A 212,639-nucleotide genomic window follows, 5' to 3' on the forward strand; every position below is an offset into this window, starting at 1 on the left:
CGGCGAGCCTACCCCACACCGGAGGAGGACGCGCCCGACGTGACTGCCACCAATCCCCTGAACACCACTTTCACCACCACCGACGCCGCCGAGCTGTACCAGGTACCCAACTGGAGCGGCGGCTGGTTCCGCGTGTCCGACAAGGGCACCCTCGAGGTCACGCCCAGTCCTGGCCTGCACGCCCCGCTGCGCGCCATCGTGGACGAGATCGTCGAACGCGGCGAGAGCCTGCCCGTGATCCTGCGCTTCCCACAGGTGATCGCCGGCCGGGTCAAGCACCTCAACGAGTCCTTCCAGGCGGCCATCCAGGAGTACGGCTACAGTGGCCACTACCAGGGCGTGTTCCCGATCAAGGTCAACCAGCGCCGCGTGGTCGTGGAGTCGGTCGCCGCGGCCGGCTTCGACTACGCGCACGGTCTGGAGGCCGGCTCCAAGGCCGAACTCGCGCTGTGCCTGGCGCAGAAGATGCACCCGGACGCGCTGCTGTGCTGCAACGGCTTCAAGGACGACGGCTTCATCAAGCTGGCCCTCTGGGGCCGCACGCTGGGCAAGAACGTCGTCATCACCATCGAGAAGTTCTCGGAGCTGGAGCGCATCCTCAAGCAGGCCAAGGCGCTGGGCGTGCGCCCCGCGATGGGCGTGCGCTTCAAGCTGCACGCGCGCGGCAGCGGCCAGTGGGAGGAATCCGGCGGCGACCAGGCGAAGTTCGGCCTGAACGCCTACGAGCTCCTGCGCGTGGTCGAGCGCCTGCGCGAGGAGGACATGCTCGACACGCTGGTGATGCTGCACACCCACATCGGCTCGCAGATCACCGATATCCGGCGCGTGAAGGTCGCAGTGCGCGAGGCCACCCAGACCTACGCGGGCCTGATTGCCGCCGGGGCGGAGCTGAAGTACCTGAACGTGGGCGGCGGCCTGGGCGTCGATTACGACGGCTCCAAGACGACCTTCTACGCCAGCATGAACTACACCGTCAAGGAGTACGCGGCCGACATCGTGTACACCGTGCAGGAGGTGTGCAAGGCGCGCAGCGTGCCCGAGCCCGTGATCGTCTCGGAGTCGGGCCGCGCCCTGACCGCGCACCACGCCGTGCTGATCATGCCGGTGGTGGACGTGACCGGCCCCACCCGCGACCTCGAGGACCTCGCGCCGGCGGTCGAGACCAGCCACCAGATCGTGAAGGACATGGAGGAGATCCTCGCGAACATCACGTCGCGCAACTACCGCGAGTCGTACAACGACGCGGTGGGCGACAAGCAGACGCTGCACAACCTCTTCGACCTCGGTTACGTCACGCTGCCGGACCGGGCGCGCGGCGAGGCGCTGTTCAACGCGATCCTGCGGCGCATCGCCAAGCTGATCCAGAACGAGAAGTACGTGCCGGACGAGCTGGAAGACCTCCAGAAGGTGCTGGCCGACAAGTTCATCTGCAACTTCTCGCTGTTCCAGAGCCTGCCGGACAACTGGGCCATCCAGGCGCTGTTTCCCATCGTGCCGCTTGACCGCCTGAACGAGAAGCCGACGAGACAGGCGACCATCGTGGACATCACCTGCGACTCGGACGGCAAGATCGAGAAGTTCATCGACCTGCGCGACGTCAAGGCCACCCTGCCGCTGCACGAGCCCGGCGACCGCCCGTACTACCTGGGCGCGTTCCTGATGGGCGCGTACCAGGACGTGCTGGGCAGCGCCCACAACCTGTTCGGCAAGGTCAGCGAGGCGCACGTGACCGTGCGGCCCGGCGGGCGCTTCCATATCGACCTGTTCGTGCGCGGCCAGAAGGCACGGCGCATGATCGAGTCGATGGGCTACGAGGAACCCATGCTGCGCGACGCCATCGAGGACCAGGCCGACGCGGCGATCAAGTCCAAGACACTCACGCCGGACCAGGAGCACGAGCTGCTGGAGGACTACGGCGAGGAACTCCTGGGCTACACGTACCTGGAGTACGAGGAGAGCTGAGCCCTTCAGACGAGAACGCGGCCCGCTCTGCACGGGCCGCGTTCTTGCTTCAGGTCGGAATCAGTCGCCGGCGACCGGGTGGCCCAGCGACCGGACCCCGTCCTGGCTGTACTCGCGGTTGATCTCCCGTTCCTCTCGGGTCAGGACGATGAAGCTGAGCAGCATGATCAGCAGCGTCGCGGCGGCCATGAGCAGCAGGAGTTCCATGCCCGCAGTGTGGTCCCGGAGCGCCCGGCCCGAGTGATGCCCGTCTCAAGGCAGGCTGAGCGGGCCTTGGGCACCCCTGTATGCACCCTTGAGCGTTTCTTGAGGTGGTTTCTCAGCGGGGCGGAGCGCCGGGCAGGTCGATCACCTGCACCGGCACCGGTTCCCCGAAGCGCGGATACTTGCGGGCGCGGCCGGGCTCGCCGCGCCCGCAGATCACCGTGAGCTGCGGCAGGCCATGCGGCGTGGCCTGCGCGACGGCCAGGCGACCGGTCTCGTACGCGCCCATGTCGATGTACAGGTGGTTGCCGACGCGGGCCGGCGTCTGCACCGGCGTGTGCCCGTGGACGCTGAAGGTCACGCCCGGCGGCAGGGGAAAGGGGCCCTCGTAGGGCCGCAGCCACAGCGCGGCGTCCTCCGGGGTGCGGTGTTCCGGGTGGCTCACCGGCGGCGCGGCGTGCGAGACGAGCAGGCTCGGCGTGGCGGGCGGCGCGCCGTGGATCACGTGGTCGCCCGTGATGTACACCGTGTTCTTCAGCAGGCCCAGGTACGTCTCCAGCCGCTCGGGAAAGGCCTCCAGCGTCAGGCGGCCCAGTTCGCTGCGCACGGTGTCGCCGCCGGCGCGCATCCACCACTGGTAGCCCTCCATGGCGCGGCGGTAGTCGCCCATGTCGTGCGTGCCCTGGTAGCGCCGGTACCAGCGCAGGCCCTCCAGCGCCATGCGCTCGTGGTTGCCCATCAGCAGCGTCGCGCGGCCCGCGGCGTGCAGCTCGAGCAGCATGTCCACCACGGTCATCGAGCGGGCGCCTCGGTCGATGGCGTCGCCCAGCACGACCAGGTGCGTGCCCGGAAAGTGGTCCAGCACGGCGCGCAGCAGGTCCGGCCGGCCGTGCAGGTCCGGGACGACCAGGGCCGGGGCGCTCACGCCCGCTCTCCGTCGTCCGGCTCGTCGCTGAAGTCGAGCAGCGTCTGCTTGCTGCGCTCGCGCAGGTGCCGCGCGCCGTCGGGGGCGGCGGTGAAGGTCACGGTCGTCCCGGTCGTGTGGGCGTGGTACGCCGCGCCGTCCTGCGCGCCGGGCAGCCACGCGGCGGGCAACTGGAAGGTGCGCCCCAGCTCGTCCTCGACGTCCGCGAGGCCCGTGTCCTCGTCGAGCACGTCGATCACCAGCAGCAGGGAAGTGGGGGGGGAACCGGTCATGCGTCATGCTAGCGGCCCCGCCCTGACCGCGGTCTTCTCCGGCGCCCACCATGAACGCGCCGGCTGCATCCATCGGAGGACGTCCGCCCGGGTGCGCGGCTGCTACCGTGGGCGGATGACCGCCCGGGGACCGTCCGTCACGCGCCGCCAGCTGCTGCGGGTGGCGGGCGGCGGCGCGGTGGCGCTCGCGGCGACCGGCGCGGTCGGGGTGGCGCAGGCGCACACGCTGGACGTCACCACGCACACGCGCCCCCTGCCGGGTCTGCGGTCCACGGTGCGCGTCGCGTTCCTGTCGGACCTGCACTACGGCCTGTATGTGGGGGCCGGGCAGCTGAGCGGCTGGGTGGACGCGGCGCTGGACACCCGGCCGGACCTCGTCCTGCTCGGCGGGGACCTGCTCGACCAGCACCTCGGGGGCTCGCCGCAGCCGCTGCTGACGGAACTCGCGCGGCTGCGGGCTCCGCTGGGCGTGTACGGCGTGTGGGGCAACCACGATTACGGCAGCTTCGGGAAGTACGGCAGCGCGTACTACGGCCCGGTGCGTGCCGACTGGGCGCGGCGGCGCGCCGATCTGGCCCGTGGCCTGCGGACGGCCGGCACCGTGATCCTGCTCAACGAGGGCGTGGCGGTGCGGACCGACCTGTACGTGGGCGGGGTGGACGACCTGTGGAACGGCACGCCGGACGTCCGCGCGGCCCTGCGCGGCGCACAGGGTCGGGCCACGATCCTGCTGAGCCACAACCCCGACGTGCTGGCGGACCTGCCCACGGCGGCCGGCGTGGTCTTGAGCGGCCACACCCACGGCGGGCAGGTGCGGCTGCCGCTGATCGGCGCGCCGGTGGTGCCGAGCGCCTTCGGACAGCGCTACGCGATGGGCTGGGTGGAGGGAGCGCATGGAACCCCCGCGTATGTCAGCCGGGGCCTGGGCACCAGCGGCATTCCCTTCCGCAACCTGTGTGCGCCCGAGGTGACGGTCCTCACATTCACGCCGTCTGCCTGACCACTGGAGGGGAGAAGACGGGACACCGCGTGGCGTGCCCTCCAGCGCGTGATGTTTCCCCGTTACAGGGATGACGGCGCCCATTCCCAGTCCTGGCATTTGACAGGATGTGACCGCCAGTCATTTCCCTGTGAAAACTGCTCGACTCGTGTGATGCTAATTGCTTTGCAAAGCAAACATTTCTCGGAGGGGCATTCGGCATCCATCGGCCTGGACGTTATAAACAAATGTTCAGGGTTTCAGCCGAGAAGGTGTACGGTGGACACTGAAGACCTGCTCCGGGCAGGTTGTCCGGATTCACCGCCGGAACGCGCACGGTGAGATGGAGCGACGACATGGACATGAACGAACAGCAGACCAGCGCCCCCGTTGCAGGCCGCGTGCCCGCCCACACCGGGGCCGGCGCGGCCGAACGGCTGAGCGCCGCCATGCACGGCCTGTACCCCGCCCAGGAGCACGATGCCTGCGGCGTGGGCTTCGTCGCGCACATCAAGGGTGTCAGGAACCACTCGATCATCGAGCGGGGCCTGAAGATCCTCGAGAATCTCGACCACCGCGGCGCGGTCGGCGCCGACGCCCTGATGGGGGACGGCGCCGGCATCCTGATCCAGATCCCGGACGAGTACTACCGCGCGGTCATGCAGGACCAGGGCGTCACGCTGCCCCCGCCCGGCGACTACGGCGTGGGCATGATCTTCCTGCCCAAGGAGATCGCGTCGCGCCGCGCGTGCGAGCAGGAACTCGAGCGCGCCATCATGGCCGAGGGCCAGATCGTGCTCGGCTGGCGCGACGTGCCGGTCAACCGCGACATGCCCATGAGCCCCACGGTGCGCGAGAAAGAGCCCGTGATCCGCCAGGTGTTCATCGGCGCCGGCCCCGACACGCTGGTGCCGGACGCGCTGGAACGCAAGCTGTACGTGATCCGCCGCCGGGCCAGCAACGCCATCCGCGCGCTGGCCTTCACGCATGGCGCCGAGTACTACGTGCCCTCGATGTCGTGCCGCACGGTGATCTACAAGGGCCTGCTGCTGGCCGACCAGGTGGGCGAGTACTACCTCGACCTGCAAGACCCGCGGGTCGTGTCGGCCCTGGCCCTGGTCCACCAGCGCTTCTCCACGAACACCTTCCCGGAGTGGCCCCTGGCGCACCCGTACCGCATGGTCGCGCACAACGGCGAGATCAACACCGTGAAGGGCAACTTCAACTGGATGCGCGCGCGCGAGGGCATCATGGCGAGCCCGGTGCTGGGCGACGACCTGAAGAAGCTCTACCCGATCTCCTTCGAGGGCGAGTCCGACACGGCCACCTTCGACAACGCCCTGGAACTGCTGACCATGGCCGGCTACCCTATGGCCCAGGCCGCGATGATGATGATCCCCGAAGCGTGGGAGGGCAACACCCTGATCGGGGACCGCCGCCGCGCGTTCTACGAGTACCACGCCGCCCTGATGGAACCGTGGGACGGTCCGGCCGCGATGGTCTTCACGGACGGCCGCCAGGTGGGCGCGACCCTCGACCGCAACGGCCTGCGCCCCGCCCGCTACATCCAGACGCGCGACGACCTGGTGATCCTGGCGTCCGAGTCCGGCGTGCTGCCGATTCCCGAGGCGCAGATCGTCAAGAAGTGGCGCCTGCAACCCGGCAAGATGTTCATGATCGACCTGGAGCAGGGCCGGATCATCGAGGACGACGAACTCAAGACCCAGTTCGCGCAGGCCAAGCCCTACCGGCAGTGGGTGGAGAACACCCGCGTGCCCCTCTCGGACTCCGAGGACACCGGCACCATCGGTGAGTTCAGCGAACCGCTGCTCGACCGCCAACAGGCCTTCGGCTACACCCAGGAGGACCTGAAGTTCCTGATGGGACCCATGGCCCTGTCCGGCGAGGAAGGCATCGGGTCGATGGGCAACGACTCGCCGCTGGCGGTGCTGTCCGGCAAGAACAAGCCGCTGTACTCGTACTTCAAGCAGCTCTTCGCGCAGGTCACCAACCCGCCCATCGACCCCATCCGCGAGGCCGTGGTCATGTCGCTGGTGTCCTTCGTGGGGCCGCGCCCGAACGTGCTGGACATCAACGCGGTCAATCCGCAGATGCGCCTCCAGGTTGACCAGCCCATCCTCGACTTCGACGACATCGCCCGGCTGCGCAACATCGAGGGCCACACGCGCGGCAAGTTCAAGTCCTACGACCTGGACATCACCTACCCCGCCGAGTGGGGCAGCCGCGGCATCGAGGCCAAGCTCGCCACCATCAACGCGTGGGCGGTGGACGCCATCGAGAGCGGCCACAACATCATCATCCTGAGTGACCGCCGGGTCGACCGCGACCGCGTGGCGATCCCCGCGCTGCTGGCGCTGGCGAGCGTGCACCACCACCTCGTCCGGGCGGGGCTGCGCATGAAGACCGGGCTGGTCGTCGAGACCGGCGACGCCCGCGAGGTGCACCACTTCGCCGCGCTGGCCGGCTACGGCGCCGAGGCCATCCACCCGTACCTGGCCCTCGAGACGCTGGCCGATCTCCACCAGGACATCCCGGGCATGCCGGACCTGTCGTCGGTGGGCTCGAAGAAGGCCATCCAGAACTACATCAAGGCGGTCGGCAAGGGCCTGTCCAAGATCATGTCCAAGATGGGCGTGAGCACGTACATGAGTTACTGCGGCGCGCAGCTGTTCGAGGCGATCGGCCTGAAGGAGGACTTCGTGCAGAAGTACTTCTACGGCACGAGCTCCAAGGTCGGCGGCATCGGCATCTTCGAGGTGGCGGAAGAAGCGCTGCGCATGCACCGCGCGGCCTTCAGCGATGATCCGCTGCTCCAGGGCAAGCTCGACGCCGGCGGCGAGTACGCGTGGCGCGCGCGCGGCGAGGAGCACATGTGGACGCCGGACGCGATCGCCAAGCTGCAACATTCGGTGCGCAGCGGGCAGTACTCGACCTTCGAGGAATACGCGCGGATCATCAACGACCAGTCCCGCCGGCACATGACCCTGCGCGGCCTGTTCGAGTTCCGCACCGAGGGCGTGGAGCCCGTGCCGCTGGAGGAGGTGGAAAGCGCCACCGAGATCGTCAAGCGCTTCGCCACCGGCGCAATGAGCCTGGGCAGTATTTCCACCGAGGCGCACACCACGCTGGCCGTCGCCATGAACCGCATCGGCGGCAAGAGCAACACCGGTGAGGGCGGCGAAGACCCGGCCCGCTACGAGCGCGAGATGCGCGGCGAGAAGATCGGCAAGGGCGAGACCCTGGGCAGCGTCCTGGGGGTCGGGGCCGGCGGCGTCCGGCGCGTCGAGGTGGACTACCCGCTGGAACCCGGCGACAGCCTGCGCTCCAAGATCAAGCAGGTCGCGTCGGGCCGCTTCGGCGTCACCGCCGGCTACCTGACCAGCGCCGACCAGATCCAGATCAAGATGGCGCAGGGCGCCAAGCCCGGCGAGGGCGGACAGCTCCCCGGCGGCAAGGTCAGCGAGTACATCGGCTTCCTGCGCCACAGCGTGCCCGGCGTGGGATTGATCTCGCCGCCGCCGCACCACGACATCTACTCGATTGAAGACCTCAAGCAGCTCATCCACGACCTGAAGAACGTCAACCCGCGCGCGGACATCTCGGTCAAGCTCGTCTCAGAAGTCGGCGTGGGCACCATCGCGGCCGGCGTGGCGAAGTGCAAGGCCGACCACATCGTGATCGCCGGGCACGACGGCGGCACCGGCGCCAGCCCGTGGAGCAGCATCAAGCACGCGGGCACGCCGTGGGAGCTGGGCTTGGCGGAGACGCAGCAGACGCTGGTGCTGAACCGCCTGCGCGACCGCGTGCGCGTGCAGACCGATGGACAGCTCAAGACCGGCCGCGACGTCGTGATCGCCGCGCTGCTGGGCGCCGACGAGTTCGGCTTCGCCACCGCGCCGCTGGTCGCGGAGGGCTGCATCATGATGCGCAAGTGCCACCTGAACACCTGCCCGGTCGGCGTGGCCACGCAGGACCCGGTGCTGCGCGCCCGCTTCCAGGGCAAGCCCGAGCACGTCATCAACTTCTTCTTCTTCATCGCGGAGGAAGCCCGCAAGATCATGGCCCAGCTCGGCATCCGCACCTTCGACGAGCTGACGGGTCGCAGTGACCTGCTCGACACCAAGAAGGGCATCGAGCACTGGAAGGCGCAGGGCCTGGACTTCTCGCGCGTGTTCTACCGCCCGGAACTGCCCGACGACGTGGGCACCCGCCACCTCCAGACGCAGGACCACGGCCTGGACCGAGCGCTCGACCTCAAGCTGATCGAAAAGTGCCGCCCCGCCATCGAGAAGGGCGAGCGCGTGCACTTCCTGCAAGACGTGCGCAACGTCAACCGCTCGGTCGGCGCGATGCTGTCGGGCGAACTCGTCCGTGCGCGCCCCGAGGGTCTGCCGGACAACACCGTGCACGTCCAGATGGAGGGCACGGCCGGCCAGTCCTTCGGCGCGTTCCTGGCGCCGGGCCTGACCCTGTACCTGATCGGCGACGCGAACGACTACACCGGCAAGGGCCTGTCGGGCGGGCGCATCGTGGTGCGGCCCACCATCGAGTTCCGCGGCAAGGCCGAGGAGAACATCATCGTCGGGAACACCGTGCTGTACGGCGCGACCTCCGGCGAGGCCTTCTTCCGCGGCGTGGCCGGCGAGCGCTTCGGCGTGCGGCTCTCGGGCGCGCAGGCGGTCGTGGAGGGCACCGGCGACCACGGCTGCGAGTACATGACCGGCGGCACCGTGGTGGTGCTCGGCAAGACCGGGCGCAACTTCGCGGCCGGCATGTCGGGTGGCGTCGCGTACGTGTACGACGTGGACGGCCAGTTCGAGCACCGCTGCAACCTCAGCATGGTCAGCCTGGAGCGCGTGCAGCCCGAGGACGAGCAGCTCCAGAGCGCCGACGTGCGCGCCCTGCACGGCGGCCAGAGTGACGAGTCCCAGCTGCGCCGCCTGATCGAGGAGCACCACCGCTACACCGGCTCGCAGCGCGCCGGGGAGATCCTCGACGACTGGAACGCCGCCCTGAAGAAGTTCATCAAGGTCTTCCCGCTGGAGTACCAGCGCGCCCTGAAGGAACACGCCGCCGCGCCCGCGAAGCCCGAGGAGGGCACCGTGCACGCCGCCGACACGACCAGCATGAAGGTCAAGACCGGCAAGAAGGGCGGCCAGGGCACCCTGACGAAGTAACGCGCGCACGGCGGAGGGTCACGCCTCCGCCGCGCCGTCCACCCCGCACGCTTTTCTCCCATCCCGGAGTTCCCCATGAGCAAGATCACCGGTTTCCTCGACCAGCCCCGCATCAAGGAGCAGTACGCGCCGCCCCCCGCCCGGCTCAAGCACTACCGCGAGTTCGTGGAGCCCCTGGCGGGCGAACTGGCGCGCAAGCAGGCGGTGCGCTGCATGGACTGCGGCATTCCGTTCTGCAACAACGGCTGCCCCGTCAACAACATTATCCCGGACTTCAACAACCTGGTGTACCAGGACGACTGGCGTTCCGCGCTGGACACGCTGCACTCCACCAACAACTTCCCGGAGTTCACGGGCCGCATCTGCCCCGCGCCGTGCGAGGCCGCGTGCACCCTGAACATCAACGACGATCCGGTGGGCATCAAGTCCATCGAACTGGCGATCATCGAGCGCGGCTGGCAGGAAGGCTGGGTCGCGCCGCAACCGCCCGCCGTGAAGACCGGCAAGAAGGTCGCTGTCGTCGGCTCCGGCCCCGCCGGTTTGAGTGCCGCGCAGCAGCTCGCCCGTGCCGGGCACGACGTGACGGTGTTCGAGAAGAACGACCGGGTGGGCGGCCTGCTCAGATACGGCATCCCGGACTTCAAGATGGAAAAGCAGCATATCGACCGCCGCGTGGCGCAGATGGAAGCCGAGGGCGTGACCTTCCGCACCGGCGTGGTGGTGGGCGAGTGGCCCAGGGACAGCAAGGTCACCAACCTGAGCAAGCAGAGCGTGACGCCCGCCGACCTGCGCGCCGAGTTCGACGCCGTGCTGCTCGCGGGCGGCGCGGAGCAGCCGCGTGACCTGCCGGTGCCGGGCCGGGAACTGGACGGCGTTCACTACGCCATGGAGTTCCTGCCCGGCCAGAACCGCGTGAACGCCGGCGACAAACTGCGCAAGCAGCTGCGCGCCGACGGCAAGAAGGTCGTCGTGATCGGCGGCGGCGACACCGGCAGCGACTGCGTGGGCACCAGCAACCGCCACGGCGCCACCAGTGTCACGCAGTTCGAGGTGATGCCCCAGCCTCCGGAGCAGGAGAACAAACCCCTGGTGTGGCCGTACTGGCCGCTGAAACTCCGCACCAGCAGCAGCCACGAGGAAGGCGCGGTGCGCGAGTTCGCCATCGCCACCAAGGAATTCCTCGGCAAGGGTGGCAAGGTCACGGGCGTCAAGACCGTGCGGATCGAGTTCGTGAACGGCAAGCTGGAGGAAGTCGCGGGCAGCGAGGAAGTCCACGAGGCCGACCTGGTGCTGCTCGCCATGGGCTTTACCAACCCCATGGGCAGCGTGCTGGACTCCTTCGGCGTGGCCAAGGACGCGCGCGGCAACGCCCAGGCCGGCACCGACGAGAGTGGCGGGTATGCCACCAGCGTGCCCGGCATCTACGCCGCCGGGGACATGCGCCGCGGCCAGAGCCTGGTCGTGTGGGCGATCCGCGAGGGCCGTCAGGCCGCCCGCGCCGTCGACCAGTTCCTGATGGGCGAGAGCGTCCTGCCGCGGTAAGACGCCCCGGAGCGGAAGGCGGACGACTCCTGCGCGGGGTCGTCCGCCTTCCGCTCACGTCGGGCGGCTCAGGTTGACCTTGCCCGTCTCGAAGGAGGCGGGCGCGCTGCTGTGTTCATGCACGATCTGCCAGCCGGTGTCCTCGCGCGTGAGGGTGAGGCTCAGGCGGTTGTTCATGGCGCGCAGGCGCTCGCCGCCGGCACTCAGGCCCGCGTAGGTCACGAAGGCGTGCACCACGGCCAGGTCGGGGGTGACGGTACTCCGCACATCCTCGAAGGTGACCTCCACGCGCTCGTCGCCCAGCGAGGCGAACCAGCCCTCGACCATGCCGCGCCACGCGTCTCGGCCGTCGTACAGCCACGACTCCCACATGTCGAACACCGTGACGTTCGGGTGGTACAGGGCGAGCAGGGCGTCCACGTCGCGGGCATAGACGGCCCCGGCATACGCGCCGAGGATGCGGGCGGGATCATCCATGGTCATGGTAGGGATGACTGTACACGAAATTTCGCCCGGAGAATAATTCGGTGGGGGTATTACGGTACGATGCTCAGGGCTGCCCGGGGTGACCCACCGCCACGTCAGGCCAGTGCGCCGGCTTCATCCAGAACGTCCAGCAGCGCGTCCACGACCTGCGGGTCAAAGTGCGTGCCGCGCCCCTCACGGATCTCGGCCAGGGTGTCGTCCAGCGACCACGCCGGTTTGTACGGGCGGACGTGCCGCAGCGCGTCGTACACGTCGCACACCGCGAAGATGCGGGCGAGCAGGGGAATGTCCTCGCCCTGCCGGCCGAAGGGGTAGCCGGCGCCGTCCCAGCGTTCGTGGTGGTACGCGATCACGTCCAGCGCGCTCTGCGGCAGGAAGGGGAGCTGCTGGGCGAGATGCAGGCCGTCTTGCACATGCGCCTGCATGCGCTGCCACATCTCGCCGGGCAGCGGGCCGGGGTGCCCCAGGATCGCGTCCGGGACGGCGATCTTGCCGATGTCGTGCAGGTACGCGCCCCAGCGCAGGGCGCGCAGGGCCGGGCCGCGCAGGCCCAGCCGCTTGCCGAGGGACGTGGCGAGCGCCGTGACCCGGTCGGTGTGGCCCAGCGTCTCGGCGTCCCGCGCCTCCAGGCACACGCCCAGGGCGCGCAGGGCGTCCTCCTGCGCGGCGCGTTCGCGTTCCTCGGCGTCCAGGCGCGCGGCGAGCAGCGACAGCAGGCTGGTCACGTGGCTGATCAGGGCGCGTTCGTCCGGCGTCCACGCGTGGGGCGTGAAGGCGTGGGCGAGCAGCGCGCCGACGAGTTCCCCGCCGCGCGAGCGGACGGGCGCGGCAACCAGCGCCAGCACGCCCAGTTCCGGGAAGCCGGCGGTGGCGCTGTCCTGCCGGGTGTCCTCTATGAACAGCACACCCGGCGCGTTCTGGAGGGCAGCCATCAGCGGCAGGTCACTCGGCAGCCCGTGCGCGAGCAGCGCGGCCATGACAGACCCCTGGGGCATGTGGCCGCTGCCGGCGCGGGCCGCGAAGGTCAGTGTGTGGTCGCGCCACTGGAAGTATCCGGCGCCGACCGCGGCGGTGCGGGCCACCAGCGTGTCCAGCACCGGCTGCATGGCGCTGCCCAGATCCTGGGCGCTCAGGCCCAGGCGGGCCAGCTCCAGCGTCAACTGTGGAACCTCGTCGCCGGGCCGCGTCGTCATGTTCTGCCCAGGGTAGCGTGCGGTCTTCTGGAACAGTGTCAGCCCTGGCGCTGTTGTCTCAGGGCAGCGGGAAGCCGCCCGCGAAGGCGTGCACCTCGGCCTTCACGTCCTCTTCCCTCAGCGCCCGGTCGATCAGGTCGGCGATGCGCGGCATGTCGCTTTCCTTCATCCCTCGGGTGGTCACCGCGGGGGTGCCGATCCGGATGCCGCCGCCGTGCAGGATCTTCTCGGTGTCGTACGGCAGCGTGGACTTGGAGATGGTGATGTGGTTGGCGTCCAGGCGCCGGGTGGCCTTGGTGCCGTTCAGGCCCTGGGGGCGCAGGTCGAGCACGAGCAGGTGGTTGTCCGTCCCGCCCGACACCACGCGGTAGCCCTTGTCCTGGAAGGCCCCCGCGAGGGCGCGGGCGTTGGCGATGACCTGCCGCGCGTACGCCTTGAACTCCGGGCGCAGCGCCTCGCCGAAGGCCACGGCCTTCGCGGCGATGACGTGCTCCAGCGGGCCGCCCTGGTAGCCGGGGAACACCGCGCGGTCGAGTTTCGCGCCGATCTCGGCGTCGTTCGACAGGATGATGCCGCCGCGCGGCCCGCGCAGGGTCTTGTGCGTGGTGCTGGCGACCACGTGCGCGTGCGGCAGCGCGTTCGGGTGCTCGCCCGCCGCGATCAGGCCGGCGATGTGCGCGATGTCCGCGAACAGGACCGCGCCGACCTCGTCCGCGACCTCGCGGAACGCGGCGAAGTCGATGATGCGCGAGTACGCGCTGGCCCCCGCGATGATCATCTTCGGCCGGTGCTCGTGCGCGAGGCGCCGGACTTCGTCCATGTCGATGAGTTCAGTGTCGGGGTTCACCTTGTACCCGACGATGGAGTAGCGCAGGCCCGAGAAGTTCACAGGGTTGCCGTGCGTCAGGTGCCCGCCGTGCGACAGGTCCATGCCCAGCACCACCGAGCCCGGCTCGATCAGGGCGTTGTACACCGCGAGGTTTGCGCTCGATCCCGAGTGCGGCTGCACGTTCGCCCACGCCGCGCCGAACAGTTCCTTCACGCGGTCGATGGCGAGCTGCTCGACCTGATCCACGACCTCGCAGCCGCCGTACCAGCGCTTGCCGGGGTAGCCCTCGGCGTACTTGTTGGTCAGCACGCTGCCCTGGGCCTCGCGCACCGCCGCCGAGGTGAAATTCTCGGACGCGATGAGTTCCAGGCCGTGGAGCTGCCGGTCGCGTTCCCGGTCGATCAGGTCGAAGATGGCCGTGTCACGCTCGGCCGCGGGAGGGGCGGCCGTGACACGGGCGGTGGGCTGGTCGGCGGTCGTCATGCCCCCACGGTAACACCGGCACCTGAGCGCCGGGGGAGGCGTGTCTTTGCAGGTCAGACGACGCGCCGGGCGCCGGTCACGCGCTGCCCAGCAGGCCCACCGTGCCGCCGGGCCGCGTGTACGGGGGCGTGCCCTCGGGCGGCTGGGCGCGCCCGATCCAGTAGCCCTGCAGCGCGTCTACGCCGAGGTTCTGGAGCAGCTGCGCCTGGGTCGGGGTCTCCACGCCCTCGGCCACCACCCGCAGCGCCAGCGCCTGTCCCAGCGCCACGATCGCCTGCACGACCGTGTACGCCGCCTGCGCCTGCGAGCTGCCCGGTTCCCCGACCTCCAGCTCGCGCGTGAAGGCCCGGTCGATCTTCAGGGTGGTGATCGGGAGGCGCAGCAGGGCCGACAGCGACGACTGCCCCACCCCGAAGTCGTCGATGGCGACGTTCACGCCCAGGTCCAGCAGGGCGCGCAGCGTCTCGCGGGCTTGCGCCTCGTTCTCGACCAGCAGCCGCTCGGTGACCTCCAGTTCCAGCGCCTGCGGGGGCACGCCGTGCCGCGCCAGCGACGCCCGTAGCCCCGGCAGGAAGTCCGCCCGGACGAGGTGCGGCGGGCTGATGTTCACTGCCACCTGCCGCTCCGGGAACTGCGGCAGCCACAGCGACAGCTGCCGGCACGCCTCGTCGACCACCCAGTTGTCCAGCGCGACCATCAGGCCGGCCGTCTCCGCGATGGGCACGAACTCGCCCGGCGACACCGGCCCGAGTTCCGGGTCGGTCCAGCGCAGCAGCGCCTCGAAGCGCCGCAACCGGCCGTCCTGGTCACGCTGCGGCTGGTAGTGCAGGGACAGCTCGTCGCGGTCCAGCACGCCGCGCAGCCGCGTCTCGATCAGGATGCGGCGGGCAGCGAGCTGGTCGTGCACGCCCGGCGTGTACAGGCTCAGGGCGTTCTTGCCGGTGCGCTTGACCTCGTACATCGCCTGGTCCGCCCAGCGCAGCAGCGCCGCCGGATCGCGTTCGTCCGGGGTGGACAGCGCGCCGCCGACTGACGCCGTGATCTGCAGCCGTTGCCCGGCCAGCGTCACGGACTCGCGCAGGGCCAGCACCACGCGCTCACACAGCGCCGCCAGCGTGGCCGTGGTGGCCGGGGCGAGCACCACCACGAACTCGTCTCCACCCAGGCGAATGCAGGGATGCCCGGCGCCCGCCGCGCTGCACAGCCGCCGCGCGACCTCCTGTAGGAACTGGTCGCCGGCGCGGTGCCCGAGCGCGTCGTTCACGAACTTGAAGTCGTCCAGGTCCACGAACAGCAGCCCGACCTCGTCGTCGCCGGCCAGCGCGCCGCGCAGCACCGCGTCGAGCTGCGTGCGGTTGCCCAGGCCGGTCAGGGGATCGTGGTGCGCCTGGTGGTGCAGCAGCGCCCGGTGGTCCTGCAACTCGCGCAGCGCCAGCGTCTGCCGCGCCGCGACCAGCAGGGCCACCGCGAAGGTGGCGCTCAGCGCGCCCAGTCCTGCTAGGTCGTCGCGTTCCGGCATGGCGAGCAGCAGCGTGAAACTGCCCAGCAGGGCCACGTATGGGGCCAGCCGGGCATGCAGCCCGTGCAGGCGCGAGCCTTCCCGCGGGGCCCGTCCCCGCTGGCTTGCCCGCCACGCCCCGGCCGCGAAGACCACGGCGGCCAGCGGCCACACCACGTCCGGCCAGCCGTGCTCCGCGCCCACGGCCGAGAAGCCCAGGTCCGCCGTCAGGACCAGCAGCATGCCCAGCGTCAGCAGCCACGTGCCGCCCGGCGCGCCCTCGCGGCTGCGCCAGCCCTGCGCGAGCAGCAGCCCCAGCACCACCAGGTCGGCCAGCGACCGCACGCTCCACACCGCGCTGGTCCCCACGTCATGGACGTGCAGCACCCGCGGGGCCAGCTGGAAGTACCACAGGGAGCCGCCCACACTGACCATCAGCGCGGCCACGTCCAGCCGGGCGGCCATGCCCGGCAGCGACGGCCAGCGCCGCTCGAAGCGCAGCAGGGCCAGCAGGAAGCACGCGGGCAGCGCCAGGAACAGCGGATCGGCCGCGGACGGGACCGACGGCGGCTGCGGCAGAAGCGACAGCAGCAGGTGTCCCACGCCCCACAGCACCGTGCCCAGTCCGATGATCCGCCACGCCCGCACCTCCACGGTGCGCGGCGCGAGCCACACGATCAGGGCGCCGCTGCCCAGGAAGACCGGCACGCCCAGCCGCTCGGCCAGCGCGTCGGGAAGCAGGCCATGCGGCCACCCGCCCAGCACCTGTGACAGCTGAAGGACGCACAGGGCGCCGAGGACCAGCAGGATCGGCAGCGGGCCGGGCGGGACGCGGGTGGAGGGTGGAGCGCTCATCTCCGTCACGCTACGCCGGGTCATCTGAGCGATTTCTTACGTCCTGGTCGGCAAACACACCCCTGGGGGTCCCCCCCGGTGGGGGATCATGCAGGCGTCAGGCGCTCCCGGACCGCCCGCAGCGCGTCCCCGGTCGCCAGCACCAGCACGCTGTCGCCGGCCAGCAGCTGCGTCGCGCCCTTGGGGATCAGGAACTCGCCGCCGCGGTGCACCAGGATCAGCAGCGCCTCGGGCGGCAGCCGCAGGTCCACGATGCGCTGCCCGGCCGCCTCGCTGCCGGCGCGCACCTCGACCTCCACCATGCCGTTCTTGCCCTGCCCGGTGGGGGTGTAGGCAATCGGGTAGGCGGGCACGGCCGGCATGTTCTCGCGCACGCGCAGCCAGCGGGCCACCAGCGTCAGGGTGGTGCCCTGGAGCAGCACGCTGGTCAGGACGATGAAGAACACGATGTTGAAGAGCGTCTGCGCCTGTGGCACGTGCGCCAGCAGCGGAAACGTCGCCAGGACGATGGGCACGGCGCCGCGCAGGCCCACCCACGCCACCATGCCCTTCTCGTTGGCGGGCATCTTCGCGTTCGCCAGGGCGACGTACACGCTCAACGGGCGGGCCAGGAACACCAGCACCAGCGCGCACGCCAGCGCCAGCCCCGCCGTGGGCAGCAGGTCGTGTGGGTTGACCAGCAGCCCCAGCGTGAGGAACATCGCCACCTGCATCAGCCACGACAGCCCGTCGTGGAAGTTCACCAGGCTGCGCTTGTGGATGAACTCGGCGTTGCCCAGCACCACGCCCGCGATGTAGATCGCCAGAAAGCCGCTGCCGCCCGCCACCGCCGCCCCGCCGAACACGATCAGCGCCAGCGCGATGCTGAGGACCGAGTACAGGCCCTCGAACTGGAGCTGGATGCGGTTGATGATCCACAGCGCCGCGCGGCCCAGCGCGTACCCGGCCAGCGCCCCGATCAGCATCTGCTTGAGGAACAGCGGCACGATGGTCAGCACCGACGTGTCCGGACTGGCGATCAGTTCCAGCAGCCCCACCGTCAGGAACACCGCCATCGGGTCGTTGCCGCCGGACTCGAACTCCAGCAGCGGCGTCACGTCGCCCTTGAGGCCCAGTTGCCGCTCCTTGAGCACGCTGAAGACCGCGCTGGCGTCCGTGCTGCTCACGACTGCGCCCAGCAGCCACGCCACCAGCCACGGGAAGCCGAACGCGAAGTGCGTGAAGGCCGCCATGATCCCCGCCGTGCCCAGCACGCCGACGGTCGCCAGGCTCAGGCCGCGGCGGACCACCGGGCGCGTGGAGACCCAGTTGGTGTCCAGCCCGCCCTGGAACAGGATGAAACACAGCGCCAGCGTGCCGATGGCCTGCGCCAGCCGGTAGTTCTGGAACTGAATGCCCAGGCCGTCCGAACCGAACAGCATGCCCACGCCCAGAAACAGCAGCAGGCCCGGAATGCCCAGCCGACCCCCCAGCCGGCTGACGCCCAGGCTGACCAGCAGCAGCGCCCCCGCCACCAGCAGCACCAGTTCGACATGCACCTCACCCATGCAGGCATGGTCGCACGCGCCCAGACGCACAAAACAGGGCGAGGACTGCTCGGAGCCCCCCGGAATGGAACATGAAGAAAACTTAAGGAACGCCGGCGTGTCCCCGGCGCCATCTGCTACCCTTCACTCCATGACGCCCCGGACCGGTACACCTTCGCCGTTTACCCCGTCCGGGGCCGTGCTGACCTGATTCCAGGCCCAGCGCGTCGCCCCGCCCGCACCCGCGGCGCGGGGTTTTTTCTTGCACAGGAGGACCCATGCAGCACGAAGCCATTCCCGAAATCCACGCCGCCCAGACCCTCGACGACCTCCAGGCCGTCAAGACCCGCTACGTCGGCAAGAGCGGCAGCGTCACCCGCGAACTCGGCGCGCTGGGCACACTGCCCCCGGAGGAGCGCAAGGCGCGCGGCGCGGAGATCAACGCCGTTCGCCAGGCCATCCAGGCCGCCCTCGACGAGCGCGAGGCGACCCTGAAGCGCGCGGCCCTCGACGCGCGGCTCGCCAGCGAGGCCATCGACGTCACGCTGCCCGGCCTGCCGCTCCCGGCCGGCGGTCTGCACCCGATCAACCGCGTGTACGACGACCTGACCGCCATCTACGAGCGCATGGGCTACACGGTCGTCGAGGGCCCCGAGGTCGAGGACGAACACCACAACTTCGAGGCGCTGAACGTCCCGTGGTACCACCCCGCCCGCGACCTCCAGGACACCTTCTGGCTGGAGGACGGCCGGCTGCTGCGCACCCACACCAGCCCCATGCAGGTGCGCTACATGGTGGATCACGAGCCGCCCCTGAAGATCGTCGCGCGCGGCAAGGTCTACCGCTACGAGGCGACCGACGCCACCCACGAGGCCATGTTCCATCAGCTCGAAGGGCTGGTCGTCGGTGACGGAATTTCCATGGCCGACCTCAAGGGCACAATTGCCGAGATGGCGCGCGGCCTGTACGGTGCGAGCGCGAAGGTGCGCTTCCAGCCCAGCTACTACCCCTTCACGGAACCCGGCGCCGACTTCGCCGTGTACTGGGACAACCCGCGCGGCGAGAGCAAGTGGCTGGAACTCGGCGGCTGCGGCATGGTGCACCCCAACGTGTTCCGCGCCGTGGACGACCTGCGCGAGGCCCAGGGCAAGGCGCGCGTGTACGAGGGCAAGACCGGCTTCGCCTTCGGCCTCGGGCCGGAACGCATTGCCATGCTGAAGTACAAGATCCCCGACATCCGCTACTTCTACGCCAACGACCCCAGGGTGATCGGGCAGTTCCGAGGGGAACTGGGGTGAGTATCCGTACAGGCTCGGCGGCCCCGTGCGGTGTCCTTGTTCGCTGCATCCGGCCAGCCATAGACCAGGGGACGCGATGACCCTCCGTCCCCGCGCCGTTGGCATCCTCGTGAACGACTCCTCCGACGTCCTGCTGATGCGGCGGCGCAAGGCGGGCCGCGAGTACGCCACGCTGCCCGGCGGCGGCATCGAGCCGGGCGAGACGCCCGAGGTGGCGTGCGCCCGCGAGCTGCTGGAGGAAGTGAACCTGACCGTCGAGGTCGGCCCGCTGGTGTACCGCCACCAGGGCCTGGGCAACGACGAGTACTACTTCCGGGTGGCGTACGTGTCTGGCGAGATGCGCCTTGGCGACGGCCCGGAAGCCATCCGCAGCAGCGAGGACAACTGGTACGACCCGCAGTGGGTGAGCGTGGCCCGGCTGGACGACGTCAACCTCGTGCCCCCCGAACTGCGCGCCGTGGTGCGGGAGCAGGCGCAGATCGGCTCCCCGGCCCGGGCCGGATCGGACGAGCCGACAGGGCAGTAACCGCTGCGTCCCCGGGAAGAGAACCGGGGCGAGCGGTCTTCCCACCATCACCCTTTCAGAGGTCAACCATGAAAATCGCGTATTCCTGGCTTAGAGAACTCGTTCCTCAACTTCCGCCACTCTCGGAGCTGGAGCCGACCTTCGCGCACCTGGGCCTGCCTCTGGAGGGCGTGGAGGACGTGCCCGCGCCGCCGCAGGGCGTGCTGCTGGTGTCGGTCACCCGCGCCGAACCCATCGAGGGCACGCAGCTGACGAGGCTGACCCTCGACACCGGCGCGAACGGCGAGAAGGTCATTGCGAGCGGCGCGCCGAACGCCGTGAACCTGCCCGCAGGGACGATGGTCGCGCTGGTGTCGCCGGGCACCGCGCTGGGCGACGTGACGTACGGCGTGCGGGCCATGCAGGGCGTGGAGTCGTGGGGCATGGCGGCCAGCGCGAAGGAACTCGGCCTGGGCGAGAGCGCGGCGGGCCTCATGCTCTTCCCGGCGGGTACGGCCGCGCCGGGCACGCCGATGCGCGAGCTGTGGCCGGCGGATCACGTGCTGGACGTGGAGGTCACCCCCAACCGCGCCGACGTGCTGAGCGCGCTGGGTCTGGCGCGGGACCTCGCGGCGTACCTGAAGCTGGACCTGGTCGCTCCGCCGGCCGGGCCGGCGCCGAGCGGGGCAGGGGAGATCAAGGTGACGCTGCCACCGAAGGGCCTGACGCTGGAACGCGATCCGTCGCGCAAGCTGCGCTTCGGCTGCGACCACTTCGCGGCCCGCACGGTCTCGGGGCTCACGAACGGCCCCGCGCCGCTGTGGATGCAGCGCCGCGTGACGCTGGCCGGCATGCGGTCCATCGACCTGATCGTGGACACCAGCAATTACGTGATGCTGGAACTGGGCCAGCCGACCGCGCTGTACGACCGGCGGGACGTGACCGGTGACCAGATCCACGTGGCCTTCGGGCTGCGGCAGGGCGAGGTCGTGAAAGACCTGCTGGGCGGCGAGCACACCGTCGGCCCGGAAGACCTGCTGATCCTCGATGGCGGCGCGCCCGAGGTGCCCAGCGTCGCGGAGGCCTTCGCCACGGCGGGCCAGCCGAAGGCCGGCGACACTGTGCTGGGCATCGCGGGCATCGTGGGCGGCGACCACGGGCACGTCCGGGCGGACACGCGGGACGTGGTGATCGAATCCGCGCACTTCGACCCGGTGCTGCTGCGCCGCACGAGCACCCGTCTGGGCCTCAAGACCGACGCCGTGTACCGCTACGAGCGCGGCGTCGACCCGCTGCTGGCGCCCCGCGCCGCCGACCGTGTGGCCGCCCTGATCGCGCAGGCCGGGCGCGGCACCGTCCATCCCGGCGCGACCGTGGTGGGCGAGCCGGAGGTGCCCGCTCCCATCGACACCACCGGTGACCAGATTCGCGCGCTGCTGGGCATGCACGTGGACACGGCCGAGATGCGGGACATCCTCACGCGCCTGGGCTGCGCGGTCACGGGGAGCGGGGACGCGCTGCACGTCACGCCGCCGTCGTGGCGGGTCGATATGGCGATCTGGCAGGACCTCGCGGAGGAAGTCGCCCGGCTGCACGGCTACGCGGAACTGCCCGAGACGCTGCCGACCCTGCGGGTGCATCCCAGCAACATCGGCGCGGAGAAGGAGGGGGTGGAGCGGGCCACGCTGCGCCGGACGCTGGCCGGGATCGGCGCGCAGGAAGTCGTGACCTACACCTTCACCAGCGATGAGGAGGCCGCCCGCGCCCGCACCGAGACGCCCACGGCCCGCCTGCGCAACCCCATGACCGCCGACCGCACCGGCCTGCGAACGGCGCTGTACCCGTCGCTGCTGAGGGCCGCGCAGGCGCACCCGAAGGGCGAACGCGCGCTGATCTTCGAGATCGGCCGCATCTTCCCGCAGGGCGGCGAGGCCGAGCGCCTGGGCCTGCTGATGCGCGGGCCGCTGGCCGCCGCCACGCACCAGCCGGGCGTCGCCGGGGACTTCCGCACGTTCAAGGGCCTCGTCGAGTCGCTGGCCGGAACGCTCGGCGCGGCCTTCGAGTTGCGGCAACTGCGTGGGGATGCCGTCCCCGCCGCGCTGCACCCCGGCATCGCCGGCGAGGTCGTGTGGAACGGGCAGGGCATCGGCTGGATGGGCGCCCTGCACCCCGAGATCGCGCAGGACTTCGGTCTGAAGGGCGACACCTTCCTGATGGACGTCGCCCTGCCGCTGCCGGGCCGCGCGTGGGCCTTCCGCGATCCCAGCCGCGCGCCCGCCGCATGGCGTGACCTCGCGGTCGTCACCCCGCAGACCGTCAGCTACGGCGAGGTGGCCGCCCTGCTGCGCCGCGAGGGCGGCGAGTGGCTGGAGAGCGTGGAGCCCTTCGACGTATACACCGGCGAGCAGGTGGGCGCGGGCCAGCGTTCCGTGGCCGTGCGCCTCGTGTTCCGCGCCGCGAAGACCCTCACGGACGAGGACGTCGATCCCGTCATGGACGGGCTGATGGCCGCCATCCGCGCGCAGGGCTGGAGCATCCGCGAGAAGTGAAGTAGGGAACGCGGAACGGGAGGGTCAGGGCTGCGTGCTCTGGCCCTCTCTCCAGTGGCGGACGTTCGCCCGGATCAGCTCTCCGCTCAGCTCGTCGTCGTCGGGCAGGTCGTCCACACCGAACCACCCTGTCTCCAGCACCTCGCCGTCCTGTGGGGTCAGGTCGCCGGTCACGCCGTGCGCGCGGTACAGCACCGAGACGTTGTCCACGGTGTCGCCGTTCGGGTACGTGAAGCGGTACGCGGGGCCGGCGTACATCTCCAGCGGTTCCAGCCGCGCGGCCGTGAGTCCGGTTTCCTCCAACAGCTCGCGCGCAGCGGTCTGCTCGAAGGTCTCGCCGGGTTCCAGGCCGCCGCCGGGCAGCGTCCACTTCCTCGTACCCCCGTGCCGGAGCAGCAACAGTCTGCTGTGATCGTCCGTCACGAGGACGTTGGCGCCGGGCGAAAACAGGGGCCGCGGGCCGACCAGTTTCCGCAAGTCCATCAGGTGGTTCCCGAGGGGCGGCGGGGGCGGTGTGGGAGCCAGCGGCAACGGCGGCAGGCCCACGCGCGCGCGCAGCACACTCAGGCTCCGGCGGTTCGCGTTGCTGCTCAGGTCTGGCAGGGCGTCCAGCGCAAACCACGCCAGTTCCAGCGTCTCGCCGCTGTCGTCCGGCGCGGCGTGCTCCAGCGCGGCGGCGGGCAGCGTGCCCAGGGCGCGCCGGCCCACGACGTAGATCTCGTGGCCGTTGGGATAGCGGCCGTAGAGGTCGGGGCCGTCCTGTAGGCCCTCCGGGAGGGGAAGCAGGGCCAGATCGTCACACGTCAGGCCCGTTTCCTCCAGCAGTTCACGGCGCGCGCCGGTCAGGAAATCCTCGCCGGGGTCGAGGGCGCCGCCGGGCTCGCTCCACCGGCCGTCGTCGCCCCGCCGTTGCAGCAGCACCCGCCCGTGCTCGTCGCGGATGAACACGCCCACCGACACGGCCAGCAGCGGCGCACTCCCCCAGACCTTGCGCAGTTCCATCAGGCTCATCGACCGTCACGGTAGCCGATTAAGCTGCGGGGCGTGTTCTTCGACCAGTCGGCCTTCCGCGTGCGCTGTGAGTGGGGCGAGGCGGCCGTGCGGCGCCTCGCCCCGCAGGCCGACGCCGTGGTGATCGTGGACGTGCTGTCCTTCACGACCTGCGTGGACGTGGCGGTGTCGCGCGGCGCGGCCGTGTTGCCCTACCGCTGGCGGGACGACTCGGCCGCCGCCTTCGCGCAGGCCCACGGAGCCGTGCTGGCGAGTTCAGAGCGGGGCTCCGCGGACGGTTACTCCCTATCCCCGTCGTCCCTGATTGCCATTCCGGTGGGCGAGACGCTGGTGCTGCCGTCTCCGAACGGCGGGACGCTGTGTGCCCTGGCTGCCGAAACCGGCGCGGCCGTGTACGCCGCGTGCCTCTGCAACGCGCGGGCGGTGGGGGAGCACCTGCGCGGAGCGGGCCGCGTGCTGGTCGTGCCCGCCGGCGAACGCTGGCCGGACGGCACGCTGCGTCCCGCCCTGGAGGACTGGCTGGGGGCCGGCGCGGTCATCTCGGCGCTGGCCGGTGACGCCTCGCCCGAGGCGGAGGCCGCCGCGCGGGCGTTCCTCGCGGCCCGGGCCGACCTGCCCCGGATCGTGCGGGACTGCTCGTCCGGCCGGGAACTGATCGGGCGCGGCTTCGCGGCGGATGTGGACCTCGCCGCGCAGGTCCATGTCAGCGGCGCAGTGCCGGTGCTGCGGGATGGGGCCTTCCGGCGGACGTGAGTGGAGCGTACGGTGCGCCGCGCGACACTTGCGCGGCGCGCTTCTGCTATGCTGCTGTGCTTGACCGGGGCCTCTGACGCGCTCCGCTGTGGAGGTGCATGACCGTGACGGCCGCCGTAGAACTTCAGGACACGCTGTACCCCGCGCCGATCAAGTCGGTGGAGGCGGGCAGTGCGGCCGAGCGCTCCGGCGTGCAGCCGGGGGACGTGCTGCTGCGCGTGAACGGCCAGCCGGTCACGGACGTGCTGGCGTACCGGCACGCGCTGTCGCAGGGGCCGGCCACGCTGGAGATCGCCCGGCCGCGGCTGGCCCCGCAGGTCATGACCGGCGTGCCCGGCACCGCGCAGGACCACCACCGCCTGCTGCTGCCGGCGCCGCCCAGCCTGGACGAGACCTTCACCTTCACGGTCGAGTGGGAAGACCCTGGCCTGGAGTTCGAGGAAGTGCTGTTCGACGGCATCCGCAAGTGCGCCAACAAGTGCGATTTCTGCTACGTGCACCAGATGCCGCGCGGCTTCCGCAAGAGCCTGTACATCATGGACGACGACTTCCGGCTGTCGTTTCTGTACGGCTCCTTCGTGACCCTCACGAACCTGACGGAAACGGACATCCAGCGCATTCAGGACGAGAACCTGTCGCCGCTGTACGTGTCGGTCCACACCGCCAACCAGGACCTGCGCCAGGACATGATGAAGTGGTGGCGCCTGAAGGTGAAGGATCCGCAGGCAGTGCAGATCCGGAACATGATCGAGCGGCTGGAGGACATCGACCTCTACACCCAGATCGTGCTGGTGCCGGAGCGCAACGACCGCGAGCACCTCGACGAGACGGTCGAGTACCTGTCGAGCCGCCCGAACGTGCTGTCGGCGGCGGTGGTGCCAATCGGCCTGACGTCGCACCGCACGAACCTGCCGGACGTCCGCACCTTCACGCGCGAGGAGGCGCAGGACACCCTCAGGCGCCTGAACGTGTGGCGCCGGCAGTTTCTCGCGGAGCGCGGCACCCGCTTCGTGTTTCCGTCCGACGAACTGTACCTGCTGGCCGGCGAGCCCCTTCCCCCCGAGGAGGAGTACGAGGGCTTCCCCATGCTGGAAAACGGCGTGGGCATGATCCGCGATTTCCTCACCGAGGGCCTGCCGGAGCTGCCGGCGGCGCTGCCCGAACCGAAGACGGTCATCCTGGGCACCGGATCGCTGTTCGCGGACTCGCTTGACCGCGCGGTGGAGCCCCTGCGCGCCATCCAGGGCCTCACGCTGGAGGTGCGCGCGGTGGAGAACAAGACCTTCGGCAAGGTCACGACGGTGGCGGGCCTGCTGACGGGCCGCTGCTTCCGGCACGCGGTCAGGCCCGGCGAGGCCGACCTGCTGATCGTGCCGCCCACCACCCTGCGCTACGGCACCGAACTCATGCTGGACGACACCAGCCTGGACGAACTGCGCCGCGAGTTCCGCATGGACGTCCGCGCCGGCGGCGCTACGCTGGGCGAACTGGCCCGCGTGATCCTGTCGGGCGCGCAGAGCAGCGGCCACCAGTGGGGCATGAGCGCCCACGCGGTGAAGGACGGCGGGGAAGACGAGCCCGCCGAGGCCCGCATCGCCGAGCAGGGCATGCGCGGTCAGGCGTAGGGGAACGCCCCGCGCTGAGGCAGCGTATCCCTGGGTATGAGAGTTCTGTCCCTGATCTTCGGCATCCTCGCGGCGCTCGGCCTGATCCTGGGTCTGTTGCCGCTGCTCGGCTGGCTGAACTGGGTCTTCGTGCTGCCGCCCGCGGTCCTCGGTCTGGTCTTCGGCGCGCTGAGCAGGGACCGCACCGCGACCACCCTCAGCGCCGTCGTGGCGATCCTCGCGGCCCTGCGCCTGATGCTCGGGGGCGGCGTGATCTGAGGGCCGCCGGCGCGCCTTGCACGCCCCGCACGTCTCTGCTACTCTGCACAGGCTCGGACGCGCCCGGCGCGCACCGACATCCCAGGGTCCTTAGCTCAGTTGGTAGAGCATCGGTCTCCAAAACCGAGGGTCGTAGGTTCAAGTCCTGCAGGGCCCGCCAGGAAAACCCCCGCCCAGCGCGGGGGTTTGCGTTTGTGCGCGTAGTCCAGGCAGGGCACCGTGTCGCAGGGGACAGGGCTGGAGCATGACGCACGATTCGTTCACCGAGAGGCCAACCCTGTCGAGGAGGGCGGGAGAGTGGCGGCCCGACAGAGCCTGCTGCGCGTACTTCAGCATCGGCGAACGCACCGTGTTGAGCGCGTTCGGTGCGGTGGGAGATGAGCCGCATGGAGAGGTTCGCGCAGAGCCGCTCCTGCTCCTCCAGCACAGCCATGAGGATACCGGGCAGGCGTGCTTCCCGCCCAGGTCCCCTGCAGTGGCCTCGAATGGTCAGTCCGCGGCGGTCGCCCGGTCACGCAGCAGCGTCCACACCCGCTCCGCCGTCACCGGCAGCTCCGTGACCCGCACGCCCACCGCATCCCGGATCGCGTTCGCCACGGCCGCGGCCCCGGCGGTGATGGGCGGCTCGCCCACGATGCGCGCGCCGAACGGCCCGTGCTCGGACGGCTGCTCGACGATCACCGCGTCGATGGGCGGGATGTCGGTGGCAGTGGGAAAGGCGTATTCCATGAAATTGGGGTTGCCCAGCGCGCCGTGCTCGAAGCGCTGGCCCTCGTACAGGCCGATGCCCAGGCCCTGCGCCATCCCGCCCTGCATCTGGCCCTCCACCAGCATGGGGTTCAGCGCGTAGCCGACGTCCTGGATGGTGGCCGCGCCCAGCAGGGCGACATGCCCGGTGTCCGGATCGACGCGCACGTGCACGAGCTGCGCGGTGAAGCCCGGCGCGCCCGCCTTCAGGGCCGCGCGGCCCTCGGCCACCACCGGTCCGGGGCCGCCGGCCGTGCGCTGCCCCAGCGCGGCGAGCTTGCCGATGGTGATGGTCTTGTCGGGCACGCCGGCCACGCGGGCGCTGCCGCCCTCCAGTTCGATGTCGTCGCGGTGCGCCTCGAAGTGCCGGGCAGCGAGGTCGATCAGCTGCTCGCGCACCTGCGTGCTGGCGTCCAGCACCGCGCCCGACAGGCTGATGGTGATCTGCGAGCCGCCGGAGCCCGGCGCGTAGGGGCCGCTGTCGGTACTGCCCTGCACGATCTCCACGGTGTCCGGATCGACGCCCAGCGTCTCGGCCGCGATCAGCACCATCGAGCTGTGCACGCCGCTGATGTCCACGCTGCCGACGTGCAGCCGCACAGTGCCGTCGGTGTCCACGCGGCACACCGCGCCGGTGGGCGAGAACGCGCCCGGCCACCCGCCGATGGCGAGGCCCACGCCCTCGTTCGGCACGCGGCCCCGCTCCTGCCACAGCGGATGCTCGCGCACGCGCTCCAGGCACGCGTGCAGGCCGATGTCCGGCCACGGACGGCCGGTGCCAGTGGCGTCGCCGGCCTGCACGGCGTTCTTCACGCGCAGCGTGAGGGGATCGGTGCCCAGCGCCTGCGCGAGGTCGTCCACGGCGCTCTCCAGCGCGAACAGCGCCTGCGGCATGCCGGGCGCACGGTACGCGCCGCTGGCCGCGCGGTTGAGCAGCAGTTCCTGCGTGCGGACCCGGACATCCTTGCAGCGGTACATCCCGCCGATGATGGTGGCGATGATGCCCGCGTGCCCGAAGCGGAACACCCCGTTCTCGATCACGGCGTGCACGTCCAGCCCGACGATGGTGCCGTCGGCGTCGGCGCCCAGCTTCACGGTGATGCGCGTGCCGGGGGCCGGCATGGTGGTCAGCATGTCCTCGGTGCGCGTGAGCACCATCCGCACCGGGCGGTCCATGTGCAGCGCGGCGGCCGTGACCAGCGCGTCGGTGATGCCGTACTTCGCGCCGAAGCCCCCGCCGACGGTCATGGGTTCCACCCGCACGTCGCCCTCGCGCAGGCCCAGCGCGCCCGCGACCTCATTGCGCACGGTGTACTGGCCCTGCGTGCTGGTGTACACCGTCACCTGACCGGGCCGCCGGCCGGGTTCCGCCACCACCGCGTGCGGCTCCAGGTACGACTGGTGCACCGGCGCGTTCACGTACGTCCCCTCCACGACCGCGTGCGCGCTCCTCAGGGCGGCGTCCACGTCGCCGCGCTCGAAGGTGCGCGCCTCGTCGATGTTGGTGGGCGTGTGCGCGGCCTCAGCGCCGGCCTCGCCGCCGTGCAGGCTGGCCAGGCTGGTCTCGGCCTTCGGCACGCCGCCCGGCCACACCAGCACCTCGTCCGCCAGGGCCTGCCCGGCGTCCTCCACGGCCGGCAGTTCCTCGTAGTCGATCTCGACCAGCGCCGCGCCGTCGGTGGCCTGCGCGTCGGTCTCGGCCAGCACCAGCGCCACCGGCTGGCCGGCGAACACGACCTCCTCGCCGGCCAGGATCATGTTCGGGCGCGAGTACGCGACCCGGCCGCCGTTCAGGTCGGCTCCGGTCAGCACCGCCACCACGCCCGGCGCCGCCAGCGCCGCCGCCGTGTCGATGCCCCGGACGCGGGCGTGCGGGTACGGCGAGAGCACCGGGCGGGCGTGCAGCATCGCCGCGAGGGTCAGGTCGCCGGCGTACCGGGCGCGGCCCCGCACCTTCTCCAGGCCGTCGATGATCTTGCGCCGCTTGCCGAGGTAGGTGGTCGTGGTCATGGGAACCTCCTGAAGGTCAGAAGCGGAGTCTACGACTGTGACCGTCAGGACACTGTCGGTCGGCGCCCATGCGCGCGCTGTTCACGGATTCGGGACGCACCGGGCACGGTCGTCTGGGCCGGACAGCACCCTCCGCCGCCCCCGCGCTGTCCGGGCTACACTCCGCTGCACGCAGTTGTGCCCGGAGGTGCCCCGCCATGCCCCGCCCCACGGTGTTTCCATGATCCCCACCCTGCCGCTGTCCGGCGTGCGGGTGGCCGATTTCACGCGCGTGCTGACCGGCCCCTTTGCCACCATGCTGCTCGGTGACCTGGGCGCGGACGTGATCAAGGTCGAGCCGCCCGGTGGGGACGACACGCGCGGGTGGGGGCCGCCCTTCCAGATGGGCGAAGGCGGGCGCGAGTCGAGTTACTTCCTGAGCGTGAACCGCAACAAGCGCAGCGTGATCCTCGACCTGAAGGCGCCGGCGGGCCTGGACGCGGCGCGGGCGCTGGTGGCGGGCAGCGACGTCCTGGTCGAGAACTTCCGGCCCGGCACGCTGGACCGTCTGGGCCTGGGCTGGGACGCGCTGCACGCCGAGTTCCCGCGCCTGATCTACGCGACCATCACGGGCTTCGGCCTGAGCGGGCCGTACCGTGACCGCGCCGGCTACGACGTCGTTGCGCAGGGCATGGGCGGCATGATGAGCTACAACGGCGACGTGGGCGGCCCGCCGCTGCGGGTGGGCGTGGCCGTGGCGGACGTGTTCAGCGGCGCGCTGATCACGCAGGCGATCCTGGCGGCGCTGTACCAGCGCGAGAAGACCGGCGTGGGCACGCGGGTGGACGTGAACCTGCTCGAGAGCGTGATCTCGCTGGGTTCCTCGCAGGTAGGCCGTTACCTCGCCACGGGGGAGGTGCCGGTGCCCGTGGGCAACGACCACCGCTCCATCGTGCCGTACGGCACGGTGCGCTGTGGCGACGGATACGTGAACATCGCGGTGGGCAACGACGCGCTGTGGCGGCGCTTCTGCGCGGCGCTGGAACTCACGGAACTCGGCGCGGACCCGCGCTTCGCCACCAACGAGGGGCGCGTCGAGCACCGCGCCGCCCTGGACGCGCGGATGGTCGGGGCGCTCGCGGCCTTCACCCGCCAGGAGCTGATGGAGCGGCTGGACGTGGCGGGCGTGCCCTGCGGCCCCGTGAACGACCTCGCGGAGGTCTTTGCCGATCCGCATGTGCAGGGCCGCGGCGTGGCCGTCACGGTGCCGCACCCCACGCTGGGCGAGACGACCGTCACGTCGCCCCCGTGGCGCTTCGACGGCGAGGCCCTGCCGGTGCGACGCGCGCCGCCCACCCCCGGCCAGCACACGGCGGAGGTGCTCGCGGAACTCGGGGGCGGGCCGGACACGCGCTGAAGTCGGCGCTCAGGCTTTTCGTGGCCGTTCAGGCGCCCGTTGACACCTGCGCTCATTCTGCAGCCGGTACACTGACGCCGGCGGGATGGGCAGCGCGGGCTGCCGCGGCCCCCGGAGGGTGCTGAGGAATGCTGCGAGACGCGTCGACCACTGCCCGTCCCCCGGACGACGCCGGCCAGCGCCGGGTCCTGGCGGCGCTGGCGGTGCTCGCCGACGTGATCCACGTGGTCACGCTGGTGTACTTCTGGCATCACGGCAGCGGGCGCGTCACGCAGGCCGCCTCCAGCCTGGCCATCACGCTCCTGCTCACCGGCCTGGTGCTGTGGCCGGCGTTTCCGCTGCGGCGCCTGCAGCACATCGTGGTCGGGATGGTCTGCGCGCTGTTCGTGCTGAACCTCGTGAGCGTGTACCAGACCGGGCGGCCGATCACCTCGGGGTTGCTGATCCACGCGGTGATCCTGGCGCTGTTCGCGTACACGTGGCTGCCGCCGCGCGTGGCGACCGTGGTGCTGGGGAGCAGCTATGCGGTGCTGGCCGGCGCGGCCACGGTGTCGCGCGCGCCGGACGTGCCGGGCGTGCTGCTGGTGGGGCTCACGCTGCCGCTGGTGTGGTACCTGACCGTGCACGGCCGCGAGGTCAGCCGTGAGCGCGGGCGCAGCGACGCCCTGCACACCCTGGCCTACCGCGACCCCCTGACCGGCGCGCACAACCGCCGGGCCGGCAGCGACGTGCTCGGCGCCCTGCTGGACGGTCCGGAACCGGGTGGCGAGGTCGCCGTGGCGCTCTTTGACCTCGACCACTTCAAGCAGATCAACGACACACTGGGGCACCAGCAGGGCGACCGGATGCTGGTCGCGGTCGCGGAGTCCCTGACGCATAGTTTCGGGCAGAGCGGCACGGTCGTCCGCTGGGGCGGCGAGGAATTCCTGGTGATCCTGCCCGGCGTGCCCCGCCCACGGGCCCGCGCGCTGGTGGACGCCGCCCTGGACGCCGTGCGGGCCATGCACCTGAGCGGCCTGCCCGCCATGACCATCAGCGCGGGCCTGGCGTACGCCAGCGAGACCCGCGATCCGGTCGCGCTGCTCGACCTGGCCGACGGCCGGCTGTACCAGGCCAAGGCCGCCGGCCGTGACCGCGCGCGCTGAGGGCCCTGCGGCGCGATCACGGCCCGGTCACCGGCCGCCGGTAAGCTGGCGGGGACGGTGACGGCCCCCACCCGCCCCGATTCCGGGAGGCGTATGTACCAGCCACAGGACTTGCAGAGAATCGTCGAACAGCGCCTCGAGCACACGCGCGCGCAGCGGCAGCGGTCGCGCGCGGAGATCGGGGCCGGCCGCCCGGACCTCGCGGAGGACGATGCCGGTCGCCGGGCGCGGTTCGAGACGCACATGAGCGGCGCCGCCCCCGTGGACGCCGAGAAGGTCTGGGCCGAGGCGGACTTCGTGGACGCCGTGTTCCTCACCGTGGGCGCGCGGGCCGCCGGGCCGGTGGCGCGCCTCGTGACCGACGCGGGACGCACGCCGCTGGGCACGGGCTTTCTGGTCACTCCGCGCGTGCTGATCACGAATAATCACGTGCTGGAGGACGTCGCCGCCGCCGGGGACGCGTGGGCACAGTTCAACTACGAGCTGGGCGAGGACGCCATTCCGCGCACGCCCGACGTGTACGCCCTGCGCCCCGATCTGTTCTTCCACGCGGTCAGCTGGGAGGGTCTGGACTTCACGCTGGTCGCGGTGGGCGACCGTCTGAGCGGCACGGGGTCGCTGGCCGCGCAGGGCTCCTGCCCGCTGAGTGACCGGCCCGACAAGCACGCCAAGGGCGCCACCGTGAACATCGTCCAGCACCCCGGCGGGGACTTCAAGAAGGTCGTGCTGCGCGGCAACCGGATCGTGGCGCGCACCGACATGGTGCTGCACTACGAGGCCGACACCGAGGGCGGCTCCAGCGGCTCACCGGTCTTCAACGACGCGTGGGAGGTCGTCGCCCTGCACCACTGGGGCTCGCCGCACCTGGGCACCACCGGCCCCGACGGCACGCCCCTGGGCACCCAGGTGAACGAGGGCGTGCGGATCAGCGCCATCGTGGAGGCCCTGCGCGCCGCCCTCCCGACGCTGCCGGCCGCGGCCCGTCCGTACCTGGAGGAGGTGCTGGCCGCCCCGCCCCTGCCGCGACCGCAGCCGGGCACAGCTGGACTGCCCGTGCTGGGCACCGCCGAGCGCAGCGCACCCACGCAGCGCAGTGCGCCGGCGCCGGCGACCGTGGAAGCGCACCTGAGCGTGCCGCTGGAGATCACGGTGCGGCTGGGCACGCCGGGACGTGTGGCCGTGAGTCCAGGCGGGAGCACGACCCTCCCGGCCCCGGCAGAGCGGGTGCGGATCGACCGGGACTACGCCAACCGGCGCGGCTTCGATCCCGCCTTCCTGCCCGGCGTGACGCTGTCCGTGGCGGACATCGTGGCGCCGGTGCGGGAGCAGGTCGCGCCGCTGCGGTCCGGCGACAGTCGGGGAGAGCTGAAGTACCAGCATTTCAGCATCGTGATGAACGCCGCGCGGCGCCTGGCCATCCTGACCGCCACGAACATCGACGGCAGCACGTACATTCCCATCGACCGGGGCACCGGGCAGCCCAGCGCGGACGCCGAGGGCGACACGTGGTTCGAGGACACCCGCATCGACCCGGCCCTGACCGTCACGCAGCCCTTTTACTCGGCGAACAGCCGCACCTTCGACCGCGGGCACCTGACGCGCCGCAGCGATCCCACGTGGGGCACGCCCGAGCGGGCCGCGCGGGCGAACGCGGACACCTTCCACTTCACGAACTGCTCGCCGCAGCACTGGCTGTTCAACGAGTCCGTCACGTACTGGCAGGGCGTGGAGCGCCACTATCTGGAATTCGGCGCGACCCTCGACCGCTCGCGCCTGAGCGTGCTCCAGGGTCCTGTGTTTGCCCCGGACGATCCCGTGTACACCGACACCGCCGGCCGCGAGCTGCGCGTGCCCCTCCAGTTCTGGAAGCTCGTGCTGCGCGTCCAGAACGGCGCGCTGCAGGTCACCGCGTTCCTGGTGTCGCAGCGTGACCTGCTGGGCCTGCCCCGGCGACCGGTCTCGCCCGGGGGCGACGGCGCCGCGCCCGACGTCACGACCTACCTCACCACCGTCCTGCACCTTCAGGACCTCACCGGCCTGGATTTCCGCGCGCTCGCCGCGTACGACACCGCCGCCCCGCCCACCGATGCCGAGGGCACCCCCCTGCGGGCCATCACGTCCTGGGCAGATGTGCCCTGACCGGCGCGCCCGGACGGGTTCGCTTGACCGTGTTCCACATTGACCTCTCTGTCAGAAACTCGGTGAATACTGGGGGCAGCACCCGCGCCAGACTTCGGCCCGCCGCGCGGTTCCAGGTGACCCCATGACCGTAGCAACCCCCACTCCCCCCACCACGCTGCCCCGCATCATCCAGGGGGGCATGGGCGTGGCCATCTCCGGCTGGGAACTCGCCCGCGCCGTGTCCAGCATGGGCGAACTCGGCGTGATCTCCGCCACCGGCATCGACAACCTCCTCGTGCGCCGCCTGCAGGACGGCGACCCCGGCGGCCACGTCCGCGCCGCCCTCGCCGCCTACCCCGATCAGGACCGCGCCCAGAAGGCCGTTGCCGACTACTACCTGGAAGGCGGGCGCGCCCCCGGCCAGAGCTACAAGCGCGTGCCGCTGCCCAGCCTGAAAAACCACCGCGTCGCGTGGGAACTCGCCGTCATGGGCGGCTTCGTCGAGGTCTGGCTGGCCAAGCAGGGCCACGCCAATCCCGTCGGCGCGAACCTGCTGACCAAACTCCAGATGCATACCCTGCCCGCCCTGTACGGCTGCCTGCTCGCCGGGGTGGACACCGTCATCATGGGCGCCGGCATCCCGCGCGACATTCCCGGCGTGCTCGACGCCTTCGCGCAGGGCAAGCCCGCCTCGATCCGCCTGGACATCAAGGGCGACTCGACCGGCGACCCGGTGCTGCTCACCTTCGACCCGGCCGACTACGGCTTCGCTGGGCGCACCCTCACGCGCCCCCGCTTCTATCCCATCGTCACGTCTCACGTGCTGGCCAGCGTGCTCGCCAAGAAGGCGACCGGCAGTATCGAGGGCTTCATCATCGAGGCGCCCACCGCCGGCGGCCACAACGCCCCGCCACGCGGCACCGTCACCTACGACGAGACCGGCCAGCCCATCTACGGCGAACGCGACCTCGCCGACCTCGCGGAGATGCGCAAGATCGGCCTGCCCTTCTGGCTCGCGGGCGGTGCCGGCTCGCCCGACGCCCTGCGCAACGCCCTTGCCGAGGGCGCCGCCGGCATCCAGGTCGGCACCCTGTTCGCGTACTGCAAGGAATCCGGCTTCCAGGACGACCTCCGCACCCAGGTGCAGGAACGTGCCCAGACGCAGCGCCTTCAGGTGTACACCGATCCCCTGGCGTCGCCCACCGGCTTCCCCTTCAAGGTCGTCACGCTGCCGGACACCCTCTCCAACGAGGAGCTGTACGTGGCCCGCCCGCGCATCTGCGACATCGGCTACCTGCGCGAGGCGTACCGCGACGAGGTCGGCAAGGTCGGCCTGCGCTGCCCCGCCGAACCCGTGGACGCCTTCCTGAGTAAGGACGGCAAGCTGGAAGACACGGTGGGCCGCAAATGCCTGTGCAACGCGCTGATGGCCGACGCCGGGCACGCCCAGATCCAGAAGGGCGGCTATGAGGAACTGCCCCTCCTGACCAGCGGGGACGGCGTGAGCGCGCTCACCGACTGGCCGGTGGGGTACACGGCGGCGGATGTGGTGACGTATCTGCGGGGTGGGCTGGCTTAGCTGGAGTGGGAGGTCTGCGCCTGCGGTGGGCTTCCCCACCCCCCAGCCCCTCCCCCAAAGGGGCAGGGAGAGCAGCGCTGCGCTGGGCAGGTGGTCGCTACGTCATTCGGGCTGGCCTTATCTAAAGTCCCGTTGGCGTGGGGCCGCGTCCGTGCCTCGTGCGTTCACGCCGTCACTGCCCGCGCGCTTCGCGCACGATGGCTTTCGGTCAGGCGCAGGGTGGGATGCTTCGTCTTTTTGCCCCTGGGACGGGAGAGATAGCCCCGTTCACCGCATCGTCAGCTGGGCCACCGCCGCCTGCAGGTTCGCCCGCGCCTGCGGCTCCAGATCGCTGAATTCCGGCGTGGTGTAGATGCGTTCGCGGTTCAGGAAGTGGCGGAGCACCTGCGCGCGGCCCTCGCGGTAGGCGTCATCCGGAACGTGGGCGTACTCCTTGCGGATCGCGCGGTCATAAGCGCCAAAGGCCTCGCGCGCCGCCCCGAGAATGCTCAAATCTGCGTCCACGAACAGGGCCTCGGCGCGGGTGGCCGGGGGCGAGGTATGGCGGGTGGCGAGGATTAGCGCCCGCACGTCCCGGCGCAGGGCATCAGCGGCACCCTGCGCGGCAAGCCACCCGTCGAATTCGTCGGCGCTGCGCTCCTCGTTGTCGCTGGCGCGCGGATCGTAGATCAGGTCGTGGCCCCACGCCGCGAGCGCCATGGCGGGCGTGAGGACGCCGCGTGCGTCCAGCGCGTCGATGACGGCCTGGATGTGCGCGGCGGTGTGGTAGTGCCGGTGGGCTTCGGCGTAGCGGGGTCGGGCAAACGCCTCGGCGTCCGCCAGCGGAGTCATGTCAGCCGTGGCGGGCGGCCAGGGCGGCGCCGATCACGCCGGCGTCCGTGCCGAGCTGCGCGCGGCGGATGGTGACGGGCGCGAAGCCCTGCGCGTACTCGTCGGCGGCCTTCTGCACGCCCAGGAAGAAGTAGTCCCCCACGCTGGCGACGCCCCCGCCGATCACGAAGACCTCCGGGTCGATAACCTTCTGGAGGTCGGCGAGCGCCACGCCGATGTGCTTCATGGCCTGCTGCACCACGCGCCGCGCGCCGGGGTGGCCCTGCTGCGCCAGCTCGAAGGCCTCGGAGGTGCTCACGTCGCGGTTCAGGGCGTAACTGGCGTCGCGCGCGATGGCGGTGCCGCTGGCAATCGCTTCCAGCGCGCCGTCCAGGCCCGCGCCGCTGACCGGGCCGCCCGGCATGACGGTGACGTGCCCGAGTTCCCCGGCGATGCCGTGCCGGCCGCGCCAGATGCGGCCGTTCAGGACGATGCCCGCGCCGATGCCGGTGCTGACGGTCACGTACACGCTGCTCTCCGCGCCGCGCGCCGCGCCCAGGTGGGCCTCGGCCAGCGCGGCGGCCTTGGCGTCGTTCTCCAGCACGATGCGCTGCCCCAGGCGTTCGCGCAGGCCGTCCACCATGGGCACGTCGGTGAAGCCGTAGATGTTCGGCGCGAACTTCACGCGCGTGCGGTCGCTGTTCAGCGGACCGGGAATCCCGACGCCGACCAGCCGGGCGTCCGGATGGCGTTCCTGCAGGGCGCTGACCTGCGCGGCGATGGCGTCCAGTACGGCCTCCCAGCCGGTTTCCGGGGTGGGCTGGACGTGGCGGTCGTGCAGTTCGTCGCCGCGCAGGACACCGGTGGCGATCTTGGTGCCGCCGACATCGACGCCGATGCTGATGGCTTCCGGGGTGGAGGGGATGGTCATGGGAACTCCTGAGACAAGGGGAAAGAAGGCCGTGGGATCGCTTCCAGGCAGGGGCAGGCGCTGACTCGTCATCGGCACAATACCCCGGCGCCTGCGGCCCTGTCGCCGGCCGGACTAATCTTCCGGGAAGTCGTCCGGGTCAGCGGGCAGGGCGTCCAGGCCCAGCAGCGCCAGCGCTTCCGGCAGCTGCACCTCCGGCACGTACAGGCCCACGTCGCCCATGTAGCCGCCCGTCTCGATCTCGATCACGGGGCTGCCCATCGCCCACTGGAAGGGCGTGCGCACCACGCTGACCACGCCGCCGTCCGAGAGGCTGCGCCGCCAGCCCTCCGCGAGCAGCCGGGGCAGCGTGTCCAGGCGCACCCACGGATCGCCCTGGTACAGCACGCGGTCCTCGTAGCTGGCGCGGGTCATGGGCGCACCAGAACGGCATCCACCCGCGCGGCAAAATCCGGGGGCAGGACGCGCGGCGCGTGGGCCTCGTCCACGCTGACCTGCACGCTGCGCGCGAAGGCGCAGGGCACGCCGTCTGCGATGAAGCGCGACACCACCACCCAGCTCGTGCGGCCCACGCGCTCGACCAGCGACTCGATCACCACCTCCTGCCCCAGGCGCAGCTCGCCCACGTAATCCAGTTCCAGGCGCGCCAGCACCGACAGGTCGTCCACGTCACGGATGCCCAGCGCGGCCGAGAGGTCCATGCGCGAGACCTCCAGGAACTCCGCGTAGCGCGCGTTGTTGATGTGACCCATGGCGTCCAGGTCGCTGTAGCGCAGCTGGATGGTGCAGCGCCGCGCGTCCTGCCAGTTCAGCGCCGGAATCCGTCCCGGAGCGCCCGTCGTGTCGGCCGTCATGGGGGCAGTGTAGTGCCCGCGCTCAGACGCCGGCGGTATGCTGCACCGGATGGACGACGCGCCCGCTCCCCCCCCCGCCCGGCCGCGCGGGTCGTGGTGGCGGCAGGCCACCCGCTTGCCCGTCGCGATGATGCTCACCAGCCTGCTGGCTGCGCTGGGCATCGTGCAGCTGTCGTTCCAGCTGGGCAACACCGCGTACCGCACTGTGACGTGGTCGCGCGAGACGAAGGACACCCGGGCCCGTATCGCCCTGCTGGAACGCGACCTGCAGATCCTGCGGGACGCCAAGACCGCCCTGAACGACCCGGCGTACCTGCGCGCCATGGCGCGCTGTCAGGGCTTCGTGGGCCTGAAGGAGACGGTCGTGGTGTCGCCAGACGCGCCCGCCGTGCCCGGCGAGAACTGCCAGATGGCGCCGCTGCCGCTGCCCTGAGCGCCGCGCTCAGCGGCCGTGCGGCGTGCGGTCCATCCATGCCTCCAGCGCCGCGCGCAGCGTGTCTGGCGCCGTGACCACCACCGGCAGCCCCAGCGAGGCCACAGCGCTGGCCGCCGCGCACTCGCCCGGGTCGCCGCTTGCGGCGTCCGCACCGGTCCATGCGGGAAACTCGCCGCCCTCGGCGTAGGGCACGCCGCCCGCGTCCTCCACCATCCGCTCCGGCACCGTCACCGCCCTCCCCGACGACAGTGCCCGCTCTGCCACCACCAGGACCCCGCGCGGCCCGGTCGCCTGCACGGCGGCCAGCAGCGGCGTCACGCCGTCGTGCACGACCAGCGCCACGCGGCCCTTGCCGTCCACGCCCTCCAGGTGCGCGGCCAGGGTGCCGGCCAGGTCCGGCGGCGCCGCCACCAGCCACGTGTGCCCCCCCGGACGGCCCTCGAAACTGCCCCAGGCGCTGCCATACACGTCGGACCACGTTCGGGTGTGCTGCATTCGCACCAGCATAGAGGCCATGCGCTCAGGACGGCTCCGGGCCGACCGACCGGATGGACGACGCCGCGCTCGCAGTCCACGGCGGAGCGGGACGCCACGGCCATGGTATGGAACCACCAACCACGCCGCCGGATACGGCAGACTCAGGGAATCATGGCCGCTTCCGACCCCCATCCATTGGACGCCCTGCGCGACGAGGCGCAGACGACCCTCACGCCCGATGTCCGCGCCGCCCTGGACACGCTGAGCGCCGAGCACGCGCAGCTCCTGACGGGCACTAGCTGGGCCGCCGGCGCCGAGGACGCCCTGAGAACCGCGATTGGCATGGAACGCAAGGCGCAGATGGAGATGCGGATCGGCCTGGGCGCCGACGCTGACGCCCTCCCCCTGCGCAAGACCACGGCCCTGGCCGACATGACCCTGCCGGACCTCCTCGCGGAAGCGCGCGAGAACCGCGTGATGACCCTGCGCGTGCTGGACCTGCTGCTGGACACCGCCACGCGCCGACCCGTGCGCGCGTGGACGCTTGGCGAGGAGGTGCCACCGGAGGTGTACATCCTGAGCCTGCGCAACCGCCTGCGCCGGCTGGGCGAGAGCGTCGCGGAGCAGCGGCTGGAGGGCTGACGCTCAGTTCATGAAGCGCAGCAGGTCCCCGTCGGGGTCCTGAACGAGCACCTGCCGCTGCGTGTGTGGCGTGGCGCCCTCCACAGATGTGGCGGTGCTCAGCGGCGCGAAGAGGGGATAGCCCTGCGCGAGCAGCCGCGCGTGCGGGGCGTCTATATCAGGCACCACCATCTGGAAGTTGATGCCGCGTCCATACGGCCGTTCCAGCGGCCCGGTCAGCCACGCCTTGTCGGCGTGGGCCTGCTCCAGCATCCACTGCACGCGGCCCAGGCTCAGGTACGCGAAGCCGGGCCGCGTGTCGTGCAGCGTGAAGCCGAACACGCGGGTGTACACGTCCAGGCTGTGCGGCAGGTCGCTGACCATCAGTTCGGGCACCAGCGCTGCCCACTCGGTCAAGGGGACGTGGGAGGTGGTGTCAGTCATGCCTGCACGCGAGCGGCGCGGCCGGTCCCGGCGATGCGCGCTGTGGCCTACGCTCCGCGCCGGTGCGGTTTCGGAATCCTGACCCGTTGCCGGCCCGTGCGTCCGCCGTTGCAGCGGCTCCCGTATTTGACGCGCCAGAGGGCCTTCGCCTGCCGGATACACCGATATGGTGGGATTCGCATTCACCTCAGTATGTACACGACGTCTGACAGCCGGCTGTCAGGTCCGGACCGCCGCGAGGTGGGTTCCGCAGCGTTTCCCAGGAGCTTTATGCTGAACCATGCCCGATTACGAGAAGCTCGGCGCGTTCTACCTGGGGAAGGTCGTCGATCCGGCCACGAACACCGCGACGGATGAGCTGCTGCTGTACGACAGCACGGACCTGACGACGCACGCGGTGATCATCGGCATGACCGGCAGCGGCAAGACCGGCCTGGGCCTGGACCTGATCGAGGAAGCCCTGATGGACGGCGTGCCGGTGCTGGCGGTCGATCCGAAGGGTGACCTGGCGAACCTGCTGCTGACCTTCCCGGACCTGCGCCCGGAGGACTTCCGCCCGTGGGTGGACGACGCCGAGGCCACGCGGGCGGGCGTGTCGCCGGACGAGCTGGCGGCGCAGAAGGCGGAATTGTGGCGCAGGGGCCTCGCGGACTGGGACCAGAGCGGCGAGCGCATCCGCACACTGCGCGAGAAGGCGGACTTCGCCATCTACACGCCCGGGGGCAGCGCGGGCCTGCCGGTCAGCGTCCTCAAGGGCTTCGACGCCCCGCCGCCCGAGATCATGGACGACACCGACGCCCTGCGCGAGCGCGTGCAGGGCACCGTGACGGGTCTGCTGGGCCTGCTCGGCATTGACGCCGACCCGATGCGTTCACGCGAGCACGTGCTGCTCTCGAACCTGCTGAGCAGCGCGTGGGCCGACGGGAAGTCGCTGGACATGGGCGGCCTGATCGCCGGGATCCAGTCGCCGCCGTTCGGGCAGATCGGCGTGATGCCGGTGGATTCCTTCTACCCGCCCAAGGACCGTTTCGAGCTGGCGATGAGCCTGAACAACCTGCTGGCGTCGCCGGGCTTCCAGGCGTGGACACAGGGCGAGCCGCTGGACGTGGGCCGCTTCCTGTTCACGCCGGCGGGGAAACCGCGCGTGTCGATCATGAGCATCGCGCACCTGAACGACTCCGAGCGGATGTTCTTCGTGTCGATGCTGCTGAACGCCGTGCTGGCGTGGATGCGCACGCAGTCGGGCACCAGCTCCCTGCGGGCGATGCTGTACATGGACGAGATCGCGGGCTTCTTCCCCCCGAACGGCAACCCGCCCAGCAAGCCGCCCATGCTGACACTGCTCAAGCAGGCGCGCGCCTTCGGCCTGGGCGTGACGCTCGCCACGCAGAACCCCGTGGACCTGGACTACAAGGGCCTGAGCAACACCGGCACGTGGATGATCGGCCGCCTCCAGACCGAGAACGACAAGGCCCGCGTGCTGGAAGCCCTCCAGGGCGCCACCGCAGGTCAGAACGCCCTGAGCCGGGCGCAGCTGGACACGATGCTCTCCGGCCTGGGCAAGCGCGTGTTCCTGATGCACAACGTCCATGAGGGCCACCCCGTGCTGTTCACCACCCGCTGGACCATGAGTTATCTCGCCGGGCCGATCACGGGCACGCAGATCCGCCGGCTGATGCAGGGCCGGAAAGAGGCTGGAGGCGACAGGCCGAAGGCTGAAGGCCAGACTGCGGCTTCGCCCTCGGCGCTCGGCGCTCCGCCCTCCGCTTCCGCGAAGCCGGTCGTGCCCCCCGGCATCACCGAGGTCTACGTCCCGACGTCGCAGTCGGGCGTGCAGTACCACGCGCAGCTGCTGGCGGTGGCGCAGGTGCGCTACGCGTCCACGAAGTACCGGGTGGACGTGGCGGGCACGTTGCCGCTGGTGGCCGACGTGACCGACGGCCCGATTCCCGTGGACTGGGACGGCGCGGCCGAGCTGCACGTCGATCCGAACGCGCTGGAGAAGGAGGGTGCGCCGGGCGCGACGTACTCGGACGTGCCCGCGCCGCTGCTGAACCCGAAGAACCACGCGAAGTGGGCGAAGGAGGCGGCGAAGTACGTGGCGGCCAGCAAGCCCCTGACGCTGTGGCAGGAGCCCGGCAGCGGCCTGCTGAGCGCGCCCGGCGAGGCCGAGGGAGACTTCCGCGCCCGTGCCAGCCTCGCCGGGCGCGAGGCGCGCGACGCGGCGGTGCAGAAGCTGCGCGCGAAGTACGCGAGCAAGGTCGCCACCCTGCAAGACCGGCTGGAACGCGCGCAGCTGCGGGTGCAGCAGCAGCAGGCGCAGGCGCAGCAGGCCCAGCTCCAGACGGCCCTGAACGTCGGGGTGGGCGTGCTGGGGGCGCTGTTCGGCGGCGGGCGCCGCACCACGGCCATCCGCAGCGGCGTGTCGGGCGTGGGCCGTTCCATGCGCGAGGGCCAGGATGTGCAGGCCGCCCAGACAGAACTGAACCAGGTGGCGCAGCAGCTCCAGGACGTGCAGAACCAGGTGCAGGCCGAGGTGGACGCCCTGACGCTGGGCGCCGGCGGCGATCTGGCGAAGCTCGACGTGAAGGCCAAGAGCACCGACGTGACGGTCCCCCTGGTGGCCCTGGCGTGGCTGCCGTACACCCGCTCGGCGAACGGCGCGCTCACGCCGGCGTGGGACGGGGCGGAGGGATAAAAAAATCCGCCCTTCCGGGCGGTGATGCAAGCAATATAGCGCGGTATGCATGCCGGGTCAAGCTATGCACGCGGATGCCCGTGCCGTCAGGGCGTGGCGAAGACCTGCGTCCAGTAGCGGGTGTAGGGGCTGCCGGGGCGGTTCACGTACGCCAGGCCGATCAGGGTGAAGTCGCCCATGATGTTGTGGCAGTGGCCGGGGCTGCGCAGCCAGCCGTCCACGACCTGCGCGGGCGTCTCGTGCCCGGCGGCGATGTTCTCGCCCACCAGGCTGGGCTGCATGCCGGCGGCCTGGACGCGGCGCATCGGCGTGCTGCCGTCCAGGCCGCTCACGTGGTCGAAGTATCCGGCCAGCGCCATGCCCGCCGACTGCGCGAGCGCCGCGACGTCCAGCGTGGCGTTCTGCTTCAGCGGCGGCAGGGCCGGCCCGCCCTCTTTCAGGGTGGCGCAGTTCCAGCCGTGCGTGCGGGCGACGTTGGTGAGGCGCAGCACCTCGTTCTCGTACACCAGGCTGCCGGTGAAGGGTGCGGCGATGAAGGTCAGGGCGCGTTCCTGCACCCGGCCGTCCTGCGTGACGCCGGCCGACACGGCGCGGTGCGGGCCGTCACTCAGGCGCACGGGGCGGTCGGTGACGGGCTGACTGTCGAGCTGCAGTTTCGGCGTGGTGGGCGAGTAGTACACGCTGTCGACCGTGCTCAGGCGCACCTGCCCCTGCCCGAGCAGGACCGTGAGTTCGCTGCGCTCCGGCCCGCCGGACTGCACGTCGATGGTGCCCTGTGCGCGGCTCACCAGCCGGCCCTGGGCGTCCAGCAGCCGGGCCTGCATGGTGTACACGCCGCTGCGGTAGTACGTGTGCTGCACCTGCGTTCCGCTGGCACTGGCTCCGTCCCCGAAGGTCCACTCGATGCGGTAGGTGGGCTGCGCGCTGGCGTGGAACGTGACCAGCAGCGGCGCGCGGCCCTCGGAACTGGAGGTGTACCCGACCTTGAAGGCCGGGTCGGCGGCCTGACCGTGCGCGCCGTTCCAACTGGAACTGCCCGCGCACGCGAGGGTGCCGGTCACGAGGAGGCGTAGCAGGGTGGACACGGAATGACGAACGCTCGACCTCACCCCCCCAGGCTACGTGACGGGCTCTTGCGGTGGTGTGACAGACGCGGCGGGCCTGCCGGGCAGCTCAGTTCACGTCCGCGACGTCTGCGAGCAGCTGCGCGAGCTGCTCCTTGGCGCGGAACACCCGGCTTTTCGCGGTGCCCACCGCCACGCCCTGGATCTGCGCGATCTCCTCGTACGGCAGGTCCTCCACGAAGCGCAGCACGACCGCCTCGCGGTACTCCTCGGGAAGTTTCAGCAGGGCGCGCTGCACACGGTCCTGAGCGTCGGCGCTCTCGGCGGCCTGCACCGGCGAGCGGGCCGCGCTGGTCACCTCGAAGCCCACGTCCTCGCGCGCCTCCTCCAGCGAGAAGCGCTGGAGCTGCTTGCGGCGGTGCGACTCGATCTGCGTGTTGCGGGCCACCTGATACAGCCACGGCAGCACGCGCTCGCCGGGCCGGAAGGTGCGGATGCTTCTCCACGCGCGGTAGAAGACCTCCTGGGTCAGGTCGAGCGCGTCCTCGCTGCTGCCCTCCAGGCGGTACAGGTAGCCGTACATGCGGCCCTCGTACTCCTGCACGAAGGCGTACCACGCGGCCTCGTCGCCCGCCACGAGCTGCGCGAGCCGCTCGGGCGGCAGCAGGTCGGCGGGGGCGTCAGGCAGCGTCTCCACAATGAGCGCAGGATAGCAGCGTGCCCAGCGCCACGCGCCGGGGAAGGCCGGCGTCACGCGCGGCGCGCTAGCATGCCCCCGCTCCGGCACCCCGATCCCCATGACGACGCTCCCGACCCCCACCCCCACGCCGACCGCCCCGGACGCGGCGCACAGCGTCAGCCTGCTCGACGCCCTGCGCCCCGCCCTGCCGGACCTGAGCGTGGGCGCGCTGCTGGGCTTCGCGACCGGCGTGGCGCTGCGGTACGTGGGCCGCGTGGTGCTGATCGTGGTCGGCGTGCTGTTCATCACGCTGCAACTCCTGGCGTACTTTGACCTGATCAGCATCAACTGGATCAAGCTCCAGACCCTGACCGAACCGTGGCTGCGACAGGGCGGCGAGCAGGGCGCGTCGTGGCTGCGCCGCGTGCTGACCGCGAACCTGCCGTTCGCCGGCGCCTTCTCGGCCGGGCTGCTGGTCGGCCTGCGCGCGCGCGTCTAGCGCCGGCAGGGGTGCCCTACACTGCGCCCATGACTGCCACGCCCGCCGGCCTCACCCCGGACGAATTCCGCCAGACCCTGGGCCGCTTCGCGAGCGGCGTGACCATCGTGACCGCCACGGACGGCACGCAGCGCCGCGGCATGACCGCCAGCGCGTTCGTGTCCGTGAGCCTCCAGCCGCCGCTGATTCTGGTCAGCGTGGACGCCCGCGCGCACATGCACGCCCTGCTGGCCGAGCAGAGCGTCACGCACTTCGGCGTGAACGTGCTGAGCAGCGCGCAGCGGCACCTCAGCGACCATTTCGCCGGCAAGCCCGGCCCCGAGGAACTCGTGCCGTGGTTCGAGCACGAGGGCCTGCCGCTGCTGGGCGGCGCGGTCGCGCAGCTCGTGTGCCGCAAGGATCAGGCCATTCCCGCCGGGGACCACACGCTGTATGTGGGCTTCGTGGAATACGCCCGCTACACCGACGACGATCCGCTGCTGTACTTCCGCGGGCAGTACCACGAACTCGGGTAGCGACCGGCATACTGGGCGGGTGCCCCCCGTCGTCCCACAACTGCTGATCGCGCTGGCGCTCGCTGTCCTGACCTCCGTGATCGGGTACCCGCTCGACATCGGCGGCGGGCGTCACGTGGACGCGCTGGACGCCTTCTTGCTGATGTTCGCGCTGGTGAACCTGCGCGGCGCGTGGGCCACCGCGAATGCTGGCCCCGGCGGCCGCGCGCCCGCGTGGTTCGTCGTGTGCGGGCTGCTGCTGGCCGCCGCGATCACGTGGGCCATGGTGCGCGCCCTGACGCCCACACCGTAGGTCACCGTGGTCCGCCGCTGTGTGCGCCGGACACGCGGGCTACACTCCGGGGCATGATCCGTCTCGCCATCCTCGCGGACCTGCACGCCAATCTGGCGGCCACGCTCGCGGTGCACGCGGATATGCAGCGCCGCGGCCTGACCGAAGCGTGGGTGCTGGGCGACCTGGTGGGCAAGGGACCGCGCCCGAAGGAAGTGCTGGAGTGGACGCAGGCGCACGCCAGCCGCGTCATCCAGGGCAACTGGGACGCCCGCGTGGCCGGCGCGACCCACCGCCCGCAGGACCTGTGGCCTCGCAGCAAGCTGAGCGCCGCGCAGCTGTCGTACCTGGGGGAACTCCCGTACGGTATCGAGGAGCAGTTCGCGGGCGCGTGGTGGCGCTTCGTGCACGCCAGCAGCCGCGGGCTGTTCCACCGCCTGTATCCGCATTCCAGCCTCGCCGACCAGATCGGCGCCTTCGAGCCCAACGCACAGTACGGCCTGAAGGTCCACGCCGACGCGCTGGTGTACGCCGACATGCACGAGGCGCTGCTGCTGGACGTCGAGGGCCGCCCGCTGATCAACTGCGGCAGCGTGGGCAATCCGCTGGACTCCACCCTGCCGTGCTACCTGATCCTGGAATTCGATCCGTACAGTCCCATGCACGCCGCGACCTTCGTGCGCCTGACCTACGACCGCGACGAGGAGATCAGCGCCGCCGAGGCGAGCGGCATGCCCTTCACCAAGGAGTACGTGACCGAACTGCTGACCGGCGCCTTCCAGAAGCGCCGGGCGCGGACAGGGGAGTAGGGCGCAGGGGCAAAGAGCAGAGGGCCGGGAGTCGTCCGGCCCTCTGCTCTTCTCGTTTCTCAGCCCTCGGCCAGTTCTCCGCGCTCGCGCATGGCGGCCTCCAGCTTGGCGGGTTCCAGCAGGCTCGCGCCCTGGCCGTAGCGCCTCTGCACGGCGCGCTGCACGATCCAGAAGGCGACGGCGATGCCGGCCAGGCTGACGATCAGGCCCGGCACGCGCATGATCGCGTTCACGGCCGCGACCTGGGCGTTGAAGTCGTCGGTGCCGAACTTGGCGGTCACGCGCACGTAGTTCACGATGCTGTTCACCACGCCGCCCAGCAGGTCCACTCCTGCGAACACCACAGTGCCCAGCGCCAGCGCGCGGTGCACGCCCGGGTCGCGCATGGCCTGCTGGGTGGCGGCGCGGTGCTCGGGGCTCTCGCCCAGGCTGGCGGCGTCCAGAAACACGCGCAGCAGCGGCACGCTGGTCGCGGCGCTGATCAGGAACAGCACGCCGGTCAGGTACGAGCGGGCCGAGTCCTTGACCGCGAACCAGAAGCCGTCCACGAACCAGAACGCCAGCGCGCCGGAGAACACCGAACCCGCCCCGCCGATCAGCGCGACGGGGCTCAGGGTGCGGTTGCGCACGAGGTCCCAGACCACGTACGCCACCGGAATCAGGGCGGCCAGCACGTAGGCGCGGACGTTGCCGTCCCGGCCGCCGCCGAACACCTGTTCGGCCACGCTGATACCGCTGCCCAGAATGTTCGGGCTGAGCACCAGGATCGGGATGATGAAGGTGAACACCAGGTCCCAGACGGTCTTGGGGACGCCCGCGCGGGCCTTCTTGGCGATGCGGGAAGTGGGGGTCGGGCCGGACATACAGCGTGCATTGTGGCACCCCCGGATGAACCGTGCCGGGAATGCGCGGCCGGTGGTGCGGTCGCGTGCCATGCTGGGCGTACGTCCCTGTGTTCCGCTGGAGGTTCATGCGGCCCAACCCGCTCCTGAATGCCCTCGGCTACGCGCCCACCGACCGCGTCGTGATCTTCCACGCGGACGACATCGGCCTGTGCGGGGCCACGGTGGACGCCTACGCGGAGTTGCTGGAGGTCGGGACGCTCACCTCGGCTGCGCTGATGGTGCCGTGCCCGGCGGCGGCCGAGGGAGCCGCCGTGGCCCGCGCGTTCCCGCACGCGGACCTGGGCGTGCACCTGACCCTCACCAGCGAGTGGGACGCCCTGCGCTGGGGTCCGGTCAGCACCCGCGACCGGGCGAGCGGTCTGCTGGACGCGCAGGGGTATTTCCCGCACGGCACCGCCGAGGTTCAGGCGACCGGGCGCCCGGACGCGGTGGCGACCGAGCTGGCGGCGCAACTCGACCGGGCGCGGGCGTGGGGCGTGGACGTCACGCACGTGGACTCGCACATGGGCGCGCTGGCCCACCCGAAGTTCCTGCCGGCCGTGATGGCCCTGGCGGGCCGCGAGGGCCTGCCCGCCATGTACCCCCGGATGGCGCCGGCCGGCTGGCGGGCGCAGGGCTTCGGTCCGGTGGCCGCGGCGTTCGCGTGGAGTTACGGCCGGTTGCTCCAGGCGGCGGGTCGGCCGCTGGTGGATCACCTGCGGATGCTGCCCCTGCACGAGGGCGGCGACCACGTCGACGTGACGCGGCGGATGCTCGCGGACCTCCCGCCGGGCCTGACGCACTTCATCCTGCACCCGGCGCGCGACACGCCGGAGCTGCGCGCCACCTGCGCCGACTGGGAGGGCCGCGTGGCGAACCACAAGGCCCTGTGCGATCCGCGGCTGCGACAGGTGATCGCGGACCTCGGCGTGCACACCACCGGGTACCGGCCCGTGCGGGAGTGGATGCGGGCGCAGGGGTAGGCCGCAGGCCGGGTGTCCCGCCCGCCACGGGGTACGCTGCCGGGCGTGAGCGCGCCCGCCCCGGACTTCCCCACCTTTCCCGCGCGGACCTTCCTGCCCGCCTTCCTGCTCGGCTGGGGGCTGGGCACCGCGCTGACCTTCGCCCTGCGGACACTGGGCGGCGCGCTGCTGACCTCCCCGTGCCAGGGGCACACGCTGCTGGCCCTGCTGCTGCCGCTGCTGATGGGCCCCGGCGGGCTGGCCTTCACCGCCGCGCACTGGCGGCGGCCCCGGCGCGCGGCGCTGGGCCTGGGGCTGGTCGTGGCGTCGCTGCTGCCCGCGCTGTATGTCGGGGCGCGTGACATCGCCGTGCTGCGGGGCGAGGGCTGCGCGGGCGGGTACATCGTGTTCGCGTCCGCCGGCGGCTCGTCCGTCTCCACCCTGAGCCTCCCGGCGGGCAGCGCGCGCGACCTCACCGGCCGGGTGGGCGGCTACACGCCGGGCACGCACCCAGGCGTGTTCACGCTGGAGGCGCAGTCCAGCACGCCGGGCCTGCAGGTCAGCCTGCCCCGCACCACCGTCCGGGCGGGCGAGGTGTTCCCGGTGCGGATCACGGCCGTGCCGTCAGCCGGCGTGAACACCTACACCGTGGGCGTGCGGGCCACCACCACCCAGGACGGGCGCACGGCCACGGCCAGCTCGAGCCTGGAGGTCGACGTCCGGCCCGCCCCGCGGCCCTGAGCCGCGCCGGGACCATCGTCCGTCAGGCCGCCGGTCAGTCGATGCTCTCGGCGGCGGCCAGTTCGCGCGTCTGCTTCGGGCTCACGGCGGCGGCCAGCAGCACGAAGGGCAGCAGCAGGATGCCCAGCAGGCCCCACCGTGCCGGCCTGGACGGGCGCGTCGGCGGCCGGGCCAGCTTCGGGGCGGCATTCTTGGACGGCTGAGTGGTCATGCGGTCATCATTCCCACAGCACTCTTACACAGTCCTCACCGTCATGGTGAGTCAGGTCGCTTACACAGTCGGAGCTGTGTAGATGGGGCGCCGCGCCCGTCCGTCCACCACCACCCTCGCGCCGCCTGTTACGCTGCGCGGGTGCCGGACCTGGCCGATGTGCTCACCACCATCAACCGCACCTTCCTGACCATGCTGGTGGTCATGGACCCGGTTGGTCTGGCGCCCATCTTCATCGGCCTGGCCGGGCACCGCCCCAGCTTCGAGCGGCGGCGGGTGGCGGCGCGCGCGACCCTGGTGGCGGGCGGCATCATCCTCGCGTTCGGACTGGGCGGCCGGGCGCTGCTGGAACATCTGGGCATCAGCCTGAGTTCGTTCCGCGTGGCGGGCGGCATCCTGCTGTTCCTGATCGCGCTGGACATGGTGTTCGCGCGGCCCAGTGGCAGCAAGGAAAACCCGGACGAGGAGCGCGAAGCGCAGGAACGCCCGGACATCAGCGTCTTCCCGCTCGCCATTCCGCTGATCGCGGGGCCGGGCACGCTGGCGAGCATCATGATCCAGGCGAGCGCCACCCACGGGAACGCGCTGCTGCTCGGCGTGGTGTTCGTGGTGACGGGCTTCGTGCTGCTGCTGTGCTACCTCGCGCTGCGGCTGTCCGGCCAGATCGCCCGCGTGATCGGCGTGACGGGCGTGCACGTGGTCACCCGCGTGCTGGGCGTGCTGCTGGGCGCGCTGGCCGTGCAGTACGTCGCGGACGGCGTGCTTGACCTGCTGCGCGGCGGCCTGAAGACTGGCTGAGCGCTAGGCCAGAAGTCTCAGCCCGCCGGGCCGCGCGCTAAGCGTGCCGGCGCAACATCATCCTGACCACCCGGCGGTAGAATGCCGGGCATGATCTCCAGAAAGGACATGCCCATGGAGGAGGACGCGCGAATACCGCACGTCGCGGCGGACCTGAACGCCCCGCGCGTGCTGGTGCTCAACGCGTCCTATGAGCCCCTGCACGTGACCAGCGCCAAGCGCGCGATCACGCTGGTGCAGTACGGCGTGGCCGAGGTTCTGGAGAGCAGTGCCGATATCGTGCGGTCGCCCAGCACCATCCTGAAGGTGCCCAGCGTGATCCGCCTGCGCAAGTACGTCCGGCGCCCGCGCGTGCACCCGGTACCGTTCAACCGCCGCAACGTGCTGAGGCGTGACACCTTCGTGTGCCAGTACTGCGGCAGCCCCGAGGAACTCACGCTCGACCACGTCATGCCGCGCTCGCGGGGCGGGCGGCACAACTGGGAGAACGTGGTCACCGCATGTAGACCGTGCAACCAGCGCAAGGGGAGCCGCACCCCCGACGAGGCCGGGATGCCGCTGCGCACCCGGCCTCGCGCACCTACGTTCGGGGTGTACGCGCACGGACAGTTCGCGCACTGGCAGCCCGAGTGGGCTCGCTACATCCACTGACCGGCATCAGACAAGGGCCGCCCGGTGATCCTGGGCGGCCCTTGTGCTGGTCCTGGACTTACGGAGTGACGCTGTACGGCACGGTGTAGGTGCCGCCCATGGTGCCCTTGGCGAACATCTGTGTGAAGGGTGTGGCCGACAGCTGGTGGGTGCCGGCCGTGAAGAAGGCGCCGTCACACGCGAGGTAATCGCCCTTCTTGCCGTTGCCGCCCTTGGTATCGCCGCAGTACGCGAACGGCGCCTCGTTCTCGACGTACTGCCGGTTGCCGGTGCGGATGAAGCGCACGCTGCGCACGTTGCCGCTGGTGTTCGCGCGGAAGTTCAGGCGCTTGGGCAGCGCCGAGAGTTGCAGCCGCGCTCCGGGCTGGATCGGGTCGTAGCCCGGCACCGGCTGGTTGGTGTCGGCGTTGATCAGCGTGATGCTGGTCACCGCGAAGGCCGGGGCCGGCGTGGGCGCCTGCGCGACATTCACCACGGAGTAGGTCACCGACAGGCCCAGTCCGGCCTGCCCCGAGGCGTTCGCACCGGTGTACGGCGTGGCGATCACCGTGTGCTGGCCAGGGCGCAGCGCCTCGGCGCAGTCGCTGCCGTCGCACAGCGAGAACGGGGCGATGTTCTCGCTGTGGTAGTTCAGGTTGCTGTCCAGGCCAAAGCGCACGCTCTGCACCGTGCCGACCGGGTTGGCGCGGATGCTCAGCGACTTCGGCAGGGCCGCGAGGTTGAGGGTCGCGCCCGGCTGGATGGGGTTGAAGCCGGGCACCGGCTGCCCGGTGGCCGCGTTGATCAGGGTCAGGCTGCCCACGCTGACGGGCGACGTGGGGTTCACGACGATGCTCTGGCTCTTGACGGTCTGCGCGTGCACGGCGGCCGGAACGGTGGCGACCAGGGCGCTCAGGATCAGCGCGGCGCGGAGGGATCGGGATGTGGTCATGGCAGTCCTCGTATGGTTCTGGGTGGTGACGTTCGCGGTGGCCCGGGGGCGTCCGGTGGGGACGGCGGCCGACTGACTCCTACGGTGTAGCCGCCGAAGATGATGCCGGGCTGATTTTGCACCACATGTTCCCTTAGGTTCACCGGCCGTCGCCCTCGGCCCGCAGCTGTCTCAACGTTTCCTCCGGAGTTGCCACGGTCACGTGAACGTTCAGCTGGGCCTCCGCGTCCGGCACGCTGTTCGGCGCGGCCGGACACGCGCGGAGTGCCGGTGGGCGCTGCTCTAGACTGCGGCATGAACCGCGACCAGGCGTACGCCCTAATGCTGGAACACACTCCCTCCGCCTCGTTGCAACGGCACATGCTGAATGTCGAGACCGCCATGCGCTGGTATGCCCGGCACTGGGGCGAGGACGAGTACACCTACGCCGTGACCGGCCTGCTGCACGACTTCGACTACGAACTCCACCCGCAGGAGCACCCCACGTGGGGCGTGACCTACCTGCGCGAGCACACCGACACGCCGCCCGACGTGCTCGACGCGATCATGGGCCACGCTGCCTACACCGGCACCCCGCGCGACACGCGGCTGGCAAGGACGCTCTTCGCGGTGGACGAACTCACCGGCCTGATCCAGGCGGCCGCCCTGATCCGGCCCGACCGGGACGTACGCGGCGTGGAACTCGGCAGCCTCAAAAAACGGTTCAAGAACCGCGCCTTCGCGGCCGGCGTGAACCGTGACGAGGTCATCCAGGGCGCGCAGGAACTCGGCGTGGACCTCGACACGCACCTGCACAATGTCCTAAGAGCGATGCAGGAGGCGGCCGGAGCGGGTGCCCCCCAGCCGGTTTCCTAAGGGCGTCCGGAGGTCAGCTGAAGGGGGCTACAGACTTCCCTCAGGGAGCTCGGCCGTACGCCCGGCACACTGCGGGTCACGTCACATTCCCCACAGGAGCTTGCCATGACCCAGACCCGCACCACGACCGCCGCCCTGCTGACCTTCGCCCTCCTCGCCGCTCCCACAGCGCTGGCCACTGCCCCCACCCCAGGCGCTGTGCAGGTGCAGTCCGACGCCACACCGGGCCAGCCGGACGGCGCGGCCGAACAGACCGGCGCCGCCGTTGATCAGGCGGCCGCTGCGACCGGCGAGGCCGTCGACAATGCGGCCCAGGCCACCGGTGAGGCCATCGACAATGCGGCTCAGGCCACGGGGGAGGCTGTGGACGCTGCCGGCGACGCCGTGACCGACGCGGCCGCCGCGACCGGCGAGGCCGTGGACAACGCTGCGCAGGCCACCGGCGAGGCCATCCAGAACACCGGCGCAGCGATCAACAACGCCGCCGATCCCAACGGCGACGGCGTGGTCGATACCAACAACGACGGCGTGGCCGACACCCGCCAGTTCCCGTGGGGGCTGCTGGGCCTGCTGGGGCTCTTCGGTCTGCTGGGCCGGACCCGGCCCGCCACGACCACCACGACGGTCGGCACGGCCAGCCGTCACTGAACGTCGGTCGGGTCACCGCGTGTCGCGTGGGGTGACCAGACCGACCCTTGTAGACGACCGCCCCTCTGGCACGTGGGCGGAGGGGCGGTCGTCTGAGGGGCTGGGCTGATGGACACCCCAGGTCACCGTCGGGAGCCGGCCCCGGGGAGTCAGTGCTGGTCGCGGCGGGGGGGGAAGCGCACGAAGGTCATCCAGAAGTTCTCGAAGGCGCGCATGGCCCCCAGGAAGTTCTCGAAGCCGACCGGCTTGACCACGTACCCGCTGGCGTGGCGTTCGTAGGAGCTGCGCACGTCCTCGTCGGACTGGCTGGTGGTGAGCATCACGACCGGAATGCTGCCCAGCGAGCGGTCGGCCTTGATCTCCTGCAACACCTCCAGGCCGTTCTTACGCGGCATGTTGATGTCCATCAGGATGACGTCCGGGCGCGGCGCACCGGCGTGTTCGCCCTCGCGCCGCAGGAAGCGCAGGGCCTCGACGCCGTCCCGGGCCACATGCAGGCGGTTGGGGACGCTGGCCTCCTCAAAGGCTTCCAGGGTCAGCAGTACGTCGGGCTCGTTGTCCTCGACCAGCAGAATTTCGATGTGTGGGGGAGTGGGTTCAGTCATGTTCGGGCGCGGCGGGCAGCGTGAAGTGGAAGGTGCTGCCCTGTCCGGGCGAGGACTCCAGCCACAGGTGGCCGCCGTGTTGCTCCACGATTCTACGGCAGATGGCGAGCCCCATTCCGTTCCCGGCGTAGGTCTCTCGGGGGTGAAGCCGCCGGAAGATCTCGAATACCCCCTCGGCCGCGTCCTGGTCGATCCCGATGCCGTTGTCGGCCACTTGCACGTGGACCCAGTTCCCTTCCCGCACGGACTCGACCCGCACCTGCGGCGCGCGCTCCGGCGGCACGAACTTCAGGGCGTTACCGATCAGGTTCGTGAGCAGCTGGGTGACCAGGGTGCCCTGACCCAGCACCGTGTGCGGCGTGTCCCACGTCAGGGTGCCGCCGGTCTGCTGGAGGGTGCCCTGCACGTCCTGCGCGCCTGCCGCCAGCACGTCGGCCAGCACCACCGGACGCTGCGGGCTCTCGTCGCGGCCCACGCGGGCGAAGGCGAGCAGGTCCTGGATCAGGCCGCGCATGCGGTCCGCCGCCGACTCCATGACGCCCAGGTACGTGGTGGCGCGCGCGTCCAGCTGCCCCCCGGCGCGGTGTGCGAGCAGCTGCGTGTAGGTGCCGATGGTCCTCAGCGGCTCCTGCAGGTCGTGGCTGGCGACCGCCGCGAACTGTTCCAGGTCGTGGTTGCTGCGCTGCAATTCCAGCATCGCGGCCTGCAGCTGCTCCTGCGTGCGGGTGCGCTCGGTGATGTCCTGCATTATGACGACCGCGCCGGTGATCTCGCCCTGATCGCCGTGGGTGGGCGTGACCACGTAAGACACCGGCACCGCACGGCCCTGCGCGTGCCAGAACACGTCCGCCTCCACGCGCCGCACCTCGCCGTCCTCCAGCGTCCGGTGAATGGGGCAGTCGTGGAGCGGGAACGGCGAACCGTCCGCGTGGTGGTGGTGGATCAGGGCGTGCTGCTCCGAGCCGATCATGCCCTCCACGCTGTGGCCCACTATCCGGGCTGCGCTGGGGTTGGCGAAAGTCGTGACGCCCTGCCGGTCCAGCCCGAACACGCCCTCGCCCGCCGCCGTGAGCAGCAGCGTGGAAAAGCGCGTGACCTCGGCCAGCCGCTGCGTGCGTTCCTGCACCTGCGCTTCGAGGGCCGCGGCGTCCGCCGTGTGCGGCGTCCCCGTGCCCGGTTCCGGCGGCACCTCGCTGTACGCCCCGATCCACTCCTCGACGGTGCCGTCCTCGCCGCGCACCGGCGCGGCCCGCACCTGCATGGACACGAACGCGCCGTCCGCGCGCCGCAGGCGGTGGGTGGTCGCGTACACCGTCTGCGCGTCGCGGGCGGTCCGCCACGCCTCCAGGGTGTGTCGGCGGTCGTCGGGATGCACCGCCGACAGACAGCCTCGGCCCTCGTACTCCAACGGGGTCTGCCCGGTGAACGCTTCCCAGTCCGGCTGGGGTGCCAGGACGGAGCCGTCCTCGCGGGCCGTCCACACGACCTGCGACGTCGCCTCGACCAGCGAGCGGTACTGGCGCTCGCTGCGCCGCACCTCGGCGTCGGCGCGCTGCCGCTCCGTCACGTCCTCGAACATCACCGTGACCTGCCGCACCTGCGCGCTGCCCGGCACCCGCCGCGGCACGGCGGTCACGTGCAGCCAGCGCCACGTGCCGGACGGCGGGTGGAAGATGCCCATGGGCACCTGGCGCTGCACCTGCCCCGTGCGGATCGCCTGGATGGCCGCGCGCTCCTCGGCGGGGAACGGCTCCCCGTTCGGCCGGATGGCCCGCCAGCGGACGTCCGCCGCGTCCCGCCCGGTCAGCTGTTCCTCGCTCAGGCCCAGGATCTCCTGCGCCCGCTCGTTCGCGTGCAGAACGGCGCTGTCTGGCCCATGCACCGTGACGCCCAGCCCCAGCGTGTCCAGCAGGTGCAGCGCCGTCTCCATGGGATCGCGGCCCACCTGGAGGTGCAGCAGCGCGCCGCCCGGTCCAGCCGGCGCGACCGTGACCTGCCCAGGCGCGATCACGTCGCGCAGCTTCACGCTCACGCGGCCCGTCTCGCCCTGCCACGCCTCCGCCACCGCGAGCAGCACGTCGGGCAGCGCCGCATCGTCGAAGAGCCGCCGCCAGTCGTCCGCCTCACCCAGCTGCCGCAGCCGGCTGCGCGCGGCCGGGTTCATGGCCGCCGGACCTTCCTCCCGGACGAGCACCACCGGATTCGGGATGGCCTGGATCAGCGCGCCGAACTCCGGGCTGGCCGCACTCAGGCCCACGGTCGCCGGTCAGCCGCGCAGGGCGTAGCCGACGCCGCGCACGGTGCGCAGCAGGCCGTAGCCGTCCAGGTCACGCAGCTTGGCGCGCAGGTTGGCCATATGCACGTCCACCACGTTGCTGCCGTCGGGCAGCCGGCCCTGCCAGATCTCCTGGCCGATCTCCTGGCGCGAGTACACCCGGCCCGGCTGGCGGATCAGCAGCGCCAGGATGTCAAATTCCTTGGGCGACAGGCGCAGTTCCTCGGCCTTGTACGTCACCAGGCGCTTTTGCGGATCGAGCGTCAGGTCGCCCATGGTCAGGCTCTCGGTGGTGCGCTGGCGCAGCTGCACCTTCACGCGGGCCAGCAGCTCGTCCGGGTGGAAGGGCTTGATCAGGTAGTCGTCGGCGCCCAGGCCCAGCAGGCGCACCTTTTCCTCGACCGTGTCGCGCGCGGTCAGGACGATGATCGGCACGGCGCTGTTCTTGCGCAGGCGCTGCACCACGTCCCCGCCGTCGAAGTCCGGCAGGCCGAGGTCCAGCAGGATCAGCGTCGGGTGCTCCTCGCGGGCCTTGATCAGGCCGTTCATGGCGCTGTCCGCATGCTCGACGTCGTAGCCAGCATCCGTCAGGTCCATGCGCAGGACGTTGGCGATGTCCTGATCGTCTTCGATGACAAGAATCCGTTGTGTGGTCACGTGATCCATCATAAGCCTTCATGAACGTGCCAGATGGAACCAATCGTCCCGTGCCCGCGGCCTTCAGGTCAGGAACAGCCGGTACGCGGGGTTGGACGTCATGTCCGTCGCCGGGTACCCCAGACCGCCCAGAAAGGCCGCAAACTCTGGCGCGTCCCCCGGCGGCACCTGCACGCCCGCCAGCACCCGCCCGTGCGCGCTGCCGTGGTTGCGGTAGTGGAACAGGCTGATGTTCCAGCGGCCATGTAGATGCGTCAGGAACTCCAGCAGCGCGCCGGGCCGCTCCGGGAACGTGAACGAGTACACCCGCTCGTCGGTCGCCTCCGGCGCGCGGCCCCCCACCATGTGCCGCACGTGCACCTTGGCCAGCTCGTCTTCGGTCAGGTCCGTCACAGCGTAGCCGCGCGCCGCGAGTTCCGCGACGAGTTCGGCCCGCTGGCCCGACCGGGCGAGCTGCACGCCCACGAAGATCTGCGCGTCGGTGCGCGGCGCGTAGCGGTAATTGAACTCCGTCACCGCCCGCGCCCCGATCACCTCAATGAACTCCCGGAACGCGCCCGGCCGCTCGGGGATCGTCACCGCCAGGATCGCCTCGCGCTGCTCGCCCACCTCCGCGCGCTCGGCCACGTGCCGCAGGCGGTCGAAGTTCACGTTCGCGCCGCACGTCAGGGCCACCAGCGTCTCGCCCACCATCCCGCGCTCGGCTGCGTACTTCTTCAGGCCCGCGACCGCCAGCGCCCCGGCCGGCTCCATCACCGCGCGGGTGTCGTCGAACACGTCCTTGATCGCGGCGCACACCTCGTCGGTGTTCACGCGCACCCAGTCGTCCACGTACCGCCGCGTCAGGTCGAAGGTGTACGCGCCCACCTGCTTGACCGCCACGCCGTCTACGAAGATGCCCACCGTGTCCAGCCGCACCCGCTCGCCGGCCTGGAGGGATTGGTACATGGCGTCGGAGTCGTCCGGCTCCACGCCCACCACCCGGATGTCCGGCCGCAGCGCCTTGATGACGCCCGCCACCCCCGCAATCAGCCCCCCGCCGCCCACCGGCACGAACAGCGTGTAGTCTCCGCCCTCGGCCTCGACCTGCCGCAGCACCTCCAGCGCCACGGTGCCCTGTCCCGCCAGCACCAGCGGATCGTCGTACGGGTGCACGAAGGTTAGGCCCCGGTCCTTCTGGAGGGCGAACGCGTGCGCCTCGGCGTCACTGAAACTGTCGCCGAACAGCACCACCTCGGCGCCCCGGCGCCGGCACGCGCCCACCTTGATCTCGGGCGTCGTGGACGGCATCACGATCACCGCCCGCACGCCGAGCTGCTGCGCCGCGAAGGCCACGCCCTGCGCGTGGTTCCCCGCCGACGCGCAGATCACGCCCCGCGCCCGCTCCTCGGCCGTGAGCTGCGCCATCTTGTTGTACGCCCCGCGCAACTTGAACGAGAAGATCGGCTGCAGATCCTCGCGCTTGAGGAGCACCCGGTTTCCCGTGCGCGCGCTCAGCAGCGGCGTCTCGCTCACCGGCGTCTCGATGGCCGCGCCGTATACCTTGCTCGTCAACGCCAGACGCAGCACGTCCATCGCGTCCAGCTCGCCCGGCTTGAACTCCTTGATTTGCAGCATGAGCCTCCTCCCTGGAAGCGAAACGAAAAACCCCCGCACGGGTGGCGGGGGCACACGGGCAGCGCGGCGGCTGTCAGGCGTTGGCCCCAGTCCGCTGAATAATTCGCGCCGCTTGCATACGGGGAGCATAGGCGTGGGGCGGGGGGAAGGGAAGGGGAAGGGGTAGACAAGGGGCGTCGTCGCGGGCGACTCCACCCCCCAGCCCCCTACCCCAGACTCGGAGAGCTGCGCAGCAGAGGGGCAGGGGAGCAGCGCTGTGCTCGGCATGTGGTCGCCACGTCTTCCGGGCTGGCCGTCACTGGAGTCTCGTCGGCGTGGGGCGTCGTCCTTGCATCATGCGTTGTCGTCGTCACCGCCCGCGCGCTTCGCGCCCATGAGCGAGTGAGCCGACGTCATCTGAGCAGGAAGAGCGAGGGGCCGCCCCCGAGCGAATGGGGCTACGTGCGATGGCTTGCGGTCAGGCGCAGGGTGGGACGCTTCGGTTTTCAGTGCTCCCTGTCGGGGAGGAGGTGTTACGTGACTATCTCACCCGACTTAATTCGTCTGGCCACCGTAATCTCCGCTCCAGGTCGGGCATTTCCATGGACAGGGGACGACGCGGCCTGGTTTCACCCACCTGATCCTCCCCCGGATTCTCAACTGTTGGTGCAGGCGCGGTTCAGTTGGGCGTCAGTTCCGGGCGGCAGGGTGGGGGTGTACGGTTGCCCACGCGGCGACCCGGAGGTTATCCATGCACAGAGCGTTGATCCTGGCTGCCCTGACCCTCGTTCCTGCCGCTGGCGTGGCGGGCGCGCAGTCGCTGAGCGTGAACATCAGCGCGAGCGTGCAGTTCCCGCCGGTCGTGCAGACGCTGTCGAACGTGGTGAGTTTCCTGTCGCAGGGCGTGCAGGTCACGTTCCTGACGACCACCGCGCAGCCGGTCGCGTCCCTGAATCCGCAGGGCGGGATCGTCGTGCGGCCCGCGTATCCCACCACCACGCGGATCACGCAGGTGCAGGTCATGACCGCCACGCCGACCGGCACCATCCGCGAGATCTACCCGCTGGCGCAGCCCGTGACGGTCTCGCGCGCCCAGCCGCTCGCCCCGCAGTCGATCGTCGTCCGTGACCGGGATGGTCGCCGCCGGACGCTGACCGAGGTGATGGGCCGGCAGGCCGCGTGGAAGAAGGCGCGCGGCCTCCAGAAGAAACCCGGTGGGATGCCGCCCGGTCAGTACAAGAAGGAGCACGGGCACAAGTAGGCCCGCGCTGGCGCGGCCGGGTTCACCACGTGTCGCCGCCGCCGGGTGGGGGCCACGCGCCCAGCATTTGCCGGAGCTGCACGACCTGGCCCAGATGCACGGCGTTGTGCAGTGCGTGGAGGACAAGTTCGTAGCCCAGCGCGTCGGTCGTGCGCACCGGGAGACTCAGGTCGCCGGTGCGCGCGACCGTCTTCATGGCGTCCAGGCCAGCCAGGAAGTCCCGGCGCAGGGTGTCCCATCCGTCCTCGGTGGCGGCGGGCCAGCCCAGCGCGGCGTGCTCGGGCGTGGCGGGCTGCTCGCCGCGGGCCAGGGCCAGCGTGTAGAGCTGCCAGAAACGCAGGTGCGCGACGATCTCCGCCACGGTGTGCGGCGCGCCGGGCACCCGCTGGCACGCCTGCGCCGCGTCCAGACCGTTCAGGACGCGGTGTGGCGGCGTGAAGGGACTGCCCTCGTCCAGCAGGCGTTCCAGGGCGGCGGGGGGCGGGCCGGTCAGGCGGCCGTGCGTCGCGTCGGTCATGCGCCACCGTACTCCCGTGCGGCGGCCGGGTCACTTCCGGAATCGTTGAGCCTCTGCCCCCACGGCCGCGCCGCCCGGTACGCTGGGAGCCTGATGACTGCCCGCCTGACCTGCCCACCCCCCGGTGCCGCCCTGTGAGCGGCGGTCTCGTGGCCCTGCTCGACGACGTGGCGGCCATCGCGCGCCTTGCGGCGGCGTCCGTGGACGACATCGGTGCGGCGGCCGGGCGGGCCAGCATGAAGGCCGTGGGGGTGGTCGTGGACGATACGGCCGTCACGCCCCGCTACGTCACCGGCTTCAGTCCGGACCGCGAACTGCCGATCATCTGGCGTATCGCGCGCGGCTCGCTGCGCAACAAGGTGGTGTTCATCCTCCCGGCGGCGTTGCTGCTCAGCCAGTTCCTGCCGTGGGCGATCACGCCGATCCTGATGCTGGGCGGCGCGTACCTGTGCTTCGAGGGCGCCGAGAAGGTCTACGAGGCGGTCTCCGGCGGCGCGCACCACGATGAGGCCCCCCAGGACGCCGCCACGCTCTCCAGCGCGCAGCACGAGGGGCAGATGGTGTCGGGCGCGATCCGCACAGACTTCATCCTGTCGGCCGAGATCATGGCCCTGTCGCTGTCGGAGGTGGCCGACGAGCCGCTGCTGTCGCGCACCCTGATCCTGGTCGTGGTTGCCGTGCTGATCACCGCTCTCGTGTACGGCGTGGTCGGCCTGATCGTGAAGATGGACGACCTGGGCCTGAAACTCGCCCGCAGCGGCACCGGCGCGGCCCGCGCGCTCGGCCGGGGCCTGGTGCGCGGCATGCCGGCCGTGCTGGCGGCCCTCTCGGTCATCGGCACCGCCGCGATGCTGTGGGTGGGCGGCCACATCCTGCTGGTCGGCCTGGAGGAATTCGGCGTGGCCGGCCCGTACCACGCGCTGCATGACGCCGCCGTGGCCGCCGGGCACGCCATTCCCGCGCTGGAGGGCGTGGTGGAGTGGCTGGTCGAGACGCTGGGCTCCGCCGTCGTGGGTCTGATCGTGGGCGGGATCATCGTCGCGCTGCTGCACCTGCGGCCGGGGCGCAAGGCGGCCCACTGAGGCCATGACGTCGTTTCCCCGGCCCCTGCTGGTGCTCGATCTCGACGAGACGCTGTGGTATGGCATGGAGGCCACGGACGACGCCGATATCCAGTTCAGCCTGCGTCCGCATCTCGGCCTCTTTCTGGATCACGTCTCGCAGGACTTCGATCTGGCCGTGTGGACGGCGGCGTCCGGTGACTGGATGCGGCGGGGCCTGAGCGTGCTCCACGCGGAGACGGGCTTTGATCTGGCCGGCCGCGCCGTGTTCCTGTGGGATAGGGAGCGCTGCTCGTGGCGTCGGGGCGAGGACGGGGAACTGCGCCAGCGCAAGCCCGCGCGCAAGTTCCGGGCCGGGTGGCTGCGCGCCCGCTATCCACGTGGCCGCATCCTCGCGGTGGACGACGTGCCGGGGAACTACGCCTGCGGGTACGGTCATCTCGTCCGCGTGACGTCGTGGACGGGAGAGGAGTCCGACATGGAACTGTGGCATCTCGCCGCGTACCTGCGCTCCATCGCGCAGACCGGGGACTTCCGCACGCTGGAGAAGCGGGGCTGGCGCTCGCGCATGCCGGAGTGACAGCGGTTAGACCTTCAGACCGCCCTACGCCAGCCCCTCCGACCCAGGCCGCGCCCGGAACTCGGCCCACGCGGCGCGCAGGCGCAGCACGGCGTCGGGCAGGCGCTCGGGGTCGAGAGTAAAGGGCAGCCGCAGGTACCGGTCGGGCAGCGGTTCGACGCCCATGCTCGCGCCGGGGAACAGGCGCACGCCGTAGGGCGCGGCGAGGTGCGTGAAGCGGCTCGCGCCGGGCGTGGGCAACTCGATCCACAGGTACTGCCCGCCGTCCGGCGTACGGAACGACCACTCGGGCAGGTGGGCGCGCAGCAGGCCGGCCAGCAGGTCGCGGGCGGCGCGCACCTGCTCGCGGCGGTCGCGGCGCAAGGTGTCCAGGTCGCTGAGCAGGTGCAGGGCGATGTGCTGTGCGGGCAGGCTGCCGCCGAAGTCCGCGAGGGTCTTGGCCTGTCCCAGCGGGCCGGCGTAGGCGTCGGGCACGCGCATCCAGCCCACACGCAGGCCCGCCCAGTACAGCTTGCTGAGTGATCCGACGTTGACGATGGGCGCTCCGGGCGCGTGGGTGCTCAGCCGGGCGGGCGGCGGCGTGTCCGTGAAGCCGAGGTCGTACAGCGTGTCGTCCTCGATGGTGGGCAGCGCCTCGTCCGCGATCACGCCGGCCACGCGCCCGCGGTCGCGGGGCGACAGGACGGTGCCGGTGGGGTTGTGGTAGGTGGGCGTCAGGAATGCCAGGCGCGGGCGGTGCGCGCGCACCACGCGGGCGAAGTCGTCGGGGTTCACGCCGCGCTCGCCCACCGGGACGCCGTGCAGTTCGGCGCCGGCGGCCCGGAACACGTCAATGGCCCCGAAGTACGTCGGCGTCTCCAGCAGGGCGTGGTCGCCGCGGCGCAGCACGGTGGCGGCGATCAGCGAGATGGCCTGCTGCGCGCCGCTGGTGACCACGACCTGCTCCGGGCGGGTCGCCAGGCCCTCGCGGGTGTACACCTCGGCCAGCACGGCGCGCAGCTCCGGCAGGCCGTGCGGGTGGTACACGCTCTCGACAAACGCGTCCTGCGCGGCCCCGCGCATCCGCACGCGCTGCGCGTTCGTCAGCAGGGGCACGGCGATGGTGAAGTCCAGCGTGTCGTCCGGCGGGCCGCCCACCGCGACGGGCGTACGCAGCGTCATGACGGGCGACCGGCGCGGCGCGGTGGGGGAGACGTGCGTGCCGCTCCCCACCCGCCGCGTGACCCAGCCGCTCTCGGCAAGGTCGTCCAGCGCGCCGACCACGGTGCTGCGGCTCACGCCCAGCAGCGCCGCCAGGGCGCGTTCGGCCGGCAGCCGCTCGCCCGGCGCGAGCTGTCCGGCGGTGATCGCTCCGCGCAGCGCCGCGGTCAGGCGGGCGTGCAGCGGGCCGGGGTGGGCGCGCCAGCCGCCCAGCAGCGCCGCCCAGCGGGGCGCATCCGGCAGCGCGGGGGTGGTCATGCGCGCAGCGTAGCAGGCCAATCCGGCCCACCTGTGCAGATGAGCAGTCCAATGGGCCGTCCATTGCCCCTGGCGGGCAGGCCAATCGCGGCGCACACTGCTGGGCATGACGACCGTGGCCCCTGTACCGCGCACCTTCTGGCGCGACACGCACCCCAGCGCCCTGCTGAGCGGCCTGATCACCATGGTGATCGGCTGGGCCGGCCCGAACGTCCTGATCTACTCGGTGGCCCAGGCCGCCCACCTCTCCAGCGCGACTGCGATGTCGTGGCTGTGGGCGCACGCCATCTTCACCGGTCTGGTGGGCATCACCCTCAGCCTGCGCACGCGCATGCCCATCCTCAGCACGTGGAGCACGCCCGGCATCGCCTTCCTGGTGACCGCGCTGCCCGGCATTCCCTTTCCGGAGGCGGTCGGGGCGTTCATCACCTCCGGCGTGCTGGTGATCCTGCTGGGCACCTTCCCGCCCCTGACCCGCGCGCTCCAGGCGATCCCCGCGCCGCTGGCCGCTGCGCTGAATGCCGCGATCCTGCTGCCCTTCGGCTTCCGGGCGTTGCAGGCCTTCGGGCAGATGCCGCTGCTGGTGGGCGCGATGATCCTGACCTTCTTCGTGCTGCGGCAACTCGCGCCGCGCTGGGCGGTCGCGGGCGTGCTGGTGGCCGGCGTGGCGGCCAGCGCCGGCCTGGGCCTGCTGAGCGGCGCGCCGGTGCCCCTGGAACTCACCCGGCCGCAGTTCGTGATGCCTGCGTTCAGCGTGCACGCCACCCTGAACCTCGCGCTGCCGCTCACGCTGCTGGCGTTCACCGGGCAGTTCGTGCCGGGCTTCGGGGTGCTCAAGGCGAACGGCTACGAGCCCGCGCCGGGGCCGGTGCTGCGGGCCTGTGGGGTCGCCAGCGTCGGCGCGGCGCTGTTCGGCTGCCACAACCTCACGCTGGGCGCGCTGCTGGCGAACATCGTCAGCGGCCCCGAGGCGCACCCCGACGCCAGCAAGCGCTACACCGCCGCCGTGTGGGCCGGCGCGTTCAATATCGTGGTCGGCCTGTTCGCCGGCACGGTGCTGCACCTGATGGGCGTGCTGCCGACCCAGGCCCTCGCCGCGCTCGCGGGGCTGGCCCTGCTGACCGCGACCGCCAGCAGCCTGGGCGCCGCGTTCCAGGGCAGCCGAGCGGGCTCGCTCGCCGTGCCGGTGATCCTGCTCGTCACCCTCAGCGGGATCACGCCGCTCGGTATCGGCTCGGCGTTCTGGGGCATCCTCGCGGGCCTCGCGGTGCACTGGGTCGAGACCCGGCCCGCGCGCACCTGAGCGGCGCCTGTCACATCACGTGCGCGGCAATGTGCTGTGCGGCACTCCGCGCGTCCATGTGTGTCGTGTCCACCGTCAGGTCGTAGGTCACGCCCACGTGCACCAGATCGGCCTGGGTGCGGGCCATGCCCGGCACCCGGTCCCCGCGCGCCCGCTCCCGCGCCTCCGCGACGGCCGGGTCACAGCGCACACCGACCCACAGCACGGCCAGGCCCACCAGGGCCCCGTGCCAGCGCGCCTGCGAGGCCGCGCCGCCCAGAAAGACGTCGTCCACGATCACGCGGGCGCCGGAGCGGGCTATCTGGGCCACGCCCGCGCTCCACGCGACGTCCAGGGCGCGGAAGACCGCGCCGGTCTTCACCTGTCCGTCCGGGCCGAACCCGATGCCGCTGCCGGCCTCCCGCAGCGACGCGGGCAGCGCCGCGACCAGGGTATCGGTGCCCAGCGTGAGCCACGGCGCGGGCAGCAGGTCTTGCAGGCCGCGCGCGATGCTGGACTTGCCGGCGCTGGAGCCGCCGTTGAGGACGATCACCTGGGTTTCCACAGGGCCACGCTAGCGCGGCCGCGTTCCGCTTGAACCTGGACTGAACCGGGCCGGGCGTAGAGTGGGGACACCGACAATCCCCGTGCCCGTCCCCCACCCGGAGGCCCACCATGAACATCCCCCTGACCCCGCTCGATCTCGTGCGCCGCGGCGTGACCGTCTACCCGGACAAGGTGGCGGTGATCCAGCCCGGCGGGCCGCGCTACACCTACCGCGAGTGGGGCGGGCGGATCTTCCAGCTTGCGCGCGCGGTGCAGTCGGCCGGGCACGCGGGCGCGCACGTGGCCGTGCTGTCCCCCAACACGCACCAGGGCCTGCTGACCTACAGCGCCGTGCCGTGGGCGGGGGCGGTGCTCGTGCCGCTGAACACCCGCCTGACGCCCGAGGAATACGCGTTCCAGCTCCGCCACGCCGAGGTCAGGCTCCTCCTAGTGGACGAGAGCCTGCACGACCGTGTGCAGGACGTCGCGCGCGAGCAGGGCATCGAGGTGTGGGTGATGGGCGAGGGCGCGGCCGGCGCCGCCTTCGAGGAACGCCTGGGCGCACAGGACGCCTCCACGCTTCCCATCCCCATCACCGACGAGGACGCGACGATCACCATCAACTTCACGTCCGGCACGACGTCCAGCCCCAAGGGCGTGATGCTCACGCACCGCAACACCCTGCTGAACGCCATCGAGACCATCTACTACTTCAAGGCCGACCAGGACAGCGTGTACCTGCACACCCTGCCGGACTTCCACGCGAACGGCTGGGGCGGCGTGTGGAGCCCCTTCGGGGTGGGTGCCACGCACGTCACTCTGCCCGTCGTGCGGGCCGACCACGCCTATGACGCCATCGAGACCTACGGCGTCACGCACCTGTGCGCCGCGCCGACGGTGCTGGGCATGCTGACCGACCCCACGCAGGCGCGGCAGCTCACGCGCCCGGTGCGGGTCGCCACCGCCGGCAGTCCGCCGCACGCGCGCACCATCGCGGACATGAACGCCCTGGGCTTCCACGTCACGCAGGTGTACGGCCTGACCGAGGTCAGCCCGCTGGTCACGGTGGCGGAACTCTCGGCCGCGCAGGAAGCGCTGCCCACCGCCGAGCGCGCGCCGTTGATCGCCCGGCAGGGCTTCGAGATGCTCCTGGCGGGCGAGGTGGACGTGATGGACGATCACCTGAGCCCCACCCCGCACGACGGCACGACCCTGGGCGAGATCATGGTGCGCGGCAACCTGATCATGAAGGGCTACTACCGCAACCCGGACGCGACCGCCAGGGCGCTGGACGGCGGGTGGTTCCACACCGGCGACGTGGCGGTCACGCACCCCGACGGCCGCATCGAGATCCGCGACCGCAACAAGGACGTGATCATCTCCGGCGGCGAGAACATCAGCAGCGTTGAGGTCGAGGGCGTGCTGTACGCCCACCCGGCCGTGCGCGAGGCCGTGGTGGTCGCCATGCCCGACGAGAAGTGGGGCGAGGTGCCGTGTGCGTTCATCGCCCTGCACGCCGGGCAACGCGCCACGCCGGACGACCTGAGCGCCCATGTGCGGGGGCACCTCGCGGGCTTCAAAGTGCCCAAGCACTACGAGTTCCGCGACGACCTGCCCAAGACCGCCAGCGGCAAGTTCCAGAAGTTCGTGCTGCGCGGCGAGCTGTGGGCCGGCCGCGAACGCGCCGTGAACTGACCGTCAGGAAATTGACAGACATGCCGCGCCATGCTATTCTCTACGTTCTGGCCCGAAAGGGCCGTGCAGTGCAGACCACGATGTACACGAATGCACTTGAGGGAGGCGCCCACCTCCAGGATCGTTAAAAACGGGCGCGCGAGCCGCGAGGCCGGGTCATGCCCGGACCGCCGCACCCACGACAGGAGCCTCCGGGCTCCTTGTTCATTTCTCAAGCGCAGCCAAAGGGAGAAGACTCACCGACGCGCGCCCTGGCCGTTCCTACAGTGCGCGCATGCCCGACACGCCCGCGGCCCGGACTCCCCTCGACCACGCCCGCCACCTGCGCGAGGCCCTCGCCCTGGCCCACGAGGGCCAGAAGGCCGGCAGTGCCCCCGTCGGGGCTGTGCTGGTCGATGCCCACGGCCACGTGGTCGCGCGGGGCCGCAACCGCGTGGGTGAAGCGCAGAGCGCCGAGCACGTCGGCGACGCCAGCGTGGCGCACGCCGAGATGGACGTCTACTTCCAGGTGGGCAAACTCGACGCGCCGGAGACCCTGACCCTGTACACCAGCCTGGAACCGTGCCTGATGTGCGGCGGCGCCAGCGCCCTGCTCGGGATCGGGCGGATCGTGTGGGCCACCGACGACCCCTGGGGCGGTTCCGGCCGCCTGATCAAGTGGTCCGAGCACCCCGCCATGCAGGACACGGAGGTCATTCCCTGCCCCGACGCCGCCCTGGAACACGAGGGCGCCGCCCTGTTCGCCCCGGAAGCGAAAAAGGCCTTCCCGGAGGAGGGCTGGGCGCTGTGGCGCCAGCGGTATCCGCAGGAGACGGCCGAGGTAGAAGCGCGGGAATGAGCCGGGCCGCGTGCTAGACCCCCAGTGCTGCCCGCAGCGCCGTGAACGCCTCCTCCGCTGTCCGCCCGGCGGTGTCCACCACCACGCGCTCGCCCTGCCACGGCTCGAACTCCTGCGCGAACGCCTGCACGGAGGCCCACGTGGGCGGCGTCCACTCGCCCGCCCGGTTCGCCGGGTCGTCGTGCCGCACCTCCACCCGCCGGCGGTGCTCCGCCGGGTTTGAGCAGACGACCTCGATGTTGACCAGCGGCGTTCCGGCCTCCGCAGCTACGCCTGCCCACGCCCCCCGCGTGACGGCCAGCGGATTGACCACGTCCACCACCACGGCCGTCCCCAGCCGCAGGTTGTCCAGGGCCACGGCGTACGATACGGCGTAGCCCTCCACGCTGGCCTGGATGCCGAAGCGCAGCAGGGCCGCCTCCACGGTGTCCACCCGCAGGTAGGCGGCCCGCAGGTGCGGCGCGAGCTGCCGGGCCAGCGTGGACTTGCCGGTACCGGGCAGACCGGACGTGACGTAGAGCATGCCCAGAGCGTACCGCCTGCCCTCACGTCAGCAGCTCATCCCGCTCGCCGTCCCGCACCAGCACGTCGCCGTCGCGCAGCCGCCAGTGCGGGAGGCCCTGGGCGGCCAGCCCGTCGGCCAGGCGCGTGCAGTCGGCGGTCTCCGGGTGCCCCGGCGAATCGACGTGCGGCAGGAACAGCCGATCAAGGACGCCCAGGCCCGTCGTGACCAGATCGGTCGCATCGCTGACCGGATCGACCGCTGCCAGCGGACGCAGATCCGGCGACAGCACACACGGTCCTGCGCTGAAACCCGCGTACACCACGGCGTCTGCGTGCAGCAGTTCCAGAATCGCCGCGTCTGCCCCCGTCTCGGCCAGGACGCGGCGCAGCGTGAAGACGTTCCCGCCGCGCACGAACAGCAGGTCGAAGTCCGGCAACTGCTCCACCGCGCCCAGTGTCCGTAGATCGAGCACCGTGACATCCAGTCCGAGCTGTTCGAGGTCACCCACGTCCCGATCCAGCGAGTCCTGCCGGAAGGGTTGACCCTCCACGGCGTTGCGGATCAGCGCGGTCTCGCGGCCACCCCGCAGCATGTCCAGCAGCCGGTGCGTGTGGTTGCCCATCCGGAACGACGACAAATACAGGCGCATGGGCGGAGTGTAGGGGAGGGGGGCGGTGAGGGACGGTGCGTCACACGGCCGTCACGTCGGCCGCCAGCCGCTGCCGGGCCCGGTCGATCCGGCGCGCATCCTCGCTGCCGGGCGGGCTCGTCAGCGCCACGATCTTAAAATCGCTGTCGCCGGTCGAGAGCACGTCGCAGTCCACGTGGATGTCGCCCACGACCGGGTGTTCGACCGTCTTGCAGTCTTCGGTGTGCTGACCGACGGCGCCGCCCCGCCACAGGGCCGCGAAGGTCGCGTTCCCGGCGATCAGCCGCTGGAGCAGATCGGCCAGCCGGGTATCGGTGGGGTAGCGGACGCTGGCGCGGCGCAGATCGGCGACGATGGCCCGGTTGGACGCCTCCAGGCTGCTCGACTGCACCGGCCAGGCCTCCACCCGTCCCGCCTGCCCCGGCACCGGGAAACGGGCCCGCACGAGGCTGCGTTCCTCCGGTGGAACGCCCGCCGGGTCGCCCAGCAGGGCCGCCCACGTGGGGGTCCACCACACCAGCCGCCAGTCGGCGGTGAACACGGCCACGGCCACGTCGCCCAGGCGCGTGACCAGCCGCTGGACGCCCGGCGGCACGGCGTCCTCGATGACGGCCGGCGCGGGCGGCTGCAGTCCGGCCAGCTGGTACAGGTGGTCTCGCTCGGCGGCGTCCAGCCTCAGAGCACGGGCCAGCGCCGCCACTGCCCCCGCAGACGGCGTGGCCGCCCGGCCCTGCTCCAGCCGGACGAGGTAATCGACGGAAATGCCGGCCAGCTCCGCCAGTTCTTCCCGCCGCAGCCCGGCCGTGCGCCGACGCTGCGTGACCGGTAGCCCCGCCCCGGCCGGGTTGAGCCGGTCACGCCACGCCCGCAGCGTGGCCCCCAGACCGAGTTCGGAGGATGTCACGGCCGCATGGTAGCGGGTGACGCCGGAGCCCAGGGTGGTCTTTTCCGTCCTCCCGTCCGCGCGTCCCTGGCTGGCCGCTCCTGCGGGCGGAACACTGCGGCCATGACCGGACTCCAGTTCTCCATGCATCACTTCGGCCTCTCCGTGCCCGACCTCGACGCGACCATCGCGTGGTACACCGCGACACTCGACTTTGAACTGGAGGCCGCCTACGACGTCGCGGTCCTGCCGGCGCGGGCCGCCTTCCTGCGCCACGGGGCCGTCCGGGTGGAACTCTTCGAGGTCAGCGGGGCTGTGCCCGCCCCGGAGAACGCCCAGGATCTGCGGGTGCACGGGCTCCGGCACGTGGCACTGGCGGTGGACGACATCGTTGCGACCCGCGACCTGCTGCGGACGCGGGGGGTGGAGTTCGTCTCGGAACCCGCGACCGTGCCCGGCTCCGGCGGCGACCGGTACGCGTTCTTCCGGGACAACAACGGCATCCTGATCGAGCTGTTCGAGATGTACCGGGCCTGACGTCCTGACGGCGGGGTCCAGTTCCCCCGGCTCATCGCCAGCCCAGCGCCGGTGCCACATCCTTCAGGATGGACTCGATGACGTGGGCGTTGTACTCCACGCCGAGCTGGTTCGGCACCGTCAGCAGCAGGGTATCGGCCTCGGCGATCGCGGTGTCGCCGCGCAGCTCCTCGATCAGCGTGTCGGGCTCGGCGGCGTAACTGCGCCCGAACACGGCCCGCGCACTGTCGATCCGCCCGAACTGGTCGCGGTCCTGCCCCTGTCCGCCGAAGTACATGCGGTCGCGGTCATCGGTCAGGGCAAAGATGCTGCGGCTGACCGACACGCGCGGCGTCCGGGTGTGTCCGGCCTCGGCCCACGCGGCGCGGTAGGCCCGGATCTGCTCGGCCTGCTGCTCGTGAAAGGGCCGGCCGCTCTCGTCGAAGACCAGGGTGGAGCTCTGCAGGTTCATGCCCCGCTGCGCGGCCCAGACCGCTGTGGCGGTGGTCGCCGCACCCCACCAGATCCGTTCGCGCAATCCCTCGGAATACGGTTCCAGGCGCAGCAGTCCCGGCGGGTTCGGGAACATCGGGCGCGGGTGGGGCTGGGCGAAGCCGCGACCCTCCAGCAGGTCCAGAAACACGTCGGCGTGGTGCCGGGCCATGTCGGCCTCGCTCTGGCCCTCGGCGGGCGCAAAGCCGAAGTGCCGCCAGCCGTCGATCACCTGTTCCGGTGAGCCCCGGCTGATGCCCAGTTGCAGACGACCGCCCGAGATCAGGTCGGCCGATCCCGCGTCCTCGGCCATGTAGAAGGGGTTCTCGTAGCGCATGTCGATGACGCCCGTGCCGATCTCGATGCGGCTGGTCTTGGCCCCCACGGCCGCCAGAAGCGGAAAGGGCGAGGACAGTTGCCGCGCGAAGTGGTGGACGCGGAAATACGCGCCGTCTGCGCCCAGTTCCTCGGCGGCGACGGCCAGATCGATCGATTGCAGCAGCACGTCGCGGGCCGAGCGTGTGCCCGACTGCGGCGAGGGCGTCCAGTGCCCGAACGAGAGGAAGCCGATGTTCTTCATGGGAAAAGGATAGCTCTTATAGTTTAGAAAGTAAATCGGTTTGGGGAATAAATCTTGCCACCGGTGCGCCCCCTCGTCAATCGGCAGATGTGCCTCGGCCACCAGGCGCCTACCCTGAAGGCATGGGACGCAAGCCACGCACCCACCTGATTGACCGGAGCGAGTTCTACGAGATCACCGGGCGGCTCCAGCACTACGCCTGCTTCCACTGCCGCAAGGCCTTCAAGCAGCGTCTGCATGACCGGGGGGAAGAGGTTCCGTGCCCTCAATGCCGCCAGCCCATGACCAACATGGGGACGGACTTCAAGGCGCCGCCGCACCGGGATCAGGAACAATGGTTGAAGGCCGAACGCCTTGCCCGCGCTGGCATCCGCTTCTTCCCCACTTGGCAGGAAGGCACGCCCGGCGACCGTCCGGCCACCCTTGCGGAGGTGCCCGCGTTCCTGCGGCGCACCTTCCCGCCCAGCGCAGGACAGACGTATCTGGAACGTGAGCCCAGCACGACTTCATCGGCTCCACGAGAAGGCAGGCTGGAGCAGCAGGGCCACTTCCCACGTCAGGCCTACCGTCTGCTGGGCCGACCGCTCGAAACGGGCTCGGCCGTCGAACTTTTCGAACGCGGTCATTGGCAGCCCATCACATTTATCGGCAGGGGCAGCGGCAACGCCCCTATCCCCCAGCCCTTCGCTTACCCACGAGTCGATGACAGGACATACTTCAACCGGCGGCCACTCTTCCTCACAGGGAAACACCGCCTGCGCTGGCCTGAATAGAAAGAGGCCGGAGCATCACGCCCCGGCCTCCTCTCTGACCATCACCTATCGACGGTCAACCTTCTACGTTCTTCAGAAGTCCATCCCGCCCATGTCGCCGCCGCCCATGCCGCCGCCCGCCGCAGCCGGGGCCGCCTTCTCGGGCTTGTCGGACACGATGGCTTCGGTGGTCAGGATCAGTGCGCCGATGGAAGCGGCGTTCTGGAGGGCCGTGCGGGTGACCTTCGCGGGGTCCACGATGCCGGCGGCGATCATGTCGTCCACGTACTCGCTGGTGGCGGCGTTGAAGCCGTAGCGGGGCTTGTCGCTGTTCACGACGGCGTTGACGATGACGCTGCCTTCCTCGCCGGCGTTGACGGCGATCTGGCGGGCGGGTTCTTCCAGCGCGCGGATCAGGATGCGCGCACCGGTGGCTTCGTCACCGCTGAGGCTCTCGGCGGCCTTGCGGACGGCCGGGATGATGCGCAGCAGGGTGGTGCCGCCGCCGGAGACGATGCCTTCCTCGACCGCCGAGCGGGCGGTGGACAGGGCGTCCTCGTAGCGGTGCTTCTTTTCCTTCAGCTCGGTTTCGGTGGCGGCGCCCACGCGGATCACGGCCACACCGCCGGCCAGCTTGGCGAGGCGCTCCTGGAGCTTTTCCTTGGCGTAGTCGCTGTCGGTGGTGTCCAGTTCGCCCTTGATGGCGTTGACGCGGGCGTCGATGGCGCTCTGCTCGCCCTTGCCGTCCACGATGGTGGTCTCGTCCTTGGTGATGCGGATGCGCGCGGCGCGGCCCAGCATGTCCAGGGTGGTGTTCTCGAGCTTGTGGCCGAGGTCCTCGGACACGACTTCCCCACCGGTCACGGCGGCGATGTCGCGCAGCATTTCCTTGCGGCGGTCGCCGAAGCCCGGGGCCTTCACGGCGGCAATGTTCAGCGTGCCGCGCAGCTTGTTCACGACCAGGGTGGCCAGCGCTTCGCCTTCCACGTCCTCGGCGATGATCAGCAGCGGGCGGCCGGTCTGCGCGGCTTTTTCCAGCACGGGCAGCAGGTCTTTCAGGTTGCTGATCTTCTTCTCGTTGATCAGGATGTAGGCGTCTTCGAGAACGGCTTCCATCTTCTCGGGGTTGGTCACGAAGTAGGGGTTGATGAAGCCCTTGTCGAACTGCATGCCCTCGACGACGTCCACTTCGGTGTCAAAGCCCTTCGATTCCTCGATGGTGATGACGCCTTCCTTGCCGACCTTGTCCATCGCGGAGGCGATTTCCTCGCCGACCTGGTCGTCGTTGGCGCTGATGCCGGCGACCTTCTTGATCGCGTCGGAGTCCTCGACCGGCACGGCCAGCTTCTTGATTTCCTCGATGGCGGCGGCCACGGCCTTGTCGATGCCGCGCTTCAGGGCCAGCGGGTTGGCGCCGGCGGCCACGTTGCGCAGGCCTTCTTTCACGATGGCCTGACCCAGCACGGTGGCGGTGGTGGTGCCGTCACCCGTGATGTCGTTGGTCTTGCTGGCCACTTCCTTCAGGAGCTGCGCGCCGATGTTCTCGAGCTTGTCCTCCAGCTCCACTTCCTTGGCGACGGTGACGCCGTCCTTGGTGATGGTGGGGCTGCCGAACTTCTTCTCGATCACGACGTTACGGCCGCGAGGCCCGAGGGTGACCTTGACGGCGTTGGCGACGGCGTTCACGCCACGTTCGAGGCTGCGGCGGGCATTTTCATCGAATACGAGTTGTTTCGCCATGATGGGTGCTCCTTGGAATTGAGGTGAGGAAAAAACGTGTCCGGCGCGGCCCGGTTACTCGACGATGGCGAGGATGTCGCGTTCGGCGAGGATGGAGTAGTTCTTGCCTTCCAGGGACACTTCCGTGCCGCCGTACTTGGCGAAGTACACGGTGTCGCCCTGCTTGACGTCGAGCGCCACGCGGGTGCCGTTGTCGAGCAGCTTGCCGTTGCCGACCGCGACGACCTTGCCGCGCTGGCTCTTCTCCTTGGCGGTGTCGGGGACGTACAGGCCGCCGGCGGTCTTCTGCTCGGCTTCTTCGATGATTTCCACGAGTACACGGTCGCCCAAAGGTTTCAGCATGTGGGTTCCTCCTGAAGTGGTGTGGGATGTGGGGCCTTGAACCGCGCCGGACAGCCCGGCGGGTTTTTGCCGTTCCGCACGGGAGAATAGAGCGGATCACAGAAAACTGTCAACTCACTGAGTCTGAGAATCTGAGTGTGGTTCGCTCAAGATGCGCTGACACGGCCAATCTCTGTGCATGCCTGAAATCTCATAGCCAGAACATATATATGTTGTGCCACTATATGGACGCCGGTTCAGCTCCCACGCCCTGTCCAGTCCCCGGAGGTACGCCCATGGTCGCCCGCCCTGCCATCCTCAGCCGCAACGCCTTCGAGGACGCCTTCGAGGCCCTCCGGGGCGCTCCCCTCACGCTGGCTGTCCTCGACCTCGACCACTTCAAGACGCTCAACGACACGCTGGGCCACGCCGAGGGTGACCGCGTGCTGCGCGGCGTCGAGCGCCTGCTGTCGGGCAGCCTGCCCAGCGGCAGCGTTATCGGCCGGATCGGCGGCGACGAGTACGCCAGCCTCCTGCCGGAAACGGCCGCCGAGACCGCCCTGATCCTGTTCGACGAGGTCATCAAGCACTTTCACATCCACCGCGACCCGCAGTGGCCCAGGAGCCTGGGCCTCAGCGTGGGGCTGGCCGCCCGGCCCGCGCACGCCACCACGTACGGCGACCTGTACCGCGCCGCCGACGAGGCCCTCCTGCGCGCCAAGCGTGAGGGCCGCGCCCGCGCGTGCATCTACGTGGAGAGCAAGATGGTGCTGAAGAGCAACTACTACTCCAAGAGCCAGCTCGACCGCCTCGCCAAGCTGAGCAGCGCCCTGGGCCGCACCGAGGCGTCCCTGCTGCGTGAGGCGCTGGACGACCTGATCGAGAAGAACCGCGGAGCGCTGTGAGCGGAGCGGGCACGGTGAACCTCTCGGCGGGTCTGGAGCGCACCGGCCGGGCCTGCGTGTGCGTGCTGTACGCCGGACGCGTGCTCCTGACCGGGACGTCCGGCGGGCGCTGGACACTGCCGGGCGGCGGCATCGAGCCCGGCGAGTCGCCAGCGGGAGCGGCGGCGCGCGAGGCGTGGGAGGAAGCCGGCGCGCACGTCACGGTGGACGGCGAGCCCTTCGAGGTCACGTCGCCGCACAACGGCGTGACCAGCGTGATCTTCCTGGCCCGGCTGCGCCGTCAGGAACCCAGCCCCGAAGGCCGCGAGCACGTCTGGGTCGATCCCACCACGGCGCCGTGGTGCGACGACTATCAGCTCGCCCCGGCGCTGGAGACCATGCACAAGCGGGGCTGGCTGTGACGATGCTGCCGGTGCAAATGGACGGCTGGCACGTGGCCCTCTCCGAAGCGTGGGACGCCTACACGCACGGCTCGCTGCCCATCGGCGCGTGCGTGGTGGACGCCCACGGCCACGTGATCGCGCGGGGCCGCAACCGCCTGGGCGATCCGCGCGGCGCGGAGGGCGGCGTGATCGGCGGCCACGACCTCGCGCACGCGGAGATCAACGCACTGCTGGATCTGCGGAGCACGCCCCGCCCGGACTGTCACGCCTGGACGGTGCTGACGACCGTGGAGCCGTGTCCGCAGTGCGCCGGCGCAATCGCCATGAGCGGCCTGCGCGCCGTGGAGTACGCCGCTCCCGATCCTTGGGCGGGCTGCTCGCACCTCCTGACCGACGATCCGTACGTGTCGCGCAAACGTATCCGCGTGGGCCGCGCGCCGCAGGACGTGCAACACATGGCCCTGGGGCTGCTGCTCCACGCGCTGCTGGAGGAGGGACAGACGCAGGGTAACGGCTCGATCCTCGACTGCTTCCAAGAGCGGCACCCGCAGGAGATAGAGGCCGCGCAGCGTCTGCACGCCGCCGGCACCCTGAGCGTCCTGCGCCGCGGACGCGCCCCGCTCACGGACGCGCTGGCCGTCCTGGCGTGAGTGGCCTCGGGGTGGTGCTCAGCCCTCCAGCATCCGGCGGCTGTGCCGGTCGTGCCGCTCGATCAGCGCGGGCAGGTCGATACCGGTCAGGACGCCGCCGTCCACGATCACGCGCCCGCCCACCATGGTCAGGGCCACGCGCGGCGGCGCGCACAGCGTCAGGGCGCTCAGGGGATCGTGCCGCGCGCCGCTGTAGCCCAGATCGCGCAGGTCGACGGCGATCAGGTCGGCGGCATAGCCCGGCGTGAGCTGCCCGACGTCGTCGCGGTTCAGGACGGCCGCGCCGCCGCGCGTGGCGAGCCACAGGGCGTCGTGGGCGGTCAGCAGGTCGTGCGCGTGCGGGGCCTGACCGGGCACGCCGCGCACCCGGGAACTCAGCAGGGCCTGGCGCGCCTCGGCCAGCAGGTGCGAGCCGTCGTTGCTGGCGCTGCCGTCCACGCCCAGCGCGACCTTCACGCCCGCCTCCAGCAGCGTGCGGGTGGGGGCGATGCCGCTGGCGAGGCGCATGTTGCTGCTGGGGCAGTGGGCCACGCCGCAGCCGCACTGGCCCAGGCGCGCGGCGTCGGCCGGGCTGAAGTGCACGCCGTGCGCGAACCACACGTCCGGCCCCACCCACCCCACGCTCTCGGCATAGTCCAGGGGGCGCATGCCGAACATGCTCAGGCAGAAGGCGTCCTCGTCGGCGGTCTCCGCGAGGTGCGTGTGCAGCATCACGCCCCCTTTCCCATGGGCAGACACGGCGCGGGCCAGCGCGGCCGATTCGCGCATCACGTCGCCCGTCACCGAGAACGGCGAGCACGGCGCGAGCGCGATGCGGGTCAGAGCATACCGCGCCGGGTCGTGGAAGGCGTCGATCACGCGGGCACTGTCGGCCAGGATGGCGTCCGCGCGTTCCACCGCCCGGTCCGGCGGCAGGCCGCCCTGCGACTCGCCCAGGCTCATGCTGCCCCGCGTGGCATGGAAGCGCATGCCCAGGTCGCGCGCGGCGTGGATGGTGTCGTCCAGCCGCACGCCGTTGGGGTACAGGTACAGGTGGTCGCTGGAGGTGGTGCAGCCGCTCAGCGCGAGTTCCGCGAGACCCAGCTGCGCGGAGTCGAAGGCGGCGTCCGGCGTCAGGCGCAGCCAGATCGGGTACAGCGTCCGCAGCCACTCGAACAGCCCCGAGTCCGGCGCCACGCAGCGGGTCAGGGTCTGGTACAGGTGGTGGTGCGTGTTCACCAGGCCCGGCAGCACCACGTGCCCGCTCAGGTCGCGTACGGCCGCGCCGTCCAGCAGCGCCGGGGGCACGTCGGCGTCGCGCCCGACCCACACGATCACGCCGTCCTCGACCACCACGGCCGCGTCGGGCAGCGGGGCGTCCGGGGCGGTGCGCTCGCCGCGCATGGTGATCAGCGTGTGGATGGAGCGCAGCACCGTCCGGCCAGGAAACGTCATGCCCCGAGGATAGGGGTGCCGGAAGGGCTCAGGGCCGCGGGCCAGGCGCGCCGAGCGCCGGCACGTCCGCGAGGTCGTCCGGCCGCAGGGGCACCATGGCCGTGCGGATCAGGTAGGGCCGGCCCTCGCCGGGTGCGCGGCGGTCGCGGTTCAGGCGGTCGCGCAGCGCCTCCCACAGCGCGCCGACCTCACGCGCCGCGGCGTCGTCGAGGTGGTACACGCCCGCGAAGTCCCCGCCGGGCTCCGGGTGCATGGCCCGCCACGTCGTGCCCTCGGGCAGCGCGGTCTCGCTGTGGAGTTCGCCGGTGGTGTCACGGTAGATCAGGCGGCTGGTCAGGCCGCGGTCCCGCCCGGCCCGTGCGCCGGCCCGCACCTCCAGCTCCCACAGCGGCGCGGCCTGCCGGACGATCTGCGCCTCCAGGTCCGCGAAGGGCGTCAGGGCGAAGGGCACGATGAAGGCGTCGGCCACCGCGCGGTACAGCCGCTCGGGACGCCCGGCGCGGCGGCGCGTGCCCGTCTGGAGCAGCAGGCCCGCCGCGCGCAGCTGCCGCACGCGGTACAGCAGCCGCTCGACCGACACGCCCAGCTCGCGCGCTCCTTCGGCCGCCGTGCGCTCACGGCCGATGAACGGCTCCAGGTAGCGCCGCGAGTCCGGGCGGGCCAGCAGGCTCGCCTGCGCCTCGGTGTGCACCGTCCACCACGGGCCGCTCGGGCTACCGAAAATTGTCTCAGGCATTTTCGGTAGCGTACTCCGAAGCTGGGGGCATGCTCACCGTGACCCTGCCGCGCTCCCTGGTCCCCGCGTTCTGGCGCTACCTGGGCAGCCTCGCTGCCACGGCGGTGGCGGACGCCGTGCTGTTCGTGGCGCTGCCCTTCGTGGTGCTGGGGGCGCAGGGCGGCCGGGTCGGGCTGGGCACGGTGCTGCTGGCCGGCAGCGCGCCGCGCTTCCTGGCGCCGCTGCTCGGCACGCTGGCCGACCGCTGGCCCGGCCGCAGCGTGCTGACCGTCACCGCCACGCTGCGGGCGGCGCTGCTGGCCGGTGTGGCGTGGCTCGCGCTGAGCGGCCACGCGGCCGTGCCCACGCTGGCCGCCTTCGCGTTCCTGAACGGCTGTCTGGTCACCCTCAGCTTCACGGCCGGCAGCGCCCTGGTGCCGCACCTCGTGCCGGAGGAGCAGCGGCCACAGGCGAACAGCCTCAGCAGCGCCGCCCTGATGGGCCTGCCCCTGATCGGCTACGGCGTGGGCGGCGCGCTGATCCACGGCCTCGGGAGCGCGGCCACGCTGCTCGCCGGCGTACCCGTGTACGTGCTTGCGCTGCTGCTCGCCGCGTCACTCCCGGCCCGGCCCGCCGAGCCCACCGCCGGGGCGAAGGGCTTCTGGCATGACCTGCGCGGTGGCCTGGGGGTGGTGCGGGCCCAGCCACTGCTTCAGGTCATGATCCTGCTGAGTTTCGCCATGAACCTGACATTGAATGTGGTGAACGTCCGCGCGCCGCTGTTCATGCAGCACGTCGGGGCCGGCGCGGGGGGCTACGCGCTGTTCGAGGGCCTGACCGCCGCCGGGGCGCTGGTCGGCGCGCTCGCCGTCGGGGCGCTGTCAGCCCGCGTGAAGGCCGACACGCTGATCGACGCCGGACGGCTGCTGTGCGTGCTGGCCGTGCTGGGGCTGGCTGTCCCGCAGGTGCCGGTGTGGTTCGTCGCGGCCGCCCTGCTGGGCCTGAGCCTGGGCGTGCTGGAGGTCGCCGCCGTGACGCGTGCCCAGGGCCTGGTGGCGCCCGGCACGCTGGGCCGCGTGATGGGCGTGTTCCTGGGCCTGAACGCCCTGGGCCTGAGCTCGGGCGCTGTTATCGGCAGCTGGCCGCTGGCGTCCACGCCGCTGTTCATCGTGCTGGCCGCACTGCTCGGCGCGCTTGGGCTGCTGTGGCACCGGGCGGTGCGCTCCTCGCCGCAGCCGTGACGGCTGTCCTGTTCAGGAACTCGCTCTCTTCGAGCTGTTCCAGTCCGCTCGGTTCAGAGTCCCGGGGATACCCTTCAGGACTCTGAATTCTGCTATCAGTCCAGTCGGCCCGCCGCCCACAGCAGGCTCCGCAGCGTCAGCTCGCGCGCCTGGGGCACCTCGAAGTCGGTGTCCACGTGGCCCAGCGCGCAGTACGCCACCCGGCCCTGCCCATACCTCCGCGTCCACGCGACCGGCATGACCGTGCCCGCGATCCACGGGTCGTGCTCGCCCGTGAAGGTGGTCGTGGCGAGCACCGTGTTGCTGGGGTCGGTGTGCAGGTAGTACTGCTCGGAGTGCATGGCGAAGTCGCCCACACCGCGCGTGATCGCGTGCTCGGCCGTGATCTGCACGGAGTAGTCGATGATGTTGCCGGGGTGGGCCACCCACTGCCCGCCCACCATGTACTGGTACTCCGGCGTGTTCCGGAACGAGTCGCCCGCCCCGCCGTGCCATCCGGCGAAGCCCACACCGCCGCGCACGGCGTCCAGCAGCCCCCCGACCTGTTCGGGCGTGATGGTGCTCATGGTCACGCACTGCACGATCACGTTCTGCTGCGCGAGCAGCGCGGCGTCCGTGTACACGTTCAGGTCGTCCGTGACCGTCACGTCGAAGCCGTGCTCCCGCAGCAGAGCGGCGAAGCGTTCGGTCGTGGCCTGCGGCTCGTGGCCGGTCCAGCCGCCCCAGACCATCAGGGCGCGCGGCGTATCGGTGGTCGTCATAGGTGCCTCCACAAGAGCACACCCGGCGCGGTGGGGGCGCCGGGCGTGGATCAGTCCACTCACAGCGGTGTTCCGTTACGCCCACGGGAGGACAGCACCCCCGTGGGCTCCACTCCAACCGCTGTCTGTTACGGTGACTCGCTTTGCTCGTACCAGAACACTTGAAGGGTGGTGCGTTCAAGTGTTCTGGTGACCGCTGTCAGAACTCGATGTATTCGGCCCAGTGGAAATCGGCCGGTGCGCGGCGCCCACTGATGTCCTGGCAGGTCAGCGCCAGGTAGGTGCCGGTGAAGCTCAGGCCGCCGCAGTGCTCGTCGGACAGCAGACCGGCACCGAAGGGCTCGCCGACCGCGTGCCACACCTCGCCGTCCATGCTGTAGCCGAACTGGAAGGTGGGGCCGTCGTACACGACCTCCAGGAACACGGGGCCGCCCTCGCCCACGCCGATGTCCTGGGCGAGGTGCTCGCGGTACACGCCGTTCTCGCAGGAGGTGACGTTCAGCGCGCGCCCGGCCCGCTCGTCGCGGCTCACGCGCAGGTACACCCAGTTGCGCGAGTCGTAGTACGCGCACAGGCCCGCCATCTGCTGAAAGTCCTCAGGGCTGAACGTGACCTCGGTGCGCAGCCGGGCGTGCAGGCTCTGCAGCCGGCGGCCGACCAGCGCCACGTGGTGGCGGCTCATCAGGGACTCGCGGCCGTGCAGGCGCAGGCCGCCGCCCTCCAGTAGCTCCACGCCCAGGTGCTGTGCCGGGGCGCGCAGGGTCATCCACTCGGGCCGCAGGTCCGGGCCGGCGAAGTCGTCGTAGGTCGGCACGGCGGGCCACGGGTGCGCGGGCAGCGCGGGCATCTGGACGTGCTCGGCCGGATGGTGGCCGCCCTGCGCCAGCGTGGGCCACTCACCTTCGGGCCACTCGAGCGCCTGGAGCGCGGTCTCGCGGCCCAGCGGGCATTCGCCCTGCGGTGTCAGCGGGCGGCCGCACAGGTGGGCCATCAGCCACTGGCCGTCCGGGGTGGACACCAGACTGGCGTGCCCGGACTTCTGGATCGGCAGGTTCGGCGCGTCCACGGCGGTCAGCAGCGGGTTCTGCGGATGCACTTCGTACGGCCCGTGCAGGGAACGCGAGCGGGCCAGCGTGACCGCGTGCTCCCAGCTCGTGCCGCCCTCGGCGGTCAGCAGGTAGTACCAGCCGTCCTTTCTGTAGACGTGCGGGCCTTCCGTGACCTTGATGTCCGTGCCGGTGAAGATGATCTCGCTGGGGCCGACCAGCCGCCGCTCGGCCGGGCTGTACTCCTGAAGCACGATGCCGGCGAAGGCGTTGCGGCCGGGCCGGTGGTCCCACACCATGTTCAGCAGCCACTTGCGGCCGTCCTCATCGTGAAACATGCTGGCGTCGAAGCCGCTGGAGTTCAGGGGCACCGGCTCAGACCACGGCCCCTCGATGCTGGTCGCGGTCGTCAGGTAATTGTGGCTGTCCTTGAAGGCCTCGCTGATGCCCCAGGACTTGACGTCGGTGTAGATCAGGTGGAACTGCTCGCCGTCGTGCGACAGGCACGGCGCCCAGATCCCGCCGGAATCCGCGTCTCCGCGCATGTCCAGCAGGCTCAGGCGGTCCAGCGGCCGCGCCGCCAGCCGCCAGTTCACGAGGTCGCGCGAGTGGTAGACCGCCACGCCGGGGTACCACTGGAAGGTGCTGGTCGCCAGGTAGTAGTCCGTGCCGACCCGCAGGATGCTCGGGTCCGGGTGGAATCCCCGCAGCACGGGGTTCGTGATCGTCACTCCGGTGCGGGTGGGGGGCTCAGCGGTCACACGCCCACCGTCTGGCGCGTGCGGGCCAGGAAGTCGCGGTACCAGCGCCCCGACTGCTTGAGGGTCCGCGCCTGCGTGGCGAAATCCACGTGTACGATGCCGAAACGCTTGTCGTAGCCCTCGGCCCACTCGAAGTTGTCCATCAGGGACCATGCGAAGTAGCCGCGCACCTTCGCGCCGCCGGTCAGGGCGTCCTCGATCGCTCCCAGGTGACTCTGGAAGTAGCGGGTGCGCTCGGCGTCGTGCACGCTGCCGTCGGCCTCGACCGTGTCCGGGTAGGTCGCGCCGTTTTCCGTGATGTAGATCGCGGGCGGGTCGTAGTCGCGCTGGAGCCGCAGCATCAGGTCCGTCAGGCTCTGCGGCGCGACCTCCCAGCCGAAGCCGGTGTACTCGCTGCCCTCGGGCCGCACGGCGCGCGAGTGTAAGAAGCCCTCGCCCGGCGCGTCCTCCACCACCGTGCGCGAGTACATGTTCACGCCCAGGAAGTCGGTGGGCACGCCCATCAGGTCCACGTCGCCGGGCAGCACCAGGCCCTGTGCCTGCGGGCTGGCGTCACCGATCAGCTCCACCATGTCCTGCGGGTAGCCGCGCCCGTACACGGGGTCGAGGTACCAGCGGTTCTGGAAACCGTCCTGGCGGCGGGTCGCGGCGCGGTCCTGCGGCGTGTCCGTCGCGGGGTAGCCCTCGTACAGGTTCAGGGTGATGCCCACCTGGGCGCCCGGCGCGTGTGCGCGCACTGCCTGCACCGCCAGCCCGTGCCCGACCAGCAGGTGGTGCGCGGCGGCGTAACTCTGCGCCAGGTCGGTGTGCCCCGGCGCGTGGATACCGATGCCGTAGCCCAGGAACGCAGCGCACCACGGCTCGTTGATGGTGATGAAGTGTTTCACCCGGTCGCCCAGCGCGCCCGCCACCACGGCCGCGTAGTCCCCGAAGGCGTGCGCCGTGTCGCGCGACGGCCACCCGCCCTGGTCCTGCAACGCCTGCGGCAGGTCCCAGTGGTACAGCGTGAGCCACGGCGTGATGCCGCGCGTGAGCAGGCCGTCCACCAGCCGCGAGTAGAAATCCAGGCCGGCCGGGTTGGCCGGGCCGCGCCCGCTGGGCTGCACGCGAGGCCACGACACCGAGAAGCGGTAGGCGTTCACGCCCAGCGAGTGGATCAGGTCGAGGTCCGCGTCCAGACGGTGGTAGTGGTCGCAGGCGACGTCGCCGGTGTCGCCGCCCCGCACCCGGCCGGGCGTGTGCGAGAAGGTGTCCCAGATGCTCGCGCCCCTGCCGTCCTCGGAGGGCGCGCCCTCGATCTGGTACGAGGCGGTCGCCACGCCCCACGCGAAGCGCGGCGGGAAGTGCAGGGGGTCGGGGGTGGAGGTGGGGGTGGTGGTCATGGCAGCTCCGCGAAGGGTGGGGGAGAGGACTTGAGCACGAGCCGGGTCAGGCTCAGCGGAGGCAGGAGGATGGGCGCGGCGACCGCGAGGGGACGGGGCGGCCGGTCGGCGCTCACGTCGGCGTCGGTGATGGCCTTGGCGCCGACGAGCGAGTAGCCGGGCACGCTGATCGTCAGGGGGGTGGACGTGGCGGCCGTGTTCAGGGCGAACACGGTGATGAGCTTGTCCTGCCGCGCGCCGTGCACCCACACCGCCGGGTCGTCGCTCAGCAGGTCGAGCGTCTCGCCGCGGTAGTGCGCGAGTTCGCGGAACGCGGCGTACGAGAAGCGAGGATAGCCGGCGTCGTCGAGCAGGCCGTGGTTGCCGGTCGCCATCAGCGAGAAGTAGGTGTTCAGGGCCGCGCCGCCCTCCGACAGGCGCAGCGCGGCCTCGGCGGCCCACAGTCCGCCCACGGCGTCCGACAGGTGCGTGGCGCGGTCGCTGCGGTACGACTGCGCGTACTCGGTCACGCCCTGCGCCAGCGGCCGGCCCTGCCCGAGCGGGTTGGTGGCCGGGTCGGCCCACAGGCCCTGCACGCGCGTCAGGGTGCCCTGCACTTTCTCGATGCTGGCGAAGGCCTCGGCGTCGGTGCCGTCCCCGTTGCTGGGGTACAGGTGCCATGTCACGAGGTCGAGGGCGTCGCCGCAGGTCTTGATCACGGCGTCCAGAAAGGGGCCGGGATTGCTCACGGCCGGCCCGGCGATCTTCGCGGCGGGGTCTGCGGCCAGGATCGCGGCGCGCTGGGCACGCACCACGCCGCAGTACTTCTCCGGCGTCCACGACGGATCGCTACGGTTTGTCGCGTACAGGTCGGGCTCGTTGCCGATCTCCCAGTACGCGACGGTCAGGTCCAGGCCCCGCGCCATCCGCACGAGGTCGGCGGCGTCTGCCGGCGTGTTCTTCGCGTCCGCGCCGTCGCGGTTGCCGCCGGGGCGGGAGTAGACGCGCGTCTGGATCACCAGCGGCGGGCGGCCCAGCAGCGTCCAGGTGCTCTTCAGCGTCTGGAGCGCCTCGGGCGTGCGGTTCTGCTCGTCGCCGATGTTGCCGCCGGGCCAGCGCAGCGTGGCCGGGTTCAGGGCGTTCAGGGCCGGCACGTGCTCCACGACCGGCATCCAGTTGCCCAGGTTGAAGCCGCTCACGCTGGCCGGCAGGATCGGGCGCGCCGGCCCCGGACCGGGCGTGACCGTCGCGGCGTGGGCGGCCCCGGCAAGGATCAGCAGCGCGAGCGTGCGGGTGCGGCTCACGTCAGTCCTTGACCGCGCCGCTGGTCAGGCCGGAGATAACCTGCCGGCTGGCGAGCAGGAAGATGAGCAGCAGCGGAATGACCGTCAGCACGACCATCATCAGGGTGGCGCCCCAGTCGGCGTTGATGTTCGTGGCGCCGCCCGTGATCTTGCGCAGCGACAGCGGCAGCGTCATGGTGCTGTCCTCGCTGAGTTTCATGATCAGGGCGCCCTTGAAGTTGTTCCACGACCCCACGAAGGTCACCACGCCCAGCGTCGCCAGGATCGGGCGGATCAGCGGCACGACCACCTTGGTGTAGATGCCGAACTCGGTCGCGCCGTCCAGCCGCGCGGCCTCGATCAGCGACTTGGGCAGCGCGGACATGATGTACTGCCGCATCAGGAAGATCCCGAAGGCGTTCGCCATGCCCGGCACCCACAGCGTCCTGGGCGTGCCGATCCAGTGCAGGAAGTTGTTCATGACCAGGAAGCTGGGAATGTCCATCACCAGCGGCGGGATCAGCATGGTCAGCAGGATGAAGCCGAACAGGGCGGCCTTGCCCCGGAACTCGTACATGGCGAACGCGAAGCCCGCCAGCGAGCAGAAGAACAGCGTGGTCGCCGTGGCGAGCACCGAGATGTACAGCGAGTTCCAGAACTGGCGCAGCGCCATGCCGGACGTCGCGTTCATCATCTTGTTGAAGTTCTCGACGGCCGCGCTCCCGAACCACAGGTGCGGCGGCACCGCGAAGATCTGGTCCGTGGGCAACGACGCCCACACGAACATCAGGTAGAAGGGCACCACCGACACGAAGCACGCGATGCCCACGAACACCCACAGGGCGGCGCGGCCGACTGGCAGCCGCAGCGCGCGCCGGGGCGGCCGGGGCGAGGTCGCGGAGGAATCGAGCGGGGGCGTCTTGAGCGGCTGGGTGGTCATACCAAACCTCCGTGATTCCAAGACAGACCGTGGACAGATCGGTCTGTCTTTCCATCACTCCAGTTCGGTCTTTCGCTTCTTCTCGCTCTCCTGCGGAGCTTTGCAAGTCTGCTCGGGTTCGTCTGCGACTCACCTGAAGTTGATCTCATACGTCGCGCCCTCCGTCCCGGGAGAAGAGGTAGTTGTTGACCATGCTCAGCACGAAGATGGCCAGGAACAGCAGCCAGCTCATGGCCGAGGCGTAGCCCATGTCCAGGTCGCGGAAGGCGGTGTTGAAGATGTGCATGGCGCTGGTCAGCGCCGCGCCGCCGCTGCCGCCGCCCTGACCGGTCATGATGAACGGTTCCTCGAACAGCTGCATGTTCCCGACGATGGTCAGCGTGAAGGCGTAGAACATCATCGGCCGCAGCAGCGGCAGCGTGATGTACCAGAACTTCTGCCAGCTGCTGGCGCCGTCCACCGTGGCGGCCTCGTACACGTCCTCACTGATGGCCTGCAGGCCCGAGAGGTACAGGATCACGTTCCACCCGACGTAGCGCCAGAACACCACCGCCGCGACCGAGTACGGCACGATCTGCGGCACGGCCAGCCAGCGCACCGGGCCCAGGCCGATCTGGTGCAGCAGGTAGTTCAGCAGGCCCAGGTTCTCGGAGTACAGCATGCCGAACACGATGGTGATCGCCACGGCGTTGGTGATGTATGGCAGGAACAGCACGGTGCTGACACTGCCCTGCCAGCGCCGCAGGAACTGGTGGATCACGAAGGCCAGCGGCAGCGCCACGAGGTGCTGTGGAATGCCCGACAGCAGGCCGATCCACACGGTGTGTTTCAGGGCCACCCAGAACTGGTCCGTGGGCCCCAGGGCCAGAGCGAAGTTCTCCCAGCCGACGAACCGCCAGTTGCCCAGACCGTCCAGCGGATTCCACAGGTGGAAGGCCAGGAACAGGCTGAAGCCCAGCGGGAACAGGCCGAAGATCAGGAACAGGATGAAAAAGGGGCTGGTGAACACGTAGGGCGCGAGGCGCTGCTGGAACCGGGCGTAGCTCCAACGGGGCCGGGGCGGGCTGGTGGCGAGGCGGGCACGGTCTTGCATGGATCGTCCTTTCTGTGCAACGTGCGGGCAGGGGCGAAGGTGGCCCCTGCCCGCGACGACGGCGTGCCGGTCTGCTTAGCGGGCGCGGCGCGCGATCTGCGCGCGGGCGTCCGACAGCGCCTGCTTGATGTCCTTGCCCTGTTCGAGCACGTTGGTCAGCTCGGTCTGCACGATCTGTTCGGCCACCGAGTCGTACTTGTTCACGTCGATGGGCTGGGTCTTGGCGGCGGCGTCACGCCACAGCACGCGGGCCTGCTGGCCGCCCAGGAACGGCACGGCCTCGCTGAACGCCTTGTCCTTCTGCGCAGCGAGCAGCGCGGGGAACGCGCCGTTGTCCTTGAAGGCGGTGATCTGCGAGGACTGCTCCAGCGTCATGAACTTGATGAATTCCCACGCCCACTGCTTGTTCACAGCCTTGCTGGGAATGGCGTAGAACGAGCCGCCCCACGACGCGAAGCCCTTTTCCGGCAGGTTCTGCACGCGCCACAGCCCCTTGGTGTCCGGGGCCATCCAGTTCTGCAGGGCGCCCTGCAGCCACGCGCCGCTGAACTGTGTGGCCACGGTGCCCTTCTTGAAGGCGTCGTACCACTCGTTGCTCCACTCGCCGATCTTGGCGTCCAGGCCGGCGTCGCGCACCTGCTTGCTCAGGGTGAAGGCGCGCACGAAGCGGGCGTTGTCCGGGCCGACCAGCAGGTTGTTCTTGCTGTCGAAGTAGATGCCCTCGCCGGGCTTGAGGTTGGTGCGGATGATGACGTTGTTGATGCTGGCGGCGGTGTTGATCAGGTACGCGCCGGTCTTGGCCTTGATCTTCTTGCCGCCCTCGATGAACGACTCCCAGCTGGTCTGCAGGGTCAGGGGATTCACGCCGGCCTTGTCGAGCACGTCCTTGCGGTAGAAGAAGGTGCCGGGGCCGATGTCGGTGGGCATGGCGATGAAGCGCTTGTCGGAGCTGGTGGCCTGTCCGATGGTGAAGGGCGTGAACAGCTTCTTGTATTGCCCGGCGTTGTAGGGCGCGTTGTCGAGGTTCTCGAGGCCCTGGCCTTCAGCGAACTTGCTGACGAAGCCGATCTCGATGGCCATGACGTCCGGCAGGCCCTGGCCGGTGGCAAGCGCGGTGGTCATGGCGTTGTGGTGGTCGGCGTACTCCTGCGCCTGAAGCTTGATGGTGACGTTCGGGTGCAGCTTGTTCCACGCGGGCAGGATGGCCTTGATGGCCGAGTCCAGGCTGGGGAAGGCCGCGACCGTCAGGGTGACGTTCTGGGCCTGGGCAGAGCCGAGCAGCAGGGCGGAAGCGAGGACGAGCGTCAGGGACTTCTTCATGGTGAACCTCCAGGAGAGTTTGAAAGCGCTTTCAGAGTGGGCAGTGCACATCGCGCACTTCGAGCTGAGAACCGGAGACCGGCGCTATCCGCTGGGCACGGTCATAGGCTCACCTCGCTCGGCCGGGTCAGGCGGCGGGCGCCGCCAGGGGGATGGGTGGACTCGCGGACGATCAGTTCCGGGGTGAAGACCTGCATGCTCACGCGCTCGCCGCGCAGCAGGTTCAGGGCCGCGCGCGCCGCGACCTCGCCCATGTCGTAGATCGCCTGACGCACGGTGGTCAGCGGCGGGGTCATCAGCGAGGAGGTGATCACGTCGTCGAAGCCGGTCAGCGACACGTCTTCCGGCACGCGGATGCCGCGCCGGTACAGGGTGAGCCGCGCGCCCAGCGCCATCTGGTCGTTCGCGCAGCACAGCGCCGTGAAGCTGTGACCGCTGTCCAGCAGCCGTTCGGCCGCCAGCCGCCCGCCCTCCTCGGTGTAGTCGCCGGACTCGATCAGGGCGTCCGGCACGGTCACGCCGGCCTGCTCCAGCGTGGCGATGAAGGCGTCGCGGCGCTCCACGGCGTCCTGCTGGCGCTCGGCCCCGGTGAGGTACGCGAAGCGGCGGTGCCCCAGGTGCAGCAGGTGGGTCACGATCACGCGCATGCCGCCCGCGTTGTCCATCACGATGCAGTTCTCGCTCAGTCCGCGCACGTCGCGGCCCATCGCGACCAGCGGTACGCGCTGCGCCACCCGCTCCAGGATCGCGTCGTCCAGGATGCCGCCCATCAGGATCAGGGCGTCCACGCGGCGCAGCAGCAGGATGTCCAGCGCTTCTTGCTCGCGTTCCGGGCGCCACTGGCCGCTGATCACCAGGGGGTGGTACGGCGTGTCGTTCAGCACGGCCTCGACGCCTGCCAGGGCCTCGCCGTAGAACGTGGAGTTCAGGCTGGGCGTGATCACGCCGATGCTCAGGCTGCGGCCGTTCGCCAGCGCCTGCGCCTGCGGATTGGGCCGGAAGTTCAGCCGCGCGATCACCGCTTCCACCCGCGCCCGCTTTTCCGGCGTCACGTTGGCCGTGCCGTTCAGAATGCGCGACACCGTGCTGGGCGAGACGCCAGCTTCTTGGGCCACGTGGGCCAGGGTGACGGGTTCGAGCATACGGACTCCAGGGGTACTGGGACAGGCGAAGCGAGCAGGCCGGATGCCTGCGACGTGGTGCATTTGAGATGAGCGGAGCGTAAACCCATCTGAAAGCGCTGTCAAGACCCCCGGCCGGTCCGGGGAGCGGGAGCTGCACGGGGCAGGTAGGAGAAGAGCAGTGTGCCAGCAGCCATAAAGCCGCTGAAATTGGGTATCCGAAACGTTCACAATCCGACTGGGGACGACTGCGCCTTCGTACGAAGAAAAAACTTATTCGGTAACGTTTCCCCTGTCAGGCCCGTTGACGCTGAGGCGTCCTCGGATACTCAACTACCCGAACGTCATGGCCATTTTCCTGCCGTCTTGACGTAGGGCCGGGCTGGGCATTACTCTCCTGTTCGTTAATCCCTCTTACTTAACTCCCCGAGGCTACGATGACGTCAACCCTCCCTGCCGGTGACCAGGGGTTCCTGAAACATCTCAACCGCGCTGCCATGCTCGACGCGCTGCGCCGTGAGGGCGGCCTGAGCCGCGCGGAACTCGCGGCGCGCACCGGCCGCACCAAGGTCACGGTCGGCAGTGTCGTGCAGGACCTGCTGGCAGAGGGCTGGGTGCACGAGGGGGACCTCCAGCAGGGCACGGTCGGCCGGCCAGGGCGGCAACTGCACCTCGACGGGCGCCACCACGTTCTCTTTGGCGCAGAGGTCGGGGTGCTCGGCACCCGCGCCGTCGCGTGTACGCTCACCGGTCAGGTGCTCGCCCGCGCGGCCACCACCACGCCCACCGGCGACCCGGACAGCGCCGCCGCCGATCTCGCCCGCCTGGTCCGGACGCTCGCCGAGCACCCCGACGTGCACGGCCGCGAGGTGCTCGGTCTGGGCGTGGCGGTGCCCGGCCCGGTCGCGCCGGACGGCGCATCGCTGCTGTACGCCCCGAATCTCGGCTGGCCGCAGCTGGCGTTCCTGGACACGCTCGCCCCGCACCTGCACGCGGCGGGCCTCACGTCGCTGGGCCGCGTGCGCGTGCTCGACAACGAGGCGAACGCCGCGGCCTTCGGTGAGGCATACCTGCCGCCGGGCCCGTCGCCCGCCGAACCGCCGGGCCTGCTCGCGTACCTGAGCCTCGGCACGGGCGTCGGCGCGGGCCTGGTCGAGGGTGGGCGGCGCGTGCTGCGCGGCGCGCACGGCCTGGCGGGCGAACTCGGGCACACGGTCATCCAGCCGGGCGGCCTGTACTGCCACTGCGGCAACCGGGGCTGTGTGGAAACGCTGCTGGGCGGCTGGGCGATCCGCGCGTCCCTGGGCCTGAACGCCCTGGAACCCCTGGAGGCCGCGCTGCTGCCGCGCCGGCGCGAGGCGGCAGTGCAGGTCACGCTGGGCCGCGCCGGCGAGGCCCTGGGCCTGCTGCTCGTGAATCTCCACCACACCCTCAACCCCAGCGACATCGTGATCGGCGGGGCGCTGGCCCGCCTGGGAGGCCCTCTCATGGACACCGCACTGGACTTCTTCACCGCCCACCTCGCCCGCCGCCGCGGCCAGAGCCCGCCCGTGCGCGTGGACGTCCGCCCGGACAGCCTGTACCTGCCGGCCCGCGGAGCCGCTGCGCAGGTGCTGGGGCGCGCCATCGCCGCTCCGGGGCTGGCCCCGTGACCGCCGGGCCGGACCGGGTGGGCGTCACGCTGGGCGTGGACCTGGGCACCAGCGGCGTGAAGGCGGTGGCGCTGGACGCCCAGGGGCAGGTGCTGGCCGATGTCACCGAGACCTATCCGCTCCTGACCCCCCGACCCGGCTGGACCGAACAGCGCCCCGAGGACTGGCTGACCGGCACCCGCGCCGCGCTGAGCACCATCGCCGCGCGCCTGCGTGACCTGGGCGCCACGCCCCTAGCGCTGGGCCTGAGCGGGCAGATGCACGGGCTGGTGCCGCTGGACGCCCAGGGGCAGGTGCTGCGCCCGGCGCTGCTGTGGAACGACCAGCGCACCGGCGCGCAGGTGCAGGCCATCGAGGCGCGGCTTCCCCGCGCGGACCTCGTGGCCCGCACCGGAAACCGCGCCGTGACCGGCTTCCAGCTGCCCAAGATCCTGTGGATGCGCGACGAGGAACCGGAGCTGTACGCCCGGCTGCGTCACGCCCTGATTCCCAAGGATTACCTGGGCTATGTCCTGACCGGCGTCCTGGCCGCCGAACCGTCCGATGCGTCGGGCGTGGGCGCCCTGAACCTGGCGCGGAACACCTGGGACACGGACATCCTCGGCGAGCTGGGCGTCGATCCCGCGCTGTTCCCGCCCATCGTGCGTTCGGTGGACGTGACCGGCACTCTGAGCGCCGAGTGGGCCGCGCGGACGGGCCTGCCCGCCGGCCTGCCCATCGTCGCGGGCGGCGGCGACAACGCGGCGGCCGGTATCGCGCTGGGCCTGACCTCTGCCCGGCCGGACGTGGGTAGCCTGAGCCTGGGCACGTCCGGCGTGGTGTTCAGTCCGCTGCGCGAGCCCACCCCGGACCCCGAGGGCCGCGTGCACCTCTTCGCGCATGCCGACGGCGGGTACCACCTGCTGGGCGTGACCCTCTCGGCCGCCGGATCGCTGGAGTGGCTGCACGGCAAGCTCGCCCACGACGTGCCGCTGCCCACCCTGCTGGACGAGGCGCTGAACGTCCCGCCCGGCGCGGACGGCGTGACGTTCCTGCCGTACCTGTCCGGCGAACGCAGCCCCCTGATGAACCCGCAGGCCCGCGCGGCGTTCACCGGCCTGAGCCTTGCGCACGGCCGCGGCCACCTCGTGCGCGCCGTGCTGGAGGGCTCGGTCGCCGCCCTGGCCGACGCCTACGCGGTCATGGCGCCGATCGCGCCGCTGGGCTCGCTGCTGTCCACCGGCGGCGGCGCCCGCTCGGAGATGTGGCTGGGCCTCGCGTCCGGCGCGCTGGGCCTGCCGGTTCATCCCACCACCGCGCGGCCCGGCGCGGCGCACGGCGCGGCCATCCTCGCCATGCCCGCCGCCGGCCTGCACCCGGACCTGGGCGCCGCCATCGACGCCACCCGCCCCGACGCCCTGGCCGCCGTACCGCCCATCGACATGCACGCCGCCCTCTCCGCCTACGCCCGCACGCGGGACGCCCTGTACCCGCAGGGCGGCCAGACCGCCTGACCGCGGCACCGCAAGCCGCCCGAATTCTCTGTTGACGGCAGACCGCCGCACAGCCCCACAAGGAGCCCACCATGCCCGACTACACCCCGACGCCCGCCGACAAGTTCACCTTTGGCCTGTGGACGGTCGGCAACACCGGCCGCGATCCCTTCGGCGAACCCACCCGCCCCGCCATGAAGGCGCCGTACCTCGTGCAGAAGCTCGCGGAGCTGGGCGCGTGGGGCGTGAACCTGCACGACAACGACCTCGTGCCGATCAGCGCCAGCGCCAGCGAGCGCGATTCCATCGTGGCCGAGTTCAAACAGGCGCTGTCGGATCACGGGCTGGTCGTGCCGATGGCGACCACCAACCTGTTCAATGACCCGGCTTTCAAGGACGGCGCCTTCACCAGTGCCGACGCCCGCGTGCGCGCCTACGCGCTGCAAAAGACCATGCGCAGCATGGATCTGGGCGCGGAACTCGGCGCGGCCACCTACGTGTTCTGGGGCGGGCGCGAGGGCACCGAGGTGGACGCCGGCGGCAAGCTGCTCGACTGCCTGGGCTGGTTCCGCGACTCGTTGAACTTCCTCGCGGAGTACTCCGAGTCCCAGGGCTACGGCTACCGCTTCGCGCTGGAACCCAAGCCGAACGAACCGCGCGCCGATATCTTCCTGCCGACCGTCGGGAGCGCGCTGGGCTTCATCGCCACGCTCGACAAGCCGGAGCAGTTCGGCGTGAACCCCGAGTTCGCGCACGAGACCATGGCAGGATTGAACTTCTCGCACGCGGTCGCGCAGGCCATCGACGCCGGGAAGCTGTTCCACATCGACCTGAACGACCAGAAGATGGGCCGCTTCGACCAGGACCTGCGCTTTGGCGCGGAGAACCCCAAGGGCGCGTTCTTCCTGGTGCAGCTCCTCGAATCGAGCGGCTACGCCGGCCCCCGTCACTTCGACGCGCACGCGCTGCGCACCGAGGACGAGGCGGGCGTGTGGGCGTTTGCGCGCGGCTGCATGCGCACGTACCTGATCTTCAAGGAAAAGGCCCAGCAGTTCGCGCAGGACAGCGAGATCCAGGCGGCGCTGGCGGCGTACCGCGTGGAGGACGCCGAACTCGCCCAGCTCACCGGCACCTTCAGCCCCCAGAACGCCGAGGCGCTCAAGGCCCGCACCTTCGACCGCGCGGCGCTGGGGGCGCGCGGCCCCGGCCTGGAACAGCTCGACCAGCTCACCATGGAGCTGCTGCTCGGGATACGGTAAGGGCATGAGCGCAAGTGCGGGCCGGGCTGACCGGCGTTCCTGGGGCGTGGCCCCATCCGGTGAGACCATCCATACCTACACCCTGGCGCTGCCCGGCGGCGTCCAGGCCACCCTGACGGACCTCGGCGCCACCCTGGTCGGTCTGGAGGTGCCGGACCGGCAGGGCGCGCTGGGTGACGTGGTGCTGGGGCACGACCGGCCCGAACCGTACGCGGATCACGCGACCTCGCCGTACTTCGGGGCGACCATCGGCCGCTACGCCAACCGCATCACGGACGGGCGCTTCACGCTGGACGGCCGTGCCTGCGTGATCCCGGCGAACGACGGCCCGAACGCGCTGCACGGCGGCCCCGGCGGCTTCGACGTGTGCCTGTGGCACGGCGAGGCTCGCCTCACGGACGCCGGCCCGGCGGTGGTCTTCACGCGTACCAGCCCGGACGGCGAGATGGGCTTTCCCGGCACGCTGGAGGTGCGCGTCACGTACACGCTGGCCGGGCAGGCAGACGGCGGCGCGGCCCTCACCATCGACTACCACGCGGTCACGGACGCGCCCACGGTCGTGAACCTCACCAACCACAGCTACTGGAACCTCACGGCCGACCCGGCGCGTGGCGTGCTGGAGCACGAACTGACCGTGAACGCCCCCGCCTTCACGCCGGTGCGGCCGGGCGGCCTGCCCACCGGCGAGGTACGGTCGGTGGAGGGCACGCCCTTCGATTTCCGCACGCCCCGCGCCATCGGGGAGCGGCTCGCCGACGCCGACGGGCAGCTCGCGGTGGTCGGCGGCTACGACCACAACCTCGTGCTGGACGCTGGCCAGGATGGGCTTCGGCTCGCCGCCGTCCTGTACGACCCGCACTCCGGGCGGGAACTGGGCATCCATACCACCGAGCCGGGCGTGCAGGTGTACTCCGGGAACTTCCTGGACGGCACGATCACCGGCAAGGGTGGGCAGGTGTATCAGCAGCACGCGGCCGTATGCCTGGAGACGCAGCACTACCCGGATTCGCCCAACCAGCCGGGCTTTCCCTCCACCCGGCTGGACCCCGGGCAGGTCTTCACGTCGCGCACCGTGCACACCTTCCGCGTGCGCTGAGCCGCGTCCACCCTCACTGATGCCGTGGCGTCGCCACGGAAGGACTGTCATGCCATGACCCGATCCCTGCTCCTGACTGCACTGCTCGTTGGTCTCGCCGGCGCGTCCGGGCAGGCGCCTACCCTGAAGTCGGCGGCCACCGCGCGCGGGCTGCTGATCGGCGGCGCGGTCAGCGCCTCGCTCTTCGACGACCTCGACCCGGACTACGCCGACACGGTCGCCCGCGAGTTCTCGGTCGTCGTGTCGGAGAACGGCATGAAGTGGAAGGCGCTGGAAGGCACCCAGAACGTGTTCGCGTATGGCCTCGCTGACGCCGTGGTCGCGTGGGCGACGCAGCGCGGACTTGCGGTGCGCGGCCACACCCTGGTCTGGCACGACAGCGCGCCGGCGTGGGTGTACGCCCTGAAGACCCCGCAGGAGATGCGCAGCGCCATACGGAACCACATCACGCAGGTCGTCACGCACTTCGGCCCGAAGGTCATGACCTGGGACGTGGTGAATGAGGCCGTCGCGGACACGCCCGGCCACCCGCTGCGCGCCAACAGCCCCTTCGCGCTCGCGGGGAGCGACTACATCGACGCCGCGTTCCGCTGGGCACACGCCGCGAACCCGGCCGCGCGGCTCTACTACAACGACTACGGCGCCGAAGGCCTCAACGGCAAGAGCGACGCCGTGTACGCGCTCGTGAAGGGGATGCTCGCGCGCGGCGTGCCCATCACCGGTGTGGGCTTCCAGACGCACGTGGACTCCACCTTCTCGGTCGAGGGCACGGGGATGCGGACGAACCTCCAGCGCTTCCGCGACCTGGGCCTGGACGTGCAGCTCACCGAGGTGGACGTCACCCTGCCTGCCAGCGGCGCGACGCCTGCGAACCTCGAGCGGCAGGCGCAGGTGTACCGCGACCTCGTGGCCGCGTGCCTGAGCGTGAGATGCAGCGCCGTCGTCACGTGGGGCGTGAACGACGCGAGTTCGTGGCGGTCGGGGGGCCGGCCGCTGCTGTTCGACGACGACTATGCGAAGAAGCCCGCGTACGGCGGGGTGATCGGCGCGCTGCAGGGCCGCTGAGCGGGCTACCATCGGGCCATGCGGCATGACGTGACCCTCAAAGGCGGCGAGTTGACCCTGCGGCCCCTCACGGACGCGGACATCGGGCCGCTGTGCGCCCTGGCGCGGGACTGCGGCGACGAGCTGCGGTTCATGGGGTCGCCGCCCACCGGCGAGGCCTTCTACCGCTCGGGCCTGGACGCCGAGACCCACCTGCCCTTCGTGATCCTGGTCGGCGGCGCGCTGGCCGGCTGCACCCGCTACGGCGACCTGCGCCCGGCCGATGGCGGCGTGGAGATCGGCTGGACGTGGCTGCACCCCCGCCACCACGGCACGGGAGTCAACCGCCGCATGAAGCGCCTGCTGCTCGCCCACGCCTTCGAGGTGATGGACCTGGAGCGCGTGCAGCTCAAGACCGACATCCGCAACGAGCGCTCGCAGGCGGCCATCGCGGCGCTGGGGGCCGTGCGCGAGGGCGTGCTGCGCGCCCACATGCGCCGCCCGGACGGCAGCATGCGCGACACCGTCATGTACTCCATCACCGCGCCCGAGTGGCCCGCCGTGAAGGCCGGGATGGACGCGCGGATCAGTTCTGGCGCAGCAGCGGGTACGGATTGATCGCGCCGCCAGCCGTGTAGATGCCGTAGTGCAGGTGCGGGGGCGTCCCTCTGGCGTTCCCGCTGTCCCCCACATACCCGACCACGTCTCCAGCCTCGATCCACTCGCCGCGCTCGAGATCGGGGTAGCGCTCCAGGTGCGCGTAGTAGTGCCGCTGTCCGGCCGGCCCGAGGACCATCACCGTGCGCCCGCCCAGCGTGTTCGGCCCGACATTCAGCACCATGCCGCGTGTGGTCGCGCGGATGGGCGTGCCGCGCGTGGCGAAGATGTCCACCCCTTCATGCCTGCGGCCCTGGCTGCGTGCGCCGCCCCAGGTGTCCACGAAGCGCCGGCCCGGCAGCGGGTTCGGCAGGCTGCGCGCGGTGGGTGCGGGCGCCGCGAGCAGCGTGGCCGTGCGCCGGGCGGTCTGGATCTGCGGCCACAGCAGCCAGGCCGCGCCCGCCAGCACGGCCAGCACCACCAGTCCACGCAGAACACGCCGCATGCCTCCACCATGCCGCGCCGCGGCCCCACCGAAATCGGTGGAAAGTTGCACATGACAGGACGATCAGGGCTGCCGTAAGACCGCCGCGCCGGGGCGGGATGTGAAGGGGCGGGACATGAAAGGGCGGGACATGAAAGGGCGGGACAGGCCGCGTGACCCGTCCCGCCCCGGCAGAGGCGCTCTACTTCTTGATGTTGGTGCTGATCTCGGTCACGGCCTTCTTCAGCAGATCGCTGTACGGCTGGTTGGCCTTCTGGACGGCCTGCGCGGTCGCGGCGGCCCACGGGCCCCACACCGAGCCCATCTCGGGGATGTTCGGCATGGGCGTGCCCAGCGCGACGGCCTTGCCGAAGCCCGCGACCACCGGATCGGTGCGGAGTTTCGCGCGGGCCGACAGGCTGGTCGGGATTGAGCCGTTCGCGGCATTGAACGACAGCTGCGACGCCGAGGACGTCAGTTGCCGGGCGAGCTGCACGGCCGCCGGCTTGTTCTTGCTGTACGCGCTGACCAGGATGCCGCGCACGCCGACAAAGGGGCTCCACTTGCCGGTCGCGCCAGGAGGCGTGGGGAAGGGCACGATGCCGTAGTCGATGCCGGCCTTCTTGATGTCGCCCATGTCCCACGGGCCGGTGTAGAACATCGCCAGGCGGCCGTCCACGAACGCGCTCTTGGCGGCGTCCTGGCTGACCCCTTCGGCCACCAGGTTGTACTTGTAGCGCAGGTCGTTCAGGAAGCCCAGGGCCCTGGCGGTGCCGGCGTTGTCCAGGCCGATGTCCCCCGTGTCCAGCGTGCCGCCGTTGTTCTTGAACACGTAGCCGCCGTACGCGCTGACGAAGCCGTAGCTCTTGTACGGTTCGGCGATGTCGGAGAGGTAGCCGAACTTGCCGTTGCCGGTGTTGGCCTGCGCGGCCTTCAGGAAAGCGTCCCACGTGGTCGGCGCGCTGGGCACCAGCTTCTTGTTGTAGACCAGCGCGACCGCCTCGGCATTCAGCGGCAGGCCGAACAGCTTGCCCTGGTACGTGAAGGCCGACAGGGCGGTCTTGTCGTAGTCGGCCTTGGATGTGATGTACCTGTCCATCGGCTCGATCACGCCAGACGCGGCGTAGCGGCCCAGGCGGTCGTGCGGCTCTGTGGCGATCAGGTCCGGGCCCTGGCCCTTGGGGGCCGACTGGATGAACTTGTCCTGCGTCTGCGCGAAGGGCACGGACACGACGTTCACCTTGTTCCCGGTCGCCTTCTCGAAGGCGGTGGCCTGCGCCTTGATCCACGCGAGTTCACCGGCCGCCTCGAAGGACGTCCACAGCGTCAGGGTGGCGGCGTGGGCACTGCCGAGCAGGGTCAGGGACAGGAGCGTGACGGCTGTTTTCATGGCGGTCTCCTTGGGTGTCCTTCCACTCGGGAAAGACCGTGGACAGTCGTTGTGGGGTGAGGAGCGGGCAGTGGACGCCTGCCGGGTGGAGGGCCGCGTGCGTCACCCGGCACGCTCATGCCGTGGTCATCCGCAGGGCCGTGCTCTGCGCCTCGCGCAGGGTGGGGGAGAACTGGCGCTGCACCAGGGTGTTCAACTCGCCGTTCAGGGCGCCCAGCAGCACCTCGGCGGCGGCCTCGCCCATGGCGCGTACCGGCTGCACCACGGTGCTCAGGCCGGCGGCGGCGGCGGCGGCGCTGCCGTCGAAGCCCAGCAGCGAGTAGTCCTCGCCCAGGTGCAGGTTCACGTCGTGCAGGTGCTGGCGCACGCCCAGCGCGAGGTCGTCGGTCATGGCGAGCAGCAGGAACGGTCCGGCCGGGCGCTGCGCGGCGATGTCACGCGCGGCGTTGCGCAGGCCCTCCTGTTCCGGCAGGACGCTCACGGTCAGCACCGGCCGGATGCCGTGGCGGCCCAGGGTCTGCAGGATGCCGCTGCGCCGCGCCGCGAACACCGGCGAGCCGGGAGCGTCCGGCAAGTCCTGGCCGTCGAGGAACACGATGGGCAGATGGCAGCTCAGGGCGTACTCGGCGGCCAGCCGGCCAGCGCCGACATTGTCGAAGGACACGCTGTGGTAGCCGGGGTGGTGCACGTCGACCAGCACGGTGGGGCCGCGGAAGGGGGGCGGGCCGCCGTACAGCTCGTCCGGGTCCTGCGACACGATCACGAGGGCGTCGGCGCGGTAGACCAGCGCGCCCGGATCACGGTAGCGGCGCACGCGCTGCGAGCCCAGCAGCGGAAACAGCGCGAGGTCGTAGTCCTTGCTGGCCACCGGATCGTGCAGGGCGGTCAGCAGCGTTTCGTAGAAGGGTGTGCCGATCATGGGCAGCAGCGCCGAGATGGCGTGCGTGCGGCCCAGCCGGAAGTGGCGCGCACCGACGTCCGGCACATACCCGAGCTGTTCGATGGCGGCCATCACGCGTCCCCGGGTGGCCTCGGCGATGTTCGGGTGCTTGTTCAGCACGCGTGACACGGTGGTGGTGCCGACATTGGCCCGGCGGGCCACGTCGCGCAGGCTGGGTTTGTTCACGCTTCACCTCCCTGGAGATGGGAACGATTTCACTTCGGACGTGCCTGCTGGACGGCCGCATGGCCTGCGACTGAGGGGGAGCACGTGGGCCACGGGAGACGTGAGGCACGTGCAGGATGACCGAGAGACCGGATGGACTGGTAACGGTACCAATTTACTGCTGAGCTGACTCCGCGTCAAGTCCGTCTCCGGCCCCCGGACGGGTAGGCGGCCCCGGACGACAGGCGGCAGAGTAGAATCCCACGGTGCCCGTCCGCTCGACCGACGCTCCCGGCGTCACTCCATCTGCCACCGCAGCCCTGTGGACGCTGCCCGGCGGTCTGCGGGTGGCCTTCGAACGCCGCCGCACCCCCGGCTTTGCCTTCGACCTGCGCGTTCCCACCGGCAGCGCACACGACCCTGTGGGTCAGGAAGGCGCGACCGGCGTGCTGGAGGAATGGCTCTTCAAGGGTGCCGCCGGCCGCGACGCCCGCGCGTTGCAGGACGCCTTCGACGACCTGGGCGTGCGCCGGGGCGGAGGTGTGGGCCTGGAGGCCACGCGGATCGGCATCAGCGGGCTGGCCGCGGATCTGGACGCCGCGCTGGGTCTCGCGGCCGATGTGCTGTCCCGCCCCGACCTGCCGGCCGCCGAACTGCCCATCCTGACGGACCTGGCCCGCCAGGACCTCGAGGCCCTGCAGGACAGCCCCACGGACCGGCTGGCCATCGCGTCGCGCGGCCTGGCCTTTCCGCGTCCGGCCGGATCGCCCTTCTCGGGCTTCGGCCACCCGGCCAGCGGTACCCCGGCGGGCCTCGCGGCGCTCACGCCCCGCAGCCTGGGGGCGCACCTGGAGACGCTCGGGCAGGCGGGCAGCGTGCTGGGCATGGTCGCGGACCTCGAACCGGCGCAGGCGCTGGACCTCGTCACGGCCCGTCTGGGAGACCTGCGCCCGGGCCACCGCGCCGCGGTGCCGGCCCACTACCAGCCGGGCGCGCGCGCGTGGCTGCCCGACGAGGATGCCGAACAGACCCACCTGAGCGTCACCGGGCCCGGGGTCGCGCCTGGCCACCCTGACTGGCTGCCGTGGCAGATTGCGGTGGCGGCCCTGTCGGGTGGCAGCGCCAGCCGCCTGTTCCACGCCGTGCGCGAGGAACGCGGCCTGGCCTACGCGGTGAGCGCGTCGCCGGTGGTGCTGGGCGGCCAGGGGTTCCTCGCCGCGTACGCGGGCAGCACGCCGGACCGCGCGCCGGACACGCTGGCGGTGCTCCTCGCGGAACTCGCGCGGTTGCCGCAGGGGCTGGACGCCGCCGAGTTCGAGCGTGCCCGCTCCGGTCTGCACGCCAGCGTCACCTTCGGCGCCGAGGGCCTGCGCGCCCGCGCCGGCGCCCTGACGCGCGACGTGGCCCTGTTTGGCCGGGTGCGCCCGCTGCCGGACCTGCGCGCGGAGCTGTCGGCCCTGACGCTGGACCGGGTCAACGCCTTCCTGGCCACGTACGACCCGGCGCGCAACCTGAGCATCGTCACGCTGGGGCCACGGGAGATCACGCATGCCTGACGCCGAACGCCACGTCCTGCCGGGCGGTCTGACCGTCCTTCTCGACCCCGACGCGGACGCGCAGACGGTCGCCGCCGGGTACTTCGTGCGCACCGGCGCCCGCGACGAGCTGCCGGCCGAGATGGGGGTCAGCCACTTCATCGAGCACCTGCTGTTCAAGGGCTCCGACACGCTCAGCGCCGCCGAACTGAACGCGCGCCTGGACGACCTGGGCGGTCACGCCAACGCGTTTACCAGCGAGGAGGCGACCGTGTACCACGCCGCCAGCCTGCCCGAGCGCACGGCCGAGCTGCTGGGCACCCTGACCGAACTGATGCGCCCCGCCCTGCGCGCCGCCGATATCGAGCCCGAACGCGGCGTGATCCTCGAGGAGATCGCCATGTACGCGGACCAGCCCAGCGTGCGCGTCGCCGAGGAGCTGCACGCCGACTACTGGGGCGCGCACCCCCTCGGACACCGCATCCTGGGCACGCCGCAGACCGTGGGTCACCTCAGCCCGGACGCGCTGCGCCGCAACCACCGCGACCGCTACGGCGCCGGCCGCGTCACCCTGGCGGTCAGCGGCAACTTCGACGCACCCGCCGTGCTCGCGTGGGCCCGCGGCGCCCTGGGCACGTGGCACGAGTCGCCCGGCGCGCCCGACGTGCCGCCCGCCCGGCCCGCGCACCCCGGCTCGCTGCGGGTGATCACGGAACACGCCCTGAGCCGCGTGCAGGTCGCCACCGCCGCCCCCGGCCTGGGCATCCTGCACCCGCTGCGCGAGGCTGCCGCCGTGCTCGCGGACCTGATCGGCGGCGACAACGGCGCGCTGTACTGGGCGCTGATCGACACCGGCCTGGCCGATGGCGCCGACCTGAGCCACCTCGACTACGTCGATGCCGGCATCTTCGAGGGCGGCTTTTCCTGCGACCCTGCCCGCGCGCAGACGGTGCTGGATACCTACCGCGCCGTGCTGCGGGGCGCCGCCGACCTGATCACCCCGGACGCCGTGCGCCGCGCCGCCCGCAAACATGCCGTGGGCCTCCTGCTGCGCGCCGACACCCCGCAGGACCGCCTGTTCACGCTGGGCATGGAGTACCTCGCCACCGGGCGGGTCGTGAGCGTGCCGGAGCTTGTCGCCCGTTTCGAGCGCCTGACCGTGCAGGATGTCCGGGACGTCCTGGCGCTGTGCCCTCTGGACGAGCTGACGGTGGTCGCGCTCGGGCCGCTGGACCACCTGACCTGAGCGCGGCTCAGCGGGACGCGGCCGCCGCGCCCGGCCGGGGACCGAAGCGCAGCGGCGCGTGCCCCGGCACGCTCAGCTGCGCGAACTCTGCCAGGCCCAGCCGGTCCGGCGCCTCCAGGTGGTAGCGGAAGTTCCACAGGTAGTGCTGTACCACCCGTTCCGGCAGCCCCAGCTTGCGCGCGTGCCGCGCGGCCACCTCCGCCAGATGCCCGATGCCCTCCCGGCGCGCTTCCCGCATCGCCTGGATCAGCGCGGCCGGCGGCGGGTTGTCCCTGTGGTATGCCCACACCGCGAAGACGAAGGGATGCCCGGTGCGCTCGAACCACGCCTCCGCGAGGTCCGTCACGGTGATCCCCCGGGCCGTGTGGGGCAGCGAGGTCATGGTCGTCTCGGGCGTGAGCGGCCCCACCACCCCGTACCACTCGCGCAGGGCCGAGTCTCCGATCCGCAGTACGCCGTCGAAGCCCGCTGCGAGCAGCTCCTCGGCCGTCCCCTCGGCGCGTTCCAGCACCGGCGACAGCCCCTGCCCGCGCAGCAGCACCTCCAGCAGCGCCACGCTCATCGCGGACTGGCTGGTCAGCGCCACGCGCTCCAGTGCCGCCAGCGGCCGGGTGTGGAACAGGTTCACGGAGTACACCGGCCCCAGCACCGCCACGCTGAAATCCGGCAGCGCCTCCAGCACGGCCGCGTGCCGGATGAACTCCACCGCGCTGATGTTGGCGATGTCCACCCGCCTGGAGAGCAGCGCGTCGTTCATCTCCGTCGGTACGCCCGTGATGGCCGTGACGTCCGGCGGCAGCACCAGCGAATCCAGGATTGGCGCGACGTTCGTGTAATGAATCCAGCCGGCACGGTAGGTCATTCGCACCTCCAGCGCGGCTCGGGGCCGAGGGCAGAGCGCTGAGCGCGACCGCCGCTCACCTTCCGCCCCCTCAAGGCACCACCTGCACGCTCACGGCCTGCCAGCTGCCGTTCCGGCGGGCGTACACCCGGTAGAAGCTCTGCACGCGCTCGCCGTTCGCGTAGAGGGTGCCGCGCGTGACGGCCGCGTCGCCGTACACGCGGCTGGCGTGGCGCTCGAAGACCAGGGTGGCCGGCTCGTTGCGGGTCATGCCCTCGAGGAGATCGTGCTTGAAGATCACCGTTCCATCGGGAAAAAAGGCCATCCAGTCGTCGGCCAGGACGCCTGCCATGCGGCCGGGGTCGCGGTGGTGGTACGCGGCGTTCCACATCTCGTCGAGCATCAGCACCGCGTCCAGGTCGCTGGGGGCGCCGTTCAGTCGGCCGCCTCCGGGGTGGCCGGGAAGGTCTGGAGTTCGTTGTAGTACGCGTCGCGCAGCACCGGGGTGCGCCCGGCCGCCTGGATCATGCGGATCATGCCCTGCTCGCTGAGCTTCATGGGGCTGGTGGCCCCGGCCGCGTGCGCGATGTGCTCCTCCTGGATGGTCCCGTCGATGTCCGACACACCCCAGTCCAGCGACACCTGCGTGAGTTCCGAGCCGATCATCACCCAGTAGCCCTTGATGTGCGGGACGTTGTCGAGGTAGACGCGGGCCACCGCGAGGTTGCGCAGGTCGTCCAGGCCGGTGGTGAAGTCCGTCTTGCCGAGGTTCTGCGCCAGCGTGTTCCCCAGCGGCTGGAAGGCCAGCGGGATGAAGGCGTGGAAACCGCCGCCGTAGCGGGCCAGCGAGTCGTCCTGAAGCGTCCGCAGGCGGTCCATGTGGTCCAGGCGCTCTTCCAGCGTCTCGATGTGGCCGTACAGCATGGTCGCGTTGGTGCGCATGCCCAGCGAGTGCGCCTCGCTGTGGATCTGCAGCCACTTCTCGGCCTTGACCTTGTTCTTCGCCACCTGCCGGCGCACACGGTCCGCGAAGATCTCCGCGCCGCCGCCCGGCATGGCCGACAGGCCCGCATCCTGCAATTCGCGCAGCACCTCCAGCGTGGGCTTCTTGGAGATCTTGCTCAGGTGCTCGATCTCGGCGGCCGTGAAGGCCTTCACCTGCAGGTCCGGGAACGCCTCGCGCAGGTTGCGGACCATCTGCGGGTAGTACGCCCACGGGTGGTTCGGGTGGTGGCCGCTGCTCATGTGCAGTTCCGTGATGCCCGGCAGGTAGCGCCGCCGCACCTGCGCCACGACCTCCTCCGGGCTGTAGTCCCACGCGCGTTCCTCGTTCTTGTGTGCCGCGAACGCGCAGAACGTGCAGCCCACGTAGCAGATGTTCGTGAACTCCAGCCGCATCGAGTGCACGAAGTACACCTTGTCGCCGTGCAGCTGCTGCTTGCGGCGGTTCGCCAGACGCATCAGGGCGTTCAGGTCACGGGTGTGGAAGAGGGCCATGCCCTCGTCGAAGGACAGGCGCTCGCCGGCCTCGACCTTGTCCACGACGGGGGCCAGCGCTCGGTCCGAAAGCCACTTCATGAGGGCAGGATACGCCCCGCTCCGGCCGTAAAGTGTCCCATCCGGAACACCCGGCAGCGCGTAAGGACGGCGTGAAGGCCGGCGATCCGCGCTCGCCCTAGCATGCCCGCATGGCGTCCGAGTCCAGTCCGTCCGATCCTGCCGCGTGGCTCGCCCTGCTCGACTGGCGGCGGCAGATCAGTGCCCTGTACGCCCGTGTGCGCGAGCTGCGCGACAGCGATCCACCGGCCGCGCACGCGCTGTGGCAGGCGGAACGCAACCGGCTGTTCCGGGCGCATTCGCAGTCGCCACTGCTGCCCGAGGCGCGGGCCGATTTTGTGAGCCTTCCCTGCTGGCCGTACGATCCCGCCCTGGCCTTCAGCGCGCCGGTCGAGTTCCTGCCGCTGGAGCGGCTGGACATCCCGTCCTCGACCGGGCAGGCCATGCCGCTGGTGCGCTTCGGGCGCGTGGAGCTGCCCGTCGGGACGCTGGACGTGTACTGGATCGACGTGTACGGCGGCGGCGTGTTCCTCCCGTTTCGCGACGCTGGCAGTGGGCACGAGAGCTACGGCGGCGGCCGTTACCTGCTCGACACCGCCAAGAGCGCCGACCTGGGCTCGGCGCCGGGCGGAGCGCTCGTGCTGGACTTCAACTTCGCGTTCCACCCGTCGTGCTTCTACGACCCACGCTGGAGCTGCCCGCTCGCGCCGCCGCGGAACGTGCTGGACGTGGCGGTGCGGGCGGGGGAGAGGGCGAGCTGAGTCCCGCTCAGCTCCCGCCGAGGGCGAGCGCCTTTACCCGGACGGCGGGCGCGGCGGTGGCGTGCATGGTCCACTCGACCTCGCTGCCGACGGCCTGAACGTCCCGCAACACGTCCAGGATGTTCCCGGCCACGGTGTAGACCTCCAGCGGGTGCGCGACCTGTCCGCCGTCGAGCCAGAAGCCCTCGGCCTGGAGGCTGAAGTCGCCGGTGATCGGGTCCGCGCCCGCGTGCCCGCCGGCGATGCCGGTGAGCTGCACGCCGGTGAGGCCGGCCGCGAGCTGCTCCGGCGCCGTGTCGCCGGCGAGCATCAGCAGATTGCTGTGGCCGACGCCCACGGTGCCCTGGTAGCCGTGGCGGGCGGCGTGCCCGGTGCTGACGGTGCCCGCGCGGGCGGCCGTCTGGGCGTTGTGCATGAACGCGCGCAGCACGCCGGCCTCGATCACCGTCAGCGGCGCGCTGGGGTGGCCCTCGGCGTCGAAGGCGCGGGAGTTCAGGCCGCGCGGCAACGTGGGGTCATCCAGCAGCGTGACCAGCGGGCTGGCGACCACGCCGTCCAGACGGCCCGCCAGCGGGCTCTTGCCCTCCTCGACCATCTTGCCGCTGAACATCGGGGCGAACAGCGCGAGCAGGCTGCCCACGCACTCGCCTGTGATCACCGCGGGAAAGGTGCCGCTCGGCGCGGGCTTCGCGCCCAGCAGCGCGACGCTCTTCTCGACGGCGCTCAGGGCGGTATGGGTCGGGTCGAGTTCGGTGTATTCCCGCGTGAACTGCCAGTCGCCCTTCATCTTGTTCTGGCCGTCCTCGCTGACCAGCGGCGCGACGTACGTGAAGGCGTGCAGGGCCTTCTCGCCGCGTTCCAGGCCGTGCGTGTTGCCGATCAGGCGCTCGGAGTCGGCGTCGCTGTAGCCGCTGTAGGGCACGCTGGTCACGCGCGGGTCGGCGCCGCGCGCGGCCGCCTCGAGCGTCAGCGCTGAGCGGACCTTCTGCTCGACGCCCACGCCGCTCAGGCCCTCGCCGTACAGGTCCAGGGCCGGCGGGGCGGGCCAGTCGGACAGCGCCGAGCCGGCCTGCGGAGTGACCAGCCGGGCGTTCTCAACGGCCGAATCCAGCGCGCGGTCCAGCGCGGGCCGCGACAGGTTCTCCGTGAACGCGTAGCCCCACGCGCCGGCGACCAGCGCCCGCAGCCCGAGGCCCTGGCGCGCCTGGAGCTTGAACTCGCTGACCTCGCCGCCGAAGGCCGTGATCTCGGTGGACGTGTCGCGCTCGGCGTAGACCTCCAGCTCTATGCCCTGCGCGCGGGCGCGGTCCAGCAGGTACGTGCGGGCGCCGGCGATGCCGAGCTGCTCCGCGGCGGTCATGCGCGGCCTCCCACGGTGATCGCGCTGATCAGCAGGTGCGGCTGGCCCACATCGGTCGGGATGCTGCCGGACACGCTGCCGCACATGCCCTGCCCCAGCGCCAGGTCGCCCGCCACGCCCACGATGTTCAGCAGGTCCTGAGCGCCGTTGCCGACCAGCGACGCGCCCCTCAGGGGTTCGGAGATCTCGCCATTTCGAATCATGTAGGCCTCGTTCACCGCAAAGTTGTAGTCGCCGGTGCCGGGACTGACGCTCCCGCCGCCCATGGTGCGCGCGTAGATGCCGTGGTCCACGCTGCGGATCAGGTCGTCCGGCGTGCGGTCGCCGTTGTCGATAAAGGTGCTGCGCATGCGGCTGGCGGGCGCGTAGGTGTAGTTCTGCCGCCGGCCCGAGCCGGTGCGGGCATGGCCGGTCTTCTGCGCGCCCAGCCGGTCGACCATGAACGACGTCAGGACGCCCTTGTCGATCAGTACCGTGCGCTGTGCGGGCATGCCCTCGTCGTCCACGTTGACCATGCCCCACGCGCCGGGCAGCGTGCCGTCGTCGATGGCACTCACGCAGGTGTCCGCGATCTGCTGGCCCAGTTTGTCGGCGAACACGCTGGCGTTCTTCTCCACCGCGGTCGTTTCCAGGATGTGCCCGCAGGCCTCATGGAAGATCACGCCGCCAAACGCGTTCCCGATCACGACCGGGAGCTTCCCGGCGGGCGCGTAGCCGGCGCGCAGCATGGCGTTGGCGATGCGGGCGGCCTCCGCGCCGACGCTCTCGGGCGTGACCTCCTCGAAGAACTCCAGGCCGCGCGACGCGCCGGGCGCGTGGTAGCCGCTCTCGCGCAGCGTGCCGTCCTGGGCGATGGCGTTGACGTACAGCCGGGTCTGCACGCGCTCGTCCTCGGCCCACAGGCCCTCGGAGTTGGCGATCAGCACGCGCTGCACCCGGTCGCTGTACGTGACGTCCACGGTCTTCACGTCGCCCACCCCGGCTGCCCCGCCGTGCGCGCGGCGCATCAGGGCCAGCTTGTCGCGCTTGGCGGCGCTCAGGGGGTGCTCGCGGGCCACGTACAGCGGCCGGGCGTCCACGGTGCGGAAGTCCAGGCCGCCTGCGCCGCCGGGCGTGACCTCGCCGGCCCCGCCCTGGGCGCGCGCCACGGTCCGGGCCAGGTCGCGCAGGCCGCCGGCGGTCACGTCGTTGGTGTACGCGTACACCACGCGCGTGCCGTACAGCAGCCGCAGCCCCGCGCCGAACAGGTTGCCGCCGCCCGCGTCCTTGAGGTCGCCCTGGTGCAGCCGCAGCTGCGTGCTGACGGTGTCCTCGACGAACAGTTCCGAGAAGTCCGCGCCGCCTGCGCGGGCCAGGTGCAGCACCTCGGCGGCCAGCGTGGCGTCAAGCAGGGCGGGTGTGGTCGTGCCGGACGGCACCGCCGGGGTCGGGGTTGAAGTCATGGGATCTCCTGAGACTCTCTGGTCAGTAGGGAACGTGGAAAAGGTGCCCCCACTGTAACGAAGTCGCCTGCAAAGGGAAGGGGCGCCGTCCGGGTCCGGGGGCCACGCCTGGCGGTGTCCACGGGCCGGCTCACCCGCACCGTTCCTGGTTTTGAACGTTCTGGCAGGCCTTTTTGGCCTCCTCGGAGGAGGGCGTGCGATACTGGGGCGCGCATGACGTCCGCCCTCCCGGATCTCCACCGCCAGATCGCCCGGTACCGGTCGCTGGTGCAGGTGGCCGCCACGCTGGCACGCAGCGTGCGCACCGAGGAACTCGTGCAGTCGGTGCACCGTGAGGCCCGCACGCTGTTCACCGCGCCCGTCACGCTGCTCGCCACGCGCCACCCGGACGGCGGGTGGACCACCCGCACGCTGGAAGCGGACTTCAGCGTGGACGAGCGCATCGCGGCCCGCGAGGACGGCCTGCTCGAACGGGTGCTCTCGGGCCGCCTGCGGCTGGAAAACGACCTCGTCGCGTACCTGGAGCGCGAGCAGCTGACGGTGTTCCGCCTGAACTCGGACTCCGGCCGCCCCGTCACGCGCTCGTGGATGGGCGTGCCGCTGCGGCCCGACAGCGCGCCCGTCGCGGTGCTGTCGGTGCAGAGTGACCAGCCCGGCGCCTTCACGCCCGAGGACCTGGAGTTCCTGGAACTGCTGGGCGTGCACGTCAGCGTCGCGCTGGAAAACGCCGCGCTGCACGAGCGGGTGGAACGCGAGGCCCGTACGGACCCGCTGACCGGCCTGCTCAACCGGCGCGCGTTCACGGCCCGCGTGGAGGCCACGCTCGGCGCCGGACCGCGGCCCACCACGCTGGTGATCCTGGACGTGCAGGACTTCAAGCACATCAACGACACGCAGGGGCACCAGGTGGGCGACGAGGTGCTGCGGGAACTCGGCGCGGCCCTCACGGCGCTGGCGGGCGGCGGCGGGCACATCTACCGGCTGGGCGGCGACGAGTTCGCGGCGCTGCTGGACGGCCCGGTGGACGCCGCGCACGAGCGGGTGCAGGTGTTCCTGGGCGCCCTGCCGGCGCGGTCGTGGGCGACGGGCAGCGCCCCGTACGTGAATGTCGGGCTGGCCGGGGTGCGCCCGGACGACACCCTGAACACGTGGGTGCGCCGCGCCGACCACCGCATGTACGCCGCCAAACGTCAGCGGATCCATCTGCTCCGCTGACGCCCCGGCGCTCAGGGGCTGCCCCTCTGTTCCAGCACGGCCGGCAGCGGGGCATACACCACCATCGCCTGCCCGGTGTGGGGGTGCGTGAACGCCAGCCGCCACGCGTGCAGCGCGTACCCCAGGTCACCCGGCAGACCCGGCAGTTCCGGCCGCAGCCCGCCGCCCGGTGCATACAGCGGATCGTTCGCCAGCGGGTGCCCGGCCGCGGCGGTGTGGATGCGGATCTGGTGCGGCCGTCCGGTGCGGATGTCCACGTCCAGCAGCGTGGTGTCCCGGCGCCGCTCGACGACCCGCAGCTCGGAGTGCGCCGGCTTGCCGCCCGGCGTGGCCGCGTGCACCGTGCCCAGCCGGGGGTGCCGCGCCGGTCCGATCGGCGCCGTGACGGTCAGGGTGTCGGGGCCGACCACGCCGGCGGCGAGTGCCCGGTAGGTCTTGCGTACCGCGTGGTCGCGCCAGTCGCGGGCCAGCGCCGAGCCCGCCCGGCCCTCCAGCGCGAACAGCACCACGCCCGAGGTGCCGCGGCCCAGCCGGTGCAGCGGCGACGCGCCCGGGTACGTGCGGCGCACCAGCGCGAGCAGCGTGTGCTCCAGGAAGCCGCCGCCCGGCAGCGTCGGCAGCCCGGAGGGCTTGTCCACCGCGAGCAGCGCGCCGTCCTCGTACAGCACGCCATAGTGCAGGGGCGCGTCGGCCTCCGGCCACGGCGGGCGGTGCCACACCAGCACCTGCCCGGCCCGCAGCACCTCGGGGCCGTGGGCGCGCGCGCCGTCCAACTCGACCTCGCCGGCCGCGAGCCGCGCCGCCCACGTCGCCGCGTCCGAGTGCGTGTAGCGCGCGCTCAGGAAGGCGAGCACCGTCTGTCCGCCGTGCGGCACGGCCGTCGTGTAGGCGTATCCGCGGTTGAGCGTCACGCGGCCAGTATCGGGGACGGCGGGCACAGGCACGCCGGTGCCAGGTGGCCTGCCCGCGCCGCCCCGGACCGGCCCTGTCGCGGCGTGGCGGCGCGGGCGTAGCCTCGGGCCATGTACGTGCCCGCCCACTTCCGCGCCGACGACCGCGCACAGCAGCTCGCGTTCATGCGCGCGCACCCGTTCGTGATGCTGGTGACCGCGCCGGACGGCGTGCCCTTCGCCACGCACCTGCCGGTGCTGATCGAGGAGGGAGTGGACGGCAACGTGCACCTGCGCTCGCACCTCGCCCGCGCCAATCCCCAGTGGCGGCACTTCGCGTCCGGGCAGGACGTGCTGGTCGTCTTCCACGGCCCTCACGCCCTGATCGACCCGGCGTGGTACGACTCGGCGCCGAACGTGCCCACGTGGAACTATGCGGCCGTGCACGCCACCGGCCCCGCCCGCGTGGTCGGCGGCGACGAGACCCGCCGCATCGCCCTTGCGCTGGTCGAGCACTTCACGCCGGACATGGCGGCCCTTCCGCCGGACTCCCTGCGGCGCATGCTCGCGGGCGTCGTGACCTTCGAGGTGCAGGTGCGCGGCGTCCAGGGCAAACTCAAGCTCAGCCAGAACAAGACTGCGGCCGACCGCGCGAATGTCCGCGCGGCGCTGGCGGCCAGTCCGCATGGCGAGGAGCGCGAGACGGCCGCCCTGATGGCCCAGGTGGAGGCTGCCCGCTCCTGATCCGGGCGGCGGGCGCAGGGAAGCCGCTGGGCTACACTTCTGGGCGATGTTTGGCCCCCACTCGCAAAAAGGTCTTCCCCCGCGCAGCCGCCCGCAGCCCGGCCACGTGTACGACGTGGCGGTCGTCGGGGCCGGGCTGGCCGGCACGGAACTCGCGTGGCGGCTGGCGCGCGGCGGTCTGGACGTGCTGCTGGTGTCGCAGGCGCTCGACCACCTGGGCGCCCTGTACCAGCCGACCACGCGGGACGCCGGATTTCCGCCGGGCAGCGTCTTCGCGCAGGTGCAGGCCCAGGTCGCGCCGGACACCGACGGCTGGACCTTTCACCGCCACCTGAAGGCCGAGATTGAGTCCACGGCCGGCATCCACCTCCTGCAGAGCACCGTGACCGCGCTGGACGAGGACGCCGCACACGCCCGGCTGTCCACGTGGGAAGGCCCGGCGCTGCACGCCCGGCAGGTCGTGCTGGCCGTCGGCGCGTTCCTGAAGGGCCGGCTGCTGATCGGTGAGGGCATGGAGGAGGCCGGGCGCCTCTCGGAGGTCGCATACGACTTCCTGGCCGACGACCTGGCCCGCAGCGGCGTGTGGCTGGTCGGCGCGGAGCGCACGGCCGCCGGCGTCGAGGGCGCGCCCGCCTACGAGGTGCGCTTCCTGACGCCCGCCCCGTCCGAACTGGACGGCTTCCGCGTGAGGCGCCTGGAACGGGTGTTCATGCTGGGCCAGTGCGCGCCCGGCCAGCACACCTACGCCAGCGTGCTGGAGGACGCCGCGCGCCTCGCGGCCGACCTGCTGGGGGTGGACGCGTGATCGTCCGCCTGGGGGACTTCCGCTTTCCGGACACGCCTGACCGGCTGTACCCGCGCACCCCGCAGCGCCCGTGGGTGCTGGAGATCGGCTTCGGCGACGGGCGCTTCTGGCCGCACCACGCGCGCAGCTTTCCCGAGGCGCCGAACTACCTCGGCGTGGAACTGTCCGGCGTGTCGCTGCTCAAGGCGCAGCGCCGCCTGAACGCGGCCGGCCTGGACAACGCCGTCCTGACCAAGCTGCCGGCCGACGTGCTGCTGCGCGAGGTGGTGCCGGCCGGCGGCCTCGACCGCATCGTCGTGAACTTCCCCGACCCGTGGCCCAAGGCGGGGCACACCGACCACCGCCTGCTGCGCGCTCCCTTCTTCCGGCTGGCCGCCAGCCGCCTGAAGCCCGGCGGCGACCTGCTGCTCACCACGGACCACGACGAGTACTTCGACTTTGCCGTTGCCGAGGCCCACGCCAGCGGCGTGATGGCCGTGCAGACCGCCGAACCGCCGGCCGCCGCCCTGGAGACCAAGTACGCCCTGAAGTGGCGCGACCTGGGCCTGGGCGTCCACCACGCCCGCTTCACGCCCACCGCGGCCGTGACCGTACCCCACGGCGCGGCGCAGCCCTACCCGGAGGACGAATCCACCGTGCCGCACGCTGTCCTGACCCTGCCCGCCACCTTTGCCCCCACCGACTTCGACAAGGTCACGCAGCGTGATCCTGGGGGCGCGTGGACGGTCATCCTCCTCGACCTGTACGGCAGCCTGCGCCGGGACGGGTGGGTGGCGCTGGCGCATGTCGTCGAGGACGGCCTCACGCAGGAGGTGCTGGTCGGCATCACGCCCCGCGAGGACGGCACGCATCTGGTGCGGCTGGCCAAGTTCGGCGGCCCGGTCATCACGCCCGGCGTCAAGGCGGCCGTCGCCGCAGTGACCGGGTGGCTGGAAGGGCACGGGGCCGTGGTGAGGCACCGGGGTTACTGAGCGCCCGCTCCGGCCTGCGTTTCGGCCCGGTACGCCGCCTGCACCAGTTTCAGGCCCGGGGCCAGGGCCAGCGCCCGCAGCAGGGGGCCGGCGATCCGCAGCGTGCCGTTTTGCATGGCGGCCACCACGTTCAGGTCACCGCGCCAGAAGGCGTCCGCGCCGGGGCCGCGCAGCGTGAAGGTCAGGTCGGCGGGGCCGCTGCGGGCGGCGGCGCCGCCGAGCACCGTGGTCTGCCCGCTGCGGCCGTCCACCAGCACGCAGGCGTCCGGGTCACTCTGCACGAAGCGCAGGGCCAGCCGCTCGCGGGCCGGGGCGGGGTCGGCGGCGCGCAGGAACACGCGGGTCAGCAGCGCTTCATACTCCAGGCCGCTCAGGTCGGGGGAAGGGGCCATGACATCAGATCAATGTAAGGGCCGGGGGATCACCGTAGCATTCCCCGCAAAATCCGCGCCAGGACGGTATTTTTCCCACACTTGACTCGCTTCATGAAGCGTGCGGGCGTACACTCCCGCGCGCCCCGCGGTGGTCTGCTGATGCGGCAGGACATCCCAGCTTCAGGAGGTCAACCATGAACCAGCAGCTCCAGCAGACCATCGATGCCCTTTCGGGCGGACTCCAGGGCGTGCCGGCCAGCGCAGCCGTCGCCAACGTCACCTCGTGGCACCAGACGCTGGACGGCGTCCCCGGTGCCGAGACGGTCGTCGAGCACCTCGCCAGCCTCAAGAGCGCGCTGGAAAGCGGTGACCTGGAAGGGGCCGCCGCGCTCCTGCCGGATCTGGGCGCCGCCACCGAGAGCCTCGCCCCGGACGCCCCCGAGGCCGACCAGGCGGGCCTGCGTCAGCTCGCCGCCGCGCTGCAGGGCTAAGCCCGCACCACGTTCATCGTCCGGAAGCCCCGTCTATGCTGACGGGGCTTTCCTATGTCGCAGCCCAGACCCGACCTCGCCTTCACCACCGAAGCCCTCGCCACCATCGTGCCCGCACTGCGCGCCGCTCTCCACGCTGGGGGAGACGTGGCCTTCACGGTGCCCGACCCGGACGCCGGGCTGGGCCTGTACGCGGGCGAGGTCACGGCGCACGGACGTCACCGGTCCTGGGCCGTCTGGACGGAGGTGGCGGACCTGCTGGGCGCGCACCTGCTCACGCCGGAGCGGGTGGAACCTGGCCGGGTGCGGGTGCGCCTGCGGGCGTGGGCGCCTGCGCCCGACCCCGACGCCGCCGGCTACGGGGCCGGGGGCGAGTGGGCGCGGGTGGACAAGCTGGAGGACCCGACCTTCCTGCTCACCTTCGTGGAGGCGCTGCGGCGCGTGAATCCCCCGCCGGGCGGGCGGGTGCTGGCGCTGGGCGTGAACCGCGGCCGGGAACTGGACGCGCTGCCGCTGGCCCTCCCGGACCGCGTGTTCGACGTGCACGGCGTGGACGTGGACGCCTCCGCGCTGGACGCGGCCCGCGCCCGCCACCCGGCCGCCACCCTCCACGCGCTGGACGTGACCACGCTGCCCCGCGCAGAACTGGGCACCTTCGACCTGATCGTGGCCCTGAGCCTGCTGCAGAGTCCCGGCATCCGGCAGGACGTGCTGCTGGCCGCGCTGCGGCGCTACCACCTGACGCCCGGCGGCGGTCTGATCCTGGGCTACCCGAACGCCCGCTACCGCGACGGCACGCTCAGCCCGGGCGCGCGGCTGCGGAATTTCGCGCGGCCCGACGCCAGCCTGCTGATGGCCGATGTGACGGAGGCCCGGCGCGGCCTGCACAAGGCGGGCTTCAAGGTGTTCGTGACCGGGCAGCACGAAATGCTCGTCACGGCCATTCCCGCCGGGGTGACCACGCCGCGCATGCTGGACCTGTGACCCCGTGACCCCGCTGCCCGGCTGGGCATGTGCGCTCGCCGCTCCGCACGGCGCCGGGTAGAGTGAGAACCGTGAGACTTGCCTCCCTGATGCTCGTGCCCCTCCTGCTCGCCGCGTGCGCGCCCTCGGCCACCACTCCTTCCACCTCGTCGGGCACCCGCACCGGCCTCAAGGGACCGCTCCCCACCGGCGAGACGTGGACGATCAGCGGCCTCGACCAGAACAACAACAAGATCTCCGGCAAGGTCAAGCTGAGCGGCGGACCGACCTACCGCGACGGCGACCGGCGCTGGGACTACGACGGCGACAACGGGTACATCCTGTACTACGAAAAGGACGGCGGCAGCTCGACCTTCCGCGTGTGGGACGTCAGCGATCCCAAGCGGCTGGTCGCGTGCTACATCTTCCGGCCCTTCGACGCCGCCCAGAAGACCTACACCGGGGCCGGTCTGGCCGGCACCCAGGAGGAGATCAGCGCGGTCTTCGCCAAGCTCAGCGGCACCGGCACCGTCCTGACCGGCGGCAACTGCACGGTCACGCGCGAGTAGGCGCGGAGTCCGGGCACGGACGGCCGGCCCGGGGGGTAGGCGCTGGCCGTCTCTATCCCTGATCCTTCAGGAAGGTCTGGAACCAGCGGTAGCTGTCCTTGGGGGTGCGGGCCTGCGTGGCGTAGTCCACGTGCACCAGCCCGAAACGCTGGCTGAACCCCTCGGCCCACTCGAAGTTGTCCAGCAGGCTCCACACGAAGTACCCGCGGACCTCGGCGCCCTGCGTGATCGCGTCCCGCACCGCGTCCACGTGCGCCTCGTGGTAGCGGATGCGGAAGTCGTCGCGCACGCGGCCGTCCGGGCCGACCACGTCCCTGACCGAGCACCCGCTCTCGGTGACGTACAGCGGCGGGCACGTCTCGCCGTAGCGGGCCTTCAGGCCGGTGAGCGTCTGGGTGAGGCCCTCCGGTACGACCGGCCACGAGGAGGCCGTGTACTCGCGGTCCGGAATGCGGCCCAGCTCGACGCCGAGCGGCCCGGCGCCGGCCCGGACGTAGTCCGGCTGGTAGTAGTTCACGCCCAGGAAGTCCAGCGGCGCGGCCATCACCGTCAGGTCGCCCGGCTGGATCACGTCCAGCAGCGCCGCGTCCGTGCCCCGCACCACGTCCAGCGCCAGCGCCGGGTACTCGCCGCGGATCAGGGGGTCCGTGAAGAGGTGGTTGTGCAGCGCGTCCACGCGGCCCATGGCCTCCAGATCGGCGTCGCGGTCGCCGGCCGGCCACACCGGGGCATAGTTGTTGGCGATCCCGACCATGTTCGCCCCCGCCTCGCGCAGCGCCCGCACCGCCAGCCCGTGCCCGAGCAGCTGGTGGTGTGCGGCCGGGAAGGCGTGCAGGCCCAGCGTGTGCCCCGGCGCATGTGTGCCCAGCGCGTGGCCCAGCAGGAAGTGGATGAACGGCTCGTTCAGGGTCATGAACCCCGTCACGCGGTCGGCCAGACGCTCGCCCACCACGTAGGCGTACTCCTCGAAGCGGTGCGCGGTGTCGCGCGCGAGCCACCCGCCCCGGTCTTCCAGCGCCTGGGGCAGGTCCCAGTGGAACAGCGTCGCCCACGGCTGGAGACCGGCGGCGAGCAGTTCGTCCACCAGCCGGTCGTAGAAGGCCAGGCCCGCCGCGTTCACGCGTCCACGCCCGTCCGGCTGCACGCGGGGCCACGCGACGGAAAAGCGGTAGGCGTTCAGGCCGAGGTCCCGCATCAGGGCCACGTCCTCGCGGAAGCGGTGGTAGTGGTCGCACGCGACGTCGCCGGTGTCGCCCTGCTTCACCTTGCCGGGCGTGTGCGCGAAGGTGTCCCAGATGCTCGCGCCGCGCCCGTCCTCGTGGACCGCGCCCTCGATCTGATACGACGCGGTGGCCGCGCCCCACACGAACCCCGATGGAAATTGCGCCATATGCTCCGTATTAAACCCCCTGCCGGCGGCGCGCAGGGGGTCGGGACCCGCTCAGGGTCGGAGTGGTGGACAGGGCGCGGCGTCTGCGCTCGGGCCGCCGGACGGTTCGCCCGGACCTACGCTTCGCGCTGGCCGGTCACCCAGTAGCGCACGCGTTCGGACACGTTCTCCATGTGGTCGCCCACGCGTTCCAGGCTGCGCCCCACGCGCATCAGCATCAGCGCCTTGGAGATGTTGCGCGGGTCCTCGAGCATGTACGTCACGAGTTCGCGCTGGATCTGCTCGTACAGGTCGTCCACCTCGTCGTCCATCGCGGTGGTCATCTCGGCGCGCTCCACGTCCCGGTCGGCGAGGGCCGTGCGCAGGTTCTGGCTCATCTCGCCCAGGCGTTCGAGCATCCGCGCGAGGTTCACGTAGCGCTTCAGGGCCGGCGCCTGCGCCAGTTCCACGCCGTCCTTGGCGACATGCACCACGTAGTCGCCCATGCGCTCGATGTCGCTGAGGCTCTTGAGGATCAGCGCCACCATCCGCAGGTCGCGCGCCACCGGCTGGTGCAGCGCGATGATCCGCAGGCACTCGGCCTCGATCTGCGCTTCCTGCGCGTCCACCTCGCGGTCGAGGGCGCGCACCTCCTCCAGCCGCTCGACGCGTTCGTGCAGCAGCACGTCGGCCGCCACCGGCAGCATCCGCTCGACGGTGGCGAGCATGTTCAGGGCGCCGTTCAGTACGGCTCTCAGGTCGCTTTCAAGGGCTTCACGCATGGGCACTCCTGTGGGTGAACGTACCACCCGGAGGTGGGGAAAAGGTCAGGGAACCGTCACGCCGCGCCGCGTGGCGTCCACGGGGGCACACCGGGGCCAGCGGCTCAGCCGCCCAGGCCGGAGACACCCGGCAGCGTGAAGCAAAAGGCGTTGCGCTGCCCGCGCCGCTCGGCCCAGGTCTGTCCGCCCCAGCCCTGCACGATGCTCCGCACGATGTACAGGCCCATGCCGCTGCCCTGGCCGGTCGCGCTGTGCCCGCGCGTGTGCGCCCGGAACAGGCTGTCGGTGTCGGTGAGCGCCGCGCCGTCGTCCAGCACGCAGACCTCCACCCACGTGCCGCGCCCGGCCGTCTGCACGTCCACCGGGTGCCCCGCCGGGCCGTACTTCAGCGCGTTCTCGATCAGGTTCAGCAGGACCTGCAGCAGCTTGTCGGGGTCGGCCCGCACCAGGTGGTCCGGACCGAAACTCAGTGTGGCCTGCCGTGCCAGCAGTTCCGGCGCCAGCAGCCGCTCGGCCCGCGCGAAGGCCTCCGCCAGGGGAAGCGTGCGCGCCCGCGTGGGCCGGAACCCCACCGCGAGGTCCTCGACCAGGCGCGCCAGGCGCTCGGTTTCCTGCAGGCCCTGGCGCACGAAGTTCTGCGCGAGTTCCTGCGGCATGTCGTACTCCAGCGCCTCCAGCACGCCGCGCAGCGCCGCCACGGGCGTGCGGAACTCGTGCGACAGCACTGCAGTCGCCTCGCGCAGCTCCGCCTCGCGGCGACGGTGCTCGGTCACGTCCTCCACGATCAGGGCCGAGTGCGTGTCGTCCCGGGTGGCCGTGCAGCGCAGCGTGCGGCCCGAGACCTCCAGTTCCAGCTCCCCGCCGCGCTCCAGCAGCGCTTCCAGGGTGTGCCGGCGCACGATCTCCAGCACCGGGCGGCCCTCTGCCCGCTCCTGCGGTACGCCCCACAGCCGCGCGGCGGCGGCATTCACGCGCGTGACCACGCCCGCGCGGGTCAGCAGGACGGCCTGCGGCAGTGCGTCCATCCACATGATCCACTCCTCCGCCGCGCCCTGGGTCGGCACGTCGCCGGCCGCCGCGCGCCGCACCGTCACGCCGGCGCCGTCCACGGCCGCATGCGGTAGCCCTTGCCGCGCACCGTCTCCAGAAAGCCCGGCCGGCCCGGATCGTCTCCCAGGTGCGCCCGCAGCTGCGTGACGTGCTGGTCCACCGTGCGCTCGCCGCCCAGGAAGTCCGCGCCCCAGACCTTGTCCAGCAGTTCCGTGCGCGAGTACACCCGCCCCACGTTCTGGGCCAGGAACGCCAGCAGGTCGAACTCGCGCCGCGTGAGGTTCAGCCGCGCGCCGCCCACGCGCGCCTCGGCCGCGCCGAGGTCCACGTTCAGGGGGCCGTTCGCCAGCACCGCCGGCACCTGTGGCTGCGCGCGGCGCAGCAGGGCCCGCACGCGCGCCACGAGTTCCGCCGCGGAAAAGGGCTTGGTCAGGTAATCGTCCGCGCCGGACTCCAGGCCCTCGACCCGTTCGGCCTCGGCCGCGCGCGCCGTGAGCATCAGCACCGGCATGCGCCGCAGGTCCGGGTCGCCGCGCAGCCGACGCAAAAAGCCCAGGCCGCTCTCGCCGGGCAGCATCCAGTCCAGCACCAGCGCGTCCGCGCCCGAGAGCGCTTCCAGCCCTCCCGCCGTGGAGGGCAGGGCCGTGACGGTGAGCCCCGCGCGCTCCAGGTGAAAGCGCAGGACATCCCGCACGGTGCCCTCGTCCTCTATGACAACCACGTGGCTCATCCCTTCCATTCTGCGATCACAGGTCAGGGGGATGTCAGGGTCGCGGCCGGGCGCGTCCAAGTCTGCCGGCCTGGGGCAGGGAACGGGGCGCCGACTGTCCTCCGGCTTCCTGATGTCCGGCGCGCGGCTGCGCTACCCTGCGGGCGCCACGGTCCCGCGTCGGGGGCGTGGGGGTGGGCAGCGGACGACATCCCTCTCCAGGCCGTTCTGCGAGACGCCGAGTGCCCCCCCGGGAGTGAGCATGCGCAAGTACTACACGTCGGAATCCGTCTCGGAAGGTCATCCGGACAAACTCGCGGACTTCATCTCTGACTCGGTGCTGGACGAGTTCCTGCGGCAGGAGCCGGGGAGCCGCGTGGCGGTCGAGACGCTGCTGACCACCGGCATGGCGGTCGTGGCGGGCGAGGTCACCGCGCAGCACGCGCACGTGGACGTGCAGAGGACCGTGCGCGAGGCGGTCATGAAGGTGGGCTACACCCGCGCGAACTACGGCTTCGACGCCGAGTACAGCGCCGTGCTGGTGTCCATCCACGAGCAGAGCCCCGAGATCGCCGGGGGCGTGAGCAGCAGCGAGGAGTGGCGCGCGATGACCGAAGAGGAGCGCGCCCGCCCGGAGAACGCGCACTCCGAGGTGGGCGCCGGCGACCAGGGCCTGATGTTCGGGTACGCGACCGACGAGACGCCGGAACTCATGCCGCTGCCGATCTCGCTGGCGCACGCGCTCACGCGCCGGCTGGCACAGCTGCGCAAGGACGGCACGCTGCCGTACCTGCGCCCGGACGCCAAGGCGCAGGTGACGGTGGTGCGCGACGGCGAGCCGCATGACGCGCGCACCACCGCCGTGGACACCATCGTGATCAGCACGCAGCACGCCGACGACGCGACGCAGGAGCAGATCCGCGCGGACATGCTCGAGCACGTGATCCGCCCGGTGATCCCGGCCGAGTACCTGACGCCCGAGACGAAGTACTTCATCAACCCCAGCGGGCGCTTCGTGATCGGCGGGCCGCACGGCGACACCGGCCTGACGGGGCGCAAGATCATCGTGGATACCTACGGCGGCGCGGTGCCGCACGGCGGCGGAGCGTTCTCCGGCAAGGACCCCACGAAGGTGGACCGCTCGGCGGCGTACTACGCCCGTTACATCGCCAAGAACCTCGTGGCGGCGGGCCTGGCGCGCCGGGCACTGGTCGAGGTGGCGTACGCCATCGGCCGCGCCGGCCCCGTGAGTCTGCGGGTGGACACCTACGGCACCGGCACGGTCAGCGACGAGGAGCTGGCCGCACTCGTCGCCGAGCACTTTGACGCGCGCCCACAGGCGATCATCGCGCAGCTCGATCTGCGCCGGCCCATCTACGCGCAGACCGCCGCGTACGGGCACTTCGGCCGCCCGGAGTTCCCGTGGGAGCAGACGGACCGGGCGCAGGCGCTCAGGGCGGCCGCGCAGGGCTGAGCGCAGCGCAGTCTGGAGGCCGGCGGTCACGTGCGCCGGCCTCTTTCGTTGGCCCCGGTCATGACGTGATCACGGGCCGCTGCACATGCTTCCCTCCATCGCGCCCCGCCGGACGGCCCGGCGCGATGGAGGGAAGCATGCAGCACGCACGCGCCGCGACCACCCTGTTGGGGCTGGCCCTGTGCTCGGGGGGCACGGGCTACGCCTTCGACACCGGCCACCACGCCGACCTGACCCGCGAGGTGCTGGCGGAGGCCGGCATGAACGACACCGCCATCCGCGCCGCGCAGGTCGAGAACTGGCTGGTGGACTATTACTCGTCCAGCCCCACGGCCTTCGGGGACGTGCAGTCGGCGGCCGAGAAGCTGCACGCGGACAACCTGTTCTCGCCGGCGGCCGTCACGAACTACTGGGACCGCTACGTCACGAACGCCCGCGCCGCCTTCCACGAGGCGGCGACCCGGGGCGATGCCCGGCAGGTCGTGGCGCTGCTGGGCATGAGCCTGCACAGCGTGCAGGACTTCTACTCGCACTCGAACTGGGCCGAGCTGCAACCGCCCCCGTCCGGCGTGGACTACGCCACGCTGACGTGGTTTGACGCGCCCGCCGCCCGGCGCGCCGGCGTGAAGACCGGCAAGGCCAGCACCAGCAACGCCGCCGGCCAGACCCCGCACGGCGGGTACAGCAGCGGCATGAACCACGACTCCTACGTGCGTCCGAACTGGGACCGGGCGTACGTGCTGGCCTACGCGGGCGCGCGGCAGTGGGTGAACCAGGCCCGGCTGTGGGTTTCGGAGGTCAACCCGAATGTCTGGAACGCCGCGCGGACCCTGACCCTGAGCGGCGAAGACATGGAGCGCCTGGGCAAGGACCAGGAGGCCCTGTACCGCATCTCCGAGTGGGTCAAGAACGTGAGCGGCTCCGAGGACGGCCACTGGAAGGGCAATGGCAGCGGCGTCCGTACAGATTTCCTGGGATTCTCCGCGAAGTGGGTGGCGCTGACGCTCGACTCGGTGTTCGAGGAGGACTTCAAGACCCGCAAGTGGCACCAGCTGCTGGCAGGCGGGCTGCGCGGCGCGCTCGACCTGAACGTGAACGCCCCGCCGCCCGCGCCGGCCCCGGCTGTGGCCCGCGTGGCGCTGAACAAGCGCGCGGTGGTTCTGCGGACCGTCTCGGCGCGCGACCTGAACAACGCGGACGGCGTGTTCGGTGTGGGCGGCAACGCGGACATGTACGCCCGCATCCGCGTGCAGAACCAGGAGTTCATCGAGGCCATGCAACTCGACAGGGAGAGCATCCGGCCCGCGTGGACGACCATCCGCTTCATCGACGCGGACATTCCGTTCGTTTCTGTCCACTACGAGCTGTGGGACGAGGACGGCGTGCTGAACGGCGACGACGAGCACCTGGACGTTCACCCGGACGGCCGCTTCAAGAACCTGGATTTCCTGTTCAACATGACCACGCACCGCGTCGGCGGGATCGGCCTGGACGGCGTCTTCGACTCGGACGCGCGGCTGCTGACCATCCAGGGCACCGCGTCGGACCGCGCCCGGATCCAGTTCTTCATCACGTCCAGAACGCTGGCCCGCACGGTGATCCGGCCCTTCCCCGGCCGCCCGCCGGTGCTTCAGCCCATAGAGCCGCCCGTGCTCCAGCCCACGACGCCCTAGCGGCCCGCCTCGCGCTGGGCGAGCAGGGCGGCCTCCACGCGGTTACGCACCTGGAGTTTTTGCAGGATGTTCGTCATGTAGTGCTTGACCGTCTTCTCCGTGAGGTCCAGGTCCCGGCCGATCTCCTTGTTGCTCCGGCCCGACGCGACGCCCTCCAGGATCTGCCGTTCGCGCGGCGTGAGGTCGCTCAGCGGGTGGTGCGCGCCGCGGCCCGGCGCGGCCATCTCGACCAGCACGCCCGCCGCGAGGGTCGGCGTGATGTACACCTCGCCCGCGTACACCGAGCGGACGATGCGCCGCAGTTCGCGCCCCGACACGCCTTTGAGGATGTACCCGCGCGCTCCGGCCTTCAGCGCGGACAGCACGTCGGCCTCCTCCTCGCTGAAGGTCAGCATCACGATCTTCGTGACGGGGCACGCGGCGGTCACGGCCCGCGCGGCGTGCATCCCGCCGCCCGGCAGGTTCAGGTCGAGCAGCAGCAGGTCCGGCAGCAGCGCCGTGCACAGCCGCAGGGCGTCGTCGGCGCTGCCGCCCTCGCCGACCACCTCCAGGCCCGATTCGGCGCCCAGCGTGGCGGCCACGCCCTCGCGGAACAGCGGGTGGTCGTCCACGATCACGATCCGGACGGCGTCGGTGTGGGGTTCGGTGGCATCAGTCATCGCGGTCCTCCGGGTGTGATTCCGCGGGGTGCAGGGGCACCCTCGCCTCGACGGCGGTGCCGCCTTCTGGCCGGGCCGTCACGGTGAAGGTGCCGCCCAGGCTCTCGGCGCGCTCGCGCATGCCCACCAGACCCAGGTGCCCCTCGCGCGCTCCGCCGGTCCACGTGAAGCCCGGCCCCCCGTCCGTGATCCGCAGGGTCAGCCAGCCGCCCTGCGCGTCCGCGTGCACGGCCGACGCGCGGCCCGGGGCATGCCGGGCCGCGTTGTTCAGAGCTTCCTGCACGATCCGGAAGGCCGTGATCTTCACCGGCAGCGGCACGCCGTCCGGCAGCGCCTCGGCGTGCAGGGTGGCGTCCACACCGGTCCGGCGGCGGTGGTCGCGCAGCGCCCGCTCCAGGGTCTCGTGCAGGCTCAGGCCCAGCAGGTCCGGCAACCGCAGGTCCGTGGCGATGGCGCGTACCTCGCGCAGCGCGGCCTCCAGCGACTGCTCCACGCTGCGCAGCGCGGCCTCCTGCGCCGGCTGCCCGGCGGCGTGCGTGGTCAGGCTGTCCAGGCGCAGCAGCGCGTAGCTCAGGTCCTGGGCAGGGCCGTCGTGCAGGTCGCTGGACACGCGCCGCAGCACGCGCTCGCTGTGCGCCGCCGTGCGCGCCGCGGCCCGGCTCACGCGGCCGTGCAGCTGCGCGTTCTGCGTGAGCAGGCGCTCCAGCGTGCCCACCTGTTCGCGCAGCGTCGCCTGCTGCCGCCGGATGGTGTCGGACCCCCGGCGCACCAGCCCGGACAGCAGCAGGTACGTCAGCAGCGTCGTCAGGCCCACCGCCGCCCACGACCGCCGCTGGGCCTGCGCGATCTCCGCTTCCAGCGGCCCGGTCGTCTGGTAGAACTCCGCCACGGCGATCACGCGGTCGGACCCCTCGATGCGCATGGGCACGTACGTCTCGATCAGGTGCCGGAACTTGCCGCGCTGCGAGGCGTTCTCCTCGTCGCGCAGGTTCGTGATGTCCGCCGAGATCTCGCCCCGCCACGCGCGCTCCAGGTCCTCCTTGACCGGGAACACCCCCCCGGCGTCCTGGCCGTACACCACCCGGCCGCCCGGCGCCCAGATCTTGATGGACACGATCTCGCGGCCCAGCGGCGTGGTCGCCAGCAGGTGCTCGATGGCATCCCTGCGCTCGGCCGACAGCCACGTCGAGGACCCCAGTTCCTGGAGCTGCGTGACCAGGAAGTTCTCCACATACAGCGCCGCCGTGGCCGCCGTGCGGTGGATCACGCCCTGGCGGATCTGCGCGCCCACCCACCACCCGGTCACCAGCATGCTGATCAGCAGCACCAGCAGGCTTGCCAGGTTGAAGCGCGCCGCGAGGCTCAGGTCACCCCAGCGCCACGCCGGGCGACCACGGGCGCGCCGCACGGGAACAGTCAGGGCCATACCGCATTATCCGGCGCCGCCGCGCGGCCGGGCAGTGGACCAAGGTCGGGGGCCCGCCCGTCAGCGGCTCTCGGCGTTCAGCACAGCCGCCTGCGTCTCGCGCTCGCGGTAGACGTCCTCGTGCTTGCGGCGCAGGGCGCCGGCGCTGGCGCGCGGCACCATCTCCGAGACGTCGCCGCCGTAGCTGGCGATCTCGCGCACCATTGAGCTGCTCACGAAACTCCAGCGGGTGGCGGCCATGATGAACACCGTCTCCGCGTTGCCGATCTGGCGGTTGAGGTGCGCGATCTGGAGTTCGTACTCGTAGTCGCTCACGGCCCGCAGCCCGCGCACGATCACGCTGCCGGGCGTGCGGGCCATGTAGTCCACCAGCAGGCCGCCGAAGCTGTCCACGCCGACATTCCCGAAGTGCGCGGTCGCCTCGCGCAGGATGTCCAGGCGCTCGTCGAGCGTGAACAGGTGGCGGCCCTGCTTGCGGGCGTTGTGCATGACCGTCACGGTCACGTGGTCGAAGATCTTCGCGGCCCTGGTCAGGACGTCCATGTGGCCGCTGGTGATCGGATCGAAGGAGCCGGGAAAGACGGCGTTCATGTCCCTGGAATGGTATCCCGGCCGGCGCCCTCCGGGTCGTCCCCGGCCGACCGCTGGTACACGGTGAGGGTGTTGCTGCCGTAGCGCCGCTCCTCGAGCTCGAAGCCCGCATGTTCCGGCAGGTGCAGACGGTCCGGGTGCTGGCAGATCAGCAGGCCGCTGGACTTGAGCACGCCGCTGCGCAGCACCTGCCGCGCCAGCGCCGGGATGTCCGCCTCGTACGGCGGGTCGCTGAACACCACATCGAAAGGCCCCAGCCGCGGCAGCATGCCCCCGGAATCGCCCTTCACGATCCGGACGCGCAGCTCCAGCGCGCGGGCGTTGGCCTCCAGGGCCTTCAGGGCCCGCGCGTCTTTCTCAATCAGCGTCACGTCGTGGCCGCGGCTGGCGGCCTCCAGGCCGATGGCCCCGCTGCCGCCGTGCATGTCCAGAAACGCGGGGAACCGCGCAGCGGGCGCGCGGGCGGCGAGCAGGTCGAACAGGCTCTTGCGGATACGGGCGCCGCTGGGGCGGGCGCTCTCGGGCACGCGCAGTTCGCGGCCCTTAGCGGTGCCGCCCAGGATACGCAGGCTCAAGCGGAGGTCCTCATCCGTCCAGCGTAGCGCCCGCGTGCCCCGCACCGGCCGCCCCCAGCGCCCCGTACGCCTCGAAGGTGTCGAGCGTGCCCGGCGCGAGCTGCCAGTCCTCGCCGTCCCGCGTGGCCTGCCCGGCCTGCACCAGTCGGTTGAGTTCCGCCTCCACCCGCTGCTGCACGCGCCGCAGCGGCATGTCCGCCGCGCCCTCCACGCCGCGCCACGTCAGGAACGCGCGGTGAAAGGCGGGCAGGGCGTCCAGGCCCACCGTGGTCTCCAGGGTCCGCCAGCTCAGGGGGGGCGTCATGGGCCCTGTTCTACTCCCGCCGCCCCGCCGCGTACAATGCCCGCATGACCGACGTGCCAGGCGATCAGGGCGTCCCGGAACCCGCAGACGCTGGCCTGCTGCCCGCCGATCTGGCGCGGCAGCTCGAGGCGCTGGGCGGGCAACTGGTGTGGCGGATCGGCAAGGACGAACTCAGCGACGAGGTCGTGGTGCGTCTGGGCTTCGCGTCGGCCACGCCCCGCTTCGCGCACCTGGCCCGTCTGCGCAGCGCGGGCGACGCCGAACTCCAGGCCGCGCTGGCCGAGCACCGGGTCGTGATCGAGTGGGTGGACTGAGCGTGGTCCCCGGCGGGGCCCGGCCGCATGGTCGTTGAGGCCGCCCAGGCCTTTACCCTGCCGTTTCCGGGCACGCCGGAGCGTGCGCTCGAGTTCGTGCGGGACCCCGCGTGGGCGCTGTCGGACGTGGGCTTCCTGCGTCACCTGTCGGCGGACCAGGACGGCGTGCGCGGCGAACTGGTGGTGGCGTTGCCCGTGCTGGGCGAGGCCGACCTGCCCTTCCACAGCCGCCTGCGGCTTCTGCCGGACGGCGCGGCGCTGGACCCCGCCCCCCTGAGCGGCGAGCGCGCGTGGGTGGAGGTGCAGGGCACGGCCCGCGTGGACGGCGTCACGGACGTCGGCGCGGCGTTGGCCTTTTCATTTGTGTTCCGCGCGCACCTGAGCCTGCCGGACGGCGGCGGGTGGGGCGGCGAGGCGTTCTCGAAGATGGTGCGGGCCGCGGCGGGGCGCACCCTGGAGCGGGTGGCGCGGGAGCTGCCCGCCGGCATTGCACAGGCCATGACCCGGCAGCCGGAGTGACGGGCTGCCGGGTCATGGCCTGTGCGCTCAGCGTTCGGCTTCGGGGAAGTCCACGGTGCGGGCGTCGCTCCACAGGCCCTCGAGGTCGTAGTACTCGCGGGCGTCGCGGGTCATGATATGCACCACGACGCTCCCGCCGAAGGCGAGCAGCAGCCAGCGTTCGCTGGGACCCTCCACGCTGGGGCGCGGCAGACCGGCCTCCAGCGCCTTCTCGCGGATGTTCTCCTGCACGGCGTTGAGCTGCAGGCCGGCGGTGGCCGTGCAGATCACGAAGTAGTCCAGCGTGGAGGACACGTCGGTGAGGTCGAGCACCACGACGTCCTCGGCGCGGCGTTCGCGGGCGGCGTCCACGATGGCGCGCAGCTGCGCGTGCAGGCCGGGCTGCCGGGCGGGGGTCGTGGGGGTCAGGCGGTCAGGATCAGTGGTCATGGGGTCTCCGGAGTGGGGTTGAGCTGTTTGAGGGCGGCGAGGTGGCTGCCCGCGTCGCCGCCGAGCAGAATGCCGACTTCGCCGGGACTGACCGGGAAGCGTTCGCCCTGCAGTCTGGGGAGGTTCAGGGCGTCTGCCAGGGCGCTGGCCTGCGCGACATCCTGCTGGGTGAACACCTGGCTGGCCTCGCGGCTCGCGGCCACGGTCTGGACCTGGACATCACGGTACCCCATCACGCGCAGCGCCGCGCCCAGGCCAGCGCCCAGGGCGTCGCCGCTGGCGTCCACGATGCGCACGCGCACGTCGGGCGTGGTGGCAGCCCTGGTCTGCCCCCACACCTGCGCCAGGCGCTCGCGGTTCACGGCGAGGTTGAAGGTGCCGGGAATGGTGTCGGTGGGGAGGGTGGCGAAACTCAGTTTCAGCTGGCTCAGGAAGGGCCGCAGCGAGAGCAGCACGTTCGGGTCCACGTTCGTCTCCACGCCGTTGCCGACGCCGCCCACGATCACCGGGAGCGCCGCGAGGCCCTGCGGGGTGCGCAGTTTCCCGGCGAGCTGCGTCAGCGCCTGCTTCTGGTGGTCGATGCGGCCGTAGTCGTCCCCGAAGCCCTTGCGCACGCGCAGGAACAGCACGCCCTGCTTGCCGTCCAGGTGGTGGTCGCCCGGAGCGAGCTTCAGGTTCACGCCCGCCGCGTTGTCCACCCACTCGATGCCGGGCTCCGGCACGCTCACGTCCAGACCGCCCAGCGCGTCGATCACACGTTCCGCGTAGTCGGTGCGCACGATCACGTAGGAGTCCACGTGCTCGCCCGTGATGGTCTCCACTGCCCGCGTGAGGGCCTGCGGACCGCCGTCCCAGTACTGGCTGTTCACCTTCTGCGAGGCGATGCCCCGGCGGCGGTCGAAGTCCCCGACGTTCGTGTCGCGCGGGATGTTCAGCACGTGCACGTCTGTGCCGTCCACCTTCACCAGCATCAGCGTGTCGGTGTTCGGCGGCTGGATCACGCCCTCGCGCTGGCCCTGGTCCTTGCACGGCTGGTGGTAGTAGCAGTAGATGATGTCGCGGCCCGCGATCAGCACGGTGAAATGCGGGGCCTGCCCGGGCGCCGCGCTGATCGGCGCCGCCTGCCCGCCCGCGCGGCTCACGACCGCCAGTCCGCCCAGCGTGAGGGCCGCGACGCTCAGGCCGAACACCTGCAGGGCGCGCAGGCCGGCCAGCCCACGCCCGCCGCCGGGGCGGGGCGGGGTCACGCGCCCGGCAGCGGGAAAGTCGTGGTCGATGTCAGGGAGGGGTGGGCGCTGCACGGCAAGGCATGATAGGCCCGCAGGGTCCGCGGATGCACCTGGATGCCCTTGCCCTGCAGGTACGTGACTTTCGACACGATGGAGCGCTCCAGCGCCGCATTCAGGTCGCTCAGGGCGAGTTCGCGGATGTCGGCGTTCACGCCGCGCCCCGGTTCCGAGACGTCCGCGATGTACACGCACGCCGAGACGTCGTTGCCGCCGCGCGGGCCAGTCGTGTGGTCCTCGACGGCCTCCAGGACCACGGTGTCGCGGTAGCCCCAGCGCGACAGCAGCGTGCGGGCGGCGCGGCCGTGCAGGGCCAGCGGGTGCGCGGCGTCGATGGCGCACTCGGGCGGTGCCAGGCGCAGCAGCTCGTCGTCCGGAAGGTCGCGGGCGATGTCGTGCAGGATGCCGGCCGCGTAGGCGCGCTGCTCGTCCAGGCCGTTGTTCGCGGCGATCCGGGCGGCCAGGTCTGCAACCCGCAACACGTGTTCGTACCGCCTGGGGCGCACCATCAGGCGGACGCGCTGCTCCCACCAGCCCCAGTCAGGTGCGGACAGGTCCGCGCTGGAGTGGGTAGGGAGCAGGTACGCAATCACAGCGTCATGTGGCCGAGTCTCCACATCATTGAGAAAGTATACCTCCACGGCCTGTCCGCCGTCTGATGATCCGGTCGCGTTTCGGCCGCGGCGGTCCCGGCGTCACAGACAGATATGCCGACCGGCACGGCCTTTCCCGGCCGTGTCCAGAATGGCTGTACCCGGTGCAGACTTCAGCGCACGGTCAGGCGTCAGGGCGGGGTCGTGGGTCCGGCCGCGGGCAGGGGCGTGGGCACGGCCTTCACCGTGAGGCGCACGCTCACGCTCTCCAGCGCCTGCGCCCCTGCCGGAACGCTCAGCGTGACGGGCGCCGTGTACGTGCCCGCGCGGTAATCCACGCGGCCGGCCACTTCGCGCAGGCGGGCCAGCAGTTCCGGCGCGGCCACCACCCGCACCGCGCTGGGCTGCACGCTCACGGCCGTGACGCGCAGGGTCGCCGGCGGGCTGGCCAGCACCACCGGCAGCGTCTTGATGGGCAGGATTCCCGTGTCCAGGCGGCGCAGCGTCACGGTGTCGGGCCGCAGGACCACGCCCTCCACCGGATCGCCGGCCGCGTCCAGGGCGATCAGGTGCGTCTCGCGCTCTCCGCCGGGCAACACGGTGGTGGGACTGGTTGCGACGCTCTGCACGGTCGTCACCACCCGGCCGGGCCCGCTCACGCTGGCGTCCGTGGGCGTCACCTGATAGCGGGGCAGGCTGGTCTCGGACGGCGCGGTCACGCTCAGGGTGATCGGCAGGGTGCGCACCACCTGGGTGTCCACGAAGCCCTGCACGCGGTCCGGCGTGCGGCGGCTGACGGTCGTGCCACTGGGCGCCGTGATCGTCACCGGCCGGCTGAAGCTGCCCTCGGGCTCTCCCGTCACGTCCACGATGGCCTCGATGCTCTCGGGACGCAGTTCCCGCAGGCGGTCCGGGCGGCCCGACAGCGTCACGCGCACGGTGGCGGGGTTCAGGTCGCTGAACGCGCGCGTGCCCTCTCCGCGGCCGCCGGTGGTATCGCGCACCGTGACCGGCACGTCGAAGCCCTGCTCGACGTTCGCGCGTCGGTTCGACGTCGCCAGGAACCACAGGGTCAGCGCGATCAGCAGTGACAGCAGCTTGGGGCCCAGGTTGTGCACGGTACGCATCCAGATGTAGCGCGGCTGGGTCCAGCGCCGTCCGGCCTCCAGCCCGGAACGCCATACAGACGGCCCGCCGCTCACGCCCGCTCCCGGAAGGTCTCAGTGCCGGCCGCCACGCCCTCGGCCGGGGCCGGCATCCCGCCCACGCTGCCGTGGTCGTAGATCAGGGCGCGCAGCTGCTCACGCAGCTCGGCGCCGTTCAGGTCCGGGCCCAGCCGGCCGCCCAGCGCGATCCGCATGCTGCCGCGCTCCTCGCTGACGACCAGCACGACGGCGTCCGTTACCTCGGACAGCCCGAGGGCCGCGCGGTGGCGCGTGCCGTAGCGCCGGTACGTGCCGTCGCTGGACTGCAGCGGAAACAGGCATCCGGCCGACACCACCCGCGAGCCCTGGATGATCACCCCGCCGTCGTGCAGCGGGGCGTTGCGGGCGAACAGCGCTTCCAGGAACGGCACGCTCACCACGGCGTCCAGGGTCACGCCCGTCTCGGCGTACTCGCCCAGCGGCGTGCGGCGCTCGATGGCGATCAGCGCGCCGATGCGCCGCTCCGCGAGGCGCTCCATGCTCCGCACCACCGCCTGGAGCGCCGCCACGCCCGCCGAGACGTCGCGCCCGCGGGGTCGGCCCACACGTTCCAGCGCCGCGCGCAGTTCCGGCTGGAACACCACGACCAGCGCGAACAGGCCCACCGTGCCCGCGCGCCCCAGCAGGAAACTCAGGGTGGTGAGGTTCAGCAGCAGCGCCGCCATCCACACGCCCGCGAACACCACGATGCCGCGCACCACATTCACGGCGCGCGTCCCGGCCACGAGCAGGTAGGCCTGATACACCAGGAAGGTGACCAGCAGGATGTCCAGAACATCCCGGAAACTCACCAGACCGAAGACCGTGGACATGGGGTGGCGGAAGGCTCCTTGTGGCCGGGAGAAACGGGGCGGGGCGGACGCGTGCGCGACCACTATACGGCGCGAAGATGTGTGCCCGCTGCCAGTCACGGCGCGCCGGCCCGGCCTAGCCTCGGCCCAGGTCACCCCGGAGGTCACGCATGAACATCCGCTTTCTTGGTCACAGCGCTTTTCTGCTCCACAGCGGCGAGCACCGCGTGCTGCTCGATCCCTTCCTGAGCCACAATCCCAAGAGTCCCGTCACGCTGCGTGAGGCGCTGGAGTGGAAGCTCAGCGCCGTGCTGATCAGCCACGCGCACGGCGACCACTGGGGCGACGCGCTGGAATTCGGCAAGGCCGGCGTCCCCATCGTCGGCACGGCCGAGATCGGCGGGTACGCGCAGAAGCACGGCGCTGCGAACGCCGTCGGCATGAACATCGGCGGCACGTACTCGGCCGAATGGGGCAGCGTCTATCTCACGCCCGCGTGGCACTCCAGCTCCTTCCCGGACGGCACCTACGGCGGCATGCCCACCGGCCTGGTCATCGAGATGGGCGGCAAGCGCGTGTACTTCGCGGGCGATACCTGCCTGTTCAGCGACATGCGTCTCATCGGCGACCGTGGCCTGGACGCCGCGATCCTGCCCGTCGGCGACCACTACACCATGGGCCCCGAGGAAGCCGGGCGCTGCCTGGACCTGCTGCGCCCGAAAGTCGCCATTCCCATGCACTACGGCACCTTCCCGGCCCTGACCGGTGACCCGCAGGTCTTTGCCGCGGCCGGCCGGGCGCTGGGCGTAGATGTGCGCGTGCTGGAGCCGGGCGACACGACCGAGCTGTAACGACGCGGAAGGCGGATGGCTGGAGGCACGGCGCCCTGGCCATCTGCTTTTTTAGCCCCGCTTGACCACCTGGCCCGCCGCGAGGGGCGCGTCGCGCTCGTCGGGCAGGCGGGTCTGGCCGGGCGTGGGCTGTGGGAACTGCGGGTTGGCCTTGCGGCCCGCGTCGTGCGGGTACGTGCGGGAATCCACCTTCACGTCCGACTCGGGGCGGACCTTGAAGCGGCTGGTGCGGGCCGGGACGCCCATGGCGATGCCGTGCGGGGGGATGTCGTCGCGCAGCAGGGCGTGGGTGGCGAGCATGGCGTCGTCGCTGACCACCGCGCCGGCCAGGATGGTCGAGTGGTACGTGATGCGCGCGCCGCGCCCGATCACGGTCCTCTTCAGGGTCACGTCCGGGCCGTCGAGCACCGAGTGCGTGTGGCTGTAGATGTTCACGTAGTCGCTGACCGAGGCGTCGTCGTGCAGCTCGATGCCGCCGATGTCGTCGAGCAGCACGTGGCGGTGGACGACCACGTTGTCGCCGACCTCCATGTTGTAGCCGACCGAGAACTCCACGTTCTGCCAGCACTTGAAGTCCGCGCCCACCCGCCTGAAGATGTGCCCCGCCAGCACCCGGCGGACCGGGATGCCCAGCACCGGATTCTGCCCGACGGGCGTCAGGTCGAGGGTCTTCCACAGCCACAGCAGCGGCTTGACCCGCGCGAACTTCTCCTGGTCGGTCGCCATGTAGTACTCGGCCTCGAAGGTGACGTTGCGCGAGTCGAGGTTCAGCGCGGCCAGCGGCGCGTCCGCCGTGAGCTGCTCGTACGCGCGACCGTACATCGCCTCGGCGAGGATCTCGCGGGCCAGCCGCACCCGGTCCGTGCCGGGATCGGCGAGCCTGCCGTCCAGATCGCGGACGAAGTCACTGAAAGTCGCCTGGGCACCCGCGTCGATGTTCACCGGAATGAGCCACGTCACAGCCGACACTGTACTGCCCCGCAGTAGAAAATAAAGTGGGCTGCTCTGCACGGGCGGACAGGCTCTACACTGCCACCCATGCTCGTCTCCGATCACGTGCAGGCGCTGCTGACCCGCGAGCGCACCCTGCTGGCCGACATCCAGGCGTTCCTGGACGCCCAGGGCGCTCCGCCCGAGGCCGTGGAGCACGCCCGCACCGCCGCCCGCCTGCTCGACGAGACCTTCCTGCTGGTGGTGGTGGGCGAATTCAACGCCGGCAAGAGTTCCTTCGTGAACGCCCTGCTGGGCGCGGCGGTGCTGCCCGAGGGGGTCACGCCCACCACGGACCGTATCTACGTCCTGGTGCACGGCGAGCAGCCCGGCCAGATGGAACCCACGCGCGATCCCTTCGTGAGCCGCCTGACGTACCCGCTGCCCAGCCTGGAGGGCGTGGCGCTGGTGGACACGCCCGGCACGAACGCCATCATCCGCCAGCATCAGGCCCTCACCGAGGGCTTCTTGCCCCGCGCGGACCTCGTGCTGTTCCTGACCAGCGCCGACCGGCCCTTCACGGAGTCCGAACGGCAGTTCCTGAGCCTGGCCGCAAAGTGGGGCCGCGCCGTGATCATGGTGGTGAACAAGGCTGACCTGCTGGAGACCCCCGAACAGAAGGCCCAGGTGCGCGAGTTCGTCGAGATCGGCGCCCGCGGCGTGCTGGGCCTCACGCCGCCGGTGCTGCTGATCTCCGCGCGGGCCGAGCAGAGGGGCGGCGATCCCGGCTTCCACGCCCTGCGCGAGGTGCTGCGCATGCGCCTGTCGGAAACGGGGCGCACCCGCCTGAAACTCCAGGGGCCGCTGGGCACCGCCGCCGAACTGCTGGGCGGCGAGGACGCCCGCGCCGACGCCGCCCGCGCGACCTTGAAAGAGGATCTGGGCATCCTGCGCGACCTGGAAGCGCAGCGCGAACGCCACCGTGAGGCCATGCTGGGCGAACTCGACGGGCAGCTCAACCGCGTCGCCCGCCTGCTCTCCGAGTTCGAGGTGCGCGCCGACCGCTTCATCGACGACAAGCTCAGGTTTTCCAACCTGCGCGGCCTCCTGAATCCCCGCGACCTTGAGGAAGCGTTCCGGCGCGAGGCGGTGGCCGACCTTCCGGACGCCATCGACCGTCAGTTCGGCTCCATGATCGACCGCTTCGTGGAGGCCAACCTGCACTTCTGGGAGGACGTGCAGGCGTTCCTGATCCGCCGCCAGCCGTCCAACGAGGTCGCCCGCACGCGCTTCTCCTACGACCGGGGCGCGCTGCTGGAGGGTATCGCCGGCAGCGCCCGCGAACACCTGGAACTCACCACCGAGCAGGAACTCGGCCGGCAGCTCTCCCGGGACGCCGAGGACGCCATGAAGGGCGCGGTCGGCGGGCTCGCGGGCGGCCTGGGCATCGGCGCGACGCTGGGCGTGCTGGTGGGCGCGTCCGCCCTGGACTTCACGGGCGGTATTCTCGCTGGCCTCACGCTGGGTAGCCTGGGCCTGTTCGTGCTGCCCAACAAACGCCTCCAGGCACACCGGCAGCTGCGAGACAAGGTCGCCGCGCTACGCGAGGCCCTCGAACGCATCGTCCGGCGCGAGTACGAGCGCGAACAGGAACGCGCCGACGCGCGGCTGCGCGACGCGATCAGTCCCTACACCCGCTTCACCGAACACGAGCAGGTGCGGCTGGCCGGCGCGCAGACGCGGTCGGCTGCGCTGCGGGCCGAACTCGACGCGCTGAAGGCGGACGTCGGGGGGCTGGGGTAGGGGAGAGGCACTGCCCATACTCGGTCAGGCATCCGGCCGACCGTCGGACAGGGTCGCGGGTGAAGTCGCTGTCGTGGTCAGCTGTTCAGGGCAGCGTGGAGTGGATGAAAGCCGTCCTGAAAGCTGGTCTGAGTACCACACGTCCGGCGGGCACGCAACGGTGACGCTGTCCAGCAGGGTCAGGCGCTGCATCGGCGGCGCGTCGGCCGAATGGCGAGGGGCCGTCCCGACCGGGTGAATGGCCCCTGCTTCACCTGCCCCAATTTTCCGCTAGCATCGGCGGCGCATCTGACCTACACAAGCTCACCCGGCTTCATGTCCACGCCTTAAGCTGAATCGATTCAGTTCCCTCCCCAAGGAGACCCTATGACCCAGCCCACGCAGCCCCGTATTACCGTCTGGCACGAGTACCGCCACGAGCACGAGAACCCCAAGGTGGCCGCCGTCTATCCGCAGGGGATGCACGTGGCAATGGCCGACGGCCTGAAGGCCCACGGCTTCACGGACGTCCGCACCGCGACCCTCGACGAGCCCGAGCACGGTCTGACCGACGAGGTGCTCAGCAGTACCGACGTGCTGCTGTGGTGGGGCCACAAGGCGCACGGCGACGTCAGCGACGTCATTGCCGAGAAGGTCGTGCAGCGCGTGTGGGACGGCATGGGCCTGATCGTGCTGCACTCCGGGCACTTCAGCAAGCCCTTCAAGCGGCTCATGGGCACGTCCTGCGACCTGAAGTGGCGCGAGGCGACCGACAAGGAGCGCCTGTGGGTCGTGGACCCCAGCCACCCCATCGCGCACGGCGTCGGCGAGTACCTCGAGATCGAGGCCGAGGAGATGTACGGCGAGCACTTCGACATCCCCACACCGGACGAGCTGATCTTCGTGAGCTGGTTCTCGGGCGGCGAGGTCTTCCGGTCCGGCTGCACCTTCCGGCGCGGCAGCGGCAAGATCTTCTACTTCCGCCCCGGCCACGAGACCTACCCCACGTACTTCCACGACGGCGTGCGTCAGGTCATTGCCAACGCCGCCCGCTGGACCGCGCCGACCGCCAGCGCGCCGCGCGCCTTCGGCAACCGCCAGCCGCTCGAAGCGTTGCCGGAGCCCAAGTGACCGCGCCCACCAAGGTCGTCAGCGCGGCGATCATCGGCGCGGGCGGGATCTCCAAGCGGCACTACGACGGCTACAAGCAGGCGGGCGTGAACGTGGTGGCCATCGTGGACGCCAGCGAGGCGATCCGGCAGCTGCGCGAGAAGGAATGGGAGGTGCGCGCCTACGCCAGCTTCGAGGAGCTGCTCGAGCACGAGGACGTGCAGGCGGTCAGCATCTGCACCCCGAACGCGTACCACGCGCCGGCCACCATCGCCGCGCTCGACCGGGGCATCCACGTGTTGTGCGAGAAGCCGCTGTCGCTGGACCTGGACGCGTGTGACGCCATGATCGCCGCGGCCCGCCGGAGCGGCACGGTGCTGCAGACCGGGCACCACCTGCGCTCCAATCCCCTGGCGCGCACGGCCAAGCGCCTGATCGACGAGGGCCGCATCGGACGCGTGGCGTTCATGCGGCTGCGTCAGGCGCACGACTGGGGCGGCGCGGAGCAGGTGCGCGGCGTGTTCGGCAGCCTCGCGGCGTCCGGCGGCGGCACGCTGCTCGACAACGGCTGCCACATGATGGACCTCGCGCGCTACTTCGGCGGCGACGTGCGCAGCATCTACGCCCGCATGGCCACCCTGAAGTTCCAGATCGAGGTGGAGGACACCAGCGTCGCCACGCTGGACTTCGAGAGCGGGGCCATTGCCAGCGTCGAGAACGCGTGGACGGCCACCGGCTGGGAGGAGAGCTTCTTCGTGTACGGCACGCAGGGCGCGCTGGAGTGCAGCAACCGCCTGGGCAAGGCCCGGCTGCGCTTCGTGAACCGCGAGTTCGGCTACGCCGACTGGGGCTCGGCCGACGAGACGTGGTACGACTTCGCCACGGTGGACAACGCACACGTCCGCAGCGTGGTGCACTTCATCGAGTCCATCGAGCAGGGCACGCCGGTGGTGTGCAGCGGCGAGGACGGCCGCGAGAGCGTGCGACTGGTGCTGGGCGCGTACGAGAGCGCCCGCACGAACCTGCCCGTGCCTCTGACCCTGGCGCCGCAGCCGGTCTGACGGTCAGAGGAACGCGCGCCGGGCGAAGGCCTCGGCGCGCGTCGTGTTGTTCCGTGGTCAGCGTCAGGGCGGGGAGGCTGCCTCCCCGCCCGCCGTGCGGCATCCCTGCACCTCGGCGATCAGGTGCTCGAGCAGCCACGCCTCGTAGTCGTCGGGGGTCCAGCCGAACTCGCCGACGAGTTCCAGGTACACCTCCGCGCGGGTCAGGGCCAGGTAGGCGGCCCGGAAGCGTGCGGCGTTGAGGTGGGCGTCCTCGGCCCACGCGCCGACGATCCGGCCGATGTTCGTGCGCCGTCCGTCGAGGGCCGCGCGCAGTTCCTGAGCCGCCTCGGGGTCGGTCGCGGCGGCCGCAGCGTAGATGGTCATCATCCGGGCGCCAAGCTCCCACTGACGGCGCGTGGCGTGCGCGGCGAGCCGCAGCCGGTCGGTGAGGTGGGGCTGCTCGCCGGCCAGGCGGTACGTGTCGCGCTGACCGGTGGCCTGGTGCCACGCCTCGCGGATGGCCGCGAGCAGGGTGCGTTTGTTGGTGAAGGCCCCGTACACCGTGCTCACGGCCACGCCGGCGCGCTGGGCGATGGCGTCCATGGTGGTGCCGGCGTAGCCCGTGTTCAGAAACAGCTCGGTGGCCGCCTGCACGATCAGGTCGCGGGTGGCCTGGGCCTGTCGCTGACGGTGGGTCATACGGGGGCGAACATTGCTTTCTGCCATCAAGAGGAGTATAACTCAAGTCACTGTAGTCTCACTCCACTCAATGGAGGTCTACTATGAAGCTGGATGCAGATGTGACCGTCGTGAGCGACATGATCGAGCGGGCCTTCAACCGGGGTGACCTGAGCGCCGTGGACGACCTGCTGCTCCCCGCCGCCACCGACCACCAGGAAGCCCCCGGTGTGAACTTCCCTCAGCATCTCAAGGGCGTCGTCACCATGCTCCGGACGGCCTTTCCCGACCTGCACTTCGAGATCAAGCACATCATGTCCAGCGGCGATGTCGTCGCCATGCACTCGGTCATGACGGGCACCCACCTCGGGCCTCTGCGCGACCTGCCCGCCACCCGGCGCGGCGTGCGCGTCCGGCACATGCACTTCGTGCGCATCGAGCAGGGCCGCGGGGCCGAGCTGTGGCACCTGTGGGACACCCCGTCCATGATGAAACAGCTGACCGGTCCCGCGCCGACCGCGTGACGTCCTGAGAGCGGCTACAGTCCCTCGGCTTCCCGCACGATGCCCAGCACGCGCTCACGCACCTGACGCTCCTCGCTGAGGTAGCGCTGGGCGCTCATCTGCACCCCGATCGCTGCGACGACCGGTCCGCCGCCGTGGGCGTCCGGCGCGTGGTACGGCACGCCCAGTGTGCACTGGCCGGTCACCCACTCCTCGATCGAGTACGCGTAGCCCAGCTTGCGGACCTTGGCGACCTCGGTGCGCCACTCGTCCAGGGACGTGATCGAGCTGGGCGTGCACGACGCGAAGGTGCGCGGCGTGATCTCCGCGTGCGCGTACAGGATCTTGCCGCTCGCGGTGGCGGTCGCGGGAAGGTATACGTCCAGCGGCATGTCCACGTCCGCGTCCGGGTGGCGCTCGCGGATCGCGGCGACGACCTCCTCGCCTTCCAGGATGCACAGGAAGGCCACCGACCGCACTTCCAGCGCCAGGCGTGTGATCAACGCGCGGGCCTCCTGGAACCACGGCAGGGCGGCCGTGAGCTGCGCGCCCATCTCTGCGAGGTGCCACGACAGGCGGTACTTGCCGGCGGGGGTGCGGCGCAGGAACCCGGCCTCGGTCAGGCCGGCGAGGTACGCGTGGGCGGTGGCGCGCGGCACGTTCAGGTGCGCGGCCAGGGCGCGCACGCCCCACTCGGGCTGCTCGGCGCTGAAGGCCCCGAGGATGGTCGCCGCTTTCTGGAGAGACAGCACCCGTCCAGCCTACACGGACAAGGGCAGATCTGTACACCGCTCCTTCCTTCACCTGACCGCGCGTCCCTACACTGCCGGGAATGCGTCCCGTTCCGCTGCTCCTGCCGCTCCTGCTCTCGCCGCTGTGCGCGCTGGCCGCAGCGCCCGCCCCCGACGCCCGCGCGGCCCAGGTCCAGCGCGGCGAGGTGCTGTACTACCAGGCCTGCGCGATCTGCCACGGCGACCGGCGCGAGGGCCTGAGTGGCCCCGCCCTGAGCGGCCCGGATTTTGAGGCGACCTTCGGTGGCGGTCAGGTCGCGGCCCTGCACACCGTGATCGCCGTGACCATGCCCGACGAGCGCCCCGGCAGCCTCAGCGCGCAGGAGGCGCTGGACGTCACGGCCTACCTGCTCGACACGAGCGGCCTGCCCCGCCCGGACGGCGAACTCGGCGCTGCGTCGCTGGACGCGCTCCCCACCCGCGCGCGTTGACGCTCCCCGCTCAGCCCTCGCCGCGCAGGTACGCGAGCATCAGCGCGCCCGTGGCCGCCAGCGCGTCCGTGTGCGTGCGCTCGTAGGCGTGGCTGGCGTCCACGCCCGGCCCGATCAGCGCCACGGGGTAATCCCCGCCGGCCCGCCACGCGGCCGTGCCGTCCGACGAGTAGAAGGGATACAGGTCGACCCGCAGCTCCAGCCCGGCCGCGCGGGCCGCGGCGCGCAGGCGGTTGCCCAGGGCGTGGTCGTACGGCCCACCGCTGTCGGCCACGCATAGCGTCACGTGGTGCTCGCTGCTCTGCTGGCCCTCGCCCACCGCCGCCATGTCCACCGCGACCAGCTCGTCGGTATGCGGGGGGATGCCGGTCGCCGCGCCGTGCCCCACCTCCTCATAGGTGGTCACGTGGAACGCGGCCGTGTGCGCGGGCGGACCGGCCAGCAGCGCCCGCGTCACGCCCAGGAACACCGCCACCGCCGCCTTGTTGTCGAGGTGCCGGGCCTTGACGTACCCGGCCGGGGTCACGCGCGGCCGCGCGTCGAAGCTCACGAAGTCGCCCACCGCCACGCCCAGCGCCCGCGTGTCGTCCGCGGTCCACGTGGGCTCGTCCAGCCGGACCTCCATGACGGACTGCTCGCGTTGCAGAGTGCGCAGCGCCGCGCCGTGCACATGCGTGCTCTGCCGGACATTCACGACCGTGCCCGTGACCACCCGGCCCGACTGGGTGTGCACGCGCACGTCCTCGCCCTCCACGGTCGCCCAGTCGTAACCGCCCAGCGCCGAGAGCGTCACGCGGCCGCTGCGCTTGATGAACTTCACCATCGCGCCCAGCGTGTCCACGTGCCCGCTGAAGGTCACGTGACGCTCGCCGGTGCCGGGCAGTTCCCACGTCAGCGCGCCCTTGCGCGTGCGCGTGGGCGTGATCCCCAGCGCCCGCAACTCGTCCTCGATCAGCGCCACCGCCTCCTGCGTGAAGCCGGTCGGGCTGGGCGTATCCAGCAGCCGCACGAGGACGTCCAGCGTGAACGGCAGGTCGAGCGTGCTCACGCGCACACCGGTGGCACGGAGGCAGGACTGGCGCCCGTGGGCGCAAAGGAGGCACGGATCGGGTGGCGCTGCGCGTTCGGCAGCACAGGGGCCGTCGGGATCATATGGCCGGCATCATAGCGGCCGGCACTTAGGGTCGGATCATGCCCAGGTCGGGACCACTCGGCGCGGGCACCGGCGCCGCGCAGGGCACCCGCCCGCGGCCTCCACGCCGGACACTCCCGCTGTGACGCTCAGTCCTCCTTGACGGTCATGATGCTCAGGCCGGCGTCCACGTACATGGTCTGCCCGGTCACGCCGCTGCCGAGGTCCGACAGCAGGAACAGCGCCAGCTTGCCCACTTCCTCGGGCGTGGCGTTGCGGCCGAACGCCGCGTTGCGCGCGCCCTTGTCGTACAGCCCGCCGAAGCCCGGGATGCTGCGCGCCGCGATGGTCCGCATCGGGCCGGCCGAGATGGTGTTCACGCGGATCTCGCGGTCCCCCAGATCCGCCGCGAGGTAGCGGGTCGCGGCTTCCAGCGCGGCCTTGGCCACACCCATCACGTTGTACTTGGGCACGACCTGCTGCGACGCGTGGTAGGTCAGGCTCACGATGCTCGCGCCGCCGCGCAGCAGCGGCTCGGCATGCCGGGCGGCGGCGACCAGCGTGTACGCGCTGACGTGCAGCGAGGTGTTCCAGTCTTCCGGCGTGGTGTCCAGGAAGCGGCCCTCCATGGCGGTGCGCGGCGCGAAGGCGATGGAGTGCACGAGGTAGTCCAGGTGCCCGAATTCGTCCCTGACCCGGGCGAACAGCGCGGCCAGGTCGGCCTCGACGGTCGCGTCGGCCTGCTGCGACCACACGCCGTCGCGGCCGGCGAGCAGCTTGTCCAGTTCACCCTTCAGGCGCTCACCCTGGTACGAGAAGCCCACCCGGCACCCGGCGGCCAGCAGCTGCTCCGCGATCGCCCAGCCGAGGCTGCGCCCGTTCGCCACACCCATCACCAGGGCCGTCTTGTCGGAAAGGTCTACGCTGACACTCATGATTCGACTCTAGCAATCCGCGGGGCCGCGCGCTTGAAGTGGGTGCAACGGGCCTGCCTGGATGTGAGCGAATGCGATCCGCCATCCCGCGTGAGCTGGCACGGGACGTCAGAATCCGGTGAGAGATGCCGGGGGATACTACACACCTGATGCTGCTGCGCGCCCCCCATCTGACCGCTCCCCACGCGTTCACCACGCGCGTCGGCGGCGTGTCGGTCGGCGCGTTTCGCGGCCTGAACCTCGACGACCGCCAGGACGACCCCGGCGCCGTGGCCGAGAACCGCGCCCGGCTGGCCGGCACGCTGGGCTTCGGAACATCGGCCTACGCGCGCCTGGACCAGGTGCACGGCACGCGCGTCGTGACCGTGGACGCTCCCGGCGTGTGGCAGGGCGACGCTCTGGTCACCGCCACGCCCGGCGTGCTGCTCGCCATCGGCACCGCCGACTGCTACCCGCTGCTGCTGCACGACGACCGTGCGGGCGTGGTGGGCGCCGCGCACGCCGGCTGGAAGGGCACGCTGGGGCGCATCGCGCACGAGACGGTACGTGCTATGACCGCGCTGGGCGCCGACCCGGCACACATCCACGCGGCGGTCGGCCCCGGCATCTGCGGCGAGCGCTACGGTGTCAGAGCCGACCTCGCCCGGCAGTTTGCGGACGCAGGCCTGGGCGACCACGTGATCGAGCGTCCGGAGCAGCCGCATCTCGACCTGGCGGGCGCCAACCGCGCCGTGCTGGAAGGCGCGGGCGTGCCCGCCGCGAACATCTGGGTCAGCGGTCGCTGCTCCACGGAAAGCGACTTCTACTCGTACCGCCGCGACGCCGGCGTGACCGGGCGCATGTGGGCCGTGATCGGCCTGCGCCCGCCGGTGACCGCATGAGCCTGCTGGAGCCGCGCGACGTGATCGACCACGTCACCGACATCACTCCCGGCTTCCTGGGCACGCGCGGCCTGAGCGGCCTGCTGATCGACCTCGACAACACCCTGGTGCCCTACGGCAGTTACTCGGACGCGGAGGCGGCCGGGATCATCCGCTGGGCCCGCGACCTGCAACAGCTCGGCACCGGTCTGTACCTGCTGAGCAACGCCACCGGCAAGCGCGCCGCGTACTGGCTCGAACGCCTGGAGTTCAACGGCGTGGGCCTGGCCGGCAAGCCCAACCCGCGGGCGTACCGCCGCGCCCTGCGGACGCTGGGGCTCGCGCCCCGGCAGGTGGGCATGGTCGGTGACCAGCTGTTCACGGACGTGCTGGGCGGCAACCTGGCGGGCCTGCACACCATCCTGGTGCGGCCCCTGCAGGGCAATGCGCTGCCGCACACCCGCGCCGCCCGCCGCCTCGAGCGCCTCGTGCTGCGCCGCTACGGCCACGACTGGAGAACCTGACGTGAGCCGCGCGCCCCGCCCCCCCGGAGTTCACCGTTCCCCCCGCCACTCCCCGCTCCGGCCCCACCGGGCCCCGCACCACCCGCCGCTGCACAAGGAGGAAGATCATGGCTCTCTCAATCGGTGACCGTCGCCTCGGCGCCATCCTGCTCGAACAGGGGTATGTCAACGACGCCGACCTGCAAAAGGCCCTGGTGCGCCACGCCGAGGTCGGTGGGCGCCTCGCGGAGATCCTGATCGGCTCGGGGATGGTCGGCGAGAAACGCATCGCGCGCGCCATCGAGGAAGCGCTGGGCATTCCGCTGGTGAACCTGATGGTCGTGCAGCCGGACCCGCAGGCGATCATGGCGGTGCGCGCCCAGACGGCCCTGAGCGCCCTGGCGTTCCCGTTCGCCATCGAGGGCGGCACGCTGCGCGTCGCGCTGGTCGATCCGCTGTCCAGCGTGTCCATCGAGGCGCTCGAGGACGACTCGGGCCTGATGATCGAGCCGTACCAGGCGCTGCGCGACGAGATCAACTGGGCGGTCGCCACGCACTACCCGGAACTGGGTCTCACGCCCGTCGCGCCGCTCGACGCGGTCGAGGGCGGCATGGGCGGCGGCGGCAAGCTGGGCCAGCGCCTGATCTCGCGCGGCATGATCACCGACGCGCAGCTCCAGGTCGCGCTGGACGCGCAGCAGCAGACCGGCGAGCCGCTGGGCGCCACGCTGTACGCCCAGAAGGCCATCTCGGAAGACCAGCTGTACGACGTGCTGGCCGAGCAGATCGGCGCGGTGTACCTGAAAAACCCGCGCGACTTCAAACCCACCGACGAGGTGCTGGGCACCATGCTGCGCGCCGACGCACTTCGGCTGTCGGCCGTGCCGGTCGACGAGAGCGGCGGCAGCGTCACGGTGGTCGCCAGTGATCCCCGCAAGCGCGAGGACATCGAGGCGCTGATCGGCCGCCGCGTGCATTTCCTGCTCGCCAAGCCGCGCGACATCGAATCCCTGATCGAGCGCTACTACCCGCAGCGCGGCCGCCTGGGCGAGCAGATGGTGCAGCAGGGCACGCTGTCGCGCGCGCAGCTGCGCGAGGCGCTGCAGGTGCAGGCCCGAGAGGGCAAGGTCAAGCCGCTGGGCGAGGTGATCATCGAACTGGGCTTCGCCGGCGCGGACGAGATCGACGCGGCGCTGCAGAAGCAGAACTCCGGCGGCGGCCGCCTGGAAGACACCCTGGTGCAGTCCGGCAAGCTCTCGCCTGAGATGCTGGCGCGCTCGCTGGCCGCGCAGCTCGGCTACGAGTTCCTCGATCCGGTCCAGAACCCGCCGGACCCCAAGGTCGCGCTGATGATTCCCGAGGCGACCGCCCGGCGCTACGCGGTGGTGCCGGTGCGCCTCCAGGGCGAGTCGCTGGTCGTGGCGATGAAGGACCCGCGCAACGTGTTCGCGCTGGACGACCTGAAGCTCATCACCGGGCGAGAGGTGATCCCGGCGGTGATGGCGGAAAAGGACATCGTCCGCCTGATCGAGCGCTACTTCGGCAACAAGGACATGGCCGACCTGAACCAGCGCCTGGTGCAGGAGAGCAACAAGCGCGAGAAGGACGCCAAGCGCGCCGACGACGTGGACATCTCGGCGGGCCTGGACGACAACGCCGTGGTGCGCGTGGTGGACAACCTGATCCGCGAGGCCGCGCTGCAGGAGGCCAGCGACATCCACATCGAGCCGACCGAGACCGAGGTGCGCGTGCGCTACCGCGTGGACGGCGTGCTGCGCGAGCAGAACTCGCTGCCCAAGGGCGCGGCCGCCAGCATCCTGGCGCGCATCAAGATCCTGGGCCAGCTCGACATCAGCGAGCGCCGCGTCCCGCAGGACGGCCGCGTGCGCTTCAAGAAGGGCTCCATTGACCTCGACCTGCGACTCTCCACCCTGCCCACGGTGTACGGCGAGAAGGCCGTGATGCGTCTGCTGCAAAAAGCCGGCAACATCCCGGAAGTCGAGCAGCTGGGCTTCTCCGAGCACAACTTCCAGCGCTACCTGGACGTGATCCACAAGCCCAACGGCATCTTCCTGGTGACCGGTCCCACGGGTTCGGGCAAGTCCTTCACGTCGTTTTCGACCCTCAAGCGCATCGCGGTGCCGGAAAAGAACACCACCACCATCGAGGACCCGGTCGAATACGAGATCCCCGGCATCATCCAGTCGCAGGTCAACCCGGTCGCGGGCCTGACCTTTGCCCGCGCGCTGCGCGCCTTCCTGCGCCAGGACCCGGACATCATCTTCGTGGGGGAAATCCGGGACACCGAGACCGCCAAGATCGCCGTGGAGGCGGCCCTGACCGGTCACCTGGTGCTGGCCACGCTGCACACCAACGACGCGCCGGGCGCCATCGTGCGCCTCGAGGAGATGGGCGTGGAGCACTTCAACATCGGCGCGGCCGTGGTCGGCGTGGTCGCGCAGCGCCTGGTGCGCAAGGTCTGCCCGGACTGCAAGGCGCCCACCAACGCCGACCCCGACGTGCTGCGCCGCCTGGGCATCACCGAGCGCGACCTGCGCGGCGCCCAGCTGATGCGCGGGGCAGGCTGCCCGCGCTGCGGCGGCACCGGCTACAAGGGCCGCATGGGCATCCACGAGCTGATGGTGATCGACGAGCCGCTGCGCGTGGCGATCGGCACCGGCAAGAACGCCACCGAGATCAACGACATCGCCATCAACCAGAGCGGCATGAAGACCCTGCGCCAGGACGGCATCGCCAAGGCCCTGCAGGGCATCACCACCCTCGAAGAAGTCCTGGCCGTCACCAGCAAGTAAGTCCCCCGCACTCCCCACGAGGTAAGCCATGACTGCACCCAGCGCCGATATCACCGACATCCTGCGCCTCGCCGCCGAGAAGGGCGCGTCCGACGTGATCCTCACCGTCGGCCTGGCCCCGCAGTTCAAGCTGCACGGCGTGTACGACTCCCAGGGCTTTTCAGAACTGGTCGGCACCGAGACCCGGCGCCTGATGTACTCGATGATGAACGAAAAGCAGCAGCGTACCTTCGAGGAAAAGCGCGAGCTGGACTTCTCCTTCGCGCTGGGCGAGAAGGCCCGCTTCCGCGTGAACGCGTTCATGCAGCGCGGCCACGTGGGCGGCGTGCTGCGTCTGATCCCCACCAAGATCAAGAGCGCCCAGGAGATGGGCCTGCCGCAGAACGTGATCGACATCGCCGGGGCGCCGCGCGGCCTGGTGCTCGTGACCGGCCCCACCGGATCGGGCAAGTCCACCACGCTGGCCGCGATGATCGACCACATCAACGCGAACAAGAAGATGCACATCATGACGATCGAGGACCCGATCGAGTTCATGCACACGCACAAGCAGTCGATCATCAACCAGCGCGAGGTCGGCTCGGACACGCTGGACTTCAACAACGCGCTGCGCGCCGTGCTGCGCCAGGCCCCCGACGTGATCCTGGTGGGCGAGTTGCGCGACTACGAGACGATCAAGGCCGCCGTGACCGCCGCCGAGACCGGACACCTGGTGATGGGCACCCTGCACACCAACTCCGCGCCCGAGTCCATCGACCGTATCGTGGACGTGTTCCCCGAAGAGCAGCAGGAGCAGATCCGCGTGCAGCTCGCCAACAACCTGGTGGCGGTCATGACCCAGCAGCTGCTGCCCAAGCTCGACGGCGGCGGGCGCATCCTGGCGTACGAGCTGCTGGTCGCCAACCCGGCCGTGCGGGCGCTGATCCGTGAGGGCAAGACGTACCAGATCGTGTCGGTCATGCAGACCGGCGCGCGCGAGGGCATGGTCACCATGGACGCGTACCTCGCCAACCTGTACCGCCGCCGCCTGATCTCCTTCGACATCGGCGTGGAGCGCGCGGTCGACCCCAAGGAGTTCGCCCGCCTCGCCAACGACCCGACCGTGGGCAGCAGCCTCCCGGCCGCCGGCCCTGCGGCCGTGGGCAGCTCGTCGGCGGGCGCCGCCGCCGGCTTCGGATCGGGCCGCGAAACGCCGCGCACGGCGGAGCCCAGCGGCCGCCCGGCCAACCCGACGTCCAGCGGCTCGTCTGCCTTCGGTCGCCGCTGAGCCGGACCTCCTCCGGACCGTCCACAGCCGCGCTGCCCTCCAGAACACGGAGGGCAGCGTGGTTTTGAAGGCGTAGGCGGCTGACATGGCGGCATGAAAAAGCCCTCTCCCGGAGGAGAGGGCCAGAGCGGGCCGGGCTTACGCGCCAGGCTGGGCGGGCTTGCTGCCCTGCGCGGGCGGCATGGTGGGCTGGGTCTCGGCCGGGCGCGGCAGCAGCAGCAGGTCGAGCACCTCGCCGACGCGCTCGACGGCGTGGATCTTCAGTTCGCCGCGGATCGATTCCGGCACGTCCTGCAGGTGCGGTTCGTTGTCCTTGGGGAAGATGACCTCGCGGATCCCGCCCTGGTGCGCGGCGAGCAGTTTCTCCTTGAGACCGCCGATGGGCAGCACGCGGCCGCGCAGGCTGATCTCGCCGGTCATGGCGACGTCCATCCGGACCGGGCGGCCGGTGATCGCGCTGATGACGGCCGTGGCGATGGTGATGCCGGCGCTGGGACCGTCCTTGGGCGTGGCACCGTCGGGGAAGTGCACGTGCAGGTCCATGGTCTTGTGGAAGTCCGGGTCGGCGCCGTACTCGCGGGCGTGGGCACGCAGGTATGCGATGGCCGCGCCGACGCTTTCCTTCATCACGTCGCCGAGAGAGCCGGTCATGACGACCTTGCCGGTGCCGGGCGTGGCGAGCGCCTCGACGAGCAGCATGGTGCCGCCCACGCTGGTCCATGCCAGCCCCTGCGCGACGCCCACCTGGGGCTCTTTCTCCATCTTGTCCGGGCGGTGCATGGGCACGCCCAGGTAGTCCGGCACCTGCGCGGCGTCAATCACCTTGACGCCCTCCCAGGGCTTCTCGAGCAGTTCACGCGCAGCCTTGCGGGCCAGCTTGCTCACCTGCCGGTCGAGGTTGCGCACGCCAGACTCCTGCGTGTACTCCTCGACGATGCGGTTCAGGGCGGCGTCCGTGATCTCCACGCGGTCGGTCAGGCCGTGGCTCTTGACCTGCCGGGGCACGCGGTAGCGCTTGGCGATCTCCACCTTCTCCGGCTGGGTGTAGCCGGGAATCTGGATGACCTCCATGCGGTCCAGGAGCGGCCGGGGAATGGTCTGGAGGGTGTTGGCGGTCGTGATGAACATGACCTGCGACAGGTCGTACGGCACTTCCAGGTAGTGGTCCTGGAAGGTGTGGTTCTGCTCGGGGTCGAGCACTTCCAGCATGGCGCTGCTGGGATCGCCGCGCCAGTCGCTGCTCATCTTGTCGATCTCGTCGAGCAGGATCACGGGGTTGGTGACGCCCGCATTCTTCATGGCCTGGATGATGCGGCCGGGCATCGAGCCGATGTACGTGCGGCGGTGACCGCGGATCTCGGCCTCGTCACGCACGCCGCCCAGCGCCATGCGGACGAACTTGCGGTTCAGGCTGCGGGCGATGCTCTTGCCCAGCGAGGTCTTGCCGACGCCGGGAGGGCCGACCAGCACCAGGATCGGGGCGCGCAGTTCGGCGTCGTCGGTGCGCTCCTCGGCGGTGCGCTCCTTGCGGGCGTCCTCGGTCTCGCCGGGCGTGTGCGTCAGCTGGCGCACCGCCAGGAACTCCAGGATGCGGTCTTTCACGTCGTCCAGCGCGTAATGGTCGTCGTTCAAGATGTCGCGGGTTCTGGCGATGTCGAGGATCTCCTCATCGCGCTTGCTCCAAGGCACGTCCACCAGCCAGTCGATGTAGTTGCGCACCACCGTACTCTCGGGGCTGCCGCCGGGCGTGCGCTCCAGGCGCTGCAGCTCCTTGAGGGCCTTGTCCTTGACCGAGTCGGGCATGCCGGCGGCCTCGATCTTCTCGCGCAGCGCCTCGACCTCGGCCGGGCCGTCCTCGCCGCCGCCGAGTTCCTTGCCGATGGCCTTCATCTGCTCGCGCAGGTAGTACTCGCGCTGGTTGGCGTCCATCTGTTCCTTGACGCGCCCCGCGATCTTCTTGTCGAGGTTGAAGCGCTCGGTGTCGCGCGACAGGAACTTCAGCGTGGCTTCCAGGCGGGCGCGCAGCGGCACCGCGCCGAGCACCTCCTGCTTTTCCTCGGGCGTCCACGTGGCGTGGTGCGTGACCTGGTCGGCCAGCGTGCCGGCGTCGTTCAGGGCCTTGAGGCCCTCGAGCTGGTAGTTGTCCAGGCGCAGGTTCTTGTTCTGGCGCTGGTACTCCTCGAAGGCCGACTTGACCTCCTGCACCAGCACGGTGACCTCGCGGCTGTCGTCAGCGGCGGTGGGCTGCGTCTCGGCGCGCACGCGCATGTAGGCGCTGGGCACCTCGCCCTGCACCACGGCGCGTTCCTGCGCTTCCACCAGCACCTGGTAGGTGTTGTCGGGCATGCGGACGACCTGCTTGACGACCGCCAGGACGCCCATCTCGTACAGCTCGGCGCGGGTGGGGTCATCGGTGCGGGCGTCACGCTGGGTGAGCAGCAGCACGCGGCGGTCCGAGGCCTGGGCCTCGTCCACGGCGCGCTTGCTCTTGGGGCGCCCGACGTCCACGTTCATGGTGACGCCCGGCATGATGACGATGTTTCTGAGTGCGACGACGGGAAGTTCCCAGATCATGCTTGCTCCTTGCGGGCCGCGGCCCCGACTGAAGCTCGGGATGGGGGCGCGGGAATACGAAAGTCTAACAAGGCCGGGGAACGAAGGACACCCCCGACCACCGGGTACACGGGCAGTCTAGGGGTGGGGTGGACAGGGTGCTGTAATCTCTGTTGCGTTTAGGCAGACTTCTTGAGTCCCTTGGACTCAAGTAAGGCCAGCGGCGTGTCGATGTGCGCCGCGTCGAAGCGCAGTTCGCGCAGGTTTTCCACCGGCAGCTCGAACAGCAGGTCCGTCATGGCCTTTTCCAGCACCGCCCGCAGGCCACGCGCCCCGGTCTTGCGTTCCTTCGCCCGGTGCGCCACCTCGCGCAGCGCGCCCTCCGAGAAGCTCAGGTCCACGTTCTGGAAACCAAACAGCGCCTGGTACTGCTTGACGATCGCGCCCTGCGGCTCGGTCAGGATCCGCACCAGCGCGTCCTCGTCGAGGTCTTGGAGCTGCACGACCAGCGGCAGGCGGCCCACGAACTCCGGGATCAGGCCGAACTTGACGAGGTCTTCGGGCAGGAAGCGGATTTCCGCCTTCTCCTCGCCCCGGTGCTCGGCGCCGAAGCCCACCGCGCGCACGTTGGTGCGGCTGCGGGCGATGTCCGCCATGCTCTCGAAGGCGCCGCCCACGATGAACAGGATGTTGCGGGTGTTCACCTGCACGAGTTCCTGCTGCGGGTGCTTGCGCCCGCCCTGCGGCGGCACCTGCGCGACCGTGCCCTCGATGATCTTCAGCAGCGCCTGCTGCACGCCCTCGCCCGATACGTCACGCGTGATGCTCGTGCCCTCGGACTTGCGGGCGATCTTGTCGATCTCGTCGATGTAGATGATGCCGCGCTCGGCGGCGGCCACGTCGTACTCGGCGGCCTGCAGCAGCCGCACGATCACGTTCTCGACGTCGTCGCCCACGTAGCCGGCTTCGGTCAGCGTGGTCGCGTCGGCAATCGCAAAAGGAACCTCCAGCATCTCGGCCAGCGACTGCGCCAGCAGCGTCTTGCCGGTACCGGTCGGGCCGATCAGCAGGATGTTCGACTTCTGGAGGTTCACGTCCGGGTGGGCAAGGCGCTGGTAGTGGCTCACGACCGCCACGGCCAGGGCTTTTTTCGCCTCGTCCTGCCCGATCACGAAGTCGTCGAGGTAGGCCTTGATCTCCTTCGGGCTGGGCAGTTCCTCCAGCCGGAACTCGCTGCCGGCCTTCTTGTTCTGCTTGACCAGCTCGTGCGCGCGGTCCGTGCACTCGTTGCAGATGAACGCGGCCCGGCCCGGCGCCTCGATCAGCTGCGCGATCTGCGGATGTTGCCGCCCGCAGAACGAGCAGCGGTCCCCTCCCGACTTGGTCATACGCTTCCCCCCACCATCTCGACTTCGCGCGTGTTCTCGATCACGGAATCGATCAGACCATACTGCTTGGCTTCCTCGGCCGACATGAAGTAATCGCGCTCCATGTCGCGCAGCAGCTTCTCGTGCGGCAGGTCCGTGTGCTTGTGGTAGATGCTCACCAGGCGGTCACGCAGGTGTAGCACCTCCTTGGCCTGCACCTCGAGGTCCGGGGTGTTGCCCCGGAAGCCCGCTGAACCCTGGTGAATCATGATGCGCGAGTTCGGCAGCGCGAGCCGCTTGCCCTTGTCGCCGGCCATCAGCAGCACCGAGCCCATGCTCATGGCGATGCCCACGCAGATGGTGCTGACCGGCGCCTTGATGTAGCGCATGGTGTCGTAGATCGCCAGCCCGGCGTAGACCTCGCCGCCGGGGCAGTTGATGTACATCTGGATTTCCTGCTCGGGGTTCTGCGAGTCGAGCAGCAGCAGCTGCGCCACGATGGAGTTCGCCATCTGCGACTCGATGGGCGTGCCGACGAAGATGATCCGGTCCTTGAGCAGCCGCGAGTAGATGTCGTAACTGCGCTCGCCGCGTCCGGTCTGCTCGATCACGTAAGGAATGATGCCCATGCGGGGGATTATAGGGCCGGCCAGCGGCGCGAATGGATGGAAAGGCGGGTTGGACGCGGCACAGACCGCGCGCGGCCGGGCCGTCCGCCCCGCGCCAGCAGGCCGGGCTTGGTATCGCCGCCCACACCGCCGCCCCCGCCCGGGTGTGCACCCTGGGGTATGGACCTGCGTTCCTACCGCACCCTGGGCCGCTCCGGCCTGATCGTCAGTCCGCTCGCGCTGGGCACCATGACCTTCGGCACGCCCCGCTGGGGCAGTGCCGACGACGTCTCAGAGCAGGTCTTTGACGCGTACGTGGACGCCGGCGGGACCTTTCTCGACACCGCCGACACCTACGCCAAGGGCCGCAGCGAGGAGCTGCTCGGCCGCTACGTCGCCGCGCGCGGCCTGCGCGACCACGTCGTGCTGGCCACCAAGTTCACGTGGAACGCGGTGCCGGGCGTCCCCACGACCAGCGGCAACGGCCGCAAGAACATCCGCCGGGCGCTTGAGGGCTCGCTGCGGCGGCTGAACACCGACTTCATCGACCTGTACTGGCTGCACCACTGGGACCTGGTCACGCCGGTCGAGGAGGTCGTGCAGACCCTGGGCGACCTCGTCCGCGCCGGGCAGATCCACCACTACGGCTTCTCGAACGTGCCCGCGTGGTACGCCGCGCAGGCCGCCATCCTGGCGCAGGTGCACGGCGTGCCCGGCCCCATCGCCCTGCAACTCGAGTACTCGCTGACCGAGCGCGGCCTGGAACGCGAGCACGCCTCCGCCGCGCAGCACCTCGGCCTTGGAATCACGCCGTGGAGTCCGCTGGGCGCGGGCTTCCTGACCGGCAAGTACCGCCGCGCCGGCGAGGGCGCTGCCAGCGGCGAGGGCCGTCTGAGCGGGCCCAACCCGTTTGGCAACGCCAAGTTCACCGAGAAGAACTGGCGCACGCTGGACGCCTTGCACGCCGTGGCCGCCGACCTCGGGCGCCCGCCCGCACAGGTCGCCCTGGCGTGGGTGAGCGCGCAGCCGGGCGTGACCGCGCCCATCTTCGGCGCCAGCCGGGTCGCGCAGGTGCACGACGCCGTGGCCTCGCTGGAGATCACCTTGAGCGCCGAGCACCTGCGGGCGCTGGACGACGCGAGCGCCCTGGAACCCTCCACGCCGGCCTCGCTGCTCCAGCCCGGTATCCGCCGCATGATCTTTGGCGGCGCAGAGGTCGCTGGCTGGGACGAACAGCAGACGTCGTGACCACGGCAAGCGGCCGCCCCGGACTGGAGGCGGCCGCTGACGTGAAGCGTCAGTCCACGATCATCGGGATCAGGACCGGATTGCGGCCCGTGACCTTGCGGACGAATCTCCGCACCGCGCCGTACATGTCATCGCGGACGTCCTCGAGGCGCTTTTTCTCGCGCATGCCGGTCTCGATGGATTCCAGAGCGACCTTCCGGATCTGATTGTCCAGGTCGCGGTTGGCGCGCACGAAGCCGCGCGACACGACCTCGACGTGCGGCGTGGGGTGCAGCACCGCCGTCATGATCAGGATGCCCTCCTGGCTCATGTTCACGCGGTCGAGCAGCACGTCGTCCCCGATGTCGCCCACGCCCAGGCCGTCCACGTACACCGCGCCCGCCGGGACGGTGCCCGTGACCTTGAACTCGTCGGCGGTCAGCTTCACCACGTCGCCGTTCTTGGCGATCAGCGTGCGCTTGGGCGGCCGGGGCAGCGTCTGCGCCAGCCGCGCGTGGTTGATCTGGTGGCGGGGCTCGCCGTGCCACGGCAGGAAGAACTTCGGCCGCGCGAGGTTCAGCACCGTCGCGAGTTCCTCCTGCGAGCCGTGTCCGGACGCGTGCACGCGGTACGTCGGCGGGTACACCACGTCCACGCCGATCTCGTACAGGCGGTTGATGACGAGGTTCACCGCCTCCTCGTTCCCGGGAATCGGGTTGCTGCTCAGGATCACGGTGTCGCCCCGGCGCAGCGCGATCTTGGCGTGGTTCCCGAAGGCCAGGCGCGACAGCACGCTCATGGGCTGGCCCTGCGACCCGGTGCATACGAACAGGATCTGCTGGTCCTGGAGCTGCCCCACGTCCTCGGAGGTCAGGAAGGGATCGGGCGCGGTCATGTACCCGAGCTGCGTGGCGACCTGCGCGTACTTCAGCATCGAGCGGCCCTCCATGACCACCCGGCGGCCCACGCGGTGCGCGATGTTCAGCGTGTTCTGGATGCGGTGCACGTTACTGGCGAAGGTCGTCATGAACACGCGGCCCTTGCAGTTCCGGATGACGTCTTCGAGGTTGCGCTCGACCTCCGCCTCGCTGACCGTGCGGCCCGGCCGCTCCGCGTTCGTGGAGTCGCTGATCAGCAGCAGCACGCCTTCTTTGCCCGCCTGCTCGATCCGCGCCAGGTCGCTGAGCTTGCCGTCGCTGGGTTCCTCGTCCAGCTTGAAATCGCCGGTGTGCAGCACCCGACCGACCGGGGTGGTCAGGATGTACCCGGCGTTGTCGGGAATCGAGTGCGTCATGCGGATGAACTCGATGTTGAAGTGCCGCCCGATCCGCACCCGCGCGCCCTGGTCGAGGTCGATCTCGCGCAGGTCCACGTCCGCGTCCTTGATGCCGAACTCGGCCAGCTTCTCACGCACCAGCCCCAGCGTGAGCGGCGCGCCGTACACCGGAATCTTCGGCAGCCTGGGCAGGATGTACGGCAGCCCGCCGATGTGGTCCTCGTGCCCGTGGGTCAGGATCATGCCCTTGATCAGGCCCGCGTGCTGCTGCAGGTAGTCGATGCGCGGGATGATCAGGTCGATGCCCATCTGATGGCTGTCCGGGAAGGCCAGCCCGCCGTCCACGACCATGATCTCATCGGCGTAGCGGTACGCCGTGATGTTCTTGCCGATCTCACCCATGCCGCCCAGCGGCATCACTTCCAGGTGCGGAGCGGCCGAGCCGTCCTGGGCCTTGTTGTCTTGGGTCATGTGGTACTCCGTGTCCCCGGCCAGCCCACAGCGCGGCCGGTATGTCTTGAATGAGGCGGTCGGCCCGTCGGTGCAGCCGAAATGATGCGGTTGTGTCGCTGACCTTCACACAGCTGGGAAGGCAGACGCGGTGCCTTCAAGGTAGCACAGGGGTACGCCTGAGCTGGAAGTACAGATGGGGCGCGGCGCGAACAGCGGCGGTGTCAGGGTGACCGTCACATGCAGCGGACCTCTGTGCTGCTTTGTGGTGGTTGCCGCGCTGGTGGGCTGCGGGCGCCACCGTGGGAACCACCAGCGCCTGTGGTCTTCATCTTCAGGGCAGCGAGGGGCCTCTGGTGGGCCCGCCGAGCGGCTGTATCCATGCCAGTCAGCTCACGCAGAGCGAGACCTCTTTTCCGGAGGCGACGTCGGAGGGTTCATGATCCGGCCGGTCGTGGCCGCGTCACCCCTGGCGACAGACGGCCCAGTCGACGCGCTTCTGCCCGAAACCGGATGTCCAGCGCCCGGGGTGGCAGAGTGCGCGGGCAGGCTGTCAGCGCCGCCTCCCACCCGCCACAACGAAAAAGCCCCCGCGCGAGCGGAGGCTTTCCTGGTGACCCCAACGGGATTCGAACCCGTATCGCTACCTTGAAAGGGTAGTGTCCTAACCGTTAGACGATGGGGCCACACCACTTCAGTTTTCGCGCTTCGCTCCTGGGGTCAGGGCTCTGCCGCGGACTGCCTTTCAAGGGGCGCCGTTTCCGGCACCACAGAACTGTACAGGGGTGTTCCCATTCCGTCAATAGGTGGGCGGGGGTGCGCGGCTCACTCCGCCGGTCGCGGGGCGGCACTAGACTGCGCTCGTGAAGCTCCGCGTGTGCAACGGTCGGTCTCCGGCCACGGGTGAGGTCGCCTCCGTGCTGCCCGGGAGGCTGTCTTGAGCGCCATCTACCAGCGGGCCCGGCCGATCCGCTGGGATCAGGTGGTGGGGCAGGAGCATGTTAAGGACGTGCTGCGCGCGGCGCTGGAGCAGGGCCGGGTGGGGCACGCGTACCTGTTCTCCGGGCCGCGCGGGGTGGGGAAGACCACGACCGCCCGGCTGATCGCCATGACGGCCAACTGCACCGGGCCGCTGCCCAAACCCTGCGGCGAGTGCGAGAGCTGCCTGAGCGTGCGCGCCGGTTCACACCCGGACGTCATGGAGATCGACGCGGCCAGCAACAACTCCGTGGACGACGTCCGCGACCTGCGCGAGAAGGTGTCGCTGGCGGCCATGCGCGGCGGCAAGAAGATCTACATCCTGGACGAGGCGCACATGATGAGCCGGGCGGCCTTCAACGCGCTCCTCAAGACGCTGGAGGAGCCGCCGGGCCACGTGATCTTCATCCTGGCGACGACCGAGCCGGAGAAGATCATCCCGACCATCCTGTCGCGCTGCCAGCACTACCGCTTCCGCCGCCTGACGCCGGAGGAGGTCGCGGGGAAACTCGCGGGGCTGGCCCGGCAGGAGGGCGTGAGCGCTGAGCCGGCCGCACTGCAACTGATCGGCCGGCTGGCCGACGGCGCCATGCGCGACGGCGAGAGCCTGCTGGAGCGCATGCTGGCCGCCGGCAGCGCGATCACGCGGGCGGGCGTGGAGGACGCGCTGGGCCTCCCGCCGGGCGAGCGGGTGCGCGCGGTGGCGGCGGCCCTGGTGGTCGGGGACGCGGGCGCGGCGCTCTCGGGCGCGGCGCAGCTGTACCGTGACGGCTTCGCGGCGCGCACGGTCGTCGAGGGGCTGGTCGCGGCCTACGGAGCGGCCCTGCACGCGGAACTCGGCCTGGGCGAGGAGGGCCGGCTGGAGGGCGCGGACGTGCCGCGGCTGCTGAAGTTGCAGGCGGCGCTGGATGAGCAGGAGGCCCGCTTCGCGCGCTCGGCCGACCAGCAGAGCCTGGAACTGGCCCTCACGCACGCCCTCCTGGCCGCCGACGGCGGGGGGGGCGTGAGCGCGGGCAGCGGCGCCGGCGCGGCCGTTCCGGCCGATCTCGTGCAGCGCCTGAACCGGCTGGAGAAGGAACTCGCGGGCCTGCGGGCGGCTGGCGCGCGCCCGGTGGCCGCGGCGCCCGTCACGGAGTTCGATCCCGCCGCGCGGCGTGGCCCGGCCCCCGCGCGGGAGGTCGTGGCGCAGGCGGCCGCGAGCGTGGCCGACGCGCCGGCCCCGGCGCCCGTGCAGGGCACGTGGGCGGACGTGGTCAAGCAGGCGAGCATGCAGGTGCGCGCGTTCCTGAAACCCGCCCGCATGCACGCGGAGAGCGGCTACGTGAGCCTGACCTACGACGGCAAGAACGCCTTCCACGCCAAGCAGGTGGTTGCGAAGTTCGACGATCTCGCCAAGCTGGTGGGACAGGTGTTCGGCCCCGTGACCTTCGAGCTGATCGTGCCGGACGGGGGGCGCAAGGTCACGGTGGGCGGCGCGGCTGCGGCCACTGCCTCCACCGTGCCGACGGCGCCGCCGCCCGCTCCCGCCCCGGCGCGGCGGCCCGAGCCGGAACCGCAGGGTGCCGTGGAGGTCGCGCCCTTCGATCCCACGCCCCGGCGCCCGGCCACGCGCGCTCCGGCCCCCTCGCCGCTGCCCGAGCCCCCGCAGGCGAGCGCCGTCCCGTCGGCGGTGCCGGACCGTCCGCCGCCCCGGCCCGCCGCGCGCGTGGCGACGCTGGAGCCGCCGGAGGTGCGCGTGCCGCCGCCCAGCCCGGACGACGCGGCCGCCGCGCCCCTGCCGGACGTGCCCCCCGCCGCGTGGGAGGCCGAGCACGTGGCGGATGTGGCGCCGGCCCCGGCGGACGCGCAGGGCGGAGACCGCGTGCCCCCACCCGCCGCGCCGCGCGAGCTGTACCTGGGCGAGGTCATCACCGAGGAGCCCGACTGGGACGACCTGGGAGCGCCGCTCGATCCGGGCGGCCCGGACGTGGAGGCCAGCCTGCGCGACGCGCCCTTCGCGAACCTGAGCGTGGAACGCCCCACGCCGGCCCCCGCTGCCCCGGCCCCGCCGCCGACGGCCCGGACCAGCGCGCCGGCCCGCGTGGGCGACATCCGCGCGCACCCCATGTACGAGGACATCAAGGGCCGCTTCTCCGGCCGCGTGCGCGAGATCGGCAAGAACCGCTCCGTGCCGGCCGCGCAGGCCGACGCCGAACCCGGTGAGGACGACGCGGAGGCCTGACCTGCCGGGCCTTCACGTTCCCCTGGGACACGTGCGCTAGCCTGCGCCCCAACCCATGACGCACCCCGCCCTGCGCCGCGCGCTGCTCTGCTCCCTGCTCCTGACGGGGACTGGACTGGCGCTGGAGTCCCCGCCGCTGCCCGCTCCGGCCGTGCCCGCGCCGGCGCCCGCCAGCACCCTGCGCGGCCTGTGGGTGGACGCCTTCGGGCCGGGCCTCAAGACCCGCGCGCAGGCGCAGCAGACGGTGGACGACGCCGCGCGGCTGGGCGTGAACACGCTGTTCGTGCAGGCGGTCCGGCGCGCCGACTGCCTGTGCCTGAAGTCCGCGTACCCGCCCGTGACGGACCCCGACCTGGAGAAGAACTTCGATCCCCTGGCGGTGATGGTGAAGCTCGCCCACGCGCGCGGCATGCGCGTGATCGCGTGGGCGAGCGTGACGGGCGCCTTCAACAGCGCCGCGCCGAACACCGATCCCCGGCACGTCTTCCGCACGCACGGCCCGGATGCCGGCGCGCAGTCGTGGCTGGCGCGCCGTCCCGACGGCACGTGGCAGGAGGGCCGCGACGGCTGGCTGGACGTGGCGCTGCCCGAGGTGCAGGACTACGTCACGCAGGGCATCGTGAGTGTGGTCAGGAACTACGCGGTGGACGGCGTGCAGCTCGACCGCATCCGCTACCCGGACGGGGACGTGTGGGGCTACGATCCCCGCGTGCTGGCCCGATACCGTGCCGAGACGGGCGCGGCCGGCACGCCCGCCCCGGCCGACGTGGCGTGGGGAGAATGGAAGCGCCAGCAGGTCACGAATCTGGTGCGGCGCGTGGCCCTGGAGGTCAAGGCCGTGCGCGTGAGCGCGTGGGTGAGTGCGGCGACCATCACGTACCTGGAGCCGCCCCGCGCGGGCGACCTCGTGTCGTTCCGCCGCACGCGCACGTACTGGGACGTCTTGCAGGACTGGCCCACGTGGATGAACGAGGGCCTGCTCGACCTGAACGTCCTGATGAACTACAAGCGCGACCCGGTCGAGTCGCAGGGCGCGTGGTACGACGGCTGGAATGCGTTCGCCCAGAGCATGACCGCGCGCGCCGACGGCGGCCGCGCGCGGGTCGCGGCGGGCAGCGCCATGTACCTGAACACCCCGGACGTCACGGCCGCCCAGGCGCAGCGGGCGGTGGCGTCGGGCATGGGCTGGGTGGGCTACTCGTACCGCACGCCGACCGCCGCCGTGTACGGCGAAAAGGAGAGCGGCGCGCAGGGCCTGGACGCGGTCCGGAAACTCCTGACGGCGCCCGGCGCGGTGCTGTCAGCCCCGCAGCCGTGGACCGAGGCGCCCCCCACCGTGCGCGGCGTGCTGGGCCGCGTGACCGGCAACGCCACGCCCGGCTGGCGCAGTGTGGAGGCGTGGCAGGGCGGGCAACTCGCCGCGCGCACCGTGACCGATGGCAACGGCTACTACGGCTTCGCCACCCTGAAGGCCGGCCCGGTCGAGGTCCGTGTCAGCGGGCAGCGCTGGACCGACACCGTGCCGGCGCGCGGCGTGGTGCGCCTGCCGGACCTGCTGGTGCGCGACGTGGCCCTCACGCCGGCGGCCCCGACCACGCCCTGATCCCGGCGGTCGGCGCGGGCGGCGGGCCGGTCAGGCCGTTTCGCGGATGATCAGGCGGGGCTCGAAACGGCGGGCGCGGGCGGGGCCGCGGTAGCCGTTCAGGCGCGACAGCAGCAGTTGCGCGGCCTCGTAGCCCATGCTCTCGACCGGCTGGTGCAGCGTGGTCAGGCCACGCGCCGCCGCCCACGGCTGGTCGTCGAAGCCGATCACCCGTACGTCCTGGCCGGGGGTCAGGCCGCGCAGGCGGATCTCGTCGAGCAGCGCGCCGGCGAGCAGGTCCGCGGACGCGAAGACGGTGCACGGCAGACCGCCCGGCGTCGCCTGCGCGTCGTCCAGCAGGGTCGACGCCGTGTTGCGCGCGGCGAGCGTGTCGAAACTGGAGGTGAACTCCGCGTGGACGGGGCGCCCGGCTGCGGCCAGGGCGCGCAGGAAGCCCGCGCGGCGGTCCTCGAACACGCGGGTGGTGAACAGCTGGTCGAGTTCCGTCTCGACCCAGATGGCGTACACCGGGCCGGGCAGGTCGGCGGCGTACTCGCCGGCCAGCGCGCCGCCGCCCACGTTGTCCATGTACGAGCAGTCCACGCCCTCGGCGTGGGCGTCGACCAGCACGGTGGGCTGCTGGGTGCGCAGGCGGCGTTCGTGGAACATCTGCGTGAGGTTGTACGTCGCCATGACCAGCCCGTCCGCCTGGTACGCCAGGGTGTGCGAGCCCAGGTAGCGCTCCAGCCGCGAGCGGTCCAGCAGCGGAAAGATCGCGACGTCGTAGCGCGCTTCCTGAAAGGCCGCCTCCAGGCCGTCCATCAGGCGGGCGTAGAACTCGGTGGTCAGCACCGGCAGCAGCACGCTGATGGTGTAGCTCTTGCCGCCCGCGATGCGCCGGGCGTGCGGGTTGGGCGTGTAGTCCAGTTCCGCGATGGCGCGCAGCACGGTCTCGCGAGTGGCCCCCTTGACGGCGGCGTGGTTGTTCAGGACACGGGACACCGTGCCGACGCCGACGCCGGCCTGCCGGGCCACATCCTGGATGGTGGGTTTGCGCATGGTTTCACGCAGGATACCCCGGAAATGGAAGCGGCTTCCAACATGCCCGCCGCGGGGACAATCCGGCCCCCGGCGCACGCCTACACTGCGGGTCGCCGGGCGTCCGCGCCCGCCGCTCCGAGGAGTCCCATGTCCGACCGTTCCCCGATCTCCGTGCTCCGGACGCTGCTCGCCCTAGGCGCCGTCACGGCGCCCGCGCTGGCGCACCCGGCCGGGCACTCCATGCCCATGCCGGCCCCGGCCGCGAAGGCGGCCACGCCGCTGCCCCTGACGGTCACGCAGGCGCGCGTGGTGGCCGTGCCGCCCGGCATCTCGGACACCAGCGTGTTCCTGACCTTGAACAACCCCGGCGCGCAGCCGGTCGTGCTGACGGCCGCGCGGTCCGGCGTGGCCGCCCACGCCATGCTGATGCAGACCGTGAAGGACGCGCGGGGCCTGACCGGCATGAAGGCGGCGCCGTCCCTGACCGTGCCCGCCCGCGGCTCGCTGGTGCTGGACGACCTCGGCCCGCACGTGATGCTGATGGGCCTGACACGCCCGCTGAAGCCCGGCGAGGTCGTGACCGTGATCCTCAGCGACCGTGCCGGACGCACGCTGACCGTGCGCGCGACGGTCCGCAAACCCTGACGCCATGACCGAGCAGACCTCCGCCCCTCGTCCTGACAGCGCGCCCGGCCGCCCGTGGTACGCGTCGGCGCTGCTGGCCGTGGTGGGCGTGACGCTGCTGCTGCTGGCCGCGTGGGGCTACGCTCGCTGGCGCAGTCCGCACCCCTTCTACGGCACCGCGTACTCCGGCGTGGCGGCCACGCCCCTGAGCGGCACGGCGCAAGGCGGCCGGGCGTACACCTTCACGCCGGGCGCTGGTGGCCGCACCACCGCGCTGTTCTTCGGCTTCACGCACTGCGCGAACATCTGCCCGCTGACCCTGTCGTACCTGAACAAGGTGCGTCAGGCGCTGCCGGCCGAGCAGCGTGACCGCTTTCAGGTGCTGTTCGTGAGCATCGACCCGGCCCGCGACACGCCGCAGCGCCTGGGCGAGTACGTGTCGTACTTCGGCTCGGGCACCGGCCTGCGGATTCCGGAACCCGCACTGAGCGAGGGCGCGCGGGCCTACGGCGTGGGCTACCAGAAGGTGGACGTGAAGGGCGCCGACTACCAGATGAACCACACGACCGCCACGTACCTGATCGACGCGGCCGGCAAGCTGCGGCTGCTGTGGGACTACACGCAGCTCCCGCAGGTGGCGCGCGTGCTCGAGGACGTGCAGTACGTCATGGAGCACCCGTGAGCGCGCCTGTGTCCGGCGGCGTGGACCTGAATCCCACGCTGGCCGACCTGCTCATCGTGCACGTCCAGCCGACGCTGCTGATCCTCACGCTGCTGGTCGGGGCGTGGTACGCGTGGCGCTTCGTGCAGTCACGCCACACGCCGGAGGACCGGGCCCGCTGGCCGCTGTGGCGCGCGGCGCTGTTCGCGCTGGGGTGGGTGGTCCTGCTGCTGACCACCCAGAGCCGAGCGGCGACCCTCACCCAGGGCAGCATGGCGCTGTACATGACCCGCCTGATGCTCCTGGCGGAGATCGTGCCCCCGCTGCTGGTGCTGGGCGTGCCGCGCGGCGTGGCGCTCGACCCCCGGCGCGGCGCGGGCCGCGTCCTGAACACGCTGCTCGATCCGTGGCTGGCGCTGGCGGTATGGACGGCCGTGATCGTCTTCTGGAACATCCCCGCCGGCTTCAACGCGTCCGTGGTCGCCAATACCGCCGCCACGCTGCTGCCGGGCCTGTACCTGCTGAGCAGCGTGCTGGTGTGGGCCGTGATCCTGCGGCCGCTGCCGGCGGTGCAGCCGGCCACCATCGGCTCGCGCGGGTGGTTCGGGCTGCTGGCCGCGCTGCCCATGATGGCGGTCGCCAGCGTGTGGCTGTACACGCCGCGCGTGCTGTACCAGCCGTTCGTGAACGCCCTGTGCCTGTGGAACCTCACGCCGCTGCAAAACCAGCAGCTGTCCGGCTGGATCATGATGCTCGCCGGGCTGCCCGCGCTGGCGCTGGCGTTCATCCAGCTGTTCCAGTGGCTGGTCGGCCTGACCGAGCAGCAGGGCGTCCCACCTGGGCAGCCGCCCGCGTGACGGCGCCCACGGGGGCCTAGAATGCCGCTCATATGACCTCCCTCCTGGAAGGCTGGCAGCCCGCTCCCGCCGGATACAAGCACGTCGTGAGCGTGTCGCTGGGGAGCTCCAAGCGCAACGCCCGCGAGGAGATCAGCGTGCTGGGCCAGCCCTTCATCCTGGAGCGCATCGGCACCGACGCCGACGCGAAGAAGGCGGCCGCGCTGTTCACCGCGCTGGACGGCCGGGTGGACGCCTTCGGGCTGGGCGGCGCCGACCTGTACGTGATCGCGGACGGCAAGCGCTACCTGTTCGGCAACGTCAAGAAACTCATCGCGGGCGCCAGGATCACGCCGGTGCTGGACGGCTCGGGCCTGAAGAACACTCTGGAGCGCGACGCCATCGCGCAGCTCGACCCGGTGCTGAACTGGCGGACGCAGAAGGTGCTGATGGTCAGCGCGGTCGACCGCTTCGGCATGGCCGAGGCGCTGTCGCAGGCGGGCGCGGACATCGTGTACGGCGACATCGTGTTCGGCCTGAACATCGACCGGCCGCTGCGCAGCCTGACCGCACTGCGCCGCGTCGCCAAGGTGGTGCTGCCAGTGATCACCAAGCTGCCGCAGGACTGGTTCTACCCGACCGGCGCCAAGCAGGAGGTCAGCGTGGAGGGCAACGGCACCAAGTACTACGCGTGGGCCGACGTGATCGCTGGCGACACCCACTACGCCAAGCGCTACGCCCCGCGCGACCTGGCCGGCAAGACGATCCTGACCCAGACCATCACCGAGGCCGACCGCGCGTGGATGAAGGAACGCGGCGTCGCGCGGCTGATCACCACCACGCCCCGGATGGGCACCCGCAACTTCGCCACCAACGTCCTGGAGGCCTTCTTCGTCGCCCTGAGCGGCAAGAAGGCGGCGCTGAGCGAGCAGGAGTACCTGGACTACATCCGGCAGGTGAACTTCAAGCCGGAGGTCAACGAGCTGTAGGTCGCGGCCGGCGGGTACACTCGCGGGCATGGAGTCGCTCGTACAGGCCATCCGGGACCAGGGCGTGATCCTGCCCGGCGGATTTCTCAAGGTGGACGGTCTCGTCAACCACCAGCTGCTGCCCCACCTGACCCGCGAGATGGGCGTGCGCTTCGCGGAGCACTTCGCGCCGCTGAAGCCCAACAAGGTGCTGACCATCGAGGTGAGCGGGATCGCCCCGGCCATCAGCGCCGCCATGGAACTGGGCGTGCCGATGGTGTACGCCCGCAAGAAAAAGCCCCTGACCATGAAGGAGCCGGCGTTTACCGCCGCGTCAGTCAGCCGCACCAAGGGCGGCACCGTGGACCTGTTCATCTCCTCCGAGTTCCTCGGTCCGGACGACCGGGTGGTCGTGATCGACGACTTTCTGGCGTCCGGCGGCACGCTGCGCGCCCTGACCGGCATGATCGCGCTGAGTGGCGCGACCCTGCTGGGCCTGGGCTGCGTGGTGGAAAAGGAGTTCGAGCACGGCCGCGAGCATCTGGCCGACCTGAACGTGCCCATCCACACCCTGGCGAACATCGTCCGCATGAGCGAGGCCGAGGGCATCGTGGTGGAAGCGGGGCGCTAGGCCAGACCTACGGCCGCACCATCACCAGCGGCACGACCATCTGCTCGGCCGCCCAGCCGCCGTGCGTGCCGGCCCACACCCTCGGCGCGTGTTCGGGCGCCGGCCACAGCAGCTGTCGGCCGTGGTACGCGATGGCCACGTGGTCCCCGGTGCGCTCCAGAAAGGCCTCCTGTGCGGGTGGCCCACCGAACAGCCCGGCCGCCCACGCCTCGGCGGCGGGCAGCACGGTCGCGTGGTCCCGCAGGGCAGCGTGGACGTCGTCCTCGGCCCCGGGCCGGACGCGCAGGTAGCGCACCTGGGTTTCCCCGGCGGGCGGGCCGTCCAGCATGTCACACAGGCCGGGAACGGCGTTCAGGTGCACGGCGAGCGGTGCAGGCGTGCTGCTCTGCCCGTGGTCCGCGGTCAGCAGGGTCAGGACGCTGCCGTCGTCGGGCAGGCGGCCGAGCAGGGCGTGGAACGCCGCGTCGAAGGCGTGGGCCGCGTCCGCCGCCGCGCGGGAGTATGGGCCGTGGTCGTGGCTCACCGTGTCGAAGTCCGGCCAGTACGCGATCACGTAGCGCGGACCACCCCCCGCTGCGGCGCGGGCCACGGCGTCCGGAAGGTCGGTCAGGTCGTCGTAGGGCACGGTGGTGGCCCCGTCGTAGTACCAATCGTTCAGGAGGGTGCCCTCAAAACTGGCGGGCGTCACGGCGCGGGCGGTCACGCCGGCGGCCGCGAGCTGGCGGTACACGGTGCCGGTGGCCGGCGGCAGCCGCGCGGCCTCGCCGCTCAGAAGGTCGCGCTGGCGCAGGATATCCAGCACCGTGGTTCCCTCGAACACGCTGGTGCCCAGCCAGCCGTGCTGCGCGGGCGCCGCGCCGGTGTGCAGGGTCGTCATGGCGGTCATGGTGGAGGACGGAAACGTGGAGGTCATGGTCGAGTACAGCGCCCCCCCGTCCGCGACGCGCGCCTCCAGATGCGGCAGGTGCCCGGCACGCAGGTGCTGTTTCAGCGGGAAGTGCCCCAGGCCGTCCGCGACGACCAGCACCACGGTGCTCACGCCGGTCAGCGGCAGGTGGGTCGCGAGCGGCGCGTGCCCGGTCCGGACGCCGAAGTGCGCCGCGATGGACGTCACGAAGTTCAGGATGCTCCGCCCGTCGTGGTGTGGCCGCACCGGCTGATCGGGTCGGGTCGCGAGGTCACTGTGGAGCATGCGGCAGTCTGTCAGGTCGACCGACGTTGAGTGACCGCATATGCAGTAAAGCCGGGGGAGTCATCAGGGGTGCCCGTCCCCTAACGTCCGTTAGATTGACGGCATGACCCAGCCCAGCGTGGAGTTGCAGGAACTCATCGCCGCCATGGAGCAGCGCCGCGCCAAGGTGGAGGCCGGCGGCGGCGAGGAGCGCGCCAGAAAGCAGCGCGAGGGCGGCAAGCTGACCGCCCGCGAGCGCATCGCGTACCTGCTCGACCCGGGCTCGTTTCTGGAGACCAGCACCTTCGTGCAGCACGCCCGCAACCGCCTGATGGACGGTGTGGAGGCCCCCGGCGAGGGTGTCGTGACCGGCTCGGGCACGATCGCCGGACGGCCGGTGTTCGTGTTCTCGCAGGATTTCACGGTGCTGGGCGGCTCGCTCGGCAAACGCCACGCGGCGAAGATCACGAAGATCATGGACCTGGCCGCCAAGACCGGCTGCCCCGTGATCGGCCTGAACGACTCCGCCGGCGCGCGCATCCAGGAGGGCGTGGACAGCCTGTCCGGCTACGGCGAGATCTTCTACCGCAACGCCGTCTACTCCGGCAGTGTGCCGCAGATCAGCGCGATCCTGGGGCCATGCGCGGGCGGCGCGGTGTACTCCCCGGCCCTGACGGACTTCATCCTGATGAGCCGGGGCAGCAGCTACATGTTCATCACCGGCCCCGAGGTCATCAAGAGCGTGACGCGCGAGGACGTGACCTTCGACACGCTGGGCGGGGCGGACGTGCACACCCGCAGGAGCGGCGTCGCGCATCTCGCCTATGACGGCGACGAGGCGGTGCTCGACGGCATCCGGCACCTGCTCACGTACCTGCCGCAGAACGCCCGCGAGCAGCCGCCGGTGCGCGAGAACCGCGACCCGGCGCGGCGCCGCACCGAGAAGCTGCTGGACCTCGTCACGCCGGACCAGCGCCGGCCGTACGCCATGCACGACGTCATCCACGAGATCGTGGACAGCGGCGAGTTCCTGGAGATCCAGCCGGACTGGGCGAAGAACATCATCGTGGGCTTCGCGCACCTGGACGGCCGCCCGGTCGGCATCGTGGCGAACAACCCCAAGGTCATGGCGGGCACGCTGAACATCGACGCCAGCGACAAGGCCGCGCGCTTCATCCGCACCTGCGACTGCTACAACATCCCCCTGCTGACCCTGGTGGACGTCACGGGCTTCCTGCCGGGCACGCAGCAGGAGTACGGCGGAATCATCCGCCACGGCGCGAAGATGCTCTACGCCTACGCCGAGGCCACGGTGCCCAAGGTCACGCTCATTACCCGCAAGAGCTACGGCGGCGCGTACCTCGCCATGAACTCGCGCGACATGGGCGCCGACGTGGTGTACGCGTGGCCGACCGCCGCCGTCGCCGTGATGGGCGCGGAGGGCGCGGCGAACATCGTGTACCGCAAGGAGATCAAGGACTCCGAGAACCCCGCCGCGACCCGCGCGGAACTGGTGGCGCACTACAAGGAGACCTTCGACAACCCGTATATCGCCGCCGCGAAGGGCTACATCGACGACGTGATCCCGATGGAGGACACGCGCCACCGCCTGATCCAGACGTTTGCCATGCTGCGCGACAAGCAGGAGCCGCGGCCGTACAAGAAGCACGGGAATATCCCGCTGTAGACCAGAAATGGCGAAGGGAGTGGGATTCGAACCTACGAGGGGGGGCTGTCCACGCCGATGGCGATGGACAGCCCCCCCTCTCACTCTGCGAGCAAGTGCATTCAACCGGACTCTGCCATCCCTTCATGGGGTGATCGGCCGCTGCCTTCCGGTCCACACCCGGACGCTCGGCCAGAGGAGCTGTGATCACCGCCGGCAGTCTCGCAGCAGCATGCGCGCGGCGCGTGGGCTGCATGGCGTAGGCGTGATGGCCGCTCCTTGATCCTGCGGTCACAGAGGACGGGGCCGGACCGGGGCGGCGCTACACTCGCCGGGCGAACGGCACCGGACGGGCCGGGCGGGAGGAATCCATGAAAGCGATGGTGATCCACGAGTACGGCGGCCCCGAGGTGCTGCGGGCCGAGGACCTGCCGGTGCCGGTCCCGGCGGACGGCGAGGTGCTGGTGCGCGTGCGGGCGGTGAGCGTCAATCCCGTGGACTACAAGCGGCGCCGCAGCTGGGCGGCGCAGCCGCTGCCGGTGGTGCTGGGCTGGGACGTCTCCGGCGTGGTCGAGGCGCTGGGGCCGGACGTGGCGGACTTCCGGGTGGGCGACGAGGTGTTCGGCATGGTGCGCTTCCCGGCGGAAGGCCGGGCCTACGCGGAGTACGTGAGCGCGCCGGTGTCCGACATCGCCCGCAAGCCGCCCGAGCTGACGCACGCGCAGGCGGCGGCCATGACCCTCGCGGCCCTGACGGCCGAGCAGGCGCTGGAGGCGCTCGCGCTGCGCGCCGGGCAGACCATCCTGATCCACGCGGCGGCGGGCGGGGTGGGGCATTTCGCGGTGCAGCTCGCCCACACTCGGGGCGCGCGGGTGATCGCCACCGCGTCGGCGCGCAACATCGACTTCGTGCGGGGGCTGGGTGCGGACGAGATCGTGGACTACCACGCGCGGCCCTTCGAGGAGCAGGTGTCGGGCGTGGACGCCGTGTTCGACACGGTGGGCGGCGACACGCTGCCGCGCTCGTTCGGGGTGCTGCGGCCGGGCGGCCGGCTGGTGGCGATCGCCGGTCAGCCGGACGAGGCCCTGGCGCGGCAGCATGGCGTCCACGCCGAGCGAATTCTGGTGCACCCATCGCGGCCCCAGCTGGAGTTCCTGGCGGCCGAGGCTGCGGCTGGACGCGTGGTTCCGCACGTCAGCCAGACCTTCCCGCTGGACCGCGTCGCGGACGCCCACCGCGCGCTGGAGACCGGCCGGACCGTCGGGAAGATCGTGCTCGAGCCGGTCCCCTGATTCAGGCCAGACCTACTGCACCCACAGCTCGCCCAGTCCCCGGAACATCGTGCTCGGCCGCCGGGTAAAGCCTTTCAGTTCCATTGCTGGGAACGCCCTCAGCAGTTCTTCAAACGCCACTCGCGCTTCCAGTTTCGCCAGCGGCGCGCCCAGGCAGAAGTGCAGGCCGCGCCCGAACGATAGGTGCCGGTTCGGGGTGCGGGAAATGTCGAAGGTGTCGGCAGCGGTGAACACGGCGGGGTCGCGGTTGGCGGCCCCTATCACGGCGCTGACCTGCTCGCCCTTCTGCACGGTCTGGGTGCCGATCTGGATGTCCTCCAGCGCGGCGCGGAACAGGGCGCGCTGCACCGGCGGGTCGTAGCGCAGCATCTCCTCGATGGCCTGGGGCAGCAGCGCGGGCGTCTCGCGCAGGCGGGAAAGTTCGGCGGGGTGGTCCAGCAGGGCCTTCAGGCCGTTGCCGATCAGGTTCACGGTCGTCTCGTGCCCGGCGATGACCAGCAGGATGCAGTTCGAGATCAGCTCGCCGGGCCGCAGCTGGCCCAGTTCGTCCTCGGCGTGCAGCAGCGACGAGATCAGGTCGTCCTGCGGCTGGGCGCGGCGCGTCTCGATCAGGCCCGCGAAGTACTCGCCCAGCGCCATGATGCCTGCCTCAGCGCGCTGGGCCGATTCGGGCGTGGCGGTGGCGAAGTCGCTGCCGTCGATGAAATCCCCGGACCAGCCCCGGAACAGGTCGCGGTCCTCCGGGGGCACGCCCAGCAGTTCCGCGATCACGATGACCGGGAGCGGCATGGCGTAGCCGCGCATCACCTCAAAGCCCTCGCCCGGCGTGACGCGGCCCAGCAGCCCGCGGGCGATGTCCCGGATGTGCGCTTCCTGGCGCTCGATCACGCGGGGCGTGAAGGCGTGGGCGACCAGGGTCCGCATGCGGGTGTGGTCCGGCGGGTCGCGGTCGAGCATGTTGCCAGGCATCACCTGCTCGCCCACGTCGCGGACCCGGGTCACGTCCTTGGTCAGCCGGGTGTCCTTGAGGGCCTGTTCCACGTCGGCGTAGCGGGTGAACATCCACATGCCGCCGGTGCCCTGCGGGTGCGGCTGCCAGAACGCGCCGCCCTGGGCGCGCAGGTCGGCGTAGGTGGGGTACGGGTCGGCCAGGATGTCGGGAGCGAACAGGCCAGCGGAGCGGGGTGCCGTCATGAGTCCTCCTGTCGGAATCAGTGTAGGGGCGGAGTGCGGCGCCTCACGCCATGCCCGCCCTACTGTTGCATACTGCAACCATGAGTTTTCCTGAGGCGGCTCCGCTTCCTGCCGCCACCGATCTGCACGCGCAGCCGCTGCGCTTCCTCACCGCGTACTGGGGCGTGTGGCAGGGCCTGTCCGGGCGGGCGAACGACCGGCTGGGCGCGCACGGCCTCGACCTGCGCTCGTTCATTGCCCTGAGCTACGTGCAGGGCCAGCCGACCTCGCCGGGCGAACTCGCGCGCGTGCTGGACGTGCCGAAGTACGAGGTGACGCGCATCCTCGACCGGCTCACGGCCCTGGGGGCCATCACGCGCGACAGCGACCCCGCCAACGCCCGCTCGCGCCGCCTGGACGTCACGCCGTCCGGACGGGCGCTGTGGCACGCGGCCGTGCAGACCGTGACCGCCGTGGTCGGCCCGGCCCTGGCGACCCTCGGCCCACGCGTAGACCCCCTGACCGCCGATCTGGAACACCTCGCCGCCCTGACGGAGGACACCCCATGACGAACGCCACCCCCGACGGTTCTGTGCCCAGCGGCCGCTGCCCCTTCCCGCACGACGCCACCTCTCTGACACGCAAGCCCGACCTGGGCACCCCTGCGGGCGCGCCGGTGCAGCGCGATGAGCACGGCATCTACCGCGTGCACGATTTCCACACGGCCCGCGAGGTGCTGCGCTCCGAGGGCGTGGTGCAGGCAGGCTTCGGCGCGGACATGGTCACGCAGCTCAGCGCTCTGAAGCACCGGCCGGTGCTGTACGCCGAGGGGGACGCGCACCACGAGATGCGCCGCGACACCGCCCGCTACTTCACGCCCACGGCGGTCGCCACGTACCACCCGTTCATCGCGGGCCTCGCGGACCGGCTGGTGGGCGACCTGCTCCGCCGGGGCGAGGCGGATCTGGACGACCTGAGCCTGACCATGGCGGTGCAGGTCGCCGCGCAGGTCGTCGGCCTGACAGACAGCGTGCTGCCCGGCCTGCAACGCCGCGTGATGGCCTTCGTCGAGGGCGAGGGCGACAGCGAGCCCGGCACCGTGAATGTTCCCACCGTGGCCAGCCGGCTGCACCAGATGATGGACGTGCCGCTGTTCTACACGCTCGACGTCAAACCCGCCATCCAGGCGCGGCGCCGCCAGCGCCGGGACGACCTGATCAGCCACCTGCTCGACAAGGACTACAGCGACCTGGAAATCCTGACCGAGTGCCTCACCTACGGCACCGCCGGGATGGTCACCACCCGCGAGTTCATCTCGGTGGCCGCGTGGCACCTGCTGCGCTGGCCCGAGCTGCGCGCTGACTACGTGCACGGCACCGAGCAGGAGCGCCACGCCATCCTGCACGAGATCCTGCGCCTGGAACCGGTCGTGAACACCCTGTACCGCCGCGCGCAGGCGGATCTGGAGGTCGGCGGGCAGCACGTCCCGGCGGGCAGCGTGCTCGCGCTGACCGTGCCGAACACGAACGCCGACCCGGCCGTGGCGGGAGAGGACGCCGCGCAGCTGTGCCCGGCCCGTCCGCTGCCGCGCGGCGTGCAGGCTCCGGTGCTGTCCTTCGGGGACGGGCACCACCGCTGCCCCGGCGCGTTCCTGGCGATCCGCGAGAGCGACGTGCTGCTGCGAAGGCTGCTGGTGTGGAACGACCTGCGGATCGTGCGCGAACCCACCGTGACGTACAACGAGGTCATCAAGGGCTACGAACTGCGCGGTTTCCGCATCGCGCTGGGGTAGGACCACGGGCAGGGGCGGCCACGCTGATGTTGTGGCCGCCCCTGCCCATGCATTTCAGCGGGTGCCGAAATCCTGCACCCAGTAGTGACCGTAGCTGCCGCCCGCCGCGTAACCCACGCCGAGTTCCTTCAGGGCGGGGTTCATGATGTTCGCGCAGTGGCCGGCGCTCTGGAGCCACCCGGCCACCACCGCTTCCGGGGTGGGCTGCCCCGCGGCGATGTTCTCCGCCACGCGCGTCCAGCTGTACCCGGCGGCGGTGACACGCTGCGAGAAGGTGCGGCCGTCCTGGCTGGTGTGGCTGAAGTAATTCTTCGCGGCCATGTCTGCGGCGTGGGCCTGCGCCGCTTTCTCCAGCGCGGCGTTGTAGGTCACGGGCGTGGTCGCGGCGTAAGTGGTGCTGCCACACGTCCGGGCCTGCGTGCGGGCGGCGTTCGTGAGGTCGAGCACGCGCTGCGCGAAGGTGCCGCTCGGCGTGGCCGGCGTGGCGCCGGCCACGGCCTGCACCACGATGGGAAAGTCGATGAACGACGCGGGGCTGCCCGTCAGCGCGGCGCGCACGGTGGCGCTGCCGGCCGCCTTCGCGGTCACGAGGCCACCCTGGGTCACGCTGGCGACGCCCGCGTTGGTGCTGCTCCACGTCAGCTGGCCGGGTTGCGCGGGCTGTCCGGCGACCGTCACGGTGAACTGCCGGGTCTGCCCGGCGCTCAGGGTGGTCGTGCTGGCGGTGGCCTGTCCAGTCACGGCGGCGAGGTCAGCGGCGCGGCCGGAGGTCGCGGTCTGACCGCACGCGGCGAGGACGAGGGCCACGGTGGCGACGAGGGCGGGAAGGGTGGACTTCGGCATCTGGGTCCAGTAGAGCGGACCCGCATGTGACGGACCCGAGGCCGCCGGGCTCATGCCTCATGTTCGGGAAGTGCCGGTGCGAGCGCCCTCTGAGGGACGTGCGTGAACTATTCTGCTTCATGCTTCTATCATGTTTCACATGTTCGGCAGGATCACAGGTAGGCCAGCGCCCAGTCCTCCGCGCCGTGGGCCTGACCCGCGCGCAGCAGCGCCATCCCGTCCGGCGGGACGTCGTGCCGGTGGGGGAGAGTGCCGAGTTGCGCCGTGAAGTCCTCCAGCGTGGCCTTCGCCGGGGCCGCGCGGGTGCCGGTCACGGTGCCGCCCTGCACGTCGTATACCGCGCCGTACACGTGCCCCTTACGGGCATCCAGCGACACGCCCTGTGGGCCGTCGCCGCTCACCAGGGCCTCCAGCGTGGACACGCCCACCACGCGCGCGCCCCACACCGCTGCCAGGCCCAGTGCGTAGCTGGCGCCCACCCGCACGCCCGTGTACGAGCCCGGCCCGGTGCCGATCACGATGGTCTGGGCGTGGAACGGCAGCCCGGCCTGCGCGAACAGCGCGCGGGCCGCGCCCGGCAGCTCCTCGGCGTGGGCGCGGCCGACCTCGCGGACGGCGGTCACGTGTCCGGTCTCCCACGACACGGCCAGCGTCAGGAACGGCGTCGCCGTGTCGAGGGCCAGGGTGACGTGTGGGGGAGCGTCGCCGGTCATCTCGGCGCAGTGTAGGCGGCACCTGCGCGGTTGTCACCTGTACAGGAACGTGACCGGTTCCTGACCGCGACCGGCCCGGTGATATCCTGGGAAGCAACATGACGACCATTGCCAAGGGCCTGGAAGGCGTGCTCTTCACCGAGAGCAAACTGACGTTCATCAACGGCTCAGAGGGCATCCTGACGCACCTGGGTATTCCCATCCAGGAGTGGGCCGAGAACAGCACCTTCGAGGAACTGTCCCTGGCGCTGCTGGACGGCAAGCTGCCCACCGCCGCCGAACTCGCGGCCTTTGACGCGCACCTCAAGGCCAACCGCATGATTCCCGAGAAACTCGCTGAGGAGATCGCGAGCTTCCCCAGGAACGTGCACCCCATGCAGGCGCTGCGCACCGCCGTGTCGTACCTGGGCCTGTTCGACCCCCAGGCCGAGGACACCGGCGAGGACGCCCGCCGCGCCATCAGCATCCGCATGATCGCTCAGTTCGCCACGATCATCGCCGCCATCGCCCGCGCCCGCGAGGGCCAGCCGGTCATCGCGCCCAGGAGCGACCTCACGCACGCCGGGAACTTCCTGTACATGCTGACCGGCAAGGAGCCCACCACCGAGCAGGCGCGCCTGTTCGACATCGCGCTGGTCCTGCACGCGGATCACGGCATGAACGCCAGCACCTTCACGGCCATCGCCACCAGCAGCACCCTCAGCGACGTGTACTCGTGCATCGTGTCGGCCATCGGGGCGCTCAAGGGGCCGCTGCACGGCGGCGCCAACGAGGCCGTGATGGACATGCTCGACGAGGTCGGCACGCCGGACCAGGCCGAGGCCTACATCACCAAGAAGCTCGACAACAAGGAAAAGATCATGGGCGTGGGGCACCGCGTCTACAAGTACTTCGACCCCCGCTCGCGCGTGCTGCGCGACTACGCCGAGCACGTGGCCAGCAAGGAAGGCAAGAGCACGTACTACCAGATTCTCGAGACTATCGAGAAGACGGTCGTGGACCGCATCGGCTCCAAGGGCATCTACCCGAACGTGGACTTCTACTCCGGCACGGTGTACTCGGACCTGGGCATCAAGAAGGAGTACTTCACGCCAATCTTCGCGCTGGCCCGCATCTCGGGCTGGTGCGCCAGCGTGATCGAGTACTCCCGCGACAACCGCCTGCTGCGCCCCGACGCGCAGTACACCGGCGCGACCGACCAGCACTACGTGCAACTGCAAGACCGGCAGTAAGGCACACCAAAAGGAGGGCAGGGAGCTGAAGATCCGGCTCCCTGCCCTCCACCCTTGGCCCCTGCCCGCTACGCGCTCATGCCCTTGCTGCCGTGCAGGGTGCGCTCGACCGCTTCCGTGATCTCCACCTCGAAGCGGGTGAGGTGCTCGCGCAGGCGGTCGAGTTCGGCGGCGCTGAGTTCCGGCAGCCACAGCACCGAGCGGCCCAGCACCGCGAAGGTGGTGGGCGCCTCGTCGTCTTCGTCCTCGTCGTCGTTCTCGACCGGGTCGAGGTTCAGGGCGCCGTAGTCCAGGCCCTGGTTGAGCAGGTTCATGCCCATCAGGATGTCCGGCAGGCTGTCCTCCTCGACGTACAGGTCGAGGTCGAGGTGCAGCCGGACGATCACGCCGCCCTGGTGGTCGCGCTCCGCGAAGAGCGCCACCCGCGTTCCGCCGTGCTGGATCAGCGCGCCGTCCTCGACGGGTTCGACGGTCAAACCGCTGTTCTGCAGCGCTGCCACGATGCGCTGCAACTCTGTCTGCGAGGCCGTCATGCCGGGGAGTATAGAGCGCTGCTGCCGGGGAAATTGCGGGCAAAGGCGGAGGCTGGGTCGCCCCGACCCCGCGCGTCAGGCGTGGTAGGTCCACACCTCGCTGGCGTCGTCCCACGTGCGGTACAGCTGCCCCAGCAGCCGCAGGTGCTCGGCGTGCGCCAGCGTCTCGGCCAGCGCGAACCGCCGCCCGCTGGTGTTCAGGTCGCGTGGGAACATCGCCAGCGACAGGGCGTACGCGCTGCGCGGCTCGCGTCCCGCCTCGGCCTTGATGAAGTCCAGCCGCTCGTGGTGGTGGTCGCGCAGCTCGCGGGCGCGGGCCTGCACGCCCTCCATGACCGGGCCGTGGTGGCCCACGACCGCCCGGCGCGGGTTCAGGGCCTCAAGCTTGCCCAGCGTCTGGAGGTAGTCACCTAGGGGATCGGGCCGCGTGTACGCGTACAGGCCCACGTTCGGGCTGATGCGCGGCAGGATGGCGTCCCCGGCGATCAGCACGCTGCTCTCCTCGTTCCACAGGCCCAGGTGCCCGTCGGCGTGGCCGGGCAGCCACAGCACCTCCCACGCGCGATCCGCAAGTTGCACGTGCTGGCCCTCGCGCAGCGGCTGCACGCGGGTCGCGGGATGCACCCGGTCGCGGCCGCGGCGGTTGTCGGCGCCCATCTCCGCCAGCGACCCCTTCGGCAGGCCGTGGTCGCGCATGTGCTTGAGGTGGCCCGGCAGCCACTCCTCCCACAGGTGCCAGTACCGTTCGCCGCGCCCGATCTCGACGTCCAGCATGTGCACGGCCGCGCCGCTGCGTTCCTCGACCACGCCCGCCAGACCGTAGTGGTCCGGGTGGTGGTGCGTGATGATCGCGCGGTCCACGTCGCTCCAGTGCAGGCCCAGCGCGCCCAGGCCGTCCTCGATGGCCGCCCTGGCCTCCGGCGTGTCGAGCGCGGTGTCGATCATGGTGACCGGACCGTGCGCGGGCGCGTCGATCAGCACCGTCACGGTCTTCATCGGGTACGGAATCGGCACCTGCAGGGCGTGCAGCGAGCCCAGCACGGGGGTCGGGGGCAGGGCGTCGGTCATGCCCGGAGGCTAGCACCCACCCCCGGAGCAGGTCAGGCGTCCAGAATCACCGGCTCGACCCGCGCGGCGCCGGCCTCCACGTGCAGCCACGCGCACGCGACTGGCAAGCGGAAGCGCCGGGGGCCGACTGAGCCGGGATTCACGAAGAGCGCGCCGCCCCGCTGCTCCACGCGCGGCGCGTGCGTGTGCCCGCTCACCACCACGTGCACGCCGGCGTCCGGCGGGCGCAGGTCGAGGTCGTTCAGGTCGTGCAGCACATACACCCACACGCCCGCCACGTCCAGCAGCAGCGTCGCGGGCAGGTCACTCAGCGGGGGTGTCCGGTCGACGTTGCCGCGCACGGCGTGCACCGGGGCCGTCGTGGCCGCCTGCAATCCGGTCAGCACCTCGGGCCGGCCCACGTCGCCCGCGTGCAGCACCGTGTCCGCGCCGGGCAGCAGCGCCAGCACCTCCGGACGCAGCAGGCCGTGCGTGTCGGAGAGGACCAGCACGCGCTGCGCGGTGGCTGGTGTGCTCAGGGCGTCACGCAGCCGTAGACCCCGGCGCTGAGCGTGCAGCGGATCGTGGTGACCTGCGACGCCCGCACGCGCACCAACAGGTTCTGCGGCCGGAGGGCCGGGTCGAGCGGCAGGACGTTCACGCCCACGGTGCCCGGCCGCAGCGACACGCGCAGCGCTCGCCCGTCGCCCGGCACCTGCCCGGCCACCCTGCCCCCGACCAGCACCTGTGCCGGGACGTCCGAGGACACGCTCAGGGTGCCCATCAGCGGCGCGAGCACCGCCCGCACCTCTGTTACGCCGTTCTCGGTGACCGTCACGCGCTGCGAGTGGCCGCTCAGTCCAGGCGCTGACACGCTGACGGTTACGCTGGCCACGGGCACGTCCGGAATCTCGACCGGCGCGTATCCCGCGGGGTGCCCGTCCACCCGCACCTCGGCGCCCGGTTCGGACGCCGTGACGCGCAGTGTGCCGAAGCGCCCGACCGTGTACGTGGTCGTGGCGACGGTGTACGCCCCCGCGGGAAGGCCCTGCGCCGCCGCCTGCACCGCCCGCGCCGCGTCGTCGAGCGAGCGGGCGCCCTGCGCGGCCGAGACGTCCAGGGGCTGCACGCTCGCCACGGTGTAGACCTGCGTGAAGCCGCTGGCCGCCGGCAGCGCCACGGGCACGTCGGTGCCGGCGGGCACGGCGCCCACCGTGACCACCTGCACCGGCTGACCCGACGTGAGGACCAGCGACGACACGAAGGCCGGCGTGTCGGTGGTGACCAGCAGCGCGCCCGGCCCCGGCGGGCGGTACAGTGTCTCGCCCGTGACCGTCGTGATGGCCGGTGCCGACAGCCGCGCCCCGACCTGCAGCTGCGCGCCCGGCTGCGCCCGCAGCGGCGCGGGCACGCACGCCACCAGCGCGGCGCCCAGCACCCCCACTGCGCCCCACTTCCACCCCGTCGTCTTCATGCGTTCAGACTAGGCCCCGGCGCAGCCTCAGCGGCTCAAGCAAGCTGACGGCGCATTTACTCATCGCTGTGCACATAACGGCAACCGCCCGGCTTCAGCCGGGCGGTCACGCGCTCATGCGGACGCGAAGGTCAGGGCAGGCGCTTCATGATGGCCTGGAGGCTGGCGCTGTCGGCCCAGGCCATGCCCTTGTCCACATACATGCGTGCCGTCTCGGTGTCGCCGCGCTGCAGGGCCAGGTACGCGAGCTTGGCGGCGCTCAGGGACGCCCACTGCTTCTCGGTGTCGTTCAGGTCCGTGAGCTTGCTCCACGCGTTGTACGCGTTGATCCACCACTGGGTCTTGGTGTACAGCTGCGCCAGGTACGCGTTGTAGTCGCGGTTGCCCTGCTCCATCGCCGCGGCGTAGTACGCGTGGTCCACCGAGGCCTTCCACAGCGTGCGGTCGTAGAAGGGCACGGGGTACGCCACGTCGGCCTGCACGGCGAACTCCTGCGCCTTGGCGTAGTTGTCGCTGGCGCTCATGGTGGCGGGCATGCTCATGTCGGCCGGAGCGGCCATGTCGGTGGCCGGGGCGGTGTCCTGCGTGGTGGTATCGGTGGTCTGGGTGGTGTCCGTGGTCGTAGAGGTGTCCTGCGCGGCGGCGAGGCCTGCCAGCGCGAACGCGGTCAGCATGAGAATCTTCTTCATAACAGTTCGCATCTTAGGCCGTACCCTGGCAAGCGTCCATCTCAGCCGCCCCACCCCTGCCCTAGCGTAAAGGGACTGTAAAGGAGTGCACTTTCACATGAGGATTCCCCGCCGACCTCTCCTGCTCCTGCTGCTGACGGCTGCCGTCGCGCCCGGAGTGGCCGCCCAGACCGCCGTTCCCGTGGCGACGCCCGCCCCCGCCTTCATCGCCCCGAAAATCGACGTCTTCAAGGAACTGCGCGTCATCTCCGGCATCAGCGTCGCGCCGGGCGGCGATCTGGTGTTCGTCGGCTCGGACGCCAAGATCCACCGCACCGACGCCAGCGGCAGCGAGAAATGGGCCTACCCGGTCGGTGACCTGGGCCGCGCGTACCCGGTCATCACGCCGCAGGGAGGCGTGATCGCCGCGTCGTACGACGACACCGTGTACGCCCTCGATGCCGCCGGCAAACTCCAGTGGAAGCTCAAGCTGGACGGCGACGTGTTCGCCACGCCCGCCCTGCGCCCCGACGGCAGCGTGATCGTCGCCACCGCCGGCGGCACCGTGCACGCCATCGGCGCGGACGGCAAGACCCTGTGGACGTACAAGGTCGGCGCGCCGGTCTTCAGTTCGCCCGCCATCGCTCTGGACGGCACCATCTATTTCGGCGCGCAGAACAACCGCCTGTACGCCCTGAATCCGGACGGCAGCGCGAAGTGGGCGTACCGCGCCGGCTCACTGGTCTTCAGTTCGCCCGCGCTGGACGCCGACGGCAACATCTACTTCGGGTCCAGCGACCGCCGCATCCACTCGGTGGCGCCGGACGGCAAGCCGCGCTGGACCGTGCTGACCGGCCTGTTCGTGAATGCCAGCCCCATCGTGACCAGCGGCGGCCTGATCGTGGTCGGCAGTTACGACGGCAAGCTGTACGCCCTGAACGCGGCCGGCGAGACGGTGTGGACGTACACGGCCGGGCAGCCCATCGCGGCGTCCGCGGTGGAACTCGAGGGCGGCACCGTGATCGTGCCGGACCTGGGCGGCACCCTGCAAGCCCTCAGCCGCAGCGGGCAGCTCCTGTGGACCATTCCCACCGGCAAGAAGATCGATGTGGCCCTCAGCGTGAGCGACCAGGGCAGCCTGTACTTCGTCACGCAGGGCGGCGCGCTGAACATCATCACCAAGCAGCGCCCGCTGGCCGTGGGCCCGTGGACGACCTTCCACGCCCGCAGCGACGCGTGGGGCCGCGCCCTGAGCGCGCAGGACACCCAGGCGCTCACACAGGCCCGCAGGGCCGCCGCGACCGCCCCGCTGGCGCAGCTCAAGCCCGCGACGCCGGCCGCGATCACGCCGGCCGCCACGGCCCCCAGGCCCGGCACGCCCACCGCGACCACGCCCACGGCGCCCAAGCCGGCCACCCCGGCCACGGGCACGTCCACCACGCCGGCCCCCACGGCGACCCAGAAGCCCGGCGCCACCACCCAACCCGGCGTCACCACGGCGCCCACCGCGACCACACCGCCCGCCAAGCCGCCGGTGGCGACGCAGCCGGCCACACCGCCCGCGCCCGTGCTTACGCCCGCCCAGCTGGCCGCGCGGGCCGCGACGCAGGCGCGCGTGCAGGACCAGCAGGTGTTCCTGCCGCTGGCCGACGCCGCCGGCGCCCTGCGCCTGCCGGTGCGGGCGGTCACGGTGCGGACGGCCACGCTGGACGTCGCGGGCCAGCGTGTGCCGGTGAACCTGCGCTCGATCGGCGGTCAGCCGTACGTGTCGCTGGCGGAACTCGCCAGCCTGCCCGACGTGGCCGCCGCGCTTGTCGCGGCCCCGGCTCCCGCCGTCACCCTGACGCGGGCGGGGCAGGCCACCACCTTCGCGCTGAATGTGCCTGCCCTGGTGCCGCTCACGCACGGCAAGGAATACACGGACGTGCTGCCCCGCTAGCCCGCGGTAACGGCCCGCTCACCCGAAGACGGCCACGGATGCATGTCGCGTCCGTGGCCGGTTCGTGGTGGGAGACCTCAGTTGAAGCTGACCAGACCCTCGAGCTTCTTGATGTTCATGGCGCTGATGCCCTTGATCTTCGTGGTCAGGCTGGCCATGTTCTTGAACGGCCGGTCCTTGACGATCTCGGCGGCGATCTTCTTGCCCACGCCGGGCAGGGTCTCGAGCTGGCGCGCTGTGGCCCGGTTGATGTGCACGCGCTGCATGGTGTGCGCGGCCTTCGGCATGGCGGTGTGGGTGGTCTTGGCAAAGGCGGTGGCGGGCGCAAGCAGCAATGCGGCGGCGGTCAGAGCGATCAGGTGGTGTTTCATTTGAACCTCCGCCGATATATAAATATATTCGCCTAATAGTTAAATGAAACGGAAAGATAGCTAGAAAATGAAACCTGTTGGCTGGCACCTGAGCCAGGGATCAGGCCGGGTCCAAAGCTCGTGCCCCACCCCTCAGCGGTCGATCTCAATGGCGCTCAGGGCCGGATAATCCGCGCTGGCACTCAGCGTCAGGGTCAGGACGCCGCCCGTGACCGACACGCCCGGCAGCGTCCTGACCAGGGCCTGGTCCTGCCCGCCGCTCTCCTGGTAGATGTCGAGGTCATGGATCACGACCTGCCCCTGGGCCGACACGTCGAAGACGCGCTCGCCGGCGTGTGTGGACGCCTGGTCCACGAAGTACAGCTTGACGCCGTACGTGCCGTCATCAATGGGAATGCTGTAAGTCAGGCGGCGCTGCGCCTGCGGGACGGCGCCGACATTGCCGCGGTACGTGCGGTACAGGCCGGGGTCCGTGGTGTTGCCGACCGGCCCGGAATACGGCGTGGCGGGCTCGTCCACCGCCTGGGCGGGCGTGAAGTACACGTTCGTGTCGCCGGTGGGCGGGGCCACACGGTCCGGCAGCCACACCCGGCCGTCACTGCCCACGTAGGGCGCGCCCCCGTGGCCCATCTTCAGCAGGATCGGTGCGGGCTTCAGGTTCGTCATGACGTACAACTCGTCCTGGTAGTCGTCGTTCACGCCCTGGTAGTCGACCGCCATCATGTAGGCGTCCGGGATGCGCGCGCCGCTCGCGTCGGTCAGGGGCCAGAAGCGCAGGTGCTGCCCGCACAGGTCGGTGTTGTCCGGGGCATTGGCATACGTGGTGTAGGCCTCGCAGCCGTGGGGGTCGTCCCCGCCCGTCTGGCCGCGCTGGCGGTTGAGGGTCGCGTCGCTGAACTCGGCGTTGCCGCTGCCGGGATCGCCCGTGACGTTGAACCCGAAGGGCCCGCCGGGCGTGAACGTGTTCGACGGGCCGGGCGTGGCCGATCCCTGTCCCAGCGGGAAGAGGGTCTGGGCGCTGTCCGCCGCCGAGCGCTCGATGAGCGGGTGGAGGGTGCCGGGCGCCCCTTTGGCGTAGTACGCGAGCGTGGCGTGCTCGGTCTGGCCGGACCACGCGCCGATCTGCCGGACGGTGACGGGCCGGGTGGGATCGGCCGCCTCCCAGTATGCCGACAGCATCTCGTCTCCCTGCGCGACCACCGCGCCCCAGCGGTTGTACGGCTGCAGACTGCCGTCCGAGGGATCGGCGTCGTTCGTGGGCGGCGCGTCGCCCGGGCTGCTGAGCGCCACGTTCACGCTGAGCGCCTGCCGGATCAGCTCCAGGCTCGGCTCGTCGTATGCGTTGCTTGCGCTGGAGCGCTCCGACGTGGCCTGCCACAGCCCGGCGAGCTGCACGCTCAGGGTGGGATGGCCGGGATCGTTGGTCGTGACCGAGAAGGTGCCGGTGTATAGCCGCGGCGGCAGTGTGGGCGCCTGATCCCCGACGAACGTGAGTGGAAGGTCCACGCTGCCCCCCGGCGCGACCTGCAGCGGAAAGGCGACGCCTGGATCGAGCGTCCACGCCGGGTCGATCTGGGGCGAGCTCAGCGTGGCCGGCCCCGCGCCGATGTTGTGGATGCGGACGGTGGCGTGGTCGTGCACGGTGCACGGGGCCGCGACCAGCTGGCCGCCCACGATGCACTGGCCGCCGCTGTTGTCGTGAATGCGGCTGAATGCCAGCCGGGTCACGCCGCCGCCGGAGACCGGAAAGGCATCCAGGTTCTCGGTGCTCAGGACCGGTGAGGTGGCCGGTGCTGATGTCCCTGGAGGGGTCGGCGCGGTCGGCGGCGTCGTGCACGCGGCCAGCAGCGCGGTCAGCAGCAGTCCGGCGGCGCGGCCGGGTGGGCGCAGCGCCACCCATCTACGGTGCACGGTGCTGGTCCACGTGGCTGGACGGCTCGCCAGCGGGCCGGGCCGCGGGAGCCGTGTCCGGCGGGCCGTCGTCCTCATCCCTGGCACCCGCCCTGAATGCCCGGATGGCCGCGCCCGCGCTCCTGCCCAGGTGCGGCAGCCGGCGGGGACCGAACACGATCAGAAGGACCACGAACACGAGCAGCAGGTGAGCGGGTTGCAGGAGTCCGGTCATGCGTGCCTCCAGCGCGGCCCATGCCCCGGCCGCGTCTGTCCCATGCTGCCGGGGTCGCCTAACGCCACGCTGAAGTGGGGCCGGTGCTCATGCTCCGGTAAGGACTGTGCCGCTGGACGGTCATCCCAGCGGCATTAGGGAACGGCGGACCAGGGGTGCCGTCCACGAGGGCAGCCGGCACCGTTGGCTGGCGTCACTTGAAGTTGGCGTTGTAGTCGGCAATGGCGGCGTCGGCCCGCGTCTTGGCTTCCTTCAGGGCGTCGTTCACCGGCGTGCCGCTCAGCACGCGCTGCACGGCCTCCTCCACGATCTTGCGGGTGGCTGGACCGGCGCCGTTGAGTGCGCCGGCCGTGGCGGGGCTCGGAATGGTGTTCGTCTGCTGGTTGAACGCCACGAGTTGCAGCGGCGCCTTCGCCAGCCAGCCCTCCGCCCGGAGCCGCGCGATGGAGCTCTGGCGCACGGGGTAGTACCCGGTCAGCTTGTGCCACTCGGCCATGTTCTTGGTGTTCGTCATGAACAGCGCGAAGTCTAGGGCCGCCTCCGCTTTCTCCTTGCTGATGTTCTTGGCGATCCACAACGAGGCGCCGCCCAGCACCACGCCGTTGCGTTTGCTGCCGGTGGGAATGGGCAGCACGCCCACCCCCAGGTCAAACCCCGCCTTCTTCGCCGCGTCGCTGTTGTTGCCGATCTTCGAGGTGGACGTGACGTGGTACACGACCTTCTGGTTGTTGAAGATCGCGTCGCTGCCGTCGAAGTCCTCCAGCTTGCCGGTGTAGCTGTAGTACCCGTTGTCCTGGAGGGTCTTGAAGAAGGCAAAGATGGTCCGCGCGGCGGGCGTGTCGAGGTTGGTGGCGGTCGCGCGGCCGCTGCGCCCGTTGTCGTTGTTCAGGAAGGGCTGGCCCTGCTCGGCCATCCAGTTCTCGATGAACCAGCCGTTCAGGCTCATGCCGAAGCACTTCACGCCCAGTTTCGCCGCCTCGATCTTCTTGCAGTCGGCCAGCAGCCCGCCGAAAGTGGTGGGCGGCCGTTTAGGGTCCAGGCCCGCCTGCTTCATCAGGGTCTTGTTGTAGTACAGCACGGGGCTGGAGGAGTTGAACGGCAGGGAATTGACCTTCCCGCCGATGGTGTAGAAGTTGATGACCGGCTTGATGTAATCGCTGAAATCGACAGTCTTGATGCCGCTGACCGGCTGGAAGACGCCGCTGTCCAATGCGAGCTGGCTGCCACCCTCGAAGATCTGCGTCAGTGCGGGCGGCGTGTTCTGCCGGGCCGACAGGATGGTCGCCGTGATGAGATCGTTGTCGCTTCCCTTGAACGTGGGCATTACCTGAATACCAGGGTGGGCCTTGTTGTATTCACTCGCACGGTCCTGAATCCAGCCGCCCCGTTTTGCATCACCGAAGGTATGCCAGAACTCAATAGTCGTCTGTGCGGCCGCAACCTGCATTGAGCAGGCCGAAAGCGTGATAAAGAATCCGAGCTTTTTCATATCACCACCCTACGGTTTGAGGTTCCCGGGAGGTGTATTCGCCACTAAGATTCCCCGTCATACCGACCGGATTGACAGTTGCGTCCAGCACGCCAGATGGTCAGACGAACCATGTGGACACCATTGGGCGTCAGGAGAAAAAACCCGCCACTGAGGGCGGGTTTTCGGTGGTGGAGTCAAGGGGGATCGAACCCCTGACCTCGTCATTGCGAACGACGCGCTCTCCCAGCTGAGCTATGACCCCACGCGCGCTGCCCGGATGGGCGAGAGGGAATCTACCACGCGCCCCGGTGTGCTGCAAGGGTGACCGGCACGTCCGGACACGGTCACCTTGCTCCGTGCGGGCAGGGCTTACACTCGCACGCATGAGCGCGCCCGCCACCCCGGCCCCGACCCAGCGTCCCGCTGAGGACCGCTACGCGTACAAGTTCGGCCAGGAGGGCATCACCTTCGACGACGTGCTGCTGCAGCCGCGGCACTCGCAGGTGCTGCCCCACCAGGTGAGCGTCGAGGCGCAGCTGACCCGCCGGGTGCGCCTGAATATCCCCTTCGTGTCGGCCGCGATGGACACCGTGACCGAGACGAACATGGCGGTCGCCATGGCACGCGAGGGCGGCATCGGCGTGATCCACAAGAACATGAGCGTGGAGGCGCAGGCCGAGATGGTGCGCAAGGTCAAGCGCAGTGAAAGCGGCATGATCGTCGATCCGATCACCCTGCCGCCCCACGCCTCGGTGGCAGACGCCGACCGCCTGATGGGCGAGTACCGCATCAGCGGCGTGCCGATCACGGACCCGCAGGGCCGGCTGCTGGGCATCATCACCAACCGCGACATGCGCTTTATCGACGACATGAGCGTGCCCATCGAGGACGTCATGACGCGCGACGACCTGATCACCGTGCCGGTGGGCACCACGCTGGACGAGGCGCAGGAGATCTTCAAGATGCACCGCATCGAGAAGCTGCTGGTCACGGACGAGCAGAACATGCTGCGCGGCCTGATCACCATCAAGGACCTGACCAAGCGCGTGAAGTACCCGAACGCCGCCAAGGACGACCTCGGCCGGCTGCGCGTGGCCGCCGCCATCGGCGTGGGGGCAGACCTGATGGACCGGGCGGGCGCGCTGGTGCATTCCGGCGTGGACGTGCTGGTGCTCGACTCGGCGCACGGGCATTCGCAGGGCATCCTCCAGGCCCTGAGCCGCGTGAAGGAGCACTACGACGTGGACGTGATCGCCGGGAACGTCGCCACCCGCACGGGAGCGCGCGACCTGATCCTGGCCGGTGCGGACGCTGTGAAGGTCGGCATCGGCCCCGGGAGCATCTGCACCACGCGGGTCGTGACGGGCGTGGGCGTGCCGCAGATCACCGCGATCTTCGAGGCGAGCGCGGCCGCCATGGAGGCCGGCGTTCCCGTGATCGCGGACGGCGGGATCAAGCAGACCGGGGACGTGCCCAAGGCCATCGCGGCGGGAGCCAGCGTGGTCATGATGGGCAGCATGCTCGCCGGCACCGACGAGGCCCCCGGCGAGACCATCCTGCGCGACGGCCGCCGCTACAAGAGCTACCGCGGCATGGGGTCGCTGGGCGCGATGGACCAGGGCAGCGCCGACCGCTACTTCCAGGCGGGCAGCCGCAAGTTCGTCCCCGAGGGCATCGAGGGCATCGTGGCGTACAAGGGCACGGCGGGCGAGGTCATCTACCAGTTCGTCGGCGGCCTGAAAAGCTCCATGGGCTACTGCGGCGCCCCCGATCTGGCGACCCTGCGCGATACCGCCCAGTTCGTGCGGATCACCGGCGCCAGCCTGATCGAGAGCCACCCGCACGGCGTGACGATCACCAAGGAAGCCCCCAATTATGGGGGGCGCTGAGCGCACCGCACCTGCGGCCTGAAGACTGCGCAGCGTCGCCTAGTCTGACGGCGATGAAACTCACCCGCCCAATCCGTACCCCCCTCCTGACCATCAGCACCGCACTTGCCCTGACCGCGTCTGTCGCGCTGGCAGCCCAGGGCCTGCTGCTGGGCCGCATCCAGGCCATTCCCGTGGCCTACACGGACGCCGTTCGCAGCGACCCGGCCACTGGCGTCTCCTATTTCACCAGCGGCTCCACTCTCTTTGCCTACGACCTCGCGTCGTGGACACCGAAGTGGCGGGTCAAGCTGTCTGATGAATCGTACGGAGCGTTTGACAACAGCCGTGATGGCAAATTTGTCGCTGTCCGGGAAGGAAGTACCCTGGCGCTACTCAACCCGAAGGACGGTACACGTCTTCGTTCGTTCAACGTGTCCACGTCGTACGAGGGCGTGAGGTTCTCTCCAGACGGGAAGACGCTGATCGTGTTCGGAGACGGCGGCGTGAATGTGGTCGATCTGAAGACCGGCTCGATCCGGGAGATCGGCGACTGCACGCAGGCAGACGCGAATTCCCTGGAGTACAGCCGGGACGGCCGGCTCGTGCTGGCCGCGTCATGCATGAGCGGCGTCCAGGTCATCGACGTGGCATCCGGGAAGGTCGTGAAGGAGTTCGAGACGCAGAAGTACGTCACGAGCATCTCGAAGAGTGGCGATTCGGGCGCGTTTCTCGTGACGGGCACCGAGGGTGCCTTCTACCTGCTGCCAGGTTCGCTGGACTCGGTGAAGACATTCACCACCGACGCCGCCGACGACACGCTGTCGTCGGCGCTCAACGCTGACGGGAACCTGGCAGTCTTGAGTGATTACGGCTTCCTCTATCTGGTGGACTTCAAGAAGCAGACCTTGAAGGGACTGCAATACATGAAGGAGGTGTCGGGACAGACCTCCGACCTGTCGTTCTCGCGCGATGGTCAGACGATTCTCGTGGGCCACCACGACGGGATTTCCCGCTTCAGCATCCGCGATTTCAGGTAGGCCGATCGTCGTGGTCAGCAGACGTCTCGTGCAGGGGTGTGCGTCTCCCTCCTGCTGAACTCCGTCCCAGTTGACAGACTGTCATCAGGCTGCAGGAGTACGCTGCACCCATGACGCGCCGCTTCCCCAGTACCCGCGAACCCGTGAACGCCCTGACCCACTGGGCGGGCGTGCTCGCGGCGCTGGTGATCCTGGGTCCGCTGCTGTGGTGGGCTCACGCGCACGCCCTGGCGCAGTGGCCCTTTGTCGTGTTCGTGCTCAGCATGACGCTGCTGTACGCCGCCTCGGCCAGCTACCACTCGTTCTTTCCCAGCGAACGCGGTCTGCTGTGGCTGCGCAAACTCGACCACGCCGGGATCTTCCTGCTGATCGCCGGGAGTTACACGCCGGTCGCGTACTTCGGCCTGTCCGGAACGTGGCGGGACGCCGTGCTGTGGGTGATCTGGGGCATCGCGCTGACCGGCATCATCCTGAAACTGGTGACCATGAGACTGCCGCGCTGGATCAGCACGCTGCTGTACGTGGGCATGGGGTGGCTGGCGCTGGCCTTCCTGCCGCAACTCGCCCGCAACCTGCCGGCCGGCGCGATCTTCTGGCTGGCGGCGGGCGGCGTGCTGTACTCGCTGGGCGCCGTGGTGTACGGCACGAAACGCTGGAATCCGCGCCCCGGGGTGTTCGGCTTCCACGAGATCTGGCACCTGTTCGTGCTGGGCGGCACCGGCGCACACGTCGCCATGATGTTCAACCTGCGCTGAGGGCAACGGAGCGGGGCGGAAGACGCATTGATCCTCCGCCCCGCTCCGCGCGCCCTGGCTACGCGCCGACGAAGCCCAGCACCCAGTCCTGCACGGTGCCGATCAGGCCGCTGATCTGCCGGCCGAACAGGTAGATGAACGCCATCACGATCAGGAACGAGTACGGCTGCATCTCGAACTGCGTCAGGCTGCGGCCCAGCGACGGCACCAGCGCGCCCAGGATGCGGCTGCCGTCCAGCAGCGGGATGGGAATCAGGTTGAATACGGCGAGCACCACGTTGATGCTCAGCACCGTGAGAAGCACAGTCACCACGAAGGAACTGTGAGACCCGAATTTCAGCAGCAGCGCGCACACCAGCGCGATCAGCAGGTTGCTCAGCGGCCCGGCGGCCGACACCCACAGCGTGCCCCAGCGGCCCAGGTTGTTCGGGTTGATCGGCACGGGCTTGGCGAACCCGAAGCCCACCAGCAGCATCAGCAGCGTGCCGAAGGGGTCGAGGTGCTTGAGGGGATTGAGCGTCACGCGGCCGTAGCGCCGGGGCGTCGGGTCTCCCAGCCGGTCGGCCGTCCAGGCGTGCGCGAATTCGTGAAAGGCGAGCGACAGCACGAGCGCCGCCGCGATGATCACGAACGCCAGGGGGTTCGAGGTCAGCAGTGAGATCAGGCCCATAGTCCAGGCATTCTACGGGCCGTCCCGCGGTCATTTGCCTGTCAGGTATGAGTGCAGCGCCCGGCGCTCGTCGTCCGCACTGCGCAGCGTCCCGGCCCGGCGCAGCGCGGCCAGGTGGGCCAGCGCGGCCCCGACGGCCGGGCCGGGGGCCACGCCCAGCGAGACGACATCCCTGCCAGTCAGCGGCGTGTACGCGTCCGGGCGCAGCAGGGCGCGCAGCTGGCGTTCCGGCGTGCCTTCAGGGAAATGGGTGTCGGATACGGCGCGGGCGAGCAGCGCGGCCGGGCGGTCGCCGAGGTCGAGGCGCGCGGCCAGTGCGTCCGGATCGGGCGCGGCGTGCAGCAGGGCGGCGGCGTAGGTCTGCGGCGTGACCGTGTGGCTGTGCTCGCGCTGGTCGTCGAGGGCGTCCAGCACCGAGGTGTCGGGCAGCAGCGTGCCGGCGCCCCACGTCCGCAGGATGCGTGCCGCCGCGCCGGGCCGGGGTTCGGCCAGCAGGAGCTTCAGCTCGGCCCACAGCCGGGGCGTGCGGTCGGCCATCTCCAGCGCGTCCGGCACCTGGGCGAGCAGGTCCGGGTGGGCACTCAGGCCCAGCCGCGCCGCCAGCCGCGCGCCGCGCACGAGCCGGCTGGCGTCCTCGCGCAGCGACTGTGCGTGCAGCGGGCGCAGCGTGCGGGCGTGCAGGTCGTCCACGCCGCCCACCACGTCCAGCAGGGCCGCCGGGCCGGTGGGGGAGAGCCGCAGGGCCAGGGCGTTCACGCTGAAGTCGCGCCGGCGCAGGTCGTCCTCCAGCGTGCCGGGGGCCGGCACGGGGTTGCGGCCCGGCACCGGGTACGACTCGCGGCGGGCGCGTACCAGATCGGCGGCCCGCCCGTCCGGCAGGGTCACGGTGGCGTTCTGGAACGCAGGGTGGAAGGTCATCGGCAGGCCCGTCGCGCGGGCGAGGGCTTCCACATCGGCGCCGTACACGGCCACGTCGAGGTCCAGGGGCCGACCGCCCAGCAGCGCGTCGCGCACCGCGCCGCCGACCAGGGCGACGTCGGCGCCGGGTCCGGCCAGCGTCGCCACGGCGGTCAGCCACGACCGGTCGTCCGGTCCCAGCTGCGCCCACACGCGCCCGGCCGGAGACGTCACGCCGCGCGGGCCGGGGGCCGGCTCACTGGTAGGAACTGGCGTCCAGCGTGACCTTCACGTCGCGCGTCTGGCCGCCCCGCCAGACCTTCAGGGTCACGGTGTCGCCCTGCTTCTTGTCGATCAGCGCGGCCTGCAGGTCCTCCACGCCGTCCACGGGATCGCCGTCGGCCGCGGTGATCACGTCGCCGCCCAGCACGATCTGGCCGCCCCTGAACTGCTGCACGTCGGTGCCGGCCTTCAGGCCCGCCTTCGCGGCGGGCGAGCCGGGCGTGACCTCGCCGACCACCAGGCCGCTCTCCGGCACCCCCAGCTGCTCCTTGCCCTGCGGGCTCAGGGCGCTCAGGCCGACCGGCACGTTCTGCCCCTGCGCCTGCGCGCTCAGGCCGGCAGTCAGGCCGATGCGCGGCGCGGTCACGATGCCGCCCTTCGCCGCCTGGAGGCGGGGCAGCAGGTTCTTCGCGGCGTTGATGGGAATGGCGAAGCCCACACCGGCGCTCTGGCCGGTGCCGCCCGCCTGCACGCCGGGGCTGATGATCTGCGTGTTGATGCCGATCACGCGCCCGCCTGAGTCCAGCAGCGGTCCGCCGGAGTTGCCGGGGTTGATGGCGGCGTCGGTCTGGATGGCCTTCTGCGTGATGCCCTGGCCGCTCACGCCGCCGAAGCCGATGGGAATCTGCCGGGCGGTGCTGCTCACGATGCCCTCGGTCACGGAGAAGTCCAGGCCGAAGGGCGCGCCCATGGCGATGGCCTTCTGGCCGACCTTCAGGGTGTCGCTGTTACCCAGCGGAATGGGCCGCACCAGCCCCGCGTCCAGGCCGGTGGGGCGGATCAGCGCGAGGTCGTACTGCGGCGCGAGGCCGATCACCTTTGCGGGCACGCTCTTCTGCTGGCCCATCACGCGCACGCTGATCTTCTGCGCGGCGCCCGAGCTATCCTCGCCGGCGACCACGTGGTAGTTCGTGAGGATGTCTCCTGCCGCGTTCACGAAAAAGCCGCTGCCGACGCCCTGCTGCACCTGGGTCTGCCCGCCCTGCCCGAACATCATGCCGAAGGGGTCCTGCGTGACCACCTGCGTCTCGGTGCTGATGTACACCAGCCCCGGCTCGTAGCGCGCGACCACCTGGATGGTGTTCTGCTCGTTCTGGAGTTTCGCCCCTGCCTCGGCCGCCGGGGTGGACGCGGCCGGGGTCTGGGCCGACGTCTGGGCGTTCCCCAGCGGCACCTGGCCGCGCAGGAACGTCGCCCCCAGCCCCAGCCCGACGAGAACGAGAATGACCGCCACCCCTCTGCCCCTCATTCGCCCATTATCCGTGCCCGCGGGGGCGCCCGGCTTGAGCGATGGTTGCGCCTTCCCATGCCTGCGCCACATGACCGATGCGCGCCGCCCGGCCATGTGCTCAGCTGGGCGTATGCCCGACCTGACCGCAGCCATGACGGACCTGAAGCGCGCGCTGGGCGCTTTCCTGGAGCGTGGGCGCGTGGACGGTGTGTTCCACGTGCAGCCCGGCGGCCCCGGCAGCGTGCCCGCCCTGGCCGATCTGGACGTGCCGGAACTGCACCTCGACGTGCTGCCCGAGTCGCCCACGGACGTGCAGCGCGCGGCGCTGGCGGGCCTGGGCTACGTGCCGGAAACCGCGCATGCGTGGCGGCATCCGGCCGGCTGGCGGGTGGTGCTGGGGGACCACGACAGCGGCTGGCGGGCCACGCAGGGCCTCCTGCGCGCCCTGCTGCTGGGCGATTCGCGCGCCGCGCAGGAGTACCGGCAGGTGTATACGTGGGACGGCCGCGCCGCCGCGGACCACGCGCTGGCGGGAGCGGCGCTGGACCGCCACGCCCGCGTGGTCGCGTGGCAGCCGCTGCACTTCGCCGCGCGGGCCTTCGCGGCCCTGGACGCGCCGTGGCAGGTGGCGGGTGGGTGGGCGCTCGACCTGCACGCGGGGCGCCCCTTACGCGCGCACGACGACGTCGACATCGAGATTCCCCGCAGCGCGCAGGCGCAGCTCCCGGACGTGCTGCGCGGGTGGCGGCTGGACGCGGCCGTGGACGGCGCGTACCACGCGTTCCAGCCCCCGCTGGCCCCTTCGTCGCACCAGGTCCACGCCCGGCACCCCGAGCTGCCGGACGTGCTGATGGTGGACGTGATGCTCACCGACATCAGCGGCGGCATGTGGCACTACCGGCGCGACCCGGTCATCACCCGGCCGCTGGCCGAGGCCCGGCGGGTGGGGCAAGGCGGCCTCCCTTACCTCGTGCCGGAGATCGTGCTGCTGTTCAAGGCCGGGTCGGTCGGCCGGGAGCCGCGCGGCAAGGACCGCGCCGATTTCGAGCGGGCGCGGCCCACACTGGACGCGCCGGCCAGGGCGTGGCTGCGCGCCGCTCTGGAACGCACCCGGCCCGGCCACCCGTGGGTGGCGCAACTGGCGTGATCCTCACGCGCGGGCGTGCGTTTCGGCAGCGTCCAGCGCGGCGATCTCGTCGGGGCTGATGTGGTAGCGCTCGCCGCACCAGTGGCACACGATCTCCTGCCCGCCGTCGTCGATCATCTCCTGGCGTTCGGCCGCGGAGAAGAACTTCAGAGAGTCGCTCGCCTTCGTGCGCGAGCAGCGGCACTCGAAGCGCACGTCCTGCGCTTCTTGCGCCAGCGTCAGGCCCAGGCCCTCGGCGGCGCGTTCCATCACGCCCAGCAGGCCGCCATGGCGCAGCGCGGTCGTGATCTGGCCCAGGGCGCGGATGTTCGTCTCAAGCGTGCCCAGGGTCTCGTCGGTCACGCCCGGCATCGCCTGCACCAGCAGGCCGCCCGCGTGCGTGACGCGCTGACCTTCCTCATATACGCCCAGCAGCACGGCGTTCGGGATCTGCTCGGACACGCCCAGGTACGCGCTGACGTCCTCGGCGATCTCGCCGCTCACCAGCCGGATGCTGCCGGTGTACGGCTCGCCGTTGTCGAGCAGGCGCGTGACCGCGAGTTCCCCGTCGGTGCCCACCACGCCGCTCACGTCCAGTTTGCCGTCGGATTCGCGCAGCGGCAGGTCGGCGTGCGGCTGCCGGACATAGCCGCGCACGCGGCCGTCGGCGCTGCCCTCGGCCACGATCCAGCCGACCGGGCCGTCGCCCTCGACGCGCACCGTCACGCGGCTGTCGCTGCGTTTGCCCAGCACGACGCTCAACAGTGCCGAGGCAGTCAGGGTGCGGCCCAGCGCGGCGGTCGCGGTCTTGCTCAGGTCGTGGCGCACCCGGGCGTCCTCGACCACGCGCGTCGAGTCCATGCCAATGAACCTGAGGGTGTTCCCGGCTGCCGTGCCGCGCAGCAGGAAGGAGGATGTGGGGGCCGGATCAGACATACCCCCGACCCTATCCGGTTCGCCCGCCGGGGGGTGTGGGAGCCCTCTCATTCGCGCCGGAACCGTCCTGAACGGCGTCTGTGACATGGCCTGCCCGAAGCTGACGCGTCTCCGACGCGGATGCAGCTCGGCCTTCAGCGTGGTGTCAAGGGCTTCTCATGGGGACTCACTACGCTACAGGGCAACCCGGAAATTGGACCGGGTTCAACAAATACCGGTTTTCTCTGTCATGGACGCATCAGTTCCGCGTCAGACCCAGGAGTCCCAATGACCACCCCCGCCACCAAGATGCTCACCGCCGTGGCCCTGGCCACCCTCACGATGAGCCTCGCCGCGTGCAGCGGCGGTTCGCAGGCGAACAGTGCGAAGTCCACCCTGGTCGTGCAGGAAAGCGCCGACATCCCCACCCTGGACCCCGGCACCACCTACGACACCGGCAGCGGCCAGATCGTTGAAAACCTCTACGAGACCCTCGTCACGTACAAGGGCAACTCGATCCGCGACCTCGCGCCGCTGCTCGCCACCGAGTGGCAGGAAAACCAGGACGGCCGCGAGTACCGCTTCACCCTGCGCGACGGTGTCAAGTTCCACAGCGGCAACGCCTTTACCTGTGCGGACGCCGAATACACCTTCCGCCGCAATCTGGTGACCAACACCGCCGACAGCGGGAACTGGTTCCTGTCCGAGAGCCTGCTCGGCACGCCCAGCAACGCCAGCGACGACCAGAGCATCACGTGGCAGCGCATCACCGACGCCGTGAAGTGCGACGGCGAGACGCTGGTGTTCAGCCTGCCCAAGGCCGACCCGGCGTTCCTGGCCAAGCTCGCGTACACCGGCCAGGGCATCGTGGACAGCAAGCACGCCATCCAGATCGGTGAGTGGGACGGCACCGAGGCCACGTGGAAGGCCGCCGTCGGCAAGGACCTGACCGGCAGCCCCCTCGCGCAGCAGCCCAGCGGCACCGGCGCGTACAAGCTCGTCGAGAAGACCGCCACGGCCGTGACCGCCACCGCCTTCGACGGGTACTGGGGCGACAAGCCCGCCATCACCAACATCCTGATCCAGAAGGTGCCCGAACAGGCCGCGCGCCTCCAGGCCTTTGAGAAGGGCGACGCCGACCTGATCGAGACCGGTGGCCGCCCCGTCATTGACGTGCAGCTGCGCGGCAAACCCGGCATCGCCGTCCTCGACGGCCTGCCCGACACCAGCGCCTTCGGCATCAGCATGAACGAGGCGATCAAGGGTGGAAACATCGGCAGCGGCAAGCTCGACGGCGCCGGCGTCCCCGCCAACTTCTTCAGCGACGTGAACGTCCGCCGCGGCTTCGTGGCCGCGTTCGACGTGCCCACCTACATCAAGGAGGTGCAGGGCGGCGAGGGTGACGCCCGCAACGTCCTGCTGCCCGACACCTTCCCCGGCTACGACGCCGAACTGGACGGCGCGAAGTTCAACCTGGACGCCGCCCGCAGCGCCTTCCAGCAGGCCTGGGGCGGCCAGGTGTGGACCCAGGGCTTCACGGTGAACATCTCGTACCGTGCCGGCAGCGTGTCTGCCCAGACCGGCATGGAACTCCTGAAGAAGAACATCGAGGCCCTGAATCCGAAGTTCAAGGTGAACATCGTGTCCAAGGAGTGGAGCGAGATCATCAAGGGCAGCAACCAGGGCACCGAGGCGATGGTCATGACCGGCTGGTCCCCGGACTATGCCGACCCCGACAACTTCGTGACCACCTTCTACGCCAGCACCGGCTACTACCACCCGCGCATCAACGTCAAGGACCCCCAGATCGACGCGTGGATCACCGAGGCGCGCAGCACCACCGACACCGCCCGCCGCAACGATCTCTACAAGCAGGTCGCCGAGCGCGCGCTGGACCAGGCGTACTACATCCTGATGCCCAGCAACCCCGGGATCATCGCGTACCGCGACACCGTGAAGGGCATCAGCAAGGACACCTTCAACCCCATGATCGCCTTCCGCACCGGCACGCTGTGGAAGGACCTCAGCAAGAGCTGAGGCGATCACGGCTTCCTTCTCCCCGGTGGCGCCATACGGCGGGCCGGGGAGTTCGCGTGTTCTCCAGCCCGGGCGGGCGCCGCGCCCCGTATCCTGTGCCCATGCTCGACAGCGAATCGGACTCGCCCCGCGCCATCAGCCTGCTGCTCGTGGACGACCACCCGGTCGTGCGCAAGGGCACCCGCGAACTGCTGGAGGGCGAAGCCGACCTGCACGTGGTGGGCGAGGCCGGCAGCGGCGAGGAGGCCATCGTCAAGGCCCGCGCCCTGAGCCCGGACGTGATCCTGATGGACGTGTCCATGCCCGGCATGAACGGCATCGAGGCGACCAAGGCGATCAAGCAGGAGCAGCCGGGCGTGGGCGTGCTGGTCCTGACCAGCTACGACGACGACGCGTACGTGTTCGCGCTGCTGGAGGCGGGTGCGGCCGGATACCTCCTCAAGAACGCCAGCGAGGACGACCTGCTCGGTGCCGTGCGGGCCGTCGCGGCCGGCGAGAGCGCCCTGCACCCCAGCGTGGCGCGCAAGGTGCTCGAGCGCTTCAGCGCGAACGCCACCCCGACCCCGCCCGAGGACGACCTCTCGCCCCGCGAGCTGGAGGTGCTGCGCGTGGCCGCCACCGGTCGCACCAACAAGGAAATCGCCCGCGACCTCGATATCAGCCCCCGCACCGTGCAGGTGCACCTTGCCAACATCTTCTCCAAACTGGGCGTGGGCAGCCGCACCGAGGCCGTGCTGTACGGCATCAAGCGCGGCTGGATCGACCCGAAGCTGGTGTGAACGCCCGGTCTGTGGCGCTCCCCGTGGCCGGCGGCGATCATGACGGTCCCGAACCGGCTGCTGTGCTCTCCTCGACGCTCGGCGCACCACCCACCCTCATGCCCGCTGCTCTCTGTCCCTTGCCATGACCCTGCCGCCGTTCCCTCCGACCCTGACCAACGCCTCGACCACCGTGCAGTTCGGCCGGGCGCTGGCAGAGTTCGCGTGTCATGTGGCCGGCGCGCACGGCGTGCAGGTGTGGGTGGTGCAGGACGCGCACCTGGAAGTGGTGGCCGAGGAGGGCCGCGGCCTGGGCCTGAGTGACGGTACCCTGGCCGGCCGGGCACTGGCCGGGGGCACGCTGATCGCGGAGGGCATGCTCTCCGCGCTGCCGTTCGGGTGCGGCGTGATCGAGTTCGTGGGGGCGCGGCCGGAGGGAATCGAGGAACTGCTGACTGTGTCGCCGCTGTTCACGCTGGCGCTGGAGGGCGTGCAGGCGCGTGAGGCCCGGCGTGGGCACGGCCGGATCGCGGAGACGGTCGAGGGGCTGGTGCGCCGGCTGGGCGGCAGCCTGGACCTGCCGCAGGTGCTGACGGTCACGGCACAGAGTGCGGCGCTGGCGCTGGGCTTCTCGCGCGCGTTCGTGGGGTTGTTCGATCAGGTGGTCGAGGGTGTGGCCCGCACCGGCGAGGTCTACACCTACGGCTTCGACGAGTCCTTTACCGGGGGGATCGGGGTGGGTCCGGTGACCTTCGAGCGGCTGATGACGCGCGGCGAGGCGATCCGCTACGAGCGGGTGCGCGACGCGGGCTCCGCGTTCGCGGCGAGCCTGGCCGAACTGGGGCCGGAGGCGGCGGTGCTGGCCCCGCTCTCGGCGCGCGGCCGGCCGCTGGGGCTACTGTACGTGGATTCCCGCTCGCCGGGCGCGGGCGCGACCGAGGACGACGCGCGGCTGGTGCTGGCGCTGGCCGAGCAGGCGTCGCTGGCGATCGACAACGCGCGGCTGTATGCGCTGGAAACCCGCAAGCGCGAGGCGGCCGAGGCGCTGCGCGAGGCGGGCGCGGCGCTGGCGGGCAGCCTGCACCTCTCGGACACGCTGCCGCGCGTGCTGGAGCGCGCCGTGGCCCTGTTCCGGGCGGACGCGGCGGCGGTGTACGAACTCCAGCCGGATGGCCGGACGCTGAACATCCGCTCGGCGCTGGGGCTGCCCAGCGAGTACGTGCTGCGCGTGCGCGCGAAGGTCGGTGCGGGCGTGACGGGCCGCGCGGCCGAGCGGCGCGAGGTCGTCGCCGCCCGCGACCTGAACACCGAGAACTACGGGGGTGGCAGCCGCTACACCCGGCAACTGCTGGCGCAGGGCCGGTACCCGTACAAGGGCGTGGTGGGCCTGCCGCTGGTCACGCGCGCCGGGGTGTTCGGCGTGCTCACGCTGTACTGGGAGGCCACGCTGCCGCTCGACGACGACGACCGGGCGCTGCTGGGCGTGTTCGCCGCGCAGGCCGCGCTCGCCATCGAGAACGCCCGGCTGTACGAGGAGGAACTGCGCCGCGAGCGCGAGTCGGCGGTGCTGCTGAACGTGGGCCGCCTGCTGGGCGAGGACCAGGGCGACGAGACGCTGGCGGAGGCCGCGCGGCTGGCGACGCTGGCCCTGAACGGCGGGCGCGGCCTGATCGCCCTGCTAGGTGAGTACGGCGAGGTGGTGCGCTGCGCGACGTACAACCTCCACCCGCCCCGGCCGGACGAGCTGGCCTCGCTGATGTCGCAGCTGGGCCGGGGGCCGCGCCCGCTGACGCGCCGGGCGTGCCTGCCGGTGGCGGGCAGCGGCCTGATCGTGCCGCTGCACGGCGGCGAGGGCGACGGCCGCGGCGTGCTGGGCTTCCTGTACGCGGACGATCCCGGCACCGAGCCGCCCAGCGACCGCGTGCTGGCGCTGGCCCGCTCGGTCGCAGATCAGATGGCCCTGACCCTCACACGCGAGCGGCTGCTGGCCGCCCTGGAGCGCGAGGAGGCCCGCTACCGCCAGCTGGCCGAGGGCGCGCACGACCTGATCCTGAGCGCCGACCCGCGCGGCGTGATCACGTACGCGAACCCGGCGGCGGTGCGGCTGTTGCAGCCGCTGACCGGGCCGCTGGTGGGGTCTGTGGTGCTGACCCTGCCGAACCCCGCCACCCAGGACGCGCTGCGGGTGGCGTGGATGGCCGCCGCGACCAGCCTGGCGGGGGGCCGCGCGGAGATCCAGGTGGGCCGCTACCGCCTGGAGGTGCGCCTGAGCGCTGTGGGTGCCGGCGAGGGTGTGCTGCTGGTCGCCCGCGACCTCTCGGAACTCCAGACGCTGGCCGAGGAGATCAACCGGCGCGGCCAGGCGCTGGAGGCCGCGACCAGCCGCCAGACCGAGCTGCGCACGTACCTGACGCTGTTCACCCAGGCGCAGGAGGAGGAGCGCCGGCGCATCAGCCGCGAGCTGCACGACGACACGGCGCAGGTGCTGACCGCCACGACCCGCCGGGTGGCCCGGCTGGCACGTGACCTGGACGGCGAGCGGCGCGAGCGGGCCGACGACATCCTGGGCGACCTGAACGCGGCCATCGAGAGCGTGCGGCGCTTCGCGCGCAACCTGCGGCCCAGCGTGCTGGACGACCTGGGCCTGCTGCCCGCGCTGGAATGGCTGGCCGGGCAGGCCCACACCGACACGCGCCTGGAGGTCAGCGGCCTGGAGCGCCGCCTGAGCCCGGCGGCAGAGCTGACCGTGTTCCGGCTGTCGCAAGAAGCGCTGAACAACGTGGACAAGCATGCCCAGGCGCACACCGCCGCGATCCGCGTGGCCTTCCGCGAGGACCGCGTGCGCGTGGCGATCAGCGACGACGGCCGGGGCTTCACCGCCGAGCAGGCCGACGCCCAGGCCCGCAGCGGTCACCTGGGCCTGATCGGCCTGCGCGAGCGCGTGGAACTGGCCGGCGGAGAGCTGGAGGTCGCCAGCACGCCAGGCCAGGGCACCACGCTGGCCTTCGTCCTGCCCGGTTGAACGTCGTCTGTACCGGTGACGGCGCGTCCCGTGCGGCGTGCGGCCCCAGGTGCTAGCGTCCTCGGCGTGACGCCTGCCCACAGCCCTCTTTCACTTCGTCTGCTGGGGGCCGGGGGGGCGGCGTTCTTTGCGCTGGGCGTGCTGCAACCCATGTACGGCCCGCTGTTTCCGTTCTTCCAGTCGCAGTTCGGGGTCAGCACGGCCACGGTGGGCGTGATTGCCAGCGCGCACTTCGTGGGCTCCGCCATCTCCCCGCCGCTGGCCGGCGTGATCCTCACGCGGGTGAGCACGCGCCGCGTCGTGGTGGCGTGCCTGCTGCTCCTGCTGGTGGCGGCGCTGCTGGTGGGTCTGGCGCCCAGCTGGCCGCTGGCGGTGGGCGCGGCGGTACTGGGCGGTGTCAGCCAGGGCGGCCTGGCCAGTTCCATCAACGCCTACCTGGCCGCGGCGGGCACCCGGGCCATCAACTTTGCGAACGCGCTGTTCGGCCTGGCGAGCATGCTCTCGCCGCTGGTGGCCGCGTGGCTCGCGCCCTCGGGGCTGGTGTGGCCGTTCGCGGTCGTGGCGGGCCTCGCCGCCGTGTCGCTGCTGGCCGCGCGGGTGTGGGGCGTGCCGGCGATCCCACCCCCGGCAGCGCAGGCCCCGGCGAGGCGAGTGGGCCGCTCCATGACCCTGTTCGCGGTGATGCTGATCTGTTACGTGGGCCTGGAAGTGGGCTTCGGCGCGTGGGGCGGCAAGCACATGCTGGGCATCGGCGTGGCGCAGGCGGCGCTGATTGTCAGCCTGTACTGGGGCGGTTTCACGCTGGGCCGCGCGCTGGCGAGCGCCTTCGGGGCGCGCTTCCAGCCGGGGCCGCTGGTGCTGGGCTGCGCCGCCCTGGCGACGGTGGCGGCCGTGCTGGGCACCGTGCCGGCCCTGGCGCCCTACACCTATCCGCTGGCGGGGCTGGCGCTGGGGCCGATCTTCGGCACCTCGATGGTGTGGGCGGCGCAGATCCTGCCGGTGCGCTTCGTGCCCTTCTTGCTGGTGTCGGGCAGCGTGGGCGGCATCCTGGTGCCGTGGCTGATCGGGCTGGGCTTCGCGCGCAGCGGGCCGGTCGCGGTGCCCACCGTCCTGACCGTGCTGGGCGCGCTGCTGTGCGTGCTGATCCTGGTGACGCTGCGGGTGCGCCGCGTGCGCGTGGACGTGGACGCGCCCTCCGTGGCGTGAGCAGCTGACCCGCGCGTTGCCAGCGGTGGGGGCGTGTGGCAGAATGCGCGCTGATTCTCACCAATCCACCCCGTCCCGGTTGTTCGGGGACAGCGAAGCAGGTACGGAGGCCGAAGTGGCGCAAGCGACGAGCAGACAGGTGAAACTCACACGCGAGGGCTTCGAGCGCCTTCAGAAGACGCTGGAGCAGGAGCAGGCGCGCCTGACGGAGGCGACCCGCATCCTGCAGGAGCAGATGGAGACGAGTTCCGACACCGAGGACACCGGCCTGGAGGACGCCAAGCGCGAGAAGATGAACATCGAGGCGCGCATCGACGAACTCGAGGACACCCTGGCGCGCGCGACGGTCATCGAGGACCACGAGAACGAGGGCCGCGTGGAACTCGGCGCGATCGTGATGCTCTCCAACGAGACCACCAAAAAGGACATGAAGGTGCAGGTCGTGTCGGCCCCCGAGGCCACCGTCACGGGCGGCAGTCTGCCCCGCGTGAGCGAGGACAGCCCGGTCGGCAAGGAACTGATGGGCCGGCGCAAGGGCGACGCCTTCGTGGTGAATCTCGACAACGGCAAGCAGATGAAGTACAAGGTCAAGAGCATCGAGTACTAGGGCGTGTCAACGGTCGGGCGTGGGCAGGTGGGCCGCCCCGCCTGACGAAGACGAACAGGGCAGGGGGCAGAGCGCGTGATGGTCCGCCCTCTGCTCTCTGCCGTGTGCCCCCGGCCTCCGTATACTTCCCCCCATGACTGACGTTTCTACTCCGTCCGGTGCTGCGCGGCGCGAGGGTCTGCACGAGCAGACGGTGGCCCGGCTGAACAACCTGGACGCGCAGGTCGCCGCCGGGTTCGAGGCGCACCCGTACTCGTACCCCCGCACCCACCACGCGCGTGACGTCCTGGCGGCGCACCCGGCGGACAGCGAGGGCCGGCTGGAGCCCGGGCACGAGTGGCCGGACGAGGTGTACGCCCTGGCGGGCCGCGTGACCCTGCTGCGCCACATGGGCAAGGCGGCCTTCGCGGACCTGCGCGACGAGTTCGGCACCCTGCAACTGTTCTTCAGCCGCCAGGACACCGAGAATTTCGACCCGACGAAGAAGATCGACCTGGGCGACATCGTGGGCGTGACCGGGCATCCCTTCGTGACCAAGACCGGGCAGCTGACCCTGAAGGTCACGTCGTGGCAGCCGCTGGTCAAGAGCCTGCACCCGCTGCCAAGCAAGTTCCACGGCCTCCAGGACGAGGAACTGCGCGCCCGGCGCCGCTACCTGGACCTGATGGTCACCGAGGGCGCCCGCGAGAAGTTCCAGGCGCGCAGCCGCATGATCCGCTACATCCGGCAGGTGCTGGACGGCCGGGGCTTCATGGAGGTCGAGGGGCCGACCCTCCAGGTCACGGCGGGCGGCGCCGAGGCCCGGCCGTTCATGACGCACCACAACGCGCTGTCGCACGACTTCAAGCTGCGGATCTCCCTGGAGCTGTACCTCAAGCGGCTGCTGGTGGGCGGCTTCGAGAAGGTCTACGAGATCGGCCGGGTGTACCGCAACGAGGGCATCGACCGCACGCACAACCCGGAATTCACCATGCTGGAGCTGTACTGGGCCTACGTCGACTACGCCGACATCGCTAAGCTGGTCGAGGACCTCTTGAGCGGCATGGCGCTGGAGGTGCACGGCTCGTACACCTTCGAGTACCAGGGCAAGACGCTGGACTTCACGCCGCCCTTCGCGCGCGTGGACTACGTGGGCGGGCTGCGCGAGCACGTGCCCGAACTGGACTTCGATCCGCTGGATCTGGACCGCCTGCGCGCGTTCTGCGACGCCCGCTACCCGCAGTGGAAGGGCGTGCCGGCGTACAAGCTGCTGGACAAGCTGTTCGGTGAGTACGTCGAGCCCCTGCTGACCAACCCGACCTTCGTGATGGACCACCCGGCCGTGATCAGCCCGCTCGCCAAGACGCACCGCAGCCGCACGGACGCCGTGACCGAGCGCTTCGAGGTGTTCTGCTCGGGCTTCGAGCTGGCCAACGCCTTCTCGGAACTCAACGACGCCTTCGACCAGCGCGAGCGCTTCGAGGCCCAGAGCGCGAGGCAGGCCGCCGGCGACGATGAGGCCCACCCGCAGGACGAGGACTTCCTGCTGGCGCTGGAGTACGGCATGCCCCCGGCGGGGGGGCTGGGCATCGGCATCGACCGGCTGGCGATGCTGCTGACCGACTCCGATTCCATCCGCGACGTGCTGCTGTTCCCCCTGCTGCGCCCCGAGGGGCACGGCGGGGACGAGGACGCCGCGACGACCTGAACGCCACCCGGAGGGGAGGGCCGCTCACGGTTGGATGGGCGGCCCTTTCTGTGGTGTGCCCGGTACAGGCCGGAGGACCGCCGGACGCGGCCTGCGGTGTATCGATTCAGTTGATTTGTCCATTTGACAAACAAAACTCGCCGGTGCAGCATGGCCTCCGCACACCATCCACCGTCCTCACACGGACTTCACATCTCTTTTCTCTGCCGTGGCCTGTACCCGGGCCGGCGACCGCCCTGAACGCAGGGCCAGGATGCTCTTGACGCACGCTGCCCACTCCCACGACACGCTGGACCTGGCCGCCATCCGGGCGCGCCACACGGTGCTGTTGCTGGGGCTGCTGTGGGAAGGCGACCGCGCGCGCGTCGACATCGCCCGCGACCTGGGGCTGTCGCGCTCCGCGATCAGCAACATTGTCGCGGAACTCATGGACGTGGGGCTGGTGCAGGAAGCCGGCGCGCGCAGCGGCGCCCAGGTGGGCCGGCGCGCCACCCTGCTGCACCTGAACGCCCGCGCGGCCATGCTGCTGGCCATCGACCTGGGGGCCAGCCACGCGCGGGTGGACGTGCTCGACCTGCGCTGCCGCAGCCTGGCGTCGCGCAGCGTTCCGCACGACATCCAGCGCGGCCCGCAGGCCACGTACGCGCTGCTGGGCGAACTGGCCGCGCAGGTCATGCGCGAGGCGGGCGTGGTCACCGCGCAGGTGGCCGTGGCGGGTGTCGGCGTGCCCGGCCCGGTCGACCACGAGTCCGGCGGCGTGGTGCTGCCGCCCAACATGCCCGGCTGGGACGGCGAGAACGTGGGCGAGGGACTGCGCCGCGTGCTGGGCGTGCCGGTGCTGGTGGACAACGACGCGAACCTGGGCGCCCTGGCCGAGACGCGCTTCGGCGCGCACCGCGGCGTGGCCGACCTGATCTACGTGAAGCTCGCCACCGGTATCGGCGCGGGGGTGCTGCTGGGCGGCCGGCTGCACCGCGGCGCGCGCGGCGGTGCCGGCGAGATCGGGCACATCAGCATCAACGAGCAGGGCCCGGTCGGGCGCAGCGGGAACCCCGGCAGCCTGGAGAGTTACGCGGCCGCGCAGGTGCTCGCGCCGCTGGCCGCGCAGCTGCGGGCGTCCGGCACGCCGTCCACACTGGGCGACGCGCCGACCCTCGCGGACCTGCTGCGCCACGCGAACAGCGATCCGCTGGCGCGCGCCGTGTGGCAGACCACCGGGCACCACCTGGGCGTGGCGATCAGCACCATGCTGAACCTGTTCAACCCGCAGGCGGTCGTGATCGGCGGGCGGCTGGCGCAGGCGGGCGAGGTGCTGATCGGCGCGGTCCGGACCAGCGCCCAGCAGCGCACCATGCGCATCAACGCCGAGCGCGCCCGGCTGGACCTCAGCACCCTGGGCGGCGACGCCGGCGTGCTGGGCGCCGGCGCCATGATGCTCGGCGCGCTGTTCACGCCGCGCGGCCTGCCGCACCTGTACGCCATCTCGCACCCTCTGTCCGCCGCCGGTGCGGGGAGTCGCGCCCCACCCCGCGCCGGGCTATCATCCATGACGCCCGACAATCCGAACGCCCGGTCCATCTCGGTCCAGCCCTTTCCCTTCCTGAACGGAGGAGTGCCATGAAAAAAGCCCTGCTGATCGCCACCGCCCTTGCTGTCACGTCCAGCGCCCTCGCCGCCGGCAAACTGGAGATCTTCTCCTGGTGGTCCGGTGACGAAGCGCCCGCGCTCAACGCCCTGGTCAAGCTGTACCAGTCCAAGTACCCCAGCGTGAACGTGGACAACGCCACCGTGTCCGGCGGCGCCGGCACCAACGCCAAGGCCGTCCTGAAGACCCGCATGCTGGGCGGCACGCCCCCCGACTCGTTCCAGGCGCACGCCGGCCAGGAACTGATCGGCACGTGGGTCGTCGCCAACCGCATGCAGGACCTGACCCCGCTGTTCAAGAGCGAGGGCTGGAACAAGGTGTTCCCCGCCGACCTGATCAAGCTGATCTCCAGCCAGGGCAAGATCTGGAGCGTGCCGGTCAACGTGCACCGCAGCAACGTCATGTGGTACAACCCCGCCAAGCTCAAGGAGTGGGGCGTATCGGTGCCCAAGACGTGGCCCGAGTTCCTGACCACCTGCGCCACCCTCAAGTCCAAGGGCGTGGCCGCGCCGCTGGTCGTGGGCGAGAACTGGACCGAGCAGCACCTGTGGGAAAGCGTCATGATCGGCACACTGGGCGCCCAGGGCTGGGAGAACCTGTTCAGTGGCAAGCTGAAGTTCACGGACCCCCGCGTGGTCGGTGCGTTCACCACCTACGGCAAGGTGCTCGACTGCGCCAACAAGGACGCCTCGGGCCTGAGCTGGCAGCAGGCCAGCGACCGCATCATCGACGGCACCAGCGCCTTCAACATCATGGGCGACTGGGCGGCCGGGTACTTCACGACCACCAAGAAGCTCGCCCCCGGCACCGGCTTCGGCTGGGCCGCGTCCCCCGGCACCACCAAGGTCTTCGTGATGCTGGCCGACTCCTTCGGCCTGCCCAAGGGCATCAAGGACCCCACCGAGACCACCAACTGGCTCAAGGTGCTGGGCAGCAAGGAAGGTCAGGACACCTTCAACCCGCTCAAGGGCTCCATTGCCGCGCGCACCGACTCGGACCTGAGCAAGTACAGCGTGTACTCCAAGAGCGCGGCGACCGACTGGAAGAGCAGCAAGATCGTGGGCTCCATGGTGCACGGCGCCGTCGCCCCCGAGAGCTTCACCAGCGCCTTCGGGGCCGTGATCGACCAGTTCGTGGCCAGCAAGAACAGCGCCGCCGCCGCCGCCGCCGCGCAGCAGCTGGCCGTGCGCTCGGGCTTCAGCAAGTAAGCCCCGGACTCGGGGGACGAACCCGGACAGCGGGGTGTGAATCGCGGGCCAGCCGGCCCCGGTTCGCACCCTGCCCCCTTGCAAGGAGGCCCACACCATGAAAGGCCTGAGTAAAGACCGCCTGTGGTCGATCGCCGTCCTGACGCCCAGCATCATCCTGATCGCGGTGTTCGTGTACGGCTTCATCGCGCGCAGCGTGTACGTCAGCATGACCGACTGGGGCAACGATCCCGCACAGGCCCTGGCCGAGCACCCGATCATCCGCTGGGTGGGCCTGGCCAACTACGGAGAGCTGTTCACCGGCTTTTTGCAGGGCCGCTTCCGGCAGGAACTCGTGAGCACCATCTTCTTCACGGTGCTGTTCATCGCCGGCTGCCTGATCCTGGGCCTGGGCCTGGCGCTGATCCTCGACCGCAACCCGCGCGGCGAGGGCGTGTGGCGCACCATCTTCCTGTTCCCGATGAGCCTGTCGTTCATCGTGACGGGCACCATCTGGCGCTGGATGCTGCAGCCGCAGGGCGGCGTGAACATGGCGCCCACGCTGGTCGGAGGTGCCCCCAGCACCTTTCCGTGGCTGAGCAGCACCGACTCCGTGCTGAAGTTCGACTGGAACAAGCTGCCGCTGCTGACGGCCAGCGTCGTAGCGGTCGTGCTGATCGTGGTGGCGGTGCGGGCCATGCAGGCCGGTGACCGCCGCCGCACCGTGGTGGCCGCCGTGTGCGCCGGCGTGCTGCTGCTGTGGGCGCTCTTCGTCGGGCCGAACCTCAAGATGCTGCCCGCGCCCGAGTACCACGGCTTCAACCTCGCCCTGATCGGCATCATCATCGCGGCCGTGTGGCAGATGAGCGGGTACACCATGGCGCTGTACCTCGCGGGCCTGCGCGGCATTCCCGAGGAACTGCGCGAGGCCGCCAAGGTGGACGGCGCAAACGATTACGGGATGTACCGGCACGTGATCTTCCCGCTGCTGTCGCCGATCACGCTCTCGGCCATGATCATTCTGGGCCACATCAGCCTGAAGATCTTCGACCTGGTGTACGCCATGGCCGGGCCGGACAACCTCCAGACCAGCGTGCCGGCGCTGAACATGTACCTCACGTCGTTCCGGCAAAACCAGTTCTCGCTGGGCGCCGCGATCGGCACGGTGCTGCTGATCCTGGTGGCGTTCATCATCGTGCCGTACCTCGCGTCGCAGTTCCGCACCGAGGAGGGCCACGCATGACCGCCACACCTGCACAGACCACGCCGGCCACCCTGCCTCGCGCTGGCGTGAAACCCGGGCGCGTGCTGATGTACGCGCTGCTCGTGATCGCCGCGCTGTTCTTCCTGGTGCCCGTGTACCTGCTCTTCGTCACGGCGCTCAAGAGCCCGGACGCCATCAACCTCGCGACGTCGTGGCACTGGCCGTCCGCGCTGAACTGGGCGAGCTTCGCCGACGCGTGGGCCAAGATCGGCGGCAACCTCGGCAACTCGCTGTTCCTGGCGGTGGCCGCGACGATCCTGAGCGCCCTGCTGGGCAGCGTGAACGGCTACGCCCTGAGCAAGTGGAAGTTCCGCGGAGCGAACACGCTCTTCGCGCTGATGCTGTTCGGGATGTTCATTCCGTACCAGGCCGTGCTGATTCCGCTGTTCCAGTTCATCAAGGCGCTCGGGCTGTACGGCTCGATCTGGGGCCTGATCCTGGCGCATGTGGTGTACGGCATCCCGATCACCACATTGATCTTCCGGAACTTCTACGCCGACGTGCCCGACGCCCTGATCGAGGCGGCGACCATCGACGGCGCGGGCTTCTGGAGCATCTACAGCAAGGTGATCTTCCCGATCTCGGTGCCGGGCTTCGTGGTCGTGATCATCTGGCAGTTCACGCAGGTCTGGAACGAGTTCCTGTTCGCCGCGACCCTCACGAACACGTCCTCCCAGCCCGTGACCTACGCCCTGTCGCAGCTCTCCGGCGGGCAGGCGGTCAGCTGGAACCTGCCGATGGCCGGCGCGATCCTGGCGGCGCTGCCCACCCTGCTGGTGTACATCGTGCTGGGCCGCTACTTCGTGCGCGGCCTGCTGGCGGGCAGCGTCAAGGGCTGAGCCCCGCACTGCCTCCACCGTGTCCCGAACGCCGTGGCCCGCGCCGCGGCGTTCGTGCTGTACGGGTGCGCGGGTCCGGCGTGCCGGGCGGGGTAGACTGAGCCCCGACAGCATGGCCAGCGTTGATTCCCCCACGGTATTCGTCGTCGCGGCCGACCCGGCGCGGGCGGCCACCCTTGCCCACGCCCTGCCCCTGGTGACGGTCGTTCCCGTGACGGACGCCGAGACGCTGCTGCGCGAGGCGCACGTCACGCCGCCGGACGTGGCGCTGCTGTACACCGACACGCCCGGGGTGCCGCTGTGGCAGGTGCTGCCCATGCTGCGCCAGCGGGCGGAACTGGGCGGCACGCGCTGGCTGGCGGTGGGCACCCAGGGCCTGGGCGAGATGCTCAGCGCCGGTGCGGACGCCCTGATCAGCGACTCCACGCCCACTGCCGCGCTGGTGTTGCAGGTCCGCACCCTGCTCGGCCGGGCTGCGCAGCACCGCGACATGCAGGGCCGGGTGACGTCCCTGCAACGCCGCATGGATTCCTGGGAACACGAGGAGCGCGTGCGCGACCAGCTGGTGCACATGCTGGTGCACGACCTGAAAAACCCGATCGCGGCCGTGATGGGCCTGCTGGAGATCGTGTACGAGGACCACCGCGTGCCCGAGGACAACCGGGAACTGATCAAGGTCGCGCGCGACGAGACGCAGCACCTCCTGCACCTCGCGGTGAACATGCTGGATGTCCGCAAGATCCAGGCGGGCAAGATGAACCTGAAGCGCGAACTGGTGTTCAGCCCGATGTTCGAGGAAATCCTGGAGCAGGCGCGCGGGGACGTGGGCTCGGGCCTGCGCGACCGGCACGTGCGCAGCGAGGTCGAGCACGACCTGTCACCCGCCAGCGCCGACCCGGAGATCCTGCGCCGGGTGCTTGCCAACCTGATCAGCAACGCCATGAAGCACACGACCACTGGCGGCGTGATCACCCTGATGGTGCGCTCGGTCACCGGTGGCGTGCAGGTGATCGTGCGCGACGACGGCGAGGGCATCCCGGCCGACGACATTCCCAACCTGTTCGCGGCCTTCGAGCAGTCCCGACTGACCCTGCACGGCCGCTTCGACACCGGCATGGGTCTGGCGTTCTGCAAGCTCGCCATCGAGGAGCACGGCGGCACCATCTGGGTGGAATCCGAGCGCGGCAAGGGCGCGACCTTCTACTTCAACCTGCCCCTCGCGGTGGACGGCGAGGACGACGACTTCATCGAGATCCTGAACTGAGGCCCGGCCGTCCGGACCCCGGTACCGACCATGTGCCCCCGATGAGCGCGGATGACGTCCGGCCTGCTCGGGCGACGGCGCCTTTCATGACAGAGTTCTTACAGCACGGGGCTTTGGGCCACTCGATGGTGGCCGGGGACGGGCAGTGACCCAGGTGGAACTCCTGCTGGACGCTGTTTTTCCCTGTCTGACCGCCCGGCGGGGGCAGCGGTGGGGGGGAACGGACGCCCCCGGATTCTGATCCGTAGTTAAATCCTGACTGGGTGCCAGTTAAAGGGGGGTATCATCCACCCGCTGCCGGTGACCGGCACACTGAGTGGCATGAACGTCCCCCGCTCCCCCCTGACCGTGATGGCGCCCGCGCCGCGCCTGACCCTCCAGTCGGCCGCTGGCCGCTCGCAGGCCACCCGCCCGCGTCAGGCCACCGCGTGCAGCCACCTGAGCTGGGCCGGCTGAACGCGACTGGGGCTCACAAGCACAAATCTGGCCGCCTCCGGGCGGCTTTTTCCATGTCACACACGGTGCGATACCCAGGCCTGGACCTGGAAGCCACTAGAAGCCCGGTCGCCGGACGCGCCGTTGTAAGAATTTAGAAAGAGTGGGGTGTCAAGCTTGGGGCATGACCACCATGGAGTACGGCCGACATGTCCGCCGCATTCTGGAATGGGACGAGGTGGAGATCGAGGTGGACGATCCCACCCCGCGCATGCCGGTGGACCTGACGCACGGATCGGTGTTCGTGGTGGAGGAAGAGGACGAGAGCGCTCCGGCCTCCTCGCTGCTGACCTCGGTGGCCCGTCTGTTCGGCCGGCGCTGAACCCTACCGCCCGCTCACACGGCATGAGCAAGGCCCCGCGATGGTCACGGGGCCACCCGCCGACTTCACCCGGTCGGAGCTGGTTGTGGGGTGCCTTTAGTGTACCGTGGACACCAGGCCCGGCGCACCTTTAGGAAAGCTTGAGCTGCCACTCCGTGAAGCGCGCCCACGGCTCGAAGCCCAGCGCCACGTTGATCCCCAGCATCGCCTCGTTCACGTTCGCGTTGCTGGTGCGGACGAAGCGCGCGCCGGGGCACTGCGCCCGCACGTGCTCCAGCATGGCGGCCTTCACCCACTTGCCCAGACCCAGTCCACGCGCCGACGGCCGCACGCCGGTCGCGCCCTGGTATACCAGCGCGGCGCGCTCCGGCAGCCAGAACACCTCGGTGTAGGCGTCGAGCTGCCCGCTGCGGGTGTCCTCGGTGGCCATCAGGAACCGCACCTCGCCCTGCGCGTCGATCATCTTGTCCCACGCGCGGATCATCTCGGGGGTGATGGTCCAGTCCTCCATGTCCAGGTCGCCGCGCGGAGCGGTGTTCATGACCATCATCATGTCCGCCATGCGCGCCAGGTATCCGTCCGGGATGGTCCGCCACACGTGCAGACGGTACGGATCGCCGTCCGGCCGGGTCTGCCAGCGGGCCAGCAGGTCGTCGTCCAGGGCGTTCAGGTCGAGCTGGCTCTGCCGGTTGGCGAGCGCTTCCTCGGCTCCCAGGTGCCGGGCGAAGGCCTCGCCGGCTGGGGAGCGGCTGGTCGTGCCCGCGATCACCACCCGGCGCCCCTCGCGCATGGCCACGTCCCGCAGCGCAGCCCACAGGCGCGTGCCCAGGCCCTGACGTCGGGCGTCCGGATGCACGATCACGCGGACGTGGGCCATGTGGGTGTTCTGCTTGAGGTCGCAGCCCAGCCGGGCATACCCGAGCGCCTCGTCGCCGCTCCACACCACGGCGTGCTCGGTGTGCTCGTCCGGCCCCAGCTGCGTCAGGCCGAGCGCCTCTTTCTCAGGCACCAGCGGTGGGTCCTCCGGGCTGGCGAAGGCGGCGGCGTCGCGCAGCAGGCGGCCCACGGCCAGGCGCTGCTCCGGCGGGGCGCTGCGGGGCTCGAAGGGGGTGACCCTCAGTCCGGCGGCATCGGGAATGGTCATCATGGCCGCAGTGTGACCGGTCGCCCAGCTCGGCACATGGGCCAAGTGGCGGATAGCGTAGGAGCATGAGGGCCCTGCATGCCATCGGCTTCGACGACGCGCCCTTCGCCCGCACGTGGCGCGGCGACGTGGGCATCTACGGCGCGGTCTACGCGGGCCATACCCTGCACGCCGTCGTGTCGGGCCGGGTGCGCCGCGACGGGCGCAACAGCACCGCTGAACTCACCCGCCTGAGTGCCGTGGCCGGCGACCACGTGGGGCTGATCCTGGTGCAGGGCATCGCGCTCGCGGGCTTCAACGTGGTGGACATCCACGCCCTGGAGGCCGCCACCGGCCGTCCGGTGCTGGTCGTGGCCCGCCGCCCGCCCGATCTGGACGCGGTGCGCCGCGCGCTGCTGGACCACGTGCCCGGCGGTGCCAGCAAGTGGCGGCTGGTGCAGGCTGCCGGAGAGATGGAGCCCTGCGCGGGCGTGTGGGTGCAGCGCGCCGGACTCACGCTGGCCGCCGCCGGGGAGGCGCTGGCGTCCCTGACGGTCACGGGCCGCATTCCGGAGCCGCTGCGCGCCGCCCACGTGATCGCCGGCGGCGTGACGCGCGGATCGAGCCGGGGACAGCGCGTGTGAGCCCGGCATTCCGTGGCGCTGGGAGGGTATTGCGGAGTCCGCACCAAAATCGTTTGATGTTCACTCATCAAATTGCTTTGCAAAGCAAGTAGAGTGAGTCCAGCGCCGGGGACCATGCCGCCCCCGGCCCGGAGCGCACGATGCTGACCCTCACCCCCACCGAAAAGCAGGCCTGGCGCGGCTTCCTGCACGCGCACGACACCCTGTGGAAGGGCCTGGACGCCGAACTCGGCAAGGACGACCTGAACCTCCCCGCCTACGAACTCCTGACCACCCTCCAGGAAGCCGGCCTGAGCGGCATGCGCATGACCGAACTGGCGCGCTCGCTGCGCTTTTCCGGCGGCGGCCTGACGCGGCTGGCCGACAAGGTGCAGCGCCAGGGCCTGATCGGCCGCCGCCGCTGCGCCGAGGACGGCCGCGGGTGGGAGGTCTACCTGACCTCCATCGGCGAGGAGAAGCTGCGGCGCATCCATGCCCGGCACCTGCGCGAGGTGCGCCGCCGCTTTCTCGACAAGCTGACCCCGCAGGAAACTGAACTGCTCGCCGGGCTCTGGACCCGCTTCGAGGAGGACACGCCATGACTGCCCCCCACCCCGCGCCCCTCGGCGGCGTGCACCATGTCAGTGCGCTCAGCGCCGACATCGCCGCCAACCACGACTTCTACACCCGCGTGCTGGGCCTGCGCCTGGTCAAGAAGACCGTCAACCAGGACTCGCCCGGCATGTACCACCTGTTCTACGCCGACGGCGTGGGCAGCCCCGGCACCGACATGACCTTCTTCGACTTTCCCCGCGCGGCCCGCGAGCACCGCGGCACCGACTCGATCACCCGCACCACCTTCCGCGTGACCGGCGCGCCCGCCCTGAGCGCGTGGGCTGCCCGCCTGGACGACCACGGCGTGCCCCACGGCGACATTCACGTCGTTGACGGCCGCCTGCACCTGGACTTCGAGGACGTGGACGGCACCCGGCTGTCGCTGATCGACGATGGGGGAGAGGGGCCGCGCGGCGAACCCAACCCCCACACCGACGTGCACCCGGACGACCAGATCCAGGGACTGGGCTACAGCGGCGTCACGGTGGCCGATCACGGCCCCACCGACGACCTGCTGACGCGCGGCCTGGGCCTGAAGGTCGGCCGCGTGTACGACCTGGACGGCTTTCCCACGCACGTGTACGAGCTGGGCGACGGCGGCCCGCACGCGGAACTCCACGTGACCGTCCGCGACGACCTGCCCCGCGCCAAGCCCGGCGCCGGCGGCGTGCACCACGTGGCCCTGCGCGTCCATGAGCAGGAGGACATGGCCCGCTGGCTGCTGCACCTGGCCGATCAGGGCTTCGGGAACAGCGGTCTGGTGGACCGGCACTACTTCCGCAGCATCTACCTGCGCGACGGGAACGGCTTGGTGATCGAACTCGCCACGGACGGTCCTGGCTTCGCCACCGACGAGAGCGTGGACGACCTGGGCGCCCGCCTCGCCCTGCCGCCCTTCCTCGAACCCCGCCGCGCCACCATCGAGGCGCACCTGCGCCCCCTGTCCGTCTGACTCCCGAGGAGACCCCATGACCCTGCACCTCACCGGCTTCCACCACCTGACCGCCGTATCCGGCGACATCCGCGAGAACAAGCGCTTCTACACCCAGGACCTGGGCATGCGGCTCGTCAAGCGCAGCGTGAACCAGGACGACGTCAGCGCGTACCACCTGTTCTACGCGGATAACGTCGGCCATCCCGGCACGGACATCACCTTCTTCGACTGGAATGTGCCGCGCGAGCGCCGCGGCAACCACACCGTCACCCGCACCGGCCTGCGCGTGCGGAACGAGGCGAGCCTGACGTACTGGCAAGAGCGCCTCGCGGCTCTGAACGTCCGCCACGGCGAGATCGTGGAGCGCGACGGCCGCGCCGTGCTGGACTTCGAGGACCATGAGGGCCAGCGCCTGATGCTGGTCACGGACGGCGGCGCCGGCGATCCGCCCACGCCGTGGCCGGACAGCCCCGTGCCCGCCGAGCACCAGATCCGCGGCCTGGGCGCTATTACCATGACCGTCCCGAACCTGCGCAACACCGACCTGGTGCTGCAGAGGGTGATGAACCTGCGCCCGGTGCGCGAGTACCCGGACCCCGAGAGCCCCGCGCACACCGTCCACGTGTACGAGATGGGCGAGGGCGGCGGAGGTCCGCACGCGGAACTGCACGTGGCCGTGCGCCCGGACCTGCCCGCGGCCACGCCCGGTGCGGGCGGCGTGCACCACGTCGCCTTCCGCACGCCGACCGAGGAGCAGTACCACGCGTGGACCGAGCACTTCCAGCACTTCGGCCTGCGCACCAGCGGCGAGGTGGACCGCTACTGGTTCCGCAGCCTGTACGTGCGCGAACCGAACGGCATCCTGTACGAGATCGCCACCGACGGCCCCGGCTTCGGCGTCGACGAGGACATGACCACCCTGGGCGAGAAGATCGTCCTGGCGCCCTTCCTGGAACCCCGCCGCGCGCAGATCGTGGCGAACCTCAAGCCGATCGACTGACGCAGACTGCGCAGAGCCGGAGGCCGGTCAGCCCTCGGCTCTCCACATCTCAGAAGGAGCCCCATGAACTGGATTCACCACCTCGACCGCGGCAGCAGCGACCTCACCGTGCTGCTGCTGCACGGCACCGGCGGCAACGAGCATCAGCTGATGGACTTCGGGCGGCAGGTCGCGCCCACCGCGACCCTGCTGGGCGTGCGGGGCCGCTCACTGGAGGAAGGCTCGCCGCGCTTCTTCCGGCGTTTCACCGCCACCGCCTACGACCAGCCGCACCTGCTGTCCGAGGCCGCCGCGCTGGCCGCCTTCGTCGGCGAGGCCGCGCAGGAGTACGGCCTGGACGCGAAGAAGGTGGTGGCGCTGGGCTACTCGAACGGCGCTAACATCGCGCTGGCGAGCCTTGCTCACCACCCGGACGCGTGGGCGGGCGCGGCGCTGCTGCGGCCCGTGATGCCCATGGACGAGCCGCCGGGCACGGATGTGCACGGCCTGCCGGTGCTCGTGACCAGCGGCGAGCGCGATCCGTACCAGCCCTTCGCCGCGCCGGTCGTGCCGTACCTGACGTCCGTCGGCGCGCGGGTCGAGGAACATCTGCTCAGTGCCGGCCACGAACTTACGCCGCAGGACGTGCAGCTCACGGCCACGTGGCTGGGCCGCCTGTGATCCCCACCCCCGGATTCTGAGGGTGTCGTCAGACGGCGTCAGCGCGCCGTCAATCGCCGCCCGCACACTGCGCGGCATGAAGACCACCCCGACCGCCGTGCTGGCCCTGACCGCCGCCTCTATCCTCTCGACCGCCACGGCGGCACCGAAGATCAGCGCGCAGAGCATCATCGTGAACCCGACGACGCCGGACCTGAGCGTGTCGGTGCGGGTGGACAAGGACACCAGCGGG

The 212,639-nt window shown here is 70.9% G+C and carries 201 protein-coding genes, 4 tRNA genes and 1 pseudogene; 107 read left to right on the forward strand and 99 right to left on the reverse strand.

Annotation, left to right across the window (positions count from 1 at the left end; translation table 11 throughout):
* Window positions 1-39: 39 nt before the first annotated feature.
* Window positions 40-1,962: a biosynthetic arginine decarboxylase gene (gene speA / locus HNQ07_RS14170; RefSeq protein WP_184112886.1), complete on the forward strand. Its 1,923-nt coding sequence runs from the start codon at window positions 40-42 to the stop codon at window positions 1,960-1,962.
* A gap of 60 nt (window positions 1,963-2,022) precedes the next feature.
* Here the strand turns inward: speA and HNQ07_RS14175 are convergent, their stop codons facing one another.
* The 3 genes from HNQ07_RS14175 to HNQ07_RS23850 all read right to left on the reverse strand — a co-directional run bounded on the left by HNQ07_RS14175 (window position 2,023) and on the right by HNQ07_RS23850 (window position 3,363).
* Window positions 2,023-2,169: a hypothetical protein gene (locus HNQ07_RS14175; RefSeq protein WP_184112888.1), complete on the reverse strand. Its 147-nt coding sequence runs from the start codon at window positions 2,167-2,169 to the stop codon at window positions 2,023-2,025.
* Window positions 2,170-2,281: 112 nt separating this feature from the next.
* Window positions 2,282-3,091: a metallophosphoesterase gene (locus HNQ07_RS14180; protein WP_229832012.1), complete on the reverse strand. Its 810-nt coding sequence runs from the start codon at window positions 3,089-3,091 to the stop codon at window positions 2,282-2,284.
* Complete coding sequence (locus HNQ07_RS23850) at window positions 3,088-3,363, reverse strand: hypothetical protein (protein ID WP_221275082.1); 276 nt, start codon at window positions 3,361-3,363, stop codon at window positions 3,088-3,090. The genes HNQ07_RS14180 and HNQ07_RS23850 overlap by 4 nt, the downstream gene beginning before the upstream one ends.
* A gap of 115 nt (window positions 3,364-3,478) precedes the next feature.
* On the opposite strand from HNQ07_RS23850, the gene HNQ07_RS14185 reads away from it, so the two are divergent.
* From HNQ07_RS14185 to HNQ07_RS14195, 3 genes are all read left to right on the forward strand, one after another.
* Entirely contained in the window at window positions 3,479-4,363 is an 885-nt protein-coding gene (locus HNQ07_RS14185; RefSeq protein WP_184112898.1) for a metallophosphoesterase, read from the forward strand.
* Window positions 4,364-4,704: 341 nt separating this feature from the next.
* On the forward strand, window positions 4,705-9,540 hold the full coding sequence (locus tag HNQ07_RS14190) for a glutamate synthase-related protein (protein ID WP_446333883.1): 4,836 nt from the start codon (window positions 4,705-4,707) through the stop codon (window positions 9,538-9,540).
* 75 nt (window positions 9,541-9,615) lie between these two features.
* Window positions 9,616-11,082 (forward strand): glutamate synthase subunit beta, encoded by a 1,467-nt coding sequence (locus HNQ07_RS14195; protein WP_184112900.1) that lies wholly within the window; start codon window positions 9,616-9,618, stop codon window positions 11,080-11,082.
* Window positions 11,083-11,136: 54 nt separating this feature from the next.
* Here HNQ07_RS14195 and HNQ07_RS14200 read toward each other — a convergent pair whose 3' ends face one another.
* The 5 genes from HNQ07_RS14200 to HNQ07_RS14220 all read right to left on the reverse strand — a co-directional run bounded on the left by HNQ07_RS14200 (window position 11,137) and on the right by HNQ07_RS14220 (window position 17,973).
* Window positions 11,137-11,565 carry a YybH family protein gene (locus tag HNQ07_RS14200; RefSeq protein ID WP_184112902.1) on the reverse strand — a complete coding sequence of 143 codons (429 nt, stop codon included), beginning with the start codon at window positions 11,563-11,565 and terminating at the stop codon, window positions 11,137-11,139.
* 98 nt (window positions 11,566-11,663) lie between these two features.
* The gene (locus HNQ07_RS14205) at window positions 11,664-12,761 is read right to left on the reverse strand and encodes an HD domain-containing phosphohydrolase (protein WP_184112904.1); all 1,098 of its coding nucleotides are present in this window, start codon (window positions 12,759-12,761) and stop codon (window positions 11,664-11,666) included.
* Between the two features lie 58 nt (window positions 12,762-12,819).
* Window positions 12,820-14,073: a serine hydroxymethyltransferase gene (gene glyA / locus HNQ07_RS14210; protein ID WP_184112906.1), complete on the reverse strand. Its 1,254-nt coding sequence runs from the start codon at window positions 14,071-14,073 to the stop codon at window positions 12,820-12,822.
* Between the two features lie 76 nt (window positions 14,074-14,149).
* Window positions 14,150-16,426, reverse strand: coding sequence for a putative bifunctional diguanylate cyclase/phosphodiesterase (locus HNQ07_RS14215; RefSeq protein ID WP_184112908.1), 2,277 nt, complete (start codon window positions 16,424-16,426; stop codon window positions 14,150-14,152).
* 86 nt (window positions 16,427-16,512) lie between these two features.
* Window positions 16,513-17,973: a potassium/proton antiporter gene (locus tag HNQ07_RS14220; protein ID WP_184112910.1), complete on the reverse strand. Its 1,461-nt coding sequence runs from the start codon at window positions 17,971-17,973 to the stop codon at window positions 16,513-16,515.
* Window positions 17,974-18,230: 257 nt separating this feature from the next.
* Here HNQ07_RS14220 and pheS point away from each other — a divergent pair, with 257 nt between their 5' ends.
* The 3 genes from pheS to HNQ07_RS14235 all read left to right on the forward strand — a co-directional run bounded on the left by pheS (window position 18,231) and on the right by HNQ07_RS14235 (window position 22,304).
* Entirely contained in the window at window positions 18,231-19,250 is a 1,020-nt protein-coding gene (gene pheS / locus HNQ07_RS14225; RefSeq protein ID WP_184112912.1) for a phenylalanine--tRNA ligase subunit alpha, read from the forward strand.
* A 76-nt stretch (window positions 19,251-19,326) separates the two neighbouring features.
* Window positions 19,327-19,776 (forward strand): NUDIX hydrolase, encoded by a 450-nt coding sequence (locus tag HNQ07_RS14230; protein ID WP_184112914.1) that lies wholly within the window; start codon window positions 19,327-19,329, stop codon window positions 19,774-19,776.
* A gap of 68 nt (window positions 19,777-19,844) precedes the next feature.
* Window positions 19,845-22,304 (forward strand): phenylalanine--tRNA ligase subunit beta, encoded by a 2,460-nt coding sequence (locus tag HNQ07_RS14235; RefSeq protein WP_184112916.1) that lies wholly within the window; start codon window positions 19,845-19,847, stop codon window positions 22,302-22,304.
* 24 nt (window positions 22,305-22,328) lie between these two features.
* Here HNQ07_RS14235 and HNQ07_RS14240 read toward each other — a convergent pair whose 3' ends face one another.
* On the reverse strand, window positions 22,329-23,315 hold the full coding sequence (locus tag HNQ07_RS14240; RefSeq protein ID WP_184112918.1) for an NUDIX domain-containing protein: 987 nt from the start codon (window positions 23,313-23,315) through the stop codon (window positions 22,329-22,331).
* A gap of 33 nt (window positions 23,316-23,348) precedes the next feature.
* On the opposite strand from HNQ07_RS14240, the gene HNQ07_RS14245 reads away from it, so the two are divergent.
* The 4 genes from HNQ07_RS14245 to HNQ07_RS14260 all read left to right on the forward strand — a co-directional run bounded on the left by HNQ07_RS14245 (window position 23,349) and on the right by HNQ07_RS14260 (window position 26,111).
* Window positions 23,349-24,068 carry a 2-phosphosulfolactate phosphatase gene (locus HNQ07_RS14245; protein WP_184112920.1) on the forward strand — a complete coding sequence of 240 codons (720 nt, stop codon included), beginning with the start codon at window positions 23,349-23,351 and terminating at the stop codon, window positions 24,066-24,068.
* A 98-nt stretch (window positions 24,069-24,166) separates the two neighbouring features.
* Window positions 24,167-25,693, forward strand: coding sequence for a DUF512 domain-containing protein (locus HNQ07_RS14250; protein WP_184112922.1), 1,527 nt, complete (start codon window positions 24,167-24,169; stop codon window positions 25,691-25,693).
* A gap of 36 nt (window positions 25,694-25,729) precedes the next feature.
* Window positions 25,730-25,951 (forward strand): hypothetical protein, encoded by a 222-nt coding sequence (locus HNQ07_RS14255; protein WP_184112925.1) that lies wholly within the window; start codon window positions 25,730-25,732, stop codon window positions 25,949-25,951.
* Between the two features lie 84 nt (window positions 25,952-26,035).
* Window positions 26,036-26,111 (forward strand) — tRNA-Trp (locus tag HNQ07_RS14260).
* Between the two features lie 329 nt (window positions 26,112-26,440).
* Here HNQ07_RS14260 and HNQ07_RS14265 read toward each other — a convergent pair.
* A complete protein-coding gene (locus HNQ07_RS14265) occupies window positions 26,441-28,708 on the reverse strand; it encodes a xanthine dehydrogenase family protein molybdopterin-binding subunit (protein WP_184112927.1) in 2,268 nt (755 codons plus the stop codon).
* A 220-nt stretch (window positions 28,709-28,928) separates the two neighbouring features.
* Here HNQ07_RS14265 and HNQ07_RS14270 point away from each other — a divergent pair, with 220 nt between their 5' ends.
* From HNQ07_RS14270 to HNQ07_RS14285, 4 genes are all read left to right on the forward strand, one after another.
* Window positions 28,929-30,104 (forward strand): CaiB/BaiF CoA transferase family protein, encoded by a 1,176-nt coding sequence (locus tag HNQ07_RS14270; RefSeq protein ID WP_184112929.1) that lies wholly within the window; start codon window positions 28,929-28,931, stop codon window positions 30,102-30,104.
* Between the two features lie 128 nt (window positions 30,105-30,232).
* Entirely contained in the window at window positions 30,233-31,249 is a 1,017-nt protein-coding gene (locus HNQ07_RS14275) for a GGDEF domain-containing protein (RefSeq protein ID WP_184112931.1), read from the forward strand.
* 93 nt (window positions 31,250-31,342) lie between these two features.
* Window positions 31,343-33,388: a DNA/RNA non-specific endonuclease gene (locus HNQ07_RS14280; RefSeq protein ID WP_184112933.1), complete on the forward strand. Its 2,046-nt coding sequence runs from the start codon at window positions 31,343-31,345 to the stop codon at window positions 33,386-33,388.
* A gap of 124 nt (window positions 33,389-33,512) precedes the next feature.
* Entirely contained in the window at window positions 33,513-34,949 is a 1,437-nt protein-coding gene (locus tag HNQ07_RS14285) for a beta/alpha barrel domain-containing protein (RefSeq protein WP_221275083.1), read from the forward strand.
* 267 nt (window positions 34,950-35,216) lie between these two features.
* Here the strand turns inward: HNQ07_RS14285 and HNQ07_RS14290 are convergent, their stop codons facing one another.
* The 4 genes from HNQ07_RS14290 to HNQ07_RS14305 form a co-directional block, all read right to left on the reverse strand.
* Entirely contained in the window at window positions 35,217-35,780 is a 564-nt protein-coding gene (locus tag HNQ07_RS14290; protein WP_184112935.1) for an HD domain-containing protein, read from the reverse strand.
* A gap of 1 nt (window position 35,781) precedes the next feature.
* Window positions 35,782-36,690: an ROK family protein gene (locus tag HNQ07_RS14295; protein WP_184112937.1), complete on the reverse strand. Its 909-nt coding sequence runs from the start codon at window positions 36,688-36,690 to the stop codon at window positions 35,782-35,784.
* A 114-nt stretch (window positions 36,691-36,804) separates the two neighbouring features.
* Window positions 36,805-37,104 carry a hypothetical protein gene (locus HNQ07_RS14300; protein ID WP_184112939.1) on the reverse strand — a complete coding sequence of 100 codons (300 nt, stop codon included), beginning with the start codon at window positions 37,102-37,104 and terminating at the stop codon, window positions 36,805-36,807.
* A complete protein-coding gene (locus HNQ07_RS14305) occupies window positions 37,101-37,544 on the reverse strand; it encodes an acyl-CoA thioesterase (protein ID WP_184112941.1) in 444 nt (147 codons plus the stop codon). Before HNQ07_RS14305 ends, HNQ07_RS14300 begins: the two co-directional genes overlap by 4 nt.
* A gap of 49 nt (window positions 37,545-37,593) precedes the next feature.
* Between HNQ07_RS14305 and HNQ07_RS14310 the strand changes: the two genes are divergently transcribed.
* Window positions 37,594-37,977 carry a cell division protein FtsB gene (locus tag HNQ07_RS14310; RefSeq protein WP_229832014.1) on the forward strand — a complete coding sequence of 128 codons (384 nt, stop codon included), beginning with the start codon at window positions 37,594-37,596 and terminating at the stop codon, window positions 37,975-37,977.
* Window positions 37,978-37,986: 9 nt separating this feature from the next.
* Here the strand turns inward: HNQ07_RS14310 and HNQ07_RS14315 are convergent, their stop codons facing one another.
* Window positions 37,987-38,475: a hypothetical protein gene (locus HNQ07_RS14315; protein ID WP_184112945.1), complete on the reverse strand. Its 489-nt coding sequence runs from the start codon at window positions 38,473-38,475 to the stop codon at window positions 37,987-37,989.
* 153 nt (window positions 38,476-38,628) lie between these two features.
* Between HNQ07_RS14315 and HNQ07_RS14320 the strand changes: the two genes are divergently transcribed.
* Window positions 38,629-39,099 carry a hypothetical protein gene (locus HNQ07_RS14320; protein ID WP_184112947.1) on the forward strand — a complete coding sequence of 157 codons (471 nt, stop codon included), beginning with the start codon at window positions 38,629-38,631 and terminating at the stop codon, window positions 39,097-39,099.
* Window positions 39,100-39,102: 3 nt separating this feature from the next.
* Here the strand turns inward: HNQ07_RS14320 and HNQ07_RS14325 are convergent, their stop codons facing one another.
* Window positions 39,103-39,522 carry a bleomycin resistance protein gene (locus HNQ07_RS14325; protein WP_184112949.1) on the reverse strand — a complete coding sequence of 140 codons (420 nt, stop codon included), beginning with the start codon at window positions 39,520-39,522 and terminating at the stop codon, window positions 39,103-39,105.
* Between the two features lie 280 nt (window positions 39,523-39,802).
* On the opposite strand from HNQ07_RS14325, the gene HNQ07_RS14330 reads away from it, so the two are divergent.
* Window positions 39,803-42,220: an ATP-binding protein gene (locus HNQ07_RS14330; RefSeq protein WP_184112951.1), complete on the forward strand. Its 2,418-nt coding sequence runs from the start codon at window positions 39,803-39,805 to the stop codon at window positions 42,218-42,220.
* 86 nt (window positions 42,221-42,306) lie between these two features.
* On the opposite strand, the gene HNQ07_RS14335 is transcribed toward HNQ07_RS14330, so the two are convergent.
* Both HNQ07_RS14335 and HNQ07_RS14340 read right to left on the reverse strand, forming a co-directional pair.
* On the reverse strand, window positions 42,307-43,329 hold the full coding sequence (locus HNQ07_RS14335; protein ID WP_184112953.1) for a CAP domain-containing protein: 1,023 nt from the start codon (window positions 43,327-43,329) through the stop codon (window positions 42,307-42,309).
* 64 nt (window positions 43,330-43,393) lie between these two features.
* Window positions 43,394-43,981, reverse strand: a complete 588-nt coding sequence (locus tag HNQ07_RS14340) for an RNA polymerase sigma factor (protein ID WP_373298050.1) — start codon at window positions 43,979-43,981, stop codon at window positions 43,394-43,396.
* Window positions 43,982-44,081: 100 nt separating this feature from the next.
* Between HNQ07_RS14340 and HNQ07_RS14345 the strand changes: the two genes are divergently transcribed.
* From HNQ07_RS14345 to HNQ07_RS14360, 4 genes are read left to right on the forward strand one after another with little or no spacing between them, the layout of a single operon-like run.
* Window positions 44,082-44,462 carry an FUN14 domain-containing protein gene (locus HNQ07_RS14345; RefSeq protein ID WP_184112957.1) on the forward strand — a complete coding sequence of 127 codons (381 nt, stop codon included), beginning with the start codon at window positions 44,082-44,084 and terminating at the stop codon, window positions 44,460-44,462.
* A 29-nt stretch (window positions 44,463-44,491) separates the two neighbouring features.
* Window positions 44,492-44,977, forward strand: coding sequence for a flavin reductase family protein (locus HNQ07_RS14350; protein WP_184112959.1), 486 nt, complete (start codon window positions 44,492-44,494; stop codon window positions 44,975-44,977).
* Between the two features lie 19 nt (window positions 44,978-44,996).
* Window positions 44,997-45,269: a hypothetical protein gene (locus HNQ07_RS14355; RefSeq protein WP_184112961.1), complete on the forward strand. Its 273-nt coding sequence runs from the start codon at window positions 44,997-44,999 to the stop codon at window positions 45,267-45,269.
* Window positions 45,270-45,322: 53 nt separating this feature from the next.
* Window positions 45,323-46,057, forward strand: coding sequence for a metallophosphoesterase family protein (locus HNQ07_RS14360; protein WP_184112963.1), 735 nt, complete (start codon window positions 45,323-45,325; stop codon window positions 46,055-46,057).
* Window positions 46,058-46,116: 59 nt separating this feature from the next.
* Here HNQ07_RS14360 and HNQ07_RS14365 read toward each other — a convergent pair whose 3' ends face one another.
* Window positions 46,117-46,920 carry a VC0807 family protein gene (locus HNQ07_RS14365; protein WP_184112965.1) on the reverse strand — a complete coding sequence of 268 codons (804 nt, stop codon included), beginning with the start codon at window positions 46,918-46,920 and terminating at the stop codon, window positions 46,117-46,119.
* 107 nt (window positions 46,921-47,027) lie between these two features.
* Between HNQ07_RS14365 and HNQ07_RS14370 the strand changes: the two genes are divergently transcribed.
* A complete protein-coding gene (locus HNQ07_RS14370) occupies window positions 47,028-47,924 on the forward strand; it encodes a polysaccharide deacetylase family protein (protein ID WP_184112967.1) in 897 nt (298 codons plus the stop codon).
* Window positions 47,925-47,969: 45 nt separating this feature from the next.
* A complete protein-coding gene (locus tag HNQ07_RS14375) occupies window positions 47,970-48,644 on the forward strand; it encodes a hypothetical protein (RefSeq protein WP_184112969.1) in 675 nt (224 codons plus the stop codon).
* A 34-nt stretch (window positions 48,645-48,678) separates the two neighbouring features.
* Here HNQ07_RS14375 and HNQ07_RS14380 read toward each other — a convergent pair whose 3' ends face one another.
* Window positions 48,679-48,855, reverse strand: a complete 177-nt coding sequence (locus tag HNQ07_RS14380) for a hypothetical protein (RefSeq protein WP_184112971.1) — start codon at window positions 48,853-48,855, stop codon at window positions 48,679-48,681.
* Window positions 48,856-48,996: 141 nt separating this feature from the next.
* Here HNQ07_RS14380 and HNQ07_RS14385 point away from each other — a divergent pair, with 141 nt between their 5' ends.
* Both HNQ07_RS14385 and HNQ07_RS14390 read left to right on the forward strand, forming a co-directional pair.
* Complete coding sequence (locus HNQ07_RS14385) at window positions 48,997-49,653, forward strand: MarC family protein (RefSeq protein ID WP_184112973.1); 657 nt, start codon at window positions 48,997-48,999, stop codon at window positions 49,651-49,653.
* A gap of 90 nt (window positions 49,654-49,743) precedes the next feature.
* Window positions 49,744-50,304: an HNH endonuclease gene (locus HNQ07_RS14390; protein ID WP_229832016.1), complete on the forward strand. Its 561-nt coding sequence runs from the start codon at window positions 49,744-49,746 to the stop codon at window positions 50,302-50,304.
* A 58-nt stretch (window positions 50,305-50,362) separates the two neighbouring features.
* On the opposite strand, the gene HNQ07_RS14395 is transcribed toward HNQ07_RS14390, so the two are convergent.
* Entirely contained in the window at window positions 50,363-51,235 is an 873-nt protein-coding gene (locus tag HNQ07_RS14395) for a hypothetical protein (RefSeq protein ID WP_184112975.1), read from the reverse strand.
* Between the two features lie 294 nt (window positions 51,236-51,529).
* On the opposite strand from HNQ07_RS14395, the gene HNQ07_RS14400 reads away from it, so the two are divergent.
* Together HNQ07_RS14400 and HNQ07_RS14405 are read left to right on the forward strand one after the other, a co-directional pair.
* The gene (locus HNQ07_RS14400; protein ID WP_184112977.1) at window positions 51,530-52,090 is read left to right on the forward strand and encodes an HD domain-containing protein; all 561 of its coding nucleotides are present in this window, start codon (window positions 51,530-51,532) and stop codon (window positions 52,088-52,090) included.
* A 105-nt stretch (window positions 52,091-52,195) separates the two neighbouring features.
* On the forward strand, window positions 52,196-52,738 hold the full coding sequence (locus HNQ07_RS14405) for a WGxxGxxG-CTERM domain-containing protein (protein WP_184112979.1): 543 nt from the start codon (window positions 52,196-52,198) through the stop codon (window positions 52,736-52,738).
* 149 nt (window positions 52,739-52,887) lie between these two features.
* Here HNQ07_RS14405 and HNQ07_RS14410 read toward each other — a convergent pair whose 3' ends face one another.
* The 4 genes from HNQ07_RS14410 to ilvA all read right to left on the reverse strand — a co-directional run bounded on the left by HNQ07_RS14410 (window position 52,888) and on the right by ilvA (window position 57,892).
* On the reverse strand, window positions 52,888-53,343 hold the full coding sequence (locus HNQ07_RS14410) for a response regulator (RefSeq protein WP_184112981.1): 456 nt from the start codon (window positions 53,341-53,343) through the stop codon (window positions 52,888-52,890).
* A complete protein-coding gene (locus HNQ07_RS14415; RefSeq protein ID WP_229832018.1) occupies window positions 53,336-55,600 on the reverse strand; it encodes a PAS domain-containing sensor histidine kinase in 2,265 nt (754 codons plus the stop codon). Before HNQ07_RS14415 ends, HNQ07_RS14410 begins: the two co-directional genes overlap by 8 nt.
* Window positions 55,601-55,609: 9 nt before the next feature.
* Complete coding sequence (locus HNQ07_RS14420) at window positions 55,610-56,275, reverse strand: response regulator transcription factor (protein WP_184112982.1); 666 nt, start codon at window positions 56,273-56,275, stop codon at window positions 55,610-55,612.
* Window positions 56,276-56,338: 63 nt separating this feature from the next.
* Window positions 56,339-57,892 (reverse strand): threonine ammonia-lyase, biosynthetic, encoded by a 1,554-nt coding sequence (gene ilvA / locus HNQ07_RS14425; protein WP_184112984.1) that lies wholly within the window; start codon window positions 57,890-57,892, stop codon window positions 56,339-56,341.
* Window positions 57,893-58,622: 730 nt separating this feature from the next.
* Here ilvA and HNQ07_RS14430 point away from each other — a divergent pair.
* Entirely contained in the window at window positions 58,623-59,132 is a 510-nt protein-coding gene (locus HNQ07_RS14430; protein WP_184112986.1) for a hypothetical protein, read from the forward strand.
* 22 nt (window positions 59,133-59,154) lie between these two features.
* Here the strand turns inward: HNQ07_RS14430 and HNQ07_RS14435 are convergent, their stop codons facing one another.
* Entirely contained in the window at window positions 59,155-59,649 is a 495-nt protein-coding gene (locus HNQ07_RS14435; protein WP_184112988.1) for a DinB family protein, read from the reverse strand.
* A gap of 134 nt (window positions 59,650-59,783) precedes the next feature.
* On the opposite strand from HNQ07_RS14435, the gene HNQ07_RS14440 reads away from it, so the two are divergent.
* Window positions 59,784-60,731, forward strand: a complete 948-nt coding sequence (locus HNQ07_RS14440) for a DUF808 domain-containing protein (protein ID WP_184112990.1) — start codon at window positions 59,784-59,786, stop codon at window positions 60,729-60,731.
* A gap of 4 nt (window positions 60,732-60,735) precedes the next feature.
* Window positions 60,736-61,290 carry an HAD family hydrolase gene (locus HNQ07_RS14445; protein ID WP_229832020.1) on the forward strand — a complete coding sequence of 185 codons (555 nt, stop codon included), beginning with the start codon at window positions 60,736-60,738 and terminating at the stop codon, window positions 61,288-61,290.
* Window positions 61,291-61,314: 24 nt separating this feature from the next.
* On the opposite strand, the gene HNQ07_RS14450 is transcribed toward HNQ07_RS14445, so the two are convergent.
* Window positions 61,315-62,748 carry an aminotransferase-like domain-containing protein gene (locus HNQ07_RS14450; protein WP_184112992.1) on the reverse strand — a complete coding sequence of 478 codons (1,434 nt, stop codon included), beginning with the start codon at window positions 62,746-62,748 and terminating at the stop codon, window positions 61,315-61,317.
* 106 nt (window positions 62,749-62,854) lie between these two features.
* Between HNQ07_RS14450 and HNQ07_RS14455 the strand changes: the two genes are divergently transcribed.
* On the forward strand, window positions 62,855-64,051 hold the full coding sequence (locus tag HNQ07_RS14455) for a benzoate/H(+) symporter BenE family transporter (protein ID WP_184113000.1): 1,197 nt from the start codon (window positions 62,855-62,857) through the stop codon (window positions 64,049-64,051).
* Between the two features lie 10 nt (window positions 64,052-64,061).
* On the opposite strand, the gene cpt is transcribed toward HNQ07_RS14455, so the two are convergent.
* On the reverse strand, window positions 64,062-64,595 hold the full coding sequence (gene cpt / locus HNQ07_RS14460) for a chloramphenicol phosphotransferase CPT (RefSeq protein ID WP_184113003.1): 534 nt from the start codon (window positions 64,593-64,595) through the stop codon (window positions 64,062-64,064).
* A 110-nt stretch (window positions 64,596-64,705) separates the two neighbouring features.
* On the opposite strand from cpt, the gene HNQ07_RS14465 reads away from it, so the two are divergent.
* Window positions 64,706-66,271 (forward strand): AMP-binding protein, encoded by a 1,566-nt coding sequence (locus HNQ07_RS14465; RefSeq protein WP_184113005.1) that lies wholly within the window; start codon window positions 64,706-64,708, stop codon window positions 66,269-66,271.
* Window positions 66,272-66,545: 274 nt separating this feature from the next.
* Window positions 66,546-67,109, forward strand: coding sequence for a nucleoside deaminase (locus tag HNQ07_RS14470; protein ID WP_184113007.1), 564 nt, complete (start codon window positions 66,546-66,548; stop codon window positions 67,107-67,109).
* 13 nt (window positions 67,110-67,122) lie between these two features.
* On the opposite strand, the gene HNQ07_RS14475 is transcribed toward HNQ07_RS14470, so the two are convergent.
* The 3 genes from HNQ07_RS14475 to HNQ07_RS14485 are packed head-to-tail and all read right to left on the reverse strand — an operon-like array spanning window position 67,123 to window position 69,167.
* Window positions 67,123-67,632, reverse strand: a complete 510-nt coding sequence (locus HNQ07_RS14475; RefSeq protein WP_184113009.1) for a P-loop nucleotide/nucleoside kinase family protein — start codon at window positions 67,630-67,632, stop codon at window positions 67,123-67,125.
* Between the two features lie 22 nt (window positions 67,633-67,654).
* The gene (locus HNQ07_RS14480; RefSeq protein WP_184113011.1) at window positions 67,655-68,263 is read right to left on the reverse strand and encodes a Type 1 glutamine amidotransferase-like domain-containing protein; all 609 of its coding nucleotides are present in this window, start codon (window positions 68,261-68,263) and stop codon (window positions 67,655-67,657) included.
* Between the two features lie 40 nt (window positions 68,264-68,303).
* Window positions 68,304-69,167, reverse strand: coding sequence for a helix-turn-helix domain-containing protein (locus HNQ07_RS14485; RefSeq protein WP_229832022.1), 864 nt, complete (start codon window positions 69,165-69,167; stop codon window positions 68,304-68,306).
* 102 nt (window positions 69,168-69,269) lie between these two features.
* Between HNQ07_RS14485 and HNQ07_RS14490 the strand changes: the two genes are divergently transcribed.
* Entirely contained in the window at window positions 69,270-69,683 is a 414-nt protein-coding gene (locus HNQ07_RS14490) for a VOC family protein (RefSeq protein WP_221275085.1), read from the forward strand.
* Between the two features lie 31 nt (window positions 69,684-69,714).
* Here the strand turns inward: HNQ07_RS14490 and HNQ07_RS14495 are convergent, their stop codons facing one another.
* Window positions 69,715-70,734 (reverse strand): LLM class flavin-dependent oxidoreductase, encoded by a 1,020-nt coding sequence (locus HNQ07_RS14495; RefSeq protein ID WP_184113013.1) that lies wholly within the window; start codon window positions 70,732-70,734, stop codon window positions 69,715-69,717.
* A gap of 122 nt (window positions 70,735-70,856) precedes the next feature.
* Here HNQ07_RS14495 and HNQ07_RS14500 point away from each other — a divergent pair, with 122 nt between their 5' ends.
* The gene (locus HNQ07_RS14500; RefSeq protein ID WP_184113015.1) at window positions 70,857-71,507 is read left to right on the forward strand and encodes a hypothetical protein; all 651 of its coding nucleotides are present in this window, start codon (window positions 70,857-70,859) and stop codon (window positions 71,505-71,507) included.
* Between the two features lie 72 nt (window positions 71,508-71,579).
* On the opposite strand, the gene groL is transcribed toward HNQ07_RS14500, so the two are convergent.
* Together groL and groES are read right to left on the reverse strand one after the other, a co-directional pair.
* Entirely contained in the window at window positions 71,580-73,226 is a 1,647-nt protein-coding gene (groL, locus tag HNQ07_RS14505; protein ID WP_184113017.1) for a chaperonin GroEL, read from the reverse strand.
* A gap of 54 nt (window positions 73,227-73,280) precedes the next feature.
* The gene (gene groES, locus HNQ07_RS14510; protein ID WP_184113020.1) at window positions 73,281-73,568 is read right to left on the reverse strand and encodes a co-chaperone GroES; all 288 of its coding nucleotides are present in this window, start codon (window positions 73,566-73,568) and stop codon (window positions 73,281-73,283) included.
* A 275-nt stretch (window positions 73,569-73,843) separates the two neighbouring features.
* Between groES and HNQ07_RS14515 the strand changes: the two genes are divergently transcribed.
* From HNQ07_RS14515 to HNQ07_RS14525, 3 genes are read left to right on the forward strand one after another with little or no spacing between them, the layout of a single operon-like run.
* A complete protein-coding gene (locus tag HNQ07_RS14515) occupies window positions 73,844-74,452 on the forward strand; it encodes a GGDEF domain-containing protein (protein ID WP_184113024.1) in 609 nt (202 codons plus the stop codon).
* A complete protein-coding gene (locus HNQ07_RS14520) occupies window positions 74,449-74,853 on the forward strand; it encodes an NUDIX hydrolase (RefSeq protein WP_184113025.1) in 405 nt (134 codons plus the stop codon). The genes HNQ07_RS14515 and HNQ07_RS14520 overlap by 4 nt, the downstream gene beginning before the upstream one ends.
* Window positions 74,854-74,855: 2 nt before the next feature.
* Window positions 74,856-75,485: a nucleoside deaminase gene (locus HNQ07_RS14525; protein ID WP_184113286.1), complete on the forward strand. Its 630-nt coding sequence runs from the start codon at window positions 74,856-74,858 to the stop codon at window positions 75,483-75,485.
* Window positions 75,486-75,503: 18 nt separating this feature from the next.
* On the opposite strand, the gene HNQ07_RS14530 is transcribed toward HNQ07_RS14525, so the two are convergent.
* Both HNQ07_RS14530 and HNQ07_RS14535 read right to left on the reverse strand, forming a co-directional pair.
* Window positions 75,504-76,919: an 8-oxoguanine deaminase gene (locus tag HNQ07_RS14530; RefSeq protein WP_184113026.1), complete on the reverse strand. Its 1,416-nt coding sequence runs from the start codon at window positions 76,917-76,919 to the stop codon at window positions 75,504-75,506.
* A gap of 28 nt (window positions 76,920-76,947) precedes the next feature.
* Window positions 76,948-77,655 (reverse strand): ArsR/SmtB family transcription factor, encoded by a 708-nt coding sequence (locus HNQ07_RS14535; protein ID WP_184113027.1) that lies wholly within the window; start codon window positions 77,653-77,655, stop codon window positions 76,948-76,950.
* Between the two features lie 29 nt (window positions 77,656-77,684).
* Between HNQ07_RS14535 and HNQ07_RS14540 the strand changes: the two genes are divergently transcribed.
* Entirely contained in the window at window positions 77,685-78,875 is a 1,191-nt protein-coding gene (locus tag HNQ07_RS14540; protein ID WP_184113028.1) for an MFS transporter, read from the forward strand.
* Window positions 78,876-78,970: 95 nt separating this feature from the next.
* Here the strand turns inward: HNQ07_RS14540 and HNQ07_RS14545 are convergent, their stop codons facing one another.
* The 8 genes from HNQ07_RS14545 to HNQ07_RS14580 all read right to left on the reverse strand — a co-directional run bounded on the left by HNQ07_RS14545 (window position 78,971) and on the right by HNQ07_RS14580 (window position 88,582).
* Window positions 78,971-79,636 carry a ThuA domain-containing protein gene (locus HNQ07_RS14545; protein ID WP_221275086.1) on the reverse strand — a complete coding sequence of 222 codons (666 nt, stop codon included), beginning with the start codon at window positions 79,634-79,636 and terminating at the stop codon, window positions 78,971-78,973.
* A 199-nt stretch (window positions 79,637-79,835) separates the two neighbouring features.
* Entirely contained in the window at window positions 79,836-81,443 is a 1,608-nt protein-coding gene (locus tag HNQ07_RS14550) for a glycoside hydrolase family 43 protein (RefSeq protein ID WP_229832023.1), read from the reverse strand.
* Entirely contained in the window at window positions 81,440-82,825 is a 1,386-nt protein-coding gene (locus HNQ07_RS14555) for a GH1 family beta-glucosidase (protein ID WP_184113030.1), read from the reverse strand. The genes HNQ07_RS14550 and HNQ07_RS14555 overlap by 4 nt, the downstream gene beginning before the upstream one ends.
* On the reverse strand, window positions 82,822-84,108 hold the full coding sequence (locus tag HNQ07_RS14560) for a hypothetical protein (RefSeq protein ID WP_184113032.1): 1,287 nt from the start codon (window positions 84,106-84,108) through the stop codon (window positions 82,822-82,824). The genes HNQ07_RS14555 and HNQ07_RS14560 overlap by 4 nt, the downstream gene beginning before the upstream one ends.
* Before the next feature lies 1 nt (window position 84,109).
* Window positions 84,110-85,027, reverse strand: a complete 918-nt coding sequence (locus tag HNQ07_RS14565) for a carbohydrate ABC transporter permease (protein ID WP_184113033.1) — start codon at window positions 85,025-85,027, stop codon at window positions 84,110-84,112.
* Between the two features lie 145 nt (window positions 85,028-85,172).
* On the reverse strand, window positions 85,173-86,120 hold the full coding sequence (locus tag HNQ07_RS14570) for a carbohydrate ABC transporter permease (RefSeq protein ID WP_184113036.1): 948 nt from the start codon (window positions 86,118-86,120) through the stop codon (window positions 85,173-85,175).
* 75 nt (window positions 86,121-86,195) lie between these two features.
* The gene (locus HNQ07_RS14575) at window positions 86,196-87,440 is read right to left on the reverse strand and encodes an ABC transporter substrate-binding protein (protein ID WP_184113038.1); all 1,245 of its coding nucleotides are present in this window, start codon (window positions 87,438-87,440) and stop codon (window positions 86,196-86,198) included.
* Window positions 87,441-87,541: 101 nt separating this feature from the next.
* The gene (locus HNQ07_RS14580; RefSeq protein ID WP_184113040.1) at window positions 87,542-88,582 is read right to left on the reverse strand and encodes a LacI family DNA-binding transcriptional regulator; all 1,041 of its coding nucleotides are present in this window, start codon (window positions 88,580-88,582) and stop codon (window positions 87,542-87,544) included.
* A 416-nt stretch (window positions 88,583-88,998) separates the two neighbouring features.
* Between HNQ07_RS14580 and HNQ07_RS14585 the strand changes: the two genes are divergently transcribed.
* The 6 genes from HNQ07_RS14585 to HNQ07_RS14610 all read left to right on the forward strand — a co-directional run bounded on the left by HNQ07_RS14585 (window position 88,999) and on the right by HNQ07_RS14610 (window position 95,702).
* Entirely contained in the window at window positions 88,999-90,213 is a 1,215-nt protein-coding gene (locus HNQ07_RS14585; RefSeq protein WP_184113042.1) for an ROK family transcriptional regulator, read from the forward strand.
* Window positions 90,210-91,706, forward strand: coding sequence for a xylulokinase (xylB, locus tag HNQ07_RS14590; RefSeq protein ID WP_229832024.1), 1,497 nt, complete (start codon window positions 90,210-90,212; stop codon window positions 91,704-91,706). The genes HNQ07_RS14585 and xylB overlap by 4 nt, the downstream gene beginning before the upstream one ends.
* Before the next feature lie 71 nt (window positions 91,707-91,777).
* Window positions 91,778-92,944 (forward strand): xylose isomerase, encoded by a 1,167-nt coding sequence (gene xylA, locus HNQ07_RS14595; protein WP_184113045.1) that lies wholly within the window; start codon window positions 91,778-91,780, stop codon window positions 92,942-92,944.
* A gap of 4 nt (window positions 92,945-92,948) precedes the next feature.
* Window positions 92,949-94,040 (forward strand): aldose epimerase family protein, encoded by a 1,092-nt coding sequence (locus tag HNQ07_RS14600; RefSeq protein ID WP_184113047.1) that lies wholly within the window; start codon window positions 92,949-92,951, stop codon window positions 94,038-94,040.
* A gap of 54 nt (window positions 94,041-94,094) precedes the next feature.
* Entirely contained in the window at window positions 94,095-95,105 is a 1,011-nt protein-coding gene (locus tag HNQ07_RS14605; RefSeq protein WP_184113049.1) for an endo-1,4-beta-xylanase, read from the forward strand.
* An 18-nt stretch (window positions 95,106-95,123) separates the two neighbouring features.
* Window positions 95,124-95,702 (forward strand): GNAT family N-acetyltransferase, encoded by a 579-nt coding sequence (locus tag HNQ07_RS14610; RefSeq protein ID WP_184113051.1) that lies wholly within the window; start codon window positions 95,124-95,126, stop codon window positions 95,700-95,702.
* Here HNQ07_RS14610 and HNQ07_RS14615 read toward each other — a convergent pair.
* The 3 genes from HNQ07_RS14615 to HNQ07_RS14625 form a co-directional block, all read right to left on the reverse strand.
* Entirely contained in the window at window positions 95,671-96,186 is a 516-nt protein-coding gene (locus HNQ07_RS14615) for a M23 family metallopeptidase (RefSeq protein WP_184113053.1), read from the reverse strand. The genes HNQ07_RS14610 and HNQ07_RS14615 overlap by 32 nt on opposite strands.
* 181 nt (window positions 96,187-96,367) lie before the next feature.
* Window positions 96,368-97,555, reverse strand: coding sequence for a sugar ABC transporter substrate-binding protein (locus HNQ07_RS14620; RefSeq protein WP_184113055.1), 1,188 nt, complete (start codon window positions 97,553-97,555; stop codon window positions 96,368-96,370).
* A gap of 115 nt (window positions 97,556-97,670) precedes the next feature.
* A complete protein-coding gene (locus HNQ07_RS14625) occupies window positions 97,671-98,681 on the reverse strand; it encodes a LacI family DNA-binding transcriptional regulator (protein WP_229832026.1) in 1,011 nt (336 codons plus the stop codon).
* Between the two features lie 245 nt (window positions 98,682-98,926).
* On the opposite strand from HNQ07_RS14625, the gene HNQ07_RS14630 reads away from it, so the two are divergent.
* The gene (locus HNQ07_RS14630) at window positions 98,927-100,216 is read left to right on the forward strand and encodes a M16 family metallopeptidase (RefSeq protein WP_184113057.1); all 1,290 of its coding nucleotides are present in this window, start codon (window positions 98,927-98,929) and stop codon (window positions 100,214-100,216) included.
* Window positions 100,209-101,441: a M16 family metallopeptidase gene (locus HNQ07_RS14635; protein WP_184113058.1), complete on the forward strand. Its 1,233-nt coding sequence runs from the start codon at window positions 100,209-100,211 to the stop codon at window positions 101,439-101,441. Before HNQ07_RS14630 ends, HNQ07_RS14635 begins: the two co-directional genes overlap by 8 nt.
* Before the next feature lie 7 nt (window positions 101,442-101,448).
* Here the strand turns inward: HNQ07_RS14635 and HNQ07_RS14640 are convergent, their stop codons facing one another.
* From HNQ07_RS14640 to mqnE, 3 genes are all read right to left on the reverse strand, one after another.
* Complete coding sequence (locus HNQ07_RS14640; protein WP_184113059.1) at window positions 101,449-102,303, reverse strand: menaquinone biosynthetic enzyme MqnA/MqnD family protein; 855 nt, start codon at window positions 102,301-102,303, stop codon at window positions 101,449-101,451.
* 70 nt (window positions 102,304-102,373) lie between these two features.
* Window positions 102,374-102,685 carry a nuclear transport factor 2 family protein gene (locus tag HNQ07_RS14645; RefSeq protein WP_184113060.1) on the reverse strand — a complete coding sequence of 104 codons (312 nt, stop codon included), beginning with the start codon at window positions 102,683-102,685 and terminating at the stop codon, window positions 102,374-102,376.
* Window positions 102,686-102,717: 32 nt separating this feature from the next.
* Window positions 102,718-103,860, reverse strand: coding sequence for an aminofutalosine synthase MqnE (gene mqnE, locus HNQ07_RS14650; RefSeq protein WP_184113061.1), 1,143 nt, complete (start codon window positions 103,858-103,860; stop codon window positions 102,718-102,720).
* Between the two features lie 110 nt (window positions 103,861-103,970).
* Here mqnE and HNQ07_RS14655 point away from each other — a divergent pair, with 110 nt between their 5' ends.
* The gene (locus HNQ07_RS14655; RefSeq protein ID WP_184113062.1) at window positions 103,971-104,600 is read left to right on the forward strand and encodes a DUF1684 domain-containing protein; all 630 of its coding nucleotides are present in this window, start codon (window positions 103,971-103,973) and stop codon (window positions 104,598-104,600) included.
* 7 nt (window positions 104,601-104,607) lie between these two features.
* Here the strand turns inward: HNQ07_RS14655 and HNQ07_RS14660 are convergent, their stop codons facing one another.
* Both HNQ07_RS14660 and HNQ07_RS14665 read right to left on the reverse strand, forming a co-directional pair.
* Window positions 104,608-105,960, reverse strand: coding sequence for a TldD/PmbA family protein (locus tag HNQ07_RS14660; protein WP_184113063.1), 1,353 nt, complete (start codon window positions 105,958-105,960; stop codon window positions 104,608-104,610).
* Window positions 105,957-107,402 (reverse strand): TldD/PmbA family protein, encoded by a 1,446-nt coding sequence (locus tag HNQ07_RS14665; RefSeq protein WP_184113064.1) that lies wholly within the window; start codon window positions 107,400-107,402, stop codon window positions 105,957-105,959. Before HNQ07_RS14665 ends, HNQ07_RS14660 begins: the two co-directional genes overlap by 4 nt.
* Before the next feature lie 213 nt (window positions 107,403-107,615).
* On the opposite strand from HNQ07_RS14665, the gene HNQ07_RS14670 reads away from it, so the two are divergent.
* Window positions 107,616-108,617, forward strand: coding sequence for a sensor domain-containing diguanylate cyclase (locus tag HNQ07_RS14670; RefSeq protein WP_184113066.1), 1,002 nt, complete (start codon window positions 107,616-107,618; stop codon window positions 108,615-108,617).
* An 11-nt stretch (window positions 108,618-108,628) separates the two neighbouring features.
* Here HNQ07_RS14670 and HNQ07_RS14675 read toward each other — a convergent pair whose 3' ends face one another.
* Window positions 108,629-109,528, reverse strand: coding sequence for an RluA family pseudouridine synthase (locus HNQ07_RS14675; protein ID WP_184113068.1), 900 nt, complete (start codon window positions 109,526-109,528; stop codon window positions 108,629-108,631).
* A gap of 111 nt (window positions 109,529-109,639) precedes the next feature.
* On the opposite strand from HNQ07_RS14675, the gene HNQ07_RS14680 reads away from it, so the two are divergent.
* From HNQ07_RS14680 to trmB, 3 genes are read left to right on the forward strand one after another with little or no spacing between them, the layout of a single operon-like run.
* A complete protein-coding gene (locus HNQ07_RS14680) occupies window positions 109,640-110,251 on the forward strand; it encodes an FMN-binding negative transcriptional regulator (RefSeq protein ID WP_184113070.1) in 612 nt (203 codons plus the stop codon).
* Between the two features lie 46 nt (window positions 110,252-110,297).
* Window positions 110,298-111,056: an FAD-dependent oxidoreductase gene (locus tag HNQ07_RS14685; protein ID WP_184113072.1), complete on the forward strand. Its 759-nt coding sequence runs from the start codon at window positions 110,298-110,300 to the stop codon at window positions 111,054-111,056.
* A complete protein-coding gene (gene trmB, locus HNQ07_RS14690; protein WP_184113074.1) occupies window positions 111,053-112,027 on the forward strand; it encodes a tRNA (guanine(46)-N(7))-methyltransferase TrmB in 975 nt (324 codons plus the stop codon). The genes HNQ07_RS14685 and trmB overlap by 4 nt, the downstream gene beginning before the upstream one ends.
* On the opposite strand, the gene HNQ07_RS14695 is transcribed toward trmB, so the two are convergent.
* Window positions 112,021-112,419, reverse strand: coding sequence for a hypothetical protein (locus HNQ07_RS14695; protein WP_184113076.1), 399 nt, complete (start codon window positions 112,417-112,419; stop codon window positions 112,021-112,023). The two genes, trmB and HNQ07_RS14695, sit on opposite strands and share 7 nt — an antisense overlap.
* 176 nt (window positions 112,420-112,595) lie before the next feature.
* Here HNQ07_RS14695 and HNQ07_RS14700 point away from each other — a divergent pair, with 176 nt between their 5' ends.
* The 3 genes from HNQ07_RS14700 (at window position 112,596) to HNQ07_RS14710 (ending at window position 114,424) form a co-directional block, all read left to right on the forward strand.
* On the forward strand, window positions 112,596-112,892 hold the full coding sequence (locus tag HNQ07_RS14700) for a hypothetical protein (RefSeq protein WP_184113078.1): 297 nt from the start codon (window positions 112,596-112,598) through the stop codon (window positions 112,890-112,892).
* 54 nt (window positions 112,893-112,946) lie between these two features.
* Window positions 112,947-113,876, forward strand: a complete 930-nt coding sequence (locus tag HNQ07_RS14705) for a class I SAM-dependent methyltransferase (RefSeq protein ID WP_184113080.1) — start codon at window positions 112,947-112,949, stop codon at window positions 113,874-113,876.
* Window positions 113,877-113,947: 71 nt separating this feature from the next.
* Window positions 113,948-114,424, forward strand: a complete 477-nt coding sequence (locus HNQ07_RS14710) for a hypothetical protein (RefSeq protein ID WP_184113082.1) — start codon at window positions 113,948-113,950, stop codon at window positions 114,422-114,424.
* Between the two features lie 52 nt (window positions 114,425-114,476).
* Here HNQ07_RS14710 and HNQ07_RS14715 read toward each other — a convergent pair whose 3' ends face one another.
* From HNQ07_RS14715 to HNQ07_RS14730, 4 genes are all read right to left on the reverse strand, one after another.
* A complete protein-coding gene (locus HNQ07_RS14715) occupies window positions 114,477-115,814 on the reverse strand; it encodes a GH1 family beta-glucosidase (protein ID WP_184113084.1) in 1,338 nt (445 codons plus the stop codon).
* 116 nt (window positions 115,815-115,930) lie between these two features.
* Window positions 115,931-116,575, reverse strand: a complete 645-nt coding sequence (phoU, locus tag HNQ07_RS14720; RefSeq protein ID WP_184113086.1) for a phosphate signaling complex protein PhoU — start codon at window positions 116,573-116,575, stop codon at window positions 115,931-115,933.
* 104 nt (window positions 116,576-116,679) lie between these two features.
* A complete protein-coding gene (locus HNQ07_RS14725; protein WP_184113296.1) occupies window positions 116,680-117,606 on the reverse strand; it encodes a sensor histidine kinase in 927 nt (308 codons plus the stop codon).
* 59 nt (window positions 117,607-117,665) lie between these two features.
* Window positions 117,666-118,355 carry a response regulator transcription factor gene (locus HNQ07_RS14730; RefSeq protein WP_184113088.1) on the reverse strand — a complete coding sequence of 230 codons (690 nt, stop codon included), beginning with the start codon at window positions 118,353-118,355 and terminating at the stop codon, window positions 117,666-117,668.
* Between the two features lie 241 nt (window positions 118,356-118,596).
* On the opposite strand from HNQ07_RS14730, the gene metK reads away from it, so the two are divergent.
* Window positions 118,597-119,808, forward strand: a complete 1,212-nt coding sequence (metK, locus tag HNQ07_RS14735) for a methionine adenosyltransferase (RefSeq protein WP_184113091.1) — start codon at window positions 118,597-118,599, stop codon at window positions 119,806-119,808.
* Between the two features lie 137 nt (window positions 119,809-119,945).
* Window positions 119,946-121,481, forward strand: a complete 1,536-nt coding sequence (locus tag HNQ07_RS14740; RefSeq protein ID WP_184113093.1) for a C2 domain-containing protein — start codon at window positions 119,946-119,948, stop codon at window positions 121,479-121,481.
* On the opposite strand, the gene HNQ07_RS14745 is transcribed toward HNQ07_RS14740, so the two are convergent.
* Genes HNQ07_RS14745 through HNQ07_RS14765 form a run of 5 tightly spaced genes read right to left on the reverse strand, consistent with a single transcriptional unit; the run spans window position 121,478 to window position 125,036 of the window.
* Window positions 121,478-122,140: a LuxR C-terminal-related transcriptional regulator gene (locus HNQ07_RS14745; protein WP_184113095.1), complete on the reverse strand. Its 663-nt coding sequence runs from the start codon at window positions 122,138-122,140 to the stop codon at window positions 121,478-121,480. The two genes, HNQ07_RS14740 and HNQ07_RS14745, sit on opposite strands and share 4 nt — an antisense overlap.
* Complete coding sequence (locus HNQ07_RS14750; RefSeq protein ID WP_184113097.1) at window positions 122,133-123,566, reverse strand: sensor histidine kinase; 1,434 nt, start codon at window positions 123,564-123,566, stop codon at window positions 122,133-122,135. Before HNQ07_RS14750 ends, HNQ07_RS14745 begins: the two co-directional genes overlap by 8 nt.
* A 60-nt stretch (window positions 123,567-123,626) precedes the next feature.
* Window positions 123,627-124,157: a pantetheine-phosphate adenylyltransferase gene (gene coaD, locus HNQ07_RS14755; RefSeq protein ID WP_184113099.1), complete on the reverse strand. Its 531-nt coding sequence runs from the start codon at window positions 124,155-124,157 to the stop codon at window positions 123,627-123,629.
* The gene (locus HNQ07_RS14760; RefSeq protein ID WP_184113102.1) at window positions 124,154-124,732 is read right to left on the reverse strand and encodes an RsmD family RNA methyltransferase; all 579 of its coding nucleotides are present in this window, start codon (window positions 124,730-124,732) and stop codon (window positions 124,154-124,156) included. The genes coaD and HNQ07_RS14760 overlap by 4 nt, the downstream gene beginning before the upstream one ends.
* Window positions 124,733-124,742: 10 nt before the next feature.
* The gene (locus HNQ07_RS14765; protein WP_184113104.1) at window positions 124,743-125,036 is read right to left on the reverse strand and encodes a hypothetical protein; all 294 of its coding nucleotides are present in this window, start codon (window positions 125,034-125,036) and stop codon (window positions 124,743-124,745) included.
* A gap of 44 nt (window positions 125,037-125,080) precedes the next feature.
* Between HNQ07_RS14765 and HNQ07_RS14770 the strand changes: the two genes are divergently transcribed.
* Both HNQ07_RS14770 and HNQ07_RS14775 read left to right on the forward strand, forming a co-directional pair.
* Entirely contained in the window at window positions 125,081-125,350 is a 270-nt protein-coding gene (locus HNQ07_RS14770; RefSeq protein WP_184113106.1) for a DUF3248 domain-containing protein, read from the forward strand.
* Between the two features lie 27 nt (window positions 125,351-125,377).
* Window positions 125,378-125,869, forward strand: a complete 492-nt coding sequence (locus tag HNQ07_RS14775) for a DUF3809 domain-containing protein (protein ID WP_184113108.1) — start codon at window positions 125,378-125,380, stop codon at window positions 125,867-125,869.
* Between the two features lie 27 nt (window positions 125,870-125,896).
* On the opposite strand, the gene rsfS is transcribed toward HNQ07_RS14775, so the two are convergent.
* The 5 genes from rsfS to cdaA form a co-directional block, all read right to left on the reverse strand.
* Window positions 125,897-126,298: a ribosome silencing factor gene (gene rsfS, locus HNQ07_RS14780; protein ID WP_229832028.1), complete on the reverse strand. Its 402-nt coding sequence runs from the start codon at window positions 126,296-126,298 to the stop codon at window positions 125,897-125,899.
* Window positions 126,295-127,599 (reverse strand): LCP family glycopolymer transferase, encoded by a 1,305-nt coding sequence (locus HNQ07_RS14785; protein ID WP_229832031.1) that lies wholly within the window; start codon window positions 127,597-127,599, stop codon window positions 126,295-126,297. Before HNQ07_RS14785 ends, rsfS begins: the two co-directional genes overlap by 4 nt.
* Window positions 127,542-128,093 carry a bis(5'-nucleosyl)-tetraphosphatase (symmetrical) YqeK gene (yqeK, locus tag HNQ07_RS14790; protein ID WP_184113303.1) on the reverse strand — a complete coding sequence of 184 codons (552 nt, stop codon included), beginning with the start codon at window positions 128,091-128,093 and terminating at the stop codon, window positions 127,542-127,544. The genes HNQ07_RS14785 and yqeK overlap by 58 nt, the downstream gene beginning before the upstream one ends.
* Before the next feature lie 275 nt (window positions 128,094-128,368).
* On the reverse strand, window positions 128,369-129,304 hold the full coding sequence (locus tag HNQ07_RS14795; protein WP_184113306.1) for a CdaR family protein: 936 nt from the start codon (window positions 129,302-129,304) through the stop codon (window positions 128,369-128,371).
* A 71-nt stretch (window positions 129,305-129,375) separates the two neighbouring features.
* Window positions 129,376-130,194 carry a diadenylate cyclase CdaA gene (gene cdaA / locus HNQ07_RS14800; RefSeq protein WP_184113109.1) on the reverse strand — a complete coding sequence of 273 codons (819 nt, stop codon included), beginning with the start codon at window positions 130,192-130,194 and terminating at the stop codon, window positions 129,376-129,378.
* Window positions 130,195-130,343: 149 nt separating this feature from the next.
* Here cdaA and HNQ07_RS14805 point away from each other — a divergent pair, with 149 nt between their 5' ends.
* Entirely contained in the window at window positions 130,344-131,024 is a 681-nt protein-coding gene (locus tag HNQ07_RS14805; RefSeq protein ID WP_184113112.1) for a metal-dependent hydrolase, read from the forward strand.
* A 51-nt stretch (window positions 131,025-131,075) separates the two neighbouring features.
* Here HNQ07_RS14805 and HNQ07_RS14810 read toward each other — a convergent pair whose 3' ends face one another.
* Window positions 131,076-131,984: an acyltransferase gene (locus HNQ07_RS14810; RefSeq protein ID WP_184113114.1), complete on the reverse strand. Its 909-nt coding sequence runs from the start codon at window positions 131,982-131,984 to the stop codon at window positions 131,076-131,078.
* A gap of 78 nt (window positions 131,985-132,062) precedes the next feature.
* On the opposite strand from HNQ07_RS14810, the gene HNQ07_RS14815 reads away from it, so the two are divergent.
* The 3 genes from HNQ07_RS14815 (at window position 132,063) to HNQ07_RS14825 (ending at window position 135,907) form a co-directional block, all read left to right on the forward strand.
* Complete coding sequence (locus tag HNQ07_RS14815) at window positions 132,063-133,757, forward strand: dynamin family protein (RefSeq protein WP_184113116.1); 1,695 nt, start codon at window positions 132,063-132,065, stop codon at window positions 133,755-133,757.
* 366 nt (window positions 133,758-134,123) lie between these two features.
* Window positions 134,124-134,867 carry a ThuA domain-containing protein gene (locus HNQ07_RS14820; RefSeq protein WP_184113118.1) on the forward strand — a complete coding sequence of 248 codons (744 nt, stop codon included), beginning with the start codon at window positions 134,124-134,126 and terminating at the stop codon, window positions 134,865-134,867.
* The gene (locus HNQ07_RS14825) at window positions 134,864-135,907 is read left to right on the forward strand and encodes a Gfo/Idh/MocA family protein (RefSeq protein WP_184113120.1); all 1,044 of its coding nucleotides are present in this window, start codon (window positions 134,864-134,866) and stop codon (window positions 135,905-135,907) included. The genes HNQ07_RS14820 and HNQ07_RS14825 overlap by 4 nt, the downstream gene beginning before the upstream one ends.
* A gap of 63 nt (window positions 135,908-135,970) precedes the next feature.
* Here the strand turns inward: HNQ07_RS14825 and HNQ07_RS14830 are convergent, their stop codons facing one another.
* Window positions 135,971-136,588: a TetR/AcrR family transcriptional regulator gene (locus HNQ07_RS14830; RefSeq protein ID WP_184113122.1), complete on the reverse strand. Its 618-nt coding sequence runs from the start codon at window positions 136,586-136,588 to the stop codon at window positions 135,971-135,973.
* Between the two features lie 83 nt (window positions 136,589-136,671).
* Between HNQ07_RS14830 and HNQ07_RS14835 the strand changes: the two genes are divergently transcribed.
* Window positions 136,672-137,091: an ester cyclase gene (locus HNQ07_RS14835; protein ID WP_184113124.1), complete on the forward strand. Its 420-nt coding sequence runs from the start codon at window positions 136,672-136,674 to the stop codon at window positions 137,089-137,091.
* 14 nt (window positions 137,092-137,105) lie between these two features.
* Here HNQ07_RS14835 and HNQ07_RS14840 read toward each other — a convergent pair whose 3' ends face one another.
* The gene (locus HNQ07_RS14840) at window positions 137,106-137,822 is read right to left on the reverse strand and encodes an IclR family transcriptional regulator (protein ID WP_184113127.1); all 717 of its coding nucleotides are present in this window, start codon (window positions 137,820-137,822) and stop codon (window positions 137,106-137,108) included.
* Window positions 137,823-137,902: 80 nt separating this feature from the next.
* On the opposite strand from HNQ07_RS14840, the gene HNQ07_RS14845 reads away from it, so the two are divergent.
* A complete protein-coding gene (locus HNQ07_RS14845) occupies window positions 137,903-138,292 on the forward strand; it encodes a c-type cytochrome (RefSeq protein ID WP_184113129.1) in 390 nt (129 codons plus the stop codon).
* Between the two features lie 10 nt (window positions 138,293-138,302).
* On the opposite strand, the gene HNQ07_RS14850 is transcribed toward HNQ07_RS14845, so the two are convergent.
* Entirely contained in the window at window positions 138,303-139,340 is a 1,038-nt protein-coding gene (locus tag HNQ07_RS14850; RefSeq protein ID WP_184113131.1) for a M42 family metallopeptidase, read from the reverse strand.
* 233 nt (window positions 139,341-139,573) lie between these two features.
* Window positions 139,574-140,359: an enoyl-ACP reductase FabI gene (locus tag HNQ07_RS14855; RefSeq protein WP_184113133.1), complete on the reverse strand. Its 786-nt coding sequence runs from the start codon at window positions 140,357-140,359 to the stop codon at window positions 139,574-139,576.
* A gap of 125 nt (window positions 140,360-140,484) precedes the next feature.
* Here HNQ07_RS14855 and pgeF point away from each other — a divergent pair, with 125 nt between their 5' ends.
* The 4 genes from pgeF to HNQ07_RS14875 all read left to right on the forward strand — a co-directional run bounded on the left by pgeF (window position 140,485) and on the right by HNQ07_RS14875 (window position 145,802).
* A complete protein-coding gene (gene pgeF, locus HNQ07_RS14860; protein WP_184113135.1) occupies window positions 140,485-141,240 on the forward strand; it encodes a peptidoglycan editing factor PgeF in 756 nt (251 codons plus the stop codon).
* Entirely contained in the window at window positions 141,237-141,743 is a 507-nt protein-coding gene (locus HNQ07_RS14865) for a YqeG family HAD IIIA-type phosphatase (RefSeq protein ID WP_184113137.1), read from the forward strand. Before pgeF ends, HNQ07_RS14865 begins: the two co-directional genes overlap by 4 nt.
* Window positions 141,744-141,850: 107 nt before the next feature.
* Entirely contained in the window at window positions 141,851-144,535 is a 2,685-nt protein-coding gene (locus tag HNQ07_RS14870) for an ATPase, T2SS/T4P/T4SS family (protein ID WP_184113145.1), read from the forward strand.
* Between the two features lie 28 nt (window positions 144,536-144,563).
* Window positions 144,564-145,802: a type IV pilus twitching motility protein PilT gene (locus tag HNQ07_RS14875; protein WP_184113147.1), complete on the forward strand. Its 1,239-nt coding sequence runs from the start codon at window positions 144,564-144,566 to the stop codon at window positions 145,800-145,802.
* A 138-nt stretch (window positions 145,803-145,940) separates the two neighbouring features.
* On the opposite strand, the gene lon is transcribed toward HNQ07_RS14875, so the two are convergent.
* The 3 genes from lon to clpP form a co-directional block, all read right to left on the reverse strand.
* Window positions 145,941-148,376, reverse strand: a complete 2,436-nt coding sequence (gene lon, locus HNQ07_RS14880) for an endopeptidase La (protein WP_184113149.1) — start codon at window positions 148,374-148,376, stop codon at window positions 145,941-145,943.
* A gap of 158 nt (window positions 148,377-148,534) precedes the next feature.
* Window positions 148,535-149,743, reverse strand: coding sequence for an ATP-dependent Clp protease ATP-binding subunit ClpX (clpX, locus tag HNQ07_RS14885; RefSeq protein WP_184113151.1), 1,209 nt, complete (start codon window positions 149,741-149,743; stop codon window positions 148,535-148,537).
* Window positions 149,740-150,351 (reverse strand): ATP-dependent Clp protease proteolytic subunit, encoded by a 612-nt coding sequence (gene clpP, locus HNQ07_RS14890; RefSeq protein WP_184113153.1) that lies wholly within the window; start codon window positions 150,349-150,351, stop codon window positions 149,740-149,742. Before clpP ends, clpX begins: the two co-directional genes overlap by 4 nt.
* A gap of 159 nt (window positions 150,352-150,510) precedes the next feature.
* Here clpP and HNQ07_RS14895 point away from each other — a divergent pair, with 159 nt between their 5' ends.
* The gene (locus HNQ07_RS14895) at window positions 150,511-151,578 is read left to right on the forward strand and encodes an aldo/keto reductase (RefSeq protein ID WP_184113155.1); all 1,068 of its coding nucleotides are present in this window, start codon (window positions 150,511-150,513) and stop codon (window positions 151,576-151,578) included.
* Between the two features lie 49 nt (window positions 151,579-151,627).
* Here HNQ07_RS14895 and HNQ07_RS14900 read toward each other — a convergent pair whose 3' ends face one another.
* Window positions 151,628-153,304 carry a ribonuclease J gene (locus HNQ07_RS14900; protein WP_184113157.1) on the reverse strand — a complete coding sequence of 559 codons (1,677 nt, stop codon included), beginning with the start codon at window positions 153,302-153,304 and terminating at the stop codon, window positions 151,628-151,630.
* 590 nt (window positions 153,305-153,894) lie between these two features.
* A tRNA-Glu gene (locus tag HNQ07_RS14905) sits at window positions 153,895-153,969 on the reverse strand.
* A gap of 251 nt (window positions 153,970-154,220) precedes the next feature.
* Between HNQ07_RS14905 and dnaX the strand changes: the two genes are divergently transcribed.
* Together dnaX and HNQ07_RS14915 are read left to right on the forward strand one after the other, a co-directional pair.
* Window positions 154,221-156,482, forward strand: a complete 2,262-nt coding sequence (gene dnaX / locus HNQ07_RS14910; protein WP_184113159.1) for a DNA polymerase III subunit gamma/tau — start codon at window positions 154,221-154,223, stop codon at window positions 156,480-156,482.
* Window positions 156,483-156,537: 55 nt separating this feature from the next.
* Window positions 156,538-158,085 (forward strand): glycoside hydrolase family 10-like protein, encoded by a 1,548-nt coding sequence (locus HNQ07_RS14915; protein ID WP_184113161.1) that lies wholly within the window; start codon window positions 156,538-156,540, stop codon window positions 158,083-158,085.
* 30 nt (window positions 158,086-158,115) lie between these two features.
* On the opposite strand, the gene HNQ07_RS14920 is transcribed toward HNQ07_RS14915, so the two are convergent.
* Window positions 158,116-159,123 carry a LacI family DNA-binding transcriptional regulator gene (locus HNQ07_RS14920; protein ID WP_184113164.1) on the reverse strand — a complete coding sequence of 336 codons (1,008 nt, stop codon included), beginning with the start codon at window positions 159,121-159,123 and terminating at the stop codon, window positions 158,116-158,118.
* Window positions 159,124-159,252: 129 nt separating this feature from the next.
* Here HNQ07_RS14920 and HNQ07_RS14925 point away from each other — a divergent pair, with 129 nt between their 5' ends.
* From HNQ07_RS14925 to xpt, 5 genes are read left to right on the forward strand one after another with little or no spacing between them, the layout of a single operon-like run.
* Complete coding sequence (locus HNQ07_RS14925) at window positions 159,253-159,750, forward strand: copper chaperone PCu(A)C (RefSeq protein ID WP_184113166.1); 498 nt, start codon at window positions 159,253-159,255, stop codon at window positions 159,748-159,750.
* A gap of 4 nt (window positions 159,751-159,754) precedes the next feature.
* Window positions 159,755-160,411 carry an SCO family protein gene (locus tag HNQ07_RS14930; protein WP_184113168.1) on the forward strand — a complete coding sequence of 219 codons (657 nt, stop codon included), beginning with the start codon at window positions 159,755-159,757 and terminating at the stop codon, window positions 160,409-160,411.
* Window positions 160,408-161,247, forward strand: a complete 840-nt coding sequence (locus tag HNQ07_RS14935; RefSeq protein ID WP_229832034.1) for a cytochrome c oxidase assembly protein — start codon at window positions 160,408-160,410, stop codon at window positions 161,245-161,247. Before HNQ07_RS14930 ends, HNQ07_RS14935 begins: the two co-directional genes overlap by 4 nt.
* Before the next feature lie 32 nt (window positions 161,248-161,279).
* The gene (locus HNQ07_RS14940; protein WP_184113169.1) at window positions 161,280-162,215 is read left to right on the forward strand and encodes a DUF8754 domain-containing protein; all 936 of its coding nucleotides are present in this window, start codon (window positions 161,280-161,282) and stop codon (window positions 162,213-162,215) included.
* 28 nt (window positions 162,216-162,243) lie between these two features.
* Complete coding sequence (gene xpt, locus HNQ07_RS14945; protein ID WP_184113170.1) at window positions 162,244-162,825, forward strand: xanthine phosphoribosyltransferase; 582 nt, start codon at window positions 162,244-162,246, stop codon at window positions 162,823-162,825.
* 7 nt (window positions 162,826-162,832) lie between these two features.
* Here xpt and HNQ07_RS14950 read toward each other — a convergent pair whose 3' ends face one another.
* Window positions 162,833-164,017, reverse strand: coding sequence for an alkaline phosphatase family protein (locus tag HNQ07_RS14950; protein ID WP_184113175.1), 1,185 nt, complete (start codon window positions 164,015-164,017; stop codon window positions 162,833-162,835).
* Between the two features lie 103 nt (window positions 164,018-164,120).
* Between HNQ07_RS14950 and HNQ07_RS14955 the strand changes: the two genes are divergently transcribed.
* Window positions 164,121-165,683 (forward strand): acyl-CoA carboxylase subunit beta, encoded by a 1,563-nt coding sequence (locus HNQ07_RS14955; protein ID WP_184113177.1) that lies wholly within the window; start codon window positions 164,121-164,123, stop codon window positions 165,681-165,683.
* 8 nt (window positions 165,684-165,691) lie between these two features.
* Here HNQ07_RS14955 and HNQ07_RS14960 read toward each other — a convergent pair.
* Window positions 165,692-165,808: transfer RNA gene (locus HNQ07_RS14960), tRNA-Cys, on the reverse strand.
* Between the two features lie 225 nt (window positions 165,809-166,033).
* Here HNQ07_RS14960 and HNQ07_RS14965 point away from each other — a divergent pair.
* Window positions 166,034-166,954 carry an NADP-dependent oxidoreductase gene (locus tag HNQ07_RS14965; protein ID WP_184113179.1) on the forward strand — a complete coding sequence of 307 codons (921 nt, stop codon included), beginning with the start codon at window positions 166,034-166,036 and terminating at the stop codon, window positions 166,952-166,954.
* 12 nt (window positions 166,955-166,966) lie between these two features.
* Here HNQ07_RS14965 and HNQ07_RS14970 read toward each other — a convergent pair whose 3' ends face one another.
* Window positions 166,967-168,148: a cytochrome P450 gene (locus tag HNQ07_RS14970; RefSeq protein WP_184113181.1), complete on the reverse strand. Its 1,182-nt coding sequence runs from the start codon at window positions 168,146-168,148 to the stop codon at window positions 166,967-166,969.
* 80 nt (window positions 168,149-168,228) lie between these two features.
* Between HNQ07_RS14970 and HNQ07_RS14975 the strand changes: the two genes are divergently transcribed.
* Together HNQ07_RS14975 and HNQ07_RS14980 are read left to right on the forward strand one after the other, a co-directional pair.
* Window positions 168,229-168,696, forward strand: a complete 468-nt coding sequence (locus HNQ07_RS14975) for a MarR family winged helix-turn-helix transcriptional regulator (protein ID WP_184113183.1) — start codon at window positions 168,229-168,231, stop codon at window positions 168,694-168,696.
* The gene (locus HNQ07_RS14980) at window positions 168,693-169,919 is read left to right on the forward strand and encodes a cytochrome P450 (protein WP_184113185.1); all 1,227 of its coding nucleotides are present in this window, start codon (window positions 168,693-168,695) and stop codon (window positions 169,917-169,919) included. The genes HNQ07_RS14975 and HNQ07_RS14980 overlap by 4 nt, the downstream gene beginning before the upstream one ends.
* A gap of 54 nt (window positions 169,920-169,973) precedes the next feature.
* Here the strand turns inward: HNQ07_RS14980 and HNQ07_RS14985 are convergent, their stop codons facing one another.
* Both HNQ07_RS14985 and tsaB read right to left on the reverse strand, forming a co-directional pair.
* Entirely contained in the window at window positions 169,974-170,762 is a 789-nt protein-coding gene (locus tag HNQ07_RS14985) for a CAP domain-containing protein (protein WP_184113187.1), read from the reverse strand.
* A 152-nt stretch (window positions 170,763-170,914) separates the two neighbouring features.
* Window positions 170,915-171,475 (reverse strand): tRNA (adenosine(37)-N6)-threonylcarbamoyltransferase complex dimerization subunit type 1 TsaB, encoded by a 561-nt coding sequence (gene tsaB / locus HNQ07_RS14990; protein WP_184113189.1) that lies wholly within the window; start codon window positions 171,473-171,475, stop codon window positions 170,915-170,917.
* Window positions 171,476-171,573: 98 nt separating this feature from the next.
* Between tsaB and HNQ07_RS14995 the strand changes: the two genes are divergently transcribed.
* Window positions 171,574-172,707: a citrate/2-methylcitrate synthase gene (locus tag HNQ07_RS14995; protein WP_184113191.1), complete on the forward strand. Its 1,134-nt coding sequence runs from the start codon at window positions 171,574-171,576 to the stop codon at window positions 172,705-172,707.
* Window positions 172,708-172,775: 68 nt separating this feature from the next.
* On the opposite strand, the gene HNQ07_RS15000 is transcribed toward HNQ07_RS14995, so the two are convergent.
* The 5 genes from HNQ07_RS15000 to HNQ07_RS15020 form a co-directional block, all read right to left on the reverse strand.
* Window positions 172,776-173,240, reverse strand: a complete 465-nt coding sequence (locus HNQ07_RS15000) for a hypothetical protein (RefSeq protein WP_184113193.1) — start codon at window positions 173,238-173,240, stop codon at window positions 172,776-172,778.
* Window positions 173,241-173,315: 75 nt separating this feature from the next.
* Entirely contained in the window at window positions 173,316-174,308 is a 993-nt protein-coding gene (locus HNQ07_RS15005; protein ID WP_184113196.1) for an MBL fold metallo-hydrolase, read from the reverse strand.
* A gap of 32 nt (window positions 174,309-174,340) precedes the next feature.
* Window positions 174,341-174,799, reverse strand: a complete 459-nt coding sequence (locus tag HNQ07_RS15010) for a metallophosphoesterase family protein (protein ID WP_229832036.1) — start codon at window positions 174,797-174,799, stop codon at window positions 174,341-174,343.
* Window positions 174,800-174,822: 23 nt separating this feature from the next.
* Window positions 174,823-175,761, reverse strand: a complete 939-nt coding sequence (locus HNQ07_RS15015; RefSeq protein ID WP_184113198.1) for a PEGA domain-containing protein — start codon at window positions 175,759-175,761, stop codon at window positions 174,823-174,825.
* Window positions 175,762-175,892: 131 nt separating this feature from the next.
* Window positions 175,893-176,450: a hypothetical protein gene (locus tag HNQ07_RS15020; RefSeq protein ID WP_229832038.1), complete on the reverse strand. Its 558-nt coding sequence runs from the start codon at window positions 176,448-176,450 to the stop codon at window positions 175,893-175,895.
* 97 nt (window positions 176,451-176,547) lie between these two features.
* On the opposite strand from HNQ07_RS15020, the gene HNQ07_RS15025 reads away from it, so the two are divergent.
* Entirely contained in the window at window positions 176,548-178,368 is a 1,821-nt protein-coding gene (locus tag HNQ07_RS15025) for an outer membrane protein assembly factor BamB family protein (protein WP_184113202.1), read from the forward strand.
* A gap of 77 nt (window positions 178,369-178,445) precedes the next feature.
* On the opposite strand, the gene HNQ07_RS15030 is transcribed toward HNQ07_RS15025, so the two are convergent.
* From HNQ07_RS15030 to HNQ07_RS15050, 5 genes are all read right to left on the reverse strand, one after another.
* Entirely contained in the window at window positions 178,446-178,739 is a 294-nt protein-coding gene (locus HNQ07_RS15030; RefSeq protein WP_184113204.1) for a ComEA family DNA-binding protein, read from the reverse strand.
* 132 nt (window positions 178,740-178,871) lie between these two features.
* On the reverse strand, window positions 178,872-180,650 hold the full coding sequence (locus HNQ07_RS24395; RefSeq protein ID WP_184113206.1) for a malectin domain-containing carbohydrate-binding protein: 1,779 nt from the start codon (window positions 180,648-180,650) through the stop codon (window positions 178,872-178,874).
* Window positions 180,640-180,864 (reverse strand): Sec-independent protein translocase subunit TatA/TatB, encoded by a 225-nt coding sequence (locus tag HNQ07_RS15040; protein ID WP_184113208.1) that lies wholly within the window; start codon window positions 180,862-180,864, stop codon window positions 180,640-180,642. Before HNQ07_RS15040 ends, HNQ07_RS24395 begins: the two co-directional genes overlap by 11 nt.
* A 193-nt stretch (window positions 180,865-181,057) precedes the next feature.
* Window positions 181,058-182,353, reverse strand: a complete 1,296-nt coding sequence (locus HNQ07_RS15045; RefSeq protein WP_184113210.1) for an ABC transporter substrate-binding protein — start codon at window positions 182,351-182,353, stop codon at window positions 181,058-181,060.
* Window positions 182,354-182,521: 168 nt separating this feature from the next.
* Window positions 182,522-182,597 (reverse strand) — tRNA-Ala (locus HNQ07_RS15050).
* A 121-nt stretch (window positions 182,598-182,718) separates the two neighbouring features.
* Here HNQ07_RS15050 and guaB point away from each other — a divergent pair.
* The 3 genes from guaB (at window position 182,719) to trhA (ending at window position 185,998) form a co-directional block, all read left to right on the forward strand.
* On the forward strand, window positions 182,719-184,224 hold the full coding sequence (gene guaB, locus HNQ07_RS15055; RefSeq protein WP_184113212.1) for an IMP dehydrogenase: 1,506 nt from the start codon (window positions 182,719-182,721) through the stop codon (window positions 184,222-184,224).
* A 53-nt stretch (window positions 184,225-184,277) separates the two neighbouring features.
* Window positions 184,278-185,243, forward strand: coding sequence for a WD40 repeat domain-containing protein (locus HNQ07_RS15060; protein WP_184113214.1), 966 nt, complete (start codon window positions 184,278-184,280; stop codon window positions 185,241-185,243).
* Between the two features lie 110 nt (window positions 185,244-185,353).
* Complete coding sequence (gene trhA, locus HNQ07_RS15065) at window positions 185,354-185,998, forward strand: PAQR family membrane homeostasis protein TrhA (RefSeq protein WP_184113216.1); 645 nt, start codon at window positions 185,354-185,356, stop codon at window positions 185,996-185,998.
* Window positions 185,999-186,056: 58 nt separating this feature from the next.
* Here trhA and HNQ07_RS15070 read toward each other — a convergent pair whose 3' ends face one another.
* From HNQ07_RS15070 to HNQ07_RS15080, 3 genes are read right to left on the reverse strand one after another with little or no spacing between them, the layout of a single operon-like run.
* Window positions 186,057-186,668, reverse strand: coding sequence for a site-2 protease family protein (locus HNQ07_RS15070; protein WP_184113218.1), 612 nt, complete (start codon window positions 186,666-186,668; stop codon window positions 186,057-186,059).
* Between the two features lie 30 nt (window positions 186,669-186,698).
* Entirely contained in the window at window positions 186,699-187,799 is a 1,101-nt protein-coding gene (locus HNQ07_RS15075) for a tRNA nucleotidyltransferase/poly(A) polymerase family protein (RefSeq protein ID WP_184113220.1), read from the reverse strand.
* 22 nt (window positions 187,800-187,821) lie between these two features.
* Complete coding sequence (locus tag HNQ07_RS15080) at window positions 187,822-189,096, reverse strand: S1C family serine protease (protein WP_184113223.1); 1,275 nt, start codon at window positions 189,094-189,096, stop codon at window positions 187,822-187,824.
* Between the two features lie 112 nt (window positions 189,097-189,208).
* Between HNQ07_RS15080 and HNQ07_RS15085 the strand changes: the two genes are divergently transcribed.
* Window positions 189,209-190,225 carry a nucleotidyltransferase domain-containing protein gene (locus tag HNQ07_RS15085; protein ID WP_184113225.1) on the forward strand — a complete coding sequence of 339 codons (1,017 nt, stop codon included), beginning with the start codon at window positions 189,209-189,211 and terminating at the stop codon, window positions 190,223-190,225.
* 3 nt (window positions 190,226-190,228) lie between these two features.
* Here HNQ07_RS15085 and hslO read toward each other — a convergent pair whose 3' ends face one another.
* Window positions 190,229-191,140, reverse strand: a complete 912-nt coding sequence (gene hslO, locus HNQ07_RS15090) for an Hsp33 family molecular chaperone HslO (protein WP_184113227.1) — start codon at window positions 191,138-191,140, stop codon at window positions 190,229-190,231.
* Between the two features lie 267 nt (window positions 191,141-191,407).
* On the opposite strand from hslO, the gene HNQ07_RS15095 reads away from it, so the two are divergent.
* The 13 genes from HNQ07_RS15095 (at window position 191,408) to HNQ07_RS15150 (ending at window position 207,452) form a co-directional block, all read left to right on the forward strand.
* On the forward strand, window positions 191,408-193,156 hold the full coding sequence (locus tag HNQ07_RS15095; protein ID WP_184113229.1) for an ABC transporter substrate-binding protein: 1,749 nt from the start codon (window positions 191,408-191,410) through the stop codon (window positions 193,154-193,156).
* Between the two features lie 101 nt (window positions 193,157-193,257).
* Window positions 193,258-193,935: a response regulator gene (locus HNQ07_RS15100; protein WP_184113231.1), complete on the forward strand. Its 678-nt coding sequence runs from the start codon at window positions 193,258-193,260 to the stop codon at window positions 193,933-193,935.
* 124 nt (window positions 193,936-194,059) lie between these two features.
* A complete protein-coding gene (locus HNQ07_RS15105) occupies window positions 194,060-196,936 on the forward strand; it encodes a GAF domain-containing sensor histidine kinase (RefSeq protein WP_184113233.1) in 2,877 nt (958 codons plus the stop codon).
* A 66-nt stretch (window positions 196,937-197,002) separates the two neighbouring features.
* Window positions 197,003-198,142, forward strand: a complete 1,140-nt coding sequence (locus tag HNQ07_RS15110; protein ID WP_229832040.1) for an MFS transporter — start codon at window positions 197,003-197,005, stop codon at window positions 198,140-198,142.
* Between the two features lie 115 nt (window positions 198,143-198,257).
* The gene (locus tag HNQ07_RS15115; RefSeq protein ID WP_229832041.1) at window positions 198,258-198,749 is read left to right on the forward strand and encodes a GreA/GreB family elongation factor; all 492 of its coding nucleotides are present in this window, start codon (window positions 198,258-198,260) and stop codon (window positions 198,747-198,749) included.
* Window positions 198,750-198,882: 133 nt separating this feature from the next.
* Complete coding sequence (gene lysS / locus HNQ07_RS15120; RefSeq protein ID WP_184113237.1) at window positions 198,883-200,436, forward strand: lysine--tRNA ligase; 1,554 nt, start codon at window positions 198,883-198,885, stop codon at window positions 200,434-200,436.
* A 259-nt stretch (window positions 200,437-200,695) separates the two neighbouring features.
* Window positions 200,696-202,057, forward strand: a complete 1,362-nt coding sequence (locus tag HNQ07_RS15125) for an ROK family transcriptional regulator (protein WP_229832043.1) — start codon at window positions 200,696-200,698, stop codon at window positions 202,055-202,057.
* Entirely contained in the window at window positions 202,054-203,289 is a 1,236-nt protein-coding gene (locus HNQ07_RS15130) for an ABC transporter substrate-binding protein (protein ID WP_184113242.1), read from the forward strand. The genes HNQ07_RS15125 and HNQ07_RS15130 overlap by 4 nt, the downstream gene beginning before the upstream one ends.
* Window positions 203,290-203,386: 97 nt before the next feature.
* The gene (locus HNQ07_RS15135) at window positions 203,387-204,511 is read left to right on the forward strand and encodes a carbohydrate ABC transporter permease (RefSeq protein ID WP_184113244.1); all 1,125 of its coding nucleotides are present in this window, start codon (window positions 203,387-203,389) and stop codon (window positions 204,509-204,511) included.
* A complete protein-coding gene (locus HNQ07_RS15140) occupies window positions 204,508-205,371 on the forward strand; it encodes a carbohydrate ABC transporter permease (protein ID WP_229832044.1) in 864 nt (287 codons plus the stop codon). The genes HNQ07_RS15135 and HNQ07_RS15140 overlap by 4 nt, the downstream gene beginning before the upstream one ends.
* A 112-nt stretch (window positions 205,372-205,483) precedes the next feature.
* A complete protein-coding gene (locus tag HNQ07_RS15145; protein WP_184113246.1) occupies window positions 205,484-206,635 on the forward strand; it encodes an ATP-binding protein in 1,152 nt (383 codons plus the stop codon).
* 321 nt (window positions 206,636-206,956) lie between these two features.
* The gene (locus HNQ07_RS24110) at window positions 206,957-207,091 is read left to right on the forward strand and encodes a hypothetical protein (protein WP_260322942.1); all 135 of its coding nucleotides are present in this window, start codon (window positions 206,957-206,959) and stop codon (window positions 207,089-207,091) included.
* Window positions 207,092-207,254: 163 nt separating this feature from the next.
* On the forward strand, window positions 207,255-207,452 hold the full coding sequence (locus tag HNQ07_RS15150; RefSeq protein ID WP_184113248.1) for a hypothetical protein: 198 nt from the start codon (window positions 207,255-207,257) through the stop codon (window positions 207,450-207,452).
* Between the two features lie 130 nt (window positions 207,453-207,582).
* Here HNQ07_RS15150 and HNQ07_RS15155 read toward each other — a convergent pair whose 3' ends face one another.
* A complete protein-coding gene (locus tag HNQ07_RS15155) occupies window positions 207,583-208,599 on the reverse strand; it encodes a GNAT family N-acetyltransferase (protein ID WP_229832046.1) in 1,017 nt (338 codons plus the stop codon).
* A gap of 62 nt (window positions 208,600-208,661) precedes the next feature.
* On the opposite strand from HNQ07_RS15155, the gene HNQ07_RS15160 reads away from it, so the two are divergent.
* The 6 genes and pseudogenes from HNQ07_RS15160 to HNQ07_RS24115 form a co-directional block, all read left to right on the forward strand.
* On the forward strand, window positions 208,662-209,219 hold the full coding sequence (locus HNQ07_RS15160) for an endonuclease dU (RefSeq protein ID WP_184113250.1): 558 nt from the start codon (window positions 208,662-208,664) through the stop codon (window positions 209,217-209,219).
* A gap of 140 nt (window positions 209,220-209,359) precedes the next feature.
* Window positions 209,360-209,800: a MarR family winged helix-turn-helix transcriptional regulator gene (locus HNQ07_RS15165; protein WP_184113252.1), complete on the forward strand. Its 441-nt coding sequence runs from the start codon at window positions 209,360-209,362 to the stop codon at window positions 209,798-209,800.
* Entirely contained in the window at window positions 209,797-210,765 is a 969-nt protein-coding gene (locus HNQ07_RS15170; RefSeq protein ID WP_184113254.1) for a VOC family protein, read from the forward strand. Before HNQ07_RS15165 ends, HNQ07_RS15170 begins: the two co-directional genes overlap by 4 nt.
* A gap of 16 nt (window positions 210,766-210,781) precedes the next feature.
* The gene (locus tag HNQ07_RS15175; protein WP_184113256.1) at window positions 210,782-211,747 is read left to right on the forward strand and encodes a ring-cleaving dioxygenase; all 966 of its coding nucleotides are present in this window, start codon (window positions 210,782-210,784) and stop codon (window positions 211,745-211,747) included.
* Window positions 211,748-211,810: 63 nt separating this feature from the next.
* A complete protein-coding gene (locus HNQ07_RS15180) occupies window positions 211,811-212,407 on the forward strand; it encodes an alpha/beta hydrolase (protein WP_184113258.1) in 597 nt (198 codons plus the stop codon).
* A gap of 76 nt (window positions 212,408-212,483) precedes the next feature.
* Window positions 212,484-212,639, forward strand: a pseudogene (locus HNQ07_RS24115) (S-layer protein); the annotation flags it as partial.

This window comes from Deinococcus metalli, assembly GCF_014201805.1.
In the GTDB taxonomy this organism is placed as follows: domain Bacteria; phylum Deinococcota; class Deinococci; order Deinococcales; family Deinococcaceae; genus Deinococcus; species Deinococcus metalli.

What these genes read in the sequence shown, in the direction of transcription:
- HNQ07_RS14620 (WP_184113055.1), bottom strand. Translation starts at nt 97,555, where the DNA reads ATGAAAACAGCCGTCACGCTCCTGTCCCTGACCCTGCTCGGCAGTGCC.
- HNQ07_RS14920 (WP_184113164.1), bottom strand. Translation starts at nt 159,123, where the DNA reads ATGCGCAAACCCACCATCCAGGATGTGGCCCGGCAGGCCGGCGTCGGC.
- HNQ07_RS14660 (WP_184113063.1), bottom strand. Translation starts at nt 105,960, where the DNA reads ATGACCGCCGCGGAGCAGCTCGGCATCGCCGGCGCCCGCACGTACCTG.
- HNQ07_RS15095 (WP_184113229.1), top strand. Translation starts at nt 191,408, where the DNA reads ATGACCACCCCCGCCACCAAGATGCTCACCGCCGTGGCCCTGGCCACC.
- HNQ07_RS14475 (WP_184113009.1), bottom strand. Translation starts at nt 67,632, where the DNA reads ATGCTCTACGTCACGTCCGGTCTGCCCGGTACCGGCAAGTCCACGCTG.
- glyA (WP_184112906.1), bottom strand. Translation starts at nt 14,073, where the DNA reads ATGACGACCGCCGACCAGCCCACCGCCCGTGTCACGGCCGCCCCTCCC.
- HNQ07_RS14300 (WP_184112939.1), bottom strand. Translation starts at nt 37,104, where the DNA reads ATGACCCGCGCCAGCTACGAGGACCGCGTGCTGTACCAGGGCGATCCG.
- HNQ07_RS14635 (WP_184113058.1), top strand. Translation starts at nt 100,209, where the DNA reads ATGCCTGACGCCGAACGCCACGTCCTGCCGGGCGGTCTGACCGTCCTT.
- HNQ07_RS14565 (WP_184113033.1), bottom strand. Translation starts at nt 85,027, where the DNA reads ATGACCACCCAGCCGCTCAAGACGCCCCCGCTCGATTCCTCCGCGACC.
- HNQ07_RS14715 (WP_184113084.1), bottom strand. Translation starts at nt 115,814, where the DNA reads ATGGCGCAATTTCCATCGGGGTTCGTGTGGGGCGCGGCCACCGCGTCG.
- HNQ07_RS14535 (WP_184113027.1), bottom strand. Translation starts at nt 77,655, where the DNA reads ATGCCTGAGACAATTTTCGGTAGCCCGAGCGGCCCGTGGTGGACGGTG.
- HNQ07_RS14770 (WP_184113106.1), top strand. Translation starts at nt 125,081, where the DNA reads ATGACCGACGTGCCAGGCGATCAGGGCGTCCCGGAACCCGCAGACGCT.
- HNQ07_RS14600 (WP_184113047.1), top strand. Translation starts at nt 92,949, where the DNA reads ATGAGCGCAAGTGCGGGCCGGGCTGACCGGCGTTCCTGGGGCGTGGCC.
- pgeF (WP_184113135.1), top strand. Translation starts at nt 140,485, where the DNA reads ATGCCGGGGGATACTACACACCTGATGCTGCTGCGCGCCCCCCATCTG.
- HNQ07_RS14665 (WP_184113064.1), bottom strand. Translation starts at nt 107,402, where the DNA reads ATGACTTCAACCCCGACCCCGGCGGTGCCGTCCGGCACGACCACACCC.
- HNQ07_RS14875 (WP_184113147.1), top strand. Translation starts at nt 144,564, where the DNA reads ATGACTGCACCCAGCGCCGATATCACCGACATCCTGCGCCTCGCCGCC.
- HNQ07_RS15155 (WP_229832046.1), bottom strand. Translation starts at nt 208,599, where the DNA reads ATGATGACCATTCCCGATGCCGCCGGACTGAGGGTCACCCCCTTCGAG.
- HNQ07_RS14900 (WP_184113157.1), bottom strand. Translation starts at nt 153,304, where the DNA reads ATGACCCAAGACAACAAGGCCCAGGACGGCTCGGCCGCTCCGCACCTG.
- HNQ07_RS14985 (WP_184113187.1), bottom strand. Translation starts at nt 170,762, where the DNA reads ATGCCGAAGTCCACCCTTCCCGCCCTCGTCGCCACCGTGGCCCTCGTC.
- HNQ07_RS14305 (WP_184112941.1), bottom strand. Translation starts at nt 37,544, where the DNA reads ATGACGGCCGACACGACGGGCGCTCCGGGACGGATTCCGGCGCTGAAC.
- HNQ07_RS14530 (WP_184113026.1), bottom strand. Translation starts at nt 76,919, where the DNA reads ATGACGTTTCCTGGCCGGACGGTGCTGCGCTCCATCCACACGCTGATC.
- HNQ07_RS14265 (WP_184112927.1), bottom strand. Translation starts at nt 28,708, where the DNA reads ATGACCACGACCACCTACCTCGGCAAGCGGCGCAAGATCATCGACGGC.
- HNQ07_RS14410 (WP_184112981.1), bottom strand. Translation starts at nt 53,343, where the DNA reads ATGACTGAACCCACTCCCCCACACATCGAAATTCTGCTGGTCGAGGAC.
- HNQ07_RS15020 (WP_229832038.1), bottom strand. Translation starts at nt 176,450, where the DNA reads ATGAAGAAGATTCTCATGCTGACCGCGTTCGCGCTGGCAGGCCTCGCC.
- HNQ07_RS14940 (WP_184113169.1), top strand. Translation starts at nt 161,280, where the DNA reads ATGACCTCCCTCCTGGAAGGCTGGCAGCCCGCTCCCGCCGGATACAAG.
- HNQ07_RS14725 (WP_184113296.1), bottom strand. Translation starts at nt 117,606, where the DNA reads ATGTGGATGGACGCACTGCCGCAGGCCGTCCTGCTGACCCGCGCGGGC.
- HNQ07_RS14435 (WP_184112988.1), bottom strand. Translation starts at nt 59,649, where the DNA reads ATGACCGACGCGACGCACGGCCGCCTGACCGGCCCGCCCCCCGCCGCC.
- HNQ07_RS14515 (WP_184113024.1), top strand. Translation starts at nt 73,844, where the DNA reads ATGGTCGCCCGCCCTGCCATCCTCAGCCGCAACGCCTTCGAGGACGCC.
- HNQ07_RS14695 (WP_184113076.1), bottom strand. Translation starts at nt 112,419, where the DNA reads ATGGCCCCTTCCCCCGACCTGAGCGGCCTGGAGTATGAAGCGCTGCTG.
- HNQ07_RS14970 (WP_184113181.1), bottom strand. Translation starts at nt 168,148, where the DNA reads ATGACGGCACCCCGCTCCGCTGGCCTGTTCGCTCCCGACATCCTGGCC.
- cdaA (WP_184113109.1), bottom strand. Translation starts at nt 130,194, where the DNA reads ATGTCCACGGTCTTCGGTCTGGTGAGTTTCCGGGATGTTCTGGACATC.
- HNQ07_RS14215 (WP_184112908.1), bottom strand. Translation starts at nt 16,426, where the DNA reads ATGAGCGCTCCACCCTCCACCCGCGTCCCGCCCGGCCCGCTGCCGATC.
- lysS (WP_184113237.1), top strand. Translation starts at nt 198,883, where the DNA reads ATGACTGACGTTTCTACTCCGTCCGGTGCTGCGCGGCGCGAGGGTCTG.
- HNQ07_RS14290 (WP_184112935.1), bottom strand. Translation starts at nt 35,780, where the DNA reads ATGACTCCGCTGGCGGACGCCGAGGCGTTTGCCCGACCCCGCTACGCC.
- rsfS (WP_229832028.1), bottom strand. Translation starts at nt 126,298, where the DNA reads ATGACCACTGATCCTGACCGCCTGACCCCCACGACCCCCGCCCGGCAG.
- HNQ07_RS14430 (WP_184112986.1), top strand. Translation starts at nt 58,623, where the DNA reads ATGCACAGAGCGTTGATCCTGGCTGCCCTGACCCTCGTTCCTGCCGCT.
- HNQ07_RS15045 (WP_184113210.1), bottom strand. Translation starts at nt 182,353, where the DNA reads ATGAAAAAGCTCGGATTCTTTATCACGCTTTCGGCCTGCTCAATGCAG.
- HNQ07_RS14740 (WP_184113093.1), top strand. Translation starts at nt 119,946, where the DNA reads ATGCAGCACGCACGCGCCGCGACCACCCTGTTGGGGCTGGCCCTGTGC.
- HNQ07_RS14820 (WP_184113118.1), top strand. Translation starts at nt 134,124, where the DNA reads ATGACCCAGCCCACGCAGCCCCGTATTACCGTCTGGCACGAGTACCGC.
- HNQ07_RS14870 (WP_184113145.1), top strand. Translation starts at nt 141,851, where the DNA reads ATGGCTCTCTCAATCGGTGACCGTCGCCTCGGCGCCATCCTGCTCGAA.
- HNQ07_RS14240 (WP_184112918.1), bottom strand. Translation starts at nt 23,315, where the DNA reads ATGAGCCTGATGGAACTGCGCAAGGTCTGGGGGAGTGCGCCGCTGCTG.
- HNQ07_RS14670 (WP_184113066.1), top strand. Translation starts at nt 107,616, where the DNA reads ATGACGTCCGCCCTCCCGGATCTCCACCGCCAGATCGCCCGGTACCGG.
- HNQ07_RS15170 (WP_184113254.1), top strand. Translation starts at nt 209,797, where the DNA reads ATGACTGCCCCCCACCCCGCGCCCCTCGGCGGCGTGCACCATGTCAGT.
- HNQ07_RS14610 (WP_184113051.1), top strand. Translation starts at nt 95,124, where the DNA reads ATGCGGCATGACGTGACCCTCAAAGGCGGCGAGTTGACCCTGCGGCCC.
- HNQ07_RS14965 (WP_184113179.1), top strand. Translation starts at nt 166,034, where the DNA reads ATGAAAGCGATGGTGATCCACGAGTACGGCGGCCCCGAGGTGCTGCGG.
- HNQ07_RS14925 (WP_184113166.1), top strand. Translation starts at nt 159,253, where the DNA reads ATGTCCGACCGTTCCCCGATCTCCGTGCTCCGGACGCTGCTCGCCCTA.
- HNQ07_RS14745 (WP_184113095.1), bottom strand. Translation starts at nt 122,140, where the DNA reads ATGACTGATGCCACCGAACCCCACACCGACGCCGTCCGGATCGTGATC.
- HNQ07_RS14830 (WP_184113122.1), bottom strand. Translation starts at nt 136,588, where the DNA reads ATGACCCACCGTCAGCGACAGGCCCAGGCCACCCGCGACCTGATCGTG.
- HNQ07_RS14765 (WP_184113104.1), bottom strand. Translation starts at nt 125,036, where the DNA reads ATGACGCCCCCCCTGAGCTGGCGGACCCTGGAGACCACGGTGGGCCTG.
- HNQ07_RS14480 (WP_184113011.1), bottom strand. Translation starts at nt 68,263, where the DNA reads ATGCGCCTGTATTTGTCGTCGTTCCGGATGGGCAACCACACGCACCGG.
- HNQ07_RS14805 (WP_184113112.1), top strand. Translation starts at nt 130,344, where the DNA reads ATGAACATCCGCTTTCTTGGTCACAGCGCTTTTCTGCTCCACAGCGGC.
- HNQ07_RS14395 (WP_184112975.1), bottom strand. Translation starts at nt 51,235, where the DNA reads ATGACCACATCCCGATCCCTCCGCGCCGCGCTGATCCTGAGCGCCCTG.
- HNQ07_RS14310 (WP_229832014.1), top strand. Translation starts at nt 37,594, where the DNA reads ATGGACGACGCGCCCGCTCCCCCCCCCGCCCGGCCGCGCGGGTCGTGG.
- HNQ07_RS14930 (WP_184113168.1), top strand. Translation starts at nt 159,755, where the DNA reads ATGACCGAGCAGACCTCCGCCCCTCGTCCTGACAGCGCGCCCGGCCGC.
- lon (WP_184113149.1), bottom strand. Translation starts at nt 148,376, where the DNA reads ATGATCTGGGAACTTCCCGTCGTCGCACTCAGAAACATCGTCATCATG.
- HNQ07_RS15080 (WP_184113223.1), bottom strand. Translation starts at nt 189,096, where the DNA reads ATGAGGGGCAGAGGGGTGGCGGTCATTCTCGTTCTCGTCGGGCTGGGG.
- HNQ07_RS23850 (WP_221275082.1), bottom strand. Translation starts at nt 3,363, where the DNA reads ATGACCGGTTCCCCCCCCACTTCCCTGCTGCTGGTGATCGACGTGCTC.
- groES (WP_184113020.1), bottom strand. Translation starts at nt 73,568, where the DNA reads ATGCTGAAACCTTTGGGCGACCGTGTACTCGTGGAAATCATCGAAGAA.
- HNQ07_RS14175 (WP_184112888.1), bottom strand. Translation starts at nt 2,169, where the DNA reads ATGGAACTCCTGCTGCTCATGGCCGCCGCGACGCTGCTGATCATGCTG.
- HNQ07_RS14270 (WP_184112929.1), top strand. Translation starts at nt 28,929, where the DNA reads ATGATCCCCACCCTGCCGCTGTCCGGCGTGCGGGTGGCCGATTTCACG.
- HNQ07_RS15100 (WP_184113231.1), top strand. Translation starts at nt 193,258, where the DNA reads ATGCTCGACAGCGAATCGGACTCGCCCCGCGCCATCAGCCTGCTGCTC.
- HNQ07_RS14195 (WP_184112900.1), top strand. Translation starts at nt 9,616, where the DNA reads ATGAGCAAGATCACCGGTTTCCTCGACCAGCCCCGCATCAAGGAGCAG.
- HNQ07_RS14350 (WP_184112959.1), top strand. Translation starts at nt 44,492, where the DNA reads ATGACTGCCACGCCCGCCGGCCTCACCCCGGACGAATTCCGCCAGACC.
- HNQ07_RS15150 (WP_184113248.1), top strand. Translation starts at nt 207,255, where the DNA reads ATGACCACCATGGAGTACGGCCGACATGTCCGCCGCATTCTGGAATGG.
- HNQ07_RS14575 (WP_184113038.1), bottom strand. Translation starts at nt 87,440, where the DNA reads ATGAAGAAGTCCCTGACGCTCGTCCTCGCTTCCGCCCTGCTGCTCGGC.
- HNQ07_RS14190 (WP_446333883.1), top strand. Translation starts at nt 4,705, where the DNA reads ATGAACGAACAGCAGACCAGCGCCCCCGTTGCAGGCCGCGTGCCCGCC.
- HNQ07_RS14570 (WP_184113036.1), bottom strand. Translation starts at nt 86,120, where the DNA reads ATGCAAGACCGTGCCCGCCTCGCCACCAGCCCGCCCCGGCCCCGTTGG.
- pheS (WP_184112912.1), top strand. Translation starts at nt 18,231, where the DNA reads ATGCAGCACGAAGCCATTCCCGAAATCCACGCCGCCCAGACCCTCGAC.
- HNQ07_RS15000 (WP_184113193.1), bottom strand. Translation starts at nt 173,240, where the DNA reads ATGACGGCCTCGCAGACAGAGTTGCAGCGCATCGTGGCAGCGCTGCAG.
- HNQ07_RS14495 (WP_184113013.1), bottom strand. Translation starts at nt 70,734, where the DNA reads ATGAAGAACATCGGCTTCCTCTCGTTCGGGCACTGGACGCCCTCGCCG.
- metK (WP_184113091.1), top strand. Translation starts at nt 118,597, where the DNA reads ATGCGCAAGTACTACACGTCGGAATCCGTCTCGGAAGGTCATCCGGAC.
- HNQ07_RS14365 (WP_184112965.1), bottom strand. Translation starts at nt 46,920, where the DNA reads ATGTCCGGCCCGACCCCCACTTCCCGCATCGCCAAGAAGGCCCGCGCG.
- HNQ07_RS14295 (WP_184112937.1), bottom strand. Translation starts at nt 36,690, where the DNA reads ATGACCATCCCCTCCACCCCGGAAGCCATCAGCATCGGCGTCGATGTC.
- HNQ07_RS14835 (WP_184113124.1), top strand. Translation starts at nt 136,672, where the DNA reads ATGAAGCTGGATGCAGATGTGACCGTCGTGAGCGACATGATCGAGCGG.
- trhA (WP_184113216.1), top strand. Translation starts at nt 185,354, where the DNA reads ATGACGCGCCGCTTCCCCAGTACCCGCGAACCCGTGAACGCCCTGACC.
- HNQ07_RS14975 (WP_184113183.1), top strand. Translation starts at nt 168,229, where the DNA reads ATGAGTTTTCCTGAGGCGGCTCCGCTTCCTGCCGCCACCGATCTGCAC.
- HNQ07_RS14345 (WP_184112957.1), top strand. Translation starts at nt 44,082, where the DNA reads ATGACGACGCTCCCGACCCCCACCCCCACGCCGACCGCCCCGGACGCG.
- HNQ07_RS14275 (WP_184112931.1), top strand. Translation starts at nt 30,233, where the DNA reads ATGCTGCGAGACGCGTCGACCACTGCCCGTCCCCCGGACGACGCCGGC.
- HNQ07_RS14580 (WP_184113040.1), bottom strand. Translation starts at nt 88,582, where the DNA reads ATGCTCGAACCCGTCACCCTGGCCCACGTGGCCCAAGAAGCTGGCGTC.
- HNQ07_RS14230 (WP_184112914.1), top strand. Translation starts at nt 19,327, where the DNA reads ATGACCCTCCGTCCCCGCGCCGTTGGCATCCTCGTGAACGACTCCTCC.
- HNQ07_RS15015 (WP_184113198.1), bottom strand. Translation starts at nt 175,761, where the DNA reads ATGAAGACGACGGGGTGGAAGTGGGGCGCAGTGGGGGTGCTGGGCGCC.
- HNQ07_RS14855 (WP_184113133.1), bottom strand. Translation starts at nt 140,359, where the DNA reads ATGAGTGTCAGCGTAGACCTTTCCGACAAGACGGCCCTGGTGATGGGT.
- HNQ07_RS14285 (WP_221275083.1), top strand. Translation starts at nt 33,513, where the DNA reads ATGACCGTAGCAACCCCCACTCCCCCCACCACGCTGCCCCGCATCATC.
- HNQ07_RS14235 (WP_184112916.1), top strand. Translation starts at nt 19,845, where the DNA reads ATGAAAATCGCGTATTCCTGGCTTAGAGAACTCGTTCCTCAACTTCCG.
- HNQ07_RS14205 (WP_184112904.1), bottom strand. Translation starts at nt 12,761, where the DNA reads ATGACGACGCGGCCCGGCGACGAGGTTCCACAGTTGACGCTGGAGCTG.
- HNQ07_RS14845 (WP_184113129.1), top strand. Translation starts at nt 137,903, where the DNA reads ATGCGTCCCGTTCCGCTGCTCCTGCCGCTCCTGCTCTCGCCGCTGTGC.
- HNQ07_RS14390 (WP_229832016.1), top strand. Translation starts at nt 49,744, where the DNA reads ATGATCTCCAGAAAGGACATGCCCATGGAGGAGGACGCGCGAATACCG.
- HNQ07_RS14360 (WP_184112963.1), top strand. Translation starts at nt 45,323, where the DNA reads ATGATCCGTCTCGCCATCCTCGCGGACCTGCACGCCAATCTGGCGGCC.
- HNQ07_RS14380 (WP_184112971.1), bottom strand. Translation starts at nt 48,855, where the DNA reads ATGACCACTCAGCCGTCCAAGAATGCCGCCCCGAAGCTGGCCCGGCCG.
- HNQ07_RS14685 (WP_184113072.1), top strand. Translation starts at nt 110,298, where the DNA reads ATGTTTGGCCCCCACTCGCAAAAAGGTCTTCCCCCGCGCAGCCGCCCG.
- yqeK (WP_184113303.1), bottom strand. Translation starts at nt 128,093, where the DNA reads ATGGTGCGCCCCAGGCGGTACGAACACGTGTTGCGGGTTGCAGACCTG.
- HNQ07_RS14815 (WP_184113116.1), top strand. Translation starts at nt 132,063, where the DNA reads ATGCTCGTCTCCGATCACGTGCAGGCGCTGCTGACCCGCGAGCGCACC.
- HNQ07_RS15160 (WP_184113250.1), top strand. Translation starts at nt 208,662, where the DNA reads ATGAGGGCCCTGCATGCCATCGGCTTCGACGACGCGCCCTTCGCCCGC.
- HNQ07_RS14605 (WP_184113049.1), top strand. Translation starts at nt 94,095, where the DNA reads ATGACCCGATCCCTGCTCCTGACTGCACTGCTCGTTGGTCTCGCCGGC.
- HNQ07_RS14865 (WP_184113137.1), top strand. Translation starts at nt 141,237, where the DNA reads ATGAGCCTGCTGGAGCCGCGCGACGTGATCGACCACGTCACCGACATC.
- HNQ07_RS14315 (WP_184112945.1), bottom strand. Translation starts at nt 38,475, where the DNA reads ATGCAGCACACCCGAACGTGGTCCGACGTGTATGGCAGCGCCTGGGGC.
- HNQ07_RS14540 (WP_184113028.1), top strand. Translation starts at nt 77,685, where the DNA reads ATGCTCACCGTGACCCTGCCGCGCTCCCTGGTCCCCGCGTTCTGGCGC.
- HNQ07_RS14655 (WP_184113062.1), top strand. Translation starts at nt 103,971, where the DNA reads ATGGCGTCCGAGTCCAGTCCGTCCGATCCTGCCGCGTGGCTCGCCCTG.
- HNQ07_RS14220 (WP_184112910.1), bottom strand. Translation starts at nt 17,973, where the DNA reads ATGGGTGAGGTGCATGTCGAACTGGTGCTGCTGGTGGCGGGGGCGCTG.
- HNQ07_RS14750 (WP_184113097.1), bottom strand. Translation starts at nt 123,566, where the DNA reads ATGGCCCTGACTGTTCCCGTGCGGCGCGCCCGTGGTCGCCCGGCGTGG.
- HNQ07_RS15060 (WP_184113214.1), top strand. Translation starts at nt 184,278, where the DNA reads ATGAAACTCACCCGCCCAATCCGTACCCCCCTCCTGACCATCAGCACC.
- HNQ07_RS14545 (WP_221275086.1), bottom strand. Translation starts at nt 79,636, where the DNA reads ATGACGACCACCGATACGCCGCGCGCCCTGATGGTCTGGGGCGGCTGG.
- HNQ07_RS15025 (WP_184113202.1), top strand. Translation starts at nt 176,548, where the DNA reads ATGAGGATTCCCCGCCGACCTCTCCTGCTCCTGCTGCTGACGGCTGCC.
- mqnE (WP_184113061.1), bottom strand. Translation starts at nt 103,860, where the DNA reads ATGAAGTGGCTTTCGGACCGAGCGCTGGCCCCCGTCGTGGACAAGGTC.
- HNQ07_RS14320 (WP_184112947.1), top strand. Translation starts at nt 38,629, where the DNA reads ATGGCCGCTTCCGACCCCCATCCATTGGACGCCCTGCGCGACGAGGCG.
- HNQ07_RS14250 (WP_184112922.1), top strand. Translation starts at nt 24,167, where the DNA reads ATGACCGTGACGGCCGCCGTAGAACTTCAGGACACGCTGTACCCCGCG.
- coaD (WP_184113099.1), bottom strand. Translation starts at nt 124,157, where the DNA reads ATGAACGCCGTCTTTCCCGGCTCCTTCGATCCGATCACCAGCGGCCAC.
- HNQ07_RS14700 (WP_184113078.1), top strand. Translation starts at nt 112,596, where the DNA reads ATGAACCAGCAGCTCCAGCAGACCATCGATGCCCTTTCGGGCGGACTC.
- HNQ07_RS15005 (WP_184113196.1), bottom strand. Translation starts at nt 174,308, where the DNA reads ATGACCGACGCCCTGCCCCCGACCCCCGTGCTGGGCTCGCTGCACGCC.
- HNQ07_RS14450 (WP_184112992.1), bottom strand. Translation starts at nt 62,748, where the DNA reads ATGACCACCCCCGCGCTGCCGGATGCGCCCCGCTGGGCGGCGCTGCTG.
- HNQ07_RS15145 (WP_184113246.1), top strand. Translation starts at nt 205,484, where the DNA reads ATGGCCAGCGTTGATTCCCCCACGGTATTCGTCGTCGCGGCCGACCCG.
- HNQ07_RS14895 (WP_184113155.1), top strand. Translation starts at nt 150,511, where the DNA reads ATGGACCTGCGTTCCTACCGCACCCTGGGCCGCTCCGGCCTGATCGTC.
- HNQ07_RS14255 (WP_184112925.1), top strand. Translation starts at nt 25,730, where the DNA reads ATGAGAGTTCTGTCCCTGATCTTCGGCATCCTCGCGGCGCTCGGCCTG.
- HNQ07_RS14795 (WP_184113306.1), bottom strand. Translation starts at nt 129,304, where the DNA reads ATGCGTACCGTGCACAACCTGGGCCCCAAGCTGCTGTCACTGCTGATC.
- HNQ07_RS14280 (WP_184112933.1), top strand. Translation starts at nt 31,343, where the DNA reads ATGTACCAGCCACAGGACTTGCAGAGAATCGTCGAACAGCGCCTCGAG.
- HNQ07_RS15070 (WP_184113218.1), bottom strand. Translation starts at nt 186,668, where the DNA reads ATGGGCCTGATCTCACTGCTGACCTCGAACCCCCTGGCGTTCGTGATC.
- HNQ07_RS14490 (WP_221275085.1), top strand. Translation starts at nt 69,270, where the DNA reads ATGACCGGACTCCAGTTCTCCATGCATCACTTCGGCCTCTCCGTGCCC.
- HNQ07_RS15105 (WP_184113233.1), top strand. Translation starts at nt 194,060, where the DNA reads ATGACCCTGCCGCCGTTCCCTCCGACCCTGACCAACGCCTCGACCACC.
- tsaB (WP_184113189.1), bottom strand. Translation starts at nt 171,475, where the DNA reads ATGACCGGCGACGCTCCCCCACACGTCACCCTGGCCCTCGACACGGCG.
- HNQ07_RS14950 (WP_184113175.1), bottom strand. Translation starts at nt 164,017, where the DNA reads ATGCTCCACAGTGACCTCGCGACCCGACCCGATCAGCCGGTGCGGCCA.
- HNQ07_RS14470 (WP_184113007.1), top strand. Translation starts at nt 66,546, where the DNA reads ATGCCCGACACGCCCGCGGCCCGGACTCCCCTCGACCACGCCCGCCAC.
- groL (WP_184113017.1), bottom strand. Translation starts at nt 73,226, where the DNA reads ATGGCGAAACAACTCGTATTCGATGAAAATGCCCGCCGCAGCCTCGAA.
- HNQ07_RS14705 (WP_184113080.1), top strand. Translation starts at nt 112,947, where the DNA reads ATGTCGCAGCCCAGACCCGACCTCGCCTTCACCACCGAAGCCCTCGCC.
- HNQ07_RS15175 (WP_184113256.1), top strand. Translation starts at nt 210,782, where the DNA reads ATGACCCTGCACCTCACCGGCTTCCACCACCTGACCGCCGTATCCGGC.
- HNQ07_RS14525 (WP_184113286.1), top strand. Translation starts at nt 74,856, where the DNA reads ATGCTGCCGGTGCAAATGGACGGCTGGCACGTGGCCCTCTCCGAAGCG.
- HNQ07_RS14645 (WP_184113060.1), bottom strand. Translation starts at nt 102,685, where the DNA reads ATGCTCGACGAGATGTGGAACGCCGCGTACCACCACCGCGACCCCGGC.
- HNQ07_RS14400 (WP_184112977.1), top strand. Translation starts at nt 51,530, where the DNA reads ATGAACCGCGACCAGGCGTACGCCCTAATGCTGGAACACACTCCCTCC.
- ilvA (WP_184112984.1), bottom strand. Translation starts at nt 57,892, where the DNA reads ATGCTGCAAATCAAGGAGTTCAAGCCGGGCGAGCTGGACGCGATGGAC.
- HNQ07_RS14915 (WP_184113161.1), top strand. Translation starts at nt 156,538, where the DNA reads ATGACGCACCCCGCCCTGCGCCGCGCGCTGCTCTGCTCCCTGCTCCTG.
- HNQ07_RS15165 (WP_184113252.1), top strand. Translation starts at nt 209,360, where the DNA reads ATGCTGACCCTCACCCCCACCGAAAAGCAGGCCTGGCGCGGCTTCCTG.
- HNQ07_RS14995 (WP_184113191.1), top strand. Translation starts at nt 171,574, where the DNA reads ATGACGACCATTGCCAAGGGCCTGGAAGGCGTGCTCTTCACCGAGAGC.
- HNQ07_RS14615 (WP_184113053.1), bottom strand. Translation starts at nt 96,186, where the DNA reads ATGCGGCGTGTTCTGCGTGGACTGGTGGTGCTGGCCGTGCTGGCGGGC.
- HNQ07_RS15030 (WP_184113204.1), bottom strand. Translation starts at nt 178,739, where the DNA reads ATGAAACACCACCTGATCGCTCTGACCGCCGCCGCATTGCTGCTTGCG.
- HNQ07_RS15180 (WP_184113258.1), top strand. Translation starts at nt 211,811, where the DNA reads ATGAACTGGATTCACCACCTCGACCGCGGCAGCAGCGACCTCACCGTG.
- HNQ07_RS15085 (WP_184113225.1), top strand. Translation starts at nt 189,209, where the DNA reads ATGCCCGACCTGACCGCAGCCATGACGGACCTGAAGCGCGCGCTGGGC.
- HNQ07_RS14445 (WP_229832020.1), top strand. Translation starts at nt 60,736, where the DNA reads ATGACGTCGTTTCCCCGGCCCCTGCTGGTGCTCGATCTCGACGAGACG.
- clpP (WP_184113153.1), bottom strand. Translation starts at nt 150,351, where the DNA reads ATGGGCATCATTCCTTACGTGATCGAGCAGACCGGACGCGGCGAGCGC.
- HNQ07_RS14555 (WP_184113030.1), bottom strand. Translation starts at nt 82,825, where the DNA reads ATGACCACCACCCCCACCTCCACCCCCGACCCCCTGCACTTCCCGCCG.
- HNQ07_RS14465 (WP_184113005.1), top strand. Translation starts at nt 64,706, where the DNA reads ATGAACATCCCCCTGACCCCGCTCGATCTCGTGCGCCGCGGCGTGACC.
- HNQ07_RS14330 (WP_184112951.1), top strand. Translation starts at nt 39,803, where the DNA reads ATGCCCGATTACGAGAAGCTCGGCGCGTTCTACCTGGGGAAGGTCGTC.
- HNQ07_RS15135 (WP_184113244.1), top strand. Translation starts at nt 203,387, where the DNA reads ATGAAAGGCCTGAGTAAAGACCGCCTGTGGTCGATCGCCGTCCTGACG.
- HNQ07_RS14405 (WP_184112979.1), top strand. Translation starts at nt 52,196, where the DNA reads ATGACCCAGACCCGCACCACGACCGCCGCCCTGCTGACCTTCGCCCTC.
- HNQ07_RS14185 (WP_184112898.1), top strand. Translation starts at nt 3,479, where the DNA reads ATGACCGCCCGGGGACCGTCCGTCACGCGCCGCCAGCTGCTGCGGGTG.
- HNQ07_RS24110 (WP_260322942.1), top strand. Translation starts at nt 206,957, where the DNA reads ATGAACGTCCCCCGCTCCCCCCTGACCGTGATGGCGCCCGCGCCGCGC.
- HNQ07_RS14680 (WP_184113070.1), top strand. Translation starts at nt 109,640, where the DNA reads ATGTACGTGCCCGCCCACTTCCGCGCCGACGACCGCGCACAGCAGCTC.
- HNQ07_RS14955 (WP_184113177.1), top strand. Translation starts at nt 164,121, where the DNA reads ATGACCCAGCCCAGCGTGGAGTTGCAGGAACTCATCGCCGCCATGGAG.
- HNQ07_RS14585 (WP_184113042.1), top strand. Translation starts at nt 88,999, where the DNA reads ATGACGTCAACCCTCCCTGCCGGTGACCAGGGGTTCCTGAAACATCTC.
- HNQ07_RS14730 (WP_184113088.1), bottom strand. Translation starts at nt 118,355, where the DNA reads ATGAGCCACGTGGTTGTCATAGAGGACGAGGGCACCGTGCGGGATGTC.
- HNQ07_RS14200 (WP_184112902.1), bottom strand. Translation starts at nt 11,565, where the DNA reads ATGACCATGGATGATCCCGCCCGCATCCTCGGCGCGTATGCCGGGGCC.
- clpX (WP_184113151.1), bottom strand. Translation starts at nt 149,743, where the DNA reads ATGACCAAGTCGGGAGGGGACCGCTGCTCGTTCTGCGGGCGGCAACAT.
- HNQ07_RS14325 (WP_184112949.1), bottom strand. Translation starts at nt 39,522, where the DNA reads ATGACTGACACCACCTCCCACGTCCCCTTGACCGAGTGGGCAGCGCTG.
- HNQ07_RS14370 (WP_184112967.1), top strand. Translation starts at nt 47,028, where the DNA reads ATGCGGCCCAACCCGCTCCTGAATGCCCTCGGCTACGCGCCCACCGAC.
- HNQ07_RS15140 (WP_229832044.1), top strand. Translation starts at nt 204,508, where the DNA reads ATGACCGCCACACCTGCACAGACCACGCCGGCCACCCTGCCTCGCGCT.
- HNQ07_RS14640 (WP_184113059.1), bottom strand. Translation starts at nt 102,303, where the DNA reads ATGACCTACCGTGCCGGCTGGATTCATTACACGAACGTCGCGCCAATC.
- HNQ07_RS14455 (WP_184113000.1), top strand. Translation starts at nt 62,855, where the DNA reads ATGACGACCGTGGCCCCTGTACCGCGCACCTTCTGGCGCGACACGCAC.
- phoU (WP_184113086.1), bottom strand. Translation starts at nt 116,575, where the DNA reads ATGCGTGAAGCCCTTGAAAGCGACCTGAGAGCCGTACTGAACGGCGCC.
- hslO (WP_184113227.1), bottom strand. Translation starts at nt 191,140, where the DNA reads ATGTCTGATCCGGCCCCCACATCCTCCTTCCTGCTGCGCGGCACGGCA.
- xpt (WP_184113170.1), top strand. Translation starts at nt 162,244, where the DNA reads ATGGAGTCGCTCGTACAGGCCATCCGGGACCAGGGCGTGATCCTGCCC.
- guaB (WP_184113212.1), top strand. Translation starts at nt 182,719, where the DNA reads ATGAGCGCGCCCGCCACCCCGGCCCCGACCCAGCGTCCCGCTGAGGAC.
- HNQ07_RS14980 (WP_184113185.1), top strand. Translation starts at nt 168,693, where the DNA reads ATGACGAACGCCACCCCCGACGGTTCTGTGCCCAGCGGCCGCTGCCCC.
- xylA (WP_184113045.1), top strand. Translation starts at nt 91,778, where the DNA reads ATGCCCGACTACACCCCGACGCCCGCCGACAAGTTCACCTTTGGCCTG.
- HNQ07_RS14775 (WP_184113108.1), top strand. Translation starts at nt 125,378, where the DNA reads ATGGTCGTTGAGGCCGCCCAGGCCTTTACCCTGCCGTTTCCGGGCACG.
- HNQ07_RS15130 (WP_184113242.1), top strand. Translation starts at nt 202,054, where the DNA reads ATGAAAAAAGCCCTGCTGATCGCCACCGCCCTTGCTGTCACGTCCAGC.
- HNQ07_RS14500 (WP_184113015.1), top strand. Translation starts at nt 70,857, where the DNA reads ATGGGACGCAAGCCACGCACCCACCTGATTGACCGGAGCGAGTTCTAC.
- HNQ07_RS15040 (WP_184113208.1), bottom strand. Translation starts at nt 180,864, where the DNA reads ATGACCGGACTCCTGCAACCCGCTCACCTGCTGCTCGTGTTCGTGGTC.